General features: G+C 67.4%; 163 protein-coding genes, 4 tRNA genes, 6 rRNA genes and 1 pseudogene (1 of these 174 running past the window's edge). 83 read left to right on the top strand and 91 right to left on the bottom strand.

Going from position 1 to position 209,252, the window contains the following annotated elements; all coding sequences use genetic code 11:
* Nucleotides 1-202: 202 nt before the first annotated feature.
* Nucleotides 203-679 (bottom strand): GNAT family N-acetyltransferase, encoded by a 477-nt coding sequence (locus ACFTE1_RS23665; RefSeq protein WP_380625835.1) that lies wholly within the window; start codon nt 677-679, stop codon nt 203-205.
* A gap of 102 nt (nt 680-781) precedes the next feature.
* Between ACFTE1_RS23665 and ACFTE1_RS23660 the strand changes: the two genes are divergently transcribed.
* Nucleotides 782-949 (top strand): hypothetical protein, encoded by a 168-nt coding sequence (locus tag ACFTE1_RS23660; RefSeq protein WP_380625837.1) that lies wholly within the window; start codon nt 782-784, stop codon nt 947-949.
* A gap of 6 nt (nt 950-955) precedes the next feature.
* Here ACFTE1_RS23660 and ACFTE1_RS23655 read toward each other — a convergent pair whose 3' ends face one another.
* From ACFTE1_RS23655 to guaB, 4 genes are all read right to left on the bottom strand, one after another.
* Complete coding sequence (locus ACFTE1_RS23655) at nt 956-2,785, bottom strand: serine/threonine-protein kinase (protein WP_380625839.1); 1,830 nt, start codon at nt 2,783-2,785, stop codon at nt 956-958.
* Nucleotides 2,786-3,153: 368 nt separating this feature from the next.
* Nucleotides 3,154-6,579, bottom strand: coding sequence for an adenylate/guanylate cyclase domain-containing protein (locus ACFTE1_RS23690; protein WP_449329520.1), 3,426 nt, complete (start codon nt 6,577-6,579; stop codon nt 3,154-3,156).
* A 322-nt stretch (nt 6,580-6,901) separates the two neighbouring features.
* Entirely contained in the window at nt 6,902-8,026 is a 1,125-nt protein-coding gene (locus ACFTE1_RS23645) for a GuaB3 family IMP dehydrogenase-related protein (protein ID WP_380625841.1), read from the bottom strand.
* A 165-nt stretch (nt 8,027-8,191) separates the two neighbouring features.
* Nucleotides 8,192-9,682: an IMP dehydrogenase gene (guaB, locus tag ACFTE1_RS23640; RefSeq protein ID WP_380625906.1), complete on the bottom strand. Its 1,491-nt coding sequence runs from the start codon at nt 9,680-9,682 to the stop codon at nt 8,192-8,194.
* 414 nt (nt 9,683-10,096) lie between these two features.
* Here guaB and ACFTE1_RS23635 point away from each other — a divergent pair, with 414 nt between their 5' ends.
* Nucleotides 10,097-10,465, top strand: coding sequence for a DUF5319 family protein (locus ACFTE1_RS23635; protein ID WP_380625843.1), 369 nt, complete (start codon nt 10,097-10,099; stop codon nt 10,463-10,465).
* 143 nt (nt 10,466-10,608) lie between these two features.
* On the opposite strand, the gene ACFTE1_RS23630 is transcribed toward ACFTE1_RS23635, so the two are convergent.
* On the bottom strand, nt 10,609-11,229 hold the full coding sequence (locus tag ACFTE1_RS23630) for a helix-turn-helix transcriptional regulator (RefSeq protein WP_380625845.1): 621 nt from the start codon (nt 11,227-11,229) through the stop codon (nt 10,609-10,611).
* Nucleotides 11,230-12,071: 842 nt separating this feature from the next.
* On the opposite strand from ACFTE1_RS23630, the gene ACFTE1_RS23625 reads away from it, so the two are divergent.
* Nucleotides 12,072-13,862: an ABC-ATPase domain-containing protein gene (locus tag ACFTE1_RS23625; RefSeq protein WP_380762899.1), complete on the top strand. Its 1,791-nt coding sequence runs from the start codon at nt 12,072-12,074 to the stop codon at nt 13,860-13,862.
* Nucleotides 13,863-14,175: 313 nt separating this feature from the next.
* Here ACFTE1_RS23625 and secA read toward each other — a convergent pair whose 3' ends face one another.
* The gene (secA, locus tag ACFTE1_RS23620) at nt 14,176-17,055 is read right to left on the bottom strand and encodes a preprotein translocase subunit SecA (RefSeq protein WP_380625849.1); all 2,880 of its coding nucleotides are present in this window, start codon (nt 17,053-17,055) and stop codon (nt 14,176-14,178) included.
* Between the two features lie 101 nt (nt 17,056-17,156).
* Here secA and ACFTE1_RS23615 point away from each other — a divergent pair, with 101 nt between their 5' ends.
* Nucleotides 17,157-18,305 (top strand): GNAT family N-acetyltransferase, encoded by a 1,149-nt coding sequence (locus ACFTE1_RS23615; protein WP_380625851.1) that lies wholly within the window; start codon nt 17,157-17,159, stop codon nt 18,303-18,305.
* Nucleotides 18,306-18,747: 442 nt separating this feature from the next.
* Here ACFTE1_RS23615 and hpf read toward each other — a convergent pair whose 3' ends face one another.
* From hpf to ACFTE1_RS23600, 3 genes are all read right to left on the bottom strand, one after another.
* Nucleotides 18,748-19,425 (bottom strand): ribosome hibernation-promoting factor, HPF/YfiA family, encoded by a 678-nt coding sequence (hpf, locus tag ACFTE1_RS23610; protein ID WP_380625853.1) that lies wholly within the window; start codon nt 19,423-19,425, stop codon nt 18,748-18,750.
* 321 nt (nt 19,426-19,746) lie between these two features.
* Entirely contained in the window at nt 19,747-20,463 is a 717-nt protein-coding gene (locus ACFTE1_RS23605; protein WP_380625855.1) for a ComF family protein, read from the bottom strand.
* Between the two features lie 123 nt (nt 20,464-20,586).
* Nucleotides 20,587-21,243, bottom strand: coding sequence for a ferritin-like fold-containing protein (locus ACFTE1_RS23600; RefSeq protein WP_380625857.1), 657 nt, complete (start codon nt 21,241-21,243; stop codon nt 20,587-20,589).
* 648 nt (nt 21,244-21,891) lie between these two features.
* On the opposite strand from ACFTE1_RS23600, the gene ACFTE1_RS23595 reads away from it, so the two are divergent.
* On the top strand, nt 21,892-23,523 hold the full coding sequence (locus ACFTE1_RS23595) for a DEAD/DEAH box helicase (RefSeq protein WP_380625908.1): 1,632 nt from the start codon (nt 21,892-21,894) through the stop codon (nt 23,521-23,523).
* Between the two features lie 139 nt (nt 23,524-23,662).
* On the top strand, nt 23,663-23,902 hold the full coding sequence (locus tag ACFTE1_RS23590; protein ID WP_380625859.1) for a hypothetical protein: 240 nt from the start codon (nt 23,663-23,665) through the stop codon (nt 23,900-23,902).
* Nucleotides 23,903-24,026: 124 nt separating this feature from the next.
* Here ACFTE1_RS23590 and folE read toward each other — a convergent pair whose 3' ends face one another.
* A complete protein-coding gene (gene folE, locus ACFTE1_RS23585) occupies nt 24,027-24,662 on the bottom strand; it encodes a GTP cyclohydrolase I FolE (protein WP_380625861.1) in 636 nt (211 codons plus the stop codon).
* A 144-nt stretch (nt 24,663-24,806) separates the two neighbouring features.
* The gene (ftsH, locus tag ACFTE1_RS23580) at nt 24,807-26,777 is read right to left on the bottom strand and encodes an ATP-dependent zinc metalloprotease FtsH (RefSeq protein WP_380625863.1); all 1,971 of its coding nucleotides are present in this window, start codon (nt 26,775-26,777) and stop codon (nt 24,807-24,809) included.
* 329 nt (nt 26,778-27,106) lie between these two features.
* Between ftsH and hpt the strand changes: the two genes are divergently transcribed.
* Nucleotides 27,107-27,667 carry a hypoxanthine phosphoribosyltransferase gene (hpt, locus tag ACFTE1_RS23575; RefSeq protein WP_380625865.1) on the top strand — a complete coding sequence of 187 codons (561 nt, stop codon included), beginning with the start codon at nt 27,107-27,109 and terminating at the stop codon, nt 27,665-27,667.
* A 17-nt stretch (nt 27,668-27,684) separates the two neighbouring features.
* Here the strand turns inward: hpt and tilS are convergent, their stop codons facing one another.
* The 3 genes from tilS to dacB form a co-directional block, all read right to left on the bottom strand.
* On the bottom strand, nt 27,685-28,656 hold the full coding sequence (gene tilS / locus ACFTE1_RS23570; protein ID WP_380625867.1) for a tRNA lysidine(34) synthetase TilS: 972 nt from the start codon (nt 28,654-28,656) through the stop codon (nt 27,685-27,687).
* Nucleotides 28,649-29,749, bottom strand: a complete 1,101-nt coding sequence (locus ACFTE1_RS23565) for a zinc-dependent metalloprotease (RefSeq protein ID WP_380625869.1) — start codon at nt 29,747-29,749, stop codon at nt 28,649-28,651. The genes tilS and ACFTE1_RS23565 overlap by 8 nt, the downstream gene beginning before the upstream one ends.
* 129 nt (nt 29,750-29,878) lie before the next feature.
* Nucleotides 29,879-31,126, bottom strand: coding sequence for a D-alanyl-D-alanine carboxypeptidase/D-alanyl-D-alanine endopeptidase (gene dacB / locus ACFTE1_RS23560; RefSeq protein WP_380625871.1), 1,248 nt, complete (start codon nt 31,124-31,126; stop codon nt 29,879-29,881).
* A 267-nt stretch (nt 31,127-31,393) separates the two neighbouring features.
* Here dacB and ACFTE1_RS23555 point away from each other — a divergent pair, with 267 nt between their 5' ends.
* Nucleotides 31,394-31,891 (top strand): inorganic diphosphatase, encoded by a 498-nt coding sequence (locus ACFTE1_RS23555; RefSeq protein WP_380625910.1) that lies wholly within the window; start codon nt 31,394-31,396, stop codon nt 31,889-31,891.
* A gap of 101 nt (nt 31,892-31,992) precedes the next feature.
* Here the strand turns inward: ACFTE1_RS23555 and ACFTE1_RS23550 are convergent, their stop codons facing one another.
* The gene (locus tag ACFTE1_RS23550) at nt 31,993-32,748 is read right to left on the bottom strand and encodes a YaaA family protein (RefSeq protein ID WP_380625873.1); all 756 of its coding nucleotides are present in this window, start codon (nt 32,746-32,748) and stop codon (nt 31,993-31,995) included.
* A gap of 134 nt (nt 32,749-32,882) precedes the next feature.
* Between ACFTE1_RS23550 and ACFTE1_RS23545 the strand changes: the two genes are divergently transcribed.
* A tRNA-Lys gene (locus ACFTE1_RS23545) sits at nt 32,883-32,955 on the top strand.
* 9 nt (nt 32,956-32,964) lie between these two features.
* Here the strand turns inward: ACFTE1_RS23545 and ACFTE1_RS23540 are convergent.
* A complete protein-coding gene (locus tag ACFTE1_RS23540) occupies nt 32,965-33,366 on the bottom strand; it encodes a MarR family winged helix-turn-helix transcriptional regulator (protein ID WP_380625875.1) in 402 nt (133 codons plus the stop codon).
* 86 nt (nt 33,367-33,452) lie between these two features.
* On the opposite strand from ACFTE1_RS23540, the gene ACFTE1_RS23535 reads away from it, so the two are divergent.
* Nucleotides 33,453-34,922: an MFS transporter gene (locus ACFTE1_RS23535; RefSeq protein WP_380625877.1), complete on the top strand. Its 1,470-nt coding sequence runs from the start codon at nt 33,453-33,455 to the stop codon at nt 34,920-34,922.
* A gap of 171 nt (nt 34,923-35,093) precedes the next feature.
* Nucleotides 35,094-35,166 (top strand) — tRNA-Lys (locus ACFTE1_RS23530).
* A 336-nt stretch (nt 35,167-35,502) separates the two neighbouring features.
* Here ACFTE1_RS23530 and ACFTE1_RS23525 read toward each other — a convergent pair.
* Complete coding sequence (locus tag ACFTE1_RS23525; RefSeq protein ID WP_380625879.1) at nt 35,503-37,299, bottom strand: ABC transporter ATP-binding protein; 1,797 nt, start codon at nt 37,297-37,299, stop codon at nt 35,503-35,505.
* Nucleotides 37,296-39,119, bottom strand: coding sequence for an ABC transporter ATP-binding protein (locus tag ACFTE1_RS23520; protein WP_380625881.1), 1,824 nt, complete (start codon nt 39,117-39,119; stop codon nt 37,296-37,298). The genes ACFTE1_RS23525 and ACFTE1_RS23520 overlap by 4 nt, the downstream gene beginning before the upstream one ends.
* Nucleotides 39,120-39,195: 76 nt before the next feature.
* On the opposite strand from ACFTE1_RS23520, the gene ACFTE1_RS23515 reads away from it, so the two are divergent.
* From ACFTE1_RS23515 to ACFTE1_RS23500, 4 genes are all read left to right on the top strand, one after another.
* Nucleotides 39,196-39,843, top strand: coding sequence for a TetR/AcrR family transcriptional regulator (locus ACFTE1_RS23515; protein WP_380625883.1), 648 nt, complete (start codon nt 39,196-39,198; stop codon nt 39,841-39,843).
* Between the two features lie 125 nt (nt 39,844-39,968).
* Complete coding sequence (locus tag ACFTE1_RS23510; protein WP_380625885.1) at nt 39,969-40,574, top strand: TetR/AcrR family transcriptional regulator; 606 nt, start codon at nt 39,969-39,971, stop codon at nt 40,572-40,574.
* A 50-nt stretch (nt 40,575-40,624) separates the two neighbouring features.
* Nucleotides 40,625-41,167 carry a hypothetical protein gene (locus ACFTE1_RS23505; RefSeq protein WP_380625887.1) on the top strand — a complete coding sequence of 181 codons (543 nt, stop codon included), beginning with the start codon at nt 40,625-40,627 and terminating at the stop codon, nt 41,165-41,167.
* 125 nt (nt 41,168-41,292) lie between these two features.
* Nucleotides 41,293-42,495, top strand: coding sequence for a cation:proton antiporter (locus ACFTE1_RS23500; protein WP_380625889.1), 1,203 nt, complete (start codon nt 41,293-41,295; stop codon nt 42,493-42,495).
* Between the two features lie 43 nt (nt 42,496-42,538).
* On the opposite strand, the gene ACFTE1_RS23495 is transcribed toward ACFTE1_RS23500, so the two are convergent.
* The gene (locus ACFTE1_RS23495) at nt 42,539-44,110 is read right to left on the bottom strand and encodes a ricin-type beta-trefoil lectin domain protein (protein WP_380625891.1); all 1,572 of its coding nucleotides are present in this window, start codon (nt 44,108-44,110) and stop codon (nt 42,539-42,541) included.
* A gap of 167 nt (nt 44,111-44,277) precedes the next feature.
* Here ACFTE1_RS23495 and ACFTE1_RS23490 point away from each other — a divergent pair, with 167 nt between their 5' ends.
* Nucleotides 44,278-44,943 carry an MBL fold metallo-hydrolase gene (locus tag ACFTE1_RS23490; protein WP_380625893.1) on the top strand — a complete coding sequence of 222 codons (666 nt, stop codon included), beginning with the start codon at nt 44,278-44,280 and terminating at the stop codon, nt 44,941-44,943.
* A gap of 110 nt (nt 44,944-45,053) precedes the next feature.
* Nucleotides 45,054-45,698, top strand: a complete 645-nt coding sequence (locus ACFTE1_RS23485; RefSeq protein WP_380625895.1) for a GNAT family N-acetyltransferase — start codon at nt 45,054-45,056, stop codon at nt 45,696-45,698.
* 78 nt (nt 45,699-45,776) lie between these two features.
* Here ACFTE1_RS23485 and ACFTE1_RS23480 read toward each other — a convergent pair whose 3' ends face one another.
* From ACFTE1_RS23480 to ACFTE1_RS23425, 12 genes are all read right to left on the bottom strand, one after another.
* A complete protein-coding gene (locus tag ACFTE1_RS23480; RefSeq protein WP_380625897.1) occupies nt 45,777-46,058 on the bottom strand; it encodes a hypothetical protein in 282 nt (93 codons plus the stop codon).
* A 264-nt stretch (nt 46,059-46,322) separates the two neighbouring features.
* Nucleotides 46,323-46,811: a uridine kinase family protein gene (locus tag ACFTE1_RS23475; RefSeq protein WP_380625899.1), complete on the bottom strand. Its 489-nt coding sequence runs from the start codon at nt 46,809-46,811 to the stop codon at nt 46,323-46,325.
* Nucleotides 46,812-46,875: 64 nt separating this feature from the next.
* The gene (locus ACFTE1_RS23470) at nt 46,876-48,504 is read right to left on the bottom strand and encodes a gamma-glutamyltransferase family protein (RefSeq protein ID WP_380625901.1); all 1,629 of its coding nucleotides are present in this window, start codon (nt 48,502-48,504) and stop codon (nt 46,876-46,878) included.
* 159 nt (nt 48,505-48,663) lie between these two features.
* Complete coding sequence (locus ACFTE1_RS23465; RefSeq protein WP_380625903.1) at nt 48,664-49,863, bottom strand: hypothetical protein; 1,200 nt, start codon at nt 49,861-49,863, stop codon at nt 48,664-48,666.
* A gap of 85 nt (nt 49,864-49,948) precedes the next feature.
* Nucleotides 49,949-50,317, bottom strand: a complete 369-nt coding sequence (locus ACFTE1_RS23460) for a hypothetical protein (RefSeq protein ID WP_380625905.1) — start codon at nt 50,315-50,317, stop codon at nt 49,949-49,951.
* Nucleotides 50,318-50,948: 631 nt separating this feature from the next.
* A 5S ribosomal RNA gene (gene rrf / locus ACFTE1_RS23455) occupies nt 50,949-51,065 on the bottom strand.
* Nucleotides 51,066-51,195: 130 nt separating this feature from the next.
* Nucleotides 51,196-54,319 (bottom strand): 23S ribosomal RNA (locus ACFTE1_RS23450).
* Between the two features lie 364 nt (nt 54,320-54,683).
* Nucleotides 54,684-56,214 (bottom strand): 16S ribosomal RNA (locus ACFTE1_RS23445).
* Together the 16S, 23S and 5S rRNA genes form the textbook arrangement of a ribosomal RNA operon.
* 573 nt (nt 56,215-56,787) lie before the next feature.
* A complete protein-coding gene (locus ACFTE1_RS23440; protein WP_380623364.1) occupies nt 56,788-57,666 on the bottom strand; it encodes a DUF3626 domain-containing protein in 879 nt (292 codons plus the stop codon).
* 334 nt (nt 57,667-58,000) lie between these two features.
* Nucleotides 58,001-58,885, bottom strand: coding sequence for an ABC transporter permease (locus ACFTE1_RS23435; protein ID WP_380623362.1), 885 nt, complete (start codon nt 58,883-58,885; stop codon nt 58,001-58,003).
* Complete coding sequence (locus ACFTE1_RS23430; RefSeq protein ID WP_380623360.1) at nt 58,878-59,903, bottom strand: ABC transporter permease; 1,026 nt, start codon at nt 59,901-59,903, stop codon at nt 58,878-58,880. Before ACFTE1_RS23430 ends, ACFTE1_RS23435 begins: the two co-directional genes overlap by 8 nt.
* 83 nt (nt 59,904-59,986) lie before the next feature.
* Nucleotides 59,987-61,753 (bottom strand): ABC transporter substrate-binding protein, encoded by a 1,767-nt coding sequence (locus ACFTE1_RS23425; RefSeq protein WP_380623358.1) that lies wholly within the window; start codon nt 61,751-61,753, stop codon nt 59,987-59,989.
* A 695-nt stretch (nt 61,754-62,448) separates the two neighbouring features.
* Here ACFTE1_RS23425 and ACFTE1_RS23420 point away from each other — a divergent pair.
* On the top strand, nt 62,449-63,537 hold the full coding sequence (locus ACFTE1_RS23420) for a hypothetical protein (RefSeq protein WP_380623356.1): 1,089 nt from the start codon (nt 62,449-62,451) through the stop codon (nt 63,535-63,537).
* A gap of 155 nt (nt 63,538-63,692) precedes the next feature.
* Here the strand turns inward: ACFTE1_RS23420 and ACFTE1_RS23415 are convergent, their stop codons facing one another.
* Complete coding sequence (locus ACFTE1_RS23415) at nt 63,693-64,097, bottom strand: hypothetical protein (RefSeq protein ID WP_380623354.1); 405 nt, start codon at nt 64,095-64,097, stop codon at nt 63,693-63,695.
* Nucleotides 64,098-64,424: 327 nt separating this feature from the next.
* On the opposite strand from ACFTE1_RS23415, the gene ACFTE1_RS23410 reads away from it, so the two are divergent.
* Entirely contained in the window at nt 64,425-65,207 is a 783-nt protein-coding gene (locus ACFTE1_RS23410) for a hypothetical protein (protein WP_380623352.1), read from the top strand.
* A gap of 285 nt (nt 65,208-65,492) precedes the next feature.
* On the opposite strand, the gene ACFTE1_RS23405 is transcribed toward ACFTE1_RS23410, so the two are convergent.
* Nucleotides 65,493-66,617: a hypothetical protein gene (locus tag ACFTE1_RS23405; protein ID WP_380623350.1), complete on the bottom strand. Its 1,125-nt coding sequence runs from the start codon at nt 66,615-66,617 to the stop codon at nt 65,493-65,495.
* On the opposite strand from ACFTE1_RS23405, the gene ACFTE1_RS23400 reads away from it, so the two are divergent.
* The gene (locus tag ACFTE1_RS23400) at nt 66,616-67,068 is read left to right on the top strand and encodes a hypothetical protein (RefSeq protein ID WP_380623348.1); all 453 of its coding nucleotides are present in this window, start codon (nt 66,616-66,618) and stop codon (nt 67,066-67,068) included. The genes ACFTE1_RS23405 and ACFTE1_RS23400 overlap by 2 nt on opposite strands.
* A complete protein-coding gene (locus tag ACFTE1_RS23395; protein WP_380623346.1) occupies nt 67,061-67,384 on the top strand; it encodes a hypothetical protein in 324 nt (107 codons plus the stop codon). The genes ACFTE1_RS23400 and ACFTE1_RS23395 overlap by 8 nt, the downstream gene beginning before the upstream one ends.
* A gap of 437 nt (nt 67,385-67,821) precedes the next feature.
* Here the strand turns inward: ACFTE1_RS23395 and rrf (ACFTE1_RS23390) are convergent.
* The 7 genes and pseudogenes from rrf (ACFTE1_RS23390) to ACFTE1_RS23360 all read right to left on the bottom strand — a co-directional run.
* Nucleotides 67,822-67,938, bottom strand: a 5S ribosomal RNA gene (gene rrf, locus ACFTE1_RS23390).
* A 129-nt stretch (nt 67,939-68,067) separates the two neighbouring features.
* Nucleotides 68,068-71,177: ribosomal RNA gene (locus tag ACFTE1_RS23385) — 23S ribosomal RNA — on the bottom strand.
* Between the two features lie 364 nt (nt 71,178-71,541).
* A 16S ribosomal RNA gene (locus ACFTE1_RS23380) occupies nt 71,542-73,072 on the bottom strand.
* A gap of 650 nt (nt 73,073-73,722) precedes the next feature.
* Nucleotides 73,723-74,217 (bottom strand): hypothetical protein, encoded by a 495-nt coding sequence (locus ACFTE1_RS23375; protein WP_380618859.1) that lies wholly within the window; start codon nt 74,215-74,217, stop codon nt 73,723-73,725.
* 604 nt (nt 74,218-74,821) lie between these two features.
* Nucleotides 74,822-75,082 carry a 50S ribosomal protein L27 gene (gene rpmA / locus ACFTE1_RS23370; RefSeq protein ID WP_380618861.1) on the bottom strand — a complete coding sequence of 87 codons (261 nt, stop codon included), beginning with the start codon at nt 75,080-75,082 and terminating at the stop codon, nt 74,822-74,824.
* Nucleotides 75,083-75,093: 11 nt separating this feature from the next.
* Nucleotides 75,094-75,393: a 50S ribosomal protein L21 gene (gene rplU / locus ACFTE1_RS23365; RefSeq protein WP_380618863.1), complete on the bottom strand. Its 300-nt coding sequence runs from the start codon at nt 75,391-75,393 to the stop codon at nt 75,094-75,096.
* A gap of 230 nt (nt 75,394-75,623) precedes the next feature.
* A pseudogene (locus tag ACFTE1_RS23360) lies at nt 75,624-77,804 on the bottom strand (Rne/Rng family ribonuclease); the annotation flags it as partial.
* Nucleotides 77,805-79,098: 1,294 nt separating this feature from the next.
* Here ACFTE1_RS23360 and ACFTE1_RS23355 point away from each other — a divergent pair.
* Nucleotides 79,099-79,812: a hypothetical protein gene (locus ACFTE1_RS23355; protein WP_380618867.1), complete on the top strand. Its 714-nt coding sequence runs from the start codon at nt 79,099-79,101 to the stop codon at nt 79,810-79,812.
* A 131-nt stretch (nt 79,813-79,943) separates the two neighbouring features.
* Complete coding sequence (locus tag ACFTE1_RS23350; protein WP_380618869.1) at nt 79,944-81,347, top strand: hypothetical protein; 1,404 nt, start codon at nt 79,944-79,946, stop codon at nt 81,345-81,347.
* Between the two features lie 276 nt (nt 81,348-81,623).
* Here the strand turns inward: ACFTE1_RS23350 and ACFTE1_RS23345 are convergent, their stop codons facing one another.
* Complete coding sequence (locus tag ACFTE1_RS23345; RefSeq protein ID WP_380618871.1) at nt 81,624-82,682, bottom strand: hypothetical protein; 1,059 nt, start codon at nt 82,680-82,682, stop codon at nt 81,624-81,626.
* A gap of 43 nt (nt 82,683-82,725) precedes the next feature.
* Here ACFTE1_RS23345 and ACFTE1_RS23340 point away from each other — a divergent pair, with 43 nt between their 5' ends.
* Nucleotides 82,726-83,838, top strand: a complete 1,113-nt coding sequence (locus ACFTE1_RS23340; protein ID WP_380618873.1) for a hypothetical protein — start codon at nt 82,726-82,728, stop codon at nt 83,836-83,838.
* Here the strand turns inward: ACFTE1_RS23340 and eccE are convergent.
* Nucleotides 83,802-85,052 (bottom strand): type VII secretion protein EccE, encoded by a 1,251-nt coding sequence (gene eccE / locus ACFTE1_RS23335; RefSeq protein WP_380618875.1) that lies wholly within the window; start codon nt 85,050-85,052, stop codon nt 83,802-83,804. The genes ACFTE1_RS23340 and eccE overlap by 37 nt on opposite strands.
* Nucleotides 85,053-85,227: 175 nt before the next feature.
* Between eccE and ACFTE1_RS23330 the strand changes: the two genes are divergently transcribed.
* On the top strand, nt 85,228-86,589 hold the full coding sequence (locus ACFTE1_RS23330) for a S8 family peptidase (RefSeq protein ID WP_380618877.1): 1,362 nt from the start codon (nt 85,228-85,230) through the stop codon (nt 86,587-86,589).
* Nucleotides 86,590-86,727: 138 nt separating this feature from the next.
* Here the strand turns inward: ACFTE1_RS23330 and ACFTE1_RS23325 are convergent, their stop codons facing one another.
* The gene (locus tag ACFTE1_RS23325; RefSeq protein WP_380618879.1) at nt 86,728-87,867 is read right to left on the bottom strand and encodes a DUF5925 domain-containing protein; all 1,140 of its coding nucleotides are present in this window, start codon (nt 87,865-87,867) and stop codon (nt 86,728-86,730) included.
* Between the two features lie 351 nt (nt 87,868-88,218).
* Between ACFTE1_RS23325 and ACFTE1_RS23320 the strand changes: the two genes are divergently transcribed.
* Nucleotides 88,219-90,237: a cytochrome c oxidase assembly protein gene (locus ACFTE1_RS23320; RefSeq protein ID WP_380618881.1), complete on the top strand. Its 2,019-nt coding sequence runs from the start codon at nt 88,219-88,221 to the stop codon at nt 90,235-90,237.
* Nucleotides 90,238-90,484: 247 nt separating this feature from the next.
* Here ACFTE1_RS23320 and ACFTE1_RS23315 read toward each other — a convergent pair whose 3' ends face one another.
* The 15 genes from ACFTE1_RS23315 to ACFTE1_RS23245 form a co-directional block, all read right to left on the bottom strand.
* A complete protein-coding gene (locus ACFTE1_RS23315; protein WP_380762954.1) occupies nt 90,485-90,610 on the bottom strand; it encodes a helix-turn-helix domain-containing protein in 126 nt (41 codons plus the stop codon).
* A 308-nt stretch (nt 90,611-90,918) separates the two neighbouring features.
* Entirely contained in the window at nt 90,919-91,233 is a 315-nt protein-coding gene (locus tag ACFTE1_RS23310) for a hypothetical protein (RefSeq protein WP_380618883.1), read from the bottom strand.
* Nucleotides 91,234-91,438: 205 nt separating this feature from the next.
* On the bottom strand, nt 91,439-91,837 hold the full coding sequence (locus ACFTE1_RS23305; RefSeq protein WP_380618885.1) for a hypothetical protein: 399 nt from the start codon (nt 91,835-91,837) through the stop codon (nt 91,439-91,441).
* A 208-nt stretch (nt 91,838-92,045) separates the two neighbouring features.
* Nucleotides 92,046-92,354, bottom strand: coding sequence for a hypothetical protein (locus ACFTE1_RS23300; RefSeq protein ID WP_380618887.1), 309 nt, complete (start codon nt 92,352-92,354; stop codon nt 92,046-92,048).
* 510 nt (nt 92,355-92,864) lie between these two features.
* Nucleotides 92,865-93,122 carry a hypothetical protein gene (locus tag ACFTE1_RS23295; protein ID WP_380618889.1) on the bottom strand — a complete coding sequence of 86 codons (258 nt, stop codon included), beginning with the start codon at nt 93,120-93,122 and terminating at the stop codon, nt 92,865-92,867.
* A 694-nt stretch (nt 93,123-93,816) separates the two neighbouring features.
* Nucleotides 93,817-94,707 carry a 5-oxoprolinase subunit C family protein gene (locus ACFTE1_RS23290; RefSeq protein WP_380618891.1) on the bottom strand — a complete coding sequence of 297 codons (891 nt, stop codon included), beginning with the start codon at nt 94,705-94,707 and terminating at the stop codon, nt 93,817-93,819.
* On the bottom strand, nt 94,704-95,318 hold the full coding sequence (locus ACFTE1_RS23285) for a 5-oxoprolinase subunit B family protein (RefSeq protein ID WP_380618893.1): 615 nt from the start codon (nt 95,316-95,318) through the stop codon (nt 94,704-94,706). Before ACFTE1_RS23285 ends, ACFTE1_RS23290 begins: the two co-directional genes overlap by 4 nt.
* Nucleotides 95,315-96,052, bottom strand: coding sequence for a LamB/YcsF family protein (locus ACFTE1_RS23280; protein ID WP_380618895.1), 738 nt, complete (start codon nt 96,050-96,052; stop codon nt 95,315-95,317). The genes ACFTE1_RS23285 and ACFTE1_RS23280 overlap by 4 nt, the downstream gene beginning before the upstream one ends.
* A gap of 64 nt (nt 96,053-96,116) precedes the next feature.
* Nucleotides 96,117-96,533 (bottom strand): DUF1707 SHOCT-like domain-containing protein, encoded by a 417-nt coding sequence (locus ACFTE1_RS23275; RefSeq protein WP_380618897.1) that lies wholly within the window; start codon nt 96,531-96,533, stop codon nt 96,117-96,119.
* A gap of 173 nt (nt 96,534-96,706) precedes the next feature.
* Nucleotides 96,707-98,416 carry a hypothetical protein gene (locus ACFTE1_RS23270; RefSeq protein WP_380618899.1) on the bottom strand — a complete coding sequence of 570 codons (1,710 nt, stop codon included), beginning with the start codon at nt 98,414-98,416 and terminating at the stop codon, nt 96,707-96,709.
* A gap of 136 nt (nt 98,417-98,552) precedes the next feature.
* Entirely contained in the window at nt 98,553-100,220 is a 1,668-nt protein-coding gene (locus ACFTE1_RS23265) for a metallophosphoesterase (RefSeq protein ID WP_380618901.1), read from the bottom strand.
* A gap of 150 nt (nt 100,221-100,370) precedes the next feature.
* Nucleotides 100,371-102,311 (bottom strand): Stk1 family PASTA domain-containing Ser/Thr kinase, encoded by a 1,941-nt coding sequence (gene pknB, locus ACFTE1_RS23260; protein WP_380618903.1) that lies wholly within the window; start codon nt 102,309-102,311, stop codon nt 100,371-100,373.
* 208 nt (nt 102,312-102,519) lie between these two features.
* Nucleotides 102,520-103,743 carry a protein kinase domain-containing protein gene (locus tag ACFTE1_RS23255; RefSeq protein ID WP_380618905.1) on the bottom strand — a complete coding sequence of 408 codons (1,224 nt, stop codon included), beginning with the start codon at nt 103,741-103,743 and terminating at the stop codon, nt 102,520-102,522.
* 124 nt (nt 103,744-103,867) lie between these two features.
* A complete protein-coding gene (locus ACFTE1_RS23250) occupies nt 103,868-105,367 on the bottom strand; it encodes a penicillin-binding transpeptidase domain-containing protein (protein ID WP_380618907.1) in 1,500 nt (499 codons plus the stop codon).
* Nucleotides 105,364-106,986, bottom strand: coding sequence for an FtsW/RodA/SpoVE family cell cycle protein (locus ACFTE1_RS23245; RefSeq protein WP_380618909.1), 1,623 nt, complete (start codon nt 106,984-106,986; stop codon nt 105,364-105,366). The genes ACFTE1_RS23250 and ACFTE1_RS23245 overlap by 4 nt, the downstream gene beginning before the upstream one ends.
* A gap of 296 nt (nt 106,987-107,282) precedes the next feature.
* Between ACFTE1_RS23245 and ACFTE1_RS23240 the strand changes: the two genes are divergently transcribed.
* From ACFTE1_RS23240 to ACFTE1_RS23205, 8 genes are all read left to right on the top strand, one after another.
* Nucleotides 107,283-107,963 (top strand): potassium channel family protein, encoded by a 681-nt coding sequence (locus ACFTE1_RS23240; RefSeq protein ID WP_380618911.1) that lies wholly within the window; start codon nt 107,283-107,285, stop codon nt 107,961-107,963.
* A 3-nt stretch (nt 107,964-107,966) separates the two neighbouring features.
* Nucleotides 107,967-109,316, top strand: a complete 1,350-nt coding sequence (locus tag ACFTE1_RS23235) for a TrkH family potassium uptake protein (protein ID WP_380618913.1) — start codon at nt 107,967-107,969, stop codon at nt 109,314-109,316.
* 379 nt (nt 109,317-109,695) lie between these two features.
* The gene (locus tag ACFTE1_RS23230; RefSeq protein ID WP_380618915.1) at nt 109,696-112,191 is read left to right on the top strand and encodes an ATP-binding protein; all 2,496 of its coding nucleotides are present in this window, start codon (nt 109,696-109,698) and stop codon (nt 112,189-112,191) included.
* Between the two features lie 57 nt (nt 112,192-112,248).
* Complete coding sequence (locus ACFTE1_RS23225) at nt 112,249-112,638, top strand: roadblock/LC7 domain-containing protein (protein ID WP_380618917.1); 390 nt, start codon at nt 112,249-112,251, stop codon at nt 112,636-112,638.
* A 233-nt stretch (nt 112,639-112,871) separates the two neighbouring features.
* Nucleotides 112,872-114,548: an aa3-type cytochrome oxidase subunit I gene (gene ctaD, locus ACFTE1_RS23220; RefSeq protein WP_380618919.1), complete on the top strand. Its 1,677-nt coding sequence runs from the start codon at nt 112,872-112,874 to the stop codon at nt 114,546-114,548.
* A 159-nt stretch (nt 114,549-114,707) separates the two neighbouring features.
* Nucleotides 114,708-115,673, top strand: coding sequence for a cation diffusion facilitator family transporter (locus tag ACFTE1_RS23215; RefSeq protein WP_380618921.1), 966 nt, complete (start codon nt 114,708-114,710; stop codon nt 115,671-115,673).
* A 279-nt stretch (nt 115,674-115,952) separates the two neighbouring features.
* A complete protein-coding gene (locus ACFTE1_RS23210) occupies nt 115,953-116,258 on the top strand; it encodes a WXG100 family type VII secretion target (RefSeq protein ID WP_380618923.1) in 306 nt (101 codons plus the stop codon).
* Nucleotides 116,259-116,309: 51 nt separating this feature from the next.
* Nucleotides 116,310-116,591: a WXG100 family type VII secretion target gene (locus ACFTE1_RS23205; protein WP_380618925.1), complete on the top strand. Its 282-nt coding sequence runs from the start codon at nt 116,310-116,312 to the stop codon at nt 116,589-116,591.
* Between the two features lie 155 nt (nt 116,592-116,746).
* On the opposite strand, the gene mshA is transcribed toward ACFTE1_RS23205, so the two are convergent.
* The gene (gene mshA, locus ACFTE1_RS23200) at nt 116,747-118,042 is read right to left on the bottom strand and encodes a D-inositol-3-phosphate glycosyltransferase (RefSeq protein WP_380618927.1); all 1,296 of its coding nucleotides are present in this window, start codon (nt 118,040-118,042) and stop codon (nt 116,747-116,749) included.
* A 421-nt stretch (nt 118,043-118,463) separates the two neighbouring features.
* Between mshA and ACFTE1_RS23195 the strand changes: the two genes are divergently transcribed.
* The 4 genes from ACFTE1_RS23195 to ACFTE1_RS23180 all read left to right on the top strand — a co-directional run bounded on the left by ACFTE1_RS23195 (nt 118,464) and on the right by ACFTE1_RS23180 (nt 124,165).
* The gene (locus tag ACFTE1_RS23195) at nt 118,464-119,183 is read left to right on the top strand and encodes a TetR family transcriptional regulator (RefSeq protein WP_380618929.1); all 720 of its coding nucleotides are present in this window, start codon (nt 118,464-118,466) and stop codon (nt 119,181-119,183) included.
* A gap of 428 nt (nt 119,184-119,611) precedes the next feature.
* Complete coding sequence (gene tmk, locus ACFTE1_RS23190; RefSeq protein ID WP_380618931.1) at nt 119,612-121,723, top strand: dTMP kinase; 2,112 nt, start codon at nt 119,612-119,614, stop codon at nt 121,721-121,723.
* A gap of 86 nt (nt 121,724-121,809) precedes the next feature.
* Nucleotides 121,810-122,964 (top strand): DNA polymerase III subunit delta', encoded by a 1,155-nt coding sequence (locus tag ACFTE1_RS23185; protein ID WP_380618933.1) that lies wholly within the window; start codon nt 121,810-121,812, stop codon nt 122,962-122,964.
* Nucleotides 122,965-123,253: 289 nt separating this feature from the next.
* Nucleotides 123,254-124,165, top strand: coding sequence for a LysR family transcriptional regulator (locus tag ACFTE1_RS23180; RefSeq protein WP_380618935.1), 912 nt, complete (start codon nt 123,254-123,256; stop codon nt 124,163-124,165).
* Here ACFTE1_RS23180 and ACFTE1_RS23175 read toward each other — a convergent pair.
* Nucleotides 124,119-125,051, bottom strand: a complete 933-nt coding sequence (locus tag ACFTE1_RS23175) for a DMT family transporter (RefSeq protein WP_380618937.1) — start codon at nt 125,049-125,051, stop codon at nt 124,119-124,121. The genes ACFTE1_RS23180 and ACFTE1_RS23175 overlap by 47 nt on opposite strands.
* Before the next feature lie 266 nt (nt 125,052-125,317).
* Between ACFTE1_RS23175 and ACFTE1_RS23170 the strand changes: the two genes are divergently transcribed.
* The 5 genes from ACFTE1_RS23170 (at nt 125,318) to ACFTE1_RS23150 (ending at nt 133,583) form a co-directional block, all read left to right on the top strand.
* Nucleotides 125,318-126,049 (top strand): hypothetical protein, encoded by a 732-nt coding sequence (locus ACFTE1_RS23170; RefSeq protein WP_380618939.1) that lies wholly within the window; start codon nt 125,318-125,320, stop codon nt 126,047-126,049.
* Between the two features lie 265 nt (nt 126,050-126,314).
* Nucleotides 126,315-126,476, top strand: coding sequence for a hypothetical protein (locus ACFTE1_RS23165; protein ID WP_380618941.1), 162 nt, complete (start codon nt 126,315-126,317; stop codon nt 126,474-126,476).
* Between the two features lie 217 nt (nt 126,477-126,693).
* Nucleotides 126,694-127,128 carry a hypothetical protein gene (locus ACFTE1_RS23160; RefSeq protein WP_380618943.1) on the top strand — a complete coding sequence of 145 codons (435 nt, stop codon included), beginning with the start codon at nt 126,694-126,696 and terminating at the stop codon, nt 127,126-127,128.
* A 486-nt stretch (nt 127,129-127,614) separates the two neighbouring features.
* Nucleotides 127,615-130,470 carry a BTAD domain-containing putative transcriptional regulator gene (locus ACFTE1_RS23155; RefSeq protein WP_380618945.1) on the top strand — a complete coding sequence of 952 codons (2,856 nt, stop codon included), beginning with the start codon at nt 127,615-127,617 and terminating at the stop codon, nt 130,468-130,470.
* A gap of 233 nt (nt 130,471-130,703) precedes the next feature.
* Entirely contained in the window at nt 130,704-133,583 is a 2,880-nt protein-coding gene (locus tag ACFTE1_RS23150; RefSeq protein ID WP_380618947.1) for a BTAD domain-containing putative transcriptional regulator, read from the top strand.
* On the opposite strand, the gene ACFTE1_RS23145 is transcribed toward ACFTE1_RS23150, so the two are convergent.
* Both ACFTE1_RS23145 and ACFTE1_RS23140 read right to left on the bottom strand, forming a co-directional pair.
* Complete coding sequence (locus ACFTE1_RS23145; RefSeq protein ID WP_380618949.1) at nt 133,580-136,348, bottom strand: DEAD/DEAH box helicase; 2,769 nt, start codon at nt 136,346-136,348, stop codon at nt 133,580-133,582. The genes ACFTE1_RS23150 and ACFTE1_RS23145 overlap by 4 nt on opposite strands.
* A 106-nt stretch (nt 136,349-136,454) precedes the next feature.
* On the bottom strand, nt 136,455-137,045 hold the full coding sequence (locus ACFTE1_RS23140) for a hypothetical protein (RefSeq protein WP_380618951.1): 591 nt from the start codon (nt 137,043-137,045) through the stop codon (nt 136,455-136,457).
* A gap of 195 nt (nt 137,046-137,240) precedes the next feature.
* Here ACFTE1_RS23140 and ACFTE1_RS23135 point away from each other — a divergent pair, with 195 nt between their 5' ends.
* On the top strand, nt 137,241-137,831 hold the full coding sequence (locus ACFTE1_RS23135) for a hypothetical protein (RefSeq protein WP_380618953.1): 591 nt from the start codon (nt 137,241-137,243) through the stop codon (nt 137,829-137,831).
* Nucleotides 137,832-137,906: 75 nt separating this feature from the next.
* Here the strand turns inward: ACFTE1_RS23135 and ACFTE1_RS23130 are convergent, their stop codons facing one another.
* Nucleotides 137,907-138,494, bottom strand: a complete 588-nt coding sequence (locus ACFTE1_RS23130) for a 2'-5' RNA ligase family protein (RefSeq protein WP_380618955.1) — start codon at nt 138,492-138,494, stop codon at nt 137,907-137,909.
* Nucleotides 138,495-138,576: 82 nt separating this feature from the next.
* Nucleotides 138,577-139,605, bottom strand: a complete 1,029-nt coding sequence (gene trpS, locus ACFTE1_RS23125; protein WP_380618957.1) for a tryptophan--tRNA ligase — start codon at nt 139,603-139,605, stop codon at nt 138,577-138,579.
* Nucleotides 139,606-139,681: 76 nt separating this feature from the next.
* On the opposite strand from trpS, the gene galE reads away from it, so the two are divergent.
* From galE to ACFTE1_RS23055, 14 genes are all read left to right on the top strand, one after another.
* Nucleotides 139,682-140,647, top strand: coding sequence for a UDP-glucose 4-epimerase GalE (gene galE, locus ACFTE1_RS23120; RefSeq protein ID WP_380619316.1), 966 nt, complete (start codon nt 139,682-139,684; stop codon nt 140,645-140,647).
* Nucleotides 140,647-141,150: a type III secretion system chaperone family protein gene (locus ACFTE1_RS23115; RefSeq protein ID WP_380618959.1), complete on the top strand. Its 504-nt coding sequence runs from the start codon at nt 140,647-140,649 to the stop codon at nt 141,148-141,150. The genes galE and ACFTE1_RS23115 overlap by 1 nt, the downstream gene beginning before the upstream one ends.
* Before the next feature lie 64 nt (nt 141,151-141,214).
* Nucleotides 141,215-141,967 carry a phosphoglyceromutase gene (locus ACFTE1_RS23110; RefSeq protein ID WP_380618961.1) on the top strand — a complete coding sequence of 251 codons (753 nt, stop codon included), beginning with the start codon at nt 141,215-141,217 and terminating at the stop codon, nt 141,965-141,967.
* A 98-nt stretch (nt 141,968-142,065) separates the two neighbouring features.
* Nucleotides 142,066-143,115 (top strand): sensor histidine kinase, encoded by a 1,050-nt coding sequence (locus ACFTE1_RS23105; protein ID WP_380618963.1) that lies wholly within the window; start codon nt 142,066-142,068, stop codon nt 143,113-143,115.
* 106 nt (nt 143,116-143,221) lie between these two features.
* Nucleotides 143,222-143,911: a winged helix-turn-helix domain-containing protein gene (locus ACFTE1_RS23100; RefSeq protein ID WP_380618965.1), complete on the top strand. Its 690-nt coding sequence runs from the start codon at nt 143,222-143,224 to the stop codon at nt 143,909-143,911.
* 91 nt (nt 143,912-144,002) lie between these two features.
* Nucleotides 144,003-144,965 (top strand): ABC transporter ATP-binding protein, encoded by a 963-nt coding sequence (locus ACFTE1_RS23095; RefSeq protein WP_380618967.1) that lies wholly within the window; start codon nt 144,003-144,005, stop codon nt 144,963-144,965.
* Between the two features lie 4 nt (nt 144,966-144,969).
* Nucleotides 144,970-146,163 carry an ABC transporter permease gene (locus ACFTE1_RS23090; RefSeq protein ID WP_380618969.1) on the top strand — a complete coding sequence of 398 codons (1,194 nt, stop codon included), beginning with the start codon at nt 144,970-144,972 and terminating at the stop codon, nt 146,161-146,163.
* Between the two features lie 182 nt (nt 146,164-146,345).
* Nucleotides 146,346-148,535, top strand: coding sequence for a heavy metal translocating P-type ATPase (locus ACFTE1_RS23085; RefSeq protein ID WP_380618971.1), 2,190 nt, complete (start codon nt 146,346-146,348; stop codon nt 148,533-148,535).
* Between the two features lie 477 nt (nt 148,536-149,012).
* Nucleotides 149,013-149,645 (top strand): TrmH family RNA methyltransferase, encoded by a 633-nt coding sequence (locus tag ACFTE1_RS23080; RefSeq protein WP_380618973.1) that lies wholly within the window; start codon nt 149,013-149,015, stop codon nt 149,643-149,645.
* A gap of 602 nt (nt 149,646-150,247) precedes the next feature.
* The gene (locus ACFTE1_RS23075; RefSeq protein WP_380618975.1) at nt 150,248-150,406 is read left to right on the top strand and encodes a hypothetical protein; all 159 of its coding nucleotides are present in this window, start codon (nt 150,248-150,250) and stop codon (nt 150,404-150,406) included.
* Nucleotides 150,407-150,410: 4 nt separating this feature from the next.
* Nucleotides 150,411-151,208, top strand: coding sequence for a PH domain-containing protein (locus tag ACFTE1_RS23070; protein WP_380618977.1), 798 nt, complete (start codon nt 150,411-150,413; stop codon nt 151,206-151,208).
* 399 nt (nt 151,209-151,607) lie between these two features.
* Complete coding sequence (locus tag ACFTE1_RS23065; RefSeq protein WP_380618979.1) at nt 151,608-152,159, top strand: SigE family RNA polymerase sigma factor; 552 nt, start codon at nt 151,608-151,610, stop codon at nt 152,157-152,159.
* Nucleotides 152,159-153,196 carry a hypothetical protein gene (locus ACFTE1_RS23060; RefSeq protein ID WP_380618981.1) on the top strand — a complete coding sequence of 346 codons (1,038 nt, stop codon included), beginning with the start codon at nt 152,159-152,161 and terminating at the stop codon, nt 153,194-153,196. Before ACFTE1_RS23065 ends, ACFTE1_RS23060 begins: the two co-directional genes overlap by 1 nt.
* 56 nt (nt 153,197-153,252) lie before the next feature.
* Nucleotides 153,253-153,864, top strand: coding sequence for a MarC family protein (locus ACFTE1_RS23055; protein WP_380618983.1), 612 nt, complete (start codon nt 153,253-153,255; stop codon nt 153,862-153,864).
* 149 nt (nt 153,865-154,013) lie between these two features.
* On the opposite strand, the gene ACFTE1_RS23050 is transcribed toward ACFTE1_RS23055, so the two are convergent.
* The gene (locus ACFTE1_RS23050; protein ID WP_380618985.1) at nt 154,014-154,838 is read right to left on the bottom strand and encodes a TetR/AcrR family transcriptional regulator; all 825 of its coding nucleotides are present in this window, start codon (nt 154,836-154,838) and stop codon (nt 154,014-154,016) included.
* Nucleotides 154,839-154,913: 75 nt separating this feature from the next.
* Between ACFTE1_RS23050 and ACFTE1_RS23045 the strand changes: the two genes are divergently transcribed.
* Nucleotides 154,914-156,128: an MFS transporter gene (locus tag ACFTE1_RS23045; protein WP_380618987.1), complete on the top strand. Its 1,215-nt coding sequence runs from the start codon at nt 154,914-154,916 to the stop codon at nt 156,126-156,128.
* Between the two features lie 270 nt (nt 156,129-156,398).
* Nucleotides 156,399-156,938 carry a hypothetical protein gene (locus ACFTE1_RS23040; protein ID WP_380618989.1) on the top strand — a complete coding sequence of 180 codons (540 nt, stop codon included), beginning with the start codon at nt 156,399-156,401 and terminating at the stop codon, nt 156,936-156,938.
* Between the two features lie 253 nt (nt 156,939-157,191).
* On the opposite strand, the gene mscL is transcribed toward ACFTE1_RS23040, so the two are convergent.
* The 4 genes from mscL to ACFTE1_RS23020 all read right to left on the bottom strand — a co-directional run bounded on the left by mscL (nt 157,192) and on the right by ACFTE1_RS23020 (nt 161,718).
* A complete protein-coding gene (mscL, locus tag ACFTE1_RS23035) occupies nt 157,192-157,623 on the bottom strand; it encodes a large conductance mechanosensitive channel protein MscL (RefSeq protein WP_380618991.1) in 432 nt (143 codons plus the stop codon).
* 212 nt (nt 157,624-157,835) lie between these two features.
* Nucleotides 157,836-159,407 carry a bifunctional phosphoribosylaminoimidazolecarboxamide formyltransferase/IMP cyclohydrolase gene (gene purH, locus ACFTE1_RS23030; protein ID WP_380618993.1) on the bottom strand — a complete coding sequence of 524 codons (1,572 nt, stop codon included), beginning with the start codon at nt 159,405-159,407 and terminating at the stop codon, nt 157,836-157,838.
* A 333-nt stretch (nt 159,408-159,740) separates the two neighbouring features.
* Entirely contained in the window at nt 159,741-160,376 is a 636-nt protein-coding gene (gene purN, locus ACFTE1_RS23025) for a phosphoribosylglycinamide formyltransferase (RefSeq protein ID WP_380618995.1), read from the bottom strand.
* A gap of 4 nt (nt 160,377-160,380) precedes the next feature.
* Nucleotides 160,381-161,718 carry a cell division protein PerM gene (locus tag ACFTE1_RS23020; protein ID WP_380618997.1) on the bottom strand — a complete coding sequence of 446 codons (1,338 nt, stop codon included), beginning with the start codon at nt 161,716-161,718 and terminating at the stop codon, nt 160,381-160,383.
* Nucleotides 161,719-161,821: 103 nt separating this feature from the next.
* On the opposite strand from ACFTE1_RS23020, the gene ACFTE1_RS23015 reads away from it, so the two are divergent.
* The 5 genes from ACFTE1_RS23015 to sucD all read left to right on the top strand — a co-directional run bounded on the left by ACFTE1_RS23015 (nt 161,822) and on the right by sucD (nt 167,065).
* Nucleotides 161,822-162,295 carry a thermonuclease family protein gene (locus tag ACFTE1_RS23015; protein WP_380618999.1) on the top strand — a complete coding sequence of 158 codons (474 nt, stop codon included), beginning with the start codon at nt 161,822-161,824 and terminating at the stop codon, nt 162,293-162,295.
* A gap of 178 nt (nt 162,296-162,473) precedes the next feature.
* Nucleotides 162,474-163,532 (top strand): hypothetical protein, encoded by a 1,059-nt coding sequence (locus ACFTE1_RS23010; RefSeq protein ID WP_380619001.1) that lies wholly within the window; start codon nt 162,474-162,476, stop codon nt 163,530-163,532.
* 112 nt (nt 163,533-163,644) lie between these two features.
* Nucleotides 163,645-164,067, top strand: coding sequence for a cobalamin B12-binding domain-containing protein (locus ACFTE1_RS23005; protein WP_380619003.1), 423 nt, complete (start codon nt 163,645-163,647; stop codon nt 164,065-164,067).
* A 929-nt stretch (nt 164,068-164,996) separates the two neighbouring features.
* Nucleotides 164,997-166,175, top strand: coding sequence for an ADP-forming succinate--CoA ligase subunit beta (sucC, locus tag ACFTE1_RS23000; protein WP_380619005.1), 1,179 nt, complete (start codon nt 164,997-164,999; stop codon nt 166,173-166,175).
* Between the two features lie 2 nt (nt 166,176-166,177).
* Nucleotides 166,178-167,065 (top strand): succinate--CoA ligase subunit alpha, encoded by an 888-nt coding sequence (gene sucD, locus ACFTE1_RS22995; RefSeq protein ID WP_380619007.1) that lies wholly within the window; start codon nt 166,178-166,180, stop codon nt 167,063-167,065.
* Between the two features lie 73 nt (nt 167,066-167,138).
* On the opposite strand, the gene ACFTE1_RS22990 is transcribed toward sucD, so the two are convergent.
* The 4 genes from ACFTE1_RS22990 to ACFTE1_RS22975 all read right to left on the bottom strand — a co-directional run bounded on the left by ACFTE1_RS22990 (nt 167,139) and on the right by ACFTE1_RS22975 (nt 173,589).
* Nucleotides 167,139-168,023: a hypothetical protein gene (locus ACFTE1_RS22990; RefSeq protein WP_380619009.1), complete on the bottom strand. Its 885-nt coding sequence runs from the start codon at nt 168,021-168,023 to the stop codon at nt 167,139-167,141.
* A gap of 167 nt (nt 168,024-168,190) precedes the next feature.
* Nucleotides 168,191-169,096 carry a hypothetical protein gene (locus ACFTE1_RS22985; protein ID WP_380619011.1) on the bottom strand — a complete coding sequence of 302 codons (906 nt, stop codon included), beginning with the start codon at nt 169,094-169,096 and terminating at the stop codon, nt 168,191-168,193.
* A 127-nt stretch (nt 169,097-169,223) separates the two neighbouring features.
* Nucleotides 169,224-172,457, bottom strand: coding sequence for a S41 family peptidase (locus ACFTE1_RS22980; protein ID WP_380619013.1), 3,234 nt, complete (start codon nt 172,455-172,457; stop codon nt 169,224-169,226).
* 85 nt (nt 172,458-172,542) lie between these two features.
* Nucleotides 172,543-173,589, bottom strand: coding sequence for a UDP-N-acetylmuramate dehydrogenase (locus ACFTE1_RS22975; RefSeq protein WP_380619015.1), 1,047 nt, complete (start codon nt 173,587-173,589; stop codon nt 172,543-172,545).
* Nucleotides 173,590-173,635: 46 nt separating this feature from the next.
* Here ACFTE1_RS22975 and ACFTE1_RS22970 point away from each other — a divergent pair, with 46 nt between their 5' ends.
* Entirely contained in the window at nt 173,636-174,361 is a 726-nt protein-coding gene (locus ACFTE1_RS22970) for a hypothetical protein (RefSeq protein WP_380619017.1), read from the top strand.
* A gap of 25 nt (nt 174,362-174,386) precedes the next feature.
* On the opposite strand, the gene ACFTE1_RS22965 is transcribed toward ACFTE1_RS22970, so the two are convergent.
* The 5 genes from ACFTE1_RS22965 to ACFTE1_RS22945 form a co-directional block, all read right to left on the bottom strand.
* On the bottom strand, nt 174,387-174,962 hold the full coding sequence (locus ACFTE1_RS22965) for an ABC transporter ATP-binding protein (protein ID WP_380762951.1): 576 nt from the start codon (nt 174,960-174,962) through the stop codon (nt 174,387-174,389).
* Between the two features lie 16 nt (nt 174,963-174,978).
* Entirely contained in the window at nt 174,979-175,230 is a 252-nt protein-coding gene (locus tag ACFTE1_RS22960) for a hypothetical protein (RefSeq protein WP_380762893.1), read from the bottom strand.
* 249 nt (nt 175,231-175,479) lie between these two features.
* Nucleotides 175,480-176,469 carry an endonuclease/exonuclease/phosphatase family protein gene (locus tag ACFTE1_RS22955; RefSeq protein WP_380619021.1) on the bottom strand — a complete coding sequence of 330 codons (990 nt, stop codon included), beginning with the start codon at nt 176,467-176,469 and terminating at the stop codon, nt 175,480-175,482.
* Nucleotides 176,470-176,586: 117 nt separating this feature from the next.
* On the bottom strand, nt 176,587-177,504 hold the full coding sequence (locus ACFTE1_RS22950; RefSeq protein WP_380619023.1) for a rhomboid family intramembrane serine protease: 918 nt from the start codon (nt 177,502-177,504) through the stop codon (nt 176,587-176,589).
* 133 nt (nt 177,505-177,637) lie between these two features.
* Complete coding sequence (locus tag ACFTE1_RS22945) at nt 177,638-178,153, bottom strand: peptidylprolyl isomerase (protein ID WP_380619025.1); 516 nt, start codon at nt 178,151-178,153, stop codon at nt 177,638-177,640.
* Nucleotides 178,154-178,267: 114 nt separating this feature from the next.
* On the opposite strand from ACFTE1_RS22945, the gene ACFTE1_RS22940 reads away from it, so the two are divergent.
* Nucleotides 178,268-178,642, top strand: coding sequence for a hypothetical protein (locus ACFTE1_RS22940; protein ID WP_380619027.1), 375 nt, complete (start codon nt 178,268-178,270; stop codon nt 178,640-178,642).
* Between the two features lie 108 nt (nt 178,643-178,750).
* Here ACFTE1_RS22940 and ACFTE1_RS22935 read toward each other — a convergent pair whose 3' ends face one another.
* A complete protein-coding gene (locus ACFTE1_RS22935; protein ID WP_380619029.1) occupies nt 178,751-179,839 on the bottom strand; it encodes an aminotransferase-like domain-containing protein in 1,089 nt (362 codons plus the stop codon).
* A gap of 230 nt (nt 179,840-180,069) precedes the next feature.
* Here ACFTE1_RS22935 and ACFTE1_RS22930 point away from each other — a divergent pair, with 230 nt between their 5' ends.
* The 3 genes from ACFTE1_RS22930 (at nt 180,070) to ACFTE1_RS22920 (ending at nt 183,241) form a co-directional block, all read left to right on the top strand.
* A complete protein-coding gene (locus tag ACFTE1_RS22930) occupies nt 180,070-180,660 on the top strand; it encodes a hypothetical protein (RefSeq protein ID WP_380619031.1) in 591 nt (196 codons plus the stop codon).
* Nucleotides 180,661-180,959: 299 nt separating this feature from the next.
* Nucleotides 180,960-182,063: an ArsA-related P-loop ATPase gene (locus tag ACFTE1_RS22925; protein ID WP_380619033.1), complete on the top strand. Its 1,104-nt coding sequence runs from the start codon at nt 180,960-180,962 to the stop codon at nt 182,061-182,063.
* On the top strand, nt 182,060-183,241 hold the full coding sequence (locus ACFTE1_RS22920; RefSeq protein WP_380619035.1) for an ArsA family ATPase: 1,182 nt from the start codon (nt 182,060-182,062) through the stop codon (nt 183,239-183,241). Before ACFTE1_RS22925 ends, ACFTE1_RS22920 begins: the two co-directional genes overlap by 4 nt.
* A 365-nt stretch (nt 183,242-183,606) precedes the next feature.
* On the opposite strand, the gene ACFTE1_RS22915 is transcribed toward ACFTE1_RS22920, so the two are convergent.
* Entirely contained in the window at nt 183,607-183,921 is a 315-nt protein-coding gene (locus ACFTE1_RS22915) for a WhiB family transcriptional regulator (RefSeq protein ID WP_380619037.1), read from the bottom strand.
* 301 nt (nt 183,922-184,222) lie between these two features.
* Here ACFTE1_RS22915 and ACFTE1_RS22910 point away from each other — a divergent pair, with 301 nt between their 5' ends.
* On the top strand, nt 184,223-186,727 hold the full coding sequence (locus ACFTE1_RS22910; RefSeq protein WP_380619039.1) for a transglycosylase domain-containing protein: 2,505 nt from the start codon (nt 184,223-184,225) through the stop codon (nt 186,725-186,727).
* A gap of 256 nt (nt 186,728-186,983) precedes the next feature.
* On the opposite strand, the gene ACFTE1_RS22905 is transcribed toward ACFTE1_RS22910, so the two are convergent.
* Nucleotides 186,984-188,570 (bottom strand): PTS ascorbate transporter subunit IIC, encoded by a 1,587-nt coding sequence (locus ACFTE1_RS22905; protein ID WP_380619041.1) that lies wholly within the window; start codon nt 188,568-188,570, stop codon nt 186,984-186,986.
* A gap of 18 nt (nt 188,571-188,588) precedes the next feature.
* Nucleotides 188,589-189,386: a PTS sugar transporter subunit IIA gene (locus ACFTE1_RS22900; RefSeq protein ID WP_380619043.1), complete on the bottom strand. Its 798-nt coding sequence runs from the start codon at nt 189,384-189,386 to the stop codon at nt 188,589-188,591.
* Nucleotides 189,387-189,655: 269 nt separating this feature from the next.
* Here ACFTE1_RS22900 and ACFTE1_RS22895 point away from each other — a divergent pair, with 269 nt between their 5' ends.
* Nucleotides 189,656-190,792 carry an alpha/beta hydrolase family protein gene (locus tag ACFTE1_RS22895; protein ID WP_380619045.1) on the top strand — a complete coding sequence of 379 codons (1,137 nt, stop codon included), beginning with the start codon at nt 189,656-189,658 and terminating at the stop codon, nt 190,790-190,792.
* 373 nt (nt 190,793-191,165) lie between these two features.
* Here ACFTE1_RS22895 and ACFTE1_RS22890 read toward each other — a convergent pair.
* The 3 genes from ACFTE1_RS22890 to ACFTE1_RS22880 all read right to left on the bottom strand — a co-directional run bounded on the left by ACFTE1_RS22890 (nt 191,166) and on the right by ACFTE1_RS22880 (nt 193,958).
* Nucleotides 191,166-191,239: transfer RNA gene (locus ACFTE1_RS22890), tRNA-Phe, on the bottom strand.
* 100 nt (nt 191,240-191,339) lie between these two features.
* Entirely contained in the window at nt 191,340-193,148 is a 1,809-nt protein-coding gene (locus ACFTE1_RS22885; RefSeq protein ID WP_380619047.1) for a YhgE/Pip family protein, read from the bottom strand.
* A 15-nt stretch (nt 193,149-193,163) separates the two neighbouring features.
* Nucleotides 193,164-193,958 (bottom strand): ATP-binding cassette domain-containing protein, encoded by a 795-nt coding sequence (locus ACFTE1_RS22880; RefSeq protein ID WP_380619049.1) that lies wholly within the window; start codon nt 193,956-193,958, stop codon nt 193,164-193,166.
* A gap of 196 nt (nt 193,959-194,154) precedes the next feature.
* Between ACFTE1_RS22880 and ACFTE1_RS22875 the strand changes: the two genes are divergently transcribed.
* Complete coding sequence (locus ACFTE1_RS22875; protein WP_380619051.1) at nt 194,155-196,227, top strand: S9 family peptidase; 2,073 nt, start codon at nt 194,155-194,157, stop codon at nt 196,225-196,227.
* Between the two features lie 129 nt (nt 196,228-196,356).
* Here the strand turns inward: ACFTE1_RS22875 and ACFTE1_RS22870 are convergent, their stop codons facing one another.
* On the bottom strand, nt 196,357-196,584 hold the full coding sequence (locus tag ACFTE1_RS22870) for a hypothetical protein (RefSeq protein WP_380619053.1): 228 nt from the start codon (nt 196,582-196,584) through the stop codon (nt 196,357-196,359).
* Nucleotides 196,585-196,751: 167 nt separating this feature from the next.
* Here ACFTE1_RS22870 and fbaA point away from each other — a divergent pair, with 167 nt between their 5' ends.
* Nucleotides 196,752-197,774: a class II fructose-bisphosphate aldolase gene (gene fbaA / locus ACFTE1_RS22865; protein WP_380619055.1), complete on the top strand. Its 1,023-nt coding sequence runs from the start codon at nt 196,752-196,754 to the stop codon at nt 197,772-197,774.
* A gap of 288 nt (nt 197,775-198,062) precedes the next feature.
* Complete coding sequence (locus tag ACFTE1_RS22860; protein WP_380619058.1) at nt 198,063-198,416, top strand: DUF805 domain-containing protein; 354 nt, start codon at nt 198,063-198,065, stop codon at nt 198,414-198,416.
* Nucleotides 198,417-198,623: 207 nt separating this feature from the next.
* On the opposite strand, the gene ACFTE1_RS22855 is transcribed toward ACFTE1_RS22860, so the two are convergent.
* From ACFTE1_RS22855 to ACFTE1_RS22845, 3 genes are all read right to left on the bottom strand, one after another.
* A complete protein-coding gene (locus tag ACFTE1_RS22855; protein WP_380619060.1) occupies nt 198,624-200,468 on the bottom strand; it encodes an MFS transporter in 1,845 nt (614 codons plus the stop codon).
* A gap of 482 nt (nt 200,469-200,950) precedes the next feature.
* Complete coding sequence (locus ACFTE1_RS22850; protein WP_380619062.1) at nt 200,951-201,601, bottom strand: response regulator; 651 nt, start codon at nt 201,599-201,601, stop codon at nt 200,951-200,953.
* Nucleotides 201,598-202,770, bottom strand: coding sequence for a sensor histidine kinase (locus ACFTE1_RS22845; protein WP_380619064.1), 1,173 nt, complete (start codon nt 202,768-202,770; stop codon nt 201,598-201,600). The genes ACFTE1_RS22850 and ACFTE1_RS22845 overlap by 4 nt, the downstream gene beginning before the upstream one ends.
* Before the next feature lie 189 nt (nt 202,771-202,959).
* On the opposite strand from ACFTE1_RS22845, the gene ACFTE1_RS22840 reads away from it, so the two are divergent.
* From ACFTE1_RS22840 to ACFTE1_RS22830, 3 genes are all read left to right on the top strand, one after another.
* Complete coding sequence (locus ACFTE1_RS22840; protein WP_380619066.1) at nt 202,960-203,367, top strand: DUF6220 domain-containing protein; 408 nt, start codon at nt 202,960-202,962, stop codon at nt 203,365-203,367.
* A gap of 78 nt (nt 203,368-203,445) precedes the next feature.
* Complete coding sequence (locus ACFTE1_RS22835; protein WP_380619068.1) at nt 203,446-204,006, top strand: dihydrofolate reductase family protein; 561 nt, start codon at nt 203,446-203,448, stop codon at nt 204,004-204,006.
* Nucleotides 204,007-204,117: 111 nt separating this feature from the next.
* Nucleotides 204,118-204,726 carry an SRPBCC domain-containing protein gene (locus ACFTE1_RS22830; RefSeq protein ID WP_380619070.1) on the top strand — a complete coding sequence of 203 codons (609 nt, stop codon included), beginning with the start codon at nt 204,118-204,120 and terminating at the stop codon, nt 204,724-204,726.
* A gap of 47 nt (nt 204,727-204,773) precedes the next feature.
* On the opposite strand, the gene ACFTE1_RS22825 is transcribed toward ACFTE1_RS22830, so the two are convergent.
* Nucleotides 204,774-204,858: transfer RNA gene (locus ACFTE1_RS22825), tRNA-Tyr, on the bottom strand.
* A 155-nt stretch (nt 204,859-205,013) separates the two neighbouring features.
* Here ACFTE1_RS22825 and ACFTE1_RS22820 point away from each other — a divergent pair.
* The 5 genes from ACFTE1_RS22820 to ACFTE1_RS22800 form a co-directional block, all read left to right on the top strand.
* Nucleotides 205,014-205,505 (top strand): YajQ family cyclic di-GMP-binding protein, encoded by a 492-nt coding sequence (locus tag ACFTE1_RS22820; protein ID WP_380619072.1) that lies wholly within the window; start codon nt 205,014-205,016, stop codon nt 205,503-205,505.
* Nucleotides 205,506-205,532: 27 nt separating this feature from the next.
* Complete coding sequence (locus ACFTE1_RS22815) at nt 205,533-205,883, top strand: ribosomal protein L7/L12 (RefSeq protein ID WP_380619074.1); 351 nt, start codon at nt 205,533-205,535, stop codon at nt 205,881-205,883.
* Nucleotides 205,884-206,041: 158 nt separating this feature from the next.
* Nucleotides 206,042-207,538 (top strand): acyl-CoA carboxylase subunit beta, encoded by a 1,497-nt coding sequence (locus tag ACFTE1_RS22810; RefSeq protein ID WP_380619318.1) that lies wholly within the window; start codon nt 206,042-206,044, stop codon nt 207,536-207,538.
* Between the two features lie 10 nt (nt 207,539-207,548).
* A complete protein-coding gene (locus ACFTE1_RS22805; RefSeq protein WP_380619076.1) occupies nt 207,549-208,682 on the top strand; it encodes an acyl-CoA dehydrogenase family protein in 1,134 nt (377 codons plus the stop codon).
* A gap of 475 nt (nt 208,683-209,157) precedes the next feature.
* Nucleotides 209,158-209,252 carry the beginning of an NAD(P)H-binding protein gene (locus ACFTE1_RS22800; protein ID WP_380619078.1) on the top strand. It continues 763 nt past the right edge of the window, so only the first 95 of its 858 coding nucleotides appear in the window; the start codon lies at nt 209,158-209,160; the stop codon falls past the right edge of the window.

The following is a 209,252-nucleotide window of genomic DNA, read 5'->3' as shown; positions in this document are numbered from 1 at the left end:
GGTCGAGGACGGTGCGCGTGCCACCGCCGGCCGCGTCGACCCACTTCCCGTTTATATAGAGATCCGGCATGGGCCCAGTGTCCAAAGAGCGGGGACGCGGGACTGCGAAAACGGCGAATCCGTGAGAACTTTTTCGGAAGCGGGCCGGACCGCTCCACGGAGGACACGCCGGAACCCGGTTCAGCGCGAAGGAACGGAGATGCTAGTGGCCGGACGGCGGAAGTCGGCGATCCCGCTCCCCCGCAACGGTAGTCGGCCGGGCGCCGAGGTCGATGAGGCCCGCCTTCGTCGGCCGGAACCCGCACCCGGTGTAGAAACCGTCCAGGTGCGGCTCGTAGTCCACGTGGAGCCATGCCGCGCCGGCCTCGGCCGCCTCCTGCGCCGCCAGCCGGACGACCCGCGTGCCGAGGCCGGTCCGCCGGAAGGCCGGGCGCACCGTGGTGTCCAGAAGAAAGGCGTGGACTCCACCGTCCCAGGCGACGTTCACGAAGGCGGCCAGCTCCGTGCCGGACACCGCCGCGATCCACAACAGACTCCGGGACAAGACCGGCTGGAACGAGGCCGTGCCGGAATGGCCGGGCCAGGACGCCGTGAACAACTCGTTCAACTCCTCGTCGGAGAGCGGCGGACTCACGGCGAACTCGAACGACGGGACCTCGGCCCGGACGCCCCGGCTCATGGGCGCCCACCCGCCCCGATGGTGGGAGCGCGCCCACTCCACAGGGGCCGTTGGGCGTTCAGTAGTATCTTAATTCCATCGACCCCCGATCGAAGGATATTCATGTGTGCCGAACTCAACGACGATCCGGTACCGAAGCGCCGCAAGGGGAGCCGCCGCGCTCTCGTCATCTTCCTGACCATCTTCGCCATAGGCGCCCTCATATTCGGCGCCTACGAGCTCTACCAGGCGCTGGGACCCGGCGTCCACCAGTACGAACGGAATAACTGACGCCGGTCAGTCCGAGCGGGCGAACTGCGAGCCGGTGACATTGGAGTCATCGGCCTTCTTCGCCACGCACTGGAACGCGTCCCCGTCCTCGGGAACGTGGACGGCGGTGACCCAGTCGATCTTCTCGGCCCCGATCAGCTGGTCCAGCGGACCGTCGTCGCGCTGCCCGTTGAGGCACACGGCCTGGACGTCCTCGCTCTTCGCCGCGTCATCGGCGTTCGCCACCCCGTCGGGAAGGGGCCCCTGCGCGTAGGCCTCCCACACATGCGCCGCCTCGCAGGACTCCGGAGTCAGATCCGCCGGAGACTCCCCCACGTAACAGGTCGGAGTGGACACACAGGACGCCACTCCCTCGGTGAGCGTGCACTCGGCGACATAGTCGTTGTTGTTGAGGCTCTGGTCCTCCAGCGGCGCCGGCGGGTCCTCCGCCAGCAGCGCCCACATGCCCCACCCGAGCAGGCCGACCAGAAGGACGCCCACCCCGATCAGGCCGATCAGCCGACCCATGTCGGACCGCGGGCCGCCCTCCTTCAACCGGCGCTCCCGGCGCGAGAGGGACCGCTCCCCGGCCGGAACCGGCAGGCGCGAGTCCGCGTCCCCGCCCTCCGCGGCGGGAGTGGGAGAGACCGGTGCGGAGGAGACCGGCGAGTCCGCCCCTCCGAAGAGGGGCTCCTCCCGCGGAACGGGCCTCGGCGGCGAGGACTCGAAGTCCAGCCCCGGCTGCTCGAAGCCCTGCGGCTCCGGCGACGGCCTCTCGAACTGAGGCACCACCCGGGGCCGCGTCTGCAGCACGGGGATGATGTGCGTAGCGTCCTGGCCCCCCAAGCCCGGCAACGGCTCCTGCCGCGCCTCCTCGGGCTCCACCGTCGGCGCCTCGACCGTGGTGGAGGCGAACGCCGAGAAGGTGCCCTCCTGCGGCGGCGACAGGAAGGGCTGCTGCAAGTCCACGACCGGCAGCACTCCCGTGGACTCCTCCGGGATGGAGCCGAGCGCGTCGCGCAGATAGGCGGCGTCGGGCCGCCCCTCCGGGTTGTCGATGAGCGCGGTCTTCAACATCTCGCACAGCAGCGGCGACACCCCGGGGATCGTGGGGATCGGCAGGTCGTGCAGGGCGATGACCTCGTTGATGTCAGAGACGCCCTCCTCGGGGAAGCGCGGCGGCGTCCCGCTCAGAAGGGTGTACAGCGTCGCCGCCAGCGCGTACATGTCCCCCGCGGGCGTCACGCGCCCCTCGTTGAACACCTCGCGGGCGGCGAAGGCCGGCGTGGCCGTGACCGACACCGGGCCGTTCGGGTCGCGGTCCTCCGAGGCGAATCCGAGGTCCGTCAGGAGCGCGTACCCCTCCTGGTTGACGAGGATGTTGGCGGGCTTGACGTCGCCGTGGACCAGGCCCTGGGCGTGGATCTCCTCCAGCGCGTCGCACACGCGGATGCCGGTCTTGATCACCGAGGCCGGCGTCATCCCGTCCATCGACCGCATGGCGTACTCGGTCGACGTCGGGCACAGCTCCATGATGGAGTAGGGGTGCCCGCCGTTGGCGACGCCGTAGGAGTACATGGGCACGATGCACGGATGCTGCGAGATGACCCGCGCCTGCGCCATGGTCCGCTGGAAACGCTCGCGCTGGCGGCCGTCGGTCAGCTGGCGCCGCTCGATCTTGACCGCGACGTCGCGCTTGAGGTGGACCGAACGAGCCGCCCACACCTGCGAGTAGGCGCCGTTGGCCAGTTGTCGGAAGTCGGTCAGCTCCTCGACTCCGTCGAGGAGCTCGGCGGGGTCGTCGGGGGCATGGCGGGCCGGCCGCCGACGGTCGCCGAGGCTTCCGGCTCGCGACATGGTATCCACTAGTCTCGGCCTCCATACTGAGAGTATCGGGGGAGGGAGCCGCCCCGGCCGGGCCGACTCGAGAGGTCGCTCCTCATCCCACACGCTCCTTGAAGATTCCTCGGGGGCAGAGTCCCATTGTATAAAAGTACGCCAAGTGACCTGGCGGCCTCTCTCCCCGAAACTCCTTTACCCGAAAAGGTCATGAATCCTGACCGAACGGTTGAACCCGCCTGTGCGTGTCGCCAAGGGCGCGTAGCGCATAGTGATCACATCCCCCGTGGAGCGCTCGGGCGGGCGGGTGCCGCGACGGTAGCAATGGGCACCCGTCCGCTTGAGGCGCAACGGCACCATACTGCGGATACATTCCCCATAGGCGGTCACGGAGCGGCGGGCTCGGACGGGCGGACCCCGTCCAATCGGCGCCGCGCCCACGTCTCGGACTCCAGGTCCTCTCCCGAGGCCTCGAGCACCTTGGCCGCCCAGTACTCCGCCTCGTCCGCGTCGCCGATCCCGTCCAGCAGCTGCGCGTAGCGGGCCACGATCCGGTTCCGCGGCAGTCCCAGGGAGGGCTCGTCCCACTGCTGCACCAACGGCTCCAGCTCCGCCAGGGCCGCCGGCACGTCGCCCTGGGCCGCGAACGTGTCGGCCAGCAGCGCGCTCGCCGCCGCCCGGGCACTCTCGCGGACCTCGTCGGGGGCGATGCGCTGCAGCGTCTCCCGCGCGATGGCCTGCGCCCCCGCGACGTCGCCCGAGTCGAGCATCGCGCGGCCCCGGACCAGGTGGGCCATGCCCACCAGCAGGGCCTGACCGGTCGAGGCCCCGAACGCCTCGGCCTGCTCCGCCAAGTCCAGCGCGTCGTCCCGCCGGCCGGCGCGCGCGGCGATCAGGGCCCGCACGAGCGTCGCGAAACCGCGGCCCCAGTCGTCATTGATCCGGTGGAAGTCGGCGAAGGCCTCGCGCGCCTCCGCGTCGGCGCCCTCCGGCTCGCCCGTCTCCACCGCGGCGGCCGCGTGGATCGCCTTGAGCAGCCCCACCGCGAACAGGTCGTTGGCCCGCTCGCCGATGGGCAGGAAGTTCACCGCGAGCTTCTTGGCGTCCGAGTAGCGCCCGCCCAGCAGCAGGGTGAAGGCGTTGGCGCCGCGGACCCACGCCCGGCCGACGAGGTCCTGCTTGCGGGCGAAGGTCTTCCCCGCCTCCCGCAGGGCCTCCTCGGCGGAGGCGAACTCGCCGCGGGCCGTGTCGGCCCAGGCGCGGTGCTGCAGGGCCCAGGCGACCCGGCGCTCGTCCTCCGCGCCCGAGGCCACCTCGTAGGCGACGCGGAAGTGCTCCTCCGCCTCCGCCAGGCGGCCGCCGAGGAAGTCCAGCATGCCCAGCCGGCACTCGGCGTCGCAGCGGGGGCCGTTGAGCTCCTCGCGCCTGGCGATGGTCAGGGCCGCCTGCCAGGTGGACCGGGCGGCCTCCAGCTCGCCGAGGTACCGCTGGATGCGGCCCCTCAGAAGCAGCAGCTGGGCCATCATGTTCGCGTCTCCGTAGGCGATCCCCGCCTGGGGGTTCGACAGCGACAGGCCCACGGTCTCGGCGAGCCCGTCGATCTCGGTCTCGGCCTGCTCGACCCGGCCCAGACGCGCCAGCGCCCGTGCCCTGAGCAGCCTGTCCCCCGGCTCCAGCGCCCGAAGCCCCTCGATGCCGTCGAGCAGCGCGATCGCGCGCTCCGGCTCCGAGGAGTTCATGGCCCGCAGGGCCTGCTGGTGGACGGCCTCCATGGCCAGCGGGACGACGTTCCAGACCTCGTCCTCGCGTTCCAGCTCCAGGTCGTCGGCCAGAGAGGCAGCGGTCTCGGCGTGGTAGACGACGAGGTCGTCGGCGCTCTGCCCGTCCAGCTCGACCGAGGCGGCCCACCGGGCGATCTCCGCGTGCGCGTGCGCCGCGTCGACCTTGCCGATCGGCGTGTAGGCGGCTTCGCGGAGCAGCGGCGTGACGAAACGGTAGCCGCCGTAGGAGCGGCGCCGCAGCATGCGCTTGTCGAGCAGTTCCTGCAGCGCGTCCTCGAAGTCCGGGCCCAGCTCCTTGCGGAGCAGCTCGGTCGCCTCGGGCCCGACCGCGTCGCCGAATATCGACGTCGCCCGCAGAAGCTGGCGCGCCGCCGGCCGCAGCGCGTCGATGCGCGCGCCGAGGACCTGGGCGAGGTCGCGCGAGAGGACCTTGCCGGTGAGGGAGCCCGCCGCGAGCCGCCAGTCCGGCCGCCCGTCCGACTCCACGCGGAACAGGAGGTTCTCCTCCTGCAGCAGGGTGACCAGCTCGGCCAGGTAGTACGGGTTGCCCTGCGCGAAGCCGAGCAGACGCTCCTCGTCCGACGCGGGCAGGCGCCCGCCGTCCAGGAACGCGCTCAGCAGCCGGCCCGCCTCGGAGCCGGTCAGCGGCGGAAGCGGGTAGACCTCCGACTCCGACAGCCGCGCCAGCAGCGGCGAGACCCGTGTGGCCGGGCCGGCGTCGCGGCCGTACCCCGGCGTGCGCGGCGTCCGCATGCGGGTGAGCTCGGGGCGCCCGAAGATGAGCGTCAGGACCGGGCCCTGCAGGCGGCTCAGCGTGATCCCCAGGGCGTCGAGGCCCTCGTCGGTAGCGGTGTGCAGGTCGTCGAGGATGAGCGTCAGGGGCTCGGTCTCGGCCATGGCGTTGAGCAGGTCGGCCACGGCGTTGGGGACGAGGTTCTCCTCGACGTTGCCGCCGGTGAAACCGCCGGGACCGGACTCGTGGTCGAGCCTCCGGTGCCCCAGCAGGCCGAGCAGCACCTCGAAGTTGACGGTGGCCGAGCTGTCGGACGTCAGCCGGCGCAGCTTGGTCAGCGCGGCGGTCCGGTCGGTGTCGAAGGACAGGCCGGCGGCCTTGCGGACCAGGTCGGCGAGCGGCCCGAAGCGGCGGGCCTCGCCGTAGGGGGCCAGCCGGGTCGAGAGCGTCCGCACTCCGCGCTCGGTGGACATCGTGCGGATCTCCCGCGCGAAGCGGGTCTTCCCCATGCCCGCCTCGGCGGTGTGGATGACGACCAGCGGGTCGCCGCGGTCGATGACGGTGTCCAGGCGCCCGGTGATGCGGCCGAGCTCGGCCGCGCGCCCGATGAACGGGGCCTTGTCGCCCAGCGAGGCCCGCGTGCCCGGCTCGTCCTCGAGGCCCAGCAGCTGGAAGACGCGCGTCTCGGCCCTCTTGCCCTTGAGCGGCACGGGGGTGAGCTTCCGCCAGACGGCCATGTGCTGGGTGGCGTTGCGGGTCTCGGCGCTGGCCCAGATGGTGCCGGTCGTGGCCTTGTCGCAGATGCGGGCGGCGGTGTTGACCGTGTCGCCGATGACGGTGTACTCGAGGTTCGCCTGCATGCCCGCCACGACGAGGCCGGTGCGCAGGCCGATGCGCAGACCGATGGGGAGTCCGCCGCCGGACTCGGCCTTCAGCAGCTTGCGCACGCGCTTCTGCATCGCGGCCGCCGCGCGCACGGCGCGCTCGGCGTCGTCCTCGTGGCTGAGCGGGGCTCCGAAGACCGCCATGAGGCCGTCTCCGGTGAGCTTGTCGACGTGTCCTCCGAACGTGTTGACCGCGTTCACGCACTCGGCGAGCAGGCGGTCGGTGACCGTCGAGACGCGCTCCGGGTCCTGGCTCTCGGACCAGGTGGTGAAGTCGGAGAGGTCGGCGAAGAGCACCGTCACGTAGCGGCGCTCGGTGGTGGGGGCCGATGCCTCCGGGGACAGCGGAGCACCGCAGTGGTGGCAGTAACGCGCTGCGGGGATGGTCGGTGTGGAGCAGAACGGGCAGATCACGTTGTGCTCAACACCATATACTGCGTTTTTTGTTCCCGCCCCGCCCCAGGTCGGGAACGGTCCGGTGCGACCTTGTGATTCACGCTCGATAGCCTACGTGTTCTAGCTGACAGTTTGCTGAGGACGGAGGACCCCGTCCCCTCCCATTCTATGGACTTTTCTCATGAAGGGAGGGAGCCGGGGCCGTCAGTTGTGGAAAACCTGCATAGATCCATCGCCGCAGGCAAAGGCGCACAAAGAACGCGCCGCCGGCGCCCTTTCGGGCGCCGGCGGCGCGAGGGTCGGAGAAAGTCCGGCCTACTGCCGCGGAGGAGGCCGTGTCCTACTTATAGGAGACCATGTCGGCGCGCTGGAACTCCTTGACCGTCGTGTACCCGGTCTTGGCCATCGCGCGGCGCAGGGCCCCGAAGAGGTTGTGGTTGCCTTCCGAGGAGGTGGCCGGGCCGTAGAGCAGGGCCTCCATGTCGGGGACCTCCACGTCGGCGCCGGTCAGGGAGCGGAAGCGGCCGCGCGGCAGCTTCGGGTGGGAGGCGGCGGAGTGCCACCAGGCGCCCACCGCCGGGGCCTCGGCGGCCTCGGCGAGGACCGAGCCGAGCATGACGGCGTCGGCGCCGCAGGCCAGGGCCTTGGCGATCGAGCCGGAGTCGGTGATCTCCCCGTCGGCGATCAGGTGGACGTAGCGTCCGCCCGTCTCGTCCAGGTAGTCGCGGCGGGCCGCGGCGGCCTCCACGACGGCCGACGCCATGGGCACGTCGATGCCCAGGACCGCGTCGGTGGTGGACCACTCGTCGGAGCCCACGCCGATGATGACGCCGGCGGCGCCGGTCCGCATCAGGTGCATGGCGGTCTTGTAGTTGGTGGCTCCCCCGACGACGACGGGGACGTCCAGGTCGGAGATGTAGGTCTTGAGGTTCAGCACGCCGTCCTCGGAGGACACGTGCTCGGCCGAGACGATGGTGCCCTGGATGACGAGGAGGTCGATGCCCGCCTCGACGGCGACGGGGGCGAGCTCCTGCGTGTGCTGCGGGCTCACGCGGACGGCCGCGGTGACTCCGGCGGCGCGGATCTCGTTGACGCGCTCGGCGATCAGCTCCGGCTTGACCGGCTCGCGGTAGGCCTCCTGGAGGCGCTCGACCGCGACGTCCTCGGCAGCCTCGGACAGTTCCTTGAGGATGGAGGACGGGTCGACATAGCGGCACCAGAGGCCCTCGGCGTTGAGCACGCCGAGACCGCCCAGGCGGCCCATCTCGATGACGGTCGCCGGGGACATGGTCGCGTCCGAGGGATGGCCGACCGCGGGAATCTCGAAATGATAAGCGTCCATCTGCCAGTCGGTGGACACGTCGTCGATGTCACGGGTGCGTCGGGTCGGCACCAGGGCCACATCCTCGAGACGCCAGCCCCTGGCCGCGATCTTGCCCGGCCCGACCTCTACCATTTCGCGCATTCCAACACTCCTCTAGAAAGACCAGCACCAACTGTAGATGAGAGCAGGTCGCCGCGCAAGAACAGCACACGGCGCGCGAGTGTGACGTGAGGAGGACGTGACGGGCCCTATAGGAGGGAGCCGCGCCGCGCCGGAGCACGCGCCCCGGCGCGGCGCGGCCGCCGCCTACCGGGTCTGGTAGTTCGGCGCCTCGACGGTCATCTGGATGTCGTGCGGGTGGCTCTCCTTGAGGCCGGCCGCGGTGATGCGGACGAGGCGTCCCCGCTCGTGCATCTCCTCGACGGTCGACGCGCCGGTGTAGCCCATGGCGATCTTGAGGCCGCCGACGAGCTGGTACATCACCTGGGAGAGGCTGCCTCGGAACGGCACCTGGCCCTCGACGCCCTCGGGGACGAGCTTGTCGTTGGACTCCACCTTGTCCTGGAAGTAGCGGTCCTTGGAGTAGGACTTGGCCTGGCCGCGCGACTGCATGGCGCCCAGGGAGCCCATGCCGCGGTAGGACTTGAACTGCTTGCCGTTCATGTAGACGAGCTCGCCGGGGGCCTCGGCGGTGCCCGCGAAGAGCTGGCCCATCATGACCGTGCCGGCGCCGGCGACGATGGCCTTGGCGATGTCCCCCGAATACTGGACGCCGCCGTCGGCGATGACCGGGACGCCGGCCTTCTTGGCGGCCTCGACGGTGTCGAGGATGGCCGACACCTGCGGGACGCCCACTCCGGCGACGACGCGGGTGGTGCAGATGGCGCCCGGCCCTACGCCGACCTTGACGCCGTCGACGCCGGCGTCGATCAGCGCCTGGGCGGCCTCGGCGGTGACGATGTTGCCGCCGATGACGTCGACGCGGTCGCCGAAGTCCTTGACGATGCGGGCGATCATGTCGACCACTCCGCGCGAGTGGCCGTGGGAGGAGTCGACGACCAGGACGTCCGCCCCGACCTCGACCAGGGCGGCCGCGCGGGCGTACTGGTCCTCGCCGACGCCGATGGCGGCGCCTACGCGCAGGCGTCCGGCGGCGTCCTTCGTGGCGAGGGGGAACTCCTCGCGCTTGGCGAAGTCCTTGACGGTGATCAGGCCGCGCAGCAGGCCCTCGCCGGCGACGATGGGCAGCTTCTCGATGCGGTGCTTGTGCAGCAGCGCCAAGGCCTCGTCGGAGGAGACGCCCTCGGGGGCGGTGATCAGGTTCTCGCTGGTCATGACCTCGCGGACCGGGCGGGAGAAGTCGTCCTCGAAGCGCATGTCGCGGTTGGTGATGATACCGACCAGGCGGCCCTCGCCGTCGGTGACGGGCAGGCCGGAGATGCGGTACTCGGCGCACTTCCGGTCGACGTCGGTGAGCGTGTCGTCCGGGGAGCACGTGACCGGGTCGGCGACCATGCCGGACTCGGAGCGCTTCACCAGGTCGACCTGCTGGGCCTGGTCCTCGGCGGACATGTTGCGGTGGAGGATGCCGATCCCGCCGATGCGGGCGGCGGCGATGGCCATGCGGGCCTCGGTGACGGTGTCCATGGGAGCGGTCACCAGCGGCACGTTGAGTCGGATGTTGCGGGTGAACTGGGAGGCGGTGTCCACCTCGGCCGGGACGACGTCGGACTCCCCGGGTATGAGCAGGACGTCGTCGTAGGTGAGTCCGAGAGGAATCGAGTCGAACGCTCCCATGGGTATGCGAGCGCCGGATTCGTCATGGGTAGCGACTGAGTTTGCCATAGAACAATGTTAGTCGCCGCCTCGGCGACCGGCGAGGGCGCCACACCCCCGCAGAGGTGTGATTTGGCACGTGAGAGGCGTGATACCGGCGCTATCGAGCGTAGCGGACGTGGCCTCGGCCTCGCCCTGAGCGGCCGGAACCCCCTCCCCGGGGGCCGGACCCTCGTCGCCGGAGAGGCCGCGCCCTCCTTCCCGAAAGGGCCGTGCTTCCTCCCCGAAGGGGCGGCACTTCCTCCCCAGAGGGGCAGCGCCTTCCTCCTCAGAGGGGCCGTGCTTTCCTCCCCAAAGGGGAAATGACACGACTCACCGACCGCAATGGCGTAGGACACTAGACGACGAAGCTTCGCCATCCACTAGTCTGGAGACGTGCACGAAGAACCTCTGGACCCTTTCGAGGGAGACGCCTACTTCGACGAACCGCAACCGACCATAGAACTCGACCCGTGCGAGCGAGCCGAATTCCTAGAGGATTTGCACGAGCTGGAGACCTTTCACAAGGTCCTCCAGCCTCTGGGCTTCACCGGCGTGGTCATGGACTGTCCTGATTGCGACGACACCCACTACTTCTCGTGGGAGCTGATGATGGCGAACCTCCGCCACATGCTCTCCGGGACCGCGCCCATGGTCCACGAGCCGGCCTGCGGCGCCGACCCCGACCGGTACGTCTCCTGGGAGTACGCCCGGGGGTACACCGACGCCTGGCTCCGGCTCGACGGGCCCTCGACGGTGGAGTAGTCCGGTAGAGCCGGCGGGGACGTCCTCCCCGATCCGGCGGCACGACCGGTCCGGGGAGACCCGCTCCCCGCCTGAGTCGTGCCCGAATCCTCTATTCGGCTCCCGGCGCACGGCCGGGAGCCGTCGGCAATCGCGGTCCCATGTCAGCACACGAGGCCCGAGCGGAACGCCTCCGCCACGGCGTGCGCCCTGTCGCGCGCTCCCAGTTTTCGGAACATGCGCCTCGCGTGCGTCTTGACCGTGTCCTCCGAGACGAAGAGGTCCCGGCCTATCTCGGCGTTGGACTTCCCTTCGCTCATACCTCTCAGCACCTGCAGCTCGCGCTCGGTCAGGCGCATGCCCTTCAGCTCCGTCCGCTGGCGGGGCGCGGAGGCCTCGTTCTTGCGCGGGCGGGGGCTGGCGAACATGATCGCCTGGGTCAGCGCGACCAGCAGGTCGTCGGAGTCGTTGGAGGGCGTCCGGATCAGTCCCCGCGCCCCGGCGGCCACGACCATGGCGGCCATGCGGGGGTCGGCGGCTCCGGCGAGGATGACGCTGGTCCGGGGCGAGCGGCCCCGCACCACGCGGGTGAATTGGACGGGGTCGGGGCTGGCCAGCGACACGTCTACGAGGACCATGTCGACGGTGCGGCGGGCCAGTTCGTTGAAGAGGTCGGTCGGGCTCTCGACACTGCGCACCGACTGAGCGAGCCCCATACGGGCGGCGCAGGCGGCGATCTTCTGTCCGGCTTGAGGAGTCTTAACGCAGACCACTACAGTTCTCACTTTGTAAACCCTTCACTGCGGTTGGTGTCTTGGCGCCTGGCGGCGTTGCTATCGGAGGTCGTTCACTCGTCCTGGGAGGGTCTTCCACCCCGGGAGGCCGGGAGACTCGTCGTCCCCCGCTGTGCTGCCGCGGAGAGGGCCTCGGCCCTCTGCCGTGCTGCCGTTCGGAAGGCTTCCGCCTCCCGCTGTGCTGTCGCCCGGAGGACCGTGGTCCCCCGCTGCGCCGTCCACCGGAGGGCCTGGACCCTCCGCTGAGCCGTCACCCGGAAGGCAGACACCCTCCGGTATGACCCCGATGCGCCACGGAGCGAACTATGACGCGGTTTCCGGGAAATTTTTCGAGTGAATTCGAACCGACCAGCTGACAAAAGCCTCGGAGCAATGGCAGGGGCGGCCGGCGTCCGGTCCGACCCCGGGTGGGAGGCGATCCCGACGGCCCGGCGGGCCGGTCTTCCGGAATCGCCGCCGACGGCGGGTCCGGCGCCCGGACGGGCGGTTCCCCCGGCACGGCGCCGTGACGGGGAACGGCGTCTGCCTCCCTTTCCACGGGAGGGCCCCGTGCCCGGTCCGCACGGCGAGGGCCGCCGTCCGGGCTGGGATCCGGCCCGGACCGGGATCGTGCGGTCGAGCCGCGACGGGGTTCCCCTCATGGGGTCTGCCTCCCTGTCCATTTTCTCCTCTCGCGCCACTCGGCCTGTCGGCCGCTTCAGCGGTCCGACGGCCCCCGGCCGGCATTCCGTTGCGGCGGAGTCCGCTCCCCGGTCCGGTCCGGCCGTCCCCTGCGGGGGAACGGCGGCCGGCCTCCGACGGGGCCCGGTCTCCTCTGCACGGCGGTGCCGATCATGTGCGGCAGCGCGCGCGACGCCGACGTGCCCGCCCCGACTCGTCCCGCACACGGACGCCCCGCTGGGCGTCTGAAGTGCGAGACTGGAGTCATGAAGCAGCGATACGATCACCACCGCTCCGGTCGGGTACAGAACAAAAATCCGCGTCACAATCTATTTAACGAACTAACGTCCCTTGAGGGTGCGGGTTACGCCAGATATAAATCGCTGCAAGGTGAATGGCGGCTCAATGCCGCGACGATCGAGATTTTGCGTGTACAATCCGACCCTTTCGCCCCGCCGTCGCGAGTGTCGCTCCGCTTCACCCCGGACGAGGCGGACCTCTACGAGGACTGGCACTCCACACCCGAACGCCGCCGCGCGCTGGCCGTGCTGCTGGCCAAGCGCTTTCGCAAGGCCCTGCGCTCCAGGGATATCCGCATCGACGCCGGAGGCCAGGAGATCGTGTCGCGCTCCTCCTGCGAAGTCGGCGAGGACGGTTCCGTGGTCTTCCGCGTCGGCGTCCAGATGCCCGGCCGGGGCCGCCGCATCGCCGGGAAGGCGGCCGCCCGCCTGCTCACCGAGGACCTGCCCGACGCCGGCGACTCCTCTCTCGGCGTCCCGGACGACGAGGCTCGCCGCTGGCTGCACTCCGCCGACGATGTCGCCGCGCTCCGTTCCGAAGTGGCCCAAGCGGGTCTGGTGTCGTTCGTGGCCGACGGGTCCATGCTCGCCCGGCGTTCGGGGGTCGACGACAGGCCGATGACCGACGGCGTGTCGTTCTCTTCGCCCGAGAGCCTCGCCGTGACACTGAATCTCCCCCATTCGGGTGAAATTCGGGGCATGGGTGTGAGGCCCGGCGTCACGCTCATCGTCGGAGGCGGCTTCCACGGAAAGTCCACGCTGCTCAGGGCCCTGGAAGCCGGAGTCTACGACCATATTCCCGGAGACGGCAGGGAGTTCGTCGTCGCCTCACCCGACGCGGTGAAAGTCCGCTCCGAGGACGGCCGCGCGGTCACCGACGTGGACGTCCACGCCTTCGTGGACCACCTTCCCTCCGGCGACGACACCCGCACCTTCTCCACCGAGAACGCCTCGGGCTCCACCTCCCAGGCCGCTGCGACCGTAGAGGCCCTCGAGATCGGCTCCCGGCTTCTGCTGATCGACGAGGACACCTCGGCGACCAACCTGATGATCCGCGACGCCCGGATGCAGGAACTGGTCTCCAAGGACCGCGAGCCCCTCACCCCCCTGGTCGACCTGATCCGGTCCCTCGCCGACGACCACGGCGTCTCCACCATCCTCGTCATGGGCGGCTCGGGCGACTACATGGACGTCGCCGACCGCGTGGTCATGATGGACGCCTACCACGCCCACGACGTCACCGAGCGCGCCAAGTCCCTGGCGGAGAAGCCCACCGGGCGCCGCGCCGAGGCCGACGCGTTCTCGATGCCGCGTCCCCGGGTCGTCGACCCCGGTTCCGTCTCCGCCGAGGTGCGGGGCAAGAAGAAGGTCAAGGCCCAGGGCACCGACGGCATCCGGTTCGGGGAGAACGACATCGACCTCAGGTCGGTCGAGCAGATCACGGACCCGTCGATGACCAACGGGATCGCGCTGGCCATGGAACTGGCCCTGAAGGAGAGGATCCTGGACGGGGACGCGACCCTGGCCGAGGCCATGGAGCGCCTGGAGAAGCGCCTCTCGGCCCAGGCCCTGGAGCGGATCAAGAACTCCGACTTCGCCGTGCCGAGGAAGTTCGAGGTCGCCGCCGCCCTCAACAGGCTGAGAAGCCTGCGCACCAGGCACTGACGCCGAGACACTCTATAGCGCCGACCTGGGCGCCACCGTGGAGCCTCCGCACCAGGCACTGACGCCGAGACGCTCTATAGCGTCACCGTGGAGCTTCCTCACCAGGCGCTGACACCGAACGGAAAAGGGCCCGGTCATCACGACCGGGCCCTCAAAGATTCCCTATATATTCGACGTTTCCATACTCCTACGCTAGGGAGCGGAATCGTGCTGAGGTGCGTGAGATCGTGCCGACCTCCGGGCCCGATAGGGCTTCCGGCCCATCGGGTCCGGAGATCGGTGCGAGATTGCGTGCCTCAGCGCGATTCCGCGGTCACTGCCCTCCAGGAGAGCCGTGGCACTTCTTGTACTTCTTGCCGGAGCCGCAGTGGCACGGGTCGTTGCGGCCCGGCGCGTTGTCGGCGTGGCGCTGGTTCGGGTTGGCCTGCTCGGCGGGCGGGGCCGTCGGGGCGGACTTGGTCTTCACCTTCGCCGCGCCCTTCTTCCCCGCTCCCGGGGTCCGCTTGACGTTGCGCTTCTCCGAGCCCGGAACGGGCTTGGGCGGACGCTGGAAGACCGAGCCGTCGGAGTTCGCCGACTCGACCGTGGCCGCGCCGGATCCGGCGGCCCCGTCGATGGTCGGGGCCGAGAGCCGCAGCTGCTCGGGCGCCTTCGGCACGTCCATGCCGCGGATCTCCGCGCTGGCCTTCTCGTCCTCGCTCTTGACCTTGATCTCGGCGTTCATGAGGAAGCGGACCGCGTCCTCCTTGATGCCGTCCATCATCGTCTGGAACATCTCGTAGGCCTCGCGCTGGTACTCGATGACCGGGTCGCGCTGCGCGTAGGCGCGGAGGCTGATGCCCTGCTTGAGGTAGTCGACCTCGTAGAGGTGCTCGCGCCACTTGCGGTCGATCGTCTGCAGGAGGATGCGGCGCTCGAGGTCGTCGAAGACCTCGTCGCCGAACTCCTCGCGGCGGGACTTGTAGACCGCCTGAGCGTCCTCGCGGACGGCCTCGAGGAGCATGTCGGGCTCGAGCTCTTCGATGCCCCCAGCCTTCTCGGCGATCTCCTTGTGGGCGATCCCGATCGGGTAGAGCTGCTTGAGCGCGCGCCACAGCTCGTCGAGGTCCCAGTCCTCGGCGTAGCTCTCGGCGGTCGCGCCGGAGATGTAGGCCTCCAGCGTCTCGTCGAGCATGGACTTGAGCTGTTCGGTGACGTCCTCGCCCTTGAGCACGCGCAGGCGCTCGGAGTAGACGACCTCGCGCTGCTTGTTGAGCACCTCGTCGTACTTGAGGACGTTCTTGCGGACCTCGCCGTTGTGCGACTCGATCTGCGACTGCGCCGACTGGATCTGCTTGGTGACCATCTTCGACTCGATCGGCACGTCGTCCGGCACGCGCAGGCGGTTCATCATGGCCTTGACGACGTCGGCGTTGAACCGCTTCATGAGGTCGTCGGAGAGGGAGAGGTAGAAGCGGCTCTCGCCCGGGTCTCCCTGGCGGCCGGCGCGGCCTCGCAGCTGGTCGTCGATACGGCGCGACTCGTGGCGCTCGGTGCCGAGGACGTAGAGGCCGCCGAGGTCCTTGACCTCTTCGGCCTCCGCGGAGCACTGCTCCTCGAACTTCTTGATGGTCTCGTCCCAGGCGGCGGCGTACTGCTCTTCGTCGGCCTCGTCGAGGCCGCGCTGGCGCAGCTCGGCGGCCGCCAGGTACTCGGCGTTGCCGCCCAGGTGGATGTCGGTGCCTCGGCCGGCCATGTTGGTGGCGACCGTGACGGCGCCCTTGCGGCCGGCCTGCGCGATGATGTCCGCCTCCCGGGCGTGGTTCTTCGCGTTGAGGACGTTGTGCTTGACGCCGCGCTTCTTCAGCGCCGCGGCGAGCGCCTCGGACTTCTGGACGGAGACGGTGCCGACGAGGACCGGCTGTCCGGTCTCGTAGCGCTCGACGAGGTCGTCCACCACCGCGGAGTACTTGGCCTCCTCGGTCTTGTAGATGACGTCGCGCTGGTCGACGCGGACCATCTGCTTGTTGGTGGGGATCGTGACGACGCCCATCTTGTAGACGTGGTTGAACTCCGCCGCCTCGGTGTGGGCCGTACCGGTCAGGCCGGCGACCTTGTCGTACATGCGGAAGTAGTTCTGCAGGGTCGTGGTCGCGAAGGTCTGGTTCTCCTGCTTGATCTCGACGCCCTCTTTGGCCTCGATGGCCTGGTGGACGCCGTCGTTGAAGCGGCGGCCCTCGAGGACGCGGCCGGTGAACTCGTCGACGATGTTGACCGCGCCGTCGGGGGCGACGATGTACTCGCGGTTGTTCTGGAACAGCTCCTTGGCCTTGAGGGCGTTGTTCAGGTAGCCGACCAGCGGGGTGTTGACCGAGTCGTAGAGGTTCTCGACGCCGAGGCGGTCCTCGACGCGGGAGACGCCCTCCTCGGTGATGGCGATCGTGCGCTTGCCCTCGTCGACCTCGTAGTCGCGCTCCGGCTCGAGGATCGAGGCGATCTTGGAGAACTCGGAGTACCAGCGTTTCTGGTGGTCGGCGGGGCCGGAGATGATGATGGGGGTGCGGGCCTCGTCGATGAGGATCGAGTCGACCTCGTCGACGATCACGAAGTTGTGGCCGCGCTGCACCATCTTGTCGATGGAGTTGGTCATGTTGTCGCGGAGGTAGTCGAACGCCAGCTCGTTGTTGGTCCCGTAGGTGACGTCGGCGGCGTAGGCCTCCTTGCGGTGGGCCGAGCTGTCGCCCGAGGCGATCACGCCCACGCTCAGGCCGAGGAACTCGTGGATCTCGCCCATCCACTCCGCGTCGCGGCGCACCAGGTAGTCGTTGACGGTGACCTGGTGCACGCCCTTGCCGCTCAAAGCATTGAGGTACACCGGCAGCGTCGAGACCAGGGTCTTGCCCTCACCGGTCTTCATCTCCGCGATGTTCCCCTGGTGCAGGGCCGCGCCGCCCATGATCTGGACGTCGAAGTGCTTCATGCCGCGCACGCGCCAGGCGGCCTCTCGGACGGTCGCGAAGGCCTCGGGCAAAAGGTCGTCCAGGGACTCCCCGTCCTTGATCCGCTCCCGGTACTCATCGGTGAGTCCCCTGAGCTCAGCGTCGCTGAGCTTCTCGAACTCACTCTCCAACGAGTTCACGGCGACGGTGACGGCCTTCAGCCGCTTCAGCTGGCGGCCCTCGCCGGCGCGCAGGATCCTCTCGAAGAAAGACACAGACAGTCAGCTCCATCAATACTTTGGCGGTATATTGCGTTCAAGTCTACGCCGCCGAACCGGCTTGTCCTCCCCCCGTCCGCCCGGGACAATGGGGAGCCATGGAACCTGTGACCCTTGAGGCCGAGGGGCTCCGGCTCGGACGGTGGCGGCCCTCACACATCCCCGCGTTGGCGGAGATCTACGAGGACAGAGAGATCGAGCGCTTCTTCGTCATGCCGCTCCCCTGGCCCCGGGAGGCGCGCGAACGCCACCTGGACCTCATGCGGCGGCACTGGTCCGTCGGGAATCCGCAGTGGGCTGTGACGGACGATACAGGGCGCCTCGTGGGGTCGGTCGGCCTGCGCGGCTCGGGCCCGCGAATGTACACCATCACCTACCTTACCGCCCCCTGGGCCCGCGGCCGGGGCGTCGCCCAGCGAGCCGTCCGCGCGGCCTCGCACTTCGCCTTCCGGAAGCTGGACGCCGCCCGGATCAGCTGGGACGCCATCTGCGGCAACCACTACTCCCGGCTGACGGCGGTCCGGACCGGGTTCACCATCGAGGGCCTCTCGCGCAGTGCGGTGTACCAGCGCGGGACCATGCGGGACGTCTGGATCGGCGGGATCCTCCCGGGGGAGGTCAGGGAGGCCGACGATCCGCCGCCGGAGTACCGGAGGCTGAAGGCGCAGGCGGTCTACTTCTCGCACGAGCAGGCGCCGGTCGAGACGGACCTGCCCGGGCTGCGGCTCCGGCCGCTGCGGTCGGGCGACCTCGCCGACATCGCCGCGGCCTGCCGGGACGAGGCCGTGCAGAGGAACACGACGGTCCCGGCGAACTACACCCGGGCCTCCGCCGAGGCCTATCTCAAGACGGTCCGCCGCTCGTGGGAGCGCGGCACCCACGTCCACTTCGCGCTCGAGTGGGAGGGCCGGTACTCGGGAACGGTCTCGTTGAAGCTGCGCGACGCCGCTGAGGCGGAGATCGGCTACCTGACCGCTCCGTGGGCGCGCGGGCGCGGAGCCATGACCGAAGCGGTGGGACGGATGGCCGACCTGGCGTTCCGGGAGCTGGACCTGGAGGTGCTGCGCTGGTGCGCCGTCGAGGGGAACAAGCCCTCGGTGCGGGTCGCCGAGAAGAACGGCTTCACGATCGAGGGCGTCCGCCACGAGCGGTACCGGAACGGCGGCGAGAGGATCGCCCAGCACTTCGGCTACCTGAAGAGGCGGTTAGGGGCCTTGGGAGCGCGGGTCGGCAGCGACGCCCGCTGACCACCGCGCGGCCGCCGCTGCAGTCGAGCGGGATCCGCAAGGACGCTGAGCGGAGGCCGCCGTCGCGGTCGAACGTGATCCGCTGGCGCTCTGGGCGGAGGACGCCGAAAGGGAGCGTTCCCGGATCCGGCGGCGGGAACGGGAAGTGCGCGGACCGGGTCGGCGAACACGAAGGGAATCCGTTTCATCCGGTTTCCCGCCTATCCGGGGAATGCCCGGCGCGCCACTGCCGCGGGCACTTTGCGGAAATGCGGGGAATTGCCGGACGGAATGGGACGCATAAGGAACCGGGAATCAGCGAACTGATCCCCGGCCGCCCGGGACTCATCCCTCACAATGCCCCGGGCACGGCCGGACCGCCACCCCTCAAAGCGATCCGACCGCAACTATCGATAGTTGTGCCAGTCCGAAAACTGACACTTACAGCATATTTCGCGCCGGGCTAGATGTCCAGCCGCAACAGGCCGTAGTCGTAGGCGCGGCGGCGGTAGACCACGCAGGGCTTGCCGCTGTCCTTGTCATGGAAAAGGTAGAAGTCGTGTCCCACGAGCTCCATGTTCTGAAGCGCGTCGTCGACGGTCATGGGCTCTCCGCTGTGGAACTTCTCGCGGACGATCTGACCGGGCGTGTAGTCCTCGACCAGGCCCTCGAAGTGGTCGACCTCCTCGGAGATGAAGTGGACGTCCTCCGGCTTCGCCTTGGGCGGGGCCGGCGCCTCCAGCACCGCGGCGGATCCGGCGAGCGTTCCGCCACCACCGTTGACCAGTGCCGCGGCGGCCTCGGCCACGGACTCAGGGCGGCTGCGGCCCCCGGCGTGGACGCGCTTGCGGTCGGCGGCGCGGCGGAGGCGGGATCCCAGTTTGCTGCAGGCCTTCTCGAACGCGGAGCGGAACTCGGCGGCGCAGGCCTCGGCCCTGATGACCGGCCCCTTCGTCCGGCAGGTGATCTCGACGCGCTGGGCGTTGTTGCTCTGCCGGGGGTTGCGCTCGTGATAGAGCTCCACATCGATGTGCATGGCCTTGTGATCGTACTTGGAGATGGTGTTGTCGATCTTGTCTTCGACCATTTCGCGGAAGTGGTCGGGAACCTCAACGTTGCGACCTTTGACGACGATTTCCACCTCATACCTCCCAGGTGTGAGCCCTTGCGGGGCGTCGGTTCTGTCGGGACAAGTTCCGGCACCGGGGACGGTGCCCGGCCGGGGGCTGCGGGCGGCCTCCTTTCACCTGACGGGGCGGTCCTATGGAATTGTGGCTTCAGACTATCGCGCCGGTGACGGAAAGTGAAGCCCTCCGTTGATACGAATTTTCCTAGTTGTTCACGCTGAATTTGCGGTTTTTCACAGACTTCCCGGTGATTTTTGGAAAGCGTGTTCGAGGCCCCATTCTCCCCCGAGTGAGTGATTCCGTCCGGCTTTCCGCGACAGCCGCCGGAATTCCGGTCAGCGGGCGCGGGCCAGGACGAGCGCGCCCGCGACGCGGACCCCGACGGAGCGGAGGACGGCGGTGGCCGCGCGGAGGGTCGCCCCGGTCGTGACGATGTCGTCGAGGAGGAGGACGGGCCTGTCGGCGGGCACCGACGACGCTCCGGGAGAGGGCCCCTCGGCGACGGTGTCCGCGTCCGGGGCGGGGGTCTCGGGATCGATGGCCGCGAAGGCGGTGGCGGGGTTGACGGCCGGGTAGAGGCTCTTTCGGGCGAAGCGTTCGCGGTCGGACTCGCCCAGGCCCACCGAGTCCGGCCTGTCGCGGGCGCCGAGCAGGCGCAGGAGGACGGCGTCCAGGTGGCGGCCCAGCTCGCTGACGTGGTCGAACCCGCGAGCGCGCCGCGCCGAGGGCGTGGCCGGGACGGGGACCAGGATCGGCCGGGACGGCAGCGTCAGCTGCCAGGCGGTGAGGGTGGGCCGCAGCAGGCCGGAGAGGGGCCGCGCCAGTTCGCGGCGCCCGCGCTCCTTGTACTCGTTGAGGACTTCGGCGAGGACGTCGGTGTAGCGGCCGACGGCGGTGACGGCGGGCAGCCCGCGGCGGCGGAAGGCGTGCGCGGAGGGCACCAGGGACTCGCGGCACGCGAGGCAGAGCCCCTGGACGGTGTCGCGCTGGAGGCGGCATCCCGCGCACCGGGCGGGGACTGCCAGGTTGAGGATTCGATCGGAGAGGCGCATGTCCGGTACAACGATCGGGAGGCCGAAAGGTTGCGAGTATTCGTCAGATTCGTCCAGAGGTGGGGGCGGACGGGACCGGACCGGAGAACCTCGGTCCTCGGCGGCCCGTCGCGGCCCGCCCGGTCAGTTGTTGAGGCCGACGGCCTTCATCCGCTCCTGGTGGCGGCGGTTCAGGGACTTGACAAGTCCCGCCACGTCGCCGTCGGGGACGGCCAGCTCGCCCAGCGCGGCGTCGAGCGACACGACCTGCTGCATGAGGTTGAGGGCCTCGCCGGCGATGCGGCGGCCCCACAGCGACAGGCGTCCCGAGGCGGTCTCGTCGCCGGCGATGGCGGTGCGGACCTCCTCGGCGGCGAACTCCTCCACGTCGCTCTTCGCGAGCGCGTCGCGCAGGGTGTCGCGGACTTCCTCGGGGAGCGCCTCCCCGGCGTCGTGGAAGAAGTCGCGGGCGATCGAGCCGCCCACGTAGAGTTTGACCACGACCTCGAGCCAGTCCCGGGCGACCGTCGCCCCGTGGTAGGTGTCCACGGAGGGTTCGAACTGCTTGGAGTAGTGCGGCACGCTGCCGTTCTTCTCGATCTGGGCGGCGATGGCCGCGAGGCCGTCGACGGCGGAGCCGGCCGACTGGGCCAGGCGGAAGTGCCGGTCGAAGTCGGGGGCGAAGCCCACGTTCGCGCTGTAGCGGTCGAAGGTGCGCAGCTGGTACATCAGGAACAGCTGCAGCAGGCTCTGGGTCGACTCCGGCGAGGCGGGGCGGGGCGGTTCAAGCTCATTGTCCACCGACTCAGATTATCAACAGGGCCGCGAGCGGGACTTCTCCGGCGGGCACGGTCCCGGATACGGCGCCGGCCCGGGGAGCGCGGTCTCGCCGCGCGACGCCGCGCTTCAGGAGGGTATTTCACAGTATGCCCGTCGCGATTGGCGGAATACGTCGCCTAGCTGGTACGTTGGGTCAAGTAGTATTGAGCATGTTGAGATTGTGAAAGACGCGCCGAAACGGACGCGCTATCATTCAGCTCAGTGGGCGATCGCTTCACAGGCATCGCGCTCAATCACGCCCGAACCCGAAATCCGGCGGGTCGGGCCGGCGGACCGCCGATGGCGGAGACCGCCCCACGGTCGCGGGACTGCCGCACCGATACTCCAAAGACCCAACCGGGGCCGAGGGCAAAGGCCCGGGCCCGGTCATGACAGAAAGAAAAAAGTGGCGTCGAGTTCATCCGGATTGCGAGATTCATCGTTAGCGAGCTCCGCCACGAGGTGGAAAGCTAAGTGAACGGCAAAAACGACATTTCGACCGAAAGCGCCGAAGAGTTCGAGGGAACCGAATCCCCCGCGGAGACCGACGAATCCGCCCAGGACGCCCCCGGCACCGACCACGCGGAGGAAGCCGTCGAGTCCGACGGCGGGGCGGAGACCGCCCCCGAGGTGGAGCCGGCCCCCGACAAGGACCTGGGACCGTACTTCACCGACCTCGGCGTCCGACCCGAGACGGCCGAGGCCCTCGCCTCGATGGGAATCGAGCGGGCCTTCGCCATCCAGGAATACGCCATCCCGATCGCCCTGCGCGGCAGCGACATCATCGGCCGCGCCCCGACGGGCACCGGAAAGACCTACGGCTTCGGCCTCCCGATCATCGACAAGGTGGAGGGTCCCGCCGAGGGCACCGACGGGCGCCCGCAGGCGCTCATCCTCGTCCCCACGCGCGAGCTCGGCGTCCAGGTCGCCCGCGACCTCGAAGACGCGGCCAAGACCCGCGCGGTGAGGGTTCTCGCCCTCTACGGCGGGCGCGCCTACAAGCCGCAGATCGACGCGCTCGACGAGGGCGTCGAGATCGTGGTCGGCACGCCCGGCCGCCTCCTGGACCTCTACAAGTCCAAGAAGCTGCGCCTCGACGCCATCCGCCACGTCGTCCTCGACGAGGCCGACCGGATGCTCGACATGGGCTTCGCCGAGGACGTCGAGCGCATCCTCGCCCTCCTGCCCGAGAAGCGCCAGACCATGCTCTTCAGCGCCACCATGCCCGACAGCATCATGTCGCTGTCGCGGCGCTACATGAACCGACCCATCACGGTCAGCGCCGAGCCGCAGAAGTCCGCCGACCAGGAGGACGAGAAGCCCAACACCCGCCAGCTGGTCTACATGACCCACTCGCTCAACAAGGTCGAGGTGCTGACGAGGGCGCTGCAGGCCAACGGACGCGGACTGACCATCGTCTTCTGCCGCACCAAGCGCTCGGCCCACAAGCTGACGCAGGAGCTGGACTTCCGCGGGTTCTCGGTGGGCGCCGTCCACGGCGACCTCGGCCAGGGCGCCCGCGAGAAGGCTCTGAAGGCCTTCCGCGACCGCAAGATCGACGTGCTGGTCGCCACCGACGTCGCCGCGCGCGGCATCGACGTCCAGGACGTCACCCACGTGTTCAACTTCGACGCGCCCGAAGAGGCCGACGCGCACATCCACCGCATCGGCCGCACCGGCCGCGCGGGCGCCACCGGCATCGCGGTCACGTTCGTGACCTGGGAAGAGGTCGCACGCTGGAAGTTCCTCGCGAAGGCTCTCGACCTGCCCGAGCAGCCGCTGGAGACCTACCACACCTCCGACCACCTCTTCACCGACCTCGACATCCCGGAGGGCGTCGGACCGACGCTCGCCGCCGAGGACCGCAAGGGCGAGCGCATGGGCGTGGACGACGACGAGCTCGAGCGCCGTCCCGGCAAGCGGGGCGACCGCCGCGGAGGCGGCGGGCGCGGCGGACGCGAGAGCGGCCGGGCGAGCCGTGGACGCGGCGAGGGCGGGCGTTCCCGCAACCGCCGCCGCGGCCGGTCCGACGAACGCGGCGGAGAGCGTCGCGAACGCTCGGCAAGTGACGAGGCCCCCCAGCGGGGCCGGGCCGCCGACGAGGACGCTCCCCGCCGTCGCCGCCGCAGGCGCGGCGGAGGCCGGGGTGAGGCCCAGGAGGCCCACCGTCCGCGCCAGCGCGAGGCGAGCCACGACGAGCCGTCGCGCTCGGAGAGCGCGCCCAGGCGCCGCCGGCGCCGTCGCCGCGGCGACGGCGAGTAGCCGAGTCCGAGCGACGTCCGAGAGGCTTCTCGGAACACGAGCGATATAGGGAAGGGGCCCGGGAGGCCCGGTCTGGGACCGGGTGCCCGGGCCCCTTCTCCGTGCCGAGGATTCGCCGCGGACCGATAGAATGACCCCTATGAGCGAGAGCGACGAGAGCGCGGCCTACGGCGGTCCGCCGCGGACGCAGACCCCTCCCCCGGGCTGGAGGGTGCCGGAGGTGTACGAGGTGCGTCCTCCCCGGCGCCTGCCGTCCCAGGACATGGCGGCGATCGACCGCGACGAGGAGCGGACGATGCTCGTCACGCGCTGGTTCGCCGGGACGGCGCTGGTCGCCTCGATGGTGTTCCTGCTGGTCGCCCTGTTCCGCTCTCTGTAGCGCGAGACGCCTCGCCGGCGTCCCCCGGTCGGAGGCCCCGCCCGCGGCCGGGCGGGGGCACGGCTCGTCGTCAACGTCATCGTCCGCCGGCGGGGACCCCGCTCGCGGCGGGCGCGGGAACGGCTCAGACCTTGAGCAGGGCCATGGCCTCGGAGCGGCTGCGGGCGTCGGACTGGAGCAGCCCCCGCACGGCCGAGGTGACGGTCTTGGCGCCGGGCTTGCGGATCCCGCGCATGGACATGCAGGTGTGCTCGCACTCCACGACGACGATGACGCCGCGGGCGTCGAGCATCTCGTAGAGCTGGTCGGCGATCTGGCCGGTCAGGCGCTCCTGCACCTGCGGGCGCCGGGAGTAGATCTCGACCAGGCGGGCCAGTTTGGAGAGGCCCACGACCTGGCCGGACTCGTTGGGGATGTAGCCGATGTGGGCGGCCCCGATGAAGGGCAGCAGGTGGTGCTCGCAGAAGGACTGCACCTCTATGTCGCGGACGAGCACCAGTTCGTTGTAGTCCTCGGTGAAGGCCGTCTTGACCGCCTGCTTGGGGTCGACGCGCAGGCCGGCGAACAGTTCGGCGTAGGCGCGGGCGACGCGCCGCGGGGTCTCCTTGAGCCCCTCCCTCTCGGGGTCTTCGCCGATGCCGATGAGGATCTCCCTGACGGCGGCCTCGAGGCGAGGGAGGTCCACCTTGTCTTCCACCGGGGTGCCGTTGATACGGCCGTCGACGAGTCGGGCCGCCAGGTTGTCGAGTTCCTCAGACATAGAACCAGCCTAGACAATAAAGACGTGAGATGAGCTCAGATGTGACCGCCGTCTACGAAAACGGACGGCGCGGGCCATTCGGCGCCGGGAAGCGGAAAGGGGCGGCCCCCTCGCGGGAACCGCCCCTTTCCGGGCCTCGCGGGCCTAGTCCATCTTGGCGTCCTCGATCGACTCGTCCTTGGTGCCCGAGCCGTTCAGCCTGGACCGGTCGAACTCGATCGGGGGCTTGTCCGAGAGGCGGCGCTTGGCGGTGCCGTTGAACGGCGACATCGGCGGGCGCTTCTCGACCGACGCGGCGATCCGCTTGAGGTCCTCCTCCGTCAGCGTCTCCTTCTCGAGCAGCTCCATGACCATGGCGTCGAGGACGTCGCGGTACTCCACGAGGATCTCGTAGGCCTCGTCGTGGGCGGTCTCGATGAGCTTGCGGACCTCGGCGTCGATGAGCGCGGCGACCTCGTCGGAGTAGTCGCGCTGGTGGCCGTAGTCCTTGCCCAGGAACGGCTCGGAGGAGGCGGTGCCGTACTTGACGGCGCCCAGCTTCTCGCTCATGCCGAACTCGCTGACCATGCGCCGGGCCAGACTGGTGGCCTTCTCGATGTCGTTGCCCGCGCCCGTGGTCGGGTCGTGGTAGACCAGCTCCTCGGCGGCCCTGCCTCCCAGGGCGTAGGCGAGCGTGTCGATCATCTCCGAGCGCGCCTGGCTGTACTTGTCCTCGGTCGGCAGCACCAGCGTGTGGCCGAGCGAGCGCCCGCGCGGGAGGATCGTCAGCTTGTGGACCGGTGCCGAGTGCGGCAGCGCCAGGGCCACGAGCGCGTGTCCGCCCTCGTGGTAGGCGGTCATCTTCTTCTCCTCGTCGCCCATGACGCGGCCCTTGCGCTCGGGTCCGGCGATGACGCGGTCGATGGCCTCTTCGAGAGCCTCGTTGGAGATGGCCTTCTCGTTGTGGCGGGCGGTCAGCAGCGCCGCCTCGTTGATGACGTTCTCCAGGTCGGCGCCGGAGAAGCCGGGCGTGCGCCGGGCGATGGTCTCGAAGGAGACGTCCGGGACGAACGGCTTGCCCTTGGCGTGGACGGAGAGGATCGACTGGCGGCCGTCCTTGTCCGGGGCGTCGACCGGGATCTGGCGGTCGAAGCGGCCCGGGCGCAGCAGGGCCGGGTCGAGGATGTCGGGACGGTTGGTCGCGGCGATGAGGATGACGCCGCCGCGGGAGTCGAAGCCGTCCATCTCCACCAGCAGCTGGTTGAGCGTCTGCTCGCGCTCGTCGTGGCCGCCGCCCATGCCGGCGCCGCGGTGGCGGCCGACGGCGTCGATCTCGTCGATGAAGACGATCGCGGGGGCGTTCTCCTTGGCCTGGCTGAACAGGTCGCGGACGCGGCTGGCGCCGACGCCGACGAACATCTCGACGAAGTCGGAGCCGGAGATGGTGTAGAAGGGCACCCCGGCCTCGCCGGCCACGGCGCGCGCCAGGAGGGTCTTACCGGTTCCGGGCGGTCCGAACAGGAGCACGCCCTTGGGGATCTTGGCGCCCAGTTCCTGGTACTTCTTCGGGTCCTGGAGGAAGTCCTTGATCTCCTCGAGCTCTTCGACGGCCTCGTCGGAGCCGGCGACGTCCGTGAAGGTGGTCTTCGGGGTGTCCTTGGTCAGCATCTTGGCCTTGGACTTGCCGAAGCTCAGGACCTTGGAGCCGCCGCCCTGCATCTGCGACATGAAGAACAGCAGGAGCAGCACGATGAGCACGATCGGGAGGAAGCTGAACAGCAGCGAGACGAACGCGCTGGTCTCGTTGACCTCGGTGTCCCAGTCGGCGCTGGCCTCCTGCAGGGCCTCGCCGACGGCGCCGAGGTTCTCGGCGGGCACGTAGGCCTCGATCTTGTCCCCGTTGTTGAGGTCGAGGCGGACGATCTGCTCCTTGTCGAGGACCGTGGCCTTCTCGATGTCCTTGGGACTCTGGAAGACCTGCGTCAGGACCTCGGAGGTCGACTTCTCCTCGTACTCGGATCCGTTGCTGAAGAAAGTGCCCACGACTACGGCGATGAGGGCGATCAGCAAGATCCAGACCCACGGCCTCCGGAAAAGCCGCTTCTTGTCAGGTGTGGGCTTCCCGGCGTCGGTCACTCATTCCTCCTGGGTTTTCCGCGTGATCCGCCGAAGGGCGGGCGGGTGATCAGTCATGCGGTTGACACCTAAAGTCAACCACTCGAAAGTACACTGTCGGCACGTCGGGCGGCCTGTCAGGGCGGTGACGGCCGTCCCAATGACCACAAATTGTAAGTATAATCACCGCCACCCGTCACCGAGGCCCTAGTGATGTGTCCACTCTATCGGCCGACCCTGCAGGACGCGAGGCCACCTCCAATGGCACTCTTGAGTGCATGACGTCGGAGCTGAAAGCCCCCGCCGAGAGTCTTGTAGACGCAGCGGAGGGCGGTCATACATCGGAATTCATGAACGGCGAATGGTACGGCGAGGACATCGAGCGCGTCGTAGTCTCCGCCGAGGCCATCCAGGACAAGGTCACTGAGCTGGCCGAACGCGTGTCCGCCGACCTGGCGGGCTCCGAGGAGGATGTCATCCTCGTCGGCGTGTTCAAGGGCGCGGTCATGTTCATGGCGGACTTCGCCCGGTCCCTGACCGTGCCGGTCAAGATGGAGTTCATGGCGCTGTCGTCCTACGGCGACGCGACCACCTCGTCGGGCACGGTCCGCATCCTCAAGGACATCGACTCCGACATCAAAGATAAGAATGTTGTGATCGTGGAGGACATCATTGACTCGGGTCTCACCCTGTCGTGGCTCCTCAAGTACCTCGAGGGCCACGCGCCCAAGTCGGTCACGGTCGTCTCCATGCTCCGCAAGCCGGGCATGCAGCACACCGACATCCCCGTCGACTACCTGGGATTCGACATCCCCAACGAGTTCGTGGTGGGCTACGGCCTCGACTTCGCCGAGCGCTACCGCGAATTGCCGTTCATCGGCGTCCTCAAGCCCGAGGTCTACCAGGACTGACCGCAAGGCTCCGGCCTTCAGGGCCTGCTGCAGGTCAGCAGGCCCTTTTTGCGTGCCACGACGAGCCCGCCGGGCAGCGCCGCCGGGCCCTGCCCGCTCCAGTCGACCACCAGCGCGTCCACGGCGGCCAGGTGGCGGTGGGTGAGGCCGGCGGCGGACAACCCCTGGTCGAGCAGCCACAGCCGCTCCAGCCGAGTCCGCAGGGCCTCGGGAAGTCCCTCCAGGTCCGCCGCCGGCAGCTCGGACGGCGAGCCCATCTCCGCGTAGCGCTCGGCGGCGAGCGCGTCGGTGAAGTCCACGTCGGCGGCCACCTGCCCCGCCGTGCGGGCGAGGTTGGCGACCAGGCCGTGGCCGAGGACGGCGGTCAGGGTGTCCATGGCCTCGCGCAACGCCGAGCGCTTGAACCGGGAGTCGCTGTTGTGCGGGTCGATCCACGGGTCCAGGCCCCGCTGGAGGCAGTAGTCGTGGGTGGTCTCGCGCGGCAGGTCGAGTATCGGGCGGCGGTAGACTCCGCGTCGCGCCCGCATTCCCGCCAGGCCCCTCGGCCCGGAGCCCCGGGCCAGTCCCAACAGCACGGTCTCCGCCTGGTCGTCGCGGGTGTGTCCGAGGAGGACCGCGGCGGTCCCCCACTCGGCCGCCTGCCGGTTGAGGGCCTCGTAGCGGGCGTCGCGCGCGGAGGCCTCGGGCCCGCCGGCGAACCTTCCGGGCTCCACCCGCAGGGTCCTCGCGTGGTCGAATCCGGTCTCCTTGGCCCAGTCGACCACGTCGGCCGCGCGGGCGTCGGAGCCCTCCTGCAGGCCGTGGTCGACGGTCGCCAGGGCGGTGGTCCAGCCCCGGCGCGGTCCGACGAAGGCGAGCGCGTCGGCCAGTGCCAGCGAGTCGGGCCCTCCCGAACAGGCGACGGCGACGACCGAGCCGCGCGGCAGGTCCTCCAGACCCCGGCGCACCGCGTGGCGCAGTCGCGCCACCGATGACGGGATCTTAGGCACGGGTCCGCTCCCTCCAGCTGTCCGGGTCCCTGATCTCCGCCAGGGTCGGCAGCATCTCGGGGCTCTCCCAGATCCGGTTGAACCCGCGCAGGCCCTCGGCGCGGACGATCGTGTCGACGAATTTCTTCCCGGCCACGTACTGCGAGTACTTCGCCTCCATGCCGAGGAGCCGGCGCACGGTCCGCGTCACGGCGCCGGGTTTGGCGCGGTGGCGGTCGAAGCGGCGGCGCAGGGTCTCCACCGACGGGACCTCGGCGGCGCCGATGGTGTCCATGAGCGACTCGGCGTGGCCCTCCAGCAGCGACATGAGCGCCTGTACGCGTTCCAGGGGCTCGCGGCGGTCCGACCCGGTGAGGGCTCCGAGGAGGCCGAGTTCGTCGCCCTCTTCGGAGTCGTTCAGGCGCTGGTAGGCCTCCCTGACGAAGCTGCCGGTGTCGGTGCCGCCCACGATGTCCCGGACGAGGCCGAGGAAGTGCTCGCCCATCCACGGCACCGCGCGGAACTGCAGCAGGTGCGTGGCCTCGTGCAGCGCGATCCAGGTGCGGAAGTCGCCGGGCGTCAGGTTCAGGCGCTGTTCCATGGCGACGATGTTGGGGGCGACGAAGAGGAGGGCGCCGCCTTCGTCGGGCCCTTCGGCGGAGGCGAAGGGGACGTACTGGCCGAGAACCCGGCTGGAGAGGAAGGCGAGGAGGGCCCCGGCCTGGTAGCCGGTGACGCGGGCGGTGACGCCGGTCGTCTCGTCGGTCTCGACGCCGACCCTGTCGAGCAGGACCTTGAGGCCCTGGACGTTGGTGCGGCTCCAGGCTCCGCGGTCGACGATGCGGATCGGCGGGACCGAGGAGTACTCCAGTCCGGAGTACTCGCCGACCATGGCGACGGCGCGGTGGGCGCGTTCGTCCACGTCGGCGACGGCCTTGCGGGCCTGGGCGAGGGTGATGGAGGGGCCTCCGCCGCCGAACAGGCGGGCGCAGTCGAGCGCGCTGTCCCAGTCGATCGGGGGGAGGGCGGGTTCGAGGGTCGCGGTGTCTCCCTCCACCGGCCCCTTTTCGGAACGCTGGCGGAGCGGCTGGTGTGGGTTCTGCTGGCCGGTCACTCGTCCAGCCTAGCGGCAAACCGCACATTCCGCTCATGTCGGAAGCGCTCCGGAGGGGGCCGTGCGAAATGAGGGGCCGCCGCGCGCCTCTGCGGCGCGCGGCGGCCCGGTGTCCGGTCCGTAAGCGGGTCAGCAGCCGCACTCCGCGACGGCGGCGACGACCTTGTCCATCGTCTCGCGGCTCGTGTCCCTGCTCTCGAAGTGGTTCTCGATCATCGAGAATCCCAGCAGGCGGCCGTCCTCGGTGACCACGGTTCCGGTCAGCGAGTTGGCGATGTCCAGGGTGCCGGTCTTGGCGCGGGCCACCCCGTAGGCCTCGGGCAGGCCGTCGAAGCGGTCCTCGACCGTGCCGTCGAGCCCGGCCACGGGGAGCGTCTGCAGGACCATGCGCTGCCTCGGGTCCTGCGAGGCCAGGTGCAGCAGCTGGGTGAACTTGGCGGCGGAGAAGCTGTCCTCCGCGCTGAGGCCGGATCCGTCGCGGATGACGGTGCCCTCGGGGTCGATGCCGAGGTCCTTCATGTGCTCGTTGAGCGCCACGATGGCCGAGTCCCACGTCATCTCGCCCTTCTGGTGCAGGCCGACCTGCATGGCCATGGCGTCGGCGAGGGTGTTGTCGGAGATCCGGACCAAGAGCTCGGTCATCTCGTAGACGGTGGCCGACTCCACGGTGCCGAGGGTCTCGGCCTCGGTGGAGGCGCGGCCCTTGCTGACGTCGGAGGCGCCGACGAGCGCGGCGAACTCGTCCGCGGCGTTCATCACGGGGTCGTCGTGGCGGGGGGCGTAGACGCCCGCCTCCTTGCGGCCTCCGTCGACCATGATGGAGCCCATGTTGGCCGAGTAGGACTTGTAGTCGACCGGGTCGGCGCCGGCGGCCTGGGTGGCGCCCTTGTAGATCGAGTCGTCGACCACGACGGTCTTGGGGGCCTTGCCGTCGCGGGCCTTGAGCACCTGGTCGGCGAGGTCCTGGAGGCTGCCGGAGCCCGGGTAGAAGCCGTCTCCGTCCCGGGAGAGGGTGATGTCGCCGGCGCCGACGAGCACCACGCTGTCGTCGCTGCCGCCGGAGACGACGCTGGTCTCGATCCGGTAGTCCGGTCCGAGCTCGGCGAGGGCGGTGGAGGCGGTCAGGACCTTCAGGGACGAGGCCGGGGCGAGGAAGGCCTCCGCCTCGTTCTCATAGAGGCTCTCCCCGGTCTCGAGGTCGATGAACTTGGCGGATATGCCCGTCTCCGAGCCCAGCGCGGCCTCGACCGTCCCGGCGAGGTCCTGGGGCAGCGGAGCGCCGTTGCCCAGCGCGTTGAGCACCGGGGACGCCTCGGGGGGCAGTTTCGACTCGGGCCAGGTGACAATACCCACTTCGGTGTCGTCGGGTGTGGCCATCGCCGATACCATGAGTGAGAAACTGGCTACGGTCGCTCCAATGGCGACTATGGACAGCATCCAGGTCAGAATCTGGACATACCTGGGGGATGAGTCCCTGGCCTGCAGAATTGACGGATCCTTCGAGGAGCCCTCCATTGCCGGGGAGCGTCGCCCGCGGTCCTGTGGCGAATCACTCGCCTCGCTGGGGTCAGGTGCGTGGTTGTCGGCCATAGAAAGAGACTAGAGCATCTAGAGATGAACACCTACGTTGAGGGGAGTCGGCCAATGGAGTTCGACATGACTGTTGAAATCCCGAAGGGCAGTCAGAACAAGTACGAGATCGACCACGAGACCGGTCGCATCCGTCTGGACCGAACCCTGTTCACCGCCACGGTATACCCGGCCGACTACGGCTACATCGACGACACCCTCGGCCAGGACGGCGACCCCCTGGACGCCCTGATCCTGGTGCAGGCCCCGACCATCCCCGGCTGCCTGGTCCGCTCCCGCGCGATCGGCATGTTCCGGATGAAGGACGAGAAGGGCATCGACGACAAGGTCCTGTGCGTCCCCGCCGACGACCCCCGGCACGACAAGTACCAGGACATCGCTGACGTTCCCGAGTTCGACCGACTCGAGATCGAGCACTTCTTCACCGTGTACAAGGACCTTGAACCCGGCAAGAGCGTCGAGGGTGCGACCTGGACCGGCCGCGCCGAGGCGGAGGAAGAGATCCGCCGCTCCTTCGAGCGCGCCAAGGAAGCCGGACTGGACCACCACTGAGTGGCGGTCGCGTCCGCCGCGGAGCGGCGGACCGGTAGACGAACGAGGAGGGCCGCACCCCGCGCGGGGTGCGGCCCTCCTTCTCGCGTTCGGGCCGGGGGCTACGGCTCCTCGACGATGACGTCAAGCAGCCAGGGCTTGGTCTTCCCGGCCGGCTCGTTGAGCTCGGCCTTGAAGCCCTCGGCGATGAGGAAGTCGAGCACGTCCGACGGGGAGGCCGGCTGGGCGCCCCGGGAGATGATGTGGCGGGCGACGCGCCCGCGCGTGGCTTTAGCCATATGGGTGACGACCGAGCGCCCGCCTTCGGGGTTCTCCTTGAACACCCGGACGCTCACGCCGGCGTTGCCGGGGTTCCACATTCCCGTGTAGGCCGAGGAGCGCATGTCGATGACCAGGTCGTCGGCGTAGTCCTCCATCGCCGACTTGAGCGGCGCCTTCCAGTACTGGGAGACGGTCACGCCCAGTTCGTCGAACTTCGTCGTGGCGGGCATGCGGTAGACCGGGACGCGGTCGGAGGGCGAGAGGAACCCCCACAGCGGCGAGGCGATGCGGACCTGGTCGCGGTCGGGAAGGTCGCCCAGCTGCAGGTTCTCGTAGAGCACTCCCGTGTACAGCTCCCAGGCCGTCAGGGTCGGGGCGTCCCACAGGTTCCGGTTGAAGTCCACGTAGTGCTCGCTGCGGGCGGTGAACTTCAGCTTCTCACGGGCCTTCGCGGTGTCGGCCGAGAGCGCCGTAAGCTGGTTCATCAGCGTCTCCCGGACAGGATTGAGCTCGGGCATCGACAGGCGCTCCAACTGGATCGGATTCCCGTCGCCCGTTTCGCATTTTCCTTCAGAAGGCGGCAGCAGTATAAGCACGGCTACGAGTCTACCCGCTGTTCACTTCCGCCGCCCCCGCCCGTCGGCCCGTCCCTCCCGCCTCCGGGGGACCGCTTGGCGCGCGGGGCAATCCCCGTTGCGCCGCCGGGGAGCGGTCGTTTAGACTCACTCTTGCGCCGTTAGCTCAATTGGCAGAGCTGCGGACTTTTAATCCGTAGGTTGTGGGTTCGAGTCCCACACGGCGCACCGATCCGATCAGGCCGGCCGGCCTTCGGGCAGGGTGCTCTCCAGCACGGCCTTGAAGGTGGGGGCGGCCTCCTCCAGCCTCCTGCTCCCGTCCGGGGTGATGGTCAGGAACACCGAGCGGCGGTCCGTCGAGCAGGCCGCCCGGGACACCGCCCCCTGCTTCTCCAGCCGGGTCACGGCGCGGGAGAAAGCGCTCTGGCTGAGGTAGAGCTTCTCCTGGATGCGCTTCATGGGGATCTTCTCGCCGGCGACACCGCAGGCGCCGCCCAGCATGTCGAGGACCGAGTAGTCGCTCAGCCCCAGTCCGTGCTTCTCCCCCAGCTCGCTCTCCAGGGCGCACGAGACGCGGTGGTAGGTGTTGACAAGGTCACACCATTGTACTTTGGCCTCGTCGGCATCAAAACCGGTCATGACCTGGAGTTTAACATGCCCGGAACTTTAATGCCAGTGCATTTAATGCGTTGACATCAAATGCGCGCGCATGTAACGTTCTCCGGGTGACAGCGACAGACACCAACCAGAGCCACACGCCCGAGCACGCTCGCCCCCGAGCGTCCGAGACACCCGCTCGCCCCCGGTGGACCCCCGCCATGTGGGCCGTCCTCATCACTGCCTCCTTCGCCCTCTGCCTCGACGCCCTCGACGTCTCCATGGTCGGAGTCGCCCTGCCCTCCATCGGAGCCGAACTCGGCCTGGACAACGCCTCCCTCCAGTGGATCGTCTCCGGCTACGTCCTCGGCTACGGCGGCCTGCTCCTCCTCGGCGGACGCACCGCCGACCTCTTGGGCCGCAAGAAGGTCTTCCTCATAGCGCTCGTCGTGTTCGGCGCCGCAAGCCTCGTGGGCGGCCTGGTCGACAGCGGCGTCCTCCTCATCGCCAGCCGCATCGTCAAGGGACTGGCCGCGGCGTTCACCGCCCCGGCGGCGATGTCGATCGTGACCACGAGCTTCCGCGCCGGGCCCGACCGCAACCGCGCCCTCTCCATCTTCGCCGTCTTCGGCGCCTCGGGATACGCCTCCGGGCTCATCCTCTCCGGCCTGCTCACCGAGATCGGATGGCGCTGGACGTTCCTGGCCACCGTTCCGGTCGTCGCGGTCGTCATCGTCTCGGCGGTCCTCTTCGTCCCCAAGGACACCGAGCGCCAGTCCGGCGGTTTCGACCTGCTCGGCGCCGCCAGCCTGACCGGCGGCATGCTCAGCGCCGTCTACGCCATCGTCTCCCTCGAACACGGTTTCGGCACCGACGTCATCCTGACCGCTATCGCGGCCGTAGTCCTCATCGGAGCGTTCTTCGCCATTGAGAAGCGCGTGGAGCACCCGCTGATACGACTGTCGATCCTCAAGAACCCCACCATGATCCGCGCCAATGTCGCGCTCATGGCCCTGTTCGGCTCCTACCTGAGCTTCCAGACGATGATCTCGCTCTACCTTCAGAACGGCCTCGGTTGGGGAGCGATGACGATGGCCATGTCCCTGGCGCCGGCCGGCGTCATCGTCGCGGTCCTCTCCCCGTTCACCGGGCGCCTCATCGACCGCTACGGCACCTCGCCGCTCATCCTCGGCTCCATGACCGCCATGGTGATCGGCTACGGCGTCTTCCTGTGGCGCGGCGGCTCGCCCGAGCCGGACTACGTGGCCGACTTCCTGCCCAGCGTCCTGCTGTTCGGCGTCGGCTTCGCCCTGGGCTTCTCGAGCATCGTCTCGCAGGCCACCGGCGAGGCGAGCGACGACGACCAGGGCCTGGCCTCCGGACTGGTCAACACCTCCGGCCAGGTCGGCGGGGCGCTCGTCCTCGCGGTCGTGACCGGGCTGATCAGCGGCGGCTCGGGCGAGGGCTTCGACCCCTACCGGCCGGGACTGATCTTCGTGACCGCGGTGGCGCTGGCCGGGTTCTTCGTGGTCGCCTACCCGATGCTGCGGCGCGGCGGAGCGAAGCCCCAGGAGGCGCCGTTGACCGCGGTGGACTGACCGCGCGGCGCCGACAGACTTCCTTCCGGTGAGGTGACGGCCGGGAACCCAGGGCACGGGTTCCCGGCCGTCCGCCGTTGCGAGGACGATTCGCAGCTCCCGGTCGTGCGGTGCATCATGTTTCGCGGCCTTCGCCACCGTCGGCGCGAGGCGGTCGAGTATGGTGTCTGCGGGTCGTTAGCTCAATTGGCAGAGCTGCGGACTTTTAATCCGTAGGTTGTGGGTTCGAGTCCCACACGACCCACTCTTTCCCACTCTCCTCCGCGTCGCGCCCTGTCGATGTCGGATGGGATCCCCGCGCCGGCGGAGACCGGTCGGCCGAAAACGCTCCGGGAAGTTCGTCATCCACCCGGAGTACTCGGCGAGCTCTTCCAAGTCCACGTCTATACCGTCGCCCACGGCTGTCCCCTCTCATCAGGTGAAGGCGCTGAAAACGGTTACGAGGCCGCAGTCGTCCGCATTGACACACCCGGATATACGCTTGGCCCACTTGTGCGCCCGGCTAAAACAGGGACAGCCGGGGCGGACGATGGTCCGCCCCGGCCGGATGCCTCTCTGGCGCTAGATGATCAACCGGAGTTCAGACGGCGGCCCCTTCGACTTCCTCGGCAGCGGCCGCGAACTGCGCCTCGTAAAGGCGCGCATAGGCGCCCCGCTCCTCCAGAAGCCTCTCGTGCGAGCCCTGCTCGACGACCTTGCCGCGCTCCATGACGATGATCGTGTCGGCGTCGCGGATCGTCGAGAGGCGGTGGGCGATGACGAAGCCGGTGCGCCCCTTGCGAAGCTCGACCATGGCCTTCTGCACCAGCATCTCGGTGCGGGTGTCGACCGAGCTGGTCGCCTCGTCGAGGACGAGCACCGAGGGGTCGATGAGGAAGGCGCGGGCGATCGTCAGCAGCTGCTGTTCCCCGGAGGAGAGCCCGGACCCCTCGTCGGCGTCGACGACGGTGTCGTAGCCGTCGGGAAGGGTGCGGATGAAGCGGTCGGCGTGGGCGGCCCGGGCGGCGGCCTCGACCTCCTCCCGGGAGGCGTCCGGCCTGCCGTAGGCGATGTTCTCGGCGATGGTGCCGTTGAACAGCCAGGCGTCCTGCAGGACCATCCCCACCGGCCGGCGCAGCGCGGCGCGGGTCATGTCGGTGGTCTTCACCCCGTCGACGAGGATCGCGCCGCCGTCGATCTCGTAGAACCGCATGAGCAGGTTGACGAGAGTGGTCTTGCCCGCGCCGGTGGGACCGACGACGGCCACGGTCTCGCCGGGCTCGGCGGTGACGGTGAGGTCTTCGATCAGGGGCTCGTCGTCCTTGTAACGGAAGGAGACCCCCTCGAAGGAGATATGGCCCGCGACGGTGCCGAGCTCGGCGGCCGGCTCGGGGTCGGGGTCCTCCTCCTCGGCGTCGAGGAAGTCGTAGACCCTCTCGGCGGAGGCCACGGCGGACTGGATCTGCCCGGCCATGGTCGACAGCATGGACACCGGCTGCTGGAGCTGGGTGACGTACTGGATGAACGCCTGGATCTCGCCGATGCTCATCGTTCCCGAGGCGACCCGGAGGCCGCCGACGACGGCGACGATGACGAACTGGAACGACCCGAACATGACCATGGCGGGCCCGAGCAGGCCGGAGAGGAACTGCGCCTTGGACGCCGAGGCGTAGAGGTCGTCGTTGTGCTCGGTGAACTCCTCGACGGCGCTGCGGTGCCGTCCGAAGGCGGTGACGACGGCGTGCCCGGTGAAGGTCTCCTCGATGTGCCCGTTGAGGCGGCCGGTGGCCGCCCACTGCCTGCCGAACTCCGGCTGCGAGCGCTTGCCGATCATGACGACCGTGAGGACCACGGCCGGCAGGGTCAGCAGGACGATCCCGGTGAGCAGCGGGGAGATGCGCAGCATCATGACCGGCACGAGGACGAGCATGACGAGGGACATGAGGGTCCGCTGGAAGATCATCTGGAACGTCTGCGTCAGGTTGTCGATGTCGTTGGTGACGCGGGAGATGACCTCGCCGCGGGTGCGGCTGTCGAAGTAGCTCAACGGGACCCGGGTGATCTTGTCGTCGGCCTCGGTGCGGAGCCGGTAGGCGACGGCCTGGGCGGTGGAGGCGATCAGCCGCCCGGTGGCGACCGTCAGGCCCCATCCGGCGACGGAGACGGCGACCGCCCACCCCAGGGCGGTCCACAGGCTCGCGGTGTCGAGCGATCCGCTGCGGTATCCGGAGACGACGGTGTCCGTGGCGTGGCCGAGCAGGACGGGTACGACCACCGTCCCGGCGACGCTGAGCAGGCTGGTGAGGACGATGGCGGCCAGGCGGATCCGGTCGCCCCGGAGCTCGGCGAGGAAGCGCCGTGCGGTGCCGGTGAAGTCGGAGGGTTTCCGGCCGTTCATCGTGCCTCCTGGAGTTCGTCGGCGGACAGTTGGGACTCGGCGATCTCGCGGTAGACGGGGCTCGACTCGAGCAGTTCGCTGTGCGTCCCCACTCCGGCGAGCCGGCCCTCGTCGAGGACGGCGATCCGGTCGGCGCCGCGGATGGTGGAGACGCGCTGGGCGACGATCACCCGGGTCACGTCGTGCGGGTCGCGCCCGTTCGAGGTCGAGGTGCCGGCGGCATCGCCGAAGTGCTCGTCGAGTGCGGCGCGCAGGGCGGCGTCGGTGGCGGTGTCGAGCGCGGAGAAGGAGTCGTCGAAGAGGTAGATCCGGGGCCGGGCGACGAGCGCGCGGGCGATGGACAGGCGCTGTCGCTGTCCTCCGGAGACGGTGGTGCCGCCCTGGCCGACGGCGGTGTCGAGTCCGTCGGGCATGTCGGAGACGAACTCGGCGGCCTGGGCGACGCGCAGGGCCTCCCAGAGCTCCTCGTCGGTGGCGTCGGCGCGTCCGAAGCGGAGGTTGGTGGCGATGGTGCCGGTGAAGATGAATCCCTTCTGCGGGACGACTCCGATGAGCCCGGAGAGGGTGTCCCGGTCGAGGTCGCGCACGTCCACGCCGTCGATGGCGACGCGGCCCTCGGTGGCGCCCATGAGCCTCGGGATGAGGTTGAGCAGTGTGGACTTGCCCGATCCGGTGGAGCCGACGATGGCGGTGGTGCCGCCGCCGGGCACGGTCAGGTCGATGCCGCGCAGGACGGACTCCTCGGCGCCCGGGTAGCGGAAGCCGACTCCGGAGAGGGTGATCGTGCCGGTCTCGGGGACTCGCTCGGGCGCGTGCTCGGGCTCGTGGAGGACCGGTTCGGCGGCGAGGACCTCGCCGATGCGGTCGGCGGAGACCTTGGCGCGCGGCCCGAGCATGAAGATGCTCAGCGACATCATGACCGCTCCGAGGATGAGCCCCAGGTAGGAGATGAAGGCGATCATGGAGCCGATCGGGAGGGACTCGTCCATGACCCGCTGCCCGCCGATGGCGACGACCGCGATGGTGGAGAGAGCGCCGACGGCCATGGCGGTGGCGCCGAAGAAGGCCTGGACGCGTCCGACGCGGAGGGCGACCTCGCGGAGGCGGTCGTTGCCTTCGGCGAAGCGCTCCCTCTCGTGGTCGTCGCGGACGAAGGCGCGGATGACGCGGATGCCGCCGATGTGCTCGCGGATGATCCGGTTGACGCCGTCGAGGCGCGGCTGCATGGCCTTGTAGGCGGGGATCATGGCTCGGATGATGAGCGCCATGACGGCTATGAGCACCGGGATGGAGACGAGGAGGACCGCGGCCAGCGGCACGTCCTGGCCCATGGCGAGCCCGATGCCGACGATCGCCATGATCGGGGCCGTGAGCAGCATGGTCACGGCCATGAGGACGAGCATCTGGATCTGCTGGACGTCGTTGGTGGTGCGGGTGATGAGCGAGGCGGGCGTGAAGCGGGCGAACTCGTGGGCGGAGAAGGTCTGGGTCTTCTCGAACACGGCGCGGCGGACGTCGCGGCCGACTCCCATGGCGGTGCGGGCGCCGAGGTAGACGCCGAGGCCGCCGGCCAAGGCGGAGGCGAGGGTCACCCCGAGCATGATCGCTCCGCGGTTCCAGATGTAGTCGGTGTCGCCGGCGAGGACGCCCTGGTCGATGACCTGTGCGTTGAGTGTCGGCAGGTAGAGGTTGGCGGTCACGGCGACGGCCTGGGCGAGGACCGCGAGCGCGAGCTCCCTCTTATAGGGGGCGAGGAAGCGCAGGAGCAGCGGTACGAGCCCCTGCTTCTTCCCCGCGGGTGGTTTCCGGTTTCCTGACATGAGCTAAACTTAGCTCATGTTTGAACCAGGTTCAAGTTTTTATTTGACTCATATTTTGACTTGATATAGTTGACTCATGGACACGGAGTTGGGACTGCGCGAGCGCAAGAAGCTGGCCACGCGGCACAAGATCCTCCAGGCGGCCCTGGAGCTGTTCGAGAAGCGCGGTTTCGACGACGTCTCGGTCGCGGAGATCGCCGAGGCGGCCGAGGTCTCCAAGGTGACGGTCTTCAACTACTTCTCCACGAAGGAGAACATCATCTCCGACGTGGGCGCGGACCACATCCGCGAGTACGCCGACGAGGTGCGCGCCCGCAAGCCGGGCCGGACGCCCCTGGACGCGATCCGCGACAACCACCTGCGCGGCCTGGAGAAGCGGGAGCCGCACACCGGCCTGAGCGACGACCCGTTCGTCCTGCGCATCCACAAGGTCGTGCGGGACAACCCGCCGTTGATGGCGGCGTTCATGAAGAACGGCGTCCTCGCCGAGCACGCCCTGGTCGAGGCCCTCGCCGAGGAGTCGGCCTCGGAGTTCTCCGCCCAAGTCATGGCCTCGCAGCTGATGGGCGTCCGCCATGTCCTCTGCCGTCAGAACATCCACCGGATCCTCTCGGGCACCTCGGCCGACGACTCCTACGAGGAGGCCGTCGGCGAGGCGAAGCACGCCTTCAAGCTGCTGGAGCGGGGATTCGGCCGGCTCATGAAGAAGCGGGACGAATCCTGAGAACAAACTCCTAAAAAGTTTTCACAGGGGCTTGACCCCCGGCCTTCCGTCGTCGTAACCTAAAAACAGAACGAGAAAACGTTTTTATGAGTTGTTTTATACAGGGTCCGACGACGGGAGGCCGCATGCCGATCCAGTACACCGCCGAGGAGCGCGACGCGATCCGCGCCCGCATCCGCGAGGCCGCGCTCCAGAGCTTTCAGGAGAAGGGCCTGAAGAAGACCACCCTGGCCGACCTGACCGGCCCGGCCGGCATCGCCAAGAGCACCTTCTACCAGTTCTGGGACTCCAAGGAGGAGCTCTACCTGGAACTGCTCATCGAACTGGGCGACCGGGTCCGCCGCAGGACGGTCGCCGAGGGCCTCCACCGGGGCGCCGGCACCAAGGACGCGCTGCGCCGGTACCTCTACGGGGCCGTCGCCGTCATCGACGCCGAACCCCTCTACAAGCGGGTCATCTCCCGACCGGACGACCTGGCGCAGCTGCTGAAGAAGATGACGCCCGAGCAGGTCTCCGAGGCCTCCGACAGCGGTATCAACGACGTCCTGGACTTCGTCGCCCGCGAGCAGGCCGCCGGCCGGATCGCCGGCGATGATCCGGGCACGGTGCTGGGCGTCCTGCGGGGCGTCCTGCTGCTGCCCGTCCACGAACCCGAGTTCGGCGACGGCTACCGGTCGGTCCTGGAGGCGACCATCGAGGCCGTGACGACCGGACTGACCACCGAACACTGAGGACCCCCGGCGAGCGCCCCACGGCGCCGCCTTGCGAAAGGAATCGAAACATGGACATTCTTATGGACTTTCTGGAGTGGGCCTGGCCCCGCCACCTCAACCCGATCAGCTGGTACATCCGGCCGCTGTTCTTCCTCCCCATGGCCTACTTCGCCTGGAAGCGCCGGCCCTGGCTCCTGACGGCGACCATCGCCGCCATGCTGTCGAGCTTCTTCTGGTTCCCCGAGCCGGAGGTCGTCAACGACGACATGCAGCAAGTGCTCGACATGGAGCGGGACCTGTTCGCCGACCCCACCTGGGTCACCTGGGCGTCGCTCGCGATGATCCCCGCCTCGATCGGCGGGCTCCTCGCGGCCTTCTGGAAGCGGTCCCTGGGGTGGGGCCTGGCGGTCATCAACATGATCATCGTCGTCAAGTTCCTCTGGGTCGTAGCCAACTCCGGCCTCGCCGGCGCCGCGGCTACCGCGCTGCCCTACGTGCTGGCGCTGGCGCTCATGAACGGCGCCGTCGTCGCGATCGCCCGATGGAAGGGCCTCTCCCTGAGCCTGCGGGGCTCGAAACCGCGCGACCACAAGGAGACTCAAGAGGCTTGAAAGAGCGGAGCGGCCCTTGGCCATGGAGGGCGGTCCGGCACCGAGCCGGGCCGCCCTCTTGTGCTCTGCCGCGACTTTCGCCCGTTTCGCCCGCGCGCGGCCGGAGCGCCGCATAGGTTGTGGGGATGGACTTCAACGTCGACCAGAACCTGGCCGTCGGCCTCTTCGTCGCCGCGACCGCCGGACTGCTCGCCCCGCTGCTGTCGGAGAAGCTGCGCCGCTGGGTGCTCATCCCCACCGTGGTCCTCGAAATCCTCCTCGGCATCCTTTTCGGCCCCCACGTCCTCGACTGGATCAAACCCAACCGGATTCTCGAGGGACTCTCCCAAGTGGGCATGGCGATGTTGTTCTTCATCGCCGGATTCGAGCTGAACCTCGGCAAGATGAAGCCCAGGCTCGCCGGACTCGCGGCTTCGGCCTGGCTGATAGCCGTGGGAGTGGTCGCCGCCGTCGCCGCGCTGACCGGCGCGGGCCATCCGGCGCTGTGGGCGATCGCCCTGTGCTCCACCGCCCTGGGGACCGTCCTGCCCATCGCCAAGGACGCCGGGGCCCTGGAGACTCCCGTCGACGGGCCGCTCAAGTCCACCGGGGCGGTCGGAGAGTTCGGGCCCATCCTGCTGCTGGCCCTGTTCTTCTCGCACTCGGAGCGTTCGGCGACCTTCACCTGGACGCTCCTGCTGATCGGCCTGGCCTTCTCCGTGATCGCCCTGTCGCGGCTGCGGCGCTCCGACCTCGTCTCCCGCGTCCTGACCGCGACGCTGGGCACCAGCGCCCAGTTCGCCGTCCGCTTGGCGCTCATGGCGCTCATGCTCAGCATCGCCGTCACGGCCGTGGCGGGGGTGGACGTCGCCCTCGGTGCGATGACGGCGGGCATGCTCATCCGCCTGCTGCTGACGTCCATGAAGGACGAGGACATCGAACGCGTCCAGTCCAAGTTCGACGCCATCGGCTACGGCGCGTTCATTCCGGTCTTCTTCGTCTACACGGGAGTGACCTTCCCGGTGGACCAGCTGTGGAAGCATCCGTCGAGCCTGGCGATGCTGCCGCTGTTCCTGGTGGCGTTCCTGGTGCTGCGCGGCGGTCTGACCTGGCTGTTCTTCGCCCGCCACGTCGACCGGCCCCACCGGGGCGCGCTGGCGCTGTTCGCCTCGGTCGAGCTGCCGCTGGTCATCGTGGCCGCCCAGACCGGCCTGGACCGGGGGATCATCGACTCGGCCCAGGCCGCCTCGCTCATGGGGGCGGCGCTGGTGTCGGTGCTCCTGTACACGCTGCTGGGGCTGCACTTCCTAAAGAAGGCAGCCCCGAAGGAGCCCACGCCGGCCGAGTGAACGCGGTGCCATGGGCGCCGACACCGGCGCCCATGGAGTCGGACTAGTAGGTCATGGACCCGATCCAGTCGTCGTGACCGTAGCCGACCGGGTCCGAGTAGGCGCGGTCCTCCCAGGTGACGGAGGTTCCCTCCGCGCCGCAGTGGCGCATCACCAGACCGTCGCCCTCGATTTCGGGGAACGCGACGCACAGGGCCGGGTCCACGGCGGACTTGAGCTCGCCGCCGTCGGGGATGAACCGCTGGTTGCCGGTGCCGGTGCACTTCCACAGCACCAGCTCGGTCCCGACGGCGATGTCGCCGCCCTTTATGTCGACGCACCGGGCCTGGCTCAGCTCGATCTGGATCGTCTGGGTCCCTTCGTCATAGCGGAATCCCTGGTTGCGGCCGCCGTGGCAGTCCCACGCCACGAGAGAGGTGTCGTAGCGTGCGTTGTACCCCTCGGCGTCCATGCAGTAGCCGCCGGACTGGACGTCCTGGAAGGAGAACAGGCCCTCGTACAGCTGCGGCTCGCCCGAGTAGTTGACGTCGACGCAGGTTCCCGTGTCGAGGTCGGGGCGGTCGTAGAACTGGGTCACGCACTCGGCGAAGGCTCCGTGCCCCCTGTAGTTGGGGTGGAAGGACTGCCGCAGCGCGTGCTCGTTGAGGCCGGCGCCGAGGTCGATGTAGAGGCCGCGGGCCCAGGTGTCCTCTTCGCACACGGAGTGGCCGTCGAACAGCCGCGACAGGTCGAGGTAGCGGGCGCCCTGGTCGAGGACCGCCTCGCGCACTCCCCGCTCGAAGAGCGGGACGGCCTTGTTGCGGCCGAAGGCCATGTCCTCCAGGTAACCGAGGCATCCGCCCCCGTACCAGCCGGGGAAGTCCGGGTTGTCCTCGACGTCCGGGCTCATGGGCGTCGGGTAGGACATGAACACCAGCTCGAAGTCCTCCTGGAGGTATCCCGCCTCGGTCATGGTGTTCTTGATGGAGGCCACGGCGTTCGCGACGCCGTCGCGGGTGACCTCGACGCGGGCGGACCAGTCATCGGTGTAGGTCGGCCAGCACTCGCCCTGGAAGAGGACGCGCTTGGTCACGCAGTCGGTCATGACCGGGCCGAACTCCACGCCGTTGGTGTCGTTGGCCCCGACGGCGACGTAGATGAGCTTGACGTTGGTGTTGCGGGCCTTGACGGCCAGGTTGTCGCCCTGGTTCATCTCGTCCCACTGGGACTGGCCGGACCCCTGGACCAGGTGCGGCGAGGCCGCTCCGGAGCAGGCGATGTTGAAGACCTCGTCGGTCTCGATCCCGGTGCGGTACAGGGCCTGGTCGTAGGAGCGGTGGCACCAGTTGCCGTCCCGGTCGGTGTCGGGCTCGTAATTGCCCACCCCCTCACCGGACATCTCACTGTCGCCCATGGCGACCTGCGAGGTGGAGCGTTCCTCGCGCGGACGGATCTCCGGGCTGCCGTAGAGTTCGACGGCCTGCTCCGCTCGGACGGCCTCGAGCTCGGCCGAGAGCGGCACGGGCTCGGGTCGGACGCCGGAGGCGCTCTCTCCGTAGGCGTTGCCCTGCACAGCGAGAGTGCTGAGGACGGCGGCCCCTGCCAGGACCGCCAGCGACTGTCTTAGGCGCTTCACGTTCACCTCCATTGATGGAATGGCATATATACCTACCAGACGGTAGCATTACCCCGGGGTAATGAGAACCCTCGATGAAAGAGAATTTTAGAAACTTCGAATCTTAGCTACGTTCACATTCAAGCCCCAGGTCGACAGCGCCCCTGTCGGTCTGGCAGTATCGCACCATGACCAACCACGTCAACTCCGGGTACACCGGGCACGTCACGCCAGAGGGGCCCGCCCAGACCCGCGACCTCGCCGGCCTGCGCATCACCAAGTTCTCCGTCTCCGCCATGGACAACAACTGCTACCTCCTCGAAGACCGCGGCACCGGGAAGAAGATCCTCATCGACGCCGCCGCCAACGCCGAGCGCATCCTCGAAGTCACCGGAACCGACCTGGAAGCGGTCATCACCACCCACCGCCACTGGGACCACGTCCGCGCGCTCCAGCAGGTCATCGAAGCGACCGGCGCCGAAAGCTACGCCCACCCCGACGACGCGCCCGAGGTCCCCGTCGTCACCAAGTCCGTCACCGACGGCCAGCGGATCACCCTCGGCAGCTGCGACCTCCAGATCATCCACCTCGTCGGCCACACGCCCGGCTCCATCGCCGTCAAGTACGACGACCCCGAGGGCTTCAGCCACATCTGGAGCGGGGACTCACTCTTTCCCGGGGGCGTCGGGAAGACCGACGGCCCGGAGAACTTCACCAGCCTGGTCGACGACGTCGAGGAGAAGATCTTCAACCTCTCCACCGACGGCACCACCGTCTACCCGGGACACGGCGACGACACCACCATCGGCAAGGAACGCCCCCACCTCTATGAGTGGCGCAAACGCGGCTGGTAGGGCCATACCACCGCCCGCGTCCGCAGTCCGCAGTCCGCAGTCCGCAGTCCGCAGTCCGCCTAGGCGATTATCCCGTTGCGCCCGTCGGCTGCCCTCCATAGGCTGAGCCCATGCGAAACTACGCCCCGCTCAACCTGCGCGTCACCACTCCCCGGCTGGAGCTCGCCGGCGCGACCGACGAACTGCTCGACCGCCTCGCGCCCTCGGTGCGCGAGGGAAAGGCGATGGCCGAACCGGCCCCGTTCGACGACCCCATATCGCTGTACGAGGACGACCCCGACCTGCGCGTGGCCAAATGGATCCAGGGCGTCTGGAGGGGACGCGGCAGGGTCGACGCCGAGAACTGGCGCCTGTACTTCGTGATCCTGCACGACGGAGAACCCGTGGGGATGCAGGACCTGATAGGAGACCGGTTCTCCTCCTTCGGCACCGTCGTCACCTTCTCATGGCTGTCCAACGACGTCCGCGGCAAAGGCCTCGGTCGCGAAATGCGCGAGGCCGTCCTGCACCTGGCCTTCGACGGACTCGCGGCCGACGAGGCCCACAGCGACGCCTTCACGGACAACAAGGGATCCAACGGAGTCTCACAGTCCCTGGGCTACAAGAAGAACGGGACGGAGTGGGAGAAACGGCGCGGCGAAACAGGCCAGATACAGCGCTGGCGCCTCACACGACGGAACTGGCTGCCCCACCGCCGCGGCGACATAGAGATCCACGGCCTCGACGCGACGAAGGCCGTCCTCGGACTGACCTGACCGAGAACACCCGCCACGGAGGCAATGCGCCTCCGGTACGCCGTGAGACGCACCGGCCGAAGGAGTTCGACGGCCCGTTCAGCCGTCCACGGGCTCGCGAAAAGGACGGACCGACCGCGCGATCGCGTCTCGCAGCCCGCCGATCCACTCCACTGTCGCGCGCGACCGCAGATCATCGCTGTGCAGGTGCACCTGCGGGTTGAACCACAGGAGACACTGAGCTGTCACCGCCGGATAGGTCGCCTCCTTCTCCGACACGTTCCACAGCTCGACCATCACGCCGTTGAGCCGCATGGCGAACTCGACGCCGTCGTAGACGATGGGTTCCAAATCGCAGTCGCCGGGCGAGCGGGGTTTCATGGATCCTCCTCGAGTAAAGCGCGGGCAGGCACTTCGCCCGCCGGAGGACAGACGACACAGTGCCGGTCATTGATTAGACGACCCCCGCGCCCGAGACTCATCGCGGCCGCGCACTAGATCCGTGAACTTCAATGAAACGGCACGTCACCGCACACAGAAAACCCACAGAGCACCCCATGCGCCCCGAGCCCGATCGCTCGACGAGCCGCGTCGGCGCCTCCCGGCAGCACACCCGGACAGACGGCCGGAAACTCCCGAACGGCCCTAACGAGTCCCGTCAACGACCATGTCGGCCTTGCCCGCCGGATCCTCACGCCGGACATAAACGTCCTCCTCGGCCATCCACGACGCCCAGAAATCCGCGGCCTCCTCGCCATCGCGATCCAGACCCCGGCGCAAACGGACCTCTCGCGGAGTCTCCACCCACACGCTGAACGACAGGTAAGGCCGGAACGCCTCACGAGAAGAGGACACCCCCTCCACGATCACGAACTCGGCCGGCTCCACCACGATCGGAACATCCCGCAACGCGCCCAACTCCCAGTCGAACGGCCGAAACCGAGCCGACCGGTTCTCCGACAACGGAACGAGAACCTCGTCACGCAGCCGCGGATACCAGTCCAGCGGCACGTCCCACGAAGCGAAGTCATCGGTGTGCACAATGGATGCATCCAGCCGATCTGCCAAGAGATCAGCGAAGGTGCTCTTCCCCGACCCGCCGGGACCGTCGATCGCGACCACCCGAGTCGACATGCCGTCAGGAGCCACTGACGCGGCAACCCGCTCCGCCGCCTCCGAAAGAACCCCGCGGAAAGGGCTAACGCTCACTGCGGGACACCGTCCCCGTCTCCGAGCGCGGATCGGCCGCCGCCTGGACCCCACCGTTCCGGAAGTCGATGACATGCGCATGCCCGAACGTGGAGCCCTGCTCCACCTCGACCCACTCATGGCCCGACTCCGACAGGACCGAACCCCAACCCTCCGGAGCACCCGACTCCAAGTCGACGTCGACCTCGTAATCCGTCGAAGCACCCGCCGCGGCGAAACGCGGCGCGGCGGCATCGCCCCACGTGCCGAAACCGGTCGTTCCGGGGTGCAAACGCCAACGCGGCGCCCACATCGCCTCCGCCGCCGACTGCCCGTGGTGCAGAACCCTCGCCGCCAACTGCATGACGATCTGCGGCTGCGAATCCCCGCCCATCGTCGTCGCCACCAGGCGCGGCCTGCGCGTCTCCGGATCGGTCGCCAGGAACGGAACCAAGGTGTGCGGGGGACGGCGCCCCGGCGCGTACTCCGCCCGATGCCCCTCGGCGAGAGTGAAACCGGTACCCCGGTTCTGCAGCCCCACGCCCGTCGCCGGCTCGAAGACGTGGGTCCCGAAGCCGGCGGCATTGGACTGGATATAGGAGACGGCCATCCCGTCCCGGTCGGCGGCCGCCAGCGCGGTCGTACCGCCGACGGCCTGTACGCCGGGAACCTCAGCGCGCTCGCCCTCGCGGATCCAGGAGGCCCGCTCGTCCAGCGACTCCAGGACCGAGGACACGTCGGAGTCCTCGAACAGGACCTCGGGCCGGTCGAACCCGGCCACGCGGGCGGCCTCGGCCATCGCGTGGGCCCAGCGGCCGTCGTCGGGGTCGTCGGGCAGGAGACCCCGCTCCGCCAACCGCTCGGCGATGCCCAACCCCGCCAGGGCGAGATAACCCTGCGAGTTCGGCGGCGCGGTCCACAACCGCGCGCCGAAGGCGTCCAGAGACAGCGGCTCCACCCAGTCGGCGTTGAACCTCTCCAGGTCGGCTTCCGTGAACTCGCCCTTCGCCATCGCGATCAGTCCTCGACCGAACTCGCCGCGGTAGAATCCGTCGCGTCCTTCGGCCGCAACGGCCTCCAGTATCCGCGCGACACCGGGTCGTGCCATGCGCCGCCCCAGCTCGGCCGGGGAGTCCCCGTTCTCCGACACGAGCGGACGCCACAGGTCCTCGGCACCGGGCGTTCCCGCCAGGTTGCCCTTGACCGCGCGGGCCAGCATGCCGGTGGCCTCGAACCCCTCGGCGGCGATCCGCCGAGCCGGGTCGAGGAGGTCTTTCATCGGAAGCGTCCCGAAACGCTCGTTCAACGCGACCCAGCCGTCGACGCAGCCGGGAACCGGCGTGGCGCGGATGTCGTCGCGGAACGGCATGACGGAGTGGCCCTCTTCCCTCATCCGGGCCGCGTCGGCGCCCGACCCGGCCCTTCCCGTGGCGTTGAGGCAGGCCGGCTTCTCCTCACCCGGGATATGGACCAGCGCGTAAAGATCGCCGCCCAGACCGCACAGGTGCGGCGCGACAACGGCGAGGACAGCGCCGGCGGCGATCGCCGCGTCGACGGCGTTGCCACCGGACTCCAGCACTTCCCGACCGGCCGAGCTCGCCAGCGGGTCAACCGTCGAAACCACTCCGAGAGAATTCATGGATCCCACTCTAGCCTCGAAAAACACCAGGTGAGGCAGCGGGTCCGCCCGTACTGTGAGTTATTCGCGACGACCGTTTTCGATCGGGTGTTCGCCCTGAATACGGGGCACGAAACGACGGGAGGCGGTCCGCCGGCCGGCGGACCGCCTTCCCGAGGTTCAGCGGGGAGCTACCACAGAGATCGCCTTCCGGCGCAGCCCGTAGGCGAATACCGCCAGCCCCAGAGCCGGGCCCCAGATCGGCAGGGGTATCCACAGCACCAGGCTGAGGTCGCCCGTGCTGATCGCGCGGCCTATCGCGGCTGGGGCACCCGCCGAAATCAAGTACGCTACCGCGAACCCGGGAATCAATGCGGCCTTGGGGTTCACCGGACGTCCTGCCAGTACCGGCATCCACGACGGCCACACCTCGCCCCACCGCCTGACCAACCCGATCGTCAATGTCGCCCCGCCGACGGCGGCGAAGCCGAGCATCAGCCCGAATGAGATCACGGCGGGATTCAACTGCACGGCCTCGTCCGGTTTCGGATAGGGCCACGGCGTCAGCCACGTCATCCGGGCCAACACATACGGCATGGGCCCCGCGGCCGCCACATAGGCCGTAACCTTGCCCCACTTGGCCGCGGACTCCGGAGACAGCATTCGCCGAACCGCGTCGGCCCCACGGGACTTCGAAACGCTTATTTCAGCAGAGAACAGTTTCCACATGATCGCGATCCACAAGATCCCCCCGACGGAGCAGAAGAGCTCCACCAAGGGCCACAGACCCATCGCGGCGATCGCGTCCACCGTTCCGAGGGCCATGTCCGCGATGTCCCCACCTCCCAGCGAACCGCGGAGAAAGAGGATCACAGCGAGAACCGAGGCCCCCACGGCCACTGACACTCGGGCCTTCCACGACCGCATTGAGAACACCAGGCCCACGATGATGAACGGCAGCAGGTAGGCCGCCAGGTACCCCGCGAAGGTCAACACCGATGGCCCGGGGATCAAGAACCCGAGAATCAACGCGGGAACCGCCGCGACCCACCAGAACGTGCGGAGTCGGAGTGCCCGATTTCCCGCCGATCCGATGGCGATCATCGACAGCGCGACGATGGCGAGCCCGATCGGCAGAGCGAGCTCCGGCAACCAGTCCGGTCTGAAGATTCCGCGAATCGTCGGCCCGGAAGGGTGGCTGGAAGGCGGGCCGTCGCCAGCGGCCGCCCGGACGAACCACCATCCGGAATAGGCCAACGCGAAGAGCCCCCACAGGACCAGGCTGATCCTCGCGACGGTTCCGAACCCGCCACGAGGGCGGGAAGTGCCGGGGCCACCGATGCCGCCGGCGCCCGCTTCTGTATCAGTTCGAGTAGTCATGGCACCATCGTCCGGCGAACGAGAGCGCTGGGAATCCCCGTCACCGGGGAACCTTCTCCCCCGCTGAGGGGAGAAGCGATTACGACTACAGGCTGAACCAGGCTATAAGCCCCGCCCAGGCGATGTATCCGAGATTGACGACGATCCGAGCCGCCACGACCGGCGGCCGCAAGAGTAGGTCACCGTCAGTGCTCATCTGACGTGCCGCGTCGAGGTGGGAGACCATGTAACCGGAGATGAGGAGAACCGCGGCCAGAGACGCCGCGAACCGAAGGTCCGGAAAGAACATCATGGCGCCCAGCCCGATCTCGGTCGCTCCACTCGCGATCACTAGGACTGTTTTCGCCGGCATCCATGACGGAACCAGGCCCCTGAAGTAGCCCCGGAACAGAAAATGGCTGCAGCCGACCAGAATAAGGAAGATCCCGAAGGCCGGGGACGCGACGTCGTACATGCCCTCACTCTAGACCTGAAACGCCATACACGGACACCCGAAATATCGGACCGCGCCGAAAACCGTTCCAGCGCCGCGCCCCCGCTTTCTCGACGCCCAATACATCCGGACCCGCTTGAAGAGGGCCCGAATACTCTCCCCGCAGGCGATGAAGGGAGCACCGATCGCCTCTCGTCGGGTCTCCAACTACACCTTCGTGCCAGCCACCCGTTCGTAGGCCACGTCCGACAACGAAGCCGGCCTCCCGACCGTTCAATGGTGCGACGAGGAATTAAGAACCGAACGAGGACGGGCGTCAGCCACCCTGCCGCAGTATCGTGAACTCGGTGACGGGCAATGGCGAGTGTACGAGGCTCTTTGAAACACCTGCCCTTGGGGATCAGGTTCTCGATCCGGCCTCGTGAAGCAATCCATCGGGAAACAACGCAACTGTCCTTGACCGACGGTCACGATGCTGCGATGGCCTGGACAAGAACGGGCCTCCCGATCGTTCTCTTTTACTGTGCTACACAGGAGGACGAACTGGAGGCCCATGTCATGATCAGGCAACGCCGTTCTTCGGGTACACGAAAAAGAGGGTTGCTCCTCCCCCTCTACCAAGGAAAGAAACAACCCTCAATCAATGTTTAATGTTTGGCGGCGACCTAATCTCCCACACCCTCTCGAGTGCAGTACCATCGGCGCAGGGAGCCTTAACAACCAGGTTCGGAATGGAACTGAGTGTACCCCTCCCGCTAACACCACCAAACAAACCCACGAGACACAAACATATCCTCGGGATCCGAGGTGTGCTGCCTCAGAATCATATAGCGTGCGTGAATATCTCGTTTAGCTCTCTACCGTTTCAACACCCATATGCAACCCCAACAGGTTGAATATTGGTTAAGCCCTCGGTAATTAGTACCAGTCCACTCCACACCTCACGGCGCTTCCATGCCCAGCCTATCAACCCCATCATCTCTAGGGAACCTCACCAGCAATAATACTGACGGAGACCTCATCTCGAAGCACGCTTCCCACTTAGATGCTTTCAGCGGTTATCGCTCCCGAACGTAGCCAACCAGCCATGCCCCTGGCGGGACAACTGGCACACCAGCGGTTCGTCCATCCCGGTCCTCTCGTACTAGGGACAGCCCTCCATCAAATCTCCAACGCGCGCGGCGGATAGGGACCGAACTGTCTCACGACGTTCTAAACCCAGCTCGCGTGCCGCTTTAATGGGCGAACAGCCCAACCCTTGGGACCAACTCCAGCCCCAGGATGCGACGAGCCGACATCGAGGTGCCAAACCATCCCGTCGATATGGACTCTTGGGGAAGATCAGCCTGTTATCCCCGGGGTACCTTTTATCCGTTGAGCGACACCACACCCGTACGTTGATGCCGGATCACTAGCCCCAACTTTCGTTCCTGCTCGACCCGTCAGTCTCACAGTCAAGCACCCTTATACGCTTACACTCACCAACTGGTTTCCAACCAGCCCGAGGGCACCATTGAACGCCTCCGTTACCATTTAGGAGGCAACCGCCCCAGTTAAACTACCCACCAGGCACTGTCCCCCAACCCGATCAGGGCCGAAGGTTAGACACACCATTTAGCCAGAGCAGTATTTCACCAACGACTCCACCAACACTAGCGTGCCAGCTTCCCAGTCTCCTGCCTATCCTACACAAACCAAACAACATGCCAATACCAAGCTATAGTAAAGGTCCCGGGGTCTTTCCGTCCTGCCGCGCGAAACGAGCATCTTTACTCGTACTGCAATTTCGCCGAGCATATGGTTGAGACAGCAGGGGAATCGTTACGCCATTCGTGCAGGTCGGAACTTACCCGACAAGGAATTTCGCTACCTTAGGATGGTTATAGTTACCACCGCCGTTTACTGGCGCTTCAATTCACCACGACAGGCCAAAGCCTTAATGGATCCTCTTAACGTTCCAGCACCGGGCAGGCGTCAGTCCATATACATCACCTCACGGCTTAGCATGGACCTATGTTTTTAGTAAACAGTCGTTCCCCCCTGGCCTCTGCAACCCCCACCAGCTCACAGTCGCTTGACTACACCAGCAAGGGCCCTCCTTCTCCCGAAGTTACGGAGGCAATTTGCCGAATTCCTTAACCATACATAACTCGAACGCCTCAGTATACTCTACCTGACCACCAGTGTCGGTTTAGGGTACTGGCCGAACCACACTCGCTAGAGGCTTTTCTCGACACCACGGAATCACGGAATTCACTCAAAAGAACTATGCATCAGCGCTCACCCTCAATGTGCTCCGGATTTACCTAGAACACGGGCTACCACCTTACCCCGCCTAAACCACCAGACGGTACCGCTATCCCCATGCGTCACCCCATCACTACACTAACAACAGAAAGGACCCCAACCAGATCACGAAAACAAACAACCGAAGCCGTTCGATCCCAGTCACCAGCCAGTTAGCATAACTGCCTTCGCACAACACGTATGATTCGGGTACCGGAATATCAACCGGTTATCCATCAACTACGCCTCTCGGCCTCGCCTTAGGCCCAGACTAACCCAGAGCGGAACAACCGTCCTCTGGAACCCTTAGTCAATCGGCGGACCAGATTCTCACTGGCCTCACGCTACTCATGCCTGCATTCTCACTCGCACACACTCCACGGACACACCCTAACGGGCTAGCTCACGCTTCCGCTTCCCCGCATGTACGACGCTCCCCTACCCAACGCCCGACTCACAAGTGAATCAGACTTTGCTACGGCTTCGGCGGTGCACTTCAGCCCCGCTACATTATCGGCGCTCAACCACTCGACCAGTGAGCTATTACGCACTCTTTCAAGGATGGCTGCTTCTAAGCCAACCTCCTGGCTGTCAACGCGATCAAACATCCTTTTCCACTCAGCACACCCTTAGGGGCCTTAGCCGGTAATCAGGGCTGTTTCCCTCTCGACAATCGATCTTCTCACCGACAGTCTCACTGCCAACCATGAATAATGGCATTCGAAGTTTAACTCGAGTCAGTAACCAACACGGCCCATTCCCGAATCAGAGCCCTACCACCACTACACATAAACATTGACGCTGTACCTAAATACATTTCGGGGAGAACCAGCTATCACGGAGTTTGATTGGCCTTTCACCCCTACCCACACCTCATCCCCCCAATTTGCAACTTAGGTGGGTTCGGGCCTCCACACGCTCTTACACGCGCTTCACCCTGGACATGGGTAGATCACCCCGCTTCGGGTCTAGAACACACAACTCAACGCCCTATTCAGACTCGCTTTCGCTCCAGCTACCCCACAACAGGTTAACTTCGCTGCATACCCTAACTCGCAGGCTCATTCTTCAAAAGGCACGCCATCACCCACCCGACAAGCAAAAACTCATCGCCAGGCTCTGACGGATTACAGGCACACGGTTTCAAGCACTATTTCACTCCCCTCCCGGGGTACTTTTCACCATTCCCTCACGGTACTCATCCACTATCGGTCACCAAACCTCTTTAGGCTTACCAGACGGTCCTGGCAGATTCACACAAGGCTCCACGAACCCCGCACTACTCGAGCATCAGACCCGAACCCATGAACATTCCTTCGCCTACGGGACTATCACCCACTACGGTCGGCTTTCCCACACCATTCGACTAAAACATCCACAGAGAACCTGTTCCCGGCAGGAAACAACGATCCAACCTCACAACCCCGCATCCGCAACAGCTGCCGCCTTGACACGAACACGGTTTAGCCTCCTCCGCTTTCGCTCGCCACTACTCACGGAATCACTATTGTTTTCTCCACAGCAGGTACTAAGATGTTTCACTTCCCCACCACACCACTACTCGCCCTATACATTCAAGCGAGAGCAACCGACCACCAAGCCGGCTAGGTTACCCCATTCGGAAACCCTGGGATCAACGCCCTGTTGACAACTCCCCCAGGAATATCGCAGCCTCACACGTCCTTCATCGGTCATTTGGCACCAAGGCATCCACCATGCGCCCTCATTAACTTAACCAACACACACAGGTGTCAATCAGATAGAAAACATAAAGACACTCACGCACACTATACAAATCTCAAACAACACACCAGCCCGAACCCTCCACCACACAACAGTAGCTTCAGAAACAGACCAGGCTCCGAGACGTATTGCCTCAGAACCTAAACAGGGTGCCAGCACCAGAAGAAAACACAAAGTACTCTCTCACTGATGCTGAAGGATAATCAACGTACGTCTTGCTCTGACACACCAAAAAAACATTCAGTCTTACACACCCCGAACACTCACAGAGACAACCGAATGTCACCTCTTCAACGATCGGGATGGTCGGAAACCAACAGTTACTAAAACTTCACCGTAGCCTCCATAGACTCCTTAGAAAGGAGGTGATCCAGCCGCACCTTCCGGTACGGCTACCTTGTTACGACTTCGTCCTAATCGCCAGCCCCACCTTCGACCGCTCCTCCCCACAAGGGGTTAGGCCGCAGGCTTCGGGTGTTGCCAACTTTCATGACGTGACGGGCGGTGTGTACAAGGCCCGGGAACGCATTCACCGCAGCGTTGCTGATCTGCGATTACTAGCGACTCCACCTTCATCGAGTCGAGTTGCAGACTCGAATCCGAACCAAGACCGGCTTTACAGAGATTCGCTCCACCTCACGGTATCGCTGCCCGCTGTACCGGCCAATGTAGCATGCGTGAAGCCCTGGACATAAGGGGCATGATGACTTGACCTCATCCCCACCCTCCTCCGGTTTAACACCGGCAGTCTCCCGCAAGTCCCCACCATTACGTGCTGGCAATACAGGATAAGGGTTGCGCTCGTTGCGGGACTTAACCCAACATCTCACGACACGAGCTGACGACAGCCATGCACCACCTGTCACCCAGTCCGAAGAAACCACTATCTCTAGCAGCGTCCGGGTGATGTCAAACCCAGGTAAGGTTCTTCGCGTTGCATCGAATTAATCCGCATGCTCCGCCGCTTGTGCGGGCCCCCGTCAATTCCTTTGAGTTTTAGCCTTGCGACCGTACTCCCCAGGCGGGGCGCTTAATGCGTTAGCTACGGCACAGAGCAGAAAAACCACCCCACACCTAGCGCCCACCGTTTACAGCATGGACTACCAGGGTATCTAATCCTGTTCGCTCCCCATGCTTTCGCTCCTCAGCGTCAGTACAAGCCCAGAGATCCGCCTTCGCCACCGGTGTTCCTCCACATATCTGCGCATTCCACCGCTACACGTAGAATTCCAATCTCCCCTACTTGCCTCAAGCCTGCCCGTATCCACCGCAAAACCCCAGTTAAGCCGAGGCCTTTCACGGCAGACGCGACAAGCCGCCTACGAGCCCTTTACGCCCAATAAATCCGGACAACGCTCGCGCCCTACGTCTTACCGCGGCTGCTGGCACGTAGTTAGCCGGCGCTTATTCAAACACTACCGTCAACACAGCAAAAACCATGCCTTCGTCATGAATAAAAGGAGTTTACAATCCGAAAACCGTCATCCTCCACGCGGCGTCGCTGCATCAGGCTTCCGCCCATTGTGCAATATTCCCCACTGCTGCCTCCCGTAGGAGTCTGGGCCGTATCTCAGTCCCAATGTGACCGGCCGCCCTCTCAGGCCGGCTACCCGTCGCCGTCTTGGTAGGCCACTACCCCACCAACAAACTGATAGGCCGCAAGCCCCTCCCAGGCCGAAAAAACTTTCCACACCAGACCATGCGATCCGATGTCATATCCGGTATTAGCCACCGTTTCCAATGGTTATCCCAGAGCCTAGGGCAGGTTACTCACGTGTTACTCACCCGTTCGCCACTCGAGTACCCCCGAAGGGGCCTTTCCGTTCGACTTGCATGTGTGAAGCACGCCGCCAGCGTTCGTCCTGAGCCAGGATCAAACTCTCCAACAAAAAACTAATAAATTCGCAATCGCAAAGCAACGCAAAATAACCAGTGTGTCGAAGCGATACCTGACCGATTCTTGTAAATAAAGAAATCAACAGTCAAATACAAACCATGAACCCACCAGAAACCCGAAAGCCCCCAGCAAATCCAATGGCCCGCACGCTGACCATCCAAACACCCTGTTCAGTTCTCAAACAACACGCCACAACCAGATCCAGTAAGCTTCGCTTGACTTTCCCCGATCGGAGCAACTCATTCAGTGTATCAGAGCCATTTTCCCGATCCTTAACCGGATCGGCGTGACTCACATAACCGAGATGATTGTCGATGTCTGTCCGTCGCAACCGCTTTCAGTCCTACTCGATGTTTCCCGCCTCCTTGGAGGCGATCACCTTTCGGCCTGTCTGTCCGGTTGTCCCGGCGACAAGAACTAATCTACGGCACTGATCCCGGGGGCCTGAACGAGGGGGTCGACCCTAGTGACCCAGCACTCCATTGCGGCCTGCTGTCAAGGGATTTAGCAGGTCGGGAGCTTCGTCCTATGTGGTTATCGCGGGTAAGACCGCTGTCGCCCTTGGTCAACCGCTGTTCATTTCGTGCCAGGGGTACCCGAAACGCGCGACGCAATGCCAGACCTTCTTCAGCCGAGAGTGGTCGTACGTTCCTTCCCGGGCAGCGGTCCCGATCTCTCGAGCGGTGAGGGCCCCGTCGTTCAGAAGCGCGGCGGCCACGTTGGCGATCTCCTCCCCTCTGTATCCGGCGCAGAGGGGAACGTCTTCGGCATCGAGTGTGAATCCAGGATGAAACTCGACGGGGAGCGAGAGCTTTCGAGCGCCGTCCTCTACCGCTGTGCCCCGGAAGCTCGGATCGAGAACGACGGTCTCCACGTCGCGGTCGAAGCGTATGCCGCCGTGCACCTGAGCCTCGACATAGTTGTCGAGGTGGTCGCGGCGCGAAGCGTCGCTCATGGCCGGCAGTCCGTTGGCCTCGGCGACCCCGAAATGGCGCGGGGCGCCGGCGCTGTCGGGGAAGCAGAACGTGGAGTGGGGCAGAACCGTCGGCTTGAGTCGGAGGTGGGAGGACCCGAAACGGGGCGAGGCGCCGAACGGAAGGGCCCTGTGGTTGAGGGCTCCGTACACGGGTCGTTCATGCGGTGCGGAAGTATCGTAGGCACCGCCGAATATGCGGCCTTCCCACGTCCACCGGTCGCCGCCGGGGAAGGCGGTCATACCGCCATTGCCGGTGCCGGTGGCGAATTGGGAGAGATAGACGCCTTGGTCCTTGAAGGAGTCAAGGATCGGTCGGCCGCCGGCGGCTCGGTCGGGGTGGAAGTTGACGGTGATCCGGTGGGCGCGGTCGAGGGCCGGACCGAAGGCGCGGCGGCGCACGAATTCCACTGCGAGCCGCTGGGATTCGCTCAGCTCGCGTGGCGGCGGGAAGCTCCGTCGATCGCCCATGGCGGGATCTTAGCCGCTTTTCCCGCGGAATGGAATGGTCTCTTCTCTCATTGGAGGATTCTGACGGATGCCAGTCGTCCTCTTCTTCCGGCGCTGGAGGTCGGGGAGCGAAGGGCGAGGCGCATGGTGCGTGAAGAGCCCGGCATAGAAGTAATACCGCACTGTTGCCGTTGGTTCTGGACGTTCGGATGCGCCGACCCGTCGGTCTTCACCGAGGGACGCCGGCGTCGCGGGACGAGTACCGGTCGCCCGGTGTTGGGGCGGAATCGGCACGGGCTCGCCCGTCTTCGGGCTGAGGCGCCGCGTCCGCTCACGCGGAGCGTACTTTTCCGGCTCAACGGCGCACCAGTGTCTGATGGGGGTCCATGGCGTCGCGGATTCCATCGCCGATGAAGTTGACCGTCAAGGCGATGGCGATGATGATCAGCCCGGGAATGTAGAAGAGGTACCAGTGTTCGTTGAAGGCCGACTCCCCGGCGTCCTCGATCAGGCGCCCCAAGGACGTGTCGGGCGGCTGGATACCGATGCCGAGGAAGGAGAGGGTGGTCTCGGCGAGGATGGCGAAGGCGATCTGAAGTGTCACGGAGACGATGACGGTCCCGGCCGTGTTGGGGAGGATGTGGGTTCGGATGATGCGCCAGTCTCCGCAGCCGGTGGCGCGGGCCGATTCGACGAAGTCCTTCTCGCGCAGGGAGAGCGTTTCCGCTCTGACGGCGCGGGCGGTGAACATCCAGGAGAACGCCAGGAGGACCAGCGCGATGGCCCACCACGAGGATCCCGTGCGGAGGTTGCCGCTGACGACGGCGACCACGGCTATGAACGGGAGGATGAAGAGGACGTCGACGGCACGCATGACGACCGCGTCGACCCAGCCTCGGAAGTAGCCTGCGGCGGCGCCGGCGAGCGCCCCCAGGACGGTGGATCCGACGGCGACGGTGAAGGCGACGTTGAGGGATATCTGGGTGGCGCGCATGGTGGCGCCGAGCATGTCGTGGCCCTTCTGGCTGGTGCCGAAGGGGTGGTCGCCGGTCGGGGGCGCCCAGGACGGTATGTCGGGGCTGTAGCGGTGGTCCCATTTCCACAGGTGCGGGCCGAGGTAGGCGAAGGCGGCGATGAGCAGCAGTACGGCGAGCCCGACTACCGCGGGGCGGTGGCGGAGGAAGCGGCGGAGCACCGTCTGCCAGTAGGTGCGTCCGTCCGTCGCGGTCGGTTCATTCAAGGCGGATCCTAGGGTCGATGACGCCGTAGAGGACGTCGGAGAGGATGACGCTGAGCATGACGAGCGTTCCGGAGAGCATGAGGTAGGCCATGGCGGCGAAGGTGTCGATGTCGGTGATGGCGGTGAAGGCCCATGCCCCGATTCCCTGCCAGCCGAAGATCTTCTCGATGACGATGGAGCCGCCGAGGGCGAAGGAGAGGCCGAGGGGCCCGAACGTGGCCACGGGTATCAGGGCGGTGCGCAGGGCGTGGCGTCGCATGACGGTGCGGTCGGGGACGCCTTTGGCGCGGGCCAGGCGGATGTACTCGGAGTTGAGGACTTCGAGCATGGCCGAGCGCTGGTAGCGGGACAGGGAGGCGTAGCCGGTGAGCATGAGGACGAAGGTCGGGATGATGAGGTAGGGGAGGGCGTCGGCGAACGTCGCCCAGGCCGATCCCTCGAATCCGGGGGTCTCGTCGCCCCAGGTTTTGAAGAGGTCCGTTCGGAACAGGTCGTTGAGCTGGACGCCGGCCTCCTTCATGAGTTTGGCGAACCAGAAGGTGGGCAGGGCGAGCGCGAGGAATCCGACGAAGGTGAGGACGTGGTCGAGTTTCGAGTACTGGCGGACGGCCGAGACGACGCCGGTGATGACGGCTAGGGCGATCGAGGCCAGGGTCGCGAACGCGACGAGCCGGAAGGTGGTCCCGAAGCGTTCCTTCAGTTCGGAGCCGATGTTGTTGGCGGGCCCTTCGGTCGAGGGCCCGAACTTGCCTTGGAGCAGGCCGATGTCGCCGTTGGTCTCGCCGAGTCCGGTGAGCCACAGCCAGTAGCGTTCGGGGAGGTTGCGGTCGTGGTAGAGACGTTCTTCGATCGCTTGGCGGGCGGAGAGGGAGATCGCTTCGCCGTGTTGTTGTTCGTAGGCGACGACCTGGTTCTGGACGGGGTCGCCGGAGAGGTCGATGAGGAGGAAGCAGAGGACGGAGGCGCCCAGGAGGATGGGCACCATGATGAGGACGCGGCGGAGGATGTAGATGCCCAAGGCGTCTCCTTCCGGGGGCGGGGAGGGCGGGCGGCGCCGCCCTCCCGTCGCGGGTCGTGCCCGCGCCGTATCGTGGCGGGGCTTCAGTTCTCGGGGAGTTCGCTCCAGCCCCACTCGTGGACGTTGTAGAGGACCCGGTAGGTGTCGGCCCAGTTCTCGCGGACGTTGACGAGGCCTTCGTCGGCGATGACGACGCCGGCCCTCTCGCCGACGGGGAGTTGGTAGGCCTGGTCGACGACGAGGCGCACGGCGTCGTTGGCGTATTCGGCGGCCTGGTCGAGGTCCGTGGTGCGGCGGATCTTCTCCACGGCGGCGTCCACGTCGGGGTCGTCGAGGCCGCCGTAGTTGGATCCTCCGGTGGAGTGCCAGAGGTCGTACGGGGTTTCGGTGAACAGCGGGGTGGTGCCGAATCCGTAGTGGATCATGTCGAACTGGCGCTCGGCCAGGACGTCGCCGAACTCGTTGTTCGGGATGACGGCCGTCTCGACTTCGATTCCCAGGTCCTTGAGTTGGGATTGGGCGATCTCGGCGTAGGTGGAGGACTCGGAGGTGTTGGAGAAGCGGAAGGTCAGCGTCACGGGTTCGCCGTCGGGGGTGTGGAGGACGTCGCCTTCGAGGGTGTAGCCGGCGTCTTCGAGCGTTCGCTTGGCGCGGTCGACGTCGCCTTCGCCTTGTCCGGCGGCGCCGATGTGGTCGACGTAGTAGTCGCTGTCGTTGCGGAAGGCGTGGTTTCCTTTGGGCGGCACGTCGTCGAGGACGAGCCCGGAGACGCGGCCGTTGAGTTCCTCCCGGTCGAGGGCGTAGAAGACGGCCTGCCGGAAGGCCTGGTCGGAGGTGTACTGGCCCTGCATGTTGAAGTCGATGTGGCCCCAGGCCGATCCGGAGCTGACGTGGTATTTGACGCCCATTCCGGGGGCGTCGGACTCGAGGTTCCGGATTCCCTCGGGGCTGACGTTCATGGGGGTGGCGCCTTGCAGGGTGCCCTGTTTGAGTTCGGTGAGGAGCGTGTCGAACTCGTCGTAGGCGCGGATGGTCAGTTCGTCGAGGTAGGGGCCTTCGCCGCCGGCCCAGTCGGGGTTGCGTTCGTAGGTCACGTAGTCGGAGACCTCGGCGGAGGCGATGGTGAACGGCCCGGTGGACCATTCGGGGACGGTGGTGGAGAAGTAGTCGAAGGTCTCGGCCATGGTCTCGGGGTCGGTCTTCCAGTCGCCGAGGCCGGCGTCGTCGAGGACGTGTGTGGGGGCGGTGCCGAAGAAGGCGTTCTCGTAGGGCCATTCGGGCGTGGTGTAGCCGTCTTCGTAGGTGACTTGGATGAGGTCGTCCTCGGGTTCTTCGACCGCGGCCACGTTGGTCCCCCAGGTGTCGCCGATGGGGCAGCCGTCGCATCTCTCGGCGTCGGCGCTCGTGGCGTACCAGTGGTAGATCCAGTCGTCGAGGGTGATCGGCTGCCCGTCGCCCCAGTTGGCCTCCGGGTTGAGCGGGTACTCGACGGTCAGGGGGTCCTCGGATGCGAGTCGGGGTTCTCCGGCGAGGATGGCGTCGTCGTAGACGAACTCCTCGTTCTGGTTCCAGTTGCCCAGTCCGATGCCGGCCGCCATGGGGCGCAGGGCCCAGTAGAGGGCGGCGACGCCGTCGTCGGCGCTGTAGAGGTTCCAGCCTCCCCAGGTGGCGTCCATGCCCCAGGCGACGGAGCCTCCTTCCACCGGGTCTCCGCTGTTGCAGGTCATCGGGGCGTCCTCGCACTCCTCGAATCCGAGGTTGCGCGTTCCGCCGGCGCCGTCGCCGCAGGCGGCGAGCGCGGTCAGGCTCGCCGCGGTGACGAGGGCCAGGGTCTTCGATCGGGTTCCCATGAACCGCTCCTCCGGTCTCGGGATCAATACCAATCTATGGATTCTCACGCCGGGGCCCGGGGGTGAACCATCCGAGGCACAACGGATACCCTGCTGTTACCGTCTCGTTATCGGTTCCGTTGATTTTGATGAGGCACAGGAGAAGAGGCCGCAGAGGAAAAAGCGGCGCGAGTGCTTCGCCCGAAGGGACGCGGGCGGCGATTCCGGGTGGCCGGCCGTTGGATCGTCCGTGAAGATGGGGCGCGCAACACACACTAAATACGCGCCCCATCACTCCCTACGGAGCAGGAGCCGTTGCGGCTCCGGGACAAAGACTGCGCCTTGGAGATCCGAAGGGCCGGGACTGGACCTGGCCGGGGCCTTCGGAACCCGCTTCGGCCGGGGCGGTGATGCGCCCGAGCTTCGGCCGGCTGACGGCTCGGGTTCCCGCTCGGCCGTCGAGTTGAACCTTGCCAGAGGCGGTGAAAAAGTGCAATGATGTCTATCGAACCGTTATTCAAAGTTTATCGAACAAACTAAAGATATCTCTATTAGGAGGACAACGGTCCGCCACCGGCGGCGAACACCCACTCCGCCCGCTCCGAGGAGCAGGGCCGAGCCGCCACAGGCCGCAGACGCAGACGTCAGCCTTCCACCCCCCTCTTGTAACGTGGAAGACGCCGAAAGGCAAGGAACGAAAGCCGGGTAAGGAGACAATGGACAACATTCCGGAAGCGGAGGGACCGATGTCCTCGACGGTCCGCCGTTGGCGCCGGCTCGCCACCCGCCACAACGTGGAGTGGAGCGAGCTGGTGCTCATTGCGCTCAACCTATACGGCCTTCGCGGCGCCAATCCCGACAGCCTCCGGCTGCGGCTCCTGGCAGAGGACGACGAGTACCTGACCGTCGTCCAGGCCAATAAGAGCACCTCCCCCTTCAGCCTCCGCGCCCATGTCAGCCCCGCCTCCCCCCAGCACGGACTGCGCGAGCTGTGCGTCGACGGGACGACCGTCGCCGAGATCATCGACGTGGAGCCGTCCGAGACCGTGCAGGGCTACCTGCGCGCCGACGGCACCGCGGCCAACGTCCACGCACCCGAGACCGACGAGTATCCCGAGATCGTCCGCCACTACCGGCAGACGCTGCGCCTCCTGGCCACCGAGGCCCCCGAGAGCGACGGCCCGGACCGCATCAGGGAGGTGGCCTTCAACGGCCACGACGCCGACCGCGGGGACATGGACTCCAGCGAGATCATCCGGCACCTGACGGCGCTGCGCGAGGCCATGAACGCCGAAGACGTCTCCGAATCCGCCACGATCAGCGTTCTCACCACCGCTTTCACCGCCGATACGGACTTCGTCTCGCTGCGGCGGGACCTGGGCCCCCTGCTGCTCGTCCTCGACGCCGACAGCGGCATGCCGAGCGAGCCGGGCGCCGAGGCCGTCCTGCCCGAGGCCGAGAGCCTCGCCCAGACGCTGAAGGCGGCCGGCGAGGCCGGGCTCGAGACGTCCTTCACCGTGACCGTCGGCCACCAGCCACTGGACGTCATCAAGGAGTGGATCCTGCCCTTGGCAGAGCGGACCACGGTGTGGCCGTCCCTGACGATCCACCCGGCCGAGACGCTCTCGGACGAGTCGCAGCACGTCGCCGCCCCGGACGAACGGCTCGACTTCTTCCTGGAGGCGCGCAACCTCTTCGAGCAGGTCTTCGCTCCCACCCGGCTCAAGCCCGAGCCGTGGCGCTGCTACCGGGGACTCTGGTACCGCCAGTTCGCCGGCGAGCCGCTCGAGGGGCCGTACGTCTGACCCCGGAAGAGTGAAAGCTCTTCGCAAATGGCCCGCTCTGGGCCTAACACGAGGCAATGCGGGATTCGAGTACCGACCATTCCAGCTCGATCGGCAGGGCACTGAAGGCAGCCGTCCGGTCGCCCCGATTCAAAGCCGAATACCGCTGTCCCCGGTCACCCGGGGATGGCCGTCTCATGGACGTATGTCCACTTGAGTCCGTTCCGGGCCCCGGCCGAATCGACGAGCACCGCGGTGACCACCCGCGTGGAGGAGCCGGCGCTTGTCGTGTGTGTTTCGCGGAACCGGACCACCACCGACCGGTCCGAGTCGGCCACTATCGCGACGTCGTCGATCCCGATCTCCAGTCCCGGCTGCGCGTTCGACGCTCCCTCCAGTCCGCTCGCCAGGTCGGCTCTAGCGACGAGTGCCCCGTCCGCGGACACCATCTCGAAACCGGAATCCTGCGCGTCGAGGAACCGATCGAGGATCTCCTTCTCCGCCTCCGAGCCGAGCCACGCGGCGAGGTCCTCGTGGAGCTCGACGACTTCCCTTGCCACTGTGTCGAAAGAATGCGCCATGAGGGCATTCTAGATGCCGACCAGCCCGCCTCCGCCACGACGGCGCGAGGCCCAGTCCCGAGGCTGGGCGGCGCCGCCGACAGGACACCGGGCCCTGAACCGGTTCGGAAATGCGCTGACCACCGCGCGCGGCCGTTCTCAAGCGTGCTCGAACCGTTGCCGAAAAGCGCGATCCGCGATGGCAGTCGTCGGCGATGTGCGGCCTTTTCTCTATTTTTCCACCCCGTGCCCGGTTCATCGACCGGCACGGCCTACCGTTTCCGCACGCCACCCCTTTATATCGCTTACCGTCGATGCACTAGGTCTTCTCGGGAGAAGGCGACGACGATGTTCGACACACGCGCACTCGGCAACATTCTCCGACGGGGCTTGACCGCCTCGGCGATCGTCGCCCTCTTGCTCACAGAACCGTCCGCCTCCTCCCCCGATGACGACCCCGGTGCCTTCGCCGAGCTCGAAGGCGAGTACTCCGTCGCCGTCTATGACCGGAGCGAAGACGAGTTCCTCATCGAGCTCGACGAGGACCGCCCTCGAGCGGCCCTCTCCATCATCAAGATCCCCATAGCGATAGAGGCGTTGGAGAACGGCGCCGACGAGGAAGAGGTGGCGACCATGCTCAGGACGAGCGACGACGCCATCGCCTCCGACTACTGGGTCGAATACGGCGGCCCGCTGCTTATCGAGGACTTTCGGGAGGACTACGGACTCCAGGACATGACCCAGCCCGTCGACTGGGAGTGGTGGGGCATGACCGAACTCAGCGCCCGCGACACCGTCAAGATATACCGCCATGTCGTGGAGGAGCTCGACGCCGACCACCGTGAGGTCATCCTCGGCGCCCTGCGGGACATGGAGAACGAAGGTGCCGACGGGTTCCCCCAGGACTTCGGCATCGCCGAAGCGGCCGACGATCGCCCGTGGGCGGTCAAACAGGGCTGGGCTTGCTGCGACACGGACAGAGAACTCGCCACGACCGGACTCGTCGGCGAGGACTTCGAGCACATCATCGTCATCCAGGGGCACTGGCACGGACCCGTGAACCGATCCGAGGCCACAGCCGACATCACCAAAGCGGCCGAGATCGCCCTGGCCACCATCGACAACGCGTGATTGAACGCCCCGCTCCCTCAATCCCCACAGTCGGAAGCACGGCCGGCTAGAGCTCGGTGCCATCGAATTGCGGTAGACGGGCCGACAGCGACCTGGAAACGGACATCGTCGTGGCCCGACTCGCCATGGGCGAAAAGCGCTCCCCGAAGGAAGGGATCGCATTCTTCCGTGCCGCCGGCTCCGCGGGCGTTCAGTGAGGACGGACCCTGAATGTCTCGTCGAGCCGGAGCCTGGCCGCACCTCACACGGTGGACGCTCACTATGGCCGCGGTGACGGAACTGACCCTAGCCCGCCAAATCGGGTACCTTGTCGCTGATCCGCTTCATGGCCTTCCCCGCCCTCTTCGACCGCATCCCCTTCAGCACCGGCCATGCCTTGGCCCACTGCTCGGCGGCCTCTCCCTCGTCCCCAAGGCGCCAGAGAGCGTCACCGAGGTCGGTGACCGCCAGGGCCCAAGGGCGCGACTTCGTATCGTGATCCCACAAGTCGATGACCTGGCGATACATTTCCACCTCCATCTCCGTGTCGCCCATGGCCTTGAAAGTGCGGCTCGTCTGGTTCAACAGAGTCGCCTTGTTCGGAGACCACAGCGCCGCATACCGTGGGATCTCGCTCACCGAGTCGGGATGCAGCGCCCGAGTGCCGCGTAGTGCCTCCAACGCTTTACGCCTGTCCCCCGTCTCCGCATAGCAGCGGGCGACGCAGACACGGAACAGGTCCTCCGTGTCCACCCCGATCCGCCCTTTCACCTTCTTCATGGCCTCTTCGGCGAGCCTCGGCGAGAACTCGCTCTCTCCGACATCGCACCCCTGCAGCGCCTGGATGCGCAGCGTGAACGCCTGGTGTCCCGGGTCTCCGCTCTCCTTCGCCAGTTCATAGGCCGTAAGGTAGTAGCGCTGTGTCAGTCCGTCCAGGCCCATGTCGTGAGCTTTCCATCCGGCAAGGTAGGCCACTTCCGCCGCAGCACCGTACGCCTGTCTTCGTATGTCCTCCGACACGAAGCGGCCCTTCAAGAGCTCGGCCACGTCCGACGACAAGAAAGCCGCCACGGTCTCACGCCCTATCCCACCACCCATCGTCTCGTCCATCGCCACAAGCTGGTTGGTCATGGCTCGAACAGCCTCAACCTCCCTCAACCCCGCCTTTCGGTCGGAGGTGTAAGCGGCGATACTCTGGACTCTCTCCCTGTCTTTCAACGGCAGGGCGGCCAAAAGAGAGCTGAAAGCCGCCCCTACGACAAAGCTTCTGCGTTGCAAGTCGGCCCTACCAATCGTTTCCGCCCTGCGAATCGGGTCCAACAGATCTATGCAGACCGCCAGGTACTGCTCCTTGATCCCCACCGGGATCGGCTTCTTGCCGTTCTCGATCTGGGACAGATATCCCTTGGTGTAATGAAGCCGACGGGCCATGGCGGACAGGGAGATCCCCGTCGCCTCCCGGGCCGCTTTCAAATCCTCGCTCGATACGGTAAACACTGGTAAACACTCCAGGTATTGCGCCGTCTCCGTCCTCGACTTCAGACTGAAGAGTGTAGGCCACATCACTCAGAAAGAAAACCTCATGGACATCGAGCGCATGACGACCGTTGCCGGTCTCCCCGTGTTGGCGGACTTCTTGGTCTGCGCGGACTTGTACGCCGTGTGCCTCGAGTCCGTTCGGCTCAAGGAGAACCTTCTTATCTATCGGATAAGCGACAGTTCAGACGAGAGGCTTGTCCTCACGATCCGAGACATCGAAAATGTCCCGGAACTCGACTGGCAACGCTTGTGCGAAGTGGAGTACGGACCGGAAACGAAACGGACCATCTTGATCAATGCACTCGGCATCTACAAGAACTCGGTGAGGCAGTGCGATGGATGACAAGGGAAACAGGATCAGCAGAGGCGCGGACTTCGGATGCACGACGGAAGAAGAACCCCTGGGCGAGTTCATCCTTCATGGAGACCTCTATACCGTCTTCAGGAATGGGAGTGGCGTCATAGTCCGCAACGCGAAGGGGGACATCGTCGCCGAGGGGAGCGCCATCCTCTGGTTCCAACCCAACCTGCGCTACACACCCGGAAAAGACCAGCTCGCCCTGCGACTTCGCAGGGACTTCGAGGATCTGGTGGCCTGGACCTGTAAAGATAGGTTCGACTTGTTCCACCTCGGATACTGGAGCCCGACCGAGAAATAGTGCGCGCCCGGCTGATTGCCCGATGGCGGAGAGTCCCGGTCCGCTGGAAAATGGCGTCTGGTGAGTTCCGTCCGTCCTCACGCCATCCACAACTGCACCTCACAGTTCCGGGTTCGCTCTATATCTCGCGGTCTCCGGCCGGCATCCCGGTTTCGTCACGACATTCTGGACACAAAAAAAGGGGGCCGGCCCCCAGAAGGAACCAACCCCAAAACCCTGCAACACGCGCCGGCACGACCACAAACCCCGAACATCCGAAACGCCCAAGGTCGCATCGACGGATACTACCACCAGGACCCAGACGCGATCCCGAAACCATCATGGCCCTCGCCGGCACCGCTACCCTCACCGCACTCGCCCAAGCCCGGACACACGAAAAAGAGGGTTGCTCCTCCCCCTCTACCAAGGAAAGAAACAACCCTCAATCAATGTTTAATGTTTGGCGGCGACCTAATCTCCCACACCCTCTCGAGTGCAGTACCATCGGCGCAGGGAGCCTTAACAACCAGGTTCGGAATGGAACTGAGTGTACCCCTCCCGCTAACACCACCAAACAAACCCACGAGACACAAACATATCCTCGGGATCCGAGGTGTGCTGCCTCAGAATCATATAGCGTGCGTGAATATCTCGTTTAGCTCTCTACCGTTTCAACACCCATATGCAACCCAATGGGTTGAATATTGGTTAAGCCCTCGGTAATTAGTACCAGTCCACTCCACACCTCACGGCGCTTCCATGCCCAGCCTATCAACCCCATCATCTCTAGGGAACCTCACCAGCAATAATACTGACGGAGACCTCATCTCGAAGCACGCTTCCCACTTAGATGCTTTCAGCGGTTATCGCTCCCGAACGTAGCCAACCAGCCATGCCCCTGGCGGGACAACTGGCACACCAGCGGTTCGTCCATCCCGGTCCTCTCGTACTAGGGACAGCCCTCCATCAAATCTCCAACGCGCGCGGCGGATAGGGACCGAACTGTCTCACGACGTTCTAAACCCAGCTCGCGTGCCGCTTTAATGGGCGAACAGCCCAACCCTTGGGACCAACTCCAGCCCCAGGATGCGACGAGCCGACATCGAGGTGCCAAACCATCCCGTCGATATGGACTCTTGGGGAAGATCAGCCTGTTATCCCCGGGGTACCTTTTATCCGTTGAGCGACACCACACCCGTACGTTGATGCCGGATCACTAGCCCCAACTTTCGTTCCTGCTCGACCCGTCAGTCTCACAGTCAAGCACCCTTATACGCTTACACTCACCAACTGGTTTCCAACCAGCCCGAGGGCACCATTGAACGCCTCCGTTACCATTTAGGAGGCAACCGCCCCAGTTAAACTACCCACCAGGCACTGTCCCCCAACCCGATCAGGGCCGAAGGTTAGACACACCATTTAGCCAGAGCAGTATTTCACCAACGACTCCACCAACACTAGCGTGCCAGCTTCCCAGTCTCCTGCCTATCCTACACAAACCAAACAACATGCCAATACCAAGCTATAGTAAAGGTCCCGGGGTCTTTCCGTCCTGCCGCGCGAAACGAGCATCTTTACTCGTACTGCAATTTCGCCGAGCATATGGTTGAGACAGCAGGGGAATCGTTACGCCATTCGTGCAGGTCGGAACTTACCCGACAAGGAATTTCGCTACCTTAGGATGGTTATAGTTACCACCGCCGTTTACTGGCGCTTCAATTCACCACGACAGGCCAAAGCCTTAATGGATCCTCTTAACGTTCCAGCACCGGGCAGGCGTCAGTCCATATACATCACCTCACGGCTTAGCATGGACCTATGTTTTTAGTAAACAGTCGTTCCCCCCTGGCCTCTGCAACCCCCACCAGCTCACAGTCGCTTGACTACACCAGCAAGGGCCCTCCTTCTCCCGAAGTTACGGAGGCAATTTGCCGAATTCCTTAACCATACATAACTCGAACGCCTCAGTATACTCTACCTGACCACCAGTGTCGGTTTAGGGTACTGGCCGAACCACACTCGCTAGAGGCTTTTCTCGACACCACGGAATCACGGAATTCACTCAAAAGAACTATGCATCAGCGCTCACCCTCAATGTGCTCCGGATTTACCTAGAACACGGGCTACCACCTTACCCCGCCTAAACCACCAGACGGTACCGCTATCCCCATGCGTCACCCCATCACTACACTAACAACAGAAAGGACCCCAACCAGATCACGAAAACAAACAACCGAAGCCGTTCGATCCCAGTCACCAGCCAGTTAGCATAACTGCCTTCGCACAACACGTATGATTCGGGTACCGGAATATCAACCGGTTATCCATCAACTACGCCTCTCGGCCTCGCCTTAGGCCCAGACTAACCCAGAGCGGAACAACCGTCCTCTGGAACCCTTAGTCAATCGGCGGACCAGATTCTCACTGGCCTCACGCTACTCATGCCTGCATTCTCACTCGCATACAGTCCACAGATGGGCTCACGCCACTGCTTCACCCCATACACGACGCTCCCCTACCCAACGCCCGACTCACAAGTGAATCAGACTTTGCTACGGCTTCGGCGGTGCACTTCAGCCCCGCTACATTATCGGCGCTCAACCACTCGACCAGTGAGCTATTACGCACTCTTTCAAGGATGGCTGCTTCTAAGCCAACCTCCTGGCTGTCAACGCGATCAAACATCCTTTTCCACTCAGCACACCCTTAGGGGCCTTAGCCGGTAATCAGGGCTGTTTCCCTCTCGACAATCGATCTTCTCACCGACAGTCTCACTGCCAACCATGAATAATGGCATTCGAAGTTTAACTCGAGTCAGTAACCAACACGGCCCATTCCCGAATCAGAGCCCTACCACCACTACACATAAACATTGACGCTGTACCTAAATACATTTCGGGGAGAACCAGCTATCACGGAGTTTGATTGGCCTTTCACCCCTACCCACACCTCATCCCCCCAATTTGCAACTTAGGTGGGTTCGGGCCTCCACACGCTCTTACACGCGCTTCACCCTGGACATGGGTAGATCACCCCGCTTCGGGTCTAGAACACACAACTCAACGCCCTATTCAGACTCGCTTTCGCTCCAGCTACCCCACAACAGGTTAACTTCGCTGCATACCCTAACTCGCAGGCTCATTCTTCAAAAGGCACGCCATCACCCACCCGACAAGCAAAAACTCATCGCCAGGCTCTGACGGATTACAGGCACACGGTTTCAAGCACTATTTCACTCCCCTCCCGGGGTACTTTTCACCATTCCCTCACGGTACTCATCCACTATCGGTCACCAAACCTCTTTAGGCTTACCAGACGGTCCTGGCAGATTCACACAAGGCTCCACGAACCCCGCACTACTCGAGCATCAGACCCGAACCCATGAACATTCCTTCGCCTACGGGACTATCACCCACTACGGTCGGCTTTCCCACACCATTCGACTAAAACATCCACAGAGAACCTGTTCCCGGCAGGAAACAACGATCCAACCTCACAACCCCGCATCCGCAACAGCTGCCGCCTTGACACGAACACGGTTTAGCCTCCTCCGCTTTCGCTCGCCACTACTCACGGAATCACTATTGTTTTCTCCACAGCAGGTACTAAGATGTTTCACTTCCCCACCACACCACTACTCGCCCTATACATTCAAGCGAGAGCAACCGACCACCAAGCCGGCTAGGTTACCCCATTCGGAAACCCTGGGATCAACGCCCTGTTGACAACTCCCCCAGGAATATCGCAGCCTCACACGTCCTTCATCGGTCATTTGGCACCAAGGCATCCACCATGCGCCCTCATTAACTTAACCAACACACACAGGTGTCAATCAGATAGAAAACATAAAGACACTCACGCACACTATACAAATCTCAAACAACACACCAGCCCGAACCCTCCACCACACAACAGTAGCTTCAGAAACAGACCAGGCTCCGAGACGTATTGCCTCAGAACCTAAACAGGGTGCCAGCACCAGAAGAAAACACAAAGTACTCTCTCACTGATGCTGAAGGATAATCAACGTACGTCTTGCTCTGACACACCAAAAAAACATTCAGTCTTACACACCCCGAACACTCACAGAGACAACCGAATGTCACCTCTTCAACGATCGGGATGGTCGGAAACCAACAGTTACTAAAACTTCACCGTAGCCTCCATAGACTCCTTAGAAAGGAGGTGATCCAGCCGCACCTTCCGGTACGGCTACCTTGTTACGACTTCGTCCTAATCGCCAGCCCCACCTTCGACCGCTCCTCCCCACAAGGGGTTAGGCCGCAGGCTTCGGGTGTTGCCAACTTTCATGACGTGACGGGCGGTGTGTACAAGGCCCGGGAACGCATTCACCGCAGCGTTGCTGATCTGCGATTACTAGCGACTCCACCTTCATCGAGTCGAGTTGCAGACTCGAATCCGAACCAAGACCGGCTTTACAGAGATTCGCTCCACCTCACGGTATCGCTGCCCGCTGTACCGGCCAATGTAGCATGCGTGAAGCCCTGGACATAAGGGGCATGATGACTTGACCTCATCCCCACCCTCCTCCGGTTTAACACCGGCAGTCTCCCGCAAGTCCCCACCATTACGTGCTGGCAATACAGGATAAGGGTTGCGCTCGTTGCGGGACTTAACCCAACATCTCACGACACGAGCTGACGACAGCCATGCACCACCTGTCACCCAGTCCGAAGAAACCACTATCTCTAGCAGCGTCCGGGTGATGTCAAACCCAGGTAAGGTTCTTCGCGTTGCATCGAATTAATCCGCATGCTCCGCCGCTTGTGCGGGCCCCCGTCAATTCCTTTGAGTTTTAGCCTTGCGACCGTACTCCCCAGGCGGGGCGCTTAATGCGTTAGCTACGGCACAGAGCAGAAAAACCACCCCACACCTAGCGCCCACCGTTTACAGCATGGACTACCAGGGTATCTAATCCTGTTCGCTCCCCATGCTTTCGCTCCTCAGCGTCAGTACAAGCCCAGAGATCCGCCTTCGCCACCGGTGTTCCTCCACATATCTGCGCATTCCACCGCTACACGTAGAATTCCAATCTCCCCTACTTGCCTCAAGCCTGCCCGTATCCACCGCAAAACCCCAGTTAAGCCGAGGCCTTTCACGGCAGACGCGACAAGCCGCCTACGAGCCCTTTACGCCCAATAAATCCGGACAACGCTCGCGCCCTACGTCTTACCGCGGCTGCTGGCACGTAGTTAGCCGGCGCTTATTCAAACACTACCGTCAACACAGCAAAAACCATGCCTTCGTCATGAATAAAAGGAGTTTACAATCCGAAAACCGTCATCCTCCACGCGGCGTCGCTGCATCAGGCTTCCGCCCATTGTGCAATATTCCCCACTGCTGCCTCCCGTAGGAGTCTGGGCCGTATCTCAGTCCCAATGTGACCGGCCGCCCTCTCAGGCCGGCTACCCGTCGCCGTCTTGGTAGGCCACTACCCCACCAACAAACTGATAGGCCGCAAGCCCCTCCCAGGCCGAAAAAACTTTCCACACCAGACCATGCGATCCGATGTCATATCCGGTATTAGCCACCGTTTCCAATGGTTATCCCAGAGCCTAGGGCAGGTTACTCACGTGTTACTCACCCGTTCGCCACTCGAGTACCCCCGAAGGGGCCTTTCCGTTCGACTTGCATGTGTGAAGCACGCCGCCAGCGTTCGTCCTGAGCCAGGATCAAACTCTCCAACAAAAAACTAATAAATTCGCAATCGCAAAGCAACGCAAAATAACCAGTGTGTCGAAGCGATACCTGACCGATTCTTGTAAATAAAGAAATCAACAGTCAAATACAAACCATGAACCCACCAGAAACCCGAAAGCCCCCAGCAAATCCAATGGCCCGCACGCTGACCATCCAAACACCCTGTTCAGTTCTCAAACAACACGCCACAACCAAAGTCCATCAAAACCCTTTGACTTTCCCCGATCGGAGCAACCCGTAAACCTTAACACTCGCAAAAACCCTGTCCGCGAAGGGGGTTCGTAACCCCGATCACAGTGAAGATCAACTTCAAGGCAACCAATGCTCAAGCATCAAAGCTCTGGGAGTCCCGCAGATGTCGGATCGCGCCACACCTTAGAACAAGAAGTTCAAGTGGTTGTCGTCGAAACTCTCGACCATCTCTCCGGCCTCGACCGTTTCGGTCTTGTCCGTTCCCTCGCGGGCAAGAACTAATATACACGGCTTCTCCCCCGTCGCCAAAGGGGGGTCCCCTCTTTGGCGTGTCGCGGGGCCGGAATGACAAAAGCGCTGGTGCAGAGCCATATCCAGGCTCGTGCACCAGCGCCGAGGTCGCTCAGAGACAGGGAATCCGCACTGAACGGAGACCGGTGTCACCGCTAGATCGGTGTAGCTTCCCCAAGAAGCTCAACAATGTCGGTGTAGGCGTCGTTCGGGTCGTCGCCGCAGCCGTTGTTCTTCACGGTCGTCTCTCCCACGTGCAACACGTAGATCGGGACGTCCCCGCACTTGCTCGTGTCCTCCGGCTCCTGTTCGAGGCCGCCCCAGTCAGAGAGGTTGGGGTCCTCCTCGAAGCCGGCCAGGCTCGCGAGCTCGTCGGCGGAGAGCTGCCCGGTTTCGTGGTCACCGTTCTTCTTGTGCCGGTAGTCCCACGCCCCGTCGGACTCGACCTTCAACTCGGCGGTGTCGGAAGAACCGGTGCGGAGCAGGGTGATGGTCTGGGGAAGCTCTGCCTGAGCGCTGGACTCACTCGGGGCGGATCCGCCCTCGCTTCCGGAATCCTGCGAAGCGGACTCACCGTCGTCACAGGCTGTCAGGGCCATGACGGCCGCAGCTCCGACGACGGCCATTCGGGATGTAATTCGGGCTTTCATGCCGGAGACACTAACACTCTGATTCAACCCTGAAGGGCGCTTGTGACCGCCACCATCGCCCCGGGAGAAAGGGTCACAACGGCTCGGCCAGTCCACGGAACCATCGCGGCAGAGCGCCGGCGAACGGGCCTCGCGGCATCGAGCCCGCCCTTCACCAGGGTGGCCGGAAGCCAAGCCCGGGACCGAGGCACGATGAGTAGTTGAGGCTGGGGATCTTGTACATTGCCTCGGGATTTCAGTGAGGATCCTGTGCGAATCCACAACCCCGTCCTAGGCGCGTTCCGGAGCATCGGCGCGGTAGCCAACGGCCATGGGGACAGGTAAACCGCACGAGCCGGAGCAATAGAGGAGCCCACGGCGCAGCGGTCGGTAGGAATCGGGATGCGACGGGTCCGTCGTGGTGGTGCCGGTCGGGACTCGTCAGCTCATCGTTGGAGAGGCCGGACGGGGCGTAGCCGGGTCCGGGGAGGACGACGTGCGATGAGCTCGAACCCTTGACCGGATATTGCCCTCCTGAAGAAGTACGGCCGACGGGATGGAGACGGCATGAAAAAAGCCGACCAGGAAAACCTGGTCGGCTTGAACGTTCGAAAGAACGTAAAGCTTAGACAACCTCGGCCGGCACGATGTTCACGTGCTTGCGGCCGCGCTTCTCGCTGAACTTGACCTCGCCGGAGGACAGGGCGAACAGGGTGTCGTCCTTGCCCTTGCCCACGAGCTCACCCGGGTGGTACTTCGTTCCACGCTGGCGGACGAGGATCTCGCCGGCCAGGACAAGCTGGCCACCGAAGCGCTTCACGCCGAGGCGCTTGGCATTTGAATCGCGTCCGTTGCGGGAGCTGGACGCACCTTTCTTATGTGCCATTCGTCAACTCCTTACTTGTTGATCGCGGTGACCTTGACGCGGGTCAGCGGCTGGCGGTGACCCTGGCGCTTGTGGTAGCCGGTCTTGTTCTTGTACTTGTGGATCTTGATCTTCGGGCCCTTGGTGTGCTCCAGGAGCTCGGCGGCCACGGAGGCGCCGGAGGCCTTGGGGGTCACGTCGGATCCGTCGACGATCATGATGGCGGGCAGGGTCACGGAGTCGCCGACTTCGCCGACGAGCTTCTCGACCGTTACAACGTCGCCCTCGGCGACCTTGTACTGCTTACCGCCGGTCTTGACGATTGCGTACATCGTTTGGTTTGTCTCCTTGTTGACGTCCCCGAAGGGAACTGCGTTGACGCACCGACCGGTTTCCGATCGGAGCGCGGCGGCCTTGTATAACGCGTGGTACGGAGGGACAGTCCCGTCGCACTGCGATCCGCCGAAGCGGGCGTCCGGACGAGCCGGACGACAGGCCGTGGTCAAGCGTACAGCGTCGCGCGCGCGGATGCTAAGTCCGCAGGCGCGCGACGCCGTCGAAATCACATGTCGGTGCCGGTGGCCGCTCGCGAATCGTCCGAAGTCTCGGCCGCGCCCTCGGGCTTCTCCTCGGGCTTCGGCTCCGCCGGGGCCTCGGCCTCGGCTTTCACCTCGGCAGGGGCTTCGGGCTCGGGCTTCTCCGCCTTCTCGGCAGGGGCCTCTTCCTTGGCATCGCGCTTCGGCTCGGCCGGAGCCTCGTCCTTGGCCGCGTCCTTCGACTCGGGCTCGGGCTCCTCCTTCGGCTTGTCCTCAGACTCGGAGCCGCCCTCGGCACGGCCCTGGGACTTGCCCTTGGCCTTGCGGGTGCGCTTGCGCGTCTTCACCGGCTCGGGCTTCTCCTCCTCGGCCGGAGCCTCGTCGGTGTGCGCCGCGGCCGCGACCTTCGCCGTGGCGGCGGCGGTCGCGTCATGCTGGGTGTCGTCCTCCTCGGAGGACTTCTTCTTTTTCTTCTTCTTTTTCTTCCCCGACGAGGAGGTCTGCGACTCGGGGTAGAGGATCTGGTCGGTGTGGATCGTCAGTCCCCGGCCCTTGCAGCAGTCGCAGGTCTCGGAGAAGGCCTCCACCAGGCCCTGGCCGACGCGTTTGCGGGTCATCTGGACCAGTCCCAGCGAGGTCACCTCGGTGACCTGGTGCTTGGTGCGGTCCCGTCCGAGCGACTCGGTCAGGCGGCGCAGCACGAGCTCGCGGTTGGACTCCAGCACCATGTCGATGAAGTCGATGACGATGATGCCGCCGATGTCGCGCAGGCGCAGCTGGCGGACGATCTCCTCGGCCGCCTCCAGGTTGTTGCGGGTGACCGTCTCCTCCAGGTTGCCGCCCTCACCGGTGAAACGACCGGTGTTGACGTCGATGACGGTCATGGCCTCGGTCTTGTCGATGACCAGCGAACCGCCGGAGGGCAGGTAGACCTTGCGGTCCATCGCCTTGATGAGCTGCTCGTCGATGCGGTGCTCGGCGAAGACGTCCTTGGTTCCCGCGTAGCGCTTCAGGCGTGGCAGGAGCTCGGGGGAGACCGCTTCAAGGTACCGGTGGATCTCGTTGTAGGCCTCCTCGCCCTCGACGACGAGCTCCTTGAAGTCCTCGTTGAACATGTCGCGGACCACTCGGATGATCACGTCGGGCTCGGCGTGCAGCAGGGCGGGGGCGTTGGCCTTCTTGGACTTGGTCTGGATCTCCTCCCACTCGATCTGCAGGCGGGAGATGTCGCGGGCCAGCTCCTCGGGGCCGGCGCCCTCGGCGGCGGTGCGCACGATGACGCCCGCGCTCTCGGGGACCAGCTTCTTCAGCGCCGTGCGCAGTCGAGTGCGCTCACGGTCGGGAAGCTTGCGGGAGATGCCGGAGGCGTTGCCGCCCGGCACGTAGACCAGGTGGCGGCCGGACAGCGCGATGTGGCTGGTCAGGCGAGCGCCCTTGTGGCCGATCGGGTCCTTGGTGACCTGCACGAGCACGGTGTCGCCGGGCCTGAGGGCCTGCTCGATGGAGCGGGCCTTGCCCGAGAGGCCGGTGGCGTCCCAGTTGACCTCGCCGGCGTAGAGCACGGCGTTGCGGCCGCGGCCGATGTCGACGAAGGCCGCCTCCATCGACGGCAGCACGTTCTGGACCTTGCCGAGGTAGACGTTGCCGATCAGGCCCTGGTTGGCGCTGGTGGAGACGTAGTGCTCGACGAGGATCTCGTCCTCGAGGACGGCGGCCTGGCTGCGGGTGGGGCCGGCGCGGACGATCAGTTCGCGGTCGACGGCCTCGCGGCGGGCGAGGAACTCGGCCTCGCTCACGATGTGCAGGCGGTTCTTGCCGTTGCGGCGTCCCTCGCGGCGGCGCTGGCGCTTGGCCTCGAGGCGGGTGGATCCGGAGACTCCCTGGACGACGTCGGCGTCGGACTGTTTGTGGGCCTTGCGGACCTTGACGACGACTTCGCCGTCGTCGGCCTTGGCGGCCTTGGACGATTTGGATCCCCGGTCGGACTCGTTGGTGCCGGCGCGGGTGCGCTTGCGGCGGCGGCGCCTGGTCACGCTGGGTTCGGACTCGCCCTTGTCGGAGTCGGTCTCCTCCTCGCCCTCGTCGGCGGCGTCGCCGCCCTTGCCGCGGCCTCGGCCGCGGCGCCCGCGGCGTCCGCGGCGGCGGGGGCGGTCGTCGTCGAAGTCCTCGTCGGACTCCTCGGTGTCGACGCTCTCGACGGTCTCCTCTTCGGAGGAGGATCCGCGTACGCGGCGTCGGCGGGAGGGCTTGTCACCGCCCTTGTCCTGGGCCCGGTCGCTCTTGCCCTCGCCTTTGGCGGGGCGGGGCTTGTCGGAGCGGCTCTTTTCGGCGGACTTGTCGGCGGACTTGTCGGCGGGCTTCTCCGAGCCCTTGCCCGGGCCCCGGTCAGACTCGTCTCGCTCGGGGCGGGCGGCCTTCTTGGGGGGCGGGGCGAAGATGTCGTCGGCCTTGGGAGGGGCGGTCCGCTCCCGTTTGGCGGGTTTGTCGTCGGTCGCAGTGGTCTGCGGGGCGATGAAACTGACCGTGATGGGCGGTCTATTCTCGCGCGGTTTCTCCTCGCGCATGCGAATTTCTCTCCATTCCAGCCGTTTCCCGGGCGCGAGCTCTGGGGCTCGCAGCCGCACGGGACGGCAGTAGATGTCTCCGGAGGATGACGGCGGTGCGTCGTCCCGGGGTCGGCCCGGGAGCGCCGGAGGCACTGTCAAAGCCTTCTGTGGGAGTCGCTCGCCGTCCGGCCCCGGGGCCGGGCTCGTCGCGGACTCTCACGGGGTGGGCCCAAGGGACTTGGACCCGGTCTCGCACGCGAGCTGTGCGTATCCGGGGGACAGGGTCCCCACGGAGGGCGGGGCCCCCGGCGGATACGCCTCTCTACCGTTGGCGGGACGCTCCGCGGTGAGAGCGTTCCGGCTCGCGCAGGAGGGCGCGCGGATGGTGGCAACCGCGCGGCGTTCGACAAGCGGTCATCGGCGCTGGCTGGCGGGCCAGGTCGGACGCTTGGTCGATGCGACGTTGTCAAGTATCGCATATTCCCCGGCCGCTGCCGACTTCGCGAGCATATAGAGGGCTCTCGAGGGGGTTCGGGTGCTGCGGGGCATGACCGTCGCCATGCCGATGACCTGGTGTTCTCCATGATGGAGAAGGCCTCTGTCCGCCCATCGAGTGGATTGCGTCTCCGTAGGGCGACTCCGGAGGCGGCCGGTCCGTTAGTCAGATTGGGCCGAAGTCCGCTCTGTCCCCTTATCGGGTTTCGGACGCCGGCCGCTCCGGGCCGCCGGCGGGGTTCGGAGCGGCTCGGGAGGCGGAGGCGAAGCCGGTGCTCCGGCACCGGATTCGGACAGTCCGGGGCGGTGGGGACACGGCCCTCGGCGACGTGCTGTAGCGGGTCCGCGACTCATACCGTATTGCGGCGGAGTGTCGGGCTTCAGTATTTTTGGCTTTGGCAAGACGGTGAATCGAACACGAGCGGCACGGCCGCGACGAGACTCAAAGGGGGTGCCTGCGATGGCATTGCAGGTGATCGACTCGGAGAGCGGTGCCGCGCCGGAAGGCGAGGACAAACCCGGACAGTATTCGGGCCGGCACCGCGGCAGCGACAGGCTGCGCCAGTTCGCCCAGTTGGGCATGGTGCTCGGGATGGCCGCCTTCCTGCTGGCCGTCGGCGGCGGAGTGCTGTGGTGGATGTCACGGGACAACGGGGGGACGGAGCCGGTCGACGTGGCGGCGATCGAGGGCACGTGCGCCCTCACCGTCGACGAAGAGGGGTTCGGAGAGTGGATCCCGAAGGCCTCGCCGCTGGTCGAGGAGAAATCCAGGAAGTCCGAGACGTCCCAGAACTTCGACTGCCTCTACTCGGCCGAGTCGGAGGACGAGGCCCTGTGGAGGCTGCTCACCGTCTTCTCCACCGTCGAGGTATTCGAGACCGAGGGAGAGGCCAAGCAGGCACACGCCGGGCTCGTCGACTACGAGGGCGTCCAGGGCCGCGATCCCGCCGAGATCAAGGGTGGTGCGATGGTCGACGCGGCCGTATCCTCGAGCGTCAGGAACGAAGAGGACTCGGAGACCCAGTGGCGCTGGATCGCGCTGACCGGCGACGCGACGGTGTCGGTGCACGTCTTCCTGAGCGGCATGGAGCCGGAGGAGAAGAGCGGGGCCGACCTGGCCGCCGAGGTTGGGGAGCGCATCATTGCGGGTCTCCCTCGCGAGGGTGGAAACTAAGGCCGTCTATTCTGGTTGTCAAGCCGAGTCCCATTCAGGTTCGCGGGTGGGGCTGACCGAAGGCGCCGCAGCACAGGCCTGAGGGCGGCCGAGGCGCCGACGCCGTGTGGACACTCTCATGGAGGAATATTGTGAGCACTCCGTCTTTCCCGTCCCCTGACCGTCCCCCGTACGGTGGTCGGCCGGAAGACGAGAGGCAGAACCGCCGTCCCGGACAAGGCGAAGGCGCGGGTGGATCCTGGGCCTTCGGCGGAGCCGACGCCAACGCGCGCGGCGGGGCCGAGAACGAGCGGGGAGCCGGGCAGAACTGGCAGGGCGGACAGCCCGGAGGCCGTCCCGAACCGAGCCCTCAGCGCCCGCAGGCGGGCGGCAGGCCCTATCCATCCGGACAGTTCGGCGGACCGCAGGCCGGCTCCCCGCAGGGACAGAACCCCCGTGGCGGCGCCCCTCAGGCGGGGCGGCCCCAGGCCGGCCCCCCGGCGGGAGGGCAGCCGAACGGCCCGCACAGCGGCAATCAGCCCGCCGTCGGACGCCCCCAGGCGGGCGGCAGGCCCAGCGCCGGGCGCCCGCAGGCGGGAGGACAGCCGGGAGGGCCGCAGCGGCCCCAGGCCGGCGGCGCGCCGGTCTCCGGGGCTCCCGTGTCCGGGCAACCGGTCAGCGGAGCGGCACAGCCCGTGAGCGGCGCCGCACACCCGGTCTCCGGAAGGCCCGCCTCCGGCGGTCCGCAGGACCCGCGCGCCGGGCAGCCCGGGCCGCGTCCCGGCCACGATCGCGAGGCCTTCGAGGAGCGCGCCTTCGACGATTCCAACGACGACTGGTCCACCCGGGAGCACACCCAGGTCATCAGCAAACTCGGCTACCTCCCCAAGGACGACCGCGAGGACATCTCCGCGCGCCGCCGCCGCGAGCCCCAGGGCGACGGCAAGGCCTGGCGCCGCAAGAAGAAGGGCAACCCGCTGGTCAAGATCGGCGTGCTGGTGCTCGTCCTCGCCCTCGCGGGAGGCGCCGGATGGTGGTTCTTCCTGCGGGAGGACGGAGAATCCGAGCAGCAGGCCTCGCAGATCGAGGGCTACCAGCCCGTCGCCGAGTCCTGCGCCCTCGTCGACACCTCCGTCTTCGGTGACGCGATCGACACCTCCGAGCCTCAGATCGTCGAGGAGGGGCTGAAGGACGAGACCGAGCGCGGAGCGGACCAGATGTGCGTGCTCGGGCTCGGCGACCCGGAGTCGGGCGCCGCGACCGTGACCGCGGAGGCGACCGTCTACAGCGGCTCCGGATCGGCCTCGGTCCACTTCGAGGACCAGGGCGAGGACCTCAGCACCGCTGGCGCGTGGTCGGAGATCGAGATGCCCGCCGAGCAGGCGGACACGCACAGCGCCTTCGCCGCGGACGACAACTACAAGCTGTTCGTCATGGAGGACAACGTCATCCTCAGCGTGACGGTCTACGTGTCGGGGGTCGACTCCGACGAAGACCAGCTGGGCGACTGGGCGGGGCGAATCGCCGAGAAATACTTCGCGGACTGGGAGCGGTAGCTAGACTGATCCCACCAGCTGACAAACCGAACGGCATCGGCCCGTTGGGAACCCGCTCCCGGGAGCGAAACAGTGGAATGGGATTCCCGTACCGGGCCGGATGATCGGCACAACCACGTTGGCAGACGCAACGAACATAAGGGGAAGGGCGGGTCTACGACCCGCCCTTTCACGTTGTCCGAGTGGCCGGACGACACGGCGCCGGACGCGAACGCAGAGGCGTCGGCCCCTTCCGCGAGGGGCGGTCCTCCGCCTCGGCGTGCGGCCGGCCGACCGTCAGTAGGTCCGCATCGGCTGGCCGAACATCTGCAGTTCGGTGTTCGTCGGCGCCGTCCACAGGTACTTCTCCTTGGTGCCCTTGCGCACCAGCGCCGTCATGTCGTCCTTCAGCGCCTGGAAGAGCTGCAGCACGTCCGCGCTGACCCGCAGGTGGCGCCGCGCGATGGCGGCCTCCTCCGCGGTGAGGCGCTGCAGCACCGTCATGTCCGCGTTCTGCGCCTCGTGCGGAAAGAAGTTCGTCAGACGCGGGAACACCGTCAGCTGGGTCCGCCACGGCCCGAGGACCGGCTGCACCTTCGAACCGGTCTCGCCGACGTCGTAGACGTACAGCGCCGGCTGGTGCTGCGAGGCCTCGATGGTGACCGGCTGGTCGCCCGGGAGGACGGCCATGCGGTCGGTCCGATTGGTGGCCCACTCGCCGAGCTTGTCCCATTCCTGGGGGCGGTTGGTGCACACCGCGACACGTGTGCCGAGCGCGAGCGCGCGGAACACGATCAGCCGGGCGAGGTAGACGCCGCCGATGAGGTTCACGTGCGTGACCTCGGGGCGGAAGAGCGGTGCGACTACCGGCCTGTGGTCGGCGTCCTTGCCGATGACGAGGCCCGCCTGGGGGCTGGCGCTCGTCAGCAGCTCCAGGGCCGAGGCCGTCGGCAGCTGGGGCAGCGGGTTGATCGGGTCGACCGGCTGGCCCGCGTCGCGGATGGTGTCGACGGCTCGCTCGGCGATGGGCAGGCCGTAGACGGTGCCCTCGGTCGGGCCCTGCGAGACCTGCTCGATGCCGAAGAACTCCGCCGAGCCGGCGCCGCTGAGCGACGATCCGGACACCGGCATGCCGCTGGTGGACATGGGAATGCCCGAGTAGGGCTGCGCGGAGGTCGGCTGGGCGGAGACCGGTTGGCCCGAGACGGGCACGGCCGAGACCGGCTGGCCGGAGACCGGGACAGCCGAGACGGGGGCCGCGGACACCGGTTGTCCGGACACGGGAGTGGCCGAGACGGGGGCGTTCGAGGGGCCTCCGTTGGGGTGCGGCGGAGCGGAGACGGGCGGGGCGGACACCGGCGGTGCCGACGTCGGGACCGCGGCGCCACCCTGCTGGGGGGTGCCGACCCTGCTGGCCCTGTCCGCCCTGCGGCGGCTGCTGGCCCTGTTGGCCGCCCTGGCGGTTAGGCCCGCCCTGCGGCGGCTGCTGTGGCTGTTGTCCCTGCCTGCCCTGGCCTCCCTGGGGGGGCTGCTGCCCTTGGCCGCCCTGGGGCGGACGCGGCGGGGTCGCGCTGCCGCGCTGCTGGGTCTGCTGGTTCGGACGCTGCGGCTGCTGCCCTCCGGGCGGCGTCGCGCGACCGCCCTGCGGCGGCGACTGCTGCGCGCCGGGGCCTTGCGCCGGCTGTTGCCGCGGCCCTGGGCGCTGCGGGGACTGTTGGGGACGCTGGTTCTGGGGCACGGAGGCCGTGCCCGGTCGCCCCTGCGTCTGGCCCTGCTCATGCCCCTGGCGGCCTTGGCCGCCCTGCGGGCCCTGTTGCGGACCCTGTTGCGGACCTTGCTGTGGCCCCTGTTGTGGACCTTGCTGCGGGCTCGGCTGCTGACCCTGTTGCGGGCTCTGCTGTCCGGGACGGTTCGGCTGTCCATGCGGGGGGCTCTGCTCGCGGCCCTGCTGTCCCTGCGGGTTCTGCTGGGCCTGCCGACCGGTCGGCACCTGGGCGCCACCCCTGGCCGGAGGCTGTGCGCCGGCCGAAGCTCCGGAGGAGCCCCGAGCGGGAGGCTGAGCGCTCGCCTGCGCGCGTCCCTGCCCCTGGGAGTCATCGATCCCTCTACGCGACATCGGCCTGGGCCCCTGCTGACCGCCGGAGGCCGGCGGTGTGGCCGCGCCCCGCGAAGGAGGCGTGGCGCCACCCTGCGAAGGCGAGGCACTGCCGCGCGGCGGCGAGGAGCTGCCCTGCGGAGACACGGAGGCGCTGCCGGCCGGGGGCACCGAGGCGGCGCCCTTGGGCGGGACCTGCGCGGCGCCCTTGGGAGAAGCGCTCCCCTGGGCACCGCCGCGCTGGTCGTCCGCGGAATGGCGACCGCGCTTGCCGTTCTCTTCGTCGCCCGGGTGCTGCGGCGGCCGGGCCGCGCCCCGGTGGGGCCGCTGAGGCTGCTGAGGCCCCTGGCGGCCGCGGTTCGGGCCGGGATTGTCGGTGCTCATCGAGGTCCTCCTCCGGTGGGCGCAGAAGCGTAGGCGGCCGGGCCCTGCTCGCCGTCGAAACGCTGAAGCTTCACGCCGAGGTCGTCGGCGACGTTGAGAAGCTGGTTCTGAGCCGACTCCCACGTGCCCTCGTCGAGGGCCACGCGGACGAGGGCGTCGATCTCCAGCTGCTTGCCGGTGACGCGGCCGTCGGCGCTGACCTGCCCGCCCTGGGCGCCGGTGACGACCATGGCGACGGTGGTGAACACGGACGGCACGGCGGCGAACGCGTCCACGACCTGCTGCAGGCTGTCAGGGTCCTTGGGCCACTTGGTGATCCGGTAGGTGATGTGACGCAGTCCGTCCGCGTACCAGTGGTCCCACGCCTCGGCGGTCCGCTCGCCCTGCACCGGAGCGAAGGCCACGCCGAGCGACTGCTGCAGCGCGTGCTGGACGCCCTCGGCATTCAGGATCCGGTTGGGCACGCCGATGTTCTTGAGCAGCTTGGAAACACGCTGCGTCGCCGCGCTCAGGCCCTTGATCGCGCCCTCGGGGCCGCCGCCGCGGTCCTCCGAGATCGACAGGCCGTCGTGCACGCCCAGGCGCACCGCCAGCCACGCCTTGTGGTGGATGACGACCGGGGTGTTGCCCAGCAGTTCGCGGTACGACTGCGCGGCGGGGTTGTTCGAGTAGGAGGCCAGACCCACGGGAGTCGTGTGGCCGACCAGCTGGAGGGAGGTCACCGGGGTGGTGGAGCCGTCGAAGAGACGCTCCAGCCTGTCCAGGGGGATCTTCGGGATGACGTCCTCGGTCGGGTTGATCTGGATGATCGTGAACCATCCGCCCGAGTCCTGTCCGAAGCCCACCAGTTCGTCGCGGACTTCAACGCCCTTGACGCCCAGGTCGGGGGCGATGCGGTGCAGGACATCGGTGTGCTGCTCGGGGTCGAGCGAGTCGACGCGGCGGTTGAGGCGGCGCTTGAGCGCGACGGTCTGGTACCACCAGTGGTCGCCCCGTCTCAAGAGGACGACGATGATCATGACCAGTCCGATGCCCCCGGCCACGGCGGCCGGGATCATGCCGAACTGGAGCGCGGCCACTGCGGCGATGGCGGCCAGTTCAAAGACCACCAGCTGAGTCAGGGTGACCGGGCCGAGCCGCCCCGATCCGCGGCGCGTGAAGGAGACCGATCCGGGCTCCATCTCCTCAGCGGAGGCCGAGACGACGGCGCGTCCCCGTGCCTGCTGTTCAGAATCGATGACGGTCATGAGGTGTCTGCTCCGTTGTGGGCTTCGCGGTGTCTGCGGATACTTCCATGGTAGAAGACCGCCTCCAACGGCGGAACGTGCATGGGGCTCGGGGACGGGTCGGGAGCGGGGGCGGTTCCGACCCGGAGAAGCGCCGGGTTCCGCGGGTTGGCCGCCTTATCCTACACTGAGAAGCATGCGCAGCGCTTCCTCCTACACTCGGCCGCGACCGGGGAGGCTGGCGAAGGCAGTGGTGGCAACGGCCGTCACCGCCGCCGTCGTCCTCGGCTCCGCCGCCCCCGCCCAAGCTCAGAAGCTGAACCCCGACACCGTGGACTTCGGCACCGAATGGCCCGAAAGTTTCGAATCGGTCTGCGCCCCTTCGGAGATCACCGGTGAACCGCTCTCCGAAGTGCCGTGGCACTTGAGTAATACGGACATGGAGGCCGTCCACGCCCAGAACCGGGGGACGAAGGCCGACGGTGACCCCGTCAAGGTCGCCGTGATCGACTCCGGCGCCAACGACGAGCACCCCACCTACAAGGACCGGATCCGCGACGGCCTGGACCCTTGGGACCCGAAAAAGAAGGGCCGCTGCGACGCCGTCGGCCACGGTTCCGAGATCGCCGGGCTCATCGCCGGCGGCCACGACCCCGAGAGTTCGTACATCGGGATCGCTCCGGAGGTCCTGATCTACCCGATGCGCATGTACCCCGAGAACTACGAGGGGGCGGACACCGAGATCTCCAAGACTCTCGCCGCGATGATCAACACCGCGATCAACGAGGACATGGACGTCATAAACATCTCCCTCACCACACTGCCGCACGCCTCGCTGGAGCGGGCGATCGAACGCGCCTGGGACGAGGGCGTGATCGTCGTCGCGGCGGTGGGAAACAACACCCTCCCCATGGACGAGATGGAGGGAGAAGAGGCCACCGTCTATCCCGCCCAGTATGAGAAGGCGCTCGCCGTGACCGCTTACAACGAAAGAGGCTGGTGGACTGGCTCAAATTTCGGTTCCAGGGTCGACGTCATGGCCCCTGGCGACCAGATTTGGGTCCCCACCCCGAAGGGGAACGGTTACAAGAAAGTGAAGGGAACCTCCTTCGCCGCTCCGATCGTGGCAGGACTGGTCTCGCTCATCACCGGAAAGTACGGCAGCGAGATCGGGACCGGAAACGCCGACTGGTCCCAGTGGGTCCACGACCGCGTCAAGGCCACCGCGACCCCGGCACCTGGCGGCTATGAGGACTGTTCCGGCTGCGGCCACAACGCTTTCCAGGGCAACGGCGCTGTCAACATGGTGCGCGCCCTGACCGCCGAGGTCACCACCTCCGGCTTCGACGAAGACCGCGAGAACGGGGAGACCAGCATGGTCCTCGAAGAGAAGCCCCCGGTCGACCAGCTGCCGACCGTGTCCGATGAGTGGGCTGACAAGCGCCCGATCGTCTACGGCTCCATGATCGGAGTCGTCCTGTTCCTCGCCGTCGGATGGGCGATGGTGAAGGTCATCCCCAACGGACGCCGACGAGGGTGGAAACCCCAAGAGAACTGACGACAAAGGGTTCGCAGGCGGCGAGGCGCACAAACCCGCCGCGACCCGAACGAGTCTGGGCCGTCGCGTCGAACGGCCCCGAGAAGCGCGAAAGCGGCCGGGGAACGATTCCCCGGCCGCTTTCACTATGTCCAGTCGCTAGAGGTACTGGCCTATCTGCTGATGGGGGATGGGGGACTCCTGCCCCGGGTGGTTGCCCGCCTTGCGGGCGTAGAGCTCGGCAAGCGTCATCGGACGCGGCACCGTCTCCCCGTCCAGCCATTCCGAGGCCTCCGAGCGCGACAGCTCCCCGACCTCGATCTGCGAGAGGCACCGGCCCGGGCGCACCACGGCCGGGTGCAGGCGGTCCAGACGCTCGTTGGTGGTGATCGCCACGAGGATCTCCCGGCCCTGGCCCAGCAGTCCGTCAGTCAGGTTCAACAGGCGCGACAGGGCCTGGCCCGCCGACTCCTTCGCCTCGCCGCGGATCAGCTCGTCGCAGTCCTCGATGATCATCAGACGCCACTTGCGCGGCTGCTGCTCCTCCGCCGGGGCGAAGGGAAGCTCCTGGTCGGCGCCCACGACGACGTCCATGAGGTAGGACGGGTCGGTGAAGAACGCCTCGGGGTCGAGCACGGTGTCCACCTGGCACCACTCCGACCACTCGCGGGCGAGCGCCCGCAGGGCCGTCGTCTTGCCGGTGCCGGGCGGGCCGTGCAGGAGCACGAGCCGACCGGTGATGTCGGAGGAGCGCACCTTCATCAGCTGCGCCAGCGAATCACCGGAGGACTGCGAGTAGTTGCCCTGGATCTCGTCCCACGACGGGGCCGTGATCGTCCGGTTCGACCGGTAGGGCCCGCGGGCCGAGCGGTACCAGAAGCCCATGTCGACGGCGTCGGCGGCGGGCTCTTCGACCACGCCGACCCCGGCGGTGAACTCGGTGAGCTCGCGCAGGAGGTCCTCGGTGGAGGCCGTGATGAGCACCTGGCTCGACCCGTCCTTCCACCGCATCGTCCTGAGCGTCCACTCCGAGCCCTGGATCAGCTGCACCGAGACCTGGCCGACGACGGAACGCAGCAGGTGTCCGCCGTCCGGGATGAGGTCCGAGTCGTTCTCGACCCCCTGCAGGTTCTTGACGACGGCGTAGGGCTCCTCGCCCGCGGCGAAGTTCCGCAGGCTCAACAGGTTGAGGACGTGTCCGGGGTCATCGGTCCCCTCCATCGTGAAACGGAGGTGTCCGAGGTTCGAATCGTTCAACAACATGTTGATGAAGTCGCCGCGCTGCTCAATCAAACTCATTTATCACTTCGCCTAACCGGGAAGGCCCGGGGACCCTCTGGCCTCCCCACGACCGCCGCGGACGTCCCGCGGCCCTGCCTCGTCTGCTCCAAGGCGCACTCCTCCCTGATCGCGTGCCGCCTTCGGCGAGCGCTTGCGGAGTCATCGTCATTACGTATACGACAACCATATAGGTCGATGGCGACAGCCGGTCCCCCCAACCCTGCGGCGAGCGCCCCGGCCACAGCCCGCTCCGACGCGTCGCGGCGGCTCTCGGGAGGCGCCGATTCACTCGAAGGAACGTCGTGACGGCCCACCATACCCGTTCCCCCCGTGCGAGGTGAGCCGCACCATTGCGCGAGGATGAGGGGCATGACGACCACCGAGGAGACCCAGCGGGTCACTCTACCGCCGGCCTCCGGACGGCCCCCGCAGCACACGCTCTGGCTGACAGTGATAATGGCCGCACTCGTCGGCGCTGTGGCGACCGCCTGGGTCGCCGACCTGACCGGCGCCACGCGCGTGGTCGAGCTGGCCGGACTGCAGAGCGCCGACGCGGCCGTCCTGCAGTCGTACACCATGAGCAAGTACGTCTACGACGCGTTCTCCCTCGCCACGGTCGGCATCCTCATCGCCGCCGCCGTGTTCATGCCCGGCAACGAGAAGGACCGGCGCCGGCTCACTCCGCAGGCGTGGAAGTGGTCGCACGCCGCGGCCTGGCTCGCCGCCGGATGGGCGGTCACGGCCCTCGCCCGCGTCGTCATCGGCTACGCCTACACCTTCACCATCGGCTTCGACGAGGTCACGCTGAACGGCGCGATCTCCTACCTGACGGACTCCTCCGAGGGCCAGTCCCTGGGCTGGACGGCCCTCCTGGCGGCCGCCACCGCGATCATCGCCGCCCGAGCTCTGACCGTCGGCGGAGTGTTCTGGGCGGCCGGGTTCGCCGTCGTCTCGATCCTCCCGCCGGTGTTCACCGGCCACTCGGCGGCGAACGGCAACCACCAGATCGCCCTGGACGGCCTCATCCTCCACATCCTGGCCTCCGCGGTGTGGACGGGCGGGCTGATCGCCCTGCTCATCGCCCGCAATGACATCACCACGGCCGCGCGGCGCTATTCCACGGCCGCCGCCTACTGCTTCGCCTTCGTGGCCTTCGGCGGCCTGGTGACGTTCTTCGCGAACACCTCCAGCCTGACCTCCCTGTGGACGACGGCGTACGGCTATGTCGCGCTCGCGAAGCTGGGGGTTCTGGCCGCGCTCGGCGTCGTCGGCTGGCTGCACCGCCGGCACACCCTGCCCAAGCTCCCGAACCGGGCGGCGTTCGTCCGGCTGGCCTCGGTCGAGCTGGTGATCTTCGGCGCCGTGGTCGGCCTGGCCGCCGCCCTGGCGACCACTCCCCCGCCCGCGACCGAGTACGCGGACCCGTCGGTCGCGTCGCTGGGCTTCCCGGTGCCGCCGGAGTTCTCCGTCGCCAATGTGCTCAAGCTCTGGTACCCGTCGATCCTCTTCTGCACCGCCGCCGTCCTGCTGACCGGCCTCTACATCGCCGGCGTGCGGCGTCTGAGGAAGAAGGGCCAGACCTGGCCCTGGTCGCGGACCGCGCTGTGGATCGCCGGGTGGAGCGTCGTCGTGCTCGCCACCTCGACCGGGATGGGCAAGTACGGCCTGGTCATGTTCAGCGCGCACATGGTGCAGCACATGATGCTGAACATGCTGGCCCCGATCCTGCTGGTGCTGGCCGCCCCCGTCACGCTGGCCCTGCGGGCGCTGCCGGTGGACAAGCGCGGAGGGCCGCGCGAGTGGCTGCTGGCGGTCGTCCACTCGCGGTTCTCGCGGATCCTCTCCCAGCCGCTGGTGGCGCTGGCCGTATACGTGTCCAGCCTCTACGTCATGTACTTCTCGGGGATCTTCGAGTGGGCCATGGGATCCCACTTCGGGCACCTGGCCATGTCGGCGCACTTCCTGCTGGCCGGCTGTCTGTTCTTCTGGGTGGTCATCGGGCCGGACCCCAAGCCGCGCCAGCTGTCCTACCCCGCCAAGACGCTGCTGTACTTCGTCTCGCTGATCTTCCACGCCATCTTCGGGATCACGCTCATGATGGGCACCACGGTGATCGCCGAGAACTGGTACAACGGGCTGGAGGTGCCGTGGCTTGCCGACCGGCTGAACGACCAGCAGACCGGCGGCGGCATCGCCTGGGGATTCGGGGAGATCCCGAGCGTGATCGTGATCGGCTTCCTCATCGCGCAGTGGTCGAAGAGCGACGAGCGGGAGGGCCGCAAGCTCGACCGCATGGCCGACCGGGCCGCCGAGAGCGGACACCCGGAGGACGACCCGCACGAGCGGTACAACGAGTACCTGGCGAAGCTGAACAGCGAAGGGAAGTAGCGGCCACCGACTGGAAAACCGCCCTCTATCTCGAACGGCTCAGCCGCTCCCCCGAGCCCGTACGGCGGCCCGGGATTTTCCACGGACCGTCCCGGGGCCTCTCTTGCCAAGGCGGTCGGTCCGGTGGTCATGTGCTTGTAGGGACACTTTCCCATTCGTCTAGCGCACTCCCCTGCCATCGCAGACAAAGTGATCCATTCACATCAGCCCTCAATGACAACATCAAAACCCTCGCGTCGGCGCGCTGCTATGCCGCTACCACCCGACGAATCCGAACCATCAGCGCGGCCGAGGGCATGACCTTCCCAGAGATGTATGTGGACAGGCGCGATGCCGATGTCCCTATCCTCTCCGCGAATTCGGCCTGCGACAGACCTGAGGAGCGGATGGCAAAGCGGATCTCATCGGCGACGACTCGACGTTCCCACTCCTCTCAGGCCGTTCGAGCGGTCTGGATGGCTCTCTCCATCAGCGGGGCAACACCGTACGGGCGGCTGTAAGTCAGGACATGTTCGACCTGTCGGGCAGTCGGGCCCCACGGGTCACAGTCGATTACAGCGATAACGCGTTGCCACTCCCTGGCCCCTCCCCGTTCGAGAGCAGTTTGGACGGCTTCGGTCGGCCAGGTCTCCACAGGCGCGTCAGGCGTGATGGTGAGGTTGCGAAAGCGAAGTGCCATTCTTATTCCCTCCTTGCCATAGTGTCGGCCAACTGCCGACAGGCCTCAACCACATCGTCCCAACGCGTCCATCTGTCTGCAAGGTTCCGGTACTGGTCGAGTTGTCGTGTCACCTGGAAGTCTGCCGGCCTGGGCTCAGCCAGCTGTCTCTCAAGCTGGGACCGGACCCCTTCGTCGTTCACCTGTTGATCGGCGTAGTACTGGTCGATCTTTCTGAGGATCTCGGCGGACTCGTCCACACCGTAGCGGTCGCTCAGAGCCGCGACGTCCAGGTAGTCGCGAGTCTGGTTTCGGCGAACAATGAGGAATGCCTTCACACGCGATATCGACGGGGCCTTCGGCCCCGGTACCGACAGGGTCGGTGCGAATCGCACAGAAGGCCATCGGCGAAGTCGATGGGATCGTCGGCCGGAGCACCTGGACGAAGCTGATCAGAGGCTGACGACCGCCGCGCGCGGAGCCGCCCGGAACTCCGCGGGAGTTCCGGGCCTGAGGCGATCCATCATCTGGGGCGAACGCCGATCACATGGCGGAAAGGTTGCGTGCGTACTGAACCTGCTGATTGATCTGGTAGGCGGCTCCGGCGTGGTTGACCGGCAGTGATGTCTGGTACGTCTTGCCGTCGCCATGGACGGTGACCTGGACGTGCCCGGTGGTCTCCTCTTCCTTCATGAGCAGGAAGAGCAGACCGATCAGGCAGAACAGGGCGAAGATGATCGCCAGGACTATCGCGTGGGTTGGGATCTTGCTGGTGGTCCGGCTGAAGTCCGTGACGGTCCAGACGGCGCCCTTGGTTCGGATCGTCCCGGCGGGAGTGATGATCTCGGAGTCCGAGACGGCGATATCGCCTATCGTCACCAGGATCGGTCCGGAATCGCCGTTCGGGGGAACTGGAGCAGGGGGGATATTACTGTCGCTCATCGACATAGTCTACACATACGCGACAAGGAGAACAGTAATATGACATACACGCTTCAGCAGTGCCGGGGCTTCCCTTCCTGATCTCACGATCTCTTCTAGCCGCGCCGCTGTTCGACATCCGCAAGGCGGATGCCCGCCGGGCAGACCGCCTTCGCGTCCGGTGGCGCCGGCACGTCGGCCCGGCGCCACCGGACGGAACAACGGTCGGTCAGTCGTCCGGAGCCACGAAGGGTTTCACGGCGAGCGCGATCTTGTCGAGCAGCTCGACCTTCCAGTCGGGTATCGACCGGGATTGGCGGTGCAGCTCATCGGAGTAGGCGGTCATGGTCGGCCAGGGCCAGCGGCGGCAGTGCGCCATGACGGCCGGCGGACGCTCCTCCAGCGGGCAGTCGAGCCGACTGGGCAGGAACAGGTACAGAACGGCCGCATCCTCGTCGAGACGGCCCGTCAGCTCCCGTCCGGCGTGCGCGATGGTGCCGACGTCGGTGGTCCCGGACGGCATGTAAACGATCGGCATAGGTCCTCCCGTTCATTTCGTCGGTGAAGCGTTGCGGCAGGGGCCTGTTGTGGACGACGTGTTCTACGACGGCCCGAAAGCGCTGTTCGAGCCAGTGCTGATGACGGGTGCCGTTGGTGATCAGCGCGTGGCGGGCCGACGTGTCGGCCCATCGGACTTCGCCGGCGCCCTTGGCGTCCCAACCCAGGGTGGCCATGTGGGTGCGCCGGCCTCCGGGCTCGGCGGCTATGACGGCGGCGGTGGAGGGGCCCGCCGAGCGAACGTCGAAGGTCCTGGCGCAGTAGTCGACCGCGCCCAGCCGGGGGCCGTCCATGCGGACGGGCAGGGTCCATTCATTGCCGGGTCGCGGTTTTCGCCGTCGCCTGGGCCGCATGCGCGGCTGGCACGGTGCGCTCGCGGGCGCCGTGTTCGCGGTGGCGGCTGTCCCCGGCCAGAACGGTGCGGCGGATACGACCGCCGTGCAGGCGATGAACAACAGGGCGACGGCGGTGACGGCGATGAGGTCGGACGTCATGCGCGGCCTCCCTGGCGTTCAAGGAGCCGGACGCGTTCGTTCTCCCCGGCCGCGGCGGCCAGCGCTTCGAGGCGGATGCGTTCGAGGTCGTCGTCCGGAATGGTCCAGCCGTCGCAGAGGCGTATCCGGCCGTTGCGGTGGACTATTCCGGCGAGTTCGGAGTCTATGACGATCCAGAGGAGGTGTTCGGTGCTCCGCCGGACGATGGCGACGGTCCTGTCGCCCAAGGGGAGTCTCGTCAAGATCGTGGGCATGGTGCTGCGCCCTTTCTCCCTGCGTTCTCAGGGCAGGGGAGTCTGAGGTCTTGTGCTCGGGAAGCGCTGGAGACAGCGCTGGGTAGACACGACGGACTGAAGCGTCGCGGGAAACGGGTTTCAGGCTGGAATCAGGCCTGGAAGTGCACTAGGATCGTTAGTGCAATCAACTCCCTTCGGGGATGGTTGTGGGAGGCGGCTCGCCAGAATGAGTTAGCAGCTGCAAGCTGGCGGGCCGCTATCGAAGACGGAATCGGGACTCCATGATCGATCCTGGACCGACGTCGGGTCGGTCCAGCGTTTCTCAGTGTCGCCCGAAGGTTCGGTGAAAGTCAACGGCAACACGCGCGGGGTCATGCGGACGTGTTGCGGGCGTCTAGCAGGGTTTCCATCCCTGCGGCCCCTGGAGAACCGGAGTTGCATCCCTCTGTTTCAGAGGTAAGGAATGGGACGCGGAGAACGGCACAGGGGGTTCGAGTTCGCCCTGCCGGCGGGGTGATCGCGGGAGTCGGCGGTATTGCGGCATCGGCCGTTGAACGCATTTCGCCGCAGCCGTGGAAGTGCGGTCGATGGTCGAGCGCATGCGGCCACGGCGACGTACAGTACCGTCGGTGGTCGAGTTCATCTGGCCACGGCCGCGATCAGCGCGAGCGTCAGTGGGGGCCCATGCCTTCACGGCCGGTCCAGTCGGCCGTCAGCCTCTCTCCGCCCACTGGGGCACGTCGATCACCGAGAATCTGACCTTCGTCCCCGGCTTAGCCTGCGCGGCGGCGGCGATTCCCCTGTCGTCGACGACTCCCACGATCGGATAGCCGCCCGTGGTCGGATGGTCGGCGCCGAAGACCACCGGCTGTCCGCTCGGCGGTATCTGCAGCGCCCCGGTCACCACGCCCTCGCTGGGGAGCTCACCCTTCTCCGCCGTCTCCACGGCGGGCCCGTCGAGGCGCAGCCCGATCCTGTTGGAGTGTTCGCTCACTCTCCAGCTCCCGTGGTGCAGCAGTTCCATCGCCTCCGGCGTCAACCAGTCGTGCCTCGGCCCGAGGTACAGCCTCATCACCAGGTCCTCGTCGATACCTGGCCACGGAGCCGGCCACTGGGTCGGCAACGGCAGCCGGAAAGGGTTGGGGCCCAGCGGGACCTTCTCCCCGCTCCGCAGCGGCGAGGGCCCGAGGCCGGAGAGCAGGCAGGTCGAGTGCGACCCCAGCGACGTCTTCCTGGGGAACAGCCCGCCGGAGAAGGCCACGTAGCTCCGCACCCCGCGCTCCGGCACGCCGACGTCCAGGACGTCGCCCGGATGCAGCGTCAACGGCTGCCCCCAGGGCTGCGGCTGCCGATTCACGGTCACGGGGCAGGGAGCCCCGCCCACCACGGCGGCGACGGTCCGGTCGGTCCTCACGGTGCACCCGTTGAGGGTCGTCTCCAGCACGCACAGATCGGTGGCGTTGCCCGCCAACTGGTTCGCCAGCTTCCACGACGCCCGGTCCGCCGCCCCGGAGGCCGGAACCCCCAGATGCGCGTACCCGGGCCTGCCGCCGTCCTGGCAGGTCGTCAGGGCCCCTTCGCGAAGCACCTCGATGAAGCTCACTGGACCTCCTCGAATCGAACCCGTGTCCCCGGGTAGATCAGTGCCGCCGGCTCGTGCCGCTCGTCCCAGAGCCGCTCCGGATCGACCATCGTCGCGATCAGCTTCCACCCGCCGGGCGTGGACCGGGGATAGATCCCGCAGTAGTCCGCCGCCAGGCCGACCGCGCCGGCGGGAACCTCGGTGCGGGCCTCGGAATGCCGTCGCACCGGGCGGGGGAACCCCTCCATGTAGGCGAAGCCGGGCATGAAACCGGAGAACGCGGCGGTGAACGTGCTGGACATGTGCAGCGCCTTGAGCGCGTCGACCGACATCGACAGTTCCTCGGCGACCTGGTCGAGGTCCGGACCGTCGTAGCGGACCTCGACGGTCACCTCGCGGTCCTCCGGGTACTCCTCGGGCGAGGGCGCCCACGAGTACGCCAGGCGCGCCACGGCGTCGCGGTCGGCGACCCCGTCCAGCAGGACGGTCTCGGCCCCCGGGATCACGTCGCGCACATCGAGATCGCCCACGGCCCTGCGACGCTGGACGTGGCGGAAGAGGGCGGTGGCCGACGCGGTGTCGGCGCATTCGACGAGGAGCCCGTGGGGCCCCGCCGGACGTACGGTGGTCATGAGAACGGCTCCACAGCTATGTCGTGTTGTTCCAGTTCGGTTCGGATGCGCCGCGCGGTGGCGGCCGCGCCCGGGGTGTCTCCGTGGACGCACAGGGTCTCCCCGGCGACGGCCAGAGTTTCGCCGTCGACGGTGCGTACCTCGCCGCGAGCGAGGCTCAACGCCTGGGCCACGGCCTCGTCGGGCCCGAGCACCGCCCCGGGCCGCGTGCGCGGGACCAGCCGCCCGTCGGACTGGTAGGCGCGGTCGGCGAAGACCTCGGGGACCACGCGCAGGTACTCGGAGGCCGCCTGGGCCAGCACTGACCCGGGAGCGCACACGAGCGTCTCGATGCCGGTGTCGCGGCAGGCGGCCACGACCGCCTCGGCCTGGACTTCGTCGCGGGCGGCGCGGTGGTAGAGCGCCCCATGGGGTTTGAGGTAGCGGACCGGCTCTCCCGCCATGCGGGCGAAGGCCTGGAGGGCGCCGATCTGGTAGACGAGGTCGGCGCGGAGCGGTTCGGCGGGGATGTCCATCTCGTAACGGCCGAAGCCGGCGAGGTCGCGATAGGAGACCTGGGCGCCCACGGCCACGCCGCGCTCGGCGGCCGACCGGCAGACCCGTTGCAGCGTCAGGGGATCGCCGGCGTGGAAACCGCAGGCCACATTGGCGCTCGTGACCGTCTCGAGAAGGGCGTCGTCATCGGTGAGCGCCCATCTTCCGAAGCCCTCGGCGAGGTCGGCGTTGAGGTCCATGGCTCAACTGTACAGGCAGGACGGGACAAAGGGGAGGGCCCGCGGGGAGCGGTCCCCCGGCGGCCTAGAACAGTCCGAGGACGGCGGCGATGATGAAGAGCACCAGGATGACCAGGGCTCCCACCACTATGTACACGAGGATGTCGGGGAAGATGAGGATGAGGCCCAGTGCGACGCCGACGGCGATCAGGGTGCTGACGCCCACCGTACGCCACCGGCTGGAGCGGGCGGCGGACCCGTCGCTGTCGCGCTGGTCGGGGAAGTACCGCTGCGCCTGCACCTGAGGCTGTCCGGGAGGCGCCAGGCGCTGCAGGTCGACCACGAGGAGGTCCAGCTCCGAGTAGGTCCTGGCCTGCATGGCGGCCTCCATGCGCTCCTGGTACTCCGTCAGGTCGAGCCGGCCGTCCTGAGCGGCCGTGCGCAGCTGCTCGAGCACGCCCTGCCGATCGGACTCCGAGGCGCGCATGCGGTCACGGTCCATGGATCCCCTCCCGAGGTCACCGCCCGATGGCGGTCGGGCCGTTCCGGCGGCCCGGTGGTGTGTGCGTCTGGTTCGACGGTCCTGTGGAAAGGCGATGAGCCTTAGCCGGGCGGTCCCGGCTAAGGCTCATTGTATACAGCTCCGGCAACAGTGGCCAGAGGACTGTTCACGTCTCAGGGGTTCTGCGTCTCCCCGTCCTCGGCGCCCAGCTCCTTGATGCAGAAGACGTCGTCTCCCGAGCTCAGCGTGGCGGCGTTCTCCCCGCACTCGGTGGCCTCGTCGACCTGCTTCTCAATGGTGAAGTCGTTCTCGCCGGCCTCTTCGCAGGAGATCGGGACGGCGCTGTTGTCCTCGCGCTGGGTGGCGCAGCCGCCGACCTCGAACGGGGTCGGGCGGAGCATGAAGTAGAGGCCGAGGGCCACCAGGGCGAGCACGAGCAGACCCGCGACGATGGCCACCGGGAGGATCCAGCCCTTGCGCCTCTTCGGGGCGGGGGCCGCCGGGGCGCCCTGGACGCCGGCCGGAGGCACCGCGCCGGCGGGCGGCATCGGCGGCTGGTTCGGGTCGCCCTGGGGCTGCTGCGGTTGCGGAGGCTGCTGGGCCTCCGGCTGCGGAGCCGAGGGCTGCCCCTGCGGCTGCCCCTGGGGAGGCTGCTGCGGCGACGGCTGCTGCTGCGCCTGCGGCTGGCTCGGCGCCGGCGGAGCGGCGGCGGGCTGCGGCTGGGCGGGAACGGGCGGAGCCTGCTGCTGGACCTGCTGCGCGGGCTGGCCCACGGGCTGTCCCTGCGGCTGGGCGGGCTGACCTTGCGGCGGAGCGGGCGGGCCCTGCGGAGCCGGGGGCATGCCGGGCTGCTGCCACTGCTGCTGCTGAGGCTGCTGCGGTTGGTTCATGCCGTTGGGCGCCATCGGGATCGGCGGAATCGTTCCGTCGCTCGGCGGCTGGAAGCCCTGCGGCGCCCCCGCCGACTGGGCGGAGACGGGAGGAAGACGGTGGGTGTCGTCGGGACGCGGCGCGGGCGGCGAGCTCGGCGCGGCCTGCGGCGACGGGGCCGGGCTCTGGGGCGCCGACGGGGCCGCCTCGGGGGCGGGTGCGGACTCCTGTTGGGCCGGCGAAGGGCCGCCCACGGACGGAGCGACCGGCCAGCCGCTGCCGCCGACCTCGGGCGGGGAGGGCGCGGCGGGGGCCGGCGGGGCCGAGCCCGCGGTCGGACGCAGCACCTGCGTGTCGCCCGCCTCGGCCGGCGACTCGCTCGGCGACGAGGTCTCGGCCGACGGCACGGGGGCCGGGGTGGTCTGTGCGGGAGCGCTCTCGGCAGCGGCCGCCTCCGGAGAGGACGTCGCCTCTGCGGCGGCCGGGGCCGTCTCGGCGGGGGCGGACTCGGGAGCGGAAGTCGTCTCGGCGGGGGCGGCCTCGGGCGCTGGGGGCTGCTCGGTGGAGGCGGCCTCGGGCGCAGGAGCCTGCTCGGCGGGCTCGGACGCGGCAGGCTGCTCGGCCGGCGCGGGGGCCTGTTCGGCGGGGGCGGCTTCCCTCTCAACGGCCTGCTCGGCGGGCGCGGAGGCCTGCTCGGCAGGGGCCGACTGGCTCTCGGCCGGGGCGGGAGGAACCGTGTCGTCGGTGATCCGGGGCATCTCTCCGGTCAGCTTCACCGTGCCGATCTCTTCGGCCTCGCTGGAGACCGTCTCGTCGGCGGGGGCCGCCTCGGGGGAGGGCACCGCGCCTTCAGAGGAGGACTCGGCGGGGGAGGATTCGGCAGGGGTGGTGGAGGCGGCGCCCTCGGCGGGGGTGCCTTCGGGGGCGGCACCGCTCGGGGCGTCTCCGGACTGAGCCGGAACGCCTTCCGGACCGTTCTCCTGACCGGGAGTAGCTTGAGAATCGGAGGTCACGTTTAGCTCCTCTTGAGATGTGCACGACCATTCCGCGTCGCGTTGTTGCCTCTTACCGTACTAGAACCGCCCGGGCCGAACGCGGACAGGTCTCGCGACGACCGAGCGTCATTACTGCTAGTGGCGGGCGCGGACACTATTTCGAGGACGGACGCGGATGCGGGATCGTGACCGGTTCCTCAATGTGGCGCGCGCGGATCGGCTGGGCCGGCAGGAGGCGGGACGGCGAGCTGCTGGTCGGGACGTTCCACTTCCACTTGCGGGCCGACCGGTCCACGCCGATCGGATGCACCGTCAGGCCGTTCTCGTTGAGCTTCAGGCGAAGGAAGCATTTCGAGTCGATCACCGAGAGGCCGGCGAAGAGCTCGTTGGCGTTGACGCCGAAGCGGTTCGCCACGAGCAGGTAGAACCCCACCAGCCACGTCGCGGCCAGGCCGCCCACGGGAATGTAGCCGACATACGGCCAGGCGCCGCCCACCGGGAAACCCTCCAGCACCGACGCTCCCGCCACCGCCAGCGCCGTCTGGGCGGCCCCGTGGAGGACCCCCAGGACATAGTGCTTGACCTTGCGCGGCCCCGTCGAATGGGCGAAGGCAATGCCCACTGAGATCAGCACCGCCGCGCAGGTGACCGTCGTGCCCACCCCCTGCAGCACCGCCACGACGGCCAAGAGCTGCACCACGCCGATGAAGAGGACGAAACTCTTGTTGCGCCATGGCAGGCGGCCGAAGATCCCGAAGCCGTAGCGCCAGGAGCGCCGCATCGTCGGGTAGGCGGACTTGAGCGTGTAGTCGCGCGGCAGCGACCCCGTGTGCCCTATGGACGACGGCGGCGGCGCGGTGATGTGGACCGGGAGGTTGTGCGTCGGCGACAGGTAGCCGCCGCCTCCGCCGGCCGTGATGAGGTGGCGCGGGCGGCCGCGGTCGCGCGGCAGGTCTTCCTGGTAGCGGGCGTAGTGGTGGCGGTCGCCGGTCAGGATGAGCGGGACGCGGGCGCGGCGCGGGCGGATGATCTCGTCGATGAAGAAGTCGATCCGGTCGAACGCCTGCCTGTCGTCCTCCGTCCACACCCACGCCGGCTGCGGGACGCACAGGATGACGTGGTCGCCCGGCTGGATCCCGGCGGCGCACTTGCGGAAGTAGGCCAGCTGGGGCGGGTCGAGGCGCGAGTCGAAGCCGCCGTCGATCGCCATGAGCCACCAGCGGTGCGGGAGTTTGAGCGTGAAGTACGAGCGCGTCTGGCGGGTGATCCACCGCCCGAAGTGGCGCCGCTGCAGGAACAGCCGGCTGAAGGCCGTCAGCCCGTCGAACCAGTCGTGGTTGCCCGGCACGGCGAAGAGGTCGCGGTTCTCGGCCGGATTCGCCGTCGTGTACGGGCCCCGGGTGCGGTTGTCGTATTCCCGCCAATTCGCGGCCGGATAGACCTCGTCGCCGCCCATGACGAGGACCTCGCCCCCGGGCAGGGGCTCGCCGGAATTGGATAGATGGAGCTTGGGCTGCGCCAGCAGATGGGCGATCGAGTAGGTGGCGTTGAAGCCGTCGCCGAGGTCGGCCACGTAGTCCAGTCCGATCTCGGAGCGCTCGGAGTAGTCGAAAACCCCTTGCGGATAGAAGGAGAGCAGCTCCCTCTTGTCCAGATAGGCGCCGAAGGACTGCGCGCCGAGGAGCCGCAGGGCCGTGTCGGCGAGGGTGCCGGGGGCCAGCCACTTGACCGACCGCTGCGGCAGGTACCCGAGTCGCTGGGCGTCGAGCCGGCGTGGGCCGAGGCCCGGCTCCGAATCTGAGGTGGGCTCACGGGAGGTCATAGGTCATGTTTGCATACTTTGAGCCACAAAGGAAGTGCAGCGTGCAGACGCGAAAGGCCCGGACGGGTCGCCCCGTCCGGGCCTGTGGTCATGTGCCCTCAGCCTCAGGTGCGGCCCGGATCGGCCGGCCCGGGCCGTGGTCTAGTCCGGTCAGCCGGTCGGGTCCAGCGGATCCTCCGACTCCGACGGATCGGTGGACGGGTCGTCCTCGCCGCCTTCGCCTCCGTCGTCCTCGTCGTCCGGATCGCGCGCGTCGATCGTCACCGGGGTGCCCGGAGCGACGGTGTCACCGTTGGGCGGGGCACTCCCGACCACCACGTCGGTGTCGTTGCAGGAGCCGCCCGAGCCCTGCTGCACGCACTCGATCTCCAGCTGCTCGCCGTAGGTCGCCATGAACTCGGCGACCGTGGTGGTGCCGTTGGAGAACTCGATCTGGACGCCCGGGAAGAAGACGGTGACCGTGGTCCCCTTCTCGACGGTCGTCCCCTTCGGGGGGTCCTGGTCGATGGAGACGTCCGGGTTTCCGTTGTCCGCGCGGTACTCGATCTCCATCTCGAGGCCGAGGTCGTCGAGCCGCGACTGGGCGTGCTCCTCGGACACCCCGGTCACGTTCGGGACCTCGACCTGGTTGGCGCCGGAGGCGACGGTCAGGGTGATCGTCGCTCCCCTGTCGACCTCTCTGCCGCCCGGCGGGTCTTGGTCCACGACGGTTCCCGGCGATTCGCTGGAATCGTCGTCGTCCTCCCGCTCCACGTCGAAGCCGGCGTCCTCGAGCGCCTCTTCGGCCTCACTGTACTGCTGCCCGCGGTAGTCGTCGAGGGAGATCTTGCCCGGCGCCTCGAGAATGGTGATCGTGACCGTCGACCCCTCTTTAGCCTGGGTATTACCCTCGGGGTCCTGTTCGGTGACGGTGCCGATGTCCTCGTCGTCGGCGGTGTCGGCGGTCTCGCGCTCGTAGGCGACTTCGAAATTGTCGGCCTCGAGCTGCTTCTCCGCCTCTTCCTGAGTCTGCCCCATGACATTGGGGACGGTGACGGACCCGTTGCCCTCCTCGCCGTTGCCGAGGGCCCAGACCAGCCACGCGCCGCCGCCGATGGCCAGCAACGCCAGGATGGTGATCAACGCGATCAACGGGCCGCGCTTCTTGCTCTTGCGCGTCTCGATGGGCGTGATCGTCTCGGTGTTCGGGGCGCCGACGCCGGCTCCGCCGACGATCTGCGTCTCGTCCGACGAGGGCATGACCATGGGCGCGGTGACGGCGCCGCCGGCGGCCGCGCGCATGAGGTCCTCGCGCATCTCCCCGGCCGACTGGTAGCGGTTGTCCGGGTTCTTCGCCAGGGCCTTCATGACCACCGCGTCGATCTGCGGCGGGATGGCCGGGTTGACCTGGCTCGGCGGGGTCGGGTCCTCCTTGACGTGCTGGTAGGCCACCGACACCGGGTTGTCGCCGGTGAACGGCGGGTGCCCCACCAGGAGCTCGTAGAGGACGCAGCCGGTGGCGTAGACGTCCGAGCGGGCGTCGACGGTCTCGCCGCGCGCCTGCTCCGGCGAGAGGTACTGGGCCGTTCCGATGACGGCCGAGGTCTGGGTCATCGTGGACTGGCCGCTGGCCAGCGCCCGCGCGATGCCGAAGTCCATCACCTTGACCTGGCCGGTCGAGGTGAGCATGATGTTGCCGGGCTTGATGTCGCGGTGGATGATGTGGTGCTTGTGGCTGAAGTCGAGCGCGGAGCAGGAGTCGGCCACCAGTTCGGCGGCGCGGGCCGGCTCGAAGGCGCCGTCGGCGAGCAGGTACTCCTTCAGGGTCTTGCCGTCGACGTACTCCATCACCATGTAGGGGATGCCGTCCTCTTCACCCGTGTCGAAGACGGCGACGATATTGGGGTGGTTGAGGGAGGCGGAGTTCTGCGCCTCTCGGCGGAAGCGGATGAGGAAGGTCTCATCGTGGGCGAGGTCGGAGCGCAGCAGCTTGATCGCGACCTCACGGCCCAGCCTGCGGTCGCGGCCGCGATGGACCTCGGCCATGCCGCCGTAACCGATGGTCTCGGCCACCTCGTAGCGTCCGCCGAGCAGGCGGGGTTCTTCACTCATCGTCGACTCGTTTTCCTCAATGGTCTACGCCTCATAGTTCTGCGTCTTGGTTGATTGTAGCGATCGTTCCGCCGTGTTATCCGCTTCTAGGGGGAGTCGTCCGGACCCGTCGTCGCTGGTCGCGATCGTCACCCTCCAACGCGGGCCGGGCGCGCGCCCGGCCTGTGATCTTGCCGGTCGCCGGGCACGCGTCCCCTGGACATCGGTCTCAGCAGCCGTCCGGGTCGAGGCATTCGCCGAGCTGTCCGCCCGGCGAGTCGGTGTCGTCGTCATCGTTGTCGTCGTCGGGCTCGTCCGCGTCGTCGTCGGACTCGCTCGCGGAGTCGGAGGGCTCGGAGGTGTTCTCGACGGTCCCCCCGTTGTCGGGGTCCTCCTCCCCGCCGCGTGTAAAGTACCAGGCCGCTCCCCCGGCCAGGACGATGGTGAGGACGGTGGCCAGAACGGCGACGAGCGTGAGGCGGGACTTGCCGCCTCCCGGAGTGCCAGACCCGCTGCCCTCGCCGACCGGTGGCGCACCGTACGCGCCGGTCTGGGGCGCGGGCGCTCCGGCGGGGACGCCGGTCATGACGGAGGTGCGGTTGGTTCCCCCGGACGGGGTCACGGCCTGGCCCTGCAGCGCCGCCTCGGCGGCGGAGGCGAATTCCGCGGAGTTCGCGTAGCGCTGGGCGGGGTCCTTGGCCATGGAAGTGGCGACGCACCGCACAACGGCGGGCGGGAGGTGCTGGGGCAGGGGCTGGGGCTGGGTGCGGATGTGGTGGAGGGCGACCTCGATGGGGTTCTCGGAGTTGAAGGGCTTGGCGCCCGAGAGGGCGTGGTAGGCCACGACTCCCAGCGAGTACTGGTCCGACAGGGCGGTGGCGCCGAGGCCTTCGGCCTGTTCGGGCGCGATGTAGGAGGCGGTGCCCATGACCGCTCCGGTCTGGGTGAGGTCCGCGCTGCCGTGCGAGCGGGCGATGCCGAAGTCCGTGAGGATGGCTCTTCCGTCGCGCCGCAGGAGGATGTTGCCCGGCTTGATGTCGCGGTGGACGATGCCGTGCTCATGGGCGTGCTGGAGGGCCCGCGCGATGGCGGCGGTGAGGGGCAGGACCTCGGCGGGCTCCATGGTCCCCCGCTCCAGGCGGTCGGCGAGGCTCTCCCCGTCGACGAACTGCATGACCAGGTAGGCGGTCCGGGATCCGTCCTCGGTGGCGGCCTCCCCGTAGTCGTACACAGAGACGATGTTGGGGTGGTCGAGGGCCGCGACGATCTTGGCCTCGGCCTGGAAGCGCTGGATGAACTCGGTGTCGGTCACCAGCTCGGGAAGGAGGACTTTGACGGCGACGACGCGTTCCAGGACGGTGTCCTGAGCCTTCCAGATCTCCCCCATGCCGCCGGCGGCGATGGGATCAGTCAGGCGGTAGCGCCCTCCCAGGAGTGTGTCAGGGCTGAACATGTCGGGCTCTCTCCTCAGGTCTGCTCCGGGCGGCACGCCCCATCGCGATCTCCCCTCAAGCATATGGCACCGACACCAGAGCCCTCCCGAGTGCCGTACCCAGTGAGATCGAATCGGGGCCCGGTCAGTTGCCCTGGTCCTCAAGCGCTTGCGCCATCAGTTCGCCGGCGATCTGGGTCGCCAGGCCGGAGCCCGCGTCGCCGTAGTTCTTGACGAAGACGCTGACGGCCACCGTCGGCGTGTCGGAGCCCTCCTCTCCCCCGTATCCGATGAACCAGCCGTGGGTGGGCAGGTCGTCGCCCTTCTCGTCGGTGTTCTCCGCGGTCCCGGTCTTGCCCGCGATGTCGTAGCCCCCCTGCCGGGCCGCTCCGCCGGTTCCGCGGTCCCCGTTGACGACCTCGTCCATGAGGATCCGCATCTGCTCGTTGTCGGCCTGCGAGAGCACCCTGTTGTACTGGTCGGGGCGGATGTTCCGCAGAGTCTCGCCGTTCTTCTGGTCGGTGATCTTCGTGACCAGGCTGGGCTCCATCAGGATGCCGTCGTTGGCTATGGCCGAGGCGATCATGGCGTTCTGGAAGGGCGTGAGCCTCACGCTCTGCTGCCCGAAGCAGGACTGGGCGCGGAAGGCCGGGGAGTCGATGTCGCCGATCTCGGACTTCGCCACCGTGAGGGGCATCTCGAACTCCTCGCCGATGCCGAAGTCGGAGGCCATGTCCCGCATCTCGCCCGCGCTGAGGTCGTTGACGCACAGCTGCGCGAAGGTGGTGTTGCAGGAGCGGGCGAACGCCTCCTTCAGAGGCAGTTCGGACTCGGGGCACTGGTCGCCCTGGTTGGTGATGGTGTGGTCGGTGTCCGGCGGGTCGTACGAGTTTCCCGCGGGGACCATGGTGTTCGCGTTCCCGTAGCCGTTCTTGATGAAGGCCGCGGCCGTGACCGCCTTGAACGTCGATCCCGGCGGATAGGTCTGCAGGCGCGAGGGGTCCTGGAGGTTGTTCTCCGGGTCGGTCCCGTCCGGGCCGGCGATCTCGCGCCAGGCGTTCTCGGCGGTCTCCCCGTCGTTGGAGGCGAGGTCGTCGGGGTCGTAGCCGGGGGTTCCGACGTCGGCGAGCACCTCTCCCGTCCTCGGGTCCATCACCACGGCCGCGCCCGGCACGCCCGTGCCGGAGAGCCGGTCGTAGGCCTGCCTCTGCAGGTCGGGGTCCAGGCTGGTGTGGACGTTGCCGCCCAGCGGGGTCTCGCCGGTGAAGAGGTCCTTGACCTTGTCGGTGAAGAACAGCGCGTCGCTGCCGTCCAGGACGGGGCCCTCGGCCCGCTCCAGTCCGTAGGAGCCGACGTTCAGGGACTTGAACCCCGTCAGGTAGCTGAAGGGGGCTCCCTCCGGGTAGGTCCGGTAGTACTTCAGCCGCGAGTCCTCCGGCGAGGGCTGGGAGACGGCAAGTTGCGTCCCGTCCGCCGCGAGGATCTCGCCGCGGGGAACGGAGTACTCTTCTATCTCCTGGCGGGCGTTGTGGCCGTCTTCGGCCAGGTCGGCCGCGTCGAGGAACTGGACCTTGTTGAACTGCAGGAAGACCGCTCCCAGCAGGATCAGGGCGATGACGCCGGTGCGGCGTATGGCCGGGTTCATTTCTCCTCCTCGTCGTCGGGCTCGTCCACCACGTCCGGCTCGGCGGTCACCGGGCTGACGTCCTCGGACACGATCTGCCCGGTCTCCTGGGCGAGGATCAGCTGGGTCTCCTGGTCCCCGGCCGGGGCCATGTCGGCCTCCTCGCGGACCCCCGCCACGGGCCTGTCGCCGTGCGCGGCGAACCACTCGGGCGGCGGCTGGATCTTCTGCAGGCCGAACGACGGGTTCCACGGGCGCCGCGCGTCGTCCGAGATCCGCACCAGGAGGGCGATCATGATCCAACTGGCCAGCATGGACGATCCGCCCGCCGCCAGGAACGGGGTGTTGAGGCCGGTCAGCGGGATCAGTCCGCTCACGCCCCCGGCGACCACGAAGATCTGGAAGGCGAAGGAGAAGCCCAGGCCGGCTACGACCAGCTTCCCGAACCCGTCGCGCTGCATGACGCCGGTCTTGAAGGCCCGCTCCACCAGGATCCCGTAGAGCAGGAAGACCGCTATGAGGCCGGCCAGGCCGATCTCCTCGCCCAGGGCCGCCAGGATGAAGTCCGACTCGGCGAACGGGATGATGTTCGGCTCTCCCCCTCCGGGGCCGGCTCCGATCAGTCCGCCCGATCCCAGTCCGATGAGTCCCTGGACGAGCTGGTAGCTCTGGTCGTTGACGTACGCGGGGTTGAACGGGTCGAGCCAGATCTGCACGCGCAGTTGGAGGTGCTCGAAGAACGGGTAGATGGCCACGCACCCGCCGACGAACAGCAGCAGGCCGATGATGATCCATGAGACGCGTCTCGTCGCCGTGTAGAGCATGGCCATGAACAGGCCGAAGAACAGCAGTGACGATCCCAGGTCGTTCTCCAGCACCAGGATTCCCATGGAGGCGACCCACATGATGATGATCGGCCCGAAGTCCCGCAGCCGCGGGAACTGGATCCCCATGGCCTTCTTCCCCGCCACGCTCAGTACGTCCCGGTGCCGGTAGAGGTAGTAGGCGAAGAAGACCAGCAGGGCGATCTTGGCGAACTCCGAGGGCTGGACCGAGACCGGGCCGACGATGATCCAGTTCTTCGCCCCGTTGCGCTCCGATATGGACGAGGGCAGCAGGCCCGGCAGGGCCGCCAGGATGACGCCGCCGAAGCCCAGGATGTAGGCGTATCCGCGCAGCGTGCGGAAGTCCTTGAACAGCATGAGCACCAGTGCGAAGAAGGCGATGCCCACGAGCGCGAAGATCAGTTGGCGGCCGCCCGCGTCGGCGAACGGTCCCGCGTCGGCCGGCAGCGGGTCGTTGAAGTCGGTGAGGGTCAGCCTCCGTTGGAAGACCACGCCCAGGCCGGTCAGGATCGCGGCGGCCAGGACGATCAGCTGGTCCGCGTACGGGGCCAGCCAGCGCGAGAGCCCCCACGCCCCGGCCATGGCGGCGCAGGCCGCGCCGGTGAAGACCCAGGTCTGGGACCCCATCTCGCCGTGGACCGCCGTCTCGACGGCGATCTCGAAGACCGCCACGCAGGCCATCGCGACCACGAGCATGACCGCCCCGCGAGAGGTCCGCAACGGCATGCCCTTCACCGGGGTGAGCGGCAGCTCGCCCCCTTTCGCCTTGGCCCGCGCGGACACCGCCTGGTTCATCCCTTGATTACCTCATATCGCACACGCTTTGTGAAGTGTTCTCGTCGCTTTGACACCACAGGTGGGCACAGCGTAACGCGCCATTCACGTCTCCACCGCTCAATCGCGGAACGTTAGCCCCTTTCACTGACCGGGACGGACCGACGCCTCCGACGCACGGCGGCACCCGCACCGGAACAGAAGAGCACCGGCGCCGTAGCGGGGCGCACTCGACCGTCGCGGTCGGACTGTGGCCCGCCGGACGGACGGGTATCGTGTTCAGGTACGCACCGGCCCGAACACCCTGAGGATGCACCATGGCCCTGTTCAACCGACACGACCTCGCCGATGAGGACGCCGTCGCGGTCATCGGCCTGGGCCGCTTCGGCTCCGCCGTCGCCCACTCGCTCACGCGCCTGGGGCACGAGGTCCTCGCCATGGACGAGCGCCCCGAGGTCGTCCAACGCTGGTCGGACACCCTCGACCACGTCGTGCAGGCCGACGCCACCGACTCGACCGTCCTCAAGCAGCTGGGCCTCGGCGAGTTCGACCACGTCGTCGTCGCCATCGGCACCGACATCGAGGCCAGTGTCCTCACCGTCCTCGCCTGCGAGGAGGCCGGCGTCAACGAGATCTGGGCCAAGGCCATCACCGCCAAGCACGGCCAGATACTGCACCGCGTCGGCGCCCACCACGTCGTCTACCCCGAGGCCGCCATGGGCGAGCGCGTCGCCCACCTCGTCACCGGCAAGATGATGGACTTCATCGAGTTCGACGACGGCTTCGCCATCGTCAAGACCAAGGCCCCGGCCGAGGCGGTGGGCCGCAAGCTCGGCGATTCGCAGCTGCGCACCAAGTACTCCGTCACGGTCGTGGGCATCAAGGCCCCCGGCGAGGACTTCACCTACGCCACCCCCGACTCCGTCGTCCACGAGGGCGACACCCTGATCGTCTCCGGCAAGACCAAGAAGGTGGAGGCTTTCGCCTCCCACACCTGATCTATGAACTCCTGGTCGGAATGGTTCTCCCGGCACCCGGTCCGCCTGGTGCCCTTCGGCTTCGCGGCCGCGATCCTCCTCGTCACCGCGCTGCTCCTGCTGCCCGTCTCCCAGAGCGGCTCCGCCCCCACCGGTTTCCTGGACGCTCTGTTCACCGCGACCTCGGCGATCACCGTGACCGGGCTGATCACGCTCGACACTTCGACGCACTGGAGCCTCTTCGGCGAGGGCGTCATCATGCTGGCCATGCAGATCGGCGGCGTCGGCATCATGGCCACCGCGGCCTTCATGGGCCTCGTCGTCTCCCGCAAGATCGGGCTGACCGGGCGGCTGCTGACGCAGGCGGAGCTGAACCGCACCCTCGACATGGGCGACCTCAAGGGCATCCTGCTCAAGGCCTTCGCCATCTTCGGGGCCGTCGAGCTCCTCGCCACCGTCGTACTGTCGCTGCGCTTCCGGTTCACCTACGGCTACGACCGTTTCGACGCCTTCTGGACCGGGCTCTTCCACGCCGTCAGCGCCTTCAACGCCGGCGGCTTCTCGCTCTTCTCCGACTCCATGACCGGCTTCCGGACCGATCCGGTCATCCTCGTCATCGTCATCGTCTCCTCGATCGTCGGAGGCCTCGGCATGCCGGTGCTCTTCGAGATCACCCGGCGCGGCTGGGGGCACCGCCGCTGGTCGCTGCACACCAAGATGACCCTGTGGGGGACCGGCTTCCTCTTCGTCATCGGTTTCGCGCTCTTCCTCTTCTACGAGTGGGCGAACCCGGGGACCCTGGGGCCCATGCCCTGGCAGGAGAAGACGCTCAACGCGCTGTTCCAGTCCAGCATGCTGCGCTCCACCGGCTTCAACTCCTTCGACACCGGCGAACTGACCACCGACTCCGTCCTCGTCAGCGTCGTGCTCATGGTCATCGGCGGCGGTTCGGCCTCCACCGCCGGCGGCATGAAGGTGACGACGTTCTTCCTCCTCGCCTGGGTCATCTGGTCCGAGCTGCGCGGCGACCCCGACGTCTCGGCCTTCCGCCGCCAGATCCCGCCCGACGCCATCCGGCAGGCGCTGTCGGTGGCGCTCATCTACGTCGCGCTCGTGGCCGGCGGCATCCAGTCCGTGCAGTACCTGAACCCGGACATCCCGCTGCAGGACATCATGTTCGAGGTGGCCTCCGCGGCGGGGACGGTGGGGCAGTCGACCGGCATCACCGACGCGATCACCCCCGGATCGCAGGCGATCCTGATCTTCCTCATGTACGTGGGGCGCATCGGGCCGGTCCTCTTCGCCACGGCCCTGGCCATCCGCGGACGGCAGCGCCGCTACCAGTACCCGATGGGCCGTCCGCTCGTCGGCTAGTCGAAACGGTGCGCGGACGCGTTCACATGCCCCCGGCTCGAGCACCATCACCGTTCGCTCACAGTATGGATACGGCTCCCGGCGCCCTTCCCGAGACCCTCCCGGACGGCCGGACCGGAGTCCACCGGCTGCCCAGGGCTTCCCCGGCGCACCAATGCGAAGTGTCCTCACGACTCGGTCGCGCCGGAGCCGGGAAATCCCCTTGACGGCGTCCCCGGGGAGGGGCTGAGCGGCCCCCTCCCGCATAGTTGAGTAGAATTCGGATGTCAGCCGAACCCCGGCTGCAAGCAGGAAGACCCCGACGCGCGGCGTCCGGCCTCCCGGTCGGCCCGCCGCAAGCTCACTCCCCGACACGTCTGACGCGATCGGAGCTGACCACATGCCCGCCACGAGCAAGCCCAGATCGGGGCGAACGAGCGAGAAGGCCGCCCCTCAGGCCCTCCGCTCCGCCTCTCGCCGTCGCAGGAGACGCGTCCCCCAACTCCGGATCCGCACGCAGCTCCTGCTCCCCGTCGTCGCCGCCCTGACGGGAATGCTCGTCCTCGCCCTCCTCCAGTTCCTGAACTCCTGGGAGGACTACCGCGAGTCCAGCGAGGCCGAGGACATCACCCGCCTGACCGAGACCCTGGTCCACCTGGTCGACTCCGGCCAGAGCGAAGTCGGCTGGGCCATCGCCACCGGCGAGGCGAGCCTCGACGACATGGACTCCCTGCGCCTGCGCACCGACGACCTGCACGAGGAGTTCCGCACCCGCGTGCAGCCCGTCCTCGAACGCCACCCGTCCCTCGAAGACGACGCCGACCTGGTCCTCGACAGCCTCAACGAGCTCAGCTGGGCCCGCGAGGCGCTCGACAAGTACTTCAACGGCGCCGCCAGCGCCCAAGACCCGGCCACCCTGCAGGCCTACGAGGTCTACCGGCGCAGCGGCGACAGCATCGTCGAGATGGTCTTCTCCCTGACCCCCATCGTCGAAGAGCCGGAGGTCTCCGGGAAGCTCGACGCGCTCGCCGCCTCTCTGCGCGCCGGCCGGCTGGCCGCCGAGCTCCAGTACCGCGTCCTCAACGACATCTCCTCCGCCGCCTCCACCGGAGTGGTCCCCAGTGAGCGCCTCGCCGACGCCGCCCGACAGGCCGGCGCCTACGAGGAGCAGGTGAAGGAGTTCCTCGCCACCGCCGGCGGCGACACCGCCGCGGCGTTCAAGGAGATGCGCGAGTCCGACGGCCCCAAGAAGGCCGAGGAGGCCCTCGAGGTCTACCTCTCCGGCGTCGTCCCCAAGATCGACCCGCAGGAGTGGATCACCGCGCAGGCCAAGACCGTGCAGGGGCTCAACAAGGTCCAGCTCATCGCCGCCGGCGACGTCAACGACACCGTCGACGGCAAGAAGGTCGCCGCGACGACCTCGCTGCTGACGACCATCGGACTGCTGACCCTGTTGAGCTTCATCGCCGTGGGCACCGCGATCAGCCTGGCGCGCCGCATCTCCGACCGGATCGACACCGTCCGCGAGAACACCCTGAGCGCCGCCTACGACGAACTGCCCAAGACCGTCGCCGCCGTGACCGGCGCCCGCAGCGCCCCGGAGGTCGACCGGCTCCTGGAGCAGGCCAAGGACAGCCACGCCTCCATCGTCGGCGACACCGACGGCCGCGACGAGCTCTCCAGCCTGGCCGCGGCGTTCAACACCGCGCACTACCAGGCCCTGCGCCAGTCGGCCAACCAGGCGCTCCTGCGCCTCGACGTCCAGGCCATGATGCGCACCCTCGCCCGCCGGGGCCACACCCTGATCCGCAAGCAGCAGGACGTCATGGAGGACTACGCCGGAGGGCTGGACTCCTCCGTCCCGCCCCAGTGGCGCACCCTCTACCACCTGGCGACCCGCATGCGCCGCAACGAGGAGAACCTCCTCTTCCTCGCCGGCGGTGAGCCCGCCAAGCGCTACGGCCACCCCACCGACTTCGGAATGGTCATCTCCGACGGCGCCAGCGAGATCGAGGCCTCCCACCGGATCCGCATCGACAACTCCGTGACCGCGTGCCTCACGCCCGACGCGGCCAGCGACGTCGCCCGCATCCTCGCCGAGATCCTCGACAACGCCGCCAACTTCTCGCCGCCGAACACGCCCGTCCAGGTCGCCACCCGCCGCAACGGATCGGACCTCATCCTCTCCGTCCAGGACCAGGGCATCGGGCTCCAGCCGCGCGACGTCGAGCAGATCAACCAGCGACTCTCCGAACCCACCCAGCTGACCTCGGAGCTCACCGCGACCATGGGCCTCCTGGTCGTCGGCCGCCTGGCCCACCAGCACGGCATCCAGGTCCGCCTGCACTCCACGTTCGGCAAGGGCACCCTGGCGGTCGTGACCCTGCCCGCCACCGCCCAGGTCGACGTCACCGACCACCAGGGACAGATCGCCGCGCACACGCCGGCGCGACTGGCCCTGGCCGCCCACGCCGCCAACGTCCCCATGGCCGGAACGGGCCACGAGCCCGACGTCCCCAGCGCCATCGAGCCGATCGTGCCCGACCAGCTCCGTTCGGGAAGCCTGCCGCCCCGCAGCTCCGAACCGGCAGCGGACCCCTCCGGCGCCAGCGCCGAGTCCGCCGCCCCCTCCCCCGAGGAGACCAGCAAGATCAGTATGACCTTCAGGTCGGTGAACATGACACTCCAGCAACCCTCCGCAGGCGCGTCCGACGGACTCCCCCGGCGCAGCCCCGGATCCCGGCTGATCCCGGGGTCCATTCCCGAGGACGGCCCGGCGCGACCCCGCCGCTCCGTCCAGGACGACTCCAGCCCCGACCCCAACGAGGTGCGGTCCCGACTCTCGGGCCTCGCCTCCGGAATCGCGGCCGCCGAGGGCGAGTACGGACGCCACTGAGGCCGAAGACCACCGCCTCTCCAGAGGCGACTACCGAGGAACAGAAAGAGAACCGATATGACGATTGCCCGCGGACAACTCGATTGGCTCATGACCAACTTCGTCGAACTGGTCCCCGACGTCACCGACGCGCTGACGGTCTCCGTCGACGGACTGGCCCTGGCCTCTTCCGAGGGGCTCTCGGACGACCGGGCCGACCAGCTCGCGGCCATCACCTCGGGGCTGGCCTCGCTGACGACCGGCGCCGCCAAGGTCCTCGAGGCCGGGCGGATCCGCCAGTCCGTCATCGACATGGACGAGCAGGTGCTGCTCCTCATGAGCGTCGGCGACCGCGCGCAGGTCGCGGTGCTCGCCTCGTCGGGCTGCGACCTGGGACAGGTCGGCTACGAGACGGCCGTTCTTGTGAAACGGGTCCACGCCGCACTGGAGCCGGAAGCACGGCGCTGAACCGCGCTGACATAATTAGGATGTTGCTCACCGTAAGGTATGATCCTGCGACGGCTCCACAGCCAGGCCTCGGGGCCGCCGGTAATTTCTTCCTTACTGACCAGCGGAAACCACCGAGCGGTAATGCCCGGACACTTCGCGCCACGCCGTTTTCTCGCGGCCCCTGCGCACAGGGCCCGGTTTCAACCGCTATTCTGCGAACGCTACCTGGAACAAGAAAATGGAGGCCCTAGGTGACCACGGTTGAGCCCAAGGTCGAGCCGAAACCGATCGTCTCGCGTCCCTGGCCTGTACGCCGAGAGCCGAAGGGCTCCTGGCTGGCCCGGACTCTGAGGACTACGGACGCCAAACAAATCGGCATTCTGTACTTCATCACGTCCTTCGCATTCTTCGGAATCGGAGGCATCCTCGCGCTCGTGATCCGGGCCGAGCTCTTCCAGCCCGGACTGCAGTTCGTGTCCGAGGAACAGTACAACCAGCTGTTCACCATGCACGGCACGATCATGCTGCTCATGTTCGCCACGCCGATCGTGTTCGCCTTCGGCAACTACCTGGTGCCCCTTCAGATCGGGGCCCCCGACGTGGCCTTCCCCCGCCTGAACGCCTTCGCGTACTGGCTCTACCTGTTCGGGTCCCTGATGGTCGTCGGCGGATTCCTGACCCCCGACGGCGCCGCCGCCTTCGGCTGGTTCGCCTACCAGCCCCTGGCCAACTCGCTGAACTCCCCCGGCATCGGCGCGGACCTCTGGTTCGTCGGTCTGACCATCTCCGGTCTGGGCTCGATCCTCGGCGCGGTCAACCTGATCACCACGATCGTGACCATGCGCGCGCCCGGCATGCTCATGTTCCGCATGCCGATCTTCACCTGGAACATCCTGATCACCGCCCTGCTGGTCATCCTGGTGTTCCCCATCCTCGCCGCCTCCCTGCTGGCCGTCGTCGCCGACCGCCAGTTCGGAGCCCAGGTGTTCAACCCGGAGACGGGAGGCGCTGTCCTCTGGCAGCACCTGTTCTGGTTCTTCGGGCACCCGGAGGTCTATATCGTCGCGCTGCCGTTCTTCGGCATCGTCTCCGAGATCTTCCCGGTCTTCAGCCGCAAGCCCATCTTCGGCTACAAGACCCTGGTGGCCGCGACCCTCGCGATCGCCGGCCTGTCGATGGCCGTGTGGGCCCACCACATGTACGCCACCGGCGCGGTCATGCTGCCGTTCTTCTCGCTGATGACGTTCCTGATCGCCGTGCCCACCGGTGTCAAGTTCTTCAACTGGATCGGCACCATGTGGAAGGGGCAGTTGACCTTCGAGGCGCCCATGCTCTTCAGCGTCGGCTTCCTGGTCACCTTCCTCCTCGGCGGACTCTCCGGCGTCCTGCTGGCCAGCCCGCCCATCGACTTCCACGTCTCCGACTCCTACTTCGTCGTCGCGCACTTCCACTACGTGCTCTTCGGAACCATCGTGTTCGCCGTCTACGCCGGCGTCTACTTCTGGTTCCCGAAGGTCACCGGCCGCATGTACGACGAGCGTCTGGCCAAGGTGCACTTCTGGCTGACCTTCATCGGCTTCCACGCGACGTTCCTCGTCCAGCACTGGCTGGGCAACGAGGGCATGCCGCGCCGTTACGCCGACTACGCCGCCAGCGACGGGTTCACCACGCTGAACATGATCAGCACCATCGGTGCCTTCATCCTCGGCTTCTCGACGCTGCCGTTCATCTGGAACCTGTTCAAGTCCTACAAGACCGGCCGCATCGTCGAGTCCCGCGACCCGTGGGGCTACGGCGGCAGCCTGGAGTGGGCCGCGCCCACCCCGCCGCCGCTGCGCAACTTCGACCGGCTGCCGCGCATCCGCTCCGAGCGCCCCGTCTTCGACGAGAAGTGGGGTCACCTCGTGAAGGAGAGTAAGGGGCATTAGCTGCTCAGAACACTGACAGCACCGGATTCGGGCCGGACGCGTGGCGTCCGGCCCGAACTGCGTTCCGGGACGGGAGAAGCGAGCCCGCTCTGGCGGACCGCCGCGCACCGAATTTCCGGGAGCTCCGCGGCGGACTCCGTTTCGTCGTAATCTCGTCAGGTGACCGACTCCGCGCCCGTGCTGTCCGAGACCGACGCCGAACCCGGTTCAGAGAGCCTCCTGACCGTCGCGATCGCGGGCCTCATGAACCTCGCCATCGCCGCCGCGAAACTCGTAGCGGGGCTTCTCAGCGGGTCCGCCGCCATGCTCTCCGAGGCCGCCCACTCCGCCGCCGACACGGTCACCGAGATCATGCTCTTCTTCGCGGTGCGCAACGCCCAGAAGCCGGCCGACGAGCGGCACCCCTTCGGCTACGGCCAGTCGGCCTACCTCTGGGCCGCGATGGCCGCGGCGTTCACCTTCGTCGCGGGCGGGCTCTTCGCCATCACCCACGGCTTCCACTCCCTGCACCACGCGCAGGAGGACACCGACTACCTGGTCTCGTACACCGTGCTGGCCATAGCCTTCGCGCTGGAAAGCGTGTCCTTCGTCCGCTCTCTGAAGCAGACCCGCACCGAGGCGAAACGCCTGGGCCTGCGCCCGTTCCACTACCTCCGCCAGTCCCCCGACACCAGCCTCCGCGCCGTGGTCCTGGAGGACCTGGCCGCGCTCGTCGGCCTCGTCCTCGCCGGGCTCGGGCTCCTCTTCACGGAGATCACAGGTGATTCGCGTTGGGACGCAGCCTCATCGATCGTCATCGGGTTCCTGCTCCTCCTCGTCGCCGTCCGGCTGGGCCACGCCAACATCTCGCTTCTGGTCGGACGCGCGCTGCCTTCCGCACAGCGCGAGGAGATGCGCGCGATCATCGAGTCGGTGCCGACGGTCATCTCGGTGAAAGAGCTGCTCACACTGCAGATCGGGCCGCACTCCGTCCTGGTGGCGGCCAAGGTGGACCTGCACGACGAGGCGACCGGAGCCCAGATCGAGGCCGCCTCGAACGAGGCCGATTCGGCTCTGCGAGAGCGTTTTCCGCAAGTCATTTGGGTCTTCCTCGATCCCACCCCGACCGATACCGACTTTGAGTGATCAATGCACTACACATTGGTCACCCCTTGTGGCACGAACTAGGGATAAAGCAGTTGTGCGTCACATGTATTCTCGTAGGTAGACAACGATGAAAAAGCGTTCCGACGCAGGCGGCGGCGATTCAGGATTTCCCCCGAATCCCATGCCGCCCAATAAGACATCTCGGACTCATCGACGCTCTCCGAGCTTGCGGGGAGTCCGTACTATAAAACTGACGAATTCAACTAGCCGGACCAGCCTCCCGATCGCTGGATTCGGCCCACGCACCCGGAGGTGAACATGGCCGCAGTAGGAATGAACGTCGAAGAGGTCGAGCAGGCCGCTCAGGACGTTGCGAACACCAAGATGGAGATGGACCAGAGCCAGAACGCGGTCCGCAACATCGTGGACGGGCTCATCGCCGCTTGGGAAGGCAAGGCCTCGGAGAAGTTCCAGGAGGTTATGGAGGTCTTCGACGAGAAGGCCAAGGTCATCCTCGAGCGCCTCGACGAGATCGGCTCCCTCATCGGCGACTCCGCCTACAACGCCGCCGAAGCCGACGTCGCCGGCCAGGACGCGGTCAGCCCGTACCTGGACGAGCTGTAGAGCAGTAGAACTCTCACCGGTCCCCGACATACTTTGAAAGGAATCTAAACCATGAGCAGAATTGCCCTGAGCTACCAGGAACTCGAGGACGCCTCCCAGGGGCTCAAGAAGGAGTCCGACGACATGGTGTCGGCCCTCGAAGGCCTGATCGCCAAGCTCGACCCGATCGAGTGGGATGGTCAAGACCGCGAGTCCTACGAAGAGGCCAAGACCGAGTGCCAGCAGGCTCTCCAGAAGATCCTCGAGATCTTGAACGGCATCGGCCAGGCCGTGGACGCCGCCAAAGAGGCCTACCAAGAGGCCGAGGCGAACAACGCCAAGTCCTTCAACTAAGAAGAGGCTCGAGCGTCACGTGCTCGATTACGTGAAGAGGGGCGATGGATTTCCATCGCCCCTCTTCGCATGTCTGAAAAACTCCTGAGCTGAGTCGTAGCAGCCCTGTCGGCTTGCGAGCCTATTGACCAGCCGCCGATCTCTCTACTCCAGGCCTATCCGACACCCGCGAACAATCCCCGGCATCTCTGCTCGTCCAGCACCTCGTCGTAGGAGTCGACAAGCAGGTCCGCCGTAGCGCCCCAGGAGAACCGGGACGCGTGCTCAACCGCCCCGTGCGACAGACGGTGCCGCAGAGCACTGTTCCCCGCGAGCGCGCCGATCGCAGCCGCCCAGTCGGACGGGTCGTGTCCCTCTACCAGCAGCCCGGAACGTCCGTCGTCGACGGCGGTGGCCAGTCCCCCGACCTTTGTCGCCACGACCGGCGTCCCGCAGGCCTGCGCCTCCAGGGCCACGAGGCCGAAGGACTCGTTGTGGCTCGGCACCGCGACGATGTCCGCCGCGCCGTACAGATCCGCGAGCGCCTGGCCCTGGCGCGGCGCGAGGAAGCGCGCCTGGTTCGCCAGCCCCAGTTGCGCGGCCAGTTTCGGCAGCCAGTGCGGGTCGGCGTTGGACGGGCCTCCGACGAACATGGGGACGACTCGCTCTGCCAGCTCAGGATCATGGTCGGCCAGGTCGGCCAGTGCGCGCAGGACCATGTCCGGGCCCTTGGCCGGCTGCATGCGCCCGACGAAGGCCACGGCGATGTCGCGTTCTCCCAGTCCCAGGTCGCGGCGTGCCACCGCGCGGGCCGGGTCGCCTGAGGGCCAGTAGGTGTCGAGGTCGACTCCGGGCGGCACGATGTCGATGCGGTCGGCCTCGGCCCCGTAGTGGTCGATGAGTTCCCGTGCCTCGGCGGTCGTGTTGGCGTGCAGGCGTGTCGCGACGTCGGCGATCTGCTGTTCGCCGGTCACCCGGGCGGGAGGTTCGGGTTTGTCGTCCTCGGAGAGGGTGGCGTTCTTGACCTTGGCCAGGGTGTGGAAGGTGTGGACGAGGGGGACGCGCCAGCGCTGCGAGGCGGACCATCCGACCTGGCCGCTGAGCCAGTAGTGGCTGTGGATGAGGTCCCAGTGTCGCTGGGGGCGGCGGGCCTCGGCCCGCAGGACGCCGGCGGTGAAGCTGCAGAGCTGCTCGGGGAGGTCGTTCTTGTTGAGTCCTTCGTAGGGGCCGGCGGGAACGTGGTTGACGGTGACGCCCGGCATGGGGGTGGTGCGGGGCGGTTGAGCCGAGGCGGTGGCCCTGGTGAAGATGTCGACCTCGATGCCCCGCCGCGCCAGTTCCCTGGCGGTGTTGACGATGTACACGTTCATTCCCCCGGCGTCGCCCGTTCCGGGCTGTGCCAGCGGCGAGGTGTGGACCGAGAGCAGGGCGACCCGACGGAGCTGTGTTCTTGGTCTCCGTCGTGCGCTCATGCGGTTTCCTTTCGGGTGGTGCTTCGTTAGACGCCTATATAACGCGAGAAGCCTTTTGATATTTCCCGAGGGACGAGTGTAACTCGCAACTTTCGTCCAGACGGGCCGCGACGACCGCCGCGACCTCGGGACTCGAACAGGTGAGAGTCGGAAAGTTGTTCGCGACACGGCGCCGATAAACCCATAAAATGGGATTTTTCGGCAATGATGGTACGTAGAGCCCCGAAATAGCCACGCAGAGTGACTGAGGGGAGGCGAGGACCGAAGAGAGCGATCCAGACCGGCTCTCCCGAGACCTCGACGCCAATGTCTTGCGACACGCCCCGGCTGGGGGTAGCCGGGGTCCGACCGCTGAAACGACGACTGTAAGTCGGTGCGGCCCGAGGAAGCGCCGCACCACTCAAGGGGGAGACACTTTACTATGAGCACAGGAACCATGAGCGCCGCGACAGTGCCCACCGCCCGCAAGGCCGACGTGCCCGGCCCGGCCGCCGAATTCACGCGTACTAACGTGCTCGAACGCGCCACCGGACAACACGCCCTGCGCCGCCTTCCGGTCCAGGAGCGCTCCGCCGCCCGTGTCGGCCGCATGCTCGACGCGGCCGCGGACCTGATCGAAGAGGTGGGCTACGACCGGCTCTCCACCACCGCCATCGCCCAGCGCGCCGACGTTGCGATCGGCTCCGTCTACCAGTTCTTCGGCGACAAGCGCTCGCTCGCCGAGGCGTTGAGCCAGCGCTACATCAAGCAGTACTTCGAGCGCCTCGAGGCCCGCCTGGCCAACGAGGGCCCGTCCGACTGGCGCGGCGGCCTTGCCGTGGCCTTCGCCGAGTACACCTACATGTACCGCACCGCTCCGGGCTTCCGCGTGCTCCACCTGGCCGACGCGATCGACCCGGGCAAGGGCAACGACATCACCACCGGCGCCGACGTGATCGCCGGGCACATCGCCGCGATGCTGGAGGAGACCTACGAGCTCGAGGTCACTCCGGCCCTGCGCGAGACGATCGGCGTGGCCGTGGAGACCGGGCAGGCCCTGGTGCGCCTGGCGTTCCGCCGCGACAAGACCGGCGACGACGCCGCGCTGGCCGAGGCCGAGCGCGTGGTGGCCGAGTACCTGGCCCGCCGCCTGCAGGCGTGAACAGCGCCAGTCCGAGGCCGGGAAGAGTGACGCTCTTCTCGGCCTCCCGCTCATAGCGGCGCCGGACCCGCGGAGTTCCCCGGCCACCGTCTCCCCGCCCGGTGCCCGATCTCCGCGTCCCGGCGCCGCGCCGGCGAGCCTCGCACGGCGCTCGCCGCATGGCTCGTGATCCCGCGGACCCTCACCGCCGCATGGACTCCGGCTCCCGGATCCCGTCCGCGCGCACCCCACTCGGGAACCCGTCCGGTCCCTAGTGCGGCCCCGGGCATGCGATGATGAACGTCGATACCCATCCCCGCCTTCGAGGGCAGCGCCGTTCACACAAATCCGCCTGTGACCCCGAGGACGGACGGCGATGGCTAGTCTGGAATAGGCCCCCGTTCCCGGGCGACACCCACCGGTCGACAGAAAGGGTAGGCAACAACCCAATGGCCAACCTCGCAGCGGATCTCTCCACCGTCCTCCGCATCGGACCCTTCCGGCGGCTCTGGGCGGTGCTCGGCCTCGCCTCCTTCGGCGACTGGCTGGGCCTGTTCGCCACGGCCGGCTTCGCCCAGTCGCTCTTCGACGACCCCGCGGCCAAAGGCCTCGCCTTCGCCGGCGTCATCGTGCTGCGCCTGGCCCCGTCCATGGTCTTCGGATTCCTCGCGGGCGTGCTTGCCGACCGGTTCGACCGGCGGATCACCATGTCCACGTGCGACCTGCTGCGCTTCCTCCTCATCGCCTCGACGCCGACGGTCTATGTGATCACGCACAACGTCGCCTTCACCGTCATCTGGCTGGCCGTCGCCCAAGTCCTCATCGAGATGGTCGTCCTGGCCTGGATGCCGGCCAAGGAGGCGAGCATCCCCAACCTCCTGCCGCACAGCAAGCTCGAGGCCGCCAACCAGTTGACGCTCGCCACGACCTACGGCATCGCGCCGCCGCTGGCCTTCGGCATGCTGGCCGTCCTGGAGCGCGGCGAGCACCTGTGGTCCGGGCTCGGCATCTACGGCGAGCCGATGGTCCTCGCGCTCTACATCGACGCGCTCATGTTTCTCATCGCCGCGGTCACCGTCTACTTCTTCATCCCCGAGATCTCCGGCCGCGACCTCAAGCACGAGCGCAAACAGCAGAACATGTGGCAGGACTTCACCGACGGCATCCGCTACCTGCGCGGACACGAACTGGTGCGCGGCCTCATCATCGGCATCCTCGGCGCCTTCAGCGGCGCGGGCATCCTCGTCGGCGTGGGCCAGACCTTCGCCATCGACCTGGGCGGGGCACGGGCGGCGTTCAACACCCTCGCCGCCATCCTGTTCATCGGACTGGGCTGCGGCATCGTGTTCGGCCCCAAGCTGATCGGCAGCCTGTCCCGACCCCGTTGGTTCGCGGCGTCCATCATGCTCGCCTCCGCCGGACTCGTCATCGACGCGGTCGCCCCGCTGCTCTTCGTCGGCCTGGCCGGGTCCTTCGTGATCGGCGCCGGGGCCGGAATGGCCTTCCTCGCCGGCATCACCCTGCTCCAGCGCGAAGTGGACGACGACGTGCGCGGCCGCATGTTCTCCTTCATCGCCATCTCGGCCCGCGTGGTCCTCATGGGCGCCATGGTCGTCGCCGCCCCGCTCGCCGGCTGGGCCACGACCTGGATCAGCTACGGCTACCTCACTCCCAGCCGCGTCCTGCTGTTCGTCGCCGCCCTCCTCGTCGGCGGCCTGGGCCTCTTCGCCTTCCGCCGGATGGACGACAAGCCCGGCATCGGACTGGTGAGGGACATCTGGCGGTCCGTCACGCGCAAGGAGGAGGCTCCGACCGGCACCGTCAACGCCCCCGGCATGTTCATCGCCTTCGAAGGCGGAGAGGGCACCGGGAAGACCACCCAGGTCCTCAAGCTCACCGCGTGGTTCAAGGCCCGCGGGCACACCGTCGTCCAGACCCGCGAGCCCGGCGGCACCCAGCTGGGCAGCCGCATCCGCGCGCTCATCCTGGACGCCAAGAACTCCGACGCCCCCTCCCCGCGCGCCGAGGCCCTGCTCTACGCCGCCGACCGCGCGCACCACGCGGCCTCGGTCGTCCGGCCCGCCCTGGCCGACGGAAACGTCGTCATATCCGACCGGTACATCGACTCCTCCATCGCCTACCAGGGCGCCGGACGCGGGCTCGGCGGCGAGGAGATCGCGCACCTCTCCCAATGGGGGACGGAGAACCTCGTACCGGACCTGACCATCGTGCTCGACCTCGACCCGGCCGTCGGCCTGGCCCGCGCCAAGGGCGGCGGCGAGGGCGACCGGATCGAACAGGAGACGCTGGACTTCCACCGCAAGGTCCGCGAGACGTTCCTCTCCCTCGCCAAGAAGCGCCCGGGCCGGTACCTGGTGGTCCCGGTCAACGCCGACCCCGACACCGTCGGCGACCACATTCGCGACGAGGTCGCCAAGCGGCTCAACCTCGAGCAGCTGAACAAGCGCGACCAGACCGCGTGGCCCGACCTCGACGAGACGGCGTCGCGGCCCCGCGACGGCCGGACCGAGGCCATGCCCGCCTCGCCGTCCGGGGAGTAGCGTCGGAGGCCCCGCCTATAGTGGGTGGGCCTACAAACCGGACCGCCGCGCGGCGACCGCCGCCGGGGAACACGAAAGGACACGCCGTGGCCGCACCCGTCTTCGCCGACCTGGTCGGCCAGGAGGACGTCGCCGAGACCCTGACTTCGGCCGCCACCGGGCAGGGCCTGACGCACGCGTGGCTGTTCACCGGCCCGCCCGGCTCCGGGCGGTCCACCGCCGCGCTCTCCTTCGCCGCGTCGCTCGAATGCCCCGAGGGCGGCTGCGGGGACTGCCCCGCGTGCCACACCGTCCTCGCCGGCAGCCACGCCGACGTCACCCGCGTCATCCCCGAGGGGCTGACCATCGGCGTCGACAATGTCCGCGGCCTCATCCAGGGCGCCTCCCGCTCCCCCACCTCGGCGCCGTGGCGGATCCTCATCATCGAGGACGCCGACCGGCTCACCGAGGCGGCGGCCAACGCACTGCTCAAGGCCATTGAAGAGCCGCCCCCGGCCACGCTCTTCCTGCTGTGCGCGCCTTCGGACAACCCCGCCGAGATCTCGGTGACCATCCGCTCCCGCTGCCGCCTGGTCGCGCTGCGCCAGCCGTCGGCCGAGTCCGTCGCCCGCCTGCTCATGACCCGCGACGGCGTCACCGAACGCGAAGCGAGCCTCTACGCGCACGCCACCGCCGGGCACATCGGCCGCGCCCGCCGACTCGCCACCGACCCCGAGGCCCAGGCCCGCCGCGACGCCGTCCTGGCCATCCCCCGCTCGCTCTCCTCGCTGGGCGCCTGCTTCACCGCCGCCGCCGAGCTGGTCGAGAAGGCCGAGGCCGAAGCGGCCGACACCTACACCGACCAGTCCGCCCGCGAGCGCGACGAGCTGGAGACCGCGCTCGGCAAGGGCGGCACCGGCAAGGGCGCGACGAAGGCCGCGCGCGGCAGTGCCGCGGCGCTAAAGGAGCTGGAGAAGAGGCAGAAGACCCGCGACACCCGCGCCCAGCGCGACTCGCTGGACCGGGCGCTGGTCGACCTCGCCGAGTTCTACCGCGACGCCCTGGCCACGCGTCTGGGCGCCCAGGTCCGTCTGGTGCACACCGACATCTCGGACGTCACGAGGGCGGCCGCCGCGAAGCTGTCGGCCGAGTCGCTGCTGCGGCGCGTCGACGCGATCATGGAGTGCCGGGAGTCTTTGGGGCGCAATGTGCGCCCCCGTATCGCCGTGGAGGCGATGATGTGCCGGCTCTGGAGGGACTGAGCGGTCGCTCGGCCCAAGGGTCGACGACCGTGATTCCGGTATCGTCGACATCCTTGACGTTACGGGTCAACAGTGTGGCTCCGTTCGCCGCGCATATGCCCGCGATCATGGCATCGGCAACGCCCACCGCCCGGCCCTGTCGACCTTCTGACCTCCAAAATACGCGCGCTCTTCCCCGCCGTCTCCGTGTCGAAGTCGAGAACCATCACCTCCGACTTCCCATGCTCGCGCCAATATTGGCGCGGCACCCTGCCGGACACGCGGACTTCTCCTATACGATCGGGTCACCATGGAACTGCGCCAGCTCGAGACCTTCCAGACCGTTGCCGAACACCTCAGCTTCACCAAGGCCGCCGCCCGCCTCAACTACGCCCAGTCGACCGTCACCGGCCAAATCAAAGCGCTGGAATCCTCCCTCAAGGCCACCCTGTTCGACCGCCGCGGCGGTACGATCCGCCTCACCGACGAGGGCCGCCGGATCCTCAGTTACGCCGAGCGGATGCTCGCGCTCGCCGACGAGGCGAGGGCCTCGGTCGCCGAACCGGCCGACCTGGAGGGGTCGCTGGTCGTCGGGACCATGGAGAGCATCACCTCCTACCGCATGCGCGACCTCCTGGAGCTGTTCCACCACCGCTACCCGGGCGTGCGGCTCTTCCTCCGTCCGAGCCTCTGCGCCGAGACGTGCGAAGCACTGCACAACGGCGACTATGACCTCGGCTTCCTCATGGAGGACACCACGTCCTTCCCGGGGTTGGACGGCGTCACCCTCGTCCGCGAGGAGCTCGACCTGGTCGCCGCGCCCTCGCACGAACTGGCCGGAAGGCCCTTGGACACGGCCGACCTATTGGACCAGGCGATTCTCGTCCCCGAGCGCGGGTGCGCGTTCCGCGACCTCTTCGAGAAGGAGCTGACGTCCGGAGGCGCCGCTCCCTCTCTCATGGAGCTGGGGACCGTCGAGGCGGTCAAGCGCGGCGTCGCCTCCGGTCTCGGCATCGCGCTGCTCCCCCGCATGACCTTGGAAGAGGAGACGGTGAAGGGCGACCTCGTCCGGCTGGACTGGAGGCCGCCCTTCACCCTGCATTCCCAGTTGGTGTGGCGCGAGGACAGGCGCCTGACGCCCGTGCAGAGGCTCTTCGTGGAGCAGACGGTTCGGGCTATGCGCGAGCAGGAGCCCGCTCTGGCTCCTCCGCCGGTTTATTGACGCCCCACCCGAGAGTCACGCCGAGGCTGGCCGCCACGATGAGCGGGATGCCGAAGGCCTGGACAAGGGTCACGGTCTGGCCGTACACGGCCCAGTCGACGAGCATCGCCACGGCCGGGTAGGTGAAGGCCAGCACGGCGATCCGGGCGGTGGGCAGTTTCTGGTAGGCGGAGTACATCAGCACGTACATCAGTCCGGTGTGGATGACGCCCAGTCCGACCAGCCATCCCCATCCTGCGCCGAGGGACGCGGTCTCTTCCAGGGCAGTGAAGGGCAGCAGGAGGAAGACGCCCAGCGTCAGCTGCACGAGGGCCACCAGGTGCGGGCGCACGCCGACCACCTTCTTGGTCAGGATCGTCGCCATGGCGTAGAAGACGGCCGCGAGCAGCGCGTATCCGATGCCCTTGAGATAGGCGGGGTCTCCTCCTCCGGCCAGGTCGCTCGGGGTGAGTCCGGAGACCAGGACCAGGCCGCCGAACGCCACGGCCAGCCATCCCAGCTTCACGGCCGTGGGCCGCTCGCGGAGGATGAGCGAGCCGATGAGCATGACGAAGAACGGCTGCGTGTGGTAGACGACCGTCGCCACCGAGATCGAGGCCCCCTCGTAGGACTCGAAGAGGAACGCCCAGTTGAAGACGATGAACGCCCCGCCGAGAGCCGCCAGGCCGAGCTTCTTGGGAGTGAAGCCGGTGTCGCCGAAGTAGCCGCGCGCCCAGCTGTAGAAGCCGAGGGCGAGCGCGCCGATGAGGCAGCGGAAGAACACGACGTTGTAGACCGAGGCCCCGGACTCCACGACGAAGACTCCGAGGGTTCCCGAAAGCGTCATAGCGGCGACGAGCTCCGCCGTGCCCTTCCTCTGTCGGGTCGCTGTGGCCAGGGTGTCCATGGCTTTCTCCTTCTCGTTTCGCCGGGGTCCGTTGAAGGGAAAGCTACGCCCGGGCGCGGCGGGGCCACAAGAAATCGCCCCGGCGCCCCTCCGATGGCCCCATCGGGAATGCCGATGACCGCAGGTCGGAACCACATCGAAGCACCTGGTTTCACGAGGATTCCTAATTTCGACGGCGCTCGGCGTGTCGCGGAGCGGTTTCTCCTATAGTCCGGAGTGGTCCATACGCGTCCTCAAGGGAGAGACGCCTGTTCAAGGGAGACTCCATGACACAGACCGCCGCAACCGCCAGTCGCCGTTTCGCCACCGGTGTCGCCGCCGCGTCCGTGGGCGTGCTCGCATTCGCCTCTTCCGCCGCCGCGCAGGACGACGCGCCTCAGCCCAGTTCCTTCGACGACATCCTCTGCAATCCGATCTCGATCGAACTGGTCTCCCCGGGATTCGCCTTCACCGCCGGAGACCAGACGCTGACCACCGGCGAACTGACGGGCGGGACGACGGTCGTCTGGAAGGAGGACCCTGTCACGCTGCTCGACTCCGAGAGCTCCCTGAAGGCCTTCCAGCCGTATCAGTATGAACGGCAGGACGTGTCAGGGTCCCCGACGGCCGACGACGCGGCCGCGGCGGAGGACTTGCTCGCCATGACGGACGTCCGGTTCCGCAGCACGATCGGGCAGGAGTTCTCCGAGGACACCGTCGACGCCGAGTTGGTGTTCTCACTCGACACCATCGCCACCGGCGTGGAGCCGGACCTGGCCGAGGACCGGTGGACCTACGCGCTCGGCTCGTTCGACGTCTCCTTCACGTACGTCCACGAGGGCGAGACCACCGTAGCGCAGGCGGAGTCGGTCACCCTGTACAACTCGGTCGACCTCACCGCCTTCACCTCCACGGCCCACACCGAGGGAGCGGTCGAGCTGACCACCGAGGCGGGATCGTCGGTCACCATCGAAGGCTTCGAGTCCGAGCTGACCGGAATGGACATGAACACCGAGTGACTCGAACGCACGGAGGCGGGGCGCGGAATCATCCGCGCCCCGCCTCTTTTTGAATGTTCCAGGAAGGCCTCCAGCAGCCCGCCATACAGCGGAATACGCGCAGTGAGATAGCTGGGGCCTGCAGCCCCGGTCTCCGGTTGGCTCAGCGACACGTGGGGCCGCGATCCACCGCCGCACTGGGAACGGCCGGCATCGACGCGGGGAGAGGGCAGCGGCCCTCATCGGCCTCGACGGGAGTGGGACAGTCGCCGACCTCGTGTGGTGTATGGCGCTCTTCGGACTGGGCGTCGGGCTCTTCGTCGGAGTCCAGACCGCTCTCACCCTGTCGGACGTTCCCGGAGACCTCGCCGCGTCGGCCTCCGGGGCGATAAGCTTCGCCCACCAGACCACTATCGAGACGGCGCCCGCGCTCGACACCATCGCCTAGAGCCTCAGCGGCAACAGTGTTACCGGAATGTGAGGCGCCGTCGTAGTCCTGACCGCCATCGCGGCCATCGGGCTGTTCACCCTCCCGAGGTCGGGAATCCCGACGAGCGGCGATAGTCACTTCGGCTGATTCCAGCTGACTCACCCGCGAATCGACCTGCCTAGCTGCCCGCAGAGTGGCAGACTGGGACCAACCACCAGTCCGCAGAAAGGCCATAATGGACAACAGCCATCTCTTCAAGGACGCCATGCGCGCCATTGCCCTCGGTCGCCCCAGCGAGGACCTCGTCGAGAAGATCCCAGAAGAGGACATGGACGAGTGGGAGACCTATACCGCCGCCGTCTTCGCCGGGGTCATCGAGCAGACCCTCCCCGAGGAACCCGGCTTGGAGGCGATCCGCGACTTCGCGGAAGAGACGCGCTCCCGATTCGAAGACCCCGATATGCCGTTCCCGTCACTCGTCCTCGAGGGCCTCATACGGATCATGGCCGGAGAGGACCACCTTCTCGAACAGATCGATCCTGAAATCCAAATCGAGGTCTCCCTGCTCACCATCCACCGGGTCGCCATCGACGACGACCAGGTCAACGCGAACCTCGAGGACTACCTCGATAAAGCCATCGCGCGGGCCGAGGAGTGGCTGGCGGTCTGAATCAGGCTATCGCCACGTGATGTCCGTCTTCAGAGACACCAATTCATAGCGGTCGGCTGGGATTCGTGTCCCGCGCCGGACACCCCGTGGCGGTCCACATCAACAGACTGTCGCGGCTATGTCTGAAGCGTCCAACGTCACCGATGGGGGCGGCGGCAACGATGCTCAGATGATCGTGCGAGCTCCAAGTCCGGAAGCTCGTGCGAAACCAACCGCAGCAGATCGTCCTTGACCTCGACCATAAGCCGCTAATTCTCCGCTAAGTAAAGTAAAGAGGCCCCGCCGGACTGCCTCGTGCAGCGGGGCCTCTTAAGGGGCGTCGGGGGATCGAACGCCCCAGGGGGGATACCGGCCGGTTGCCCGACGACCGCGGCATACATGCCCAATGTTGAGACCGCGTCCGTCAGGCGAACCCTCCGAGAACCAGTCTGCAGGACGAAGTCCTACAACTTTCATAAATTCTTCCTACACCGGTATGATGGCTCCATGAGCTCTAGTAACGGCCCCAACAAGAGCCCGAAACTCTATGCGAGCCTATTCGGACCAGTCCGATTCGAGCTTGACGGAAGACCTCTTCTCCTTCCTGGCCGTCAGCTCCCGAAGCTCATGAGCCTCTTGGCCTTGAATCCCGAACGACCGCTATCTCTGGAATTGGTCATCGATCTAGTCTGGCCGGACCGGGTGCCCAAGAACGCCATTCGAATGGCCCAGAACCTCGTCAGCCGACTACGATCAATCCTGGTAGCGGCGGATGGTTCCGACGTGATCGTGGAGCAGCGAACGGTCACGCTTGTTGGAATCGATTCCGACGTCGCACGATTTGAATCGCTAGTCTGTGAAGCTCGTGCTGAAGGTGCCAATGGCGATTTCAACACTGTGTGCTCCCGCTACGATGCGGCCCTGAACCTTGTCGCCGGTACGCCGTTGGAGGGGGTCGACGATGTCCTGCCGGCAGACGCTGCTCGCCTCCGGAGGATGATCGACCAGGCGCGAACGGCTCTGCTGGAATCCCTCTTGAACGTCGGAGACCACGGACGGGCCATCGAGGTCGCAGACGAGATCTTGAGTGCCGACCCCCTTTCTCAATCGGCCACAAAGAACATGATGATCGCGCATTACCAGCGCGGCGAGATCCAGAAGGCCTGCGATGCTTATCTCCAACTGAAGGAACGTCTTAGAGTGCAGCTGGGCCTCGACCCGAACACGGAACTCCTGGAGCTGTATCCCAAGATTCTGCGTGGTGAACTCACCACAGGCGCTCGCCCCGCTACCTCGAGCACGGAGCCCCCATCGGCCATTCCTCGCCAATTGCCGACAGCACCGGCGAACTTCCTCGGCCGCCGTGATATCGAACTCAAACTCGAAAAGCTGCTCTCGCAGAGAGGATCTGACGGCCACCCCGTCGTCATCGCCGTGAACGGAGTCGGAGGGATAGGGAAGTCAGCCCTCGCAGTACATACCGCTTACCAGGCCGCACGGGAGTTTCCAGACGGGCAGCTCTACGTGAACCTCCATGCCGCCACACCCGACACGGAACCACTCACGCCGAAACACGTCCTACAAAGATTTCTTCGAGCCTTCGGAAAGCAGCCTGACGACGGTCAGGACACCGACGAGGCCGCAGCGCAATTCCGCTCGGTAACTGCTGATAAGAAGCTGTTGATCGTACTCGACGACGCCGGAAACGCCGAACAGGTTCAACCTTTGCTCCCTAGTGGAGGCGAATGCGCCGTTATCATCACCAGCCGTCGCCCGCTCACCTCGATCAGTGAGGCGGTCACCATCCCACTGGATACTCTGGACGAATCGTGCGCGGTAGATCTTCTGACCACCGGCACCGAACACCTGATCCCCGAAGCCCGACGGGACGCTCTCTCTGAACTTTCGGGATACTGCGGGGGTCTCCCGCTGGCCCTGTGCATTCTGGCCGCGCGGCTCAAAGCCGGGCCACCTGAAGAACTCCACCATCTACTCGACTCCATGCGCGATGAGTCCGAGCGGTTGGACGAATTCACTGATGACAAGCGCTCTCTCACGGCCGGTTTGAGAGTGAGCGTCCGCGACCTGGAGACGACCGTAGAGGGTAGAGAAGCAGTCCGACTCTTCACCGCCCTGGGAACCCACTGGGGTCCGGACATAAGCATTGAAGCGGCGGCAGCCTCGATCGACACGACCGTCGCACGATCCCGCCGTTTGATGCGGATGCTCACTGAATCCCGGCTGGTCAACGTCACTGGCCCCGGCAGGTATCAGATGCACGACCTCGTCAGGCTGTATGCCGGCCAGTTGGCCAAAGGTTTGACACCTACCGAGTATCGAGATGTTGTTGGTCGAACGAGGACCTTTTACTTGCAATCCGTCAGACACGTACTGGATCTCCATAGTCGTTCAACCTCGGATAGGCTCAACTTCCTCGATGAGGATCCGGGCTGCCGGCGAGTCTCCCTCAATAGCCCCGAAGAGGCCTACGACTGGATCGATCGGGAGTTTCCCAACATCCTAGAGCTCGGGAGACAGTCGCTGGAACCGGATTCGGAGGACAAAGAGTTTCTGGCCCTGCTGAGTCTCTTGAGCGCCCGTCCAATGATCGAACGCGGTGCCATGAGAACAGCTGTACTTCACCTGATGAATCTGGCGAAATCAGCCATGGACGGGCTGCCTTTGCCATACGACATACTGATATTGACTGATCTCAGTGGTGAGCAGATACATCTTAAATTGCTGGACGAAGCCAAGTCGAATGCCGAAACGGCATATCAGGCCGCAGACCGGTTCGACTTTCATAAACTGACCTCCCACCTTGCCATCACCAAAGCCCGCATAACCTGGTTGTCCGGCAGACCTTACCAAGCGCTCAATGAGCTAGATCAGGCGTATCCGTTTGCGTTGAATCGAGAAATCTGGGTAGATGTAGCTTGGATAAATACCTACAAATCCCGCATACTCGGACGCCTGGGCAGATGGGATGAGGCACTCGAAGCCACAGGTATGGCCGTAGCAGTCATAGCTGATAAGACAAGCATCCCCAACCACCGCCGAACCCTCGCCACATTTCAAAACTCGCTCTCCGACAGATTGATTCGAGTAAACAAGTTCCGGGAGGCATATAGCCTTCTCACCGAGCTGATCGCCTATTTCATTGAAATCGAGGACACTCGTTCGAGAGTGTACGCCTCGACTCTATGGAACATGGGAGAAGCCTGCTACGGGCAGGGACGCGCGGACGAAGCCAGGAGATATTGGGATGAATCAGCAACGATCGCACGCTCCATTGAGCTTATCAATGACGCCGAGCTCGAAGAAGTACTGACCAATCCACGGCCGCATATACCTGAAAGGTAAGAACTCATAGAGAAGTCAAAGGAGGCCCCGCTGGACTGCCTCGTACAGCGGGGCCTCTTGGGGACGTCGGGGGATGAAACGTCCCGGAGGAGGATACTGACCAGAACCTGCCGATCGCGGTGTACATGCCCAATGCCAAGACCGCGTCCGTCAGGCGAACCCTCTGAGACCCAGTCTGCAGGACGGAGTCCTACAGGTTTCATAAACTTCTCCTACGCCGGTATGATGGGCCCATGAGCTCTAGTGACGGACCAGACAAAAGCTCGCAACTCTACGCGAAGTTTCTCGGCCCGGTTCGTTTCGAGTACGCCGGCGAACCGCTGTACCTCCCAGGGAGTCAACTACCTGCACTTCTAGGGCTCCTGATAATGCAGTCCGATCGCCCGGTATCGCTCGATGCCATCATCGAGCACCTTTGGCACGGACAGCCGCCCAAGAACTCGATTCGCATGGCACAGAATCTAGTGAGCCGGCTCAAATCAATCCTCTCCGATGCTGGGCATCCTGGACTGACTGTGGTCAAGCGTGCCGTTACTCTGACTCAAGCAAGCTCGGATGTCACCGAATTTGAGAAGTTTGTCGCCGAAGCACGTTCTGCCTGTGCCAGCGACAGGCACGCAAGTGGGGCCGAAGCGTTTGCATCCGCCTTGGGTCTTGTCAGCGGGCCGCCGCTCATCGACCTAGAAGGTGCGCTATTCGCGCCGGAAGCCGCTAGACTGGACCAGCTCCTAGACCAGGTAGAGTCCGAGCGTCTCGAGGCCCTGCTCCAAGCGGACAAGATAGACCTGGCAATAGAGCAATCTCTCCTGGCCATCGCCCGGAGCCCTCTATCCGAGCGCGCCACCAAGGTGTTGATGGAGGCCTACTACCTCAGAGGCGAAACCCAGAAGGCTCTGGAGGCTTTTGAGAGGACCCGCGATCGGCTAGGAGAGGACCTCGGCATGGACCCGAGCTCTGAACTCCAAGCAATCCACCGTTCCATACTGCGAGGCTCCAGCCTAAGATCGAAACCTTCATCAGCTGCGGGCAGTACAGCTCATGGAACCTCCATCCCACATGAAACTCCGGCCGGACCTGCGGCTTTTCTTGGGAGGGACCAGGAACTCGCCGAACTAAAGAGACAATTGTTCGAAGCGAATGAAAACGGGCGAACGGGCATTGTAAATATTAATGGGGCCGGGGGAATCGGAAAATCGGCCCTGGCGACCAGTCTTGGCAATGAAATTGCCGATGAATACCCCGATGGCCAGCTTTATGTCAATCTTCATGGAGCTACACCCGGATTGACGCCCCTCGAGCCTCGGGTTGCATTGAAGCGTTTTCTCCGATCCCTTGGTTCAGATACGATCGCCCATAAGGACCCTGAAGAGCTGTCCGGGCACTTTCGCACTGTCGCTAGACCGAGGAGCCTTCTCCTCATACTCGACAACGCCCGAGATGCCAGTCAGATTCGACTGCTTCTTCCCAACGGTCCGAAGATAGCCGTCATAGTCACAAGCAGGCAGCCTATCTCCTCTATAGATGATGCGTACTGTCTGCAACTTGGCGTTCTTGATTCAGGTTCTTCGGTTTCCCTTCTAGAGAGTTCAATCAACTCCACATCAACGCAAAGAAACAGAGAAGTACATGAACTTGCGAGATTCTGCGGTGGCCATCCGCTGGCTCTTTGCGTGATCTCCGCGCGAATTAAAGCACAGTCCCCTGATGGAATCCAGACCGTTCTCGAGTCACTGCAAAAGTCGAGGACCAAGTTGCCCGAGTTCGCCGACAACGAGCGATCAATATTGGCCAGCCTGGACCTGAGCATCGCCGAATTGAAGAGATCTCGGAACGGCCAACACGCCGTCGAACTGTTCAAGGCCATGGGCCTCTGGGTCGGCAACGAGCTGAGCCTCGATGCAGGGGCCGCATCCATGGGACTGCCGGTGGAAGAAACTGAAGCGCTCTTCAAGAGGCTGGAAGAATTTCGACTGGTCGACCGACTTCCATCCGGCCGGTTTCAAATGCACGATATTATCAGACTCTACTCGATTCACCTATCCACTGACCTTCCGCTGGACTACCAACGAGAGATAATAGCTAGGACTAGAAATTTCTATCTCTACTCGTGCCGACAGGTCCTCATCATGTATGATGCCGCCCTGGAACTCAGAGTGAAGCTTTCCAACGGAGTCCCTGAGAATCACCGGGTCGTCTTCTCAACCATCGAAGAAGCTTTTGCGTGGATCGATGTGGAACTTACCAACTTGGTCGAACTGGCTCGCAGCGCATTGAACCCACCGCATTCAGACCACCAATTCATCGGCATACTGAGTTCATCTTTCTTTCCAGTATCCCTTCGAATATCGCACCGGCCTGAAATACTTGATCTTCTGGAGTTGAGTGACTCCGTGATCGAGGACCTGGACGGCGATCTATCCGTATACACGCTATGCGATCTGGGTAGACAGTACATATTGACCTCAAATTACGAGAAGGCCTCCCACACCCTGGAGCGAGCCGAGAAGGCAGTCACTAGAGAGCGCATGTGGAATCGGCTGATCTGGGTCCTCGCGGAGCATGCCCGATTGAAGTCCAAACAGGGTGACTTCCACGCCGCATTGGCTGATTTCAGCAGATCACGCGAGCTGGCCGTCCAGCACGATCATCATGAGTACATCATCTGGACTGACATGTATTCAGCCGGAGTATACGAACAATTGGGAGATAGCAATAGAGCGATAGCGCTTTGCGAACGTGCGATTCGCCATGCCAAATCCAATGGACTCGAAAGAACTCAGATATACGATTTCGCAAGCATCAGCGTAAATTATGGAGCCCGCCTGATGAATGGGAATCAAACTCTGAAAGCAATTGAAGTCATATCCAGCTCGATGAAGTTCATCGAATACCACTCTTTCACTGAAAGCAACATCTACGTCGAGCACCTGTGGAGACTGGCTGATGCATACTACAGTCAAGGATCCGCACAAGAAGCCCGAACGTTCTGGACTGACGCTGCCGATATCGCTCTGAAAATCGAGACGATATCAGAAAAGCAGCACCGTCAAATTCTGAACTCTACTCCACCGGTTCTGAAACTTGACGATCTGCATTTAGGCCATCGGCATTAGGATGCGAGCCGGGATTGAATGGCCGTAATCGCGTTGTCGGCACCATCGTCGAACGTTGACGGCACGGCATTCATATGACGCCAGTCGTTGTCCTTCAGAACTCTGTGCCGGTCGAGGTGCGCCCGGACGCCGTCGGGGTGGGGCAGACAGGTGACGGCTAGAGCGTCTTCTCCCTCTCCCACTACGAGGTCGATGAAGTGGTGCCCAATCTTGTAGCGGTGCCGAACCGGAATCTTCTTAGCGGCGAGCGCGTCCACCAATTCCTTCGTCCACGCGTTCTCCGGTACGTCCGATCCATCCAGCGACACGTCGGGAAGACGCTCGCAGTAGGCGAGGAAGTCGGCCACGAGAGGTGGGGGCTTCTGCAGCGAGGTCACGACATGGAGGTGCCTGCGAGCACGGGTGACCATGACGTTGAATAGGTTCGGGTCGGCCAGCCTCTCTAGGCGTTCAGACGCGTCCTGATCGGTGGCGGTGAACAGGGCGATCACTTCATCGGTCTCGGAACCTTGGAACGTATGCACTGTCCCGGAAGCGATGTTGTGCTCGGCAAGCTCTTCCAAGGTGAAGGTCTCAACGAGAGCGGTCTCCAACGCCTCGGCCTGGTCCGGGAACGGCGTAATGAGGGCTATGGAGGAGTGGCCGTCCTTGACGAGGTCCTGAAGCAGCGAAAGGGCCTTGTCGATCTCGACGTGATTGACAACCGCGGACGATGAACTGCTAGGGGCAGACGACTCGGGGGTTGCCGGTCGCTGCGGATCGTCGGAATCGTCCCCGCTAGTAGCGGTCCCTTCTGCATGCGTCCCATCGACCCGGTGCACGGTGATCGCGGACGTGTTGTGGTGCCGCGGATGAGTGGTCACGGGCTCGACCCGACCGTTGTAGAACCGCTCGGCGGAGAACCCGATCAGGTGCGGCGCCCCGCGGTGGTGCTCGGTCAGGTCGGTGGTCGGCCAATGGGTCGCGGCGATGTCGTAGACGGACGTGGTCCGCACGCCGGTCTCGTCGAGAGTGCTCAGCTGCCAGGGGTCGCCGGCGATGACGGCCCGGCGAGCACGGCTGAGCGCACCCACCGCATCGCGCTGGCCCATGTGGCCGGCTTCGTCGAGGATCAGCAGGTCGAACAGCCCCGGCGCCTGGGGCAGGATGGCGTCGATGTCGCGAACCGTCCCGATCCAGAGCGGCGCGACGTCAGTCAGCTCGTCCGGGTTCACATCGCGCAGCAGCTTGGCCCGGTGGCGCCGGTTGGCGTGGGTGAGCGCGGCGGCGACGGCGTCCAGGACGGGACCGGGCTTGTTGGCGCGAGCGTTGAGGAACTCGGTGTTGGCCTCCTGCTGGCGCGCACGGGCATGGTCGTACTGGGCGAGGAGCTGGGTGACTTCGGTGTACCCGTGGTCGGACAGCTCCTTGGCCACACGCCGGTCGGCCGCTTCGTCGAAGGCTTGCCGCAGGCGGGAAAAGTCGTCGGACCCCACGCGCCGGGCGAGCCTCTTGTGCAGACGGCGCCTCTTCCATGCGGCCCACCGCCCCTGCGGTTCGAAGTCCAGCTTGTCGGCCTGACGACGCAGGTTGTCCAGCTCGTCCGCAGCGAGATCGGCAAGACCCGGATACTGCTCGAGCGCGTCCGCGGAACCGCTCTGGACCCGCATGTAGGCCTTCTCGGCCTCTAGTCGCTGTTCGACTTCGTCCAGGACGCGTTGGGAGAGCCGTTCCTGTTCCTTCATGACGCGGTATGACTCGCGCACGGACACGGCGTGGGCCATGGCGTCGTCACCGAGCTGCGTGAGGAAGCGCCCGCGCCGCTCGCTGTCGCCGAACTGCACGGGCCGTGGCCCGGGATAGCGGTTGATGAGATTGGCGAGCACGTCGGCGGCGTAAGAGGACTGGGTGGCGATGAGGACCGACTGGTGGTGCGCCAGAGCGTCCTGGGCAATGGCCGCCAGAGTGTGCGTCTTTCCGCAGCCGGGGGCGCCGGCGATAACGCTGACGGGCTGGGAGCGCGAGGCGTGGACGGCGGCGATCTGGTCGTGCCCCAGGGGGAGAGAAGTGACCGGCGCGTTGGTGGAGGGCTCGATCTCCTCGGCGGCGTACTCCTCGCACCCGTAGAGCGCGGAGACGGCCGTGTTCGTCAAGTCGGGCAGGGACTTCCACCGGCGCAGCTGAGTCGGGTCGGGGCCGCGTCGCCGCGAGGTGTCCACATAGACGGCCCCGGTGGCGACGAAGTAGAGGCCTTCCGAACCTCGCTCGGGTGGAGAGTCGACGACTTCGAGGTCGTAGGGCAGCGCGTCGACGAGTCCTGCCAGCCAGTCGGCGTCGCGGTCGCTGCGGTAGGTGAGGTCGTTTCCGGCCAGCTCCGAGATGAGGCTGTCGTGGTAGGGGGTGTCGGCCAGTTCGCTCGCGACGGCGGGGTCCCCGGCGGAGAAGATGAAGTAGTCGCCGGCCTTCCCGGCGCCGGGCTGGATGCGCACCGGGTGGCTGACGACGGGGAAGCGCACGTCGCGGTCCTCGCCGTCGATCTCCAAGCGGCCGATGACGAACCCCCACCCGAAGCGGAGCAGGCGCTCGTCCCGGTGGAGGGCGTCGTAGCCGGCGAGGGCGCCGGCGCCCTGCACCATCATCTGGCTGGCGGTCCACTGCAGTCGGGAACCCACGACGCCCGAGTCGGCGCGGCCGGAACGGGGCGCGCGCTCGGTCAAGTCGGCGAACACCTCTCGCACCTGGCGTGGGAGAGAGGCGGTCTCTACGGGGCTGGGCACAACCGTCATTCCTCTATTCTACGGTCTGCCGAGGGCGAGCGGTACCGGCGCTCGCGCCCTGGGGGAGCGGGGACTCGGAGCGTCTATTTCCTTGTGCCCGTGGGTAATCCGTATCCTATTGCGCCCAGAGGTGTTGGATGAAGGCGTCGGTGACGCGGGGTCGCGAACCGAGCCGCTGCCAGCGGTACCAGGAGGCCTCGTCGGTGATGCGCACGAAGATGTCGCCGTCCTCCTCGAAGGGCTCGCTGAGCGCGCGGTAGTCGTCGTGGAAGGACTCCCGGCTCCACCACCAGAGGCGCCGCCCCAGAAGGAAGGCCACGTCGGCGGCCGGGATCGGCGTGCGGGAGGGCGGGATGTCGGGGTTGACGAGCCTCTCGAAGAGGGTCGGCATGGGCGCCAAGAGCTTGCCCGTGTTGGGCGCCAGGGTCTCGATCCAGACCTGGTCGGCCTCCCACAGTTCGGTCGCGGGGTCTTCGCCGTCGTCGGCGGCGCGGTAGTGCTCCGACTCGGGCGCTATGGGCACCAGGAGCTTCCGCTCCACGGTGACGGGCGGATAGGCGCGCTGGTCGGCCCGCCAGCCGATGCCGGCCTCCCCGCACACGGCGCGGGCGCCGTCCATATCGAAACAGCGAATGGAGGGCGTGTAGTCGATGACCTCGGGAAGGGCCGCAGGGGTGTCTGTGTACTCGCTGTGATCGGCAGGCATGCGCTCCGTTTTCCTCTCCTGGCTTAGGAACAGGGTAATGCTGACGCTCGGAGGCGGTGACCGTGGGTATCGGGAAATCGGAGAGCCTGGCACATTTTCGGGATTCAAGGGCGGGCCCGCCCCCCTTAGAGTTGAGGACATCAAAGCGAACGGGAAATAAAGCGACTAGCAAGCTTCAGAGCAAAGGATGCGACCATGAGCGAATTCGACACTGACGTGACCGACGGTTTCGACCTGGATGGCGACGGCGTCGCCGACGACACCACCACCGCCGGCGACCAGACCTTCATCGACGCGAACCACGACGGCCACGCTGACGGCGTCGCCATTGACACCGACGGCGACGGCGTCGCCGACGAGCTGCACCTGGACACTGACGGCGACGGCTCCTTCGAGACCGAGGTTGTGGACTCCGACGGCGACGGCGTCGCCGACACCCTGCTGTCGGACACCTCCGGCGACGGCACCGTCGACCAGGTCATGTCCGACACCACCGGCGACGGCCTCATCGACACCGTCGCCTCCGACACCACCGGTGACGGAGCGACCGACACGGTCGCCGTGGACAGCGACGCGGACGGCGTCGTGGACCACATGGAGATGGACACCGACGGCGACGGCGACGCCAACGTGGTCATGTCCGACACCGACGGCGACGGGTTCATGGACTCAACCGAGTACTCCAACCCCGAGCAGCCGCAGTTCGACCCGAACCCGGGCGACCCGAACGCCGAGGCCGGCTCCGACGGCGAGTTCCTGCCGACCGGCGACGAGCAGGCCAAGTAGCATTCGCCGTCGCGAGACGGCGCACGACCTCGTGCCTCCCGGTGCGCGGCCCTTCTGGCGGAGCCAGGAGGGCCGCTATGCGTTCGCGTGGGAGGCGCGCCCCAGGTCGTATTTGCGGCGAGGCGTCCACGGCGTCGGGATGGTCAGGTCCCCCACGTCCCGCGAGTGCGTGTAGAGGATGAAGTGGTCGACCGTCCACTGCGCCTCGAAGCCGGCGAGCTTGTCGAAGGCGGTGTCGAGGTCATCCTGTGACACGTTCTGGGCGACGGTGACGTGCGGATGGTACGGGTACCGGGAGGTCTTCGCGACGGGCCCGCTCCCGATGGACGCGGCGAGGCGCTCGCACGAGGCGATGCCGCGCGCGACGGTCACGAACACGACATCGGTGACCGGCCGGAAGGTGCCGGTTCCGCGCAGGTGCAGCAGGAACGGCTCGCTCGCCCGGGCGGTCTCCGCGAGGTGCCGCTCGAAGACCGGGAGGGTCTCCGCCGTGATCTCGGTCGGCGCCAGGAGCGTCAGGTGGGCGGGCACGATGCCGCCCAGCGGATCGCCCGAGTCGATGCGGGCCTTGTCCAGATCACTGAGCCATGGCTCGGGCAGGGGAATGGCCACCCCGACGCTCAATGCCTCGGCGCCTTCCTGTGAGCGTCGCTCGTCACCCATCACACGATCACCTCCGACCTGCCATGATAGACCAACGGTGACGGCCTGGCGACCGTCACCGTGGTTCAAGGCGGAAGGGGCGTCACATTCGCGGCGGACGGAAGCCGACCTTCTTATAGGCCTTGAACAGGGTCTTCCGCGCGGCGGAGGCGGCGCGCTCGGCGCCGTCGTCGAGGATCCGCTCCAGCTCCGCCTTGTCGTCCAGGATCTCCTTGGTCCGCTGAGCGATGGGGCCGAGGTTGTCGGCCACGACGTCGGCGACGGCGGCCTTGAAGTCCCCGTAGCCCTTGCCCTCGAACTCGGCCTCCAGCTTCTCGACCGAAACTCCGGAGAGGCTGGAGTGGATGTTGAGCAGGTTGGAGACGCCCGGCTTGTTCTCCGGGTCGTAGGCGACCCGGGCCTCGGAGTCGGTCACGGCGCTCTTGATCTTCTTGCGCATGACGTTGACGTCGTCGAGGAGGTAGAGGCAGCCCTTCGGGCTCTCGGAGGACTTCGACATCTTCTTATCCGGCTCGGCCAGGTCCTTGATCGTCTCGGTGGACTTCAGGATGTGCGGCTCGGGCACGGTGAAGGTCGGGCCGAAGCTCTGGTTGAAGCGTTCGGCCAGGTCGCGGGAGAGCTCCAGGTGCTGCTTCTGGTCCTTGCCCACCGGCACGTAGTCGGCCTGGTAGAGGAGGATGTCGGCGGCCTGCAGGATCGGGTAGGTGTAGAGGCCCACCGAGACGCGGTCGGACTTGGCCGACTTGTCCTTGAACTGGGTCATGCGGCCGGCCTCGCCGAAGCCGGTCTGGCATTCGAGGATCCACGACAGCATCGGGTGCTCGGCGACCTGCGACTGCGCGAAGAGCGCGGAGCGGGAGGGGTCGATGCCGAGCGCGATGAGCTGGGCGGCGGAGACGAGCGTGCGTTTGCGCAGGACCTTGGGGGCGTGCAGGACGGTGATGGCGTGCAGGTCGACGACCATGTAGAAGGCGTCGCCCTTGTCCTGCAGGTCGACCCATTGACGAAGCGCTCCCAGGTAGTTGCCCAGGTGGAAGGAGTCCGACGTGGGCTGGATTCCGGAGAGGATGCGAGGCGCGGCCTCGGCTTTCGGTGCTTCGTGTTCAGACATGCCTCCAGTTTGACACCACCTCGCGCCATGGGCCAGCCGATAGGGGCGCGCCTGTAACATCGGGAACGTGAAGATCATGGTGACCGGTGGCGCCGGCTTTGTAGGTTCGACTGTCTCGACCAGGTTGATCGAGGAGGGGCACAGCGTGGTCGTCGTCGACGACCTGACCCACTCGGAGGCCGAGTGGCTCCCGGAGGGCGCCGAGTTCGTGCGCGCCGAGGTGGGCGAGGCCGGCGGCGTGCTCGACCCGTCCTTCGACGGGGTCGTCCACTGCGCGGGCTACATCGAGGCCGGCGAGTCCATGGGCAGCCCGGAGAAGTACTGGCAGTCCAACCTCGTCAGCACGCTGGGCCTCCTGGACGCCATGGTGGAGCACGGCGTGAAGACGATCGTGTTCTCCTCCTCCGCGGGTGTCTACGCCAACGGCGTCCCCGTCCCGATCACCGAGGACGCGAAGACCGACCCGGCCTCCACCTACGGGGCGACGAAGCTGGCGGTCGACATGGTGCTCAAGTCCTACGCCTACGCCCGAGACCTGGCGGCGGTGTCCCTGCGGTACTTCAACGTCGCCGGGGCCTACCGGGACCGCGCGGGGGTCTGGCATGGCGAGAACCACGTCCCCGAGACCCACATCATCCCCATCGCCCTCGAGGTGGCCTCGGGGCTGCGCGAGAAGTTCACCATCTTCGGCGGCGACTACCCGACCGAGGACGGCACCTGCGTCCGCGACTACGTCCACGTCGCCGACCTCGCCGACGCCCACATGCTCGCCCTCGACCACGCCAGGCCCGGCCGCCACGAGGTGTTCAACCTCGGCTCGGGCACCGGGTACAGCAACCGGCAGATCGCCGAGGCCGTCCAGAAGGTCACCGGCCGGGAGTTCTCTGTCGTCATGGGCGAGCGCCGCCCGGGCGACCCTGCCCAGCTCATCGCCTCCAGCGAGAAGGCCGTCGAGCAGCTGGGCTGGACCCCGGGCAGGAACGACCTGGAGACCATCGTCGCCGACGCCTGGGAGTACTTCTCCCGCAAGCGGGAGTCCTGATGCTGGAGAGGCTGACCGCCGCGCTCGAGGAGATGGGCGTCGACTGGCGCCCGCTGCGGAGCTACGCGGGGCAGAAGGAGGTCCCCGGGGCCGTGGTGACCCTGCCGGGCACCAAGAAGCTCAACATCGCCTGCTCCCTGGTCGTCGAGGACCACGCCCTGCGCGTGGAGTCGTTCGTGGCCAGGAGGCCCGAGGAGAACTTCGAGGGCGTGGCCGCAGAGCTGCTGCGCCGCAACGGGAGGCTCTTCGGCGTGGCCTTCGCGGTCGACGAGTCGGGCGATGTCCACCTGGTCGGACGCCTGCCGCTGTCGTCGGTCAACGCCGAGGACCTGGACCGCCTCCTGGGGACTGTCCTGGAGGCCGCCGACGAGACGTTCAACGTCATCCTCGAACTCGGCTTCGCCTCCTCCATACGGCAGGAGTGGGAGTGGCGCCTCGCCCACGGCGAGTCCACCCGCAACCTGGAGGCGTTCCAGCATCTGAAACCCCGCGGGGATCACTGAGAACAGAATCACGATCTTCGTCCATACGGGCTCGTCACCACCGGGCGCGCGGCAGGATGGAGTCATGAGTGCAACCTTGATTCTCCTGCGTCACGGCGAGTCCGAGTGGAACGCCAAGAACCTCTTCACCGGCTGGGTGGACGTCAAGCTCACCGCCAAGGGCGAGGACGAGGCCCGCCGCGGCGGCAGCCTCCTCACCGAGGCCGGCCTGCTGCCCGACGTCCTCCACACCTCGCTGCAGCGCCGCGCCATCAACACCGCCGAGCTGGCCCTCGCCGAGGCCGGCCGCTCGTGGATCCCCGTCAAGCGCCACTGGCGCCTCAACGAGCGCCACTACGGCGCCCTCCAGGGCAAGAACAAGGCCGAGACCCTGGAGCAGTACGGCGAAGAGCAGTTCATGACCTGGCGCCGCTCCTACGACACCCCGCCGCCGGAGATCGAGCCGGGCAGCGAGTTCGGCCAGGACGCCGACCCGCGCTACGCCGACCTCCCGCCGGAACTCATGCCGCGCACCGAATGCCTCAAGGACGTCCTCGAGCGCATGCTCCCCTACTGGTACGACGGCATCGTCCCGGACCTGAACGCCGGGCGCACGGTCCTCGTCGCCGCCCACGGCAACTCGCTGCGCGCCCTGGTCAAGCACCTGGACGGCATCAGCGACGAGGAGATTGTGAGCCTGAACATCCCCACGGGGATGCCGCTCAAGTACGAGCTGGACGAGAATACCCTGCAGCCGCTGGTCAAGGGCGGGGAGTACCTCGACCCCGAGGCCGCCGCCGAAGCCGCCGCGGCCGTCGCCGCGCAGGGCAAGAAGTAAATTCTCCGTGAACCATCCTTGAACGGGGCCTGACCGCGCAGGTCAGGCCCTTTACTCATGTTCTCGAACAACTGCGCGTCACGGTATATGGTTGGAGCGTGAACGCGAACCCGAAGTTCCCACCGGACAGCCCCCTGCCCTGGGAGAACGCCCTGGACACTCTGCAGACGGGCCTGTGCCTCGTGGACGCCGCCCACCGGGTCAAGTACTCCAACGCCGCCGCCCGGCGGCTCGGAGTCGTCGACGACCGCCAGCTCACCTCGCTCTCCCTGCGCCCGCTGCTCTCGCAGGCCCGCCGTTCGGGCCGGGTGCGCGACAGCGAGATCGAGGTCGAGGCCCCCTCCCTGGGCGAGCCCACCGCGCTCGCCGTGCGGATCTCGCCGCTCAACGAGGACCTCTACGTCATCGAACTGCGCGACATCTCCGAGTTCCAACGCCTGGAGCGGGTCCGACGCGACTTCGTGGCCAACGTCAGCCACGAGCTCAAGACCCCCGTCGGGGCTCTGCAGGTGCTCGCCGAGGCCCTGCGGGACGCCGTCTCCGACCCCGACGCCGCCGAACGCTTCGCCTCCCGCGTCCAATCCGAGGCCAGCCGCATGGCCGCCCTCGTCCACGACCTCCTGGAGCTCTCCAGGATCCAGGGCGCCGAGCGCACTCCCGAGGCCCGGCCCGTGCGCGTCGACGCCGTCATCGCCGAGGCGCTCGACCAGAACCGCACCGCCGCCGAGCTCAAGGACATCGCCTTCGAGGTGAAGGGCGAGAAGGGGCTCGAGGTGCTCGGCTCGGAGAGCCAGCTGATCACCGCCGTCAAGAACTTGGTGTCCAACGCCGTGGCCTACTCCCCCGAGAGCACGGCCGTCACCGTCGAGGTGGGCTCCTGCCCGACGCCCGACTCCGTCACCGAGGCCAGGACCGTGTGCGTCACGGTCTCCGACAAGGGGATCGGCATCGCCCCCAAGGACCTCGACCGCATCTTCGAACGCTTCTACCGCGCCGACCGCGCCCGCTCGCGCACGACCGGCGGGACGGGCCTGGGCCTGGCCATCGTCAAGCACATCGCCGTCAACCACGGCGGGCGCGTCGACGTCCGGTCCGCGCCCGAAGAGGGCTCAGTGTTCACCCTGATGTTGCCTGAGCGTTCCGGCTGAGTTGAACGGGCGTCAGACCATGTCGATGGAATGTGCCTGAACCCGCCCCGAAGAGAATATAGAGTCACACCCGGGTTCCCCCCGAAAGATCAGGAAGGTTAGTCCCGTGGCCCGAGTACTAGTGGTGGAGGACGAGGAGTCCTTCTCAGACGCCTTGTCCTACATGCTCAAGAAAGAGGGGTTCGAGGTCACCGTCGCCGCCGACGGCGCGACCGCCCTGCGCGAGTTCGAGTCCACCGGCGCTGACATCGTGCTGCTCGACCTCATGCTCCCCGAGAAGGCCGGCACCGAGGTCTGCCGCGAACTGCGCGCCGTCTCCGAGGTCCCCATCATCATGGTGACCGCCCGCGACACGGAGATCGACAAGATCGTGGGCCTGGAGCTGGGCGCCGACGACTACGTGACCAAGCCCTACTCGCCGCGCGAGCTGGTGGCGCGCATCCGCGCCGTGCTGCGGCGCAGCGCCGACCGCCAGGCGGAGGTGCAGACCTCCACTCTGGAGGCCGGCCCCGTCCGCATGGACGTGGAGCGCCACGTCGTGACGGTGAACAACGACGAGGTCCAGCTGCCGCTCAAGGAGTTCGAACTGCTGGAGCTGCTGCTGCGCAACGCCGGCCGCGTCCTCACGCGGGGCCAGCTCATCGACCGGGTCTGGGGCGCCGACTACGTGGGCGACACCAAGACGCTCGACGTCCACATCAAACGGCTCCGCTCCAAACTGGAGACCGTTCCCTCCAAGCCCCAGCACCTCGTGACCGTCCGGGGACTGGGTTACAAGTTCAACTCCAGGAGCTGAACGCCCCTCGTCTCCTCCTGCCGCGGGAGGAGGACGGAAGATCATGTCCGAGAAGGAGGCGGCCCACCGGTAGGACACCTAATATTTAGGCATGTCCACCACCAGAGTCTCCACCAATGAGACGGTCCTGCTCGCCGAGGGGCTCTCCAAGAGCTTCGGCGACCTCCGCGCCCTCGACGACGTGTCCCTCGACCTCAAGGCGGGACAGGTCCGAGGGTTCATCGGAGCCAACGGGGCCGGCAAGACCACCACCATGCGCATCGTCATGGGCGTGCTCGCCTCCGACGGCGGCTCGATCTCCTTCCACCGTCGGCCGATCACCCCGGACGACCGCCGGCGCGTCGGGTACATGCCCGAAGAGCGCGGCCTCTACCCCAAGATGAAGATCGCCGACCAGGTCGCCTTCTTCGGCGAGCTGGCCGGCATGGGCCGGTCCGACGCCAAGGCCGCCACCGCCGAGCTCCTCGAGCAGCTCGACCTCTCGCACCGCGCGAAGGACTCCGTCCAGGACCTGTCGCTCGGCAACCAGCAGCGCGTCCAGCTCGCCGTCTGCCTCGTCGCCGACCCCGAGGTCCTGATCCTCGACGAGCCCTTCTCCGGGCTCGACCCCATCGCCGTCGACGTCATGAGCAAGGCCCTCCTCGACCGTGCCGCGCGCGGCGTGACGGTCCTCTTCTCCAGCCACCAGCTCGACCTCGTCGAGCGGCTGTGCGACTCGGTGACCATCATCAGCGGCGGCAGGGTCATCGCCGACGGCACCGTCCCCGACCTCAAGGCCCGGGAGGAGGCGCCGCTGCGCGTCCGCGTCGAAGACGCGCCCGACCTGACCGGCGAGTTGCAGGGCGTCGCCCGCGAGGTCAGCAACGACGGCAAGGACTACCTGCTGAAGGGCGCCGACGACCGCGCCGTCCTCTCCCTGGTCCAACAGTCGGGCCACCTCACCCACTTCGCCTACGACCAGCCGTCGATCGCCGACATCTTCCGAGAGGCGATCAAACCGGTGGCGCCGGAACCCGCCCGGCCGGCCGGCGAGCACGACGAGACAGGCAGGTAGAGCCATGACCGAACCGAAGAAGAACAGCTCCTTCCGCGGCATCGGGCTGGTGGCCGCCCGCGAGGTCCGCGTGCGCGGGCTGTCCAAGTCCAACATCATCGCCCTCGTCGTCACCGTCGCCGCCGTCGCGCTGCTGGCGCTCCTCCCCAACCTCTTCAGCGGCGACGACTCCTACACCGTGGGCGTGGCCGGGGAGAACTCCCAGGCCATGGCCGCCGCGCTGGAGCAGAGCGACGACCCCGAGATCGAGGTCGAGCAGTACGGCAGCGTCGACGAGGCCGAACAGGCGGTCAAGGACGAGGACGTCGAGGCCGCGGTGACCGACACCGACCTGATCGTCAACAACGGCGTCGGCCAGACCCTGCAGCTGGTGCTGACCTCCGTCCACCAGAGTGTCGCCTCCGCCGCCCAGCTGGAGGCCCAGGGCCTCGACCCCGCGCAGGTGGCCGAGGCCATGAGCGTGCCGCCCCTCAACGAGGTCGACGTCTCCACCTCCGGCGGCTGGTCCGGCGTCTCCTACTTCTTCGGGCTCTTCGTCTCCCTGTTCATGATGTTCATGATCATGATGCCGGTGCAGTACATCGCCATGGGCGTCATCGAGGAGAAGTCGAGCCGCATCGTCGAGATCCTGCTGACGACCCTGCGCCCCTGGCAGCTGCTGATCGGGAAGATCCTGGGGCTGGGAGTCGTCTCCGTGGTCACCATGGTCGCGGTGGTGATCACCGGCCTGACGGCGGCGGCGTTCTCCGGGGCGCTGCCCGACATGCCCGACGGCACCGCGGGGGTCCTCTTCTCCACGCTCGGCTGGTGGGTGCTCGGCTTCGCCCTGTTCGGCTCGCTCGCCGGCGGTGTGGGGGCGATGGTCTCCCGCCAGGAGGAGGCGGGCGCGGTGCTCACGCCGATCACGCTGCTCATCATCGCCGCCTACATGGGCACGAACATCTCGGTCCTCACCGACCCCGACAGCGGCCTGAGCCAGGCGATGTCCATGATCCCGCCGTTCTCCGCGATCGCGATGCCGGCTCGCACCGCCATGACGTCCGTGCCGATGTGGGAGGTCGCGGTGGCCGTCGCCGGCCTCGCCCTCGCCGCGGTCGGTGCGATCGCTCTGGGGGCGACGATCTACCGCCGCACGGTCCTCCACGTGGGCTCGCGGCTCAAGTTCAGCGACGTCTTCAAGAGGGAGGCCGCCGCCTAGAGGCTCGGCCGTCCGCTCCGAGGCGGTCCCGCCGACCGGAACACGGCCGTTCGCCCCGCGACCCCTTCGAAGAGGGCCCCGCCACCCGGCGGGGCCCTCTTCCGCGTTCCCGGGAGAAAATTTCTTAAATACCCCCCAGGGGTATCTTGACGAAAGATACCCCCCAGGGGTATGGTTTTCCCATGAGCAACTTCATCAGTCTGGACATCCAAGGGATGACCTGCGCCTCCTGCGCCAACCGCATCGAGAAGAAGCTGAACAAGCTCGACGGCGTCGAGGCCAGCGTCAACTTCGCCACCGAGCGCGCCGAGATCGACGCGTCGGCGGACCTCACCCCGTCCGACCTGATCAGCGTGGTCGAGAAGGTCGGGTACGGCGCCACCTACAAGAACCCCGAGCCCGCCGAGGAGCCCGCCGCCGAAGAGGAGGAGGGCGAGTCGCCCGAGCTGAGGACCCTGCGCCAGCGCACCTTCATCTCCCTGGCCCTCGCCGTTCCCGTCATCGCCATGGCCATGATCCCCGCGCTCCAGTTCACCAACTGGCAGTGGCTGTCGCTGACCCTGGCCGCGCCGATCATCGCCTGGGGCGGCTACCCCTTCCACAAGGCCGCGCTGGCCAACCTGCGCCACGGCTCCGCCACCATGGACACCCTGATCTCCATGGGCACGCTCGCCGCCTTCCTCTGGTCGCTGTACGCCCTGTTCTTCGGCACCGCCGGCGAGCCGGGCCTGTCGCACCCCTTTTCGCTCACCGCCGGCAGCGGCGACCCGCTGAGCAACATCTACCTCGAGGCCGCCGCCGGCGTCACCGCCTTCATCCTGCTCGGCAAGTACCTGGAGAACCGCTCCAAGAAGCAGGCCGGGGCGGCCCTGCGCGCCCTCATGGAACTGGGCGCCAAGGACGTGGCCGTCCTCCGCGGCGGCAAAGAGGTCCGCATCCCGGTCGGACAGCTGGCCGAGGGCGACCAGTTCGTCGTCCGCCCCGGAGAGAAGATCGCCACCGACGGCGAGGTCGTCTCCGGAGCGAGCGCCGTGGACGAGTCCATGCTGACCGGCGAGTCCGTCCCGGTGGAGGTCACCGAGGGCTCCTCGGTCACCGGCGCGACCGTCAACGCCTCCGGCCGCCTGGTCGTCAGGGCCACCCGAGTCGGCTCCGACACCCAGCTCGCCCAGATGGCCAAGATGGTCGAGGACGCCCAGTCCTCCAAGGCCAAGGTCCAGCGCCTGGCCGACCAGGTCTCGGGGGTCTTCGTCCCGATCGTCATCCTCATCGCCGTCGCCACCCTCATCGCCTGGTCGGCGACGGGACAGCCCGGCCTCGCCATCAGCGCCGCCGTCGCGGTCCTCGTCATCGCCTGCCCCTGCGCCCTCGGACTGGCCACCCCCATGGCCCTCATGGTGGGCACGGCCCGCGCCGCCAAGGACGGCATCCTCATCTCCGGCCCCGAGGTACTGGAGCAGACCAAGAAGATCGACACCATCGTCCTGGACAAGACGGGCACCGTCACCACCGGCAAGATGAGCGTCTCCGACTACACCGACGACGAGGTCCTGCGCCTGGCCGGCGCGGTCGAGCACGCCAGCGAGCACCCGATCGCCGTGGCCATTGCCAAGGCCGCCCAGACCGTGTCCGCCGAGAACGGGGCCGGAGACCTCCCCGAGGTCGCCGACTTCTCCAACCGCCCCGGCGAGGGCGTCGTCGGCACGGTCGAGGGCAAGACCGTCGAGGTCGGCCGCCTGACCGACGCCTCCCGCGCCGAGGGCATGGAGGCCGCCACGGTGGTCGAGGTCCGGGTGGACGGGCAGTACGCCGGCATCGTGGCCGTCGCCGACACCGTCAAGGAGACCAGCGCCCGGGCCATCGAGCACTTCAAGGCGCAGGGGCTCACTCCGGTGCTGCTCACCGGCGACTCGACCCGCGTGGCCGACGCCGTGGCCGCCGAGGTCGGCATCGACGAGGTCATCGCCGAGGTCCGCCCCGAGGACAAGCTGGCCGTCATCGAGAAGCTGCAGGGCGAGGGCAAGACCGTCGCCATGGTCGGCGACGGGGTCAACGACGCCGCCGCGCTCGCCCAGTCCGACCTGGGCATCGCGATGGGCACCGGCACCGACGTGGCCATCGCCGCGAGCGACATGACGCTGGTGCGCGGCGACCTGCTGGTGGCCGTCGACGCGATCGACCTGTCGCGCCGGACCCTGCGCAACATCAAGCAGAACCTGGCCTGGGCCTTCGGCTACAACACCGCGGCCCTGCCGCTGGCGGCCTTCGGCCTGCTCAACCCGATGATCGCCGGGATCGCCATGGCCTTCTCCAGCGTCTCGGTCGTGACCAACGCGCAGCGCCTGCGCCGCTTCCGCTCGGTCGTGAAGTGACCGGCGCGCCCTGACGGGCGGCGCCTTCCGAGAACACCACCGCGGGGAAGCCGGCATTCGCCGGCCTCCCCGTTCGTGTGCGTCCGTGCCGAGGGCCGCCTCCGTCCCCGTCTCACGGCGCCCCGGCCTCACTGTGCGCAGAGGGGCCTCTCAGTTTGCCGGCCAGTCGGCGCACAGGCCCGCTCCGTCCGTCGGCCCTTCTGTATACCGATCGCTCGGCGCGCAGCACTCTCGGCGCACCGGCATCCCTGCGTGCGAGACTCCCGGCGTGCGGAAAACCGGGTGACCGTCCACCCGTTGCGCGGGCCGTTCGCCCGATCGGCCCGCTCCTCGCCTTGCGGGGGCTCCCTATAATGAACCGGTTCGCTCCGGCGCGGCTCCCCGTGCCCGCCGGAGCGGCGCCCTGCCGCCGCCCGTTCTCCGGTTGCCCCGGTCACGGCGCTTGGCGCCCCGTCCGCTCGGTGCTTCAATAGAGCGGTGACCTCTGATTCCGACAGCTCCGACCGCCTCGACGTCGGCGTGGGCCCCTGGGAGGGCCCGTGGCCCGAAGGCGACCATTACGACCCCGACCTGCTGCGCGAGGGCGACCGCCGCAACGTCGTCGACCGCTACCGCTACTGGAGCCGGGAGGCCGTCGTCGCCGACCTCGACGAGCGCCGCCACGACTTCCACGTGGCCATCGAGAACTGGCAGCACGACTTCAACATCGGGACGGTCGTGCGCAATGCCAACGCCTTCCTCGCCGAGGGGGTCCACATCGTCGGCAAACGCCGCTGGAACCGGCGCGGCGCCATGGTCACCGACCGCTACCAGCACGTCTCGCACCATGGGACGGTCGAGGACTTCGTCGCCTGGGCGAAGGGCGAGGGCCTGGAGGTCGTCGGCATCGACAACCTGCCCGGGTCGGTCCCGATCGAGACGGCCGACATCCCCCGCCGAGCCGTGCTGGTGTTCGGCCAGGAGGGCCCCGGCCTGTCCGCCGAAGTACGCGAGGTGTGCTCGATGGTCTGCTCCATCAGCCAGTTCGGCTCCACCCGGTCCATCAATGCCGGGGTGGCGAGCGGCATTGCCATGCACTCATGGATCCGCCGACACGTTTTCAACACCTGATCGACTAGATATCTCGAACCGTCGCATTCCTTACACCGGTGGGCGGTTGCGCTCCCCCACATGCCGACCCGTCCTCCATGTAGGTGAGCGGTCACTCACTTCACTGTCGGATAGCGGACGCTAGCCTGCCGTCCCTGCTCTTGCCATGTCTACATAGAGCCATGGGCGCACCAGGTCCTGTAGGGTGCCGGTTGGGCGGACGACAGCATCTCGCACACCTGCGGGAAGGCCGGACTCCACCCCTTCCGGGACTATGTGCCTCCATTGTGCGCTTACCGGCTGCCACCGGTCGAGCACACTTCGGGGCACTCGGAAGGAAGTCCGCAATGGACGATGCTCGGCGGCGATGACCTCGCCTCCGGCGGAGTTTGCGGAATCGCCCTAGCATGATGACAGATCAGTGTATTCATAGAACAACACGAAAAGGACTCTGGCCGACCGTAAACTGGGGCTGGAGTTTTGAGCCGAAAGGTTATAGGCTGGATGAATGACGCATTCGGTCTGGCCGAACACCCTCCGGCTCAGACCGTTTCGCAATGCACTCAGGGGCCCGCGCCGTCGCTCGGAGCGGCGGGGCGGACTCGAAACAGGAGGAACGACAGATGATCAAAAAGATACTCACCTGGGGCGGCCTGGCGTTCCTGGTGTTCTTCGTGGCGATGCGCCCCGATGACGCCGGCAACATCATCCAGTCGCTCGCCGGCGGCCTCCTCGACGTGGCCAACGGATTCGCCTCATTCTTCACGGGCTTGGTGACCTAATCCAATGACCCGCACAGGTCCTGGCGGCTCGGGCTCACCGGAATCCGGGCCGCAACCCTCCTCCCACACCTCGGACTCGGGTGGTCAGAACCCCCGCCAGGCCGCGCCTCCCCAGCGCGACGGCCTCGACGACTACGACCTCGAGGATCTCCGTTTCGAAAGGACCGACTCCGCCGAGGGGATCTTCGCCGGCATGCGCGGACCGGTGCGCAAGGACGTTCCCTCGCAGGTGTCGGCCCGCTACCTCTTCCCCACGGAGAAGTACCGCGGCGAATGGCGCCGCCACTGGGTCCACCTGCTGCCCTGGTACATCATCGGGACCTTCACGACCCTCACGCTCGGCTTCATCGCCGGGCTGTTCCTCAAGTGGGAGGACCCCAACCAGGGGCTGGCCCTGCTCATCACCGTCGGCGTGTGGATCGGGGTGCTGTGCGCCGTGGGCTGGAAGCTCATCGACTGGTACATGGACCGCTTCATCCTCACCAATAAGCGCATCATGCTCGTCCAGGGCGTCATCACCCGCGAGGTCGCCATGATGCCCCTCGCCCGCGTCACCGACATGAAGTACGCCCAGACCCCCATGGGGCGCATGTTGAACTACGGCACGTTCATCGTGGAGTCGGCCGGTCAGGACCAGGCCCTCCGCGAAGTCGCCCACCTCCCCAACCCCAACGAGCTTTACCTCCAGATGGTCGAGGAGATGTACGAGCCCGAGGCCGTCGACGAGCGCGAGGAAGAGGAAGAGGTCGACCTGATGGCCGAGTCCGCCGAGGGCTCCCCGCGCAAAGCCGACGACGCCTGACGGACTTCTGCCGCCCGCACGCCTCACCGCCTCACCGCCTCACCGCCTCACCGCCTCACCGCCTCACCGCCTCACCGCCTCACCGCCTCACCGCCTCACCGCCTCACCGCCTCACCGCCTCACCGCCTCACCGCCTCACCGCCTCACCGCCTCACCGCCTCACCGCGGCGAATTATCGCGCGCCCGCGGCCCGCCCCCTCCGCCCGCGCCGGGACCCGCCCGCCCCGCCTTCACGCACTTCCCCCTCCCCTTTCCTTCCCGCTTCCCCACTGCCTCTCCCCTCTCGCCCCTCCCTCCCGCGTCCGGCTATCCTCTTTCAGAGGAGGACTCGCATCGCCCTCCTCCCGTCCCGCACAGGCGCGATCCCCGCGCCCCCTCCGCGAACGGCAAAGGCAGCAAGTGAAGAAAGCTCCCACGTCGGCCGACGACGAGTTCCGCGATTACGTGGAGGCCCGGTCCGCCGGCCTGCACCGCATCGCCTACCTCCTCAGCGGCGACTGGTCCACCGCGGAGGACCTCGTGCAGACCGCCCTGACCAAGACCTACCTGTCCTGGAGCCGCATCCGCGACAGGGAGTCCATAGACGCCTATGCCAGGCGGGTCCTCTACAACACCAACGTCTCCTGGTGGAGGAAGCGGTCCAACCGGGAACAGCCCGTCGACCGGTTCCCCGACCGCGGCGCGGCCGACGACTTCACCGAGGAACTGGCCCGCCGCGAGTACATGTGGAAGCAGGTCGCGACGCTTCCCAAGAGGCAGAGGGCCGTCATCGTCCTGCGCTACTACGAGAACAAGACCGACAAGGACATCGCCGCGTTCCTCGGAGTCAGCCTGGGAACGGTCAAGAGCCAGGCGTCCCGCGCGCTCGCGAGCCTCCGCAAACGCATGGGAGCCACCATCGAAACGGACTTCGGTCGGCGCCGGTCGACCATAGCCGGGGAGGCGAGCTAATGGATTCCCTCGAACAGGACCTGCGGAACGAAGCCCGCGACGTGGCGGCCCGACCGGCCCCCGAGGTCTCCGCCGACGCGATCATCACCCGCGGCAGAAAGATCCGCACGCGCCGACGCCTGGTCTCCTCGGCGGCCGCGATCCTCGTCGTCGCCCTCGGCACCGCCGCCGCCGTCCGCCTCGGACTCGGCGGCGACGGCGCTGAACCAGCGGCGGACGACCCGGTGCCCGACGAGATCGGGTTCCTGACCGCCGACGGCGACGACTACCGCATAGTCGACCCGGACGACGGGGAGGCCTCCCTGGCCACCGACGAGGCGATCACCTCGGGCCTGCGCGTCGGAGGGGACTTCCTCTTCGCCTCGGACTCCGCGGTCCACGCGGTCGACTCCGCCACCGGGGAGAACCGGACCTTCGAGGGAGACCTCGACTCCGTCCGCGTCTCCGCCGAGGGCTCGGAATGGGCCGTGCAGCAGGCCAGCCCCGACATAGGCCGCCACCTCTACGTCTTCGGCGAGGCGCGCGGAGAAAACGGATACCTCGACCTCCCGGGAGAACTGGACCTCGTCACCTGGGACCGCGACACGGTGGTCCTGGAGGGAACGTTCCTCTTCACCGCCCCGGACGATGACGGCGCCTTCGACAGCCCGCTCCACTGGAGCCTCGAAGCCCTGAGCGGCGCCGGATTCCGCGAGGTCTTCGTTGACAACTCCGAGGACGACGACGTCACCTGCCGTGTCGACCTGCCCGGACCGGGGCTCGGTATCGGGGACGAGTTCTGCCTCTCTCCCGAGAACGACGACCCCGGCGACTGGCGCGAGTACCGCAGGCTCACCGACGCCGCGGAGGAGCGACCGGTGGTCCTCTCCTCCGGGGAAGGCGGCTCGGGCTCCGCCGAGTGGGCCGACCCGGCCGGACGGTGGACGATCCGCCGGCAGCCGGGCGGGGAATGGGCCATCTTGCTCACAGGCGGCGGCGGGGAGACGGCCTTCACCCCTCCACCGGGCACAATCGCCCCGGTTCCGGGATACGGCTGACACAGTTCGCCCGCGAAGGCGCCTCCGCCGCTCCCGCCCGATGGGATACTTCCGTGGTGGGACCGGAAGCATTTCTACCTATATTTGTTACCCTATTCGTCATCATCGATCCGCCCGGGATCGTGCCGATCTACTTGGCGCTCACCAGCGCCATGGACAAGAAACAGCGCAACCGCGCCGCGCTTCAGGCGACGGCGCTGTCGCTCGGCATGATCGCGCTGTTCGCCCTCGTGGGGCAGCAGATCATGAACTACCTCGGGATCGAACTGGCGGCGCTCCAGGGCGCGGGCGGACTGCTCCTGCTGCTGGTGGCGCTCCAGCTGCTCACCGGCCAGGCCGACGACCCCGAGAAGACCAACACCTCGAACATCGCGCTCGTCCCGCTGGGCACCCCCCTGCTCGCGGGCCCCGGCGCCATCGTCGCGGTGATCCTGTACGTCAACCAGGCCTCCGGTGCGATGGACTACCTGGGCATCGGCATTGCGATCGTCGCCCTGCACCTCATCATCTTCCTGGTCATGCGCTTCTCCGGCATCCTGGTCAAGGTGCTCCGCAAGGGCGGCATCGAAGTCCTCACGCGCATTTCGGGAATGCTGCTGGCGGGCATCGCCGTCCAGCTGGTGGCCGAGGCCGTCATGCAGTACGCCGACCAGTTCGTCAACCGCTGACCGACCGGCGCCGGGCCGCACGCTCGCCGGAGGACGATACCGACCGGCCCTCCCCGATCCGCACCGCCTTCAGGACGACTCCCCGCCGCTGACGCCGCGGGGAGTTTCGGCGTTCCGGCCGGGTCGGACGGGGTTCGCCGGGGCGGAGGTCAGTCCTCCCCCGCCAGCATTCTGAGCACCACCGGCCTGGAGACCAGGCCCTTGGCCCGCTTCGCCAGGCTGTTGGCGCTCTCCCCGCGAGAGTTCTCCGCCCGCAACGCGTCCGCCAGACGGTCGCGGGCCCGCCGCTCCGCCTCCTGCGCCTTCGCCAGTTCGTCCAATGCCTCGTCCACGGCGGACTTCGGAGGAACCTCCGCTTCCACTTCCGCGCCTGCCGACGTTCCGTCCCGTCCGCTTCCCTCGTCGTCGAACATGCCCATCGCGTGGTCGATGAAGTCGAGGACCAGCCTCTTATAGGCCTCGTCGTCGGAGTGCTCCCCCAGCAGCAGGAACCTCAACTGGGGCATGGCGTGCGACCACGCGGCCAGGCCGCACAGGGCCAGGGCCAGGCGGGCCGCCTCCCCCTCATCGCTCAGCCCGAAGCGCTCGTCCGCCGTCTGGCGCTTCTCGGCGTAGTAATCGCGGCGCCAGGAGTCGACCTTCGCGAGGTCGCCCCCGCGGTCGAGCGCCTCCCACATGAGCAGTCGGATGAGGTCGGGGTGGTCGCGGTGGAAGACGTAGTGCCGGTCGACGTACTCCGAGGCCGTGGTGTCGGTCGCGTGGGGGTTCACGACCGCGATGAACTCCTGGGTCACCTCGCGCAGCACCTCGTCGAAGAGGCGGTCCTTCGAGCCGAAGAGCGCGTAGATGCGCTCCTTGTTGACCCCCGCGCGCTCCGCGATCCGGTCAACACGTGAACCGGCCAGGCCGTGGGCGGCGAACTCCGCCCGCGCGGCGCTCAACAGCGCTCGGCGCGTGTCCCTGCTCTTCCCCATGGAGTGAAGCATAGCACGAATAAAAACCAACTAGTTAGTTGGCAACCGATCGAATCCGGAGTAGCTTTAACCCCCATGACCGTCATCGAGAAAACCTCTGACCCGACGCGCGTCCACTCTCCGCGCTACGGCAGCGTCGCCTGGGGACTGCCCGTCTTCTTCATCGGGGCGCTCCTCACCACCGGACAGATGTACACGCCTATTCCCCTGTTCACCACCCTTCAAGAGCGATGGGACGCGGGCCCGGCCGCCATGGCCTGGATCCTCAGCGCCTTCGCCTTCGGCTATGCGGTCGGCATGCTCCTGTCCGGACCCGGCGCCAACCGCTACGGGTTCCGGACCCTCTCCTCCGTCGGCATGGTCGTCGCCGGGGTGGTCACCCTATTGATCGGTTTCGCGCCCTCCTACGCCTCGGTCCTGGTGCTCCGCATCATCCAAGGGCTGGTCGTGGGCACGTTCTCGCCGTCGGTCATGACCTACATAGGGCGAGCCTTCCCGCCCCGGCACCGCCCGCTGGGCACCAGCACCGTCACGACCGGCTTCTTCGCCACCGTCGTCCTCTCCCAAATGGCGTCCCAGTACCTCGTGCACCACTGGGGCCCACTCTCCGTCTGGATCGTGTCGGCGGCCGGCTTCTTCGCCCTGGCACTGGCCCTCCGGGCGGTCATGGTCCCCGACGATCCACAGCCCGGCGCCTCCCTGTGGAAAAGTGTCGCCGAACTGTCGCAGGTGTTCCGCCACGCCCGCCTGATCCCGCTGTTCGCCCTGGTCGCCTTCGCCATGGCCGCCGGCGTCGCCGTGTTCGCCGGGATAGAGGCCACCGGGGCCGTGACCGACCCCGGGGAACTGCTCACGCTGCGATCGGTGGCACTGCCGTTCCTGGTGGCCGTGCCCTTCATCGTGCTCGCGCTGAAGAGGTTCAGCCTGGCCTCGCAGATGGTCGGCTCGCTCGCCGTCGGCGCCGCCGCCTTGGCGGTCATCGGCTTGACCGACCCCGACCCGCTCGTCATCGGACTGGCCGTCGCCGTCTACATCGCCTGCACTGGCATCAGCACGCCCGCCGTCCTTCAGACCGCGATGAGGATCGCGCCGGAGTTCGGGGCGAGCGCCAGCTCCGCGCTCATGTTCAGCAACTATGTCGGGGCCACGCTCGGACCGATCCTCGTGACCGCGCTGTACGGGTTCGGACTGAGCGGCATCGCCTGGGTTCTCGTCGGCTTGGTCGCACTGGCGATCGCCTTCGCCGCGTGGCACTTGACCACCTCGCGTGCGGAGGCCGCCCCGGCCTGACACGTCGCCGATCGCGAGGCGCCCGTCCCCCAGACGGGCGCCTCCTGCTCCTCAGCGCCCTACAGGTTCTCGATGACCTCGTCCGTCCCTCCGGACGGGCATCTCCTCCGTTCCCCTTCGACGGGCCGCGAAAGTCCCGCGTCATACGAGGATCGCTCGTTTCGGCGGCCGGGCGTTCTCCCACGTCATCCCCAGACACCCCCGATTAATTCCCCTATGGACCGCGACGGGCTCGAACGGTTTCGGCCGCCGGACAGTATGCTGAGGGCTATGAAGACCATCCTGGATCTGCCCATTCACCCACTCGCCGTGCACGTGCCCATCGTGCTCGTCCCCGCGCTCGCACTCCTGGTGCTCCTCTACCTCTTCATCCCGCCGATCCGCCAACGCATCGGGTGGCTCGTCACCGTCCTGGCGTTCCTCGCCCCCGCCGCCGTCTACCTCGCCATGTGGAGCGGCGGACAGCTCGCCGACTATTACGCCGCGGCCTCGGGAACGGACGGCTGGAGCGACACCATCAAGGCGCACAGCCAGTGGGGCAACCGCATGTTCTGGGTCCTCATCGGGCTCATCCCCGCCTGGTTCCTGTTCGGGGCCCTCGAACGCGGCCGCCGCACCGCGGCCGCCGAGGCGGGCCAGACCGGCGAAGGCGAAGAGGCCTCCTCGCCCGACGACCCCGCCGCCAAGGGCCGCCGCCTCGTCATGATCGTCGTCGGCATCATCGTCCTTGCGCTCGCCGGACTCGCCGGCTGGATGGTCTTCGAGTCGGGCACCACGGGCGCTGACATGGTGTGGGAGAACAAGATCTAGGACCACACCCCGATGGACACCGCGCGGCGCCGGCGCGTTCTGCCGTCTCGACGGAGGACGTGTCGGCGCCGCGCGTTTCGGCGTCCTCGGGCCGACCGCCGGTGAACCCCATCGACCCGACAGCGACAGCGACAGCGAGAATCAACTGACTCCGACGGCGGACCCGCCGGCGGCCGGACACGGAAACGCCCCGGAGCCGGATCGGCCGGCGCCGGGGCGGTGGGCAAGTTGTCTCAATCCGCAGGTCGGTGCCCTACTGTTGGACGTGGGTGCGCTGGGAGATCTCCGAGCGGTGGCCGTCGGTGGCCTGGCGCTGCTCGACGAGCAGGTCGCGGATCTCCTTGAGCACCTCGGTCTTCTCATCGATGGCGGGCACCGCCTCCTTCTCGGCCACGAGCATCTTCTTGGCCTTGTTGAAGGGCAGGACGATGACGAAGTAGATGGCCGCGGCGGTGATGATGAAGACGATGATCTGGTTGATGAACGCGCCGTAGGCGAACTCGACGCCGTTGACCATGAAGGCGCCCCCGACCTCTTCGCCGCCGGTGAACAGCTGGATGAGCGGGTTGAGGAAGGCCTCTCCGAAGGAGGACACCAGGGCGGTCATGGCGGCGCCCATGACAACGGCCACGGCCAGTTCGACTACGTTTCCACGGAGCAGAAAGTCTTTGAATCCTTTGAACATGACCGACAGTCTGCCACAACTCTGAGAAATGAGCTTTTTTAACGCCATGAAAGTAATATGAATTGCACCGGATCGGGCGAATACCCTGCACATGGCGGGAAAATAGGCTATGAAACGGGCAAATGGGAAGGCGCCCGGCCGCTGGGGCCGGGCGCCTGGAAAAGAATTCGTCCGTTATCGGCGCGCCTGTTCGGCTTTCCGGCCGACAGGGGCTAGTGGGCGAAGTGGCGGGTGCCCGTCAGGTACATGGTCACCCCGGCCTCCTGCGCCGCCTCGATGACGGCCTCGTCCCGGATGGACCCGCCGGGCTGGACGACGGCCTTGACTCCGGCGTCGATGAGGATCTGCAGCCCGTCGGGGAAGGGGAAGAAGGCGTCGGAGGCGCCCACCGATCCGGTGACCCGGTCTCCGGCGCGGCGCACGGCCAGGTAGGCCGAGTCGACACGGTTGACCTGTCCCATGCCGACGCCCACGGAGGCCTCGTCGCGGGCGAGGAGGATGGCGTTGGACTTGACGGAGCGCACGGCGCGCCAGGCGAAGGCGAGGTCCCGCAGGGTCGCCTCGTCGGCGGCCTCGCCGGCGGCGAGGGTCCAGTTCGCCGGGTCGTCGCCCTCGGCGTCGACCCGGTCGGCCTCCTGCGCGAGCACTCCGCCGGAGATCGGCCGGTACTCGAGTTCGGCTGGGTTCCACTCTCCGGCGCTCAGGAGCCTCACGTTCTTCTTCTGCGTGAGCTGTTCCAGCGCCTCGGGCTCGAAGTCGGGCGCGATGACGACCTCGGTGAAGACCTCCGCGATCTGCTTGGCGGTGGCGGCGTCGACGGTCCGGTTGACGGCCACGACTCCGCCGTAGGCGCTGACGGGGTCGCAGTCGAAGGCCTTTTTGTAGGCGTCGGCGGCGGAGGAGGCGGTGGCGATGCCGCACGGGTTGGCGTGCTTGATGATCGCGACGGCCGGGTCCGAAAAGTCGTGCGCCGCGCGCCAGGCGGCGTCGGTGTCGGTGTAGTTGTTGTACGACATGGCCTTGCCGTGCAGCTGCTGGGCCTGCGCCAGGCCGGAGGCGGCGCCGGGCACCGTGTAGAGCGCGGCGGCCTGGTGCGGGTTCTCGCCGTAGCGCAGGTCGCCCTGCTTGGCCATCGGCAGCGCCGCGAAGTCGGGCAGCGAACCGTCCTCCACATTGCCCGCGAGCCAGCCGGCCACCGCCGAGTCGTAGGTCGCCAGGTGAGCGAAGGCCTTGGCCGCCAGCCGGAGGCGGAAGGCGGCGTCCGTGCCGCCGTCCTTCGCGGCCTCGGCGATGACGGTGTAGTCCGCGGGGTCGACGACCACGGCCACGTTGGCGTGGTTCTTGGAGGCGCCGCGCACCATGGAGGGGCCGCCGACGTCGATCTTCTCGACGATCTCGTCGAAGGACGCGCCGGAGGCGACGGCCTCGGAGAAGGGGTAGAGGTTGGCCACCAGGAGGTCGAAGGCCTCGATGTCGAGGTCCGCGAGCTGGTCGCGGTGGCCCTCGCCGCGGACGTCGGCGAGGAGTCCGGCGTGGACCTTGGGGTGCAGGGTCTTGACGCGGTCGTCGAGGATCTCGGGGAAGCCGGTCAGGTCCTCGACCTTGGTCACCGGCACGCCGGCCTCGGCGATGGTGCGCGCGGTGGATCCGGTGGAGACGATCTCGGTACCGGTCTCGTGGAGGACGCGCGCGAGGTCGGTGATGCCGTCCTTGTAGAAGACGGAGATCAGGGCGCGCTTGATCGGTTTGCGGGAGGCGGACTCGCGGCTCTTGGGATTACTCATAAAATGGCACTGCTTTCGAGAGGCCCCGCTGGGGGCTCGGATTCTCAGGTGGCTTCTCTCAGTGGAGAAAGACTGCGACCCAGGCGATCGACCGCAGTTATCGGTTCAGCAGTGCCGCTCCCCAGTGGTTCCGTCCACTCAACGACCACCCTCGTAAGGCCCCCTACAACAACGAGCTGCCCGGTCCGTTGGTCACCGGGGCCGACGGGTGGTCACCGCCAGTTGCGACGACCCCAGCCTAACACGGTCCGAAGCGGGGCTGAAGAGTGGCGTTGGCCACCCGGAGACGCCGAGCTTCTGCCCCGTCGGGAATCCCGGCCCGGCGGGATCCGGTCACCCGAAGGTGACGCGCCGCCCGGTCACGGTCCAGCCCTCGCGCATCATGCGGCCGACGCACTCGACCAGTTGGACGCGTTCGGCCTCCTTGATCCGCTCGGTGAGCGTCTCGACGGTGTCGTCGTCGAGCACCGGTACGGCCGTCTGGGCGATTATCGGCCCGGTGTCGACGCCCGGGTCGCAGATGAACAGCGTCGCCCCGGCGAGCTTGACGCCGGAATTGAAGGCGTCGCGCGGCCCGTGCATGCCAGGGAAGGCCGGCAGGAGCGAGTTGTGCGTGTTCACGGCGCGCCCCTCGAAGGCCTTCAGCAGGCGCTGCCCGAACAGCTTGAGGAACCCGGCGGAGACGACCAGGTCGGGCTCGTAGGAGGCGATCGTGTCGGTGAGCGCCTCGTCCCACTCCTCGCGGGTCTCGTAATCGCCTACGCGGCAGACGAAGCCGGGCACCCCGGCCTTCTCGGCGCGTTCGACGCCGTACGTGCCGGGGCGGTCGGCCCCCACCGCGACGATCTCGACCCCGTAGGCGGAGTCGGCCGAGGCGTCGAGGAGCGCCTGGAGGTTGGATCCGGAACCGGAGACGAGGACGACGACGCGCTTGGCGCGGCCCGCTGGGGCTGAGTGCTGGTCGGTCACGGTCCTAATCTATATCGTCCGGCTTCTTTTCGGCCTGCTCCGGGATGACCATGGTGTCGGCGCGCACGACCTCGTCGCGGACGGCCTGCCTCTGGACGGCGAACAGGCGCCCGAGCAGCGCGGCGCCGCACATTCCCAACACGACCTGCGAACCTCCGAGCAGCGCCATCTCGCCGACGTCCCCGCCCATGGACGCCAGGCGCCCGTCGCCGAGCGAGCCGGCCGCCAGCCAGGTCAGGAGCACGAAGCCGCCTGTGGCCCACAGTCCGGCCGTCACCGCGGCGGTCGCCACGCGCGCGAGCTTGAGGTCGGGCGAGCGGTAGGTCAGCATGATCCCCCAGACGATGGACGCCAGCATGGGCGCGGCCATGAGCACGGAGGCCCACTGGGGCAGCGCCTCGGTCGGGACGGCGCCGAAGACGGGCAGGCCCGGCAGCGGACCGGCCTCGACAAGGCTCACCTGGACGGTCGTGTTGACGCCGACCTCGTAGCCGGGGCCGACCAGGTAGGCGAGCGTCCAGACCACCATGTTGGGCAGGTACAGCAGCCCGAGGAGGACGGTGATCCACCCCTGGTCCCCGTAGTGGCCGACGATGTCGGCCGTCTGCTCGGTGCGCACGGCGAAGAAGACGCCCAGGGTGAGCGACGAGACGGCCAGCAGCGTCATGACGGTCAGCATTCCGGCGCGGAAGGCCCTCCGCGTCCAGACCGTCAGGTTCATCCAGGGCTGGTGGGGCAGGGCCGTGCTCGCTCCGACGGCCGCGGAGAGGACGATGAGGACGCCGCCCTGGAGGAGGGTCGGCCCGAGGTCGACCTGGAAGGGTCCGAGGCCGGAGATCCAGGCGGCCAGTCCGAAGAGGGCGAAGTAGACGATCGCCACCGCGCCCGCTCCCGCGCGGACGTCGGCGGTGGAGCGGCCCCCGATATTGCGCGTGGTCGCCGCGGCGGCCTTCCCTACGCGCCAGGCGATCAGCACGGTGAGGAGCAGAGGCGTCCAGGTGGTGGCGAGGCCGGCCACGGTGAAGCCGCCGCCGTGGCCCGCCGCCCAGACGCCCAGGGCGAGCGTGAGGACGTCGGCGCCCCCGCCCGGGCGGCCGCTGGCGAACCAGACCGCGACCGTCAGCAGCAGGAGCGGGGCGAAGATCGCGCCGGTGGCCCAGACGCTCGAGGCGAGGGCCGACAGGAGCAGCATACGGGGCCGCTCGGAGGCGCGCACCGGCCGGCGGGGCGGCCCGGCGGCCTGTTCGCTTGGGCCGGAGCCGCCCTCGTCGGCGGGCCCCATCGTGACGTCGGGCCGGGATTCGGGGGATTCCAGTGACGTGTGCTCGGATTGCTCGTCCACAGCTTGAGTTTGGCATAACCTGTTCGGTGTGTTCACGCGTATGGCGGTTAAACTCTCTTCCGCGACCCTGGCCCTCGGAATACTGCTCGCAGGATGTGGTGACGTGGAATCAACGCCCAATGTGGACTATCCGGGGGAGTTCCTCGCGACGGTGGACGTGGAGTCCGTCATCGACGGGGACACCGTCAGAGTGGTGCTCGAAGGGGAGACGGTCAAGGTGAGGATCCTCGGGATCGACACCCCGGAGACCGAGGGCTACCGGCCCGCCGAGTGCTGGGGCGAGGAGGCGGCGACCTACGCCGGCGAGTTCATGGAGGACAAGCGGATCCACCTCTTCACCGAAGAGTCCCAGGGAAAGTACGACCAGTACGACCGCCTGCTGGCCTATGTGGTCACCGAGGACGGCGTGAACTACTCCGTCCAGGCCGTCGGCGACGGCATGGCGCGCTACTCCGACCGCGAGGACAATCCACTGGCCCTGGGCGACGTCCTCGCGGTGGCCGAGGCGGCGGCGAAATCGGAGAAACTGGGGCTGTGGGGACCTCCGTGCAACGGCGACAAGGGCTTCCCCGAATGAACGGCGAAGGGTGAACGACAGGGAACCCGGCGAGTCGGTGCGCGGAGACGGAATGTGACGCAAGCCGGTAAGCTGTGGGAGACGAGGCATCGTCGCGGAGTCCCGCGCGGTCGGCGCACTGCGGTGGGGCGGCGGTGTTTCGGCCCGTCCGTTAACCTTCGGCTTGGAGACAGACCTTATGAGCCACCCAGAAGACAGCAACCGGGAAGAGGAAGAGGGAGGCACCTTCAAACTCAAGCCCGGAAGCGGCGGCGCCCCCTCCCCCGCCCCTGCGGAAGAAGCAGAGAACGCGGACTCCACCATGAAGCTCCGCGCCGTAAAGGGGGACGCCTCCGGCGGTTCGGGCGCTCCCGGTGAGATTCCGCCTCCCCCGCCCTCGCCGCTGGGCAACCCCACCGGCCCCGACCAGGCCGGGCCCCTCGACGACCCGGCCAGCACCCAGGTGATCCCGCCGTCCATGCGGGGTCCCGCCTTCCAGCCTCCCGGAGGAGCGGCCCAGGGCCAGCCTCCGATGCAGGGGCAGCCGCCGCAGGGCCAGCCGGGCCCGTACGGCCCTCCGCAGCAGATGCCTCCCCAGCAGGGGCAGATACCCCCGGCCATGGGCGGCGCACAGCCGGCCGGACCGGAGGGGACCCTCAAGAAGATCAGCCTCTTCAACTTCATCGCGGGCGGGGCGGGCATCGGATACGCCGTCCTCCTCATGGTCGTGGTGGCGAACGTCGGGCTCGGATTCTCGCCCTTCGCCATCGTCTACCTGCTGACTTCGGGCGCCGTGCTCGGAATCGGCTTCATGGCCCCGCGCGGCATGCTGCGGACGAAGAAGATGCGGCAGGGAGCCGTCGGCACCATGGGCGCCCACGGATTCATGGCCTTGATGCAGCTGCTCACCCTGTTCGACAACATCAAGCTGCTGCCGGGCTGGTTCAGCTTCATCGCCCTCGTCATGCTGATCGGCGTCGTCGGCGCGACCGGCTGGGGCATGTACCTCTTCTTCAAGGACGAGGAGACCCGCCGCTGGTTCAACGGCGCTCCCCCGTCCATCGCGGCCATGGGACCGGGCGGAGGCGCCATGCCGCCTCCCGGCGCGCAGATGCCGCCTCAGCAGGGAATGCCCCCTCAGGGCATGCCTCCCCAGCAGCCCGGAGGCCCCTACGGGCCGCCTCCGCAGGGCGGCCCGGGAGCGCCCGGCGGGCAGGTACCGCCACCTCCGCCTCCGGGGCAGCCGTACGGAAACTAGAATCTGACTAGAAGGACGCGCGCGCCGCGACCCGGGCGCGCGTTCCCAGTCGGCTCGACGCCGCCATTTCGGCGACGGCCGCCCACGCCAAACCGCACAAGGAGGTGCCGCCATGAATGAGGAGTCGAAAGCCGCTCCCATTCGCGTAGTCGTAGCGAAAGTCGGCCTCGACGGCCATGACCGAGGGGCCAAGGTGGTCGCGCGAGCTCTGCGCGACGCCGGTATGGAGGTCATCTACACCGGCCTGCACAACTCGCCCGAGCAGGTCGTCGCCACGGCCCTGTCCGAGGACGCCGACGCCATCGGCCTGAGCATCCTCTCGGGCGCCCACATGACCCTCTTCCCGAAGGTCGTGGAGCTGCTCAAAGAGCAGGGAGCCGAGGACGTGACCGTCTTCGGCGGCGGCATCATCCCCGAGGAGGACGCGGCGGCGCTGGAGTCCGGCGGAGTTGCGAAGATCTTCGGCCCGGGCGCGCAGACCACGGAGATCAGCTCCTGGGTCCGCGACAACATCGGCCGGTCGCCGGTCGCCTAGGGCCCGCACCGACACTCCCCGCGGTCACATAACTGCTGTTCACGGCCCCCGAGAGAATTTTCGGAGAAAATTTTTTCGGGGGCCGTAACCTATGCTCCGGACGCCTCGTTCTTATAAGTAGATATACGCCACACTTCAGCGGTCGCCCCTCGCGGCGACTTGACTGGGCGTAAGGACACGACGACGAATGGGAGCCGGATTCCGGACACCAGGGGCGCGCCGACACGCGAATACCCCTTGTATCCAGGGCCCGTTTCCAACATTTGAGCTAGACCACACAACGCCGATGCCCTATCGAATGAGGGGTGGCGATATGGCATCGTGCTATTGGACTTGAGCATTTGAGGGGTGTGCTCAAGTCTGTTAAAGGGAGCCGGACGTTTGAGGGGTATGTCCGGCTCCCGCCTATTAAGGCCGGAAATCCTGGTTTCGACCGGATTTCCGGCCTTATTTCATGCCCGCACTCTTTCCCCGGCCGACGGCCGCTTCCCGCACCCGCGACCACCTGCGAATCCAGTCGAAATCCGCCCGGATTCCGCCACGGGAACACGATCGGTTCGCGAAACAACACTCCAATTCCGCACCCCACTCCCGGACGATACGGCGGCAGCCCCGCCAATTCCCGCCGAAACCGGGCGAATGCACTACGGCACTGAAAGCGCGGAATGGCCCGAACTGAAACAGGTGACCGTTTCAAGCCCACTGCGGCCAAGGTCTCGCACGAAAGCGTCACATCACGCTCTCCCACGCTCGCCGTTTATCGGGACTCGCGTTACGCTGCAGAAATAGGACGTCTCATGACCTGATTCCGCACCGGCGCGGCAGACCCGTTGCCGCGCGGCGGGTGGGTCGGCGGAGCGGTCGAGACCGCCCCGCCCGGCGAGACGCCATTAGGTCGAAGAAGACAACCGAGTGGAGCGGACTCTACAGTGGATCTGTATGAATACCAAGGTCGCGCCCTGTTCGCCCGTCACAATGTGCCGGTGCTGGACGGCGGCGTCGCCACCACCCCCGAAGAAGCGGAGAAGCTCGCCGAGTCCATCGGCGACAGGGTGGTCGTCAAAGCGCAAGTCAAGGTCGGAGGCCGCGGCAAGGCCGGCGGCGTCAAGCTCGCCGAAGGCGTGGCCGAGGCCAAGGAACACGCGACCAACATCCTGGGGATGGACATCAAGGGCCACACCGTCGAGAAGGTCATGCTGACCGCGACGGCGGACATCGCCGAGGAATACTACTTCTCCTTCCTCCTGGACCGCGCGAACCGCACCTTCCTGTGCATCGCCTCCACCGAGGGCGGCGTCGAGATCGAAGAGGTCGCCGAGAAGACGCCCGAGAAGGTCGTCAAGACCCCCATCGACGCGGGCAAGGGCGTCACCCCCGAGCTGGCCGGCGAGATCGCCGACAAGGCCGGGTTCCCCGCCGAACTGCGCGACCAGCTGGTCAACACGTTCGTCAAGCTGTGGGAGGCCTTCGTCGCCGAGGACGCCACCCTCGTCGAGGTCAACCCGCTCGTCAAGACCCCCGAGGGCAAGGTCCTCGCGCTCGACGCGAAGGTCACCCTCGACGAGAACGCCATGTTCCGCCACAGCGAGAACGAGGAGTTCGAGGACAAGTCCGCCGTGGACCCGCTCGAGCAGCGCGCCACGGAGAACGGCCTCAACTACGTCAAGCTCGACGGCGAGGTCGGCATCATCGGAAACGGCGCGGGCCTGGTCATGTCCACCCTGGACGTGGTCTCCTACGCCGGCGAGAAGCACGGCGACGTGAAGCCCGCCAACTTCCTGGACATCGGCGGCGGCGCCTCCGCGGCCGTCATGGCCAACAGCCTCGAGGTCGTCCTGTCCGACCCGCAGGTCAAGAGCGTTTTCGTCAACGTCTTCGGCGGCATCACCGCTTGCGACGAGGTCGCCAACGGCATCCTCGAAGCGCTCAAGATGCTCGACGACCGCGGCGAGAAGGTCGAGAAGCCGCTGGTCGTCCGCCTCGACGGCAACAACGCCGAGAAGGGCCGCGAGATCCTCGTCGGTGCTGGAAACCCGCTGGTCAACCAGGTAGACACGATGGACGACGCCGCCGACAAGGTCGCCGCGCTCGCCAATGGGGAGGCATAAGAATGGCTATCTTCCTTGATGACAACTCGAAGGTCATCGTCCAGGGCATGACCGGCTCCGAGGGCATGAAGCACACCCGCCGCATGCTCAAGGCCGGCACGAACGTCGTCGGCGGTGTCAACCCGCGCAAGGCCGGCACCAAGGTCGACGTGGACGGCACCAGCCTTCCCGTGTTCGCCTCGGTCCAGGAGGCCATGGCCGAGACCGGCGCCAACGTGTCCGTCGTCTTCGTGCCCCCGGCCTTCTGCAAGGCCGCCGTCATCGAAGCCGTCGACGCCGAGATCCCGCTCGCGATCGTCATCACCGAGGGCATCCCGGTGCACGACTCCGTCGCGTTCTGGAACCACGCCGAGGCCAACGGCAACAAGACCCGCATCGTCGGGCCGAACTGCCCGGGCATCGCCTCGCCGGAGAAGTCCAACGCGGGCATCACGCCCGCCGACATCACCGGCTCGGGCCCCATCGGCCTGGTCTCGAAGTCCGGCACGCTGACCTACCAGCTCATGTACGAGCTGCGCGACATCGGCTTCTCGACGTCGGTGGGCATCGGCGGCGACCCGGTCATCGGCACCACGCACATCGACTGCCTGCAGGCCTTCCAGGACGACCCGGAGACCAAGGCCATCGTCATGATCGGTGAGATCGGCGGAGACGCCGAGGAGCGCGCCGCGGAGTACATCAAGGCGAACATCACCAAGCCGGTCGTCGGCTACATCGCCGGGTTCACCGCTCCTCCCGGAAAGACCATGGGCCACGCGGGCGCGATCATCTCCGGCTCCGCCGGAACCGCGGACGCGAAGAAGGAGGCCCTCGAGGCCGCCGGCGTCAAGGTCGGGAAGACCCCGTCCGAGACCGCCCGCCTCATGCGCGAGGTCATCGAGAACCTCTAAGGCGCTGAGACGCTTCAGAGCCTGAGAAGGGGGCCGACCGGATTCCGGTCGGCCCCCTTCCGCGTTCTATGGCCTATTCGTCGAGCAGGAGCTCGTCCAGCTCCTCTACCTCGATGATGTTCCCCTCCGGAGCCGTCGGCGAGTAGTCACCGTCCCACTCGGCGATGTCGATGGCGTACTCCACCGGGTACTCGCCGAGATCGTCGTAGACGGCGGTGGCGGAGAAGGAGAGTCCGGAGAAACGTCCCTCGTCGTCCATGGTCACGGTGACCGGGATGCTCTCCTCTCCGACCGTCTGGGGACCGTAGAGTCCGAACAGCTTCACGAGGTCCACCGCACCGGTTTCCAGCGAGCCCTCGAACGTTTTCGCCTCGGTCTCTTCGACGTCTGTGATGTTGCCCAGGATCATCTCGGCGTTGACGTCGATGTCCACCGGCTGGTACGCGAGGCGCTCCATGCCGGCGTCGACCTGGTCGGCGGGCATGTGGACCCAGAAGTCCTCTCCCAGCTTCGGTTTCAGAATGGCGCCCATGCCGCCCTTCATCTGGTGGTAGGCCTCGCCGCCCACAGTGGTCGTCTTGGCGACCATATCGGTCATCAAGGTGTCGACCATGACCTTCGCCTTCTCGTCGTCCGTCTGCCCTTCGAAGGCCTCGGGGGCGAGCTCCTTGAGAACCGAACTGTAGGTCAGCGTCTCGAGGTGGCCGTTCTCGTCGTCATCGAACTCCAGGAGCCCCTCGAGGTACTGGAGGCCGCCCAGGTCCATGGACATTGTCGCCCCATAGGGAGCGGCGTCGAGGCTTTCGAGTGCGGCTTCGACACCCGTGGCCGTGTCCCCGGCGGTGTCGGCGCCTTCGTCGACGGAGCCGTCGCTCTTGTCGTCGTTGCAGGCGGTCAGCCCGAGGGCCAGAGTGAGCGCCGCCAGTCCGGATCCGGCGGTCTTCCAACGGTTCGTCATGTCGTTCCTCTTTACGGGGGATGGCAATACCTTGCGCACCGATGGTAACCGGACCGTTCCCATCTTCGGAGGGCAGTGGGACGCTGGGGGTTCAAGGCACCGGAGGACGGAAGAGGCCGGCCCCTCACCGGGACCGGCCTCTGGAAAGTTCTCTGTGGACGAGGGACCTACTGGCCCATCGTGTCCATCATCTCCTGCTGGTACTCTTCCCAGCTCTTCGTCTCACCGGAGGGAGCCTGGATGTCGTAGTCCCCGCCCCACTCCGTGACGTCGATGGTGAAGTCGGACTTGAGCACTCCGGCCTGCTCCGAGGTCATGTCGATCGCGAAGGACAGCTCGTCGAGGCGGTCCTGGTCGTCGAGCTTGACGGTGACGACGGTGTCGGAGGCGCTGACCTCGCCCAGGGCGGTGAAGAGGTCGCCGGTGGCCTCGCCGCCGGCCTTGAGGGTGCCTTCGTACTCGTTGTCGCCGACCTCCTCGACGTCGTCGAGCTCCTCCAGGATCGCGTTCGCGTCTCCGGCGATGTCGACCTGCTTCTGCTCGGCGCCGGCCTGCGCCATGAGGGCGTCCATCTCCTCGGCGGTCATGTGGACCCAGGCCTCGTCGGCGCTCATCTGCATGTAGACCTCGCCGTCCACCATGACGGTGGAGGACTCGACGTCCTGGAACAGGCCGCCCATCATCTCGTCCATCATCTGCTGCTCTTCAGCGGACATGTCGGAGGTGTCCATGTTGTCCACGATGGCCGACATCATGATCTTGGTGTCGCTCTTGTTGTTCTTGTCGTCGACGAACTCCATCGAGCCGTCCATGAAGGGGCTGCCGTTGAGGTCCATGGTCAGGGTCGCGGCGTAGGACTCGGACTCGAATCCCCTGGCGGCGGCCTGGACGGCCTCGGCCGGGGCGAGCGAGCCGCTGTCGGAGCCGGAGTCCTTCGTGCCTTCGGCGGAGCCGTCGCCCTTGTCGTCGTTGCAGGCGGTCAGGCTGAAGGCCAGGCCGGTCGCGGCGAGGCCGACACCGAACCTCTTGGTGGACGTGAGAACGAGGGCCGACGTGGGTCGGGAGGTCTTCATCGCGTGGTACTCCAAGTCAGGTTTTGGTTTCCCGGTTGCGGGGTCAATGATAGGGAGAGGCCTCCGGGCGTTGTATCCCCAAAAGATGCCTCTCCCCCATCATACGGTCGTCTATGACACCCGGACGCTACCGCGTCCCGTTGTCGCGCGGAGGCAGGGCGGGAGGCGCGACGCTCTTCGGCTCCTGGAGGTCGGGCGTGTAGTAGCCCTTCTCCTCGATGTCCTTGAGCACCACCTCGATGGCGCGCTCCAGCTGCGGGTCGCGCCCGGCGGCGAAGTCGTCGGGCGTCATCGGCACCTCGATGTCCGGGTCGACACCGTAGTTCTCCAGCCCGAACCCGACGCCGTCGACGTGGCAGGCGGCCTCCGGCTGGGTCACGATCGTGCCGTCCGCCAAGGCGAAGCGCGGGTTGATGCCCACGACGCCGCCCCACGTGCGGGTGCCCACGAGAGTGCCCATGCCGCGCTCGCGGAACGTGTGCGGCCCGAGGTCCCCGTCCGAGCCGGCGCGCTCGTCGATGACGCCGACGAGCGGACCGCGGCGCCGCAGGCCGTGCAGCTGGCCCGGAAGGCCGTTGCGGAAGGCCATGGAGCCCTGCGGAACCGGCTGCAGACGGTCCCACAGCAGCTGCGAGACGTGTCCGCCTCCGTTGCAGCGCATGTCGACGACCAGGCCGTGGCGGGACGCCTCGGCCTGGAACGACCGGTAGAACTCGCCGAATCCGCGCGGCCCCATGTCGGGGATGTGGATGTAGCCCACGCGCCCGCCGGTCGCCTCGTGGACGATCCGGCGCCGGGACTCGACCCAGTCGCGGTAGTAGGCCGGCTGGGAGTCGCCCATCGGGCGCACCGCGACCGACCTCGGCTCGCCGGAGCCCCGCTGGACGGTCAGCTGCACCTCGCGCCCGGCCTGGTTCACCAGCAGGCTCTCGGGCGGGGTGTCCGCGTCGAGCGCCTGCCCGTTGACGGCGAGCACCTTGTCCCCCGGCTCGACATTGACGCCCGGCCGGTTGAGCGGGGAGGTCGCCGCGGGGTTCCAGGTGTCGCCCTGAACGATCCGCTCGATGTGCCAACCGCCGTCGCGGAACGAGAAGTCGGCGGCGAGCGCGCCGACGGGGTACTCGGTCTGGTGGTTGTAGTCGCCGAACATCTCGTAGGCGTGCGAGGTCCCCAGTTCGCCCTGCAGTTCCCAGACGAGGTCGGAGAACTCGCCGCGCGATCCGACCCTTTCGGCCAGGGGCGCGTAGCGGTCGAAGACGGAGTCCCAGTCGACGCCGCCGGTCGCGTCCTGCCAGAAGTGGTCGCGCTCCAGGCGCCAGGCCTCGGCGAACATCTGCGGCCACTCGGCGGAGGGCACGACGGACAGCTGGAGGCGGGAGAGGTCGAGCCAGCCGGACTCGCGGCCGGGCTCGCTCTCCTCGGGGAGTTTGGCGTCGGCCTTGACGACGCGGAAGCCGTCGCCGGAGCGGTAGGCGAGGGTGGAGCGGTCGGCGGAGGCCCACACGGTGTCGACCTTCTCGGCGAAGGTCTCCTTCTTCCCGGTGGTCAGGTCGATCGACAGGAGGGTCCCGTCGCCGCTGCCCGAGGCGCGGTGCCCGTGGGAGCGTTTGAGGACGAAGAGCTTGTCCTTGCCGGACACGATCTTCTGGTAGACGCCGGGGCCGGCCGGGGAGGGGACGGACCGGCGGGTGAGGCCGTCGAGGTCGATGTGGACGTCGGCGGTCTCGTCCTCCTTGTCCTTGCCCTCCTTGGACTCGGCGCCCTCGGCGTCGGGCTCTTCGCCGGAGGGCACGTACGGCGCGGCGGTGTCCGTGGCGAGCACGGCGGTGTAGGGCCGCCGTCCCTCGGGGAAGTGCAGCGCGAAGTCGAGGGTGTCGTAGGTCGGTTCGTACTCGCGGTCGGCGAAGTAGTGGAGGAACCGTCCCTTGGGGTCGAACTCGGGCCCGGACTCGCCCAGGACGTGCTCGGCGGCCTGGTGCTCGGTGCCGTTCTCGACGTCGTAGAGGTAGAGGGCGGTGTAGTTCAGGACGCTGCCGTACTCGCCGTCGTGGCTGGGCAGTCCCTTGGCGTAGGAGACCCACTTGCCGTCGGGGGACACGGCCAGGTCTTCCATGGCGCGGGTGTCGGAGTCGGCGATCAGGCGCGCGTGGACGGTCTCGCCGGAGAGGTCGAGCAGGTAGACCTCGGTCCGGTTGTTGAGGGCCACGGCCTTGTCGCCCTTGGGGAACGACACGAGTTCGATGACGCGTCCCAGGTCGGTGGCGCATTCGAGCTTCTCGGCGGTGCCGTCGGCCTCGAAGCGGACGAGGTACTCCTCGGCGTGGCGGTCGGAGCCGAGGGCCAGGAGCCTTCCGGTGTCGCCCAGCCAGGTCGGCAGGCGGTAGGCGGTGCCGTCGCGCTCGCCCCACTGGACGACCGGGCCGTCGAAGGGGTGGAAGGCGAAGAGCTTGCCGCGGGTGACCATGGCCAGGCGCTTGCCGTCGTGGGAGAGGGCCAGGTGCTGGAAGTACTCGGCGGGGTCGGTGAAGCGGCGGGCCTTGCGCGTCTCGGTGACGGGGACGTCCACGTCCACGCGCCGGGGCTGGTCCTCGGAGGGGTCGAGGACGTAGAGCTCGCCGCCGGCGGAGTAGGTCAGGCGCTCGCCGTCGGTGGAGAGGTTGCGGGCGTAGTGGCCCTCGTGGTCGCTGTGCCGCTTGAGGTCCGAGCCGTCGAGCAGGCAGGAGTAGACGTTGCCGTGCCCTTCGGCGTCGGTGATGAAGAAGAGGCGGTCGCCCACCAGGCAGGGCGACTCGGGGTTGCCCTCGATGGAGCCCATGCGGTGGAAGGACTCGGCGCCGGGGCGGCGGATCCAGATCTGGCCGACCGTGCCGCCCCGGTAGCGCTTCCAGTAGGCGGGTCCTCGGCGGGGGTCGCCGCGGTAGAGCAGCAGGGTTCCGTCCTCCGCTTCGCGCAGCATTCCGCCGCGGCCCCACTCCGTGCGGGTCGGGGCCCCGCCGTCGGCGGGAACCTCCCACAGTTCGCGCTCTCGGGCGTCCATGGTGCCGTGGTTGGTGCCGTAGCGGATCGCGGAGCCGTCGGCGGACCAGGCCACGGAGCTGACGACGCCGCCCTGGTGGGTCAGGCGTCGGGGTGCTCCGCCGGCGGCGTCCATGACGTAGACCTCGCTGGGACCCTCGTCGGTGCCGATGAAGGCCACGCGGGTCCCGTCGGGGCTGATGGCGGGTTGGGTGCTGGATCCGCGGCTGTAGGTGAGGCGGCGCGCGGGACCGCCGTCGGCGGGGACGGACCAGAGGTCGTCCTCGGCGGTGAAGATCAGCTCGCCCCCGTGCAGGGACGGGTGGCGGGGGTAGGCCGAGACCATGAATCCTCCTGGGGTGAAAGTCAACAGATATCCCACACCCTAGACATTTCCCTGCCGGGCGGCAAGGGCCTTTGGGAGGATTCCGCTACCAGCGGACGCCGACGAAGACCGGTTCGGGGCGGAGCTTCACGCCCGCTTCGAGGAAGACCATGTCGGAGATGTGGCGGGCGAGCGCGAGCACGTCGGCCGCGGTCGCGTCGCCGCGGTTGGTCAGCGCGAGGACGTGCTTGGTCGACAGCCCGGCCTCGCCGAGGCGGAACCCCTTGGGGAAGCCGGCCCGGCCGATCAGCCACGCGGCGGAGAGCTTGACGCCCTCGCGGACGGCCCAGTTGACGGGTTCCTCGCCGAGGGTCTCCGCGATCCGGGCGAAGGTGCGCTCGCTGACGACGGGGTTGGTGAAGAACGATCCGGCGCTCCAGGTGTCGCGGTCGTCGGGGTCGAGGACCATGCCCTTGCCGCGCCGCAGTTCGAGGACGGTCCGGCGCACGTCGGCGGACTCGGCGCGGTCGCCGACGGACACGCCCAGGCGTTTGGCCAGTTCGGCGTAGCGGACCGGCTGCGACAGGGGCGTCTCCTCCAGTCGGAAGGTCACGTCCATGACGAAGTGGCGCTGGTTGTGCTTGAAGACGGAGTGGCGGTAGGAGAAGCCGCATTCGGCGCCGCTCATGGTGCGGACCTCGTCGGTCTCGCGGTCCCAGACGCGGACGGACTCGATGGTCTCGGCGACCTCTTGGCCGTAGGCGCCGACGTTCTGGATGGGGGTGGCCCCGGCCGAGCCGGGGATGCCGCTGAGGGCCTCGATGCCGCTGAGGCCGTTGTCGACCGTCCAGCGCACGAAGGAGTCCCATTCGCGGCCGGCGTCGACGCGGACCCGGCCGCCGCCGAGCGGTTCGAAGGCGCCGTCGACGAGCCGCACGACGCGCCCGGCGAAGCCGCCGTCGCCTATGACTAGGTTCGACCCTCCAGCCAGGACCAGGGAGTTCTCGCGTTCGCGCAGCGCCTCCAGCGCCTCGGAGGGACTCTTGGCCTCGACGAGCTCATCGGCGGGCCCTCCGACCCGCAAGGTTGTAAACTCGGCAAGTGTCCGGCCGGAAGAGACTGCGTCGCGAGCATTGGTCCCAGCGTCTGTCATTCCACCAGCCTAAGCTGTAATCAAGACTCATGAAACGGTGGTAGGTATGTCTCCCATCACGGATTACGCCTCGTTCCTCCGCGGGACCGCCGCCGAGGTCCTGGAGATCGCCGAGGGCGACCACCTCCGTCCCCTGCCCTCGCGCCCCGGTCAGACCGTCGCCGACGCGATGGCCGAGCTGTCGGCGTGCTACGAGTGGGCGGCCGAGACGCTCGAAGGGCGCGCGCAGGCTCCGGAGCACGACTTGACGGTGGTTCCGGACACGGTGCTGTCCGATTTCAAGGCTTCATTGAACCGGCTCCTGGCCGTTTTGGAGGAGCATCCCCCCTCGAGCCCGGCGTGGACGTGGTCGCCCGGGCGCGACACCGCCGCGTTCTGGCACCGGCGCTGCTCTGTGATCACCGCGCTGACGCTGTGGGACCTCTCCATGGCCTCGGGGGCGACCGTCCCGCTGGACCAGGGTATCGCCGTGGCCGCGATCGACGAGGCCCTCGACTCCTTCCTGCCCGCCGGGAAGGGGCTCCACCCGGTCTCCGAGGCCCAGGGCCTGGTACAGCTGTTCGCGCAGGACGCGGACCGGACGTGGTTCGTCCGGTTCACCGACGGGAAGGTCGCGGTGCTCAGCGGGGAGCCCGAGGCGGGCACCGAGCTGCAGGCCCGCACGGCGGGCTCCGCCTCGGACCTGGCGTTGTCGCTGCACGGCCGGCTGCCGTTCGGCATCACCGACACCGTCGGGGACGAGAGGCTGCTGCAGCGGATCCGCGTGGAGTAAGCCGGGGACCGCCGCGAGGTGCGCCTCAGCGCGCCGCCATACTGCCCTCTTCCAGTACTCCGTCCCTGATCGTCACGGTCCTGCCCGCTCGGGCGGCCACGTCCGGGTCGTGGGTGATCATGAGGACCGTGAGTCCTTCGCCGTGCAGGCGGTCGATGGTGTCGAGCACGCCGGCGGCGGTCTCGGAGTCGAGGCTGCCGGTCGGTTCGTCGCACAGCAGCAGCGACGGTTCGGTCGCCAGCGCCCGAGCGATCGCCACCCGCTGCCTCTCTCCGCCCGACAGGGTCGTGGGCAGGGCGTCCACCCGGTGGGAGAGCCCCACCTGGCGGAGTTTCCCGTGCGCTATCTCCCGGCGCCTGCGGCGCGGTATCCCCCGGTAGACCAGCGACATGGCCACGTTGTCCGCGGCGGTCCGGTGCGGCATGAGGTGGAAGGACTGGAACACGAATCCGATCCGGTCGGCCCTCAGCCGCGTCACTTGGCGTTCGCCGAGGTCCGAGGTGTCGGAGCCGTCCAGCCGGTAGGCGCCGGAGGTCGGGCGGTCGAGCAGGCCCAGGATGTTGAGGAGGGTGGACTTGCCCGATCCGGAGGGGCCGACGATGGCGGTGTACTCGCCCTCACCGACACGGAGCGAGGCCCTTTTGAGGGCTTCGACCGGCGGGGGGGCCGGGATAGGTCATGGCCACGTCCTCCAGCTCGATGAGCGCGGGGACCACGGCGGGGAGGAGGACCGTCGCGTCGGGTTCCGGTTCGGGGGTCGAACGCGGCTCCACGCTGAAGGCCGGCAGGATCTCGGTGGCGGCGTCGCCGGGGCCCGGAGGAGGGGGCTGCGGAGGACCGGACGAGCGCTCACGCGGAACTTCTGTCACGTCTGCTAGACGCCCGTGGCGGCGCCGTGGTTGCGCCCGCCACATTGGAAAACTCCGAGATGGCCGAACCGCTGGTCAGAGTCCTCGCGGAATCCTCCCGAGGGGTCGACTCCCCGACGGGGACCGTTCACTCCGAAGGGCGGTAACGCTGCCGGGGGCGGTTCCCCGCCCTCTCGGCGGCAAAATGGTGCGGTTCGCCGGTGGCCTGTTCGTTTCCAGCGGTCTCCCGCCCTTTCGGTGGCAAACCGCCTAGAAGCTGAAGTTCGCCCTGATCGGCAGGTGGTCGGAGCCCGTCTCGCCCAGGACGGCCGAGTCGGTCGCCGTGAGCCCCCGGAACAGGATCTGGTCGATGCGCGCGGCCGGGAAGTACTCCGGCCAGGTGAACCCGAATCCCTTTCCGGCGGCGGCGTGCGCGGACCGGAGCTGGTAGGTGATCGGGGCGAGGGCGCTGTCCTGCATGGTCCCGTTGAGGTCGCCGGCGAGGACGACCCGGTCGAGCTGCTCGTCGGCGATGGCGTTGCCGAGGAGCCGGGCCGTCTCGTCGCGCTGTTCGATCGTGAACCCCTCGGTGTTGACGCGGACCGACAGGAGGTGGGCGACGTAGACGGCCACGGGTTCGCCCTCGATGTCGATCTGGGCGCGGAAGGCGCGCGTCCAGCCGATGCCCAGGTCGACGGGCTCGGAGGCGGAGACCGGGTACTTGGACCAGAGTCCGACGGTGCCGTAGTCGACCGCGTTGGGGTATCCCTCCCCCAGGACCTCGTCGTAGACGGCCCGCTTCTCGGGCGTGAGCTCGACGCCGACGATGACGTCCGCTTCGGAGGCCGCCAGCGAGTCGGCGGTGGACCGCACGTCGGTGTTGCCGGCCTTCACGTTGTGGGTGACGATGCTGAAGTCGCCCTCGCCGGTCGACTTGTCGGGAATGAGGCCGCCGAACATGAACGCCCACACCACCGCCGGGATCAGCACCGCGGCGATCGAGACGATCGACCGGCGCCACACGGCCCAGACGAGCAGGATCGGGACGGCCAGCCCGAACCACGGGAGGAAGGTCTCCACGAGGCTTCCGACGTTGAACCCGGCGTTCGGGATGAAGCGGTGGCCCTTGAGGATGCCCGCCAGGAGGAGGGACAGCGCGACGATGACCGCTGTGCCGGCGATTCCCGCGCGGCGGCGCCGCCGCGGTTCCTGCTCGGGCCCGGTCTCGGCGGGTCCGCCGTGGTCCTCTGGTGGGTACATCGTGTCCCCTCTCGGCTCAGGGCGCGTGGCGGGCACGCGCCTGTCCATATCGGTCGTCAGGGGTGCGGATGAGGCCGGGGGACTGGGCCTCGGTGCGTTTCCGCCGAGCGGCGCCGGTCAGGCGGAGACTCCGGCCGCCGAGGTGATCATCCCCGTCTGGAGCAGGGTGGCGACGCCCATGGCGGCCAGTAGGAGGACGAAGCCTACCCACTGCATGGCCGGGCTCTTCCGCTGGGGTCCCAGAGTGAGGATCGCGCCGCACGCGAGGCCGCCGACGAGACCGCCGATGTGCCCCGTCCAGGAGATGTTGGACGAGCCGACGAAGGTGATGAGGAGGTTGAGGCCCAGCAGGACGTACAGTCCCGTGTTGTCGCGGCTGAGCTTCCGGTTGACCAGGAGCATGACGCCGAAGAGGCCGAAGATGGCGCCCGAGGCGCCGGCGGTGAGGGACCCGGGGGCGAAGTAGTAGGTCAGGACTCCCCCGGCTATGCCGGAGAGGAAGTAGACGGCGAGGAAGCGCGCGGGGCCGAGGTCCTTCTCGAGCACCCGGCCGATGATCCACAGGACGATCATGTTGAAGGCGAGGTGGACGAGGCCGTAGTGGAGGAACATCGAGGAGAGGAAGCGGTAGTACCCCCCGAAGGACACGCTGGGCCACAGTTCGGTGGTGCCGAAGGGCGCCGCGGCGATGTAGTTGGGGTCGCCGTAGAAGGAGAAGGCCGCGTGCAGGGGCGTCAGCTGGCCTCCGAGGATGTCCCCCATCCCGTAGGCGACCATGCCGTAGAGGAAGATCGCGACGTTGACCCCGATGAGGGTCATGGTGACGAGGCCCTTGGCGCCGAGGCCGCTCTCCCCGCCCAGGACGGGGCGGCCCTGGCGGACGGCCCGGTTGCCCTCCCGCACGCACTCGGGGCACTGGAAGCCCACTGGCGCGTCGTTGCGGCACTCGACGCAGATGTGGCGCCCGCAGCGCGTGCAGCTGAGGTACGTCTCCCGCTTGGGGTGCCGGTAGCAGACCGGTCGGTTCTCGTCCATGGGTGCCCTTCTCCTAGGAGCGCGCGGCCAGTGGTCGGTCCCTAAAGACTAGCGGGTCTCCGCCCGGAACGACGATGCGCTGTGCCCCTTGCCCGGGCGGGCGAGCGGCACAGCGCATCGGATAAGAATCCTCTTAGGAGTGCTTGACGGTCACGCTCTGGATGGCGATGTCCTGGACGGGGCGGTCCTGGGCCCCGGTCTGCGTCGAGCCGATGGCGTCCACGACCTGGCGGCTGGCGTCGTCGGAGACTTTGCCGAAGATGGTGTGGCGGCCGTTGAGGTGCGGCGTGGGCCCCAGGGTGATGAAGAACTGGCTGCCGTTGGTGCCGGGGCCGCGGTTGGCCATGGCCAGCAGGTGCTTCTCTCCGAAGTGGAGGTCGGGGCTGATCTCGTCGTTGAACTCGTAGCCCGGGCCGCCCGCGCCGGTGCCGGTCGGGTCGCCGCCCTGGATCATGAACCCGTCGATGACGCGGTGGAAGATGACGCCGTTGTAGTAGGGCCCCGTCTTCTTCTCTCCGGTCTCGGAGTCGGTGTACTCCTGGGTGCCCTCGGCGAGGCCCACGAAGTTCTTCACCGTTTTCGGCGCCTGGAGGTCGAAGAGCTCCAGGTTGATGTCGCCCTTGTTGGTGTGCAGCGTTACGTCTGTCATGGGACCAATGGTGCCAGAGGCCGGAGAGTCCGCCTACTTTCTCGGGGTTTTCCAGGTCGGGTGTCACAAATCAGGGCAGTATGAGGGGCAGAGCGAATCAAAGGAGGCTTCATAATGGGTTTCTGCCGTAAATCGCCTGCCAGCGTCAAGGATTCGCTGGCCGAGAGCGCACGGCACTTCAAGGACGCCGCGGTGTCCGCCGGCGGGCAGGCGCGTGACGCGGCGACCCCGCGGGTCCAGATGGTGGTCAACAAGCTGGGCGTGCCCCGCAAGAAGAAGACCAACTGGCCGGCGGTCGCCGCCGCGGTGTCCATCGGCGCCGTCCTGGCCGGGGCGGTCACCTACCTCGCCTACCGGCGCCGGACGGAGAGGATCGGCGAGCAGCTGCTGGCCGACGAGATCCTCGACGACACCGGCAGCTGGGACCGGGTCGACGCGTCCGGGGCCGAGAACGACGCCGAGGAAGAGGTGCCGTCCGAGGCCAAGTGACAGCGCCCGCATTCCCCTCGCGGACGGAGAGAGGGCCGGACCCCGAAACGGGATCCGGCCCTCTCACTTGTCCACGGCCGCCCGCTCGGGACGGCGTCGGTGCGGTTCTCAGACGCGGGTGGCCTCGACGGCCCTCGCCAGACGGCGGACGCCCTCGTCGATCTTGTCGGCCTGGACGGCCGAGTAGGCCAGCCGCAGGCAGGACTCCCCGCCCTCGAGGACGAAGTCCGTGCCCTTGACCACCTGCACGCCCTCGTCGGCGGCGGCCTTCAGCACCTTCGCGCAGTCGACCCCCTCGCCGAGGTCGACCCACAGGAAGTAGCCGCCGTCCGGAACGACGAACGAGGCGTTCGGCAGGTGTGCGCGCAGGCTGGCCGACAGCTGGTCGACCCGCTCCTCGAGCGCCGCCTTCACCGTCTCGATCGACCGCTCCAGGGCGCCGGACTCGGCGAACTGGTAGATGGTCGACTGGGCGAACTGGTTCGGCGCGATGTAGGTGTTGGTCGCCTGGGTCGCGATCTTCTTGACCAGGTCGGCCGGGCCCACCAGGTAACCGGTGCGCAGGCCGGGGCAGACGGTCTTGGAGAACGACGAGGCGTAGACGACGCGCCCGTTCGTGTCCTGCGACAGCAGGGTCGGCAGCTGCTCGCCGCGGAACCGGATGTCGAGGTACGGGTCGTCCTCGAAGATCGTGAAGTCGTACTCCTCGGCCAAGGCCAGGAGGCGCGTCCGCTTTTCAGCCGACAGGGTGACGCCGGCCGGGTTCTGGAAGTTCGGGATGATGTGCGCCATGACCGGGCGCAGGCCGTCCTTGAGCTTCTGCTCCAGCTCGTCGACGTTGACGCCGTCGGACTCGACCGTGACCGGGTGCAGCTCGCCCTTGCGGTTGCGCAGCCCCAGCAGGGTGCGGTCGTAGGTAGGGCGCTCCACGACGACCGGGGAGTCCTCGCTCACCAACTGGTCGAACAGGAAGGCGTCGGCCTGCATGGAGCCGTTGGTGACGATGACGTTCTCCGGCTCGACGCCGTGTTTGGCGGCGATCCACTCCCGAAGGGGGACGTAACCCACGGACGTTCCGTACGTCGTGGTCTTGGCCGGGTCCTTCTCCAGGGCCGCGACTGCGGCCTGTTTCAGGCCCTCGACGTCGATGATGTCCAGGGACGGTGCTCCGCGGGAGAATGAGATGACATCGTTCATATCTCAAGCCTATGCGGGATTCGGCGCCCCTCCCACCCCGGCCCCCGCACTGTGGCGTGGCGCCGCCCACCATGTGGAACTCATCCGGCCGCTCTCCTGGCGCCCCACTCGTAACCTCCGGTCGCCGTGGCTCGTTAGAGAGATAAGTGACAGCTTGATGAATTTCACATCGATCGATAGACCACGTCCAGCGTCGCCTCCCCGAGAGCACTGAGACCCAGGGAGCACAAGTGTCAACCACGCACCAGCCCACGACCGATCCCGCCGAATCCCGCGCCGACTCCGAGACCGGCGACGCCGCCGGCACCGACCGGGTCCCCCGGCCCCGAGAGAGCGCCGCCGACAGCGCGGACGACCACCTGACCGATTCCGACCTGCGCAAACTCGACGACGGCCTCCGCCCGTCCAACCGCCTGTGGACCTTTGCCATGGTCGCCGCCGCGATACTCTTCGCCGCCGCCCTGGCCCTGGTGGCGATGAAGTTCTTCGTCCAGTTCGAGGCGGTCAGCGACACGCCCGAGAACTCCGTCGAGGAGTTCCTGACCGAACTGGTCGACCACCAGGACCCCGCCGCCGCGGCCGAATGGACCTGCAGCGAGAAGGCCAGCCGCGACTTCGACGCGGCCGTGGCCGACTTCGGCGAGCTGGCCCGCGAACGCAACATGGAGTGGGGAGCGGTCGAGGAGACCTCGCGCAACCTGGGCGAGGCCACCGTCAGCGCCGAGTTCGCGCTCGACGGCGCCGAGCCGGCCGCCGTGGAGTTCAGCCTGATCGCCGAGGAGGGCTCCCCGCAGTGGATGGTCTGCGGCCTGACCCAGTAGCCACCCGATACGGTCGCCCCCGGCCGGGGCGAGGCCCCGCCGACACCGTCGCGGTCCCGGTCCGACCCCGGACCGGGACCGCGAACCGGACCGGGGGAAAGCGTGGAGTCCTCACATGAGCGACCGGGCCGCACCGCCGCGATGCAGACCAGGTCGCGGAGTCCTCACGGGAGCGATCGGACCACCGCCAAGCGGACCCGGCTCCGATGCGCCCGCCCCGCTCGGCGTCCCTACCCGATACGGGTGCGGCCGCGTCCTTCCTTCCCTGGCGCGGGAGATTCCCGCGTTAGAATCGGGGCGTGAGCCCAAGCTACGCCTCCCGGACTCCCCGCAGGACCGGATCGGACACCCGCCCCCCGGCGCCGCCGACCCCCCGCCTGCATTTCGTGACCGGCAAGGGCGGCAGCGGAAAGACCACCCTCGCCTCCGCACTGGCCCTCGCGCTCGCCGACGAGGGGCACAAGGTCCTGCTCGTCGAGCTCGAAGGCCGCCAGGACCTCGCGGGCGTCTTCGGCATCGCCCCGCTCCCCTACGGCGAAAGGCTCGTCACCTCGGGCCTCGGCGGCGGAGAGGTCTACGGCCTGGCGATCGACACCGAAGAGGCCTTCCTCGAGTACCTGGAGATGTTCTACCGCATGGGATCGGCGGGAAAGGTCCTCCACAAGGTCGGCGCCGTCGACTTCGCGACGACCGTGGCGCCCGGGCTCAAGGACATCCTCCTGACCGGAAAGCTCAAGGAGATCACCTCGCGCTCCGCCGGAGGGCGGTGGATCTACGACGCGGTCGTGGTCGACTCCCCGCCGACCGGCCGCATCGCCCGATTCCTCAATGTGACCGTCGAGAGCGGCCGGCTGGCCACGACCGGGCCGATCGGAAGGCACTCGCGCTCGGTCGCGACGCTGCTCCACTCCCCGCAGACGACCGTCCACATCGCCGCGCTGCCCACCGCCATGGCCTTGCAGGAGTGCCTGGAGACCGTCGCCGAACTGCGCGCCGTCGACCTCCCAGTGGGGAGGGTGCTGCTGAACCAGGTCGTTCCGGACGTCTACCGGCCCGTGGAGCGGACCGGGCTGGAGGACGCCCTGCGCCGCGTCGGCGTGGAACCCGACGGCGGGCTGACCGAGGCCCTTCTCGCACAGTACGAGCGCCGCCGCGGACAGGTGGAGGCGCAGCGCCGGTACGTCGGCAGGCTGCGCGAAGAGGACGTGTCGTACGTGGCAGTCCCCGAGCTGACCGGGGGCGTCGACGCCGGAAGCCTCTACTCCCTGGCCGAGACTATTCGCTCCGGCCTGGACGGTGCGGCCGAACCGTTCGGGGAGAGGACGTCTCCCGAGACCCGCGCGGAAGAAGAGCGGGATCCGCCCCCGACCGACGGCACCGACTCAACGGGAGGGTCCGCATGACCGACGCCCCGATCTCCGGCGCTCCCTCTGCCCCGCACGGAGCCCCGTCCTTCGACATCGACGCGCTGACCTCCGACCCCGAGCGGCACATCATCGTCTGCTGCGGTTCCGGAGGAGTCGGCAAGACCACCAGCGCCGCCGCCGTCGCCCTCAACGCCGCCGAGAAGCACGGGCGCAAGGTCGCCGTCATGACCATCGACCCCGCCAAGCGCCTGGCGCAGGCCCTCGGGGTCGAGACGCTGGACAACGACCCGCGGCCGATCGAGGGTCTGCGGGGCGGCAGCCTCGACGCCATGATGCTCGACATGAAGCGGACCTTCGACCAGGTCGTCAACGAACAGGCGGACGAACGGCGCGCCTCGGCGATCCTCGCCAACCCGTTCTACAAAGCACTGTCGACGACCTTCAGCGGCACCCAGGAGTACATGGCCATGGAGCGGCTCGGCCAGCTCCGGACCGAGGGCCGGTGGGACCTGATCGTTGTGGACACGCCCCCGTCCCGGTCGGCGTTGGACTTCCTCGACGCGCCCGCCCGGCTGGCGAGGCTCATGGACGGCCCGCTGGTCCGCATGCTCGGCGCCTCCGTCCCCGGCAGGGGCAAGCGCTCCGTGCTGTCCGTGATGGGCGCGGGAGCGGCCGTCGTGACCAGGGTGTTCAACAAGGTCCTGGGCGGCCACCTGCTGACCGACATCGCCGAGTTCACCGCGAGCCTGCAGGACACGTTCGGCGGCTTCCGCGAGCGCGCCGACGAGACCTTCCGCATCCTCCGGGGCGCCGAGACCGCCTTCCTGGTAGTGGCGATCCCCGAGGACGCCGCGGTGGAGGAGGCCGTCTACTTCACCCGCCGCCTCCGCTCGGAGGACATGCCGGTGGCCGGGCTGGTGGTGAACCAGTGCGAGCCCTTGCTGGCGTGCCTGTCCGCGGACCGGGCGGCGGCGGCCGCGGAGGTGATGGAGGCCGTGGACCCGGACGGCGGGGCGGCCGAGGTGCTGGAGGTCCACGCGCAGATGGCGCGGAGGAAGCATCGGGAGGACCACGTGGCCGGCCGGTTCACCGCCGCTTTCCCGGAGGTGCCGGTGCGAAGGGTGCCGCTCCGGGGCAATGAGATAGCGGACGTGGGCGATCTGCGGGAGTTCTTCGCTCCACTGCGGAGTCCGATGGATCGGGCTTCGGAATGACCGTCGCGCACTTTTGATCGAATATCCGGTATTCGCCCCTGCGTCGAAAATTCGAAATGCGCCGAATGCCGGAAAATCCGCTATCCCCGGTATGTTCCGGCGCTGATCGATTCTCCCTTTCCGCGCTCAATTCCGGGCGCGAGCGATAGCGGCGGTTTTCTCGTTTCCTCACTTTCGGGGGAATCGCCGTGGAATCGAGCCCGCCGGAAAACGGACGTTCGCATGGAAGAGGGCCCGTCGGTCGACGGGCCCTCGCGGAGACGGTGTCCTCTCGGAACGCCGGGTATGGGAGCGGGAGGCGGACGCGGGATACGAATAAAGCCGCGAGTACGCGATCGGCGCACCCGCGGCTGGGAAGAGGACTCCTACCCGATCGGCAGGCGCATGCCCTTCTTCCTGGCACTTCTCTGTTCTTCTTCGAGCGCGGCCTCGAAGACCCTTCTCCAGGAGCGGACGCCCGGGTGCTTGCGCAGCAGGGCCCTCCGCTCGCGTTCTGTCATTCCGCCCCAGACTCCGAATTCGATGCGATTGTCGAGGGCGTCGGCGAGGCATTCGAGACGAACGGGGCAACCGCGGCAGATCTTCTTCGCGTTGTTCTGTTCGGCACCTTGTACGAACAAGGCGTCAGGGTCGCCCTCCTGGCAGAGGGCCTTCGTCGTCCAGTCGATCAGCAGTCCCATCTGCTGAACCTCCCTGTCTGGTTTCCCTTCATACCCGTTTACGGCAATACGTGTTGGTAACGCTACACATTGTCGCCGTACGTCAGACCCTACACCCTAAGTTGCGATTTGACTACTAACCGAGTCCGAATTAATCACGTTCGGGTGAACACGGGAGGGGATTTCGGATATAGGAAAGATCTTGAGATCATAACGATTCGGCCACAAAGGCTACCACAGGAGTCGAACTCGTGTCGGATGAGCAGGTGAACCCCGTCAAATGGCACCGACGGCGTCTGAACTCCCCCTCTATGCTGAGAAAGTGCAGAAGTTGACACGAGACCTCCGACCCATGCGCGCGATGCTCAAGCTTCTCGCGGGTTCCGTCCTCGCCGGCGTCCTCACGGCGGCCCTAGCACTCCCGTTCATAGCCGGACCGGGGTTCCTCTTCGAGAAGGGGCTCAACTTCTACGACGCGATCCCCGCCGAGCTCACCGACTCCCAACCGCCGCAGACCACACAGGTCTACGCGGCCGACGGCGAAACGCTCATCACCAGCTTCTTCCAGGAGAACCGCCGCGAGATCCCGCTGGAGGACATGGGCGACGTCTTCCCCGACGCGGTCCTGGCCGCCGAGGACTCCAAGTTCTACGACCACAAGGGCGTCGACTTCCCCGGCCTGTTCCGCGCCGCGCTCCGCACGACTTCCGGCGACACCCAGGGCGCCTCGACGATCACCATGCAGTACGTCAGGAACTCCCTGCTCTACAACGCCGCCACGGTCCCCGAGATCATCGAGGCCTCGCAGCGGACCCCGGAGCGCAAGCTCCGCGAGATCAAGTACTCGCTGCAGCTGGAGAAGGAGATGTCCAAGAAGGACATCCTCGAGGGCTACCTGAACGTAGTCTACCTCGGGAACCACTCCTACGGGGTCTACGCCGCGTCCTACACCTACTTCAACCGGCCGCCGTCCGAACTCACCGTGCACCAGGCGGCCCTGCTGGCCGCCCTGCCCAAGTACCCCTCCTACGCGGACGGGCTCATCTACGGCGACATGACCAACGAGCCGCTCATCACCGAGCGCCGCAACTGGATCATCGACCGCATGGAGAGCCTGGGCATGGTCACCGAGGCCGAGGCCGCCGAGCACAAGGAACAGGGGCTCGACCTCGACCCACGCCTGCCGCGCAGCGAGTGCACCGACGCCGAGCCGAACGACTGGGGCTTCTTCTGCGACTACTTCAAGGAGTGGTGGTCCCAGCAGGAGGCCTTCGGGGACACTCCCGCCCAGCGCCTGGACCTCCTCAAGCGAGGCGGCCTCTCCGTCGTGACCTCCCTGGACCCCGACGCGCAGGAGAAGGCCATGAAGGCCGTCCGCGAGCGCTCCGACAACGACCAGGTGGAGGCCCTCGGCTCGGTCTCGCTCGAGCCGAGCACCGGTCAGGTGCAGGTCATGGCCATCAACCGGACCTACGCGCTCGACCAGGCCGACAACGGGCCGCGCTCCGACGGCACCGAGCGGGTGTCGAACTACCCCAACACGACCCTGCCCCTGATGAGCGGAAACAAGGCCGCCAGCGGGTATCCGGCCGGCTCGACGTTCAAGATGTTCACCATGCTGGCCGCCCTGGAGGAGGGCTGGCCGCTGAAGACGACCCTGCCCAGCCCCGACAAGTACAAGTCGCAGTACCTGACCGCCGCCGACGACCCGGCGGCGTGCGGTTCCGAGGTCGAACCGAACACCAAGGCGTGGTGCACCACCAACGCCAACGCCGGGGTCAATGACTGGCAGAAGGGCAACTTCAACATGTGGAAGGCCTTCGGACGGTCTTCCAACACCGTGTTCGTCCAGCTTCAGGAACTGGTCGGCACCTCCAAGGCCGTCGAGATGGCCGAGCGCCTCGGCGTCGAGTTCCGCGCGCCGAAAGGCGGGGTGAACATGGCCAGGGAGGACGGCAGGCTCGACAATTACGGCGTCTTCACCCTCGGCTTCGACTCGGTGCCACCACTGGACATGGCGGAGGCCTTCGGGACGGTCGCCAACGAGGGCGTCCACTGCGAGCCGACGCCGGTGAAGGCCGTCTACGGGGCCGACGGCGCCGAGTGGAAGGACGTCGCGAAGCCCGACTGCGAGCGCCGCATCGACAAGGAGGTCGCCGACGCGGCGGTCAGCGCGGGCGGCTGCGTCGTCGGGTACGACGGACCGAAGTCGAAGTGCGACGACGGCACCTTCGCCGGCGCTTCCGTGGGCGAGCCGATGTTCGGCAAGACCGGTACGGCCGACTTCGACCGCTCCTACTGGTTCGTGGGCTCGACCAAGTCCTCGGCCACGGCGGCCTTCGCGGGCGACCCGGACAGTTACGGCAACGACGACGTCGCGGCGGGGTCCTGGCACGACAAGGTCAAGGAGACGGCCATCGCCACCCTGAAGGCCTCCACGTCCGGCGAGGGCGGGAAGTGGGACGCGCCCACGAGCAAGATGATCAACGGCGAGGGGCTCAAGAAGATCCCCGAGATCAAGTGCATGGACCCGCAGAAGGCGCTCAAGAAGGTCGAGGCCGCCGGCTTCGACGCAAGGCTGGCGCCCGGACAGCAGAAGTCCAAATGTCCCAAGGGCAAGGCCTTCGACACCTCGGTGAAGGGCTCGGCCCCCGCCGGCTCCCCCGTCTACATCCTCGTCTCGGACGGTTCGGGGAAGAAGAAGTCCGACGACAGGGAGCCCACTCCGCCTCCGGGCGACGGAGACGACGGCGGATCCAGTGACGGCCCGGGCAACGGCGGCGGCCGCGAGGGCCGGATCCCGGGCAATCCCGATCCCGGGCGTTAGCGGCGCCTCGCCCGGCTTCGGCCGGGCCTGACCGCCGCCGCTCGGCGGCCGGACACTGAAGCCGGCCACCGGTACGCGAACGGAAATCGAAGGGGGCGCTCCCGACCTACGGTCGGGAGCGCCCCCTTCCGTCATCTCCTCGTTCCGACGTGGCGCAAGCCCCCGTCACCGCCGGAAGTCCGGCGTGCGCCTGTGCTCACGGGCGGGGCGCATGGCCGCAACGGTGCCTCGCGCCCGATCGCACGGTGCGGCACAGTCACTCCCGGTCGAGGGGCGGCGGAGGCACCGGCGCGCCGGCGGGCGGCTGGAGCTTCGCGTGCCGTCGCTCGGCGGCCGTGCCATTGGCCTCGGAGCCCGCCGAGTGCATAGGGTCCTCGGGTTCGGTGGCCTCGCGCGGGAGCAGCACGTCCCGTTCGGCGCCGGGGTCCCAGCCCCGGTCGACGACCCGCTTCTGGACGACGATCGCCAGGGCCAGGACGGCCAGTCCGATGAGCACGATAAGGACGATGCCTCCGACCGGGCCGGCCTTCGCGGCCGTGCCGATGAGGAAGCCGAACCAGCCGAAGTCCGCGTCGCCGAAGGTCGTGTTCTCCGCCCCGAAGGAGCCCAGCACCAGGAGCAGGATCGCGGGCAGGAAAGTGATGATCAGCCCGTTGACGAACGAGCCGAGCATGGCTCCGCGCCTGCCTCCGGTGGCGTTCCCGTAGACGCCCGCGGCGCCGCCGGTGAAGAAGTGCGGCACCAGCCCCGGGAGCACGAGTGCCAGCCCGAAGGCCGGGTTCAGCACCCAGGCGAGGACGCCCAGGCCGACGAGGCCGCCGAGGAAGCTGAAGATGAAGCCGATGAGGACCGCGTTCTGCGCGTACGGGAACACGATCGGCGCGTCCAGGGCCGGGACGGCCCCCGGCACGACCTTCTGCGCGATGCCCTGGAACGCCGGGACCAGCTCTCCGAGGATGGTGCGGACGCCGAAGAGGATGACGGCCACGGCGATGCCGAACTGGAGGCCCTGCATGAGGGCGGCCATGAGGTAGGCGCCGGCGTCGCCGGGAACGGAGCCGGTGGCGTCGAATGCCGCGAAGGCCTCCTCCCGCCCGACCTTGGCGAGGAAGGCCACGGCCAGCACGAGGTAGATGAGCACCATCGACAGGGCGGTGGCCACCATGGAGTCGCGCAGGAAGCGCAGGCCCTCGGGCAGCTTCATGTCCTCGGTCGACCGGCTGGTCCTGCCGACCGCCTGGCCCGTGGCGCCGGAGGCGATGTACCCGAGGGACCCGAAGTGGCCCATGGCTATGTCGTTGGAGCCGGTGACGCGCTTGGTCCACGGGTGGACGAGCGCGGGCATTGCCACGAGCATGATGCCCAGCAGCAGTGCGCCGACGCCGACCACCACCACGGCGTCGGCGCCCGCGGTGGAGAGCACGATCGTCAGGAGCGTCGCCATGAACAGGATGTGGTGGCCGGTCAAGAAGACGTAGCGCAGCGGCGTGAACCGGGCCAGCAGCAGGGAGATCAGGAAGCCCAGGATCATGAGCCAGGCGACCTGGGCGCCGTAGGTCTCCTGGGCGATGCCGACGATCGCCTCGTTGGTGGGGATGACGCCGTGGGTGCCGAGGGCGCCCTGGATCATGGTCCCCAACGGGGCGAGGGCCGTGGTGACCAGGCCGGCTCCCGCCCCGATGAGGAGGAAGCCGAGGGTCGCCTTGATGGCGCCGCCGACGACCTGGCCCGCCGACTTGCGCAGGGCGGTGAGTCCGACGGCGGTGATGATGCCGATGAGGAAAGCGGGCACGCTCAGGATCTGGTTGACCAGGAACTGGGCGGTGGAGATGAGCCAATCCACGATGGAGTCCTTCGGGAGCTAAACGTCGTAGAGGTCGCGCAGGACGCGGTCGACCTCGGAGGCACTGGTGAAGTCTTGGACGACCGCGACGGGCACGCCCACGTCGCCGAGGGTCCGGGCGATCTCGCCGGAGGTCAGGATGGCCTGGGCCTCCTTGGCCTTGCCCTTCGCGGAGATCGTGTCGGCGGCCTCGGTGGTGAAGTACCGCGACCAGCCCCAGCGATCGAGGACCCCGTCCAGGGTCTGCTTGAGGAAGAGGCTGGTTCCGACGCCGTTGCCGCAGACGGTGAGGATCTTCTGGTCGGTCGACCCGGTGTAGTCGCCGGACCGGCCCTCGCCTTGTGGTGCCTTCTCCTCGATCCCGACCTCCTTGCCGGCGAGCAGGTCGTGGACCTCCCCGGGCGTGGCCGCTTCGCGCAGCGCGGTGAACTTGTCCGGGTCGGACAGGAGGCGCGCGAGCGCCCCCATGGCTCCGGTGTGCTCGCCGGCGTCCGTCGCGGCGAGCGCCACGACGATCTCCACCGGGTCGTTGGCCTTGTGGCCGAAGGCCACCGGAGTGGCGAGGCGGACCCAGCTCATGCCGGTGCGGTGCACCGAGGGGGCGGGCCTGGCGTGTGCGAAGGCGAGGCCCGGCGCGATGACGATGTAGGGGCCGTTGTCGTGGACGTTCTGGATCATCTCGGCCGTGTACCGGCTGGAGGCGACGCCGGTCTCCGTGAGGAGTTCGCCGGCGAGCTTGATCGCCTCCGTCCAGTCGGCCGCGGGCAGGTCGAGCCTTATCGCTTCCGGGGGCAGCAGCTCGGATAGTTCGCTCATCCCTCTTGAATACCACTGGTGATCGAGTCATGCCATAGGGTTGTCCACTCCCCGCCGTTTCGGAATCGGCTCGCATCCTGGCATTCCGTCGTCCGCATAGGCCCGCGGTGCGGGTGTCGCCTGGTCCCCCGGTATCACGGGACGGTCGTCGATTTGGCACCGAAGCCCCAGGGCGGCAAGCGATTTCGCGAATACGATCGAGTCGGTCGGCCGGGCCCGCCCAGGGTCCGGTCCCGTAACGCACCAATGTGGGAAGAGGAGACATCCCCTTGACGAAAATCATTCAACGATCGATGGCGGCCACGGCGGCCCTCGCCGCTGCCGCCGGAGTGGCCGCCGCCGCGCCGGCCGCCGCCCAGACCGAAGGCGTTCCGGAACTCTCCCTTGCGGAGCCCGGCGGAGAACACACGGTGGGGACCGAGTCCCTGCACCTGGTCGACGAGGACCGGGCCGATCCGTGGGTACCGTCCGACCGGCGCGAGCTGATGGTCTCGCTCTGGTACCCGACCGAGGGTCGGGGCGATGCGGCGCCCTACATGACGGTGGAGGAGTCCGAGCACTTCATGCGGCAGCTGCAGGAGGGAGTTCCCGAGAAGCTGCCCGGAGGCCTGCTCGCCGAGGTCGAGACGAACGCCGCCACCGGGACCGAGCCCTCGGGCGGAGACGGGGAGCTGCCGCTCGTCGTGCTCTCGCCGGGGTTCTCGTTTCCCCGGGCGACCTTGACCGGGGCCGCCGAGGAGCTCGCGAGCCGCGGTTACGTCGTGGCGGCCGTGGGGCACAACTACGAGGCCCCCATCAGTTTCCCCGACCGCACGACCGAGTGCGTCGCGTGCGCCGAGGAGGACTACAAGACGGTGGTCGGGACTCGGACCGACGACCTCTCCTTCGTCCTGGACGAGTTGACGGGCGAGGAGCCGGCCTGGGAGGACGCCGAGGTCATCGACTCCGACCGGGTCGTCGTCGGCGGGCACTCCGTCGGGGGAGCGTCCGCGCACCGGGCGATGCTGGAGGACGAGCGCTTCGACGCCGGGTTCAACCTCGACGGAACGTTCTTCAACCTCGGAGGGGGCAAGCTTGACCGGCCGTTCCTCATGGTCGGGGCCGTGGAGCACGGCCAGCCCGGAAGCGACAAGACGTGGAGCAAGGCGTGGAAGAGGCTCGACGGCTGGAAGCGCTGGATCAGCGTCGGCGGGTCGGGGCACAGTTCGATGACGGACCTGGCGCCGCTGTACGAGCAGGCCGGAATCCCCTCTCCCGGTATCGCCGGGGACCGTGCCGACGATCTGGCGCGGACCTATGTCACCGCGTTCGTCGACCGGCATCTGAAGGGCGAGCAGGAGCCCGTTCTGGACGGCCCGAGCGAGGAGTGGCCGGAGGTCCGGTTCCATAAAGGATCGTGCAACTAGCGTTCCGTTAGCCACGGACCGCAGGGAGCAACACCGGAACACAAAATAACCCCGCCTCCGGCGTTTCCGCTGGAGACGGGGTTATTTTCGGTGGCTGGCGCCGGGGTCGAACCGGCGACCTTCCGCCTCCAGGCCGAAGGCCTGCCACAACACAGCAGGCGGACGCTCGTGCCAACCACACCGCACAACAGAAAACCCGCCCTGGAGAACCAGAACGGGCTTCGACATTCGGTGGCTGGGGCCGGGGTCGAACCGGCGACCTTCCGCCTCCAGGCCGAAGGCCTGCCACAACACAGCAGGCGGACGCTCGTGCCAACCACACCGCACAACAGAAAACCCGCCCTGGAGAACCAGAACGGGCTTCGTCATTCGGTGGCTGGGGCCGGGGTCGAACCGGCGACCTTCCGCTTTTCAGGCGGACGCTCGTACCAACTGAGCTACCCAGCCGAAACGCGCATCAACGCGTCGACCTGTAACAGCTTACAGGATAGGGACGGGGAGGGTGCAGTGGCACCCTCCCCCGACGTGATCAACGTCTACATCCCGTCTAGATCGTGAGCGGCGGCTTGAGCTGGTCCATGCTCATACGCCGTCTCCGCATCACAATCAGGCTGGAGAGCATCAGCGCTCCGATCCCGAAGAGGACCAGGTAGATCGCCGCCTGGTAGAGGCGCGCCATCTCCCCTCCGCTGACGGCCACCCGCAGTCCCTCGACGACGTAGGTCATCGGCAGGTACGGATGCAGTATCTGGAAGAACGACGGTGTCACCTCCGCCGGGAACAGACCTCCCGCACTGGTCAGCTGCAGCATGAGGAACACCACGATCAGCAGTGATCCGGCCGCGCCGAACGCCAGCTTCAGCAGGTGCGTGATGGCGGAGAAGACCAGGATGCCCAGCATGGCGAACCCGATCGTCAGCCACGGGTGCGTGGGGTCGAGGCCGAGCCCGATCTGCAGCGTCGCGTAGAGCACGACGACCGAGATGACGCCGAGTATAGCCCCGGAGAGCCATCCGCCCACGGCGATCGGGATCGACCGCATGGTGCCCAGCATGGCCCGCGGGTTGGCCGGACGCAGCAGCAGGTAGCCGATCAGGCCGAACACCCACAGCGAGATGGCGATGAAGAACGGCGCCAGCCCGCGCCCGTAGGTGTGGGCGGGGTTGAGGTTCGTCTCGTCGATCGCGGTCGGGTTGCCGATGACGTCGGCGTTCTGGGCGTCGGTCTCCGGGTCGTTGGACGGGATCTTCCCGGCCCCGTCCTCCAACCCGTCGGCGAGCTCCGTCTGGGCGTCCTCGAGCTGCTGGAGCCCGTCGACGAGCTGGGTGGCGCCGTTGTAGGCCTCGGCGTTGCCGTCGGCGACGCTGTTCGCGCCGTCTTCGAGTTCCTGCAGGCTGCTGAGCGCCTGGTTCATGTCACCCGTGCTCACCAGGGAGTCCATCTCCGACTGGATGCCGCTGAGCCCGGAGTTGACGCTCTGCGCGTCGTTGAGGGTCTGCTTGACGTCCTGGCAGGCCGTGGAGTGGTCCGTGTCGATGACGGCGCACAGCTCGTCGAGCTGGGTCTGGGCGGAGTCCAAATGGCCGGCGACGCCGGAGTTCACGTCCTCAACGCTCTGGGCCAGGTCGCCCCAGTTGTCGACGACGACGTTGACCACCGGGGTCACCTTGTCGCTCATGGTGCCGACGCCGTCGGCGACCTGGCGGGAACCGTCCCTGAGCTCGGCGAGCCCGCTCGCCAGCTCGTTCGTCTTGTCCTTGGCGGTGGTGATGCCGTCCTTGATCTCGCTCGCGCCGTCGGCGGCCTCGGTCATCTGCTCGTTGAGCTCGCCGAGGTCGGAGAAGATCGTCTTGGCCGCGGTCACGTAGACGGCCGTGTTGACCTGTTTCTGGATCTCCAGCTCGACGGTCTTGGCCATGAGGCCGGCGATGTAGCCGTTGGCGTCGTTGAGCTGGAACTCGATCTGTGCCTGGCGGGGCTTCTCCCCGGCCAGCGATCCGAGGTCGGAGGAGAAGTCCTCCGGGATGCGCATGGCGATGTAGTAGGTGCCGTCCTCGAGCCCTTCCGCGGCCTCGTCGCGGTCGACGAAGTTCCAGCCGAGGATGTCGGTCTCCTTGAGCTGGTCGCTCAGCTGGTCGCCGGCGTTGATCTCCTTGCCGTCGACCTCGGCGCCCTTGTCCTCGTTGACGACGGCGACGGGCATGTCTCCGGTGGAACCGTAGGGGTCCCAGGAGAACCATAGGTAGAGGCCTCCGTAGACGAGAGGCATGAGGATGATGGCGACGAGCGCGGCGTAGCGGAGGGGGTGTCCTTTGAACCGCTTCAGCTCGAGGAACGCGAGTTTGAACGTGCTCATGTGGCGTGGATCCTTTTAACGTAGCGAGATGGCGGTGTCGACCGGGGGATCGGCGCGGACGCAGGAGGCGATGACGAGGCGGCCGGAGTCGGCGACCTGGCGCAGGGCCCCGAAGGCCGCGGCGGCGTCTTCCGAGTCCAGTCCCGCGTCGACATCGTCGACCAGGACGACGGGGGTCTCCTCGGCGGCGGTCAGCGCGATGGTCGCCAGCTTCTTCTCCATCGCGTCCAGGTGGCCCCACATGGTCTTCGGGTTGAGGGACAGGCCGAGGGCGGAGAACCAGCGCTCGACGGTGGAGCGGTCGGCCTTGCCGCGGGAGAGGACGGCGGTCTCGGCGATCACCTCGCGGACGGTGTGGAACTCCTCGAAGTCCACCGCCGGCGTCGCGGTGGTCATGGCGCACAGGTCGCGGATGCGGTCGGGCTTGGTCTCGCCGCCCACGGCGAGAGTCCCGGTGTCGAGTCCGAACCGCCCTCCCAGGGCGAGCAGCGCCGTGGTGCGTCCGGTGCCGGAGTTTCCGCTGAGGGCCAACAGGTCTCCGCGCGAGCCGGACACGGTCAGGCCCTCGACGATGGTCCCGGAGTGCCCGTGGGCCTTGAGGTTGTCGGCGCGGAGGTAGGGGGATTCGTCGGCCGGCTCGGACTCGGCCGCCTCGCCCGGCGTCTCGTCCCGCGCCGGCGCGGCCGCGGTCGCCTCTTCGGGGGCGCGGTGGCGGGCCGGGTCGGGGGCCTTGGCGTCGACGACGGGCAGCGGGCGGGTCTCGCTGGGGGAATCGGACCCCGCTCGCGGCTTGTCGGTGGGCTCGTTCATGCTTGGCATCTTCTCACTGGTTTCTTGCGGATTCTGCAAAATTTCCTAGTTGGCAATTTTATTACCCACAGGTAAGGAGTGGGAGGCGTTTGTGGCCAACCTGACTGCCGCAAGCACGGAGACGTCCGGTACACCGCCCTAAGCTGTCAGCGAATTAGCGTTTCGCCCCGCGAGGAAGGCCGACTAGGCTGTGGGAATGACCGAGATCCAACCGCCGGCCGCGCCCCGCCGCGAGCACCTCCGCACCTTCCACGGAGACACCTTCAACGACGAGTACTACTGGCTGCGCGAGGCCGAGGACCCCGAGACCCTCGCCTACCTCAAGGCGGAGAACGCCTACACCGACCAGGAGAGCGCCCACCTGGAGCCCCTGCGCGGCAAGATCTTCCACGAGATCAAGGACCGCACCCAGGAGACCGACCTCTCCGTTCCCCAGCGCCTGCACGGCTGGTGGTACTACGGCCGCACCGAGGAGGGCAAGCAGTACGCGCGGCAGTGCCGCCTCAAGGCCGAGGGCGACGTCCCGCCGGAGATCGAGCCGGGCGTGCCGATCGAGGGCGAGGAGGTCATCCTCGACGGCAACGCGCTGGCCGAGGGCCACGACTTCTTCTCCATGGGCACCGCCGACGTCTCCCCCGACGGGAACCTCCTGGCCTACTCGGTCAACTTCTCCGGAGACGAGCGCTTCACCCTGCGTTTCAAGGACCTCCGCACCGGTCAGGACCTGGACGACGCGGTCGAGGACACCTTCTACGGCGGCGCCTGGTCGGCCGACGGCAAGGCCTTCTTCTACACCAAGGTCGACGACGCCTGGCGTCCCCACCAGGTCTGGCGCCACCTCCTCGGCGAGGAGGAGGACACCCTCGTCTACCAGGAGGACGACCAGAAGTTCCGCGTCGGCATCGGGCTCACGCGCTCCGAGGAGTACCTGCTGCTGTACGCGGCCTCCACCCTCACCACCGAGGTCCGGTACCTGCGCGCCGACGACCCGACCGGGGACTTCCAGGTCTTCGGCGAGGGCCGCGTCCAGGGCGTCGAGGTCGACGTGGACCACCAGGGAGACCGCTTCCTGGTGCTGCACAACAAGAACGCCGAGAACTTCACCGTGGGCTGGGTGCCGGTGGACGACACCCGCGACTACCACGAGCTGGTCCCCCACAACGGCGCCCGCCGCATCGACAGCGTCGACGCCTTCAAGGACTTCGCCGTCGTGTCCCTGCGCGAGAGCGGACTGTCGCGGCTCGCCCTGCTCGACCGCGTCGGCGACCTCAAGTTCATCGAGTTCGACGAGCCGATCTACACCGTCGGCCTCGGCGACACCCCCGAGTACGACGCCCGCCTGATCCGCTTCGGCTACGCCTCCATGGTCACGCCCTCCAGCGTCTACGACTACGACGTCCGCAATGGAGAGAAGCTGCTGCGCAAGCGGACTCCCGTGCTGGGCGGCTTCGACCCGGAGGACTACCGCCAGTACCGCGAGTGGGCCGAGGCCGAGGACGGCACGCGCGTGCCGATCTCCGTCGTGGCGCACAAGGACGCCTCGCCGGACGCGACCAACCCGGTCCTGCTCTACGGCTACGGCTCCTACGAGATGTCGATCGACCCGTACTTCTCCATCGCGCGCCTGAGCCTCCTGGACAGGGGCGTCGTCTTCGCCATCGCACACGTCCGCGGCGGCGGCGAGATGGGCCGCGCCTGGTACGACGACGGCAAGATGCTGCGCAAGAAGAACACCTTCTCCGACTTCACCGCCGCCGCCGACCGCATGGTCGAGTCCGGCTGGGCCGACGGCGAGCGCATCGTCGCCAGGGGCGGTTCGGCCGGCGGCCTGCTGATGGGCGCCGTCGCCAACCTCGCCCCGGAGAAGTTCGCGGGCATCCTCGCCGAGGTTCCGTTCGTGGACAACCTGACGACGATCCTCGACCCCTCCATGCCGCTGACGGTCGGCGAGTGGGAGGAGTGGGGCAACCCCATCGAGTCGTCCGAGGTCTACGAGTACATGAAGTCGTACTCGCCCTACGAGAACGTGCGCGATGTGAAGTACCCCTCGATCCTCGCGGTGACGAGCCTCAACGACACCCGCGTCGGCTTCCACGAGCCGGCCAAGTGGGTGGCCAGGCTGCGCGAGGTCAGCCCGCAGACCCACGTGCTGCTGAAGACCGAGATGGAGGCCGGCCACGGCGGACGCAGCGGACGCTACGACGCCTGGGAGGAAGAGGCGTTCAACCTCGCCTGGGTCCTGGGCCGCCTGGGCGCCGCCGAGAAGTAGGCGACCGCGCCGCGCAGGGCGACCCCTGGTTTACGCGGCTAACGGGTCGCGTACACGTGGCGACCGCACCGCGCAGGGCGGCCCCGCTCCGGAGTCCTTCCGGGGCGGGGCCGCCCTTTTCGCGTGCCGCTAGGCCGGTTCCTCGTCCTCTTCCCCGACGGGGACCTCCACCCGCTGCTCGACGGCGTCGGCCTCGGCCGACTCGTCGGGCAGCTCCAGGTCGACCGTCTCCGCACTCGACTCGTCGAACAGGGCGCTCTCGCCGTACACCTCCTCGTCGGCGTCGTCCCCGGCGGGACCGGAGACGGCCTCGGAGAAGTCGTCTTCCTCGCGATTCCTGTCGAATACACCGCTCATGACTCCTACGGTAAAGCCTGGAGGTCGCGGGCGGCCATGAATCAACTAGTAAGCTGGGGGCGAGCGGGAAGTCGGACAGCGCCGTCCGGGCGCCCCATCGCCCCCGGTCGGGGAAAGTCAGTGCAAGTCGCGGCCATAGCCGCGCAGTATGTTAAGGAGAAGGCAGTATGCCTATCGCGACACCTGAGGAATACCAGGAGATGCTCGACAGGGCGAAGAAGAACTCCTTCGCCTACCCTGCCATCAACGTGACCTCGACCCAGTCTTTGAACGCGGCCCTCGCCGCCTTCGCCGAGGCCGAGTCCGACGGTATCGTCCAGGTCTCCACCGGCGGCGCGCAGTACCTGTCCGGCCACACTGTCAAGGACATGGTCACCGGTTCGGTCGCCCTGGCCAAGGCCGCCGAGGAGATCGCCAAGAACTACCCGGTCAAGGTCGCCCTGCACACCGACCACTGCCCGAAGGACAACCTCGACAAGTTCGTCCGCCCGCTCCTGGCCGTCTCCGAGGAGCGCGTGGCCCGCGGCGAGAACCCGCTGTTCCAGTCCCACATGTGGGACGGTTCGGCCGTGCCGCTCAAGGAGAACCTGGACATCGCCCAGGAGCTGCTGGAGCGTTCCTCCAAGGCGAACATCGTGCTCGAGGTCGAGATCGGTGTCGTCGGCGGTGAGGAGGACGGCGTCTCCGCCGCCATCGACGAGAAGCTGTACACCACCGTCGAGGACGCCCGCGCCACCGTCGAGGCCCTGGGCTCCGGCGAGAAGGGCCGTTACATGACGGCTCTGACCTTCGGCAACGTGCACGGCGTCTACAAGCCGGGCAACGTGAAGCTGCGTCCGGAGATCCTCAAGGAGATCCAGGCCGAGATCGGCAAGGAGACCGGCAAGGACAAGCCGTTCGACCTGGTCTTCCACGGCGGATCGGGCTCGACCGAGCAGGAGATCTCGGACGCGGTGGACTACGGCGTCATCAAGATGAACATCGACACCGACACCCAGTACGCCTTCACCCGCCCGATCGTGGACCACATGTTCCGCAACTACGACGGCGTCCTGAAGGTCGAGGGCGAGGTCGGCAACAAGAAGCAGTACGACCCGCGCGCCTACGGCAAGCTCGCCGAGGCCGGCATGAGCCAGCGGATCGTCGAGGCCTGCCGCCAGCTGCGCAGCGCCGGCAACAAGATCAAGTAAGAACCGGACTCCACGGTCTTCGGGGCGGTCGCCTTCGGGCGGCCGCCCTTTCGCGTGTCCGCCGCGTCCGCGGGCCTTCCGCGAGGTGCCGGGCGCCGGTTCCGGTGGACGGCGGCGCCACCTGCGGACCGGCGGGAGCGGTGGCGGCAGCGGTGGAATTCCAGCGGGAGTCCTTCGCCGTTCGGGCACCGGCGACCCTCCACACCGGAATAATCGGGGCATGGCGGAGCGGCCGACACTCTCCTCCGCCCGGGGGAGGCGCTCCGCGTCGGTTCACGGGAGGCAGACATGAACTGGTATTTCACGGCCTTCAAGAAGTACGCCGTCTTCAGCGGGAGGTCGCGGCGCCGGGAGTTCTGGGTGTTCGTCCTGGTCAACGCCGTCATCGGGGCGGTGCTCTCGTCCTTCGCCCAGCAGTCCGACGGGTTCCTCTGGAACTTCCTCGCGGGAGCCTTCGGACTCCTCATCCTGCTGCCGAGCATCGCCGTGCAGGTGCGGCGCCTCCACGACTCCGGCCGCACCGGCTGGTGGTGGTGGATCGGGCTCATCCCGATCGTCGGCACCATCGTGCTGATCGTGTTCTCCCTGTTCGACAGCGAGAGCGGGACGAACCGGTACGGCCCCAATCCCAAGGGCGCCTGAGCGCCCGGACGGAACCGGATCGGACGGACCGCCGCCCGGTGACGGCCGGGGCCGCGCGCCGACGCGGTTGTTCCGCGAGCGCAGGCGCGGTGAGGATACCAAGGCCTGGCGCTCGAGCGGGTCGGGGTTGTTCCGCGAGCGCGGTAGCGCCACGGACTCGACCGCACGGCTGACACGCCTGCCGCGCCGACGCCTGCGGCCAGGTCGTCACCGCCGCGCGTGGCGCCCGGTCTCCGTCTGGGGAGGCGCCTGGTTCGAGGCGGGGCGGCCGAGTTCGGTCGGCGGCGGGGCCTGATCCGCAGCGGGCCGCCCGGCCTCCGGCTGGGACGGGACCCCCTCCATGCCGGGCCGAACTCCATCCGACCGGGACGGGACGCCCTCCATACCGGGCCGAACGCCCTCCGACCGGGACGGAGCCCCGTCCGAGGCGCGACGGCGCCGGGGAAGCGGCGGCAGGGGCGGCCCCCACTCGGGCGGCTCGGTGTCCCTCGGGGCCGGAACCTTCGGTTCCGCCTCCCGCCGCTTGCGCGGATAGAAGAACACCGCGACGAACCCCAGCAGGCACACGCCCAGCGCGGCGAACGCCGTCGCCTGCATGGCGTCGATGAACGACCGGTTCGCCGCGTCCAGGACGTACATGCGGGTCAGCTCGTTGATGTCGACCTTCTCCACCGCCGCGTAGGTGGTGGCCACCGATTCGCGGGCCTCGCCGCGGATCAGCGGGATCTCGTCGGTCAGGGAGTCGCGGTAGACCTGCGCCATGACCGTGCTGAACACCGCCACGCCCAGGGAACCGCCCACCTGCCGCAGCGTGTTGCCGAAGGCGGAGGCCACCCCCGCCTTCTCGGCGGGCATCGCCGCCATGAGGGTCGTCATCGCCGGCGGCATGAGGTTGGCCATCGCCACGCCCTGCAGCGCGAAGGCCGCGACGACCACCCAGATGGAAGTGTCCTGCCCCAGGGTCGCGACGACTCCGATCGACGCCGCGAGGAGCACCATGCCCGCCAGCGACACCGCCCGGGGCCCGAACCTCTTGACCAGGGCGTTGGACCCCGGGGCGAAGAGGAGCATGGCGATGGCCGTGGGCAGGAACAGCAGGCCGGCGCGCATCGGCGAATAGTCGCGCACCAGCTGCAGGTAGAAGGACATGAAGAACATGAGTCCCATGGAGACGAAGAAGACCAGGGCCATCATGACCGCCGAGACCGAGAACTCGCGGTTGCGGAAGAGCCCGACATCCAGGGAGGCGTGGGAGGAGAAGCCCTCCCACCAGACGAACCACGCCAGGACGAGCACGCCGACGGCTATCGTCCCCCAGGCCTCGACGTCGTTCCACGTGCCGCGCTCGCCCGCCTCGATGATGCCGTAGGTGAGCGTCATGAGGCCCGCTATGGACAGGACCATGCCTGCGATGTCGGGTTTCTCGCGGCCACCGGTCGACTCGGGGGCGAGGACGGCGACGGCGATGATGCCGAAGACGACGACGGGCACGTTGACCAGGAAGACCGAGCCCCACCAGAACCGTTCCAGCAGCGCTCCGCCGACGAGCGGGCCCAGGGCCCCGGAGGCGCCGACGGCGGCCGTCCAGATCGCCAGGGCGCGCGGGAACTCCCGGGGAGGGAAGACCGCCCGCAGGAGCGAGAGCGTGCAGGGCATGAGCATGGCCGCACCCACGCCCATGACGCCGCGGAAGAGGATCAGCTGCGCGGGGCTCGCCGCGTAGGCGGAGGCGAGGGACGCCAGCCCGAAGACGGCCAGGCCCGCGAGGATCATCCTCTTGCGGCCCCAGCGGTCGCCCACCACGCCCGCCGCGAAGAGGAGCCCGGCGAACACCAGCGTGTAGGAGTTGATCATCCACGCCAGCTCGCTCTGGGTGGCGCCCAGCCCGTCGACCGGGTCGGCCAGGGTCTTCAGCGCCACGTTGAGGATCGTGTTGTCGATGACGACGACGAGGAGGCTGATGACGAGGACGGTCAGGATCGCCCAGCGGCGGGGGTGGCCGGCCTCCTCGGCGGCGCGGGCGCGCTGGTGGTCGAGGTCGGCTGGAGGCATAGCGTATCTCCCATCCTTATTCCTTAGGAATGTCGAGGGTGAGCCGGTCAGGGGTGGTTCGGTGGATCGGTGCGCCGGGTGCCTCCATACTCGCAACGGGCGGCGCCCGAACTCCGGAAGTCCGTCCGCGACACGCCGACGGCGGGGCCTTACAGTCGCATGGATTACACCGCCGGACACGGCTGGGTAGGGCCGCCGGGCGCGGGGAGGGCGCGCGGAACGGCGGTCCGTTCGTCCCCTCCGGCGAAGCGGGAGGAGCCGCGATCCTGTTCCGGGAGAGCACGGACGGATGAGGGTGCGGCGGACGGCGGTTCCCCGTCCACACGGAAGTCCGCGAACGCGGGAGGAGTCCTCGACGGGGACGCACCGCGATGACTCAGCCGCGCAATAAACGGCGGTTCCCCGTCCACGGAAGTCCTCAACGGGGAAGCGCGCGGCGGCACGCCCACGCGATGGCCCGACCGCCGTCAGAGGCCGTTCGGCTAGGCGCCCCTCGGGCGCACCAGGCCCGTCTCGTAGGCGTGGATGACCAGTCCCGCGCGCTCCTTGACCCCGAGCTTCACCATGGCCCGGTGGACGTGGGTCTTGACCGTCGCCGAGCTTATGTAGAGCCGCCGGCCGATGGCGTCGTTCCCCATGCCCCGGGCGACCAGCGCGACGACCTCGGTCTCGCGGTCGGTCAGCGCGTCGCCGTCTCGCTTCAGCGGCGGGCGGGACAGGTACTCGCCGACCAGCTTCTCCGCCACCGCCGGGGACAGCAGCATGTCGCCCGCCGAGACGCTGCGGACGGCGTGCAGCAGGGCCTCGGGCTCGGTGGTCTTGACCAGGTACCCGGCGGCGCCGGCGCGCAGGGCGTCGTAGACGTACTTGTCCATCGAGTAGTTCGACAGGACGATGACCTTGGTATTCTCCAGTTCCTCCGCGGTGAGGGCGTCCAGCGCCTGGAGGCCGGTGGCGCCGGGCATCTCGATGTCCATGAGCGCCACGTCCGGCGAGGCGCCGCGGATGAGGTCCACTCCCTCGTTCCCGTCGGAGGCCTCGCCGACCACGGACATGTCGTCCTCGGCGTCGACCAGCGCGCGGAATCCCCCGCGCATGAGCGGCTGGTCGTCCACGATTACCACCGAGATCATCCGTCCCCCTTGAGGTTCTCTTCGCCGTGCGGCAAGCGTACCGCCAGTGCGAATCCCTGGTGCTCCACCCCGGACAGTGCGGGCGCCGTCCAGTTCGGAGCACCGCCGCGCGGGCCCGCGTAGAAGTCCCCTCCGAGGGGCTCGACGCGCTCGCGGATGCCGGTGAGCCCGTTGCCGAACGGAGGGTCGACCGGGGTGCCGTCGTCGACCACGGCCACGACGAGCCCTCCGTCGGACCTCACCCGCACTGCGGCCCTGCGTCCCTGGGAGTGGCGCGCGGCGTTGGTCAGCCCCTCTTGGATGACGCGGTAGGCCGTGTGCCCCAGCGCTCCCCTCGCGGCGCAGGCTCGGACCTCGGCGTCGACGTCGAGTCCGTGCTGTTCGTAGCGTTCCACGAGTCCGTCGACCTCGTCGAGGGTGTGGTGGCCGTCGGAGGCCCGCAGGGACTGGACGGTCGCCCTCAGTTCCCGCTCGGCCTCGCCGGCCGCCTCGGCGATCGCCGCCATGTCCGTGTCGGTGTCGCGGCCCTCCTTGCGCGCCAGGTGCAGCGCTACTCCCGAGCGGACCTTGACGACCGCGATGGAGTGCGTCAGGGAGTCGTGCAGTTCGCGGGCGATCCGCAGCCGCTCGTCGGCGGCCATGCGCATGGCCGCCTCGCGCTGGTTCTCCCGCGCCGCGGCGATGTAGGCGTCCCTCTGGCGCAGCGATTCGCCCGCGACCAGGGCGACGTGGAGCCACCCGATGACCAGCAGGCCTCCGCGCCAGGCCTCGACGGTCCACCCCCCGTTCAGGTTCACCGCCACGACCATCGTCGCTCCCGAGAGCACCATGGTCGCGGCCAGGGTGAACTTCCGGTGACCCTGGTACATGCAGGAGCCGACCGCGAACATCAGCGGGATGAAGGCGAAGGGCGGCAGTTCGAAACCGCACAGCGGGAAGATCATGGCCGCCGATGCCAGGATCGTCAGTCGCGGCCTCGCACGGTGGGCCAGGAGGGGCAGCGGCGCCGCGAGCAGAAGCGTCACGGCCCACCAGGGCAGGCCGGGCACGACGAGGACCGTCAGGGCCGCTTCGAAGAGGCCTATCGTGACGAAGAGCCTGGTGACGCTCACGTTGCGCTTCCACCACGCCGCCGCGGACACCGCCCAGGCCGCCGGGGTCGAGGACATGGGTCCAGCCTAAGCGGCCCGCGCACCTTCCGCATCAACCCCCGGACCGACCGGCCGCCTACGACCGGGGTGGTACTCCGCCTGCGGGGCACCGAAACCGGCGCCCCGAACCGTCAATCCAGCGCCCGATGCGCACGCCGCCGCACGCGGACAGACTGGCGGTACCCGATTCACTCAAGGAGTCCGACCATGAAAAAGTTCCTCACCGTCTGGCTGCGCGTCACCATGGGCCTGCTCGGCCTCCAGATCGCCCTGGCCGGTTTCGGCGCCGTGGGCGGCGGCGAGCTGCGCGAGAACTTCAACCTGCACATCCTCAACGGGCGGGCCATCGCCGTCGCGATCCTGCTGGCCCTCGTCTTCGCGCTGATCGCCAAGGCCGGCAAGAAGTCCGTCCTCATGCTCCTGCTCGCCGTCGGCCTGATGGTCCTCCAGGCCCTGTTCGCCATGGCCAACGTGCCCGGCACGACCATGGGCCAGGTCCTGTTCTTCTTCCACGCGATCAACGGCCTGATCATCATGGGCGTCGTCGAGTCCGCGTTCCCCGGGAAGGAGAAGCCCGCTCCTGCCGAGGAGGCGGAGCCCGCCGCCGCGCGATGAATTCACGCGACAGGCGTCGTCCAACCTGATATCCCGGAAGGACACAGTCCGATAGGGCACACATCGAAAGGACCGCCGATGCGCACCGTTAAACTCCAGTTCCAGACTTCCGCCGACGGCTACATCTCCGGCCCCGGAGGTGAGATGGACTGGATGACCATGCCCTGGTCGGCCGATATGGAGGACCACGTCGGCGGGCTCTGGAAGGACGTCGACACCATCGTCCTGGGCCGGAAGCTGGCCGAGACCTTCATCCCCGCGTGGGAGTCGCGCCCCGAGGGCGAGACCGACGAGACCGTCGACCAGATGGTGAACACCCCCAAGGTCGTCTTCTCGCGGACGCTGAAGGAGTCGCCGTGGGACAACGCGACGATCGCCGCCGGCTCCCTCGCCGAGACCATGGCCGGGCTCAAGGCCGCCGAGGGCGGGGACATCATGGTCTCCGGCGGAGGCACCCTCGCCCAGCAGCTCATCGCCGAGGGCCTGATCGACGAGATCCACCTCTTCGCCAACCCCGTCTCGCTCGGCGGCGGACTGCCGGTCTTCCCGACCGGAGCGCGCCACGAGTTCACCCTGGCCCGCTCGCACGCCTTCGAGTGCGGCGTCGCCGGCCTCACCTACCTGCCCCGCAAGTCCTGACCTGACACCACCCGGCGCACGGGCCCTCCGCACCTCCCTGTCATCCACCGCGGAGGGCCCGTGCTCCCTTTAATCCACCGCTCCTCCCCGGCCCGCTGCTAGCCTCACACCATGGGGAACATCACCGAAGAGCTCGCCCGGGTCGAACGGAGCGTCGCCACCGACGGCGAAGTCCGCCGGATCGCCATGTCCCGCCGCTTCGAGGCCTCTCGCGAGCGCGTCTGGGCCGCGCTCACCGAGCCCGAGCGGCTAGCCCAGTGGTTCCTGCCGGTCACCGGCGACCTCCAGGAGGGCGGCGTCTACCAGCTGGAGGGCAATGCCTCGGGCGACATCCTCCGCTGCCACGCCCCCGCCGAGTTCCGGCTGACCTGGCATTTCGGGGAGCCGCAGGGGTTGAGCGAGGTGACGGTGGCCCTGTCCGGCGACGACGCCGCGGAGTTCGCCATGGAGCACGCCGCCGAGTTCCCCGCCGCCATGTGGGACCAGTACGGGGCCGGCGCGGTGGGCGTGGGCTGGGACGGCGCCCTCTACTCCCTGGTCCGCTACTTGGAGGACGGCGTAGCGCTCGATCCCGACCAGTGGATGACCTCGGAGGACGCGTTGCGGCTGAACGAGCTGTCCGCCGCCGCGTGGGGAGAGGCCCAGCGCGCCGACGGGGCCTCGGACGAGGCCGTCGAGCGGGCCGTCCGCGAGACGATCGCCTTCTACGCGGGCGATTGACGCCGGTCGCCCCAGGGCATGAAAAAACCCGGCCGGAGCCGGGTCGGTGGTGGCTGGTGTTGGATTCGAACCAACGTAGACTAAGTCAACGGTTTTACAGACCGCTCCCTTTGGCCGCTTGGGTAACCAGCCGAAGCTCGATGAGCCGATAACCACTATAGCGTGTCCCGTCCGCCGCGGGGAAGGAGGGGTCCACTCGGCTTCGTCGTAGGTCACACCCGCGACCGACTACCATGGAACAGCGTAAAGGGGAACACCCCGAGAATTCCATGGGAAGGACACCCACAGTGGCCGACGCGTCATTCGACATCGTTTCCGAGATCGACCTGGCCGAGCTCGACAATGCCCTGAACCAGGCCCAGCGCGAACTCGCCACCCGCTTCGACTTCCGCGGCACCGGCGCCGACGTCGAGCGGAAGTCCGAGGAGGCGGTGACCATCACCGCCGAGACCGAGGAGCGGGCCAAGGCCGCCCTCGACGTGCTCAAGGACAAGCTGATCAAGCGGGGCATCTCCCTCAAGGCGCTGACCGCCGAGGAGCCGCGCCAGTCCGGCAAGACCACCAAGATCGACGGCACCTTCCAGCAGGGCATCCCCCAGGACCAGGCCAAGAAGATCGCCAAGATCATCCGCGACGAGGGGCCCAAGAACGTCAAGCCGCAGGTCCAGGGCGACAAGCTCCGTGTGACCGGCAAGAAGCGCGACGACCTGCAGGACGTCATCGCCCTGCTCAAGGGCCAGGACCTCGAGGTGGCGCTGCAGTTCACCAACTACCGCTAGGACTCCCCGCCCCGGAAAGGAAGGCCCATGGACTACGTGCTGTTCGGGCTGGCCGCGGTCGGGCTCATCGCGCTGGGGGTCGTACTCAACCCCAAGCGTCCCGACGGCGACCGGTCCAGCCGGCGGTTGTTCGACACGCCCGAACCGGTCGGCACGGGCCCCTATGAGGTGCTCCTGCGCGATCCGGGCAGGAAGAAGATCCCGGTGGTCAAGGTGCTGCGGAGGCTGACGTCGGTCGGGCTGGCCGAGGCCAGGGCCTGGACCGAGGACGTCCCGGCGGCCGTGATGCGCACCGAGGCCCGCGAGGAGGCCTCGCGGGCCGTCGAGGCGCTTCGCGGCGCCGGGGCCCTGGCGGAGTTCCACCACCGCCCCCGATGACCCACTGAGCACTGTCTATATTCACCCCCGCGTTGACATCACCTGCATCATGAGTCACAATATGAGATGTCTCCTTAACGATCGTTAAGGACATCGACCGCAGCTCCGCCACCGCGGGGCGAGACGATCAAGGTGAGGTCAGCGTGGACTACACAGCGATGCGGAAGGACATCGCCGCCGGAGGTGCCGAGAAGTACCACAAGGCGGCGGCCGCGAAGGGCAAATACCATGCGCGGGAACGCATCAGACTACTGACGGACCAGGACTCCTTCGTCGAGGACGCCCTGTGGGCCAACTCCGACCCGCAGTTCCCGGCCGACGGCGTCGTCACAGGCTCGGCCACCGTCCAGGGGCGCCGCGTCCGCGTCGTCGCGAACGACTCCACCATCAAGGCCGGCTCCTGGGGCGCCCGCACCGTCGAGAAGATCATCCGGACCATCGAGGCCGCCCAGACCGAGCTGTGCCCGATCGTCTACCTCGTCGACTCCGCCGGCGCGCGGATCACCGACCAGGTGCAGCTCTTCCCCGGCCGCCGCGGCGCCGGGCGCATCTTCCACGAGCAGGTCCGCGCCTCGGGGCAGATCCCGCAGGCCTGCGCCCTGTTCGGCCCCTCGGCCGCCGGCGGCGCCTACATGCCCGCCTTCTGCGACATCGTCGCCATGGTCGACGGCAACGCCTCCATGTACCTGGGCAGCCCCCGCATGGTCGAGATGGTCACCGGCGAGAAGACCACCCTGGAGGACATGGGCGGCGCCCGCATCCACTGCCAGGACTCCGGCGTGGGCCACTTCCTCAGCCGCAACGAGGACGAGGCGATCGCCTCGGTCCGCCGCTGGCTGTCCTACCTGCCCTCCAACTGGCAGGAGCAGCCGCCGCTCAAGGCCGCGCGCCCCGCCCGCGAGATCGACCTCAAGGGCACCGTCCCGGCCGGCGAGTCCACGCCCTTCGACATGCACGACTTCCTGGAGGGCCTGGTCGACCGCGACTCGCTCCTGGAGGTCCAGAAACTGTGGGCCGGGGAGCTCATCACCGCCTTCGCCCGCCTCGACGGGCGCAGCGTCGGCATCGTCGCGAACAACTCCGCCGTGCGCGGCGGGGTCCTGTTCTCCGACTCCGCCGACAAGACCGCCCGCTTCGTCAACACCTGCGACGCGTTCAACGTGCCGCTGCTGTTCCTCTCCGACGTGCCCGGCTTCATGGTGGGCACGGCCGTGGAGAAGGCGGGCATCATCCGCCACGGCGCCAAGATGGTCGCCGCCGTCGCCGAGGCCACGGTGCCGAAGATCTGCGTCGTGGTCCGCAAGTCCTACGGCGCGGGCCTCTACGCCATGTGCGGGCCGGCCTTCGGCACCGACGCCACCCTCGCCCTGCCCACCGGCAAGATCGCCGTCATGGGGGCCGAGGCGGCCGTCAACGCCGTCTACGCCAACAAGATCGCCGCCATCGAGGACCCGGCCGAGAGGGAGCGCTTCGTCGCCGACAAGCGCGCGGAGTACGAGCAGGACATCGACCTGCGCCGCCTCGCCGGGGAAATGGTCATCGACGACATCGTCGAGCCCGAGGACCTGCGCGTCAATCTCATCGAACGTTACCGGCGGCTGTCCCACAAGGACCGTCGATTCGGGAACCGCCGTCACCCTGTCACACCCGTCTAAGGAGACAACGATGTCCATCACCGAAGAGCAGCGGGAGTTCCAGCTCGCCGTCCGAGAGTTCGTGGAGTCCGAGGTCCGCCCGGTCATCGGCGACCACTACGAGCGCGGGGAGTTCCCCGCCGAGCTGGTGCGCAAGCTCGGCGAGCTCGGCGTCGCGGGCGTCATGCTGCCCGAGGAGTACGGCGGGGCCGGCATGGACCTGCTGACGTTCTGCCTGGCCCTGGAGGAGATCGCCAAGGTCGACTCCGGCCTGGCCACCACGCTGGAGGCCTCGGCGACGCTGGGAGCGGAGGGCATCGCCCTGTTCGGCACCGAGGACCAGAAGAAGCGCTGGCTGCCCCGCCTGGCCTCGGGCGAGGGCCTGTGCGCCTTCGGGCTGACCGAGCCGGGCGGCGGGACCGACGCCGGCCACACCGAGACCCGCGCCGAGCTGGTCGACGGCGAGTGGGTCATCAACGGCGCCAAGTGCTTCATCACCAACTCCGGCACCGAGATGACCGACCTGATCGTGGTCACCGCGACCACCGGTCCGGGAGAGGTCTCCACCATCATCGTCCCCAACGGGACCCCGGGCCTGTCGGTGGGCCCGCTCTACTCCAAGGTCGGCTGGCACACCTCGGACACCCGCCCGGTGTTCCTCGACGACTGCCGCGTCCCCGAGGAGAACCTCCTCGGCCCGCGCGGCAAGGGCCTCGGCCAGTTCCTCAACCTGCTGGCCCGCGGCCGCGTCGCCATCGCGGCGATCGCCACCGGCCTGGCGCAGGGCTGCGTGGACGAGTCCCTCGCGCAGGCCAACGACCGCGAGGCCTTCGGCAAGGCCATCGGCAACTACCAGTCGATCGCGTTCATGCTGGCGGACATGAAGCTCCGCGCGCACACCTCGCGCCTGGCCTACCTGGACGCCGCGACCATGGACCTCGAGTCCAAGGAGTTCATCGCCGCGGCCGCCATGGCCAAGCTGCACGCCTCCGACGCCGCCGTGCAGAACGCCCGCGAGGGCACCCAGATCTTCGGGGGGTACGGCTTCATGAACGAGACTCTCGTGGCGCGCCACTGGCGCGACTGCAAGATCTTGGAAATCGGTGAGGGCACCAATGAAGTCCAGCGCATGCTGATCGCCCGCTCCATGGGCCTGAACGGCTAGGCGCCCGATCGCTCGACCGGGCGGCCGCGCCGCCCGGGACGCGGCGACCCCACGTTGAGACCGGTGTCGTGCCCCGGCGCGACACCTCGGCCGCCCGCGTGAGCGATCGATCTTTCCGGCCGCGGTCCGGGGCGGCGTCCCCGAACCCGGAGGGCGGGCAGTTCACCGACTGCCCGCCCTTCCTTGTATTCGGAGGTCCCCTCGGCGGTCCTGCGCGGGCATCCCGCGCGGACAAGGCGGCAAGGTGCGACGCGGCTCTGAGAAGGCCGGACGGCTCGGTGCGACGCGGGCGATGGAGAAGGCCGGACGGCTCGGTGCGACGCGGGCAATGGAGAAGACCGGGCGGCCGGGTCTCGTTCGCCGCCGCCCTCCACCCAGGGGCGTAGGGCGAAGAGACTCCCTCCGACCGACGCCGACCGCGCCGGGGCGAGCCAGGCTCGGGGAGACATCCGACCTCGCCACCAGGAGGCAGACCATGTACCTCATCACCGGCGCCACGGGCACCGTCGGCCGTCCGCTCATCGACGCCCTCCTAGAAAGGGGCGCTCCCGTCCGAGCCCTCACCCGCGA

It is taken from the genome of Salininema proteolyticum, from assembly GCF_042685645.1.
GTDB lineage: Bacteria > Actinomycetota > Actinomycetes > Mycobacteriales > Micromonosporaceae > Salininema > Salininema proteolyticum.
The sequence above is the reverse complement of the archived record's forward strand: the minus strand, read 5'-3'. Positions and strand labels throughout refer to the sequence as shown.

Coding starts and splice junctions, on each gene's coding strand:
- ACFTE1_RS23070 (WP_380618977.1), top strand. CDS start 150,411: ATGACCCGCACAGGTCCTGGCGGCTCGGGCTCACCGGAATCCGGGCCG.
- ACFTE1_RS23145 (WP_380618949.1), bottom strand. CDS start 136,348: ATGACGGTTGTGCCCAGCCCCGTAGAGACCGCCTCTCTCCCACGCCAG.
- ACFTE1_RS23540 (WP_380625875.1), bottom strand. CDS start 33,366: ATGACCGGTTTTGATGCCGACGAGGCCAAAGTACAATGGTGTGACCTT.
- guaB (WP_380625906.1), bottom strand. CDS start 9,682: ATGGGAGCGTTCGACTCGATTCCTCTCGGACTCACCTACGACGACGTC.
- ACFTE1_RS23180 (WP_380618935.1), top strand. CDS start 123,254: ATGGAACTGCGCCAGCTCGAGACCTTCCAGACCGTTGCCGAACACCTC.
- ACFTE1_RS22845 (WP_380619064.1), bottom strand. CDS start 202,770: ATGTCCTCGACCCCGGCGGCCTGGGCGGTGTCCGCGGCGGCGTGGTGG.
- ACFTE1_RS23040 (WP_380618989.1), top strand. CDS start 156,399: ATGAAGACCATCCTGGATCTGCCCATTCACCCACTCGCCGTGCACGTG.
- ACFTE1_RS22850 (WP_380619062.1), bottom strand. CDS start 201,601: ATGATCTCGGTGGTAATCGTGGACGACCAGCCGCTCATGCGCGGGGGA.
- ACFTE1_RS23485 (WP_380625895.1), top strand. CDS start 45,054: ATGCGAAACTACGCCCCGCTCAACCTGCGCGTCACCACTCCCCGGCTG.
- ACFTE1_RS23095 (WP_380618967.1), top strand. CDS start 144,003: ATGTCCACCACCAGAGTCTCCACCAATGAGACGGTCCTGCTCGCCGAG.
- ACFTE1_RS22945 (WP_380619025.1), bottom strand. CDS start 178,153: ATGACAGACGTAACGCTGCACACCAACAAGGGCGACATCAACCTGGAG.
- fbaA (WP_380619055.1), top strand. CDS start 196,752: ATGCCTATCGCGACACCTGAGGAATACCAGGAGATGCTCGACAGGGCG.
- ACFTE1_RS23140 (WP_380618951.1), bottom strand. CDS start 137,045: ATGCCTGCCGATCACAGCGAGTACACAGACACCCCTGCGGCCCTTCCC.
- ACFTE1_RS23520 (WP_380625881.1), bottom strand. CDS start 39,119: ATGTCAGGAAACCGGAAACCACCCGCGGGGAAGAAGCAGGGGCTCGTA.
- ACFTE1_RS22870 (WP_380619053.1), bottom strand. CDS start 196,584: ATGAGCGGTGTATTCGACAGGAATCGCGAGGAAGACGACTTCTCCGAG.
- ACFTE1_RS23465 (WP_380625903.1), bottom strand. CDS start 49,863: ATGACTACTCGAACTGATACAGAAGCGGGCGCCGGCGGCATCGGTGGC.
- ACFTE1_RS23255 (WP_380618905.1), bottom strand. CDS start 103,743: ATGTTCAGCCCTGACACACTCCTGGGAGGGCGCTACCGCCTGACTGAT.
- ACFTE1_RS23320 (WP_380618881.1), top strand. CDS start 88,219: ATGACGACCACCGAGGAGACCCAGCGGGTCACTCTACCGCCGGCCTCC.
- ACFTE1_RS23060 (WP_380618981.1), top strand. CDS start 152,159: ATGGATTCCCTCGAACAGGACCTGCGGAACGAAGCCCGCGACGTGGCG.
- ACFTE1_RS22815 (WP_380619074.1), top strand. CDS start 205,533: ATGGACTACGTGCTGTTCGGGCTGGCCGCGGTCGGGCTCATCGCGCTG.
- ACFTE1_RS22840 (WP_380619066.1), top strand. CDS start 202,960: ATGAAAAAGTTCCTCACCGTCTGGCTGCGCGTCACCATGGGCCTGCTC.
- ACFTE1_RS22980 (WP_380619013.1), bottom strand. CDS start 172,457: ATGGTCTCGGCCTACCCCCGCCACCCGTCCCTGCACGGGGGCGAGCTG.
- hpt (WP_380625865.1), top strand. CDS start 27,107: ATGAACGGCGAATGGTACGGCGAGGACATCGAGCGCGTCGTAGTCTCC.
- ACFTE1_RS22830 (WP_380619070.1), top strand. CDS start 204,118: ATGGGGAACATCACCGAAGAGCTCGCCCGGGTCGAACGGAGCGTCGCC.
- ACFTE1_RS23160 (WP_380618943.1), top strand. CDS start 126,694: ATGGACAACAGCCATCTCTTCAAGGACGCCATGCGCGCCATTGCCCTC.
- ACFTE1_RS22955 (WP_380619021.1), bottom strand. CDS start 176,469: ATGTACCCACCAGAGGACCACGGCGGACCCGCCGAGACCGGGCCCGAG.
- ACFTE1_RS23525 (WP_380625879.1), bottom strand. CDS start 37,299: ATGAACGGCCGGAAACCCTCCGACTTCACCGGCACCGCACGGCGCTTC.
- ACFTE1_RS22920 (WP_380619035.1), top strand. CDS start 182,060: ATGACCGACGCCCCGATCTCCGGCGCTCCCTCTGCCCCGCACGGAGCC.
- ACFTE1_RS23045 (WP_380618987.1), top strand. CDS start 154,914: ATGACCGTCATCGAGAAAACCTCTGACCCGACGCGCGTCCACTCTCCG.
- rplU (WP_380618863.1), bottom strand. CDS start 75,393: ATGTACGCAATCGTCAAGACCGGCGGTAAGCAGTACAAGGTCGCCGAG.
- ACFTE1_RS23285 (WP_380618893.1), bottom strand. CDS start 95,318: ATGACCACCGTACGTCCGGCGGGGCCCCACGGGCTCCTCGTCGAATGC.
- ACFTE1_RS23605 (WP_380625855.1), bottom strand. CDS start 20,463: ATGCGCCTCTCCGATCGAATCCTCAACCTGGCAGTCCCCGCCCGGTGC.
- ACFTE1_RS22810 (WP_380619318.1), top strand. CDS start 206,042: ATGCGGAAGGACATCGCCGCCGGAGGTGCCGAGAAGTACCACAAGGCG.
- ACFTE1_RS23275 (WP_380618897.1), bottom strand. CDS start 96,533: ATGGACCGTGACCGCATGCGCGCCTCGGAGTCCGATCGGCAGGGCGTG.
- ACFTE1_RS23415 (WP_380623354.1), bottom strand. CDS start 64,097: ATGGCGCATTCTTTCGACACAGTGGCAAGGGAAGTCGTCGAGCTCCAC.
- ACFTE1_RS23230 (WP_380618915.1), top strand. CDS start 109,696: ATGCCCGCCACGAGCAAGCCCAGATCGGGGCGAACGAGCGAGAAGGCC.
- ACFTE1_RS23280 (WP_380618895.1), bottom strand. CDS start 96,052: ATGGACCTCAACGCCGACCTCGCCGAGGGCTTCGGAAGATGGGCGCTC.
- ACFTE1_RS22855 (WP_380619060.1), bottom strand. CDS start 200,468: ATGCCTCCAGCCGACCTCGACCACCAGCGCGCCCGCGCCGCCGAGGAG.
- ACFTE1_RS23475 (WP_380625899.1), bottom strand. CDS start 46,811: ATGTCGACTCGGGTGGTCGCGATCGACGGTCCCGGCGGGTCGGGGAAG.
- ACFTE1_RS23400 (WP_380623348.1), top strand. CDS start 66,616: ATGGCGGACAGGGAGATCCCCGTCGCCTCCCGGGCCGCTTTCAAATCC.
- ACFTE1_RS22940 (WP_380619027.1), top strand. CDS start 178,268: ATGGGTTTCTGCCGTAAATCGCCTGCCAGCGTCAAGGATTCGCTGGCC.
- mscL (WP_380618991.1), bottom strand. CDS start 157,623: ATGTTCAAAGGATTCAAAGACTTTCTGCTCCGTGGAAACGTAGTCGAA.
- ACFTE1_RS23645 (WP_380625841.1), bottom strand. CDS start 8,026: ATGCGCGAAATGGTAGAGGTCGGGCCGGGCAAGATCGCGGCCAGGGGC.
- ACFTE1_RS23505 (WP_380625887.1), top strand. CDS start 40,625: ATGGACATTCTTATGGACTTTCTGGAGTGGGCCTGGCCCCGCCACCTC.
- ACFTE1_RS22915 (WP_380619037.1), bottom strand. CDS start 183,921: ATGGGACTGCTGATCGACTGGACGACGAAGGCCCTCTGCCAGGAGGGC.
- ACFTE1_RS22985 (WP_380619011.1), bottom strand. CDS start 169,096: ATGAAGACCTCCCGACCCACGTCGGCCCTCGTTCTCACGTCCACCAAG.
- ACFTE1_RS22885 (WP_380619047.1), bottom strand. CDS start 193,148: ATGAGCACGTTCAAACTCGCGTTCCTCGAGCTGAAGCGGTTCAAAGGA.
- ACFTE1_RS23205 (WP_380618925.1), top strand. CDS start 116,310: ATGAGCAGAATTGCCCTGAGCTACCAGGAACTCGAGGACGCCTCCCAG.
- folE (WP_380625861.1), bottom strand. CDS start 24,662: ATGTCTGAGGAACTCGACAACCTGGCGGCCCGACTCGTCGACGGCCGT.
- trpS (WP_380618957.1), bottom strand. CDS start 139,605: ATGTCTGAACACGAAGCACCGAAAGCCGAGGCCGCGCCTCGCATCCTC.
- ACFTE1_RS23210 (WP_380618923.1), top strand. CDS start 115,953: ATGGCCGCAGTAGGAATGAACGTCGAAGAGGTCGAGCAGGCCGCTCAG.
- ACFTE1_RS23405 (WP_380623350.1), bottom strand. CDS start 66,617: ATGGCCCGTCGGCTTCATTACACCAAGGGATATCTGTCCCAGATCGAG.
- ACFTE1_RS23225 (WP_380618917.1), top strand. CDS start 112,249: ATGACGATTGCCCGCGGACAACTCGATTGGCTCATGACCAACTTCGTC.
- ACFTE1_RS23150 (WP_380618947.1), top strand. CDS start 130,704: ATGAGCTCTAGTGACGGACCAGACAAAAGCTCGCAACTCTACGCGAAG.
- ACFTE1_RS22970 (WP_380619017.1), top strand. CDS start 173,636: ATGTCTCCCATCACGGATTACGCCTCGTTCCTCCGCGGGACCGCCGCC.
- ACFTE1_RS22975 (WP_380619015.1), bottom strand. CDS start 173,589: ATGACAGACGCTGGGACCAATGCTCGCGACGCAGTCTCTTCCGGCCGG.
- purH (WP_380618993.1), bottom strand. CDS start 159,407: ATGAGTAATCCCAAGAGCCGCGAGTCCGCCTCCCGCAAACCGATCAAG.
- ACFTE1_RS23625 (WP_380762899.1), top strand. CDS start 12,072: ATGTGCGGCAGCGCGCGCGACGCCGACGTGCCCGCCCCGACTCGTCCC.
- ACFTE1_RS23500 (WP_380625889.1), top strand. CDS start 41,293: ATGGACTTCAACGTCGACCAGAACCTGGCCGTCGGCCTCTTCGTCGCC.
- ACFTE1_RS23330 (WP_380618877.1), top strand. CDS start 85,228: ATGCGCAGCGCTTCCTCCTACACTCGGCCGCGACCGGGGAGGCTGGCG.
- ACFTE1_RS22835 (WP_380619068.1), top strand. CDS start 203,446: ATGCGCACCGTTAAACTCCAGTTCCAGACTTCCGCCGACGGCTACATC.
- ACFTE1_RS23235 (WP_380618913.1), top strand. CDS start 107,967: ATGAACTCCTGGTCGGAATGGTTCTCCCGGCACCCGGTCCGCCTGGTG.
- ACFTE1_RS23295 (WP_380618889.1), bottom strand. CDS start 93,122: ATGCCCACGATCTTGACGAGACTCCCCTTGGGCGACAGGACCGTCGCC.
- ACFTE1_RS23245 (WP_380618909.1), bottom strand. CDS start 106,986: ATGAACCAGGCGGTGTCCGCGCGGGCCAAGGCGAAAGGGGGCGAGCTG.
- ACFTE1_RS23110 (WP_380618961.1), top strand. CDS start 141,215: ATGAGTGCAACCTTGATTCTCCTGCGTCACGGCGAGTCCGAGTGGAAC.
- ACFTE1_RS23130 (WP_380618955.1), bottom strand. CDS start 138,494: ATGGGTGACGAGCGACGCTCACAGGAAGGCGCCGAGGCATTGAGCGTC.
- ACFTE1_RS23590 (WP_380625859.1), top strand. CDS start 23,663: ATGAGCGAGAGCGACGAGAGCGCGGCCTACGGCGGTCCGCCGCGGACG.
- ACFTE1_RS22990 (WP_380619009.1), bottom strand. CDS start 168,023: ATGACGAACCGTTGGAAGACCGCCGGATCCGGACTGGCGGCGCTCACT.
- ACFTE1_RS23410 (WP_380623352.1), top strand. CDS start 64,425: ATGTTCGACACACGCGCACTCGGCAACATTCTCCGACGGGGCTTGACC.
- galE (WP_380619316.1), top strand. CDS start 139,682: ATGGTGACCGGTGGCGCCGGCTTTGTAGGTTCGACTGTCTCGACCAGG.
- ACFTE1_RS23440 (WP_380623364.1), bottom strand. CDS start 57,666: ATGGGCGATCGACGGAGCTTCCCGCCGCCACGCGAGCTGAGCGAATCC.
- ACFTE1_RS23175 (WP_380618937.1), bottom strand. CDS start 125,051: ATGGACACCCTGGCCACAGCGACCCGACAGAGGAAGGGCACGGCGGAG.
- ACFTE1_RS23510 (WP_380625885.1), top strand. CDS start 39,969: ATGCCGATCCAGTACACCGCCGAGGAGCGCGACGCGATCCGCGCCCGC.
- ACFTE1_RS23420 (WP_380623356.1), top strand. CDS start 62,449: ATGGACAACATTCCGGAAGCGGAGGGACCGATGTCCTCGACGGTCCGC.
- ACFTE1_RS23355 (WP_380618867.1), top strand. CDS start 79,099: ATGGCATTGCAGGTGATCGACTCGGAGAGCGGTGCCGCGCCGGAAGGC.
- ACFTE1_RS23155 (WP_380618945.1), top strand. CDS start 127,615: ATGAGCTCTAGTAACGGCCCCAACAAGAGCCCGAAACTCTATGCGAGC.
- ACFTE1_RS23665 (WP_380625835.1), bottom strand. CDS start 679: ATGAGCCGGGGCGTCCGGGCCGAGGTCCCGTCGTTCGAGTTCGCCGTG.
- ACFTE1_RS23655 (WP_380625839.1), bottom strand. CDS start 2,785: ATGTCGCGAGCCGGAAGCCTCGGCGACCGTCGGCGGCCGGCCCGCCAT.
- ACFTE1_RS23555 (WP_380625910.1), top strand. CDS start 31,394: ATGGAGTTCGACATGACTGTTGAAATCCCGAAGGGCAGTCAGAACAAG.
- mshA (WP_380618927.1), bottom strand. CDS start 118,042: ATGAGCGCACGACGGAGACCAAGAACACAGCTCCGTCGGGTCGCCCTG.
- ACFTE1_RS22875 (WP_380619051.1), top strand. CDS start 194,155: ATGACCGAGATCCAACCGCCGGCCGCGCCCCGCCGCGAGCACCTCCGC.
- pknB (WP_380618903.1), bottom strand. CDS start 102,311: ATGAGTGAAGAACCCCGCCTGCTCGGCGGACGCTACGAGGTGGCCGAG.
- ACFTE1_RS23515 (WP_380625883.1), top strand. CDS start 39,196: ATGGACACGGAGTTGGGACTGCGCGAGCGCAAGAAGCTGGCCACGCGG.
- ACFTE1_RS23170 (WP_380618939.1), top strand. CDS start 125,318: ATGACACAGACCGCCGCAACCGCCAGTCGCCGTTTCGCCACCGGTGTC.
- ACFTE1_RS23395 (WP_380623346.1), top strand. CDS start 67,061: ATGGATGACAAGGGAAACAGGATCAGCAGAGGCGCGGACTTCGGATGC.
- ACFTE1_RS22880 (WP_380619049.1), bottom strand. CDS start 193,958: ATGAACGAGCCCACCGACAAGCCGCGAGCGGGGTCCGATTCCCCCAGC.
- ACFTE1_RS23325 (WP_380618879.1), bottom strand. CDS start 87,867: ATGAGTTTGATTGAGCAGCGCGGCGACTTCATCAACATGTTGTTGAAC.
- ACFTE1_RS22860 (WP_380619058.1), top strand. CDS start 198,063: ATGAACTGGTATTTCACGGCCTTCAAGAAGTACGCCGTCTTCAGCGGG.
- ACFTE1_RS22950 (WP_380619023.1), bottom strand. CDS start 177,504: ATGGACGAGAACCGACCGGTCTGCTACCGGCACCCCAAGCGGGAGACG.
- ACFTE1_RS23115 (WP_380618959.1), top strand. CDS start 140,647: ATGCTGGAGAGGCTGACCGCCGCGCTCGAGGAGATGGGCGTCGACTGG.
- dacB (WP_380625871.1), bottom strand. CDS start 31,126: ATGGCCACACCCGACGACACCGAAGTGGGTATTGTCACCTGGCCCGAG.
- ACFTE1_RS23460 (WP_380625905.1), bottom strand. CDS start 50,317: ATGTACGACGTCGCGTCCCCGGCCTTCGGGATCTTCCTTATTCTGGTC.
- ACFTE1_RS23490 (WP_380625893.1), top strand. CDS start 44,278: ATGACCAACCACGTCAACTCCGGGTACACCGGGCACGTCACGCCAGAG.
- ACFTE1_RS23135 (WP_380618953.1), top strand. CDS start 137,241: ATGAGCGAATTCGACACTGACGTGACCGACGGTTTCGACCTGGATGGC.
- ACFTE1_RS23050 (WP_380618985.1), bottom strand. CDS start 154,838: ATGGGGAAGAGCAGGGACACGCGCCGAGCGCTGTTGAGCGCCGCGCGG.
- ACFTE1_RS23660 (WP_380625837.1), top strand. CDS start 782: ATGTGTGCCGAACTCAACGACGATCCGGTACCGAAGCGCCGCAAGGGG.
- ACFTE1_RS23375 (WP_380618859.1), bottom strand. CDS start 74,217: ATGAAAGCCCGAATTACATCCCGAATGGCCGTCGTCGGAGCTGCGGCC.
- tmk (WP_380618931.1), top strand. CDS start 119,612: ATGGCCAACCTCGCAGCGGATCTCTCCACCGTCCTCCGCATCGGACCC.
- ACFTE1_RS23240 (WP_380618911.1), top strand. CDS start 107,283: ATGGCCCTGTTCAACCGACACGACCTCGCCGATGAGGACGCCGTCGCG.
- ACFTE1_RS23075 (WP_380618975.1), top strand. CDS start 150,248: ATGATCAAAAAGATACTCACCTGGGGCGGCCTGGCGTTCCTGGTGTTC.
- ACFTE1_RS23010 (WP_380619001.1), top strand. CDS start 162,474: ATGAGCCACCCAGAAGACAGCAACCGGGAAGAGGAAGAGGGAGGCACC.
- ACFTE1_RS23480 (WP_380625897.1), bottom strand. CDS start 46,058: ATGAAACCCCGCTCGCCCGGCGACTGCGATTTGGAACCCATCGTCTAC.
- ACFTE1_RS23085 (WP_380618971.1), top strand. CDS start 146,346: ATGAGCAACTTCATCAGTCTGGACATCCAAGGGATGACCTGCGCCTCC.
- ACFTE1_RS23250 (WP_380618907.1), bottom strand. CDS start 105,367: ATGAACCCGGCCATACGCCGCACCGGCGTCATCGCCCTGATCCTGCTG.
- eccE (WP_380618875.1), bottom strand. CDS start 85,052: ATGACCGTCATCGATTCTGAACAGCAGGCACGGGGACGCGCCGTCGTC.
- ACFTE1_RS23300 (WP_380618887.1), bottom strand. CDS start 92,354: ATGCCGATCGTTTACATGCCGTCCGGGACCACCGACGTCGGCACCATC.
- ACFTE1_RS23615 (WP_380625851.1), top strand. CDS start 17,157: ATGGAACCTGTGACCCTTGAGGCCGAGGGGCTCCGGCTCGGACGGTGG.
- ACFTE1_RS22805 (WP_380619076.1), top strand. CDS start 207,549: ATGTCCATCACCGAAGAGCAGCGGGAGTTCCAGCTCGCCGTCCGAGAG.
- ACFTE1_RS23165 (WP_380618941.1), top strand. CDS start 126,315: ATGGCGCTCTTCGGACTGGGCGTCGGGCTCTTCGTCGGAGTCCAGACC.
- ACFTE1_RS23470 (WP_380625901.1), bottom strand. CDS start 48,504: ATGAATTCTCTCGGAGTGGTTTCGACGGTTGACCCGCTGGCGAGCTCG.
- ACFTE1_RS23090 (WP_380618969.1), top strand. CDS start 144,970: ATGACCGAACCGAAGAAGAACAGCTCCTTCCGCGGCATCGGGCTGGTG.
- ACFTE1_RS23305 (WP_380618885.1), bottom strand. CDS start 91,837: ATGAGCGACAGTAATATCCCCCCTGCTCCAGTTCCCCCGAACGGCGAT.
- ACFTE1_RS23425 (WP_380623358.1), bottom strand. CDS start 61,753: ATGGGAACCCGATCGAAGACCCTGGCCCTCGTCACCGCGGCGAGCCTG.
- ACFTE1_RS23265 (WP_380618901.1), bottom strand. CDS start 100,220: ATGACCTCCCGTGAGCCCACCTCAGATTCGGAGCCGGGCCTCGGCCCA.
- ACFTE1_RS23195 (WP_380618929.1), top strand. CDS start 118,464: ATGAGCACAGGAACCATGAGCGCCGCGACAGTGCCCACCGCCCGCAAG.
- ACFTE1_RS22935 (WP_380619029.1), bottom strand. CDS start 179,839: ATGAACGATGTCATCTCATTCTCCCGCGGAGCACCGTCCCTGGACATC.
- sucD (WP_380619007.1), top strand. CDS start 166,178: ATGGCTATCTTCCTTGATGACAACTCGAAGGTCATCGTCCAGGGCATG.
- ACFTE1_RS23005 (WP_380619003.1), top strand. CDS start 163,645: ATGAATGAGGAGTCGAAAGCCGCTCCCATTCGCGTAGTCGTAGCGAAA.
- ACFTE1_RS22900 (WP_380619043.1), bottom strand. CDS start 189,386: ATGAGCGAACTATCCGAGCTGCTGCCCCCGGAAGCGATAAGGCTCGAC.
- rpmA (WP_380618861.1), bottom strand. CDS start 75,082: ATGGCACATAAGAAAGGTGCGTCCAGCTCCCGCAACGGACGCGATTCA.